Genomic DNA, 224,740 nt, shown 5'->3' on the forward strand with positions numbered 1-224,740 from the left:
GCGATCCAAGCCCGCCATCACATACTCGCGCAGTCGACCAGACTGCTCCAGCTTCCGCGGCTTCGGTCGTTTCCGCATGACCGCGGCACGCGTGCCCGACTTCAACGCTCGATAGGCCAATCTCCCGCCATCACGGGCGACCTCACGAGCGACCACCGAATGATGCCGACCCAACACCCTGCCGATAAACCGAAACGACCGCCTCGCCCGCAACTCCCGCGAGATCGTCTCCCGCTCCTCGGCACTCAAACTCACCCGACACGCCACGACATGATCTCCGATCACCCACCCACGAAGACCATCGCACGCCAGCGCATCGACCAGTTGAGGTCAAGGGCCCCTACGAACCTGCGGCGGGGCAAAAGCGGTGGGGATGGGCAAGCCACCCCACCCGCCGGACAGCTTGGCAGGCCCACACACACAAAGCAAGTCCACCCAATCAAGGCGTATGGCAGGGGCGCGTTGCGTTCTGGTGGGGGCTGGGATCCTGCGGCGGTTGTGGGGGTGGTTGGGGAGAAATGCGTTAGGTGGGAGTGGGGGTGGGGCTTCTGCGGCGGTTGCGGGGTAGCTCGACAAGAAATGCGATGGGTGGGGGCTGGGGAATTCGGGCAGTCGGTTCTGCGATGGCTTGGGAGAGAAGAGTGCTGGAGTGGGAGTTGGCTGGACCAGGTGGCGGTTTACGGGATCGAGGCTCCGGCCGTCAGCGGATGCGCACGGCCAGCGACCGCAGTTCCCCGTACAACTCCTCATTCCCCAACGGATTGACGCTCATCCAAGCGTCCCCGTCCCCATCCCCGTCCACATTCGCCAGCCGGTACCGCCCGCGGTCCGTGTCCAACCACCGCAGTTCCCGTCCCCCACGACGCCACTGGTCCTCCGACTCGTCCCGGACGGCCACCCCGAGCTGCCCGTTCCCCACCACCGGCTGCAAGCTCGACACCATCCGCCGGGCGACGCGGTCGTCGATCCCGTGTGCGTTCAGGAGTTCCTCGATCTCCCGCTGGCTCATCGGCACGGGGCCCGCCCCGTTCTCCGGCATCCGCGACATCATCACGTCGAACGCTGCCTGCAGGGGCCGCAGCGGCAGGCTGAACGGCGTCGTCACCGGTGTCTCCGCGCGCGGGATGAAGGACGCCAGGCGGGCTACCGCCTCGTCCAGGGTCGCCGCCCACAACCAGGTCATCCCGTGTGGGTCCGTGCTGTCCTGGGTGACCAGCAGCGCCTCGTCCCGCAGGGTCAGCACCGCTGCCGCGAGTGGGCCGGATTCCCGGTTCAGCACCAGGTCCAGCACCCCGGTGCAGTTGCGCAGCAGGTAGACGAACTCCTCCGCGACGTCCAGCGGTCCGTCCTCGTCCGCCAGTTCCCGGTCCCGCAGTTCCTGCGCCGCCGCGCCGAACAGCACCTGCCGTTCCACGTCCGAGGTGCCGGTGGACGGTGCTTCGAGCGGGAACGGGGGCTGGACCTGCGCGAAGGTGCACAGCAGGTCCAGCTCGACCGGGTGCAGGGCTACGCCGGGCACCGCGTCCATCAGGCGCCGTAGCGCTGGGCGTTGGCCGTGTCGCTCTGCTCGTAGTGGTTGGCGGTGCGCTCGGCGCTGGAGACGAACTCCTCCATGCGCTGCAGGGCGGTCTCCAGTTGGCCCTTCAGGCCGGACTCGCTGGCCAGGCGGTCGTTGAACTTCTCCGCCAGCTGCTGGCCGACCGGGCTGGTGCCGAGCATCGGCAGGTACGCCGGGCTGGTCAGCTCGGCGACCTCGGCGAAGATCTCGTCCAGGTCGGCGCGGACCTCCGCGACCGCCGCGGCGAACTCGCGGACCTGCTCCGGCTCGACCTGCCAGCCGCTGCCCGCGGCCGAGTTGCTGCCTGGTTCGTCGACGTACACAAGGGCCTTCTCTCTGCCGGAAGGGGGCTACAGGCCGATGACCGGCGGGGCGGCGGTCAGGTCGGCGGTGGTGAACGGGTCTTCCTCGATCGGGACGCGCCTGCGGTACTCGTCGTCCTCTTCCTTGTCGCGCGCACCCGGCGGCATGCCGTAGCCGTTGTTGTTGCGCCCGTGCGGGTCCGCGCCGAACGCGTTCGCCCGGCCGAACCGGCTCGCGCCCCGGGTCCCGTTGCGACCGCCGCGACCCGCGCCGCTGCCGGGCGCGCCGCCGAGACCGCCCGAGCCCGCGCCGACACCGCGGCCCGCGCCGCCGCGGGTGCGGCTGCCGTCCGCGCCGCGACCGTTCGCACCGGGCGCGCCGAAGGGGCCGCCGCGGCCGCCGCTCGGGCCGGAGCCCAGCCGACCGGAGCCCGGTCCGCCGATGGGGCGGCCGTTGCCGAACGGTCCGCCGACCGGCCCACCCGGACCGAACGGACCCGTGCCGCCGATGCCGTTCGCGCCCGGACCGCTGGGCAGCGGGACCCGGTTGTTGTGGCCGTTGTTGGTGATGTCCCGCCAGTGCTGGTCCCAGCCCTTGTCCACGCCGGGGGTGAACGACGGCGTGGTGCCCTGGCTCGGCGCGCCCGGGTAGTGCGGCGGCGGCTGCGTGCCGGGCAGGTGCGGCGGGTGCGCCGGGCCGGGCGGCAGCGTGACGCCGGGGCCGGGCGGGGTGACCTGCGGCGGCCGCGGCACGACCGGCGCCGGGCCGGGGTGCACGCCGTCGGCCGGGGTGCCGAAGCGGGGGGTGGTGCCGTCGATGCCCATGACCGCGGTCTCGAAGCGGCTCATGGTCTGCACGGCCTTGCGCTTCATCTTCTTCTTGTTGCTGCCGAAGCCGAACGCGCTCGCCATACCGCCCAGCGCGGCGCCGAAGGCCGCGCCGATGGGGCCGCCGACCGCGAAGCCCGCCGCCGCGCCGCCACCGGCGCTGGCCAGGAACGGGCTGCTGGGCGAGCCGCCGGGCATGGTGGACTGGGCCGAGCGCAGCGCGCCGCCCGCGTCCTGGATCGGGTCGGCCATGCTCTTGGCCGTGCCGCCGAGCTGGGAGATCCAGGCGGCGTTGCCGACCACGACCCGCTTGGCGTCCTCGGAGGCGGCGCCGGACCAGTACGGCATCAGCTTCGCCAGCGAGCGCGACAGGTCGCGGGAGGCCTGGGCGACCTTGTCGCCGTAGCGGGCCCACTCGGTGGCCAGCATGTCCAGCTGGGCCGGGTTCGCCTGGTCGCCGACCATCCGCTGCAGCGACTTGAGCGAGTAGCCGTCCCAGTTGGTGCCGCCGACGACGTAGCTGTCGTCGACCTCGCGCCGCTGCCTGCGCTGCTGGTCCGCCGCGGCCCTGGCGGCCGAGGCCTGCCGGGCCTGCTGCGTCATCCGGGCGACCAGATCGCCAAGATCGCCGATCATCTCCCGCGCCCCTCCCTCAGCCCGGGGTCACCGGACCGGGTTGTTCTTCCCCTGAATCCCGTTCGTCACGGTAGCTGATGACACCGACGGTCCGTACCCACCGTCACCACCACAGCTCGCCCGCCAGCCCACGTATTTGCGTGCGTAACTCCTCGCGCGGCAACGGGTTGACGCTCATCCACTCGCCGGTCTCGTCGGCGGCCAGCCGGAACCGGCCGCGCGCGGTGTCCAGCCAGCGCACCTCGTCGCCGGACCTGGTCCATTCGTCGCCGTAGCCCCGGCGGACTGCCACGCCCGCCTGGCCGTTGCCCAGCACCGGTTGCAGGTGCGTGGCCATCTTCCTGGCGGTCTGGTCGTCGATGCCGTGCGCGCGCAGCAGCCGGTCGACCTCGTCGGGCTCGAGCCTGCGGGGTGAGCCGTCCGGTTCGGTCGCGGCCTGGATGGCCCGGTGCACGCGGTCGAGCGCGGCGCGCGGCACGCTGAACGGCGCCGACAGCGCGGGGGCCAGGTCCGGCACCAGGTCGACCATGCGGTCCACGGCGTCGTGCGCGGACAGCGCGAGCAGGTGCGCGCGGGCGCCCGCGGTCCGGATGTCCTGGGTGATCAGCAGCCCCTCGCCGCGCTGGGCGAGCACGACCGCGCCGTGTACCTGGCCCCGACGGGCAACCATGATGTCGAGCGCGCCCGCCCCTTCGCGCAACAGGTGCACGAGGTCCGCGGCGATGCCGCGCGGTCCCCGGTGGTCGGCCAGACCTCGGGCGTGGAGCTGGGCGCGGGCCGCGGCGTACGCGGCGCGGCGGTCGCCGAGGGCCTTGGCGCGCAGCGGGAACGGCGCGGCGATCTCGGCGAAGGTGCACAGCAGGTCGAGTTCGGCCGGGTGCAGCCACGCCTCGACCCCGCCCCGGAATCCCGGGTCGGGGTCGAGTCCCGTGGGCAGCTCGGTCACGTGCGGCCTGTGCCCGTGATGTCGGTCTGGTTGGTGGACTCGACGGCGCGGTAGCTGTCGCGGACCTTCTCGGCGCTCTCGATGAACTGGTCCATCCGGCGCATCGCCTCGGCCAGCAGGCCGCGCAGGCCCTCGTCGCCGTTGAGCCGGTCGTCGAACTTCTTGGCCAGCTGCTCGCCGACCGGGCTGGTGCCGAGCTTGGGCGTGTACGCGTCGCCCTGCATGCGCTCGACCCGGGTCTGCACGGCGGCGAGCCCGAACCGGGCGGCGGTGACCGCGAGGCTGAACCCGTGCAGGCGGTCGAGGTCGACGTCCCAGTAGCCGCGCGAGTTCGCGGGCGGCGTGCCGCCGGGCTGGGTCGACCCCGGTTCGGCGCTGCCCGGTTCGACGTGGTCGGGCTGCTCGGTCCCCGGGTCGGTCTTGCCGTTGTCCGGCTTGTCCTTGCCCGGAGCGGGCAGGGTGACGGTGGCGTCACCGGGCTGCTGGCTGCCCTCCGGCGCACCCGGCAGAGTCGTGACCGGCCCGTTGTCCTTGGGCGGCAGGGGAAGCGTGCTGGTCGGCGCGTCCGCGGGGACCACCGGGCCAGGCGCGGTCGGTATCGACGGCGCCGTGGGCGGGGCGGAACCGGACTGCGCGGGCGGGTGGGTCGGCGCGGGCGGCGGAACCGGCGCGCCGGGCGCGGGCGGCTGGCCGACGCCGGGCTGCACGGGCGAGTCCGGCGGCACGACCCCACCCGGCGGAACCGGGATGTTCGGCACGGACGCGTCGGGCACCGGCGGCGGGACCGGCGCCGGGCTGGGCACCGGCGGCACGGGGTCCGGTACCGGCAGCGGATCGGGGCGGTGCACCGGGTCCGCGGCCACCGGGACGCCGCCGTCGGGCAGCACAGAGCCCGAGATCGACCCGGCGGTCAGGTCGCGGGCCGGGATCGCGAACACGTCCGTGACCGGCATCGGCGGCGGGTTGCCCGCGGCCTGGTCCTCGGCGAGCCGGTACTGCTCCATCTCCTGCATTCGTCCCCCTACAGCCCGATGACCGGCGGCGACGCCTTCTGGTCCAGTGCGAACGGGTCCTCGGCGTCGTACGGGTAGCGCCTGCGGTACTCACCGGACTCCGAGCCGCCCGCCCCCATGCCCGCGCCGCCCATCGGCATCCCGCCCACGCCCATCCCGGCGCCCGCACCGGCCGACCCGGAAGCGGCGGCCAATCCGCCGCCGCCCCCCATCGGGACCGGCGCGCGACCACCACCGGTGACGGCCTCCGTCACCCCGACGGACCCACCGGGCTGCAACGCGGCACGACCGGCGTCGGCACCGCCGTACGCGGCACCACCGCCACCACCACCGAACCCACCGCCGATGCCGGCCGAGCCGCCGCCCGCCGACGAGTCGAGGCTCTGCACCGCCGTGCCCGGGTCCCCGGACGCGGTCAGCGACTCCCAGCGCAGCCGCACGTCCGTCTCGTACGAGATCCGCCCGTCGATCCCACCCGGCGGCAGCGACGGTGGCTGCCGGATCGGGGGGAACTGCGGGGTCCCCGGGTCGCCCGGCTCCGGGCGCAGCTCGGTGCCGCGCTCCTCGAACCGGGGCGTCGCCTGGTCGATGCCGATGGCCGCGCCCTCGAACCGCTTCATCGCCTCGACGGCGCGCACCTTGAGCTGGGCCTGCTCCTGCTCGGCGGTGAAGGCGCTCTCCGCGCCCGCGGCCGTGCCGGTGATCGCCGAGACCAGCGGACCGCCCGCGTCCAGGCCGCGCGCGGCGCTGTCGGCGGCCTGCGCGGGTGGGACGGCGGGCTTGTCGGGTAAGTCGGGCATGGCGTCCTGGGCGGCCTTGAGCGCGCCCGCCGCCTCCTGGATCGGGTCGCCGATCTGGTGCGCGGTCTCGCCGAGGTCGGCGACCCACTGCGCGTTGAGCGCGACGTCCGTGCGGGCCTGCTCGGCCGCGGTACCGGACCAGAAGTCCATCAGGTCGTCCAACGCCCGCCGCAGCACGTCGGAGGCGTCCACGACCTCGGTCCCGGCGGCCCGCCAGTCGTCGGCCAGGCGCTCCAGTTGGGGTGCGCTGGCCTGTTCGGCGACCATCTTGACCAGTTGCTCCAGCGAGTAGGACTCCCAGTTGACCCCGCCGGTCACGTACCGGTCGTCCGCCTGCCGCCCTGTCACCATCGCTGCAAAGACCCCCCTCGGCGGCCCACCCGGCCGCCGTTCCCCGGAAAACCCCTAGGACGCCCGCTCCCGACGAACACGCTAACCGTTAGGACGCGGACCCGGCACCAACAGTTCCCTCCCCATCACTCCTCGCTCCGCGCACCGGCATCGATACCCCGCGGCGGATACCGGAGTTGTCACGAAGAGTTCGACCCGGCGCGCGGAAGTGTTTGCCGCGCAGCGCTTCCGGCGCCACCCGAATGGCCTAGGCCCACCAGAAGAACCAGATCGCGACACCGGTCGCGATGCCCACCACGAGCATCGCCAGGGCGGCCTCCGGGCCGCGCCTGCGGTCGGCGAACCACTGCGCGAGCACCGCGACCGCGGCCATCGCGAAGTGCCCGAGCAGCACACCGACGCCGGGCCCCGGCACGCCCTTGCTCCAGGCCACGACCTGCAGAACCAGCACGATGAGCGCGAGAACGCACAGGCCGATGGCGAGCGCGCCGCAGATCTCCCGCCAGAAACCGGACCGCGGCCGCCGCTGCTCGGGTTCGGCCCGTTCCGGCACCGCGTCGTCCCCGGCTTGCCGGACGCGGGGCAGTTCGACGGTGGTGACCTCGTCGTCGGGCTGGTGGTCTTGGGGCAGGCGTTCGGTGGGCCCTGTCACGGGGACAGCATCGCCCATGGGTCCAGCGCCGGTCCAGCGGCCTGCCCGTCGGCGCAGCTGCGCCGGAAGTCGCACCACCCGCACTGGCGGCCCGGGTTCGGCGGGAACAGCACCTCGGGGTCGCCACCGGCCTTGGCGGTGTCGATGGCGAGCTGGAACTCGTCCGCGCTCTCCTCGGCCCGCGACAGGTGGCGGCCCAGCGATTCCTCGGTGTGCTCCCAGGACGCGACCGTGCCCGTCGGCAGGTGGTGCAGTTCGACCTTGGTGCACGGCCTGCGCAGGGTGCGGCGCGCGGCGAGCACGTAGAGCGCGAGCGCCTGGGAGCCGCGGGCGTCGTCGGTGGTGAGGGCGTGCTTGCCGGTCTTGTAGTCGACGATCACCAGTTCGTCGCCGCGCTGGTCGATGCGGTCGACCCGCCCCTCGGCGACGATCGTGCCGACCGGCGCGGACACCCAGCGCTCCAGGCCGACCGGGTCCTCGGTGACGTCGGTGTCCTTGACGTAGTCGTGCACCCAGCCCGCCGCCCGCTCGCGGAACTGGCCCGCCTGCGCCTGGTCGGCGAAGCCGTCGTCCTTCCAGTGCGCGGCGACGAGCTTGGCCGCGGTCTCCGGGGTGCGCCGGTCCGGGGGCAGGTCGAACAGGCCCTTGAGCGCGTTGTGCACCACCGCGCCCATGGTGCTGTGCGCCCACGGGCCGCCCCTCGGTGGCGTCGGCCGGTCGACGTAGGTCATCCGGAACCGGCGGCGGCAGTCCGCCCAGACCCCCAACCGGGAGGGCGTGACCTTGATGAGCCTCTTCGGCATGGCGTCGAACCCGAGCTGCTCCTGCACGCCGCACACGGTACGCACCGGCACCGACACAAATCGCGCCCGGGCAGAATCGCCCCATGGAGATCTGGCACAACCCGCGCTGCACCAAGTCCCGCACGGCCAAGGCCGCCCTCGACGACGCGGCGCCCGGCCACACCGAGCGGCGCTACCTCGACGAGCCGCCGACGGCCGCGGAGCTCGCGGAGGTGCTGACCAAGCTCGGCAGGCAACCGTGGGAGATCACCCGGCTCAAGGAGCCGCGGGCCAAGGAGTTGGGTCTCGCCGACCTGCCGCGCGACCGGGACGCGTGGATCGCCGTCCTGGCCGCGAACCCGGTGCTGATCGAACGCCCGATCGTCATCACCGACGACGGCCGCGCCTACGTCGCCCGCTCCCCCGAGGCCTTGTCCGAGGCGCTGGACTAGCTGCCGCCCGCGATGAAGCCCCGGACCGAGTTCGCCACCAGCTGGACCGCGATGGCCGCGAGCAGCAGACCGGCGATCTTGGCCAGCAGCGTGATCCCGCTGTCCTTGATCAGCCGGATCACCGCGCCGGAGAACCGCAGGCACAGGTACAGGATCACGTGCACGGCCAGGATCGCCAGCCCGAGCGCGACGTAGGACTCGATGTGCCCGCCCGCCTCCCGGACGAACACGATCGTCGCCGCGATCGCGCCGGGACCGGCCAGCAGCGGCGTGCCCAGCGGCACAAGGGCGACGTTGACGTCCTCCACCGCTTCCGGTTCGGTGCTGCCCTTACCGGTCAGCAGGTCGAGCGCGATCAGTAAAAGGAGCAGACCGCCCGCGCCCTGCAACGCGGGGATACCGATTCCCAGGTAGCGCAGGATCGCCTCGCCGCTGAGCGCGAAAAGGCTGATCACGCCGAGGGAAACCAGCACGGCCTGCCGGGCGGCGCGATTCCGGGTGGCGCGGGTTTTGCGGCCGGTGAGGCTCAGGAATACCGGCACGGTTCCCGGCGGGTCCATGATGACCACCAGCGTGATCGTCGCCTCGGCGAACAAGGCGGCGTCGAAGAACGCCATCAGGCACCCACGAGCAGTTCCGCCCCCGTCGCCCGCGACACGATCTCATCGAGCATTTCCGGGGCCGTGGTTTCCGCGCCGAGGCGGATTGTCTTGTTCGTCCCGTGGTAGTCGCTCGACCCGGTGATGACCATGCCGCGGCGGTTCGCGATCTCCCGCAGCTGCACCCGCGCAGGCGGCTCGTGGTCCGGGTGGTCGATCTCCAGCCCGTCGAGGCCCGCGTCGGCGAGTTCCTCGACCACCTCGGCGGTCACCGTCGGGCCGCGCCGGTGGGCGAACCCGTGGGCCAGCACGGTGACCCCGCCCGCCGCCTTGGTCATCCGGATGGCGTCGAGCACCGGTGTCCGGCGGCTGGGCACGTAGAAGCGGTTGCGGCCGTGCAGCAGCTCGCTGAACGCCTGGTCGACCGAGTCCACCACGCCCGCGCGGACCAGCGCCTGGGCCAGGTGCGGGCGGCCCGCGGTGGCGTCGCCGGGCAGCTCGGCCATCAGCGCGTCGGCGTCGACCGGGTAGCCGTCCTCGGCCATGCGGCTGGCCATGGCGTGCAGGCGGACGCGGCGCTCGGCGCGGGTCTTGGCGTGTTCGGCGACCACGGCCTCAGCGTGCGGGTCGAACAGGTAGGCCAGCAAGTGGATCGTGCACTGCCCGCCGCGGCCGTCGGGGGACGCGCAGGTCAGCTCGGCACCGCGCAGCAACCGCTGGCCGGGTGCCAGCGCGGCGGCGGCCTCGTCCCACCCCGCGGTGGTGTCGTGGTCGGTGATGGCGACCGCGTCCAGCCCCGCCGCGCGCGCGGCGGTGACCAGCTCGGTCGGCGTGTCCGTGCCGTCGGACACCGTGCTGTGGCAGTGGAGATCGATCCGCACCGGCCCAGTGTTCACGATGAGCCAGGTCACCACGACGCGGGTGGTCGCCGCCGTGGCCGGAGCAGCCCGCCGGAACGGACTAGCCGACGGCCTTCTTGGACCGCCGCACGCCCCGGGCCAACCGCTGGGCCTTGATCATCGAGAACCGCTCCGCCTGGGCCTTCTTGTCGCCGAAGACCAACTCGGAGATGGCGTCGTAGACCTGCTCCGGCTTGGGCAGGTACTCGATGTTGTTCAGCGCCTGGATCTGACCGGCGGACTCCACGACCATCGTGCCGTAGCCGAAGATCCGCCCGGTCGCCGTGCGCTTGTAGGTGAGGTCGGTGACCTTGCTGATGGGCATCATCAGCACGCGTGTGGTGAACACGCCCGTGGTCATCATGAACCGCTTGTCCGTGACCACGATCCGCTCGACCCACCACTCGATCACCTGGTAGGTGAAGCGGAGCACGACCGCGAGCGCGACGTACCAGAGGATGTTCTGGATCAGCCACGCCGCGGGCGGCAGCAGGTAGGAGATCATCACGCACACCGTGAGCAGCGCGACGGCCTCGAACACCTGCCACGCCAGGCTCGCCCAGTGCCTGCGCACCCGGATCACCCGGCGTTCGGAGTCGAGCAGGTACTCGTCGGGGTCCCTGGGGGCGAACATGCTCCGACGCTACTTCGTGTCAGCTCGAGAAGACAGTGCGCACGAAGGTGATCACTGCTTCGGCCCCTTCACGGAGGGTGGTCAGGATCGAGTTGACGATCCCGGCGGATTGGACCGGCTGCGTCACCAGGAAGAAGACGAGCAAAGCGGCCCCAGTGATGATCAAGACCTTCTTGATGTCCACTGCGATCTACCCCGTTCCGTACGCACCCGAGATGGCGCCTGCATTGAGATCCGTTGTACCGCACCGGGCGGCCCGAGGGGAGGGTAGTCGCGCTCTTGGGGCAACGCGGACGGTCACCACAGTGTGACGGCTACGCTCCGTCGCCATGAGCGGGGAACGCGTTCGGAAGATCAGGTGCGTCGGCGCGATCATCCGGGACGGGCGCGATCGGCTGCTGCTGATCCGCCGCGGCCGGGAGCCCGATCGCGGCCTGTGGTCGATCCCGGGCGGGAAGATCGAGCCAGGAGAGTCGGACACCGTCGCATTGCGACGGGAGGTCCGCGAGGAAACCGGCCTCGAGGTGGCGATCGGTCGCCATGTGGGCAGCGTGGAACGCCCCTCGCCGAAGGGTGTCTACGAGATCCATGATTACCGCTGCGTAGTTACCGGCGGTGATCTTCACCCCGGCGATGACGCCGATGCGGCCATCTGGGTGGATCTTGCGATGTTCACCACATTGCGCGACACGGATGCCCTGGTCACCGCGCTTTTCGAGCAGTTGACGGACTGGGGTGAGCTGCCCGGATGACGGTTATCGGACAAGCCAGACCATGCGCTCACCGTGCATGGCCGCGCGGGCCAGCGCGGTGGCCTCCGGGGCGCCGCCGTCCCACCTGGTGAGCGCCAGGACGCTGAACGCGGTCTGCCCCGGCGCGGGTTCGAGGTCCGCGCGGCCGGGCAGCAGCGGGGCCATGGCCGCCGGGTACGCCTCCTCGCTCACCCACCACAGAGGCCGGGCGGCGGCCAGCTCGCCCAGCGCGGCGGTGAACGCGGCGCGCTGGGCGTCGTCGAGGTAGGTCAGCACGTGGCTGGTGATCACCACCAGCGGCGCGTCGGCGGGCACCCGGTCCGCGGCGGCGGCCAGGTCGGCCACGGCGTCGCCGCGCACCAGCTCCGGCGGGTGCTTGCGCCACAACTGGGCGGCGGTGCTGAACAGCCGCTGACGCTCGGGCTGGTCGGCCCAGATGCACGCCTCCAGCCAGGCCGCCGCGTCCTCGTCGGCGAGGTCGACCGGCGCCCGGTCCAGGCCGACCCGGGCGACGACCGAGAGCTTCTTGGGGATGGTCGGCAGCGCGGCGTCCGGGCCGAGCTCGAGCGCGCAGTGCAGGCCGAGCGCGGTCTTGGTCGGACCGGCCACGACCTGCCCGGACTGCTCGGTCTGGTAGCGGTAGGCGTAGCGGTCGAGGTTGAGCAGCAGACCCGCGCTGCACCCCACCTCCAGCAGCCCGACCGGGGCGCCCGCCTGCTTGGCCGCGAGCGCGACCGCCGGGTACAGCACGGCGGCGCGGCGGACCTCGTTGGTCTGGGTGGTGTGCCCCGCGACCAGGGCGCGGACCTTGTCGGCCCGTTCCAGCACGAAGCCGCGGAACAGCGGCCAGGTGCCCGCGTCGAGCCCGTAGCTGCCGCCCATCGACGGGTAGTAGTTGACCAGCTCGTGGAACGGCTCGGCCTGCAGCGCGCGGTGCGCGGCGGCCAGCAGCAGCGTGGGGTGGCCGAAGCCGGGCTGCGCCGGGCCCAGCAGCGCGGCCACCTCGTCGTCCTCGGCCGCCTTCGCGGCGAGGTGGGCGTAGAGCGGGGACTCCTCACCCGCCTCCACTTCGGCGAAGCGCCGCAGCCGTTGCTTGATCTCGTCCAACGCCACGACCACGGGGCTTCCTCCGCGTCTCTAGGCCAGGGGTTCGGGCCGCCCCGGCTGTTCGCCCCCTCGGGCCTCGCCGTAGGAGCGCTTGGGCACCATAACCTTGCGCCGGAACGTGCAGACGACCGTCCCGTCCTGCTTGTAGCCGCGGGTCTCGACGTAGACCACGCCCCGGTCGTCCTTGGACTTCGACGGCGTCTTGTCCAGCACCTCGGACTCACCGTAGACGGTGTCACCGTGGAAGGTCGGTTTGACGTGGCGCAGCGACTCGATCTCGAGGTTCGCGATGGCCTTGCCGGAGACGTCGGGCACGGACATGCCCAGCAGCAGCGAGTAGACGTAGTTGCCCACCACCACGTTCTTGCCGAAATCCGTGGAGTTCTCCGCGTAGTGGGCGTCGAGGTGCAGCGGGTGGTGGTTCATGGTGAGCAGGCAGAACAGGTGGTCGTCGTATTCGGTGACGGTCTTGCCGGGCCAGTGCTTGTAGACGGCACCGACCTCGAACTCCTCGTAATAACGGCCGAACTGCACGCGCCCTCCCGATGTGACCGGCGAGTAGGTTCCCTTGTGTACGGGGCGGCCGCCCGGGGTGCAACCGGTGTGTGAGCCAGTGCACGGTGGTTGTAAAGTGCGTTTCGTATTCACCGGGGCGTGGTCGACTGGGCCTCGCCCTGGAGTACGCTGTCGGATCGGCAGGGCCTGGGCTCATCCCACGACCGCCGTCGGCTCAAGGAGGTGAGACGCCATGAGCGACCCGCATGGTCATGAATCCGCGACTGGTTGCAGTAGTACCCGCGTCTCCTCCGGAGGTGCCCGCCCCCTGGGCTGACACCGTCGATACCGGCCGGGACGCTCCGTCACCGCCGGGTCCGGACCACCGGACCCCCGGTCCGCCGCGCGGGCGCGGCGGGAGTCGCTGGAGGTCCGGATGCCTTCCATTCCCTCGTTCGGCGGTCTGAGAGGCCGCGCCAACCGCGTCGCGGCGCCGCCTGCGCCGCCGGTCCCGGTGCCGTTGTCGGCGTACGTGGTCGATTGCGGCGTGTACGTCGACGGTGTGCGCCTACCCGGCCGCTGGACGCACGTCGACGCCGTCGCCGAGGTCCGCCGCCGCGGTGAGGGTTTCGTGTGGATCGGTCTGCACGAACCCGACGCCGAGCAGATCCAGGGTGTGGCCGAGACGTTCGGGCTGCACGAGCTGGCGGTGGAGGACGCGGTCAGCGCGCACCAGCGCCCGAAGCTGGACCGCTACGACGACAACCTGTTCATGGTGCTCAAGACGGTCCGCTACGTCGAGCACGAGTCGCCCACCACGGCCAACGAGATCGTCGAGACCGGCGAGATCATGGCCTTCCTCGGCGCCGACTACGTGGTGACCGTCCGCCACGGCAAGCACTCCGCGCTGCACCAGCTGCGCGGCGAGCTGGAGGGAGCCCCGGACCGGCTGCGCCACGGCCCCGCCGCGGTGCTGCACGCCATCGCCGACCACGTGGTGGACACGTACCTGGCGGTGTCCGAGGCGTTCGAGAACGACATCGACCTGATCGAGAAGGCGGTCTTCGCGCCGCGCAGCCAGGTCAGCGCCGAGCAGATGTACCTGATGAAACGGGAGATCCTCGAACTGCGCCGCGCGGTCATGCCCCTGGCCAACCCGCTGCGCAGGCTGGCCGAGGGCTGCTCGCCCCTGGTACCGGACGAGGTCCGCTCCTACTTCCGCGACGTGGACGACCACCTGACCACCGTCTCGGAACGCGTAACCAGCTTCGACGAGCTGTTGAACACCCTGGTCGACGCCACCCTGGCGAAGATCACGCTGCAGCAGAACACCGACATGCGCAAGATCACCTCCTGGGCCGCGATCATCGCCGTGCCCACCATGGTGGTCGGCGTCTACGGCATGAACTTCGAGTTCATGCCGGAAACGAAGTGGCGGTTCGGCTACCCGATGGTGATGGTCGTCATCTTCATCGCGTGCATCGTGCTGTACCGCATCTTCCGCAAGAACCGATGGTTGTAGCCGGACGACCCACCCGCGCTCCCCACCCGCGCGAGTCGTTCAGCCACACCGGATTCCCCGTTCACCCCCGTGATGGGAGGTACCACCATGACCCGGCTGCTGACCAATGTGAAGTTCTGGCTACTGGCGATAATCGTCACCTGGATCGCGGTAGTGACCGTGCTCATCGCGGAAGCCCCGGTCTGACAAGGGATTCCCGTCAGGCGGCGGTCGTAGTGGTGGCAGCGCGCGCGGACGACGGCTGCGCGCGCTGAACCACCTGGTCGGCGAAGTTGTCCAGCATGCGCGTACCGACTTCCTGGGAATAGCCGAGTACCAAGGCGAAAAGCAGCAGTCCCGCGTGCCCCTCGACCAGGTCGGGGAACACCCCGGCGCGCAGCATCAGCACGCCGACCACGGCGAAGATCGCGCCCAGCAGTATCTTCACGATGGCCTGGTAGGGCGTGAGCGTGTACGGCACGACGCTGGGTTTGGTGCGCAGCAACAGAACCACGACCGCGATCGACGCGCCGAGCATCCCGACCAGTTGCAGCCACCACACGTCCCCGCTGGTCGGCACCGTGGCCCCGGTCGCGCAGACGAGGTTGGCCCCTTCCCCGAGGCACAGCGGCAACATCCGCTCGTTGACGGCGGTCAGCCCACCGATCGCGAGGTTTATCGCCAACAGCAGCAACCCGAACAGGATGATCCGGTTCCGCAGGCTCCGCACCGCCGTAGCCGCCGCGTGCGAGGCGTCGTGGACCGCGCGGAGACCGAGGAGCACGGCCAGCCGCTGCCCGGAGTCGTCCATCGTGAAGAACGACACCGGGTCGAGCGCCCGCACCCGAGCGTCCTTCTCGGGCAGCTTCCGCGCCACCCGAGCCCGAACATCGGACACCCGCCCGTTGAGGTCCGGCGCCGACGACACCAGCACCTCCTCGGCGAGGTGCACCGCCCGCCACGCCCGCTCGATGCTCGTCCCGGAGTACCACCGGGCAGGCGAACTCCGCTGCCCCGCCGCCCGAGCCGCGATGGCCATCGCCCCGTAAACCGCCCGGGGCACCCGCCCACCACGCCCGTCGATGTCGGCCTGCAACCGCTGCAACCGCTCCGCGATCCCCATCCGCCAAGGCGAAGCCGGATGCAACTCCTCGATCTTCCGAGACCAATCAGGCCCCACCACCCCGACGACTACCCCAACCCCACCTGTCTCCCGCTCGGCAACCCCTTCCGCGAACAACACCCCCTCATCAACCAACGCCAACCCACCAACACCCGCACCCGCCGCACCATCCACGACCACCCCGCCGCGCTCGCCGCCGATCCGCCCCGGCTCGCCCGCGGGCAACACCGGATCGCCAACCACAGCCGCCCCACCAACAGCACGCCCCGCCCCTGGGCCCGTACCCACCTGGACGCCACCGCCCGTCGCCAGGCCGGCACCTACCGCTGCACCACCGCCAACCTCCACGCCACCGCCTTCACCCACACCAGGGACATCAACCGCGACCCCGGTCGGTGTCCGGACACCGACCGGGACTCGCCCCGGAACCGCCCCTGTCCCGGCGGTCTCTCCCGCAGCCCCGCCGCTCCCCGCAGCCAGGCCCACGGAACTGCCTTCACCAACCACCCCGGTACCGCCGGCACCTGAGGCACGATCACCGCCGACCACCCCGGCCTGCCCCTCCGAGGCAGCGACAGAGGTGGCGACACCAACCACCGCCACACCACCGCCGTCACCCACCACCCCGGAGCCACTTTCCGAGGTAGTGCCATCAACGACCGAGGCACGCCCACCACCGACATCAGGTCGCCCCGCCAAAGCAGCACTGTCGACCACACCACCGGCGCCGCCAACCACACCGGAGCCGCCGTCCAAGGCAGTACCCTCGACCCCCGCCGCACGGCTAACTCCCGCTACTCCAAGCCGTCCCTGCAAGACGGCGCCACCAACCCCACCGCCGCCACCCGCAGAGCTGGCACCCAAGGCAGCACCCGCAACCCCTACGGCCCGGCCATCACCGACCACACCGGAGCCCCCACCCGAGGCGACACCCTCATCAGCCGGGGCACCACCATCACCGACCACTCCAGGCCGACGCTCCAAGACGACGCCACCGGCCACAGCCGCACCGCCAACCACGCCGGAGCTGTCCTCCGCCGAAGCGGCGCCACCGCCTGCGGCACGACCACCACCAACCACATGGATGCGCCCCGTCGAAGCGACACCGTCAACCGCCACCCCGGCGCCACCCACCCGAGCGCCACTCCCGGCACCCATCTCCGACCCGTCCACAGCCGGGTCGACCAGACCAACAACAGCGACCGAACCAGCAGCCACACCAGCGCCGTCCACACCACCGCCATCCGCAACACCAAGCCCGTCGGCGGCAAGCCCGTCGGCGGCAAGCCCGTCGGCGGCAAGCCCGTCGGCGGCAAGCCCGTCGGCGGCAAGCCCGTCGGCGGCAAGCCCGTCGGCGGCAAGCCCGTCGGCGGCAAGCCCGTCGGCGGCAAGCCCGTCGGCGGCAAGCCCGGCTGTGCCGGGCTTGCCGCCGGTCGGTGCCCGAACTCCGGCTGTTGTGCGGGGCTCAGTCACGCCGTGGCCGACCTCCGCGTGGGCGTCAACTGCTTGCGCGTCTGCCTGCGCGGTCGGTGCCTGCTCCTCAACCGGGCCCCGGGCCAGGTCCGGCGCGGCGGGCGGCGTGCCTCGGGAGCCACCGTCGCCCGCCGCGTCGCGGCCGTCCCCTCCCTGGGTGGGGATGGCCCGGGTGCTCAGGGAGAGGGTGAGGCGGATCGGTTCCTCTCCGCCCCCAACCACCTCCCCCTGCGGCGACACGGGCGTGGTGGACGACGGCTCCGGCGTGGTCGGCCGGTTTCCTGGCTGCATAGCGAGTCCCCTGTCGCTGGGCGGACGCGCCTGTGGGTGCGCGTCGGGAAGCCCAACCCCCTATCCGGATGATCGGGGGGCGAGGGGTACACATTACGGTTCGCGGCCGACATGGCGGAGTCTCAAGCCCAGGCCTGAATCCCCCGGACCACGAACGGCGTTGACGGGACATAGGTCCCCAGTCCGGGATAGGTTGTGAAGTCCGCCTCCGTCGCGCACTCCACCGACTCGTACACCGTGACGTCCTGTTTCAGCCGGTTCACGAACGAGCGGTATTCACCCTCCAGTGGCAGGCAGTCACCCAGGACCACGTCCTCGATCCCCACGACTTCCATCGGCCCCTGGAAACCGGGTAGCGGCCACAGGCAGATCGTCCCCGGGTCGCACACCGTGGCCGACGCGGGCGCGGCCAGCCCGAGCATGCCCAGCACGACGACCAGCATTCCCAGCAGTGTTCGCATGGCAGAACTCCGTTGTCCCGTGGACGCTCCCCTGGTGGGAGCGTCCGACGGGGTCAACGATGGCAGGATTCCGCCGGGGCTGGAGAAAGTTGTCCACAGGCCCTTGACAGGTCACTCGACATAGGTCAGCGTGCGCCCGTCGCTCGGGTCGAACAGGTGGATCTTGTCCGGGTCGAACCACACCGACAGCTCCGCGCCCTCGCGCGCGTCCGAGGCCGCCGACAGCCGCGAGACGATCTGCGACCCGCCGTCGGCCATCTCGGCCGTGCCCGACTCCGCGGCCAGTTCCTCCAGCTCGGCCGCCATCGCGGCCTCACCCTCGACGGCGAAGTACGCGTACTTGTCCGACCCCATCGACTCCAGCACCTCGACCGTCGCGGTGAACGCCGCGCCCGGCTCGTCCACCAGCCGCGCGTCCTCGAAGTGCTCCGGGCGCAGGCCCATGATCACCTCGCGCGGCGCCGACCCGCCCTCCAGCAGCCGCCGGATCCGGTCGGTCAGCGGGAAGTCGCCGAGCGGGGTGCGCAGCCGACCGTCCTCCAGCCCGGCGGGGAGGAAGTTCATCGACGGCGACCCGATGAACCCCGCCACGAACAGGTTCACCGGCTGCTCGTAGAGGAACTGCGGCGACCCGATCTGCTGCACGTGCCCGCCGCGCATCACCACGACCCGGTCGCCGAGGGTCATCGCCTCGGTCTGGTCGTGCGTGACGTACACGGTCGTCGTGCCCAGCCTGCGTTGCAGCTTCGACACCGACGTGCGCATCTGCACCCGCAGCTTGGCGTCCAGGTTGGACAGTGGCTCGTCCATCAGGAACGCCTTCGGGCTGCGGACGATCGCCCGCCCCATCGCCACCCGCTGCCGCTGACCGCCGGAGAGGTTGCCCGGCTTGCGGTCGAGGTGCTGGGTGAGGTCGAGGATGCGCGCGGCCTCCTCGACCTTCTGCTGCACCACCTTCTTGTCCACCTTCGCCAACCGCAGCGGGAAGGCCATGTTCTCCCGCACGCTCATGTGCGGGTACAGCGCGTACGACTGGAACACCATCGCGATGTCCCGGTCCTTCGGCGCCCGGTCGTTGACCCGGTCGCCATCGATGCGCAGCTCGCCGGAGGTGATGTCCTCCAGCCCCGCGATCATGTTCAGCGTCGTCGACTTCCCGCAGCCCGACGGCCCGACCAGGATGACGAACTCGCCGTCCGCGATCTGGATGTCCACATCGGACACCGCGAGGGCGCCGTCCGGGTACCGCTTCGTGACCTTGTCCAGGATGATCTCAGCCATAGCCCTAGCCCTTCACCGCACCCGAGGTCAGCCCCGCGACGATGCGGCGCTGGAAGAACAGCACGAACAGGATGATCGGGATGGTGATGACCACGGCGGCCGCGGACACCGTCCCGGTCGGGTCCTCGAACTGCGAGGAGCCCTGGAAGAACGACAGCGCGGCGGGCACCGTCCTGGACGCGGTCGTCGAGGTCAACGAGATCGCGAACAGGAAGTCGTTCCAGCAGAAGATGAACACCAGGATCGCCGTGGTGAACACCCCCGGCGCGGCCAGCGGCGCGATCACCCGCCGGAACGCCTGCGCGGGCGTCGCGCCGTCCATCTTCGCCGCCTTCTCCAGCTCCCACGGGATCTCCCTGAAGAAAGCCGACAGCGTGTAGATGGCCAGCGGCAGCGCGAAGGTGATGTACGGCAGGATCAGCCCGGGCCAGGTGTCGAACAGCCCGAGCGAGCGCTCCACCTCGAACAGCGGGGTCACCAGCGAGACCTGCGGGAACATCGCGATCAGCAGCGAAACCCCGACCAGCGCGCGCTTGCCGGGGAAGTCCAGCCGGGCGATGGCGTACGCGGCCATCGTGCCCAGCACCACCGCGATGAGGGTGGCGATCAGCGCGATGCCGATGGAGTTGACCAGCGCGCGCGGGAACTCGTTGGTGGAGAAGATGTCAACGTAGTTCTGGAAGGTCCACTCGGTCGGGATGAAGCTCTTGTCGGTCAGCGTTTCCTTGGTCTTGAACGACAAGGAGAGGATCCACAGCACCGGCACCAAGGCGTAGACCACGACCACGATGTCGATGAGCGTCCAGCGGGCCCGCACCCCGGGCCTCGTCGCGGTGGTCATCAGCGCTTCCCCCCGTCGTCGCTACCGGGTGCGGCGGCGCCGAACACCTTGACGAACACGAACGCCAGCAGCGCCACGGCGATGAAGATGAGCACCGACATGGTCGAGCCGATGCCCAGGTTCAACCCGCGGATCAGGTTGTTGTAGGTCTGCATGGACACCGATCCGGTTTCCTGCGCGCCGCTGGTGAGCACGAAGATGTTGTCGAAGATGCGGAACGCGTCGAGCGTGCGGAACAGCAGCGCGACCAGGATCGCCGGTTTCATCACCGGCAGGATCACCTTGGTGAACCGCTGCCACGGCGTCGCGCCGTCCATCGAGGCGGCGCGCAGCAGGTCGTCCGGCACCAGCGCCAGCCCGGCCATCAGCAGCAACGCCATGAACGGCACGGTCTTCCACACCTCGGCGAGGGTGATGATCCCGAGTGCCGCGGCGCGATCGGTCAGCGGCGCGGTGGCGCCGAACAGGTCGGTCAGGTAGCCGGTGTTCTCGTCCCACGCGTAGCGCCAGGAGAACGCGGCCACCACGGTCACGATCCCGTACGGGATGAGCGCGACCGTCCTGACCAGACCCTTCATGACCAGTGTCCGGTGCATCACCAGCGCGAGCGCCATCCCCAGCACCAACTCGATCGCCACCGACACGGCCGTGATGAGGGAGGTGACGCCGAACGCCGTCCACCAGTACGAGTTCGTCAGCACCGTCACGTAGTTCTCGAACCACACGAACTGCCGCTCCGCCGGGAACCGCAGGTCGTAGCGCTGCAACGACAGCCAGATCGAGTAGACGATCGGGTACGCGGTCACCGCCAGCATGACCAGCGCGGCGGGCGCGCACAGCCACAACCCCAGTCTGCGCTCGGCCTTCTTGCCCTCGCTCAGCTCTTTGCCGCTCACGGCAGCACCCCCTTGGAGTCGAGCGCGTCCTGCAACTCGGCGCGCAGCCGCTGGGCGGTCTTGTCCGGGTCGATGCTCGCGGGCGGCGAGAGGATGGTCGAGATGAGCGTGGAGACGTTCTGGTACGCGGGGGTCGCGGGCCGGACCGCCGCCTTCTTCAACTGGTCGAGGATGGCATCGCGCATCGGGTACGGCTCGGCCATCTCCGGGTCGTCGTAAACCGACTCGATCGTCGGCGGCACCCCGGAGTTGATCGCGGAGTACTTCTGGCTCTCCGCGTCCCGCAGGCACTTCACCGCCTCGAACGCCTCGGGCTTGTGCCGCGAGTGCGCGCTCACGGCCAAGTCGTAGCCGCCGATCGTCGAGGTACCGACCTTGCTCGCGTCGATCGCCGGGAACGGCGCCCACTTGATCAGCTTGGCCACCGCCGGGTTCTCCTGCGCGGCGGCGTAGACGAACGGCCAGTTGAGCTGGAACGCGGCCCGGCCGCGCTCGAACTCCAGCCGCACGTCGTTCTCCTTGGCGTTGGACAACGACGCGCTGGCCGACGGCGAGGTCGCGAGATCCCGCAACGCCTGCAGCGCCTTCACCGCGCCATCGTCGACGAGCGCGCGGGTGCCGTCCTCGGAGATGATCCGCCCACCGGCGCCCGCGGTGAGCGTGTTGAACTCGACGACCAGGCCTTCGTACTGCGCGCCGGTCATCGCGATCGTGTTGGGCTGGTCGCGCGACCGCAGATCGGCGGCCATGTCCAGCATCTCGGACCACGTCGTCGGCGGCTTCGGCACCAGGTCGCCGCGGTACCACAGCAGCTGCACGTTGGTGTTCTTCGGCGCGGCGTAGAGCTTGTCCTTCCACCGCGCGGTGTCCAGCGGCCCCTGCAAGGTGCCGCGCTCGACGTCCGCCTTGTCCTGGCCGGTCCACTCGGCGACCCAGCCCGCCTCGGCGAACTCGGCCACCCACGTGACGTCGAGACCGAGCACGTCCATCTCGTCGTCGCCCGCGGCGAGCCTGCGGACCATCTGCTCGCGCTGGTCGTCCGCGCCGCGCGGCAGCACGTTCAGCGCGATCCGGTACCTGCCCGCGGCCTCGTCGTTGCACCGCGCGACGACCTTGTCGAAGTTCTCCTCAGTGGCGTAGTAAACGTTGACGGTGGTCCCGCCGCTTTCTGATCCGCAAGCCGCCACGAGCGGGGACGCGACGAGCGCGGCGCCCAGCGCCACCCTCCAGCGTCGACCTCGGCGGCCAGGACCCCGATGAGCACGCCCCATCGACCAGCCTCCTTCCGACGGACACGCCGAGAGGCAGTTCGAGCAACCCGTCCAGCACCTCGACGTGCTCCGACACGCGGGTAGCTCGGTACCCGCGACCGGGTCACCTGAAACTAGGCCGGGTGATCAAGGGCCGCAATTCGATGTGGACGGTCGAGGCGTACGGCTTAATCGATGCCGCTGTTCGGCCGCATGGCAAGCTTGGCCAGCAGGTCGCGCCCCCGCTCGGCGTTGCGCGGCTGCGCCAGCACGTCGTAGCGGCCAGCCACCAGTTGCGTCGCCGAGGCGATCTCGCGGCCGCGACCGCGGGTGCTGGCGTACCCGACGGCGGCGAACACCAAACCGAACACCACGCCGATGCCCAGCCCGACCAGGATCGGCCCGAAGGACGCCTGCTGCTGGTTGAACAGCCCGAGCAGCAGGCCGACGAACAGGCCGAACCACGCGCCGGAGAGCGCGCCCGTGCCCAGCACCTTGGGCCAGCTCAGCCGCCCGATGACCCGCTCGACGAGCATGAGGTCGACCCCGACGATGGTCACCTCCTCGACGGGGAACTCGCTCGTCGCCAGGTGCTCGACCGCGCGGTGGGCCTCCTGGTAGGTGTCGTACGACCCGATCGGCCAGCCGGTCGGCGGGGTCGGGAGCTTGGGCATGCCCTGGTTCGCTCGTCCAGGGCCGGAGAACGCACCGGTCATGGCCCCATCCTGCCAACCGGGGCCAAGGCGTGCGAACCCGGCAGTGTCTACTTCGCCCGGTATTCGCGAAGCAGGCCGCGGGAGATGATCGTCTTCTGGATCTCGCTGGTGCCCTCGCCGATGAGCAGGAACGGGGCCTCGCGCATCAGCCGCTCGATCTCGTACTCCTTGGAGTAGCCGTAGCCGCCGTGGATGCGGAACGACTCCTGGGTTACCTCGGCGCAGTACTCGCTGGCCAGCAGCTTGGCCATGCCCGCCTCGACGTCGTTGCGCTGCCCGGAGTCCTTGAGCCGGGCGGCGTTGACCATGAGCAGGTGCGCGGCCTCGACCTTGGTCGCCATCTCGGCCAGCTTGAACGCGATGGCCTGGTGCTCGGCGATGGGCTTGCCGAAGGTGCGGCGCTGCTGCGCGTAGTCGACGGCGAGCTCGAACGCCCGGATGGCGATGCCGCAGGCCCGGGCCGCGACGTTGACCCGGCCGACCTCGACACCGTCCATCATGTGCGCGAAGCCCTGGCCGGGGGTGCCGCCGAGGACCTGGTTCTTGCAGATCCGGAAGCCGTCGAAGACCGCCTCGGTGGTGTCGACGCCCTTGTAGCCCATCTTCTCGATCTTGCCGGGGATGGTGAGGCCGGGGACGACCTCGCCGAAGCCCTCCGGCTTGTCGACCAGGAAGGTGGTCAGGTTCCGGTGGGGCTTCTCGTCGCCCTCGTCGGTGCGGGCGAGCAGGGCGATGAGGTTGGAGCTGCCGCCGTTGGTGAGCCACATCTTGGCGCCGTCGACGGTGTACATGTCGTCGTCGCGGCGGGCCCGGGTCTTGATGGCGGCGACGTCGGAGCCGAGGTCGGGCTCGGACATGGAGAAGGAACCGCGGACCTCGCCGGTGGCCATGCGGGGCAGGTAGTGCTTCTTCTGCGCCTCGGTGCCGTGGTGGCGGACCATGTGGGCGACGATGAAGTGGGTGTTGATGACCCCGGACACGCTCATCCAGCCGCGCGCGATCTGCTCGACGACCAGGGCGTAGGTCAGCAGGGACTCGCCGAGGCCGCCGTACTCCTCCGGGATGGTGAGGCCGAAGAGCCCCATCTCCTTCATGCCCTCGACGATGTCGGTCGGGTAGGCGTCGGCGTGTTCGAGCGCTTGGGCGTGCGGGATGATCTCCTTGTCCACGAAGCCCTTGACGGTGGCCAGGATGTCCTGCTGGACGTCGGTCAGTCCGGCGGTCTGCGCGAGGCGTGCCATCGCTGATCCCTCCGTTGGGAGCCGTGGTTACCGACGAGTATCACGCGGTTAACGCTCGTTCGCGCCAGGACGTGTCCGGGACCACTCTCCCCCGGACAGCACTCGACCCGGAGGCGCCGCGGCCGTCCGGGTCGATGTCGGTCTTGGGTTGTGGTCAGCCCGCTTGCAGTTCCAGCACGTTGCCGCAGTCGCGGCACCCGTCGGCCAGCACGTACACGTCGGCACCGCAGTCGTCGCAGGACCGGAAGCTGCGGTCGAACAGGTCGTCCCGCTGCCTGCGCCGCCCCGCCAGGATCCCCAGCACGCCGCGCGACTCGACCGGAAGGCTGTGTCTACCCATGCCCCAAGAGCACCCCACCGAACCGCCCCAAGCAAGCCCTCACCGTGATCTGTGCGTTATGTCACGGCAACCTTTCACGCTTCGTCACGTCGCTGACCTGCACCGTGACCTTTCTGTAGCCAATCGAGAAGATCACGCTCGGGTTAACCCTCGAGGGCGAGGAGCCACGAGTCGGCTTCGAGTTCGAACTGGTCGATCAACGTCGCCGACTGAGTGGCCAAGAGAGAACCGCAGCGAGGTTGCCCGCATCCGACCGAAGAGTGAGGTTCTCGGCCGTCGGGGCGAACTGCTTGACCGGGGCGTTGCGGCTGGTGTCGTGAAAGTGGAAGACGCGGCAACCGCGAAGTAGGTCAAGGGCTGCGCCAGCCTTGCCATGGCTGTCGGCCAAGGCGAACAACCGCGTCTCCCGATGACCGCCGCCTAGTTCTTCGACCGTGGCGGCGGAGTGCTCCAGCACCTCGTACTCGAAGATCAAATTGTCACCGGCGCCCGGCACCAGCGCCGCGCGGTACCCACCGCGTGCGCCGGAGAGGCCCAGCCGGATCCGACGGAGGGCCGAGGCGCGGTTCAGCAGAGCCGACGCGCCGCCGTTCAGTCCGGCGCGGCGGGCTAGCTCCTGGTCCGCGATGCGACCGAGGAGCCCGAGGGCATTGTTGAAGTTGCTCTTACCGGTTCCGTTGGCGCCGACGAACACCGTCACCGCGCCGAGAGTGAGCTCGACGTGCTCTATCGAGGTGTAGCCCTCGATCTCGACCCTGTTGAGCCCGAACCTGGCCATGGCGTCATCCAACCGCAGGTAGCGCCAAGTCAGCGGTCCTCGATCGCGGCGGCCACCGCCAAGACTCGGCGGGCGTTGTCGACGTGGAGGTTTTCGATCATGCGGCCGTCTACGGTCGCCACGCCTCGGCCGGTGGCCTTGGCTTCGTCGAAGGCGTCGATGACCTTTCTGGCCTGGGCTATCTCCTCCTCCGACGGGGCGAAGATGCTGTTGCACGGTTCCAGTTGCCCCGGGTGGATCAGGGTCTTGCCGTCGAAGCCGAACTGGCGGGCCTGGGTGCACTCCTCCGCGAAGCCATCCAGGTCGCGGACGTCGTTGTAGACGCCGTCGAGGATGACTTTGCCTGCGGCGCGGGCACCGAGCAGGGCCATGGACAGGGCGGCCAGGAGGGGGCCGCGGCCGGGGACGTGTTCGGCGTGCAACTCCTTCGCCAAGTCGTTTGTGCCCAGCACCAGTACCGCGAGGCGGTCCGAGGCCGAGGCGATCTCGAAGGTGCGCAGCATCGCCAACGGTGTCTCGACCATCGCCCAGATCGCGGTGTGTGCGGGCGCGCCTGCGGCGACCAAGGCTTCTTCGATGCGCACGACCTGAGCGGCCGAATCGACCTTGGGCACCACTACGGCATCCGGCCCCGCCGCAGCAGCAGCGCGCACGTCCTCGGCGAACCACTCCGTGTCCAACCCGTTGACGCGGATAGTCACTTCCCGCCGCCCGTAGTCGCCGGACGCGACCGCCGCGCAGACCTGTGCGCGCCCGTCCGCCTTCGCGTCCGGGGTGACCGAGTCCTCCAGGTCGAGGATCAGCGTGTCGGCGTCCAGGCCCTTCGCCTTCTCCAGGGCGCGGGCGTTGGCGCCCGGCATGTACAGCACGGACCGGCGGGGGCGCAGGTCAGGCATCGGTGTTCTCCTCGGCTGCGTAGGCACGGGCCAGTTCGGGGTCGCGGGCGGCGAGCGCGTCGGCCAACGACACCACCACGCGGCACTGCTTCACCGTCGCGTCGTCCTGCATCTTGCCGTCGATCATCACCGCCCCCGTACCGTCCCCCATCTCCGCGATGACCCGCCGGGCCCACGCGACCTCCGCCGGGTCGGGCGAGAACACCTTCTTGGCGATGGCGATCTGCTTGGGGTGCAAGCTCCACGCGCCAACGCACCCCAAGAGGAAGGCGTTGCGGAACTGGTCCTCACAGGCCACTACGTCCGCGATGTCACCGAAAGGCCCGTAGTAGGGCAAAATCCCGGCGGTAGCGCAAGCGTCCACCATGCGCGCAACGGTGTAGTGCCACAAATCCTGCTGGTACGTATACCGGCCAACAGTGAAGTCCTCCCCCACCGGATCCGTGCGCACCAGGTACCCCGGGTGCCCGCCACCGACCCGTGTCGTCTTCATCCGACGGCTGGCCGCCAGGTCCGCGGGCCCGAGCGAGATCCCCTGCATCCGGGGGCTCGCCAGCGCGATCTCCTCCACGTTGGCCACGCCCGCTGCGGTCTCCAGCAGCGCGTGCACCAGGATCGGCCGGGTCAGCCCCGCGCGCGCCTCCAGCTGGGCGAGCAGCCGGTCGACGTAGTGGATGTCCGCGGCGCCCTCGACCTTCGGCACCATGATCACGTCGAGCTTGTCGCCGATCTCGGGCACCAGGGTGAGCAGGTCGTCGAGCACCCAGGGCGAGTCGAGGCTGTTGATCCGCGTCCACAGCTGCGCGTCGCCGAAGTCGGTCGCGCGGGCGATGCGGACCAGCCCGTCGCGCGCCTCCTGCTTGCGGTCGGCGCGGATGGCGTCCTCGAGGTTGCCCAGCACGACGTCGCACTGCGCGGCCAGGTCGCCGACCTTCGCGGCCATCTTCGGGTTGCCCGGGTCGAAGAAGTGGATCATCCGCGAGGGCCGGAACGGGATCTCCCGCACCGGTTCCGGCGCCCCCACCGCGAGCGGGCGGAAGAAGTCCTTGGCTGAGCGCATGCGGCCTCCGATCCCTGACGCGGCGTACCGGCCGGTAACCACGTGAGAGTTCTAGTCGACCACGCACCCGAGGGGGCCGCACTGTGGCCCGCGCTACACGATTCGACCCGTCGCGGCCGGGCGCCGGGGGGCATGGCCCGGCCGCGACGGGTGGCGAGGTAACAACGGCCGGGACGCTCGCGCGTCCCGGCCGTCCCCCAGTACCTTGCGCGGCATAGGAGACCGCGGCGCCAACCCCGCCAACAACGATTCGAAACGGCTCGAAACGACCTAGGCTACGGCGGTGATCACCGCCTATCTCGACGCCGCCGCCGTGGGGAATGTCCGGCTGGCGATCTCCCCGGCCATCGAGGCCATCTCCTGGCTGCGGCTGACCGTCGCCGGCCGCACCCACCCGATCTACGGCGACCCCGGCGCCGCGGCCCGCTTCGCGCTGCGCGACCCGGACGTGCGGATGATCGCGGGCACCATGCCCCGCGGCCTGGTCGGCTACATGCCGGACCTGCTCAGCCCCAGCCCCGCCTTCGGCGACCCGGACCGCGCGTGGCTCGACCAGGTCGAGCGCATGGCCGCGACCAGCCCCGAGGACGCCGAGTGGCAGGTCGCCGCGACCGACAACCCGTCAGCGGAGGCCATGGCCGCGGTCGACGACGGCACCTTCGCCCGGCGCGCGGCCGACGCGATGACCCGGTTCTGGTCGGTGGCCATGGCCGACAGCTGGTCCGGCCTGCGCGACCGGTTGCAGGCGGACCTGGTGGAGCGCGCCCGGGTGATGGCGACGGAGGGCGTGGGCACGCTGTTGAGCAGCCTGCACACCAACGTCCGCTGGACCGGCGCCGCGGTGGAGATCACCAAGCCGTACAGCCACCCCATCACCCTCAACGGCCTGGTCTTGTCGCCTGCCGCGCTGTCCTGGCCGACGCTGCTGGTGCAGATGGAGGACCCGGACGACGCGGTGATCAGCTACCCGGCCAACGGGCTGGGTATCCCGGAGAACCCGGACCGCGACGCCGTGGCCCGCCTGATGGGCCCCACCCGCGCCAACCTCCTGCGCGACCTGGACACCCCGCGCAGCACCACGGACCTGAGCAGGCGCCACGGCCTCGCCGCCGCCACCGTGTCGTACCACCTGTCGGTGCTGCACGACTCCGGCCTGGTCACCAAGTCCCGCCACAAGCGCACGGTCCTCTACCAGCGCAACGACCACCACGAAGTCCTGCGCTGACCGACCCGCGGCCCCGGCTCGCGGCCCAACAGGCAACCGCTGTCGGACCGCCCACGCCGCCTGCCTCGCGGCCAATCCGAGGCCCGCTGCCCAACGCCGGTCCAGTCGCGACCACGCTCACCTGGTCGCAACAACACCCGGTCCTTCCCTCGGCTGATCGCAACCACGCTCACCTGATTCCCGCTACAACCAAGCTCAACTTGGTTGCAACGCACCTGGTCAGCCCCACCGCACTGGCTGATCGCGACCTCGCCCGGTCGGCGCCCAGCCACGCCCATCCAGTGGCAACCACGCTCAACTGGTGGCAACCACACCCAGCCGCAACCACGCTCAAACACCTCCGACAGCCCCAACCCAGCCACGCCACCACCTGGTCGAGACCGTGCTCGGTCGGCACCGACAACACACGGTCAGTCGTCACCACGCAGAGCTATTTCGCGTCGTGCTCAGCCGGTTCCTCGCGGTGGAGCCAAGCCCTTCTCGTCGGCGACGCGCTCGGCGGTGTCGCGGTCGTCGACGGCGGCGTTGTGGTCGTGCGGCGCCTCGACGAGGTCGCGGATCGTGCCGACGGCCCGCTTCGCCGCAGCCGCGTTCGGCCTGTCGCGGCGGCAGAACTTCGCCGTCCAGGCCGTCTGTCCACATGCGCCAGGTTTGTCCACAGGCGGGCCGCGACCTCTTCTGCCCGTCCACCGGCCCGACCTAAGATCAAAATTAGGGGTTCCCCCATGCCGGGGACCCCTCGCGGGCGTTGCGGGAAGCGCGGGTCGCGGGGCCGGAGGCACGAGTGTGCCGGGGCCGGGAGCAGCGACGCGCGGGGACGATCGTTGACGGGTGGTGCGGGCCGACTCGGGCTAGCCTGGCCGCGTGGCGGGCGTGAGCAAGATCTTCGTGGCGCAGTTGCTCGGTCTGCCGGTCTTCGGTCCGGACGGCGAGTCCATCGGGCGGATCCGGGACCTGGTGGCGGGCCTGCGCGTGGACGGCGCGCCGCCGCGCGTGCTGGGGATCGTGGTCGAGCTGGCGACCCGGCGGCGGATCTTCGTGCCGATGCTGCGGGTCGCGGCGATCGAGCCGAACGCGATCACCCTGGCCACCGGGTCGGTCAACCTGCGGCACTTCCACCAGCGCCCCAACGAGGTGCTGGTCGTCGGCCAGCTCCTCGACGCCCGCGTGCAGGTCGTCGCCTCTGACGCGCGCGCCGTGGTGGTCGACACCGCCATGGAACCGACCCGGACCCGCGACTGGGTGCTCAACCGGGTCGCGATCCGCGAGCGCACCGGCGGCTGGGGCAGGCGCGGCCCGATCCAGGTGCTGACCTGGTCGGAGATCCGCGCCCCCGGCATCACCGAGCTGACCGGCCAACCCCAGGACGCCCACCAGCTCATCGCCGTCTTCGACACCATGCGCGCCGCCGACGTGGCGACCGCCCTGCAGGACCTGCCCCTCAAGCGCCGCTACGAGGTGGCCGACGCGCTCGACGACGAGCGGCTGGCCGACGTCATCGAGGAACTGCCCGAGGACGACCAGAAGGAACTCCTCGCCCACCTCGACGAGGAGCGCGCCGCCGACGTGCTGGAGGCGATGGACCCCGACGACGCGGCCGACCTGCTGGCCGAGCTGTCGGAGATGGACAAGAACCGCCTGCTGGAGCTGATGGAGCCCGAGGAGTCCGAGCCGGTCAAGCGCCTCCTCGAGTACTCCTACGACACCGCGGGCGGTCTGATGACCCCCGAGCCGATAGTGCTGACCCCGGACGCCCCGATCGCCGAGGCGCTGGCCCGGGTCCGCAACCCCGACCTGACCCCGGCCCTGGCCAGCATGGTCTTCGTCTGCCGACCGCCGACCGCCACCCCGACCGGCCGCTACCTGGGCTGCGTGCACATCCAGCGGCTGCTGCGCGAGCCCCCGTTCGACCTGGTCGCGGGCGCGGTGGACAAGGAGCTGGCCAGCCTGCGCCCGACGGACTCGCTCGTGGCCGTGACCAGGTACTTCGCCACCTACAACCTGGTCTGCGCGCCCGTGGTGGACGACGAGGACCACCTGCTCGGCGCGATCACCGTCGACGACGTGCTCGACCACCTGCTGCCGGACAACTGGCGCGACCGCGACACCGCCGACGAGACCTTCGCGGCCATCGAGACGACCGGGGAGGCGAGGCGCCGTGCCTGAACCCACCACCCGCAGGCGGCTCGACCAGCCGCGCAGGCCCCGCGGCCTGCGCTTCGCCATCGACCCGGACGCCTTCGGCCGGTTCTCCGAGCGGCTGGCCCGGTTCCTGGGCACCGGCAAGTTCCTGTTCTGGCAGACGATGATCGTGGTCGCGTGGATCACGCTCAACCTCGTCGCGGTGAGCCTGCGCTGGGACCCGTACCCGTTCATCCTGCTCAACCTGGCGTTCTCCACCCAGGCCGCGTACGCGGCGCCGCTGATCCTGCTGGCGCAGAACCGGCAGGACGACCGCGACCGGGTGTCCCTGGAGGAGGACCGGGCGCGGGCGGCGCAGACCAAGGCCGACACCGAATACCTGGCCCGGGAACTGGCCGCGCTGCGATTGGCGGTCGGCGAGGTGGCGACCCGCGACTACTTGCGCGGTGAACTGGACAAACTGCGCGGCGACCTGAAGGCGAAACGGCCCAAATCGGGTTCGGCGAAATCCCTGCGCGACGACCCGCGCTGGGACGAGGTCACGAGCTGAATTCGCGCACCCTGAGTCATTGTCACTTGTTGTGTCATTCCCGCCATTCCGACCGCCGGTAGCGCTCCCATTCGTGGACGCTCGTCACCCGTAACGGGGGTGGTATGCGCCGATCAGTCCACGAGTTTGCCGCAGAGGTCGCCGAGGTGGTGCAGCTGGTCGTGGTCGAGCCGCGCCACGAAGTGCCGCACGATGCCCGCCAGGTGCGTCCGGGAGGCGGTGCGCAGCACGTCAAGCCCCCGGTCGGTGAGGGTGGCGACGACGCCGCGACCGTCCCCCGCGACCCGCTCACGGGCCACCATCCCGGCCCGCTCCAGGCGGTCGACCAGGCGGGTGACGCCGGAGCGCGACAACAACACCGCGTCAGCGAGTTCTGCCATTCGCAATTTGCGTTCCGGTGCTTCCGCGAGTTGGACGAGAACGTCGTACCCCCCGAGGGAAAGCCGCTGCTCGGCGACCAGTTCGGTCTCCAACGACCGGGTAATCCTGGCGTGGGCGCGCAGAAACGTGCGCCAGGCGTGCAGTTCTTCTCGGGTGGGCCGGGCGGACTGGTCCGGCAAGGTCAAGGTTCCTCCTTGGGCCCAAACAGGGGGACAATGCTACGGAACCCGAGTGGCGGACCCAACAGCACCCTTACCGCCCTTGACAAATGGGCTGTGCATCGCTGTGGTGAGTGCCATCCACGGCGACCGGGCCGCGTACCCGCCCGTAGCATGGACTCGTGACCACCACCGAACAGGTTCCCGGCGTCGAGGCCGTCCGCAAGGCGCTCGCGGGCGTGCAGGACCCCGAGATCCACAAGCCGATCACCGACCTCGGCATGGTCAAGGACATCGCGGTGCACCCGGACGGGCTGGTCGAGGTCGCCGTCTACCTGACGGTCGCGGGCTGCCCGCTGCGGGACAAGATCACCCGGGACGTGACCGCGGCGGTCGCCGCGCTGCCCGGCGTGCGCACCGTGACGGTGACCCTCGATGTGATGAACGACGAGCAGCGCACCACCCTGCGCAAGACCCTGCGCGGCGACGCGGAGGAACCGCGCATCCCGTTCGCCGAACCCGGCTCACTCACCCGCGTCTACTGCGTCGCCTCCGGCAAGGGCGGCGTCGGCAAGTCCAGCGTCACGGTCAACCTGGCGGTGGCCATGGCCGCGCGCGGGGTGAAGGTCGGCATCGTCGACGCGGACATCTACGGCCACTCGATCCCCCGCATGGTCGGCGCGGGCGACAAGCCGACCAAGGTCGAGAAGATGATCCTCCCGCCGCAGGCCAACGGCGTGAAGGTGATCTCGATCGGCATGTTCACCCCCGGCAACACCCCGGTCGTCTGGCGCGGCCCGATGCTGCACCGCGCGCTCCAGCAGTTCCTGGCGGACGTGTTCTGGGGCGACCTGGACGTCCTGCTGCTCGACCTGCCCCCGGGCACCGGCGACATCGCGATCTCGGTGGCCCAGCTGATCCCGAACGCGGAGATCCTGGTGGTGACCACGCCCCAGCAGGCCGCCGCCGAGGTCGCCGAGCGCGCGGGCGCCATCGCCCTGCAGACCCGCCAGCGGGTGGCGGGCGTCATCGAGAACATGTCGTGGCTGGAACTCCCGGACGGCAGCCGCATGGACGTCTTCGGCGCGGGCGGCGGCCAAGCGGTCGCGGAGTCCCTGTCGCGGGCGGTCGGCTCGGAGGTGCCGCTGCTGGGCCAGGTACCCCTCGACCCCCGCCTCCGCGAAGGCGGCGACGCGGGCGAGCCCCTGGTCAAGTCCCAGCCGGACACGGCGGCGGCCAAGGTCTTGACCGACATCGCGGGCAAGCTCTCCGTCCGCGCCCGCGGCTTGGCGGGTCGCATGCTGTCGGTCTCCCCGGCGGGCCGCTGACCCGATTCTCCGGCGCGCGAGACCGGGCCGAGCACCGGAATTGCTACAGCTGTCGACAAACCGCATGGCCGATCCACTCGCGGCGACGCGTGGTCGCGACACGTGACGCGCACGTTTGACTGTTGCGCGTACGCAACATCAGTGGTGTCATGAACGGGTGTTGCAGATACAGGTGCACACACGGTCAGTTATAGGTGTGAGCACTTTGGCGAGGGAGTGATGACGGTGCCGACACAGGTGGCTACGACCGACCGGGATGTCCTGCTGACCGACGAGCGCGACCAGGCGCAGGCGCAGCGTCTGATGAGTCGGCTCCCCGCGTCGGGTGCCCGATTCACCGCCGTGGTGAACGAGGAAGGCTCCGCGATCTCGGTTCCACGCGAATTGTCGGCCATCATCGCCGAGGTGGTCCGCGCCGTGGCGCAGGGGCACACAGTCACGGTCAGCGCGATGCCGGAGGAACTGACGACCACCGCAGCCGCGCAACTGCTGGGCGTGTCACGACCGACGTTGATGCGCAAGGTCGCCGCGGGCGAGATCCCCTCGCACAAGGTCGGCACTCACACGCGGTTGCGGACTGCCGATGTGTTGCGCGAGCGAGGCGCGCGCCTGCAGCGCCAACGGGAGGCGTTCGACGCGCTGCGCGCACTGGAGGACGAGGACTGATCCGATGACTGTCCGCAGGCCAGGCCACACGGCCAAGCGCATCGGGCCGATGGATAGTCTCCCAGGATGATCGCCACGCGAGTGTTCGTCGACGCGAACGCGCTGTTCTCTCGCACGGTGCGGGATTGGCTCGCCCTGCTGCAGTTGCGATCGGGCGGGGGGATCTACACCGTCTACTGGACCGAGGACGTGCTCGCGGAGACGATCTACAACCTGCGCCGGAAGTACCCCGCCTGGAACGGCGCGAAGATCACCCGGGTCCGCGACCTGATCGCGAAGACCTTCGAGGGAGGCCGGGTTGACGACTTCGTCGTCGACGACTCGTTCCCCGGTACTGACAGCGACGACAGGCACGTGCATGCCGCAGCCCTGGCCTGCCGAGCCGACATCGTCCTGACCTGCGACAACGGCTTTTCTGCCGCGGACCCGGACTCGCTGCCCTACGAGGTCTACCACCCCGACGCCTTCTTCGTACTGGTCGATGACAGCGCGCCCAACCTTGTGCACGACGTGACTCGCGAACAGACCCTGTACTGGGCGAATCGCCAGAACGGACGCGCCGATCTACCGAACAAGCTGATCGCCGCAGGGTGCCCGAACTTCGCTGAACGAGTTCGTCACCACCAGGGACAGCTGACCCTGCCCGTCGCCCCGAGGTAGGCGTCCCCGGCGCACAGGCTTGACCAGAGAGTTGCGGTTGAGTGCCCGGTGCGGCACGCGAAGCACCGAGCGACCGGCGGGGCCTCCGGGCCGGATGGGACCTGCGCGAAGCACCAACAACGCCGGAGCTGGATGTGTCTACGCGAGTAGGTTTTGCCAGTTGCCGGATAAGGCGATGCCCGCCTCCGGGAGAGGCGGGCATCGGAAGATCAGGTCGCGTCCGGGTCTACCGGGGGGCGTTCGCCGGGGGCGAGTTTCGGGGGGTCCGGCGTGGCGGCCGGGGGGGCGGGCGGGACCGGGGGCTGGGGCTGGGACGCGGCGGCGAACCCGTTGGGTTTGATGCCGTTGGTGTCGTCGCCGAAGAGTTGTTTGGCGACTATCTGCTTCGGGTCGAAGTTGCGCAGTTGCTGCAGGTCCTGCAGCGGTTTGCGCAGCTCGTCGAAGTCGTTGCCCAGTTCGCCCTTGAGCTGGTCCCGCGCACCGGTCGCGAACTCGCGCACCTTGCGGATGCTGCGCCCGAGCCAGGCCGCCGCCGAAGGCAGCCGCTCCGGGCCCAGGATGAACAATCCGGCGATGCCGAGCACGAGGATCTCGGCCCAGCCGACGCTTTCGAACACCCTCGCTACCTCCGAACTACGCCTCTGCCATCAGAGTAGCCGGTCAATCCGACCCCAGGGTCACCTGAATGGTGAGCTCACGTCCCTGCCTGGCCAACACCACGGGAACCGACTGCCCCGGCTGGTGCTGGCGCACCGCCACGGTCAGCTCGGCCGCGTTGCGCACGAGGCGGTCCCCCACCTTCCGGATGACGTCACCCTCGACGATGCCCGCCTTGGCCGCGGCGCCGTTGTCGGTGACGTTGACGACCTGGGCGCCCTCGGCGGTCTCCGCGGACACCGACTTGACGTTGGCGCCGAGGTCGGCGTGCTTGACCTGACCGTCGCGGATGATGGCCTCGGCGATCCGCTTGGCGTCGTTGGACGGGATGGCGAACCCGAGGCCGACGCTGCCGGTGTTGCCCGCGCTGCTGCGGATGGCGGAGTTGATGCCGACCAGCGCGCCGGTCGAGTCGACCAGCGGGCCACCGGAGTTGCCCTGGTTGACCGCGGCGTCGGTCTGGATGGCGTCGTAGGTGATCGGGGCCTCGCCGTTGTCGCCGCCCGCCACGACCGGGCGGTGCAGCGCGCTGACGATGCCCTGCGTGACGGTGTCGGTGAGGCCGAGCGGTGAGCCGATGGCCAGCACGGAGTCGCCGACCTGCAGCTCGTCGGAGTTGCCGAACTGCAGCACGGTCGCGTCCGGCACGTCCACCTTGATCACCGCGAGGTCGGTCTTGGCGTCGGTGCCGACCAGCTTGGCGTCGACCCGCCTGCCGTCGGTGAACACCGTGGTGATCTTCGCGGACTGGTCGGCGCGGCCCTCGAGGGTGACCACGTGCCAGTTGGTGACGATGTAGCCCGCGGCGTCGATCATCACACCGGAGCCGGTACCGCCGCCCTGCTGGATCTTGACCTCGATGGACACGACGGCGGGCCGCACGCGCTGCGCGATGTCGGCGACCGACCCGGCGGGGCGCTCCTTGGCCGGTTCGACCGTGGCGAGGGTGACGTCGCTGGTCAGGCTGTCGCCGCCGCGCGCGAGGAACCAGCCGACCAGGCCGCCCGCGGCGCCGATGACCAGCGCGACCAGTCCCAGCACGCCGAGGGCCAGGGGCTTGACGCGCCTGCCGAACAGCACGTCGGTGAGGCTGAGCTGGGTGCCCGCCCCGGTGACCTCGGCCTTCTTCTCGGCCTCGGGCTCGTCGACGGCGGGCGGTCCGATGACGGCACCGGCCGCCGGGTCGCGCCACGGGTCGGGCTCGGGCGACCACAGGGCGTCTTCCTGCTCACCGTCGGGCGCGCGCGAGCCCGGGGGCCGCTGCAGCACGGCCGTCTCCCCGCGCGGCCTGCCGAACGCGCTGACCAGTGCCTCCGGCGTCGGCGGCGCGGACGGCAGCTCGCCGAACGCCGCCCGCCCGGCCGCCGCGGGCGAGAACGCCCCCGCGACCCCGGCGGGCCGTCCGAACGCCGCAGCGGCGGTCGGATCCACCGCGGGCCGTTCCAACGGCCGCGGCCCCACCCGATCGACCCCGGTGGGCGACTGCTCGACCGGCGGTGTGGCCTGACTGGGGTCGATGTTCTGGTTCATCACCATCAACATTGCCAAATGAGCGGTGAAGTGCGCGTGCGAACCCCACCGATTCGCTCACTCGTCCAGGTACATGGCCCTGCCCGCCCACCGGGTGATCATGAGCCGTAGAAGGGGCGGCGGGCCACGCGGGGGAGGTCGAGGTGGAGGTCGATGGCGCACTGCTGCGAGTCGGTGCGGCGGGTGCGGAACTCGATGGCGGCCTGGGGCGGCACGACGACCTCGACGTTCACGGGGACGGTGCTGCTGGGTTTGGTGATCGTGCCATGGGCGGCGACGGAGTCCTCGGCGTCGGGGTCCTCGCCCACGACGGTGATGTCCCACTCCACAACGCTGTCGAGGCAGCCGCCGTTGTCGGCGTGCACGGTGCCCATGAGGACCAACTCGGTGAGGCCGGGGTCGATGCCGGACACGTGGTACAGGTTCCGGCCGCGCCCCCCGGGGTCCAGCACCCAGGAGTAGGAGGGGAACGCGTCCCCGGGACGGGTCTCGACGTGCGCGGCGAGCGAGTTGTCCGGCGCCAACGCCACCGGCGCGGGCACGTCCATGTCGGGGACGAACGCCAGCAGCAGCGGCAGGCCGACCGCGGGGACCAGGCCCACGGCGGCGAGTCGGAGCAGCGATCGCGGTCGCCGGGGCCCGCTGGCACCGACGTTGTCCGGACCCGCACCGCTCGCCTGGTTGTCCGGGTCGGATAACCGGTCTTCCCGGGTCAGGGGGGTTGTCCGGGATCGGGTAGGAGTCCTGGACAACCGCGGCCTGGGGTGTCGTGTCCAGGACGTGGATCGCGGTGTCGAGGGTGCCGCCGCCGTCGAGCAGGAGCCGCTCGACGTGGTCCAGGACGCGGCTGTTCTCGGCCAGCACCGGCTCGACCGGACCGGCGGTCGGGACCAGGGCCTGCTCGACCGGGGCGAGGTCGGCACCGGAGCCGTCCGCCTCGACGCTCAACCGCTCGGCGAGGTGCCCGATCCGGGCGTGCAGCGCGGCGGCGGTGGTCATGGCGCGTTCGACCTCGTCGAGTGCGTGGCCGCGTTGCCGGGTCGCGCGGGTGCGCTGCGCGTCCAGCAGTGCCCGGTGCTCCAGCGCCACGCCGTGCGCGCGCACCGCGCCAGGCACCTCGGGCAGCAGCCGGGCCTGCTCGTCGAGCCGCAGGATGATCACCGCCAGCGCCACCGCGAGCCGCCGGAACCGGTCCTCCTCGCGCTGGGTCAGCTCCACCTGCTCCCGCAACCGGGCGATCACCTCCAGGTGCGGCGCCACTTCCGCGCCCGAGCCCGGCGCGCGGACCGCGGGCCCGGGGACGGCCCGGCGCGCGGGCCGGGTCGGCACGGGGGCGTTGACCCGGGCGCGGACCTGGGTGTCCAGCAGCGTGATCCGCTCGGCGACCGCGCGCACCCCGGCCTGGTCGGTCCGGCCCCGCGCCCACAGCCGCAGGAACGCCAGCACCAGGTCCGGCGGCAACGGGTGCCGCATCTTCATCAGCTCGGACAACCGGCGCGGGTCGATCTCCCCGGACTCGCGCAGCACCTTGTGCGCGCGGGCCTGCGCCGGATCCCGCTCGGCCCACCACACCGCGGCGTCCTTGACCGTGAACCCGGCCTCCTCGCGCAGCCGGTAGAGCAGTCCCACCAGCTCCACCCCGGCCTCACCGAACCGCGCGCGCAACCCCTCGGTGTCGACCGTCGGGGTCCGGCCGCCGGACTTCCTCCTCGGCTGCGGCACCGCTGCCACCTCGCTGTTCGTCGAGCCCGGGCACCACGTTGTCCGGCGCGCACTGGCGGGGAACCGATCATGCCGCCTTCACTGGGCGCCGACCGACCCGGGCGTACATCGCACCGGGCACCCCGACCGCAGGAGCCACCCGTGATCACCGCAGCTCGCCACACCATCGCCGCGCTGGCCCAGCCCCTCACCCCGACGAGCGGCCCGCCCGCCCTCTGGCTGGTGACCGGCTACCTGCTCCTCGCCGCCGGACTGCTGGCCCACGCCACCCACACCGCGCTCACCGCACCCGACCCCACCCACCGCAACGACGCCTACCGGGTCCTCAAGCTGCTCACCGCCTGGACCGGCAGCGGCAGCCTGCTGCTGACCACCGCACTGCACCTGAGCGCGTGATCACCTCGGTGGGCCGCGGCGCGCCTCGCCCGCGGGCGTGGTCCGGACAGCATGAAGGCCACCGCCTCGGGGGCTGGTGGCCTTCACGTGTGGAGAGTGGTCTTGTGGGTTACCGCGCGGCCACCGTGCCGAAGCTCGGGGACGAGGTGAGCAGGCCGGGGGCCGGGGCGCGGAAGCCGACGGGTTGGACGCCGCCGGGTTGCTGCGGCTGCGGGGGGCTCTCCGGGCTCGCGCCGGTCGTGTTGACCAGGGCGAGGGCGCCGAGGACCAGGCCGGACACGACCACACCGGCACCTTGCGCGGCCCGGCGGTTGCGCCTGCCGAGGACGACGCGGCCCTCGCCCAGCTTGGTCGACGAGCCCAGGGGGGCGCTCGTGCCGAACGCGCCGGGGGCGCGGTCGGGGCGCTGGACCGCGACCAGTTGGCCGTCGGCCGTCACGGCCAGGCCGTCCGGGGTGGCGGGCAGCTCGGTCTCCTGCGGGATGGCCCGCAACGAGGCCAGCAGCCCGGCGGGCATGGCCGGGGTGTCGGCGGCGCGGACCGCAGCCCTCGCCTGGCGCTGGGCGCTGATCTCGCCCGCGCACCACGGGCAGTTCACCGCGTGCGCGGCGACCCGGTCGTTGGCGGTGCGGCCCAGCTCGCCGTCGACGAAGGCGACCACGGCGTCGGGCAGCAGGTGCTGCTCACCCAGCCCGAGGGCGCGTTCGAACGTCATGAGACGACCTCCGCGGGTACGTGCTCGGTGCTCATGCCCATGCCTCCTGCGCGGCCAGCGCCCGGCGCCGCTCCAGCGACGCGCGCAGGGCCTGGCGGCCCCGGTGGATCCTGCTGCGCACAGTACCGAGCTTGACCCCGAGGGTCGCGCCGATCTCCTCGTACGACAGTCCCTCGACGTCGCAGAGCACCACGGCGGCCCGGAACTCCGGGGGCAGTTCGTCGAGCGAGGCCTGCAGGTCGGGATCGAGGTGGGTCTCCTCGTAGACCTCTTCCGGGCTGGGCTCGTCGCCCTCGATCCGGTCGGTGTCCTCGGGCAGCCCCTCCATGCGCAGCCGCGAGCGGCGGCGGACCATGTCCAGGAACAGGTTGGTGGTGATCCGGTGCAGCCACCCCTCGAAGGTGCCCGGCTTGTAGGACGCCAGCGAGCGGAACACCCGGATGAAGGTCTCCTGGGTGATGTCCTCGGCGTCGTGCGCGTTGCCGGAGAGGCGGTACGCCAACCGGTAGACCCGGTCGCCGTGCTCGCGCACGACCTCGTCCCAGCTCGGGACGGTCCACTCGGCCGCGTCCAGTTCGACGGGCTTGACCTCGGCGGCGGTCTGCATCGTGGGGATCCGCACCTCCTGCTGGCTGTCCTGCCCACTCACCGGCTCAACGTGCGACTGGCCCGCTGTGTTCCCCAACCTCACCGTGGTCCCCGATCTCCCTGCTTCTCCCCTGTTGGTTACCAAGATGGGGTGCGCCCTTATGGTGACGGTGAGAGGCGGCTGAGATGAGGCTGAGAAAACGTGCGGGGTGACCTTCCGGTCAGGTTCACCCGTTTTGGCCACGTCCGCCGCTAATCTGCGTTCCCGTGGGCGGAGAACCAACCGCGGGCGCGGACCTGCGCGACTACGTCGAGGGCTTCCTCGACGAGGACGACGTGCTCGTCGCCGCGCGCACCCTCGGCCAGCAGCTGGGCTGCGCCCCGGTGAGTCCCGGCTGCGGTGCCGCCCTGCGTTTCCTGGCCGCCGCGCAGCGCGCGAAGGCCGTGGTGGAGATCGGTACGGGAGTCGGGGTCAGCGGCCTGTACCTGCTCCGCGGCATGGCCGCCGACGGTGTGCTGACCTCGATCGACGTGGAGCCCGAGGCCCAAGCCGCGGCCAAGCGCACGTTCCGCCAGGCGGGCATCGCCCCCGGCCGCACCCGGTTGATCATGGGCCGCGCGGGCGACGTGCTGCCCAGGCTGAGCGACGGCGGCTACGACCTGCTCTTCGTGGACGCGACCAAGACCGAGTACCCGACCTACCACGAGCACGGCGTCCGCCTGCTGCGCCCGGGCGGGGTGCTGGCGTTCTACAACGTGCTGTGGCAGGGCAACGTCGCCAACCCCACCAAGCGCGACGCGGAGACCCTGGCCCTGCGCGAGGTGGTCCGGACCATCCAGCAGGACGACCGGCTGGTCCCGCTGCTGCTCCCCCTCGACGAGGGGCTCCTGCTGGCCGCCAAGGTCACCACCTGACGGTCCCGCGGGCGGGCCCGACGGTCGGCGCTGCCAGGATCGACCGGTGGATGATCTCCGTTATGTGCGGTTCCAGGCCGCGGTCGGTACCCCGCGTGGCCGGTTTCCCGGCGTGTTCGGCCTGGTCAACGGCCTCGCGCGGGAAGGCAGGTTGACGGCGGAGCAGGAAGCGTTCCGCCGCGCCAACAACGACTGGTTCGAGGCGAACTTCACCAACCCCAGCACCGTCGACCCGACGGTCTACGACCAGGACCTCCACCCCGGCGCGACCGCGTGGTTCGAGTCTTCGGCCGCGCACCTGGTCGAACGGGTCACGGGCTACCTCTCGATCCTCGACGCGCACGGGGTCGGCTGGGTGCGGCTGGAATCGGCGGACCCGGGCCGGGTCATCTACGAGGACACGGAGCAGGTCGTCGTGGTCGCCCACCCGCACAACCACCTTCAAGATCACCTCGACCGCCCCCACGCGGAGGCCCTCCCACCCGGGGGATCCCCCTCTTCGAGACTATCGCCGCAGGTCGGCGGGGTGGAAGAGGTGTCTGAGAGCTGTGGATGAGATGCGGGCATGTGGATGAGTTGTCCACACAGGCGGAGAGTGTGGGCGGGTCGCCCGGGCAGGCGACAGCGGCGCACGGTCGCGTGAGGCCAAGGGGTGGGCGGGTGGCGGGGTCGGAGGCTCGGGTGATGGCCGGGCTATGAAGCGCGGGTGCCCTTGCCGAGGACGACGATCCCGCTGGTGCTCACCGTGTACTGCTCCCGGTCCGCCGCCAGGTCCACGCCGATCCGGACGCCGTCGTCGACGATGACGTTCTTGTCCAGGATCGCGCGGCGGACCACCGCGCCCTTGCCCACGCGCGCGCCCGGCAGCAGGACGCTCCCCTCGACCACCGCGCCCGTCTCGATCACCACGTCGGCGCTGATCACCGAGTCGGTGACCGTGGCGCCGGAGATGATCGAGCCGGGGCCGACGATCGACTCCGTGGCCGTGCCCGAGTTGACGAACTTCGCCGGGGGCAGCGGGGGCATCGCCGTGCGGATGGGCCATTCCTGGTTGTACAGGTTGAACACCGGGTGCACGGAGACCAGGTCCATGTGCGCGTCGTAGTACGCGTCCAGGGTTCCCACGTCGCGCCAGTAGCCGCGGTCCCGTTCGGTTTCGCCGGGTACGAGGTTGTCCGCGAAGTCGTAGACGTGTGCCGTGCCCTGGTCGACCAGCATAGGGATGATGTCGCCGCCCATGTCGTGCAGGGAGTCGCGGTCGGCGGCGTCGGCGCGCAGTGCGTCGAGCAGGGCGGTGGTGGAGAAGATGTAGTTGCCCATCGACGCGAAGGTGACGTCCGGGTCGTCGGGCACCGACGGCGGGTCGTCCGGCTTCTCGAGGAACCGGGTGATGCGGCCGGAGGCGTCGGAGTCGATGCAGCCGAAGGCGGTGGCCTCGCGGCGCGGGACGCGGATCCCGGCGACGGTCACGCCCGCGCCGGAGTCGACGTGCTGCTCCAGCATCTGGCTGGGGTCCATCCGGTACACGTGGTCGGCGCCGAAGACCGCGATGTGGTCGGGGCGCTCGTCGTAGACCAGGTTCAGGGATTGGTAGATGGCGTCGGCCGATCCGGTGTACCAACGCGGACCTAACCGCTGCTGCGCGGGGACCGGGGTCACGTACTGGCCGAGCACGTTCGACAGCCGCCAGGTCGTGGAGATGTGCCGGTCGAGCGAGTGCGACTTGTACTGCGTCAGCACGCACAGCTTGTGGAAGCCCGCGTTGACCAGGTTGGACAGCACGAAGTCGACCAGCCGGTAGTTGCCCGCGAAGGGGACGGCCGGTTTGGCGCGGTCGGCGGTCAGGGGCCAGAGGCGTTTTCCCTCGCCACCCGCCAACACGATCCCGAGTACGCGCGGCTTCCCCTTCACAGTCCTCATCTAACCGTCCGCGTGGTGGTCCTGCCAGACGTGCTACTCCGTGTGGGCGCTCGTTGCCCGTCCGTTCACCCGACGGCCGCAGCGCGTTACGACTGGCGCGCGGCGACTACCGTGGGCACCGTGCGCATCGGACTGCTGACCCGCGAGTACCCGCCCGAGGTCTACGGAGGGGCGGGGGTGCACGTCGGATACCTGGTGCCGCGCCTGCGCGAGCTGGTCGACGTGGACGTGCACTGCTTCGGCGGGCCGCGCGAGGACGCGACCGCGCACAACTCGGCGCCCGGCTTGGAGCACGCGAACGCCGCGCTGCGCACGCTCTCCGCCGACCTCTCGATCACCGCGGCGACCGGCGACGTGGACCTGGCGCACTCCCACACGTGGTACGCCAACCACGCCGGTCACCTGTCCGGTCTGCTGCACGGGATCCCGCACGTGATCACGGCGCACTCGCTGGAACCCCGCAGGCCGTGGAAGGCCGAGCAGCTCGGCGGCGGGTACCGACTGTCCTCTTGGGTCGAACGCACCGCGTACCTGGCGGCGGACGCGGTCATCGCGGTCAGCGACGGCATGCGCGCCGACGTGCTCGACTGCTACCCCGACCTCGACCCGGCGCGCGTGCACGTGGTGCGCAACGGCATCGACTCCACCGCCTACCGCCCGGTCGCCGAGGTCGACGCGCTGCGCGCGCACGGGATCGACCCCGACCGCCCGACGGTGGTGTTCGTCGGCCGCATCACCCGGCAGAAGGGCGTCGGCCACCTGGTCGCCGCGGCGCACCGGATCGACCCGGGCGCGCAGGTCGTGCTGTGCGCGGGCGCGCCGGACACCCCGGAGATCGCGGAGGAGACGCGGGCCGCGGTCGCGGAGCTGTCGGCGGCGCGGGAGGGCGTGTTCTGGATCCAGCGGATGCTGCCGCAGCACGAGGTGCGGCAGTTGCTGAGTCACGCGACCGTGTTCGTTTGCCCGTCGGTGTACGAGCCGTTGGGTATCGTGAACCTGGAGGCCATGGCCTGCGGGACCGCGGTCGTGGCGTCGGACGTGGGGGGAATACCGGAGGTCGTCGCCGACGGCGAGACGGGCCTGCTGGTGCACTACGACGAGTCGGACGCGGAGCCGTTCCGCGCGGGCTTGGCGGACGCGGTGAACGCCCTGCTGGCCGACCCGGCGCGGGCGGCGGCGATGGGCGCGGCGGGTCGGGCGCGGGCGGAGCGGGAGTTCTCGTGGTCGTCGGTGGCCGAGCGGACGGTCGAGGTCTACCGGTCGGTGTTGGGGTGACCTGGGGAACGCACAAAGGGGGAATCGTGACGTGGGACATGCCTGAGAGAACGGTCAGCGACCAGCGCATACGGTGGGGATGTGCCTCGGCGTAACGGTGTTCGGATTCGCTTCACGCGCTACTCGGTGGCGTCGTTGGTGGCGACCGGCATCAGCCAGTTGGTGCTCTTCGCCCTGTACGGCTGGGGTGGGATGGGCGCGACCGCGGCGAGCGCGGTGGCGTTCGCGGTGGGGGCGGTCCCGCACTTCGTGATGATCCGCTGGTGGGCGTGGGGGCAGCGGGGGCTGCCGAGGCTGACCAGGCAGGTCGTGGGCTACATCGTGGTGACGGTGCTGGGCGGCCTGGTGTCGGTGCTGCTGACGACGCTGGCGGATTGGCTGGTGGCGCCGCTGCTGGCCGACCGCGCGGCCCGCACCCTGGTCCTGAACGTGACGTACGTGCTCAGCGGCCTGCCGGTGTTCGTGGCCAAGTACGCCTTCCTGGACCGCGTCTTCGCCACCGACGAGGACGCCGACCACGCCGTGGTCCTGCGGCAGGGCGAACTCACGGGCTGAACCCCTGGAAAGCGAAAACGATCGGCGGAACAGCGCTCAGCACGGCAACTATCGCGATGATAGTCCCGGGGATTCGTTTCGTGTCGCTATTGGCGAGTCGGTGCACGGTGAATCCGATGAGCACCAGAACGGCGATAACTACGGCCCCCACCACCAAAACAGCAAGACTGTCGAAATGCAGCAACAAGGATATCCTCTGACTTTTTCGTCGATTTCAGCGCAGCAACACGACGCGCCGTTGGTCGCGTGACCAGCCGAAGCCTACGACCACCGGAGCGCACGCGAAAGGGCTACCCCCTGTCAGGGTGACACGACCCCACACCGTCACCCGATCGCGAAATCAGCTTGAACCCGATGAATTCAGCAGCCGCAGCGGCCTGAGCTGACCATTTGCCGGACCGGTCACGCCAGCCGGTCGAACAGCGAATTGCCAGCTTCGAGAGAATCGCCCACGGTGTCATGTCGAAGACCTTCGATCAGTGCATCCACGTCTTGCAAACCCGCTCGCGCAAGCAATTTCTTCTCGTTCGTCACCCACTCGCCCCGGGACGCGAGAATCGCGTGGGCGGTACACATGGCGGCGACGGCCAGGGCACCCGCCGCCTCGGTGACGCCCCCTCGGCGGGCGTAGTCCAGGGTCGCCCGGGCTCTACCGCGCCAGAAGGGCGGTGCGGACTCGCGGAGGGGCTCCGGGTAGTCGATCCGCGGGAGGGTGCCGCGCAGCGGCCGGTTGAGCGCCAGTTCGGCCACGACCAGGTAGCTGGGGATACCCGCCAGGTGGAACATCAGGGGCTCCCAGTGGAACCTCCCCCGCGACGCCTCCGCCACCTCGTGCTCCACCACCGCCAGGTCCCGGTAGTGGACGTCCACGGGCACGCCGTCGATCCGCAGCCAGGCACCGCCGTTGAACACGCCGCCGCCCCAGGCGCCGAGGTCGGAGACCTCTCCCTCCCAGCCGACCGCGCGGAGGTGGGCCGGGTCGAAACCGGAGCGGTAGTAGACGCCCAGATCCCAGTCGCTGTCCGGCCCGTGGGTGCCCCTCGCGCGGGAGCCGCCCAGGGATACCGCCACTACGCCCGGCAGGTCTGCCAAACGGTCAACTACGGGGTCCAGCCACATAAGAGGCAACGTATTCGACCAAGGTGCGGGCGGCGAAGCCTGAGGCCCCTGGTACGACGTCGTCGTACGTGCGGTCGGCGCGGGCCGGGCCTGCGATGTCCAGGTGGGCCCACGGCAGGTCGCCGACGAACTCCCGCAGGAACAGCGCGGCCGTGATCGCTCCCGGGCCGGGCGGGCACTGCCGCACGTCCGCGATGTCGCTGGCCACCTCGGCCGCGTACTGGTCCAGCAGCGGCATCCGCCACCAGGACTCGCCGACGGAGGCGCCCGCGTCGGCCAACCGGGACGCCACCTCGTCGTCGTTGGCGAAGAGGCCGCCGATGCGGACGCCGAGCGAGACCTTCATGGCGCCGGTCAGCGTCGCCGCGTCCACCAGGATGTCCGCGCCCAGGTCACGCGCGTAGACCAGACCGTCCGCGAGGACCATGCGGCCTTCCGCGTCGGTGTTGAGGACCTCGGTTGTTCTACCGCCGTAGTGGCGCACGATGTCGCCCGGGCGGTAGGCGGAGCCGGACACGTGGTTCTCCGCGCACGGCACCAACGCCGTCACGCGGACCGGTAGCGCCAACCGCGCGATGGCCAGGGTGGCGGCGATAACCGCGGCCCCACCGGCCATGTCGGTGCGCATGAGGTGCATGCCCTCGTTGGGCTTGATCGAGATGCCGCCGGTGTCGAAGGTGATGCCCTTGCCGACGAGGGCGATGTGCGGTCCCTCGGCGTCCGGCGGTGACCACGACAGGTGCAGCAGCCGCGGGGGTCGGGAGGAGCCGCCGCCGACCGCGAGCAGGCCGCCGAACCCGTGGTCGGCCAGCCACCGCTCGTCGCGGACGTGGGTGTCCAGGCCCGCGATCCGCCCGGCCGCCTTGGCCGCCGTGCGGGCCAGCCAGGCCGGGTCCTTGACGTTGGACGGGGTGTTGGCCAGGTCGCGGGCGAACGCCGTGGCCAGGTCCAGGGTGCTCGACCGGCGCACCGCCGCCGCGATCCGGTCGCGACGGTCCTTATCGGACACCACGAGCGCGGCGGAGCGCAGGCGCGGCTCGGGCTCCTCCTCGGTCACCCGGTAGCGGTAGCCGCCCAGCCGCAGGCCGCGGGCGAGCAGGGCGGCTTCGTCGGCGGTGGTGTCGTCGGGCAGGTGGACGGCCGCGGTCGCGGACGCCTCCGGGTCGGCGGCCAGACCGGCGTCGATCGCGCGAGCGAGTGCCGCGCCCGCGGTGCGCCAGTGCTCGGGCTTGCCCGCGCCGATGCCGACGACCCAGGCGGTGGCCGAGCCGAGCGGGCCGGGTAGCACCTCGCCCGCCTTGCCGGTGAGCCCGACGGCGTCGACCCAGTCGGGAGTGAGGTCGTCGCCGCCGGGACCGATGAGCGCCGGTCCGGCGCCGTCCGACGTGCGGGTCAGCACGATGGACGCCGCGCCCGCGCGGGCCCTGGCGGGCACGTCCACGTCGGGCAGCGTCGTCGGCAGGGTCGGCACCGGCGTGGACAAGTGTTCCTCCGAGCGGCGTGGTTCTTCTGGGCGGGCCTGCTCAGCCCGCGGCGGACTTGAGCGCGTCGCCGAGGTTGCTGGCCTCCTCCGGTGTCATCTCGACCACCAGCCGCCCACCACCCTCCAGCGGGACGCGCATCACGATGCCCCGGCCCTCCTTGGTCACCTCGAGGGGACCGTCACCGGTCCGGGGCTTCATGGCCGCCATAGCGTGCTCCCTCCGTCATAGCCTGCCCACCCGGGCGGCGAACCGACCGGGTCTGGGACATTCTCCCCTATCCGGCTCCCGGCGGTGAAATCGGAACCGATCATCGCGTGTCGGTGACCGGCCGCGATGCGGGCGCCCGCCCCGTCGGCGGGTGGCGCCGGGACCCGGGGGCCTGACAGACTGACCGGTCGTGCGCGCCCGTTCCGCCCTCTTCGACGTCTTCGGTGGCCACCTGCGTGGACGGGGCGGCTCGGCCAGCATCGCCGCCCTGGTGAAGCTGCTGGAGCCGCTGGGCTTCGGCGCACCGGCGATCCGGACCGCGGTGTCCAGAATGGTCCGGCAGGGCTGGTTGGCCCCGGTGCGGCTGGCCGAGGGTCCCGGGTACGCGCTGACCGCCCGCGCCGAGCGCAGGCTGGACGAGGCGGCGGCCCGCATCTACCGCACCGCGCGGTCCACTTGGGATCACCGGTGGCACGTCGTGGTGCTGGAGGAACTACCCAGCCGGGGTACGCGCGACCGGCTGGCGTCGTCGTTGCGGCTGCTCGGCTACGGCCCGCTCGGCCCGGCGACCTGGGTGGCGCCGCGCCCGTCGGCCGAGCTGGCGGAGGTGTTGGCGGCCGAGGAGGTGGCCGCGCGGACCTTCCACGGCCCGCACGACGGCGCCGACGCGGACCTGGCGGCGCGGGCGTGGGATCTCACCGGTTTGGGTGAGCAGTACCGGGAGTTCGTCGACACCTGGGCGCCGCTGCTGTCCGCTGTGGACGACCGCGACCCCGCCGAGTCGTTCGCCGCGGCCCAGCGCCTGCTGCACGCCTGGCGCGGCTTCCTGTTCCACGACCCGGGCCTGCCCCCCGAGCTGCTGCCCGCGGCCTGGCCGGGCGACCGCGCGGCCCGGTTCTTCGACGAGCAAACCGCCCGCCTGGCCCCGGCCGTCGGCGAGTTCCTCGACGACTGCCTCAACCGAGGTGGTAAGCACAAGTCGACGGCTTGACCCGGTTGAGGAGGAACGCGTGGCGCAGGTACTGGCGGTGTCCGACGGCGACGGGGTGCGCACGCTGACCCTCAACCGCCCGGACGCGTTCAACTCCTTGACCGTGGAGCTCAAGGAAGCCCTGCTCACGGCCCTGGTCGAGGCCGCGGCGGACGAGGGTGTGCGGGCCGTGGTGCTCACCGGCGCGGGCAAGGCGTTCTGCGCGGGCCAGGACCTCAAGGAGCACATCGCCCTGCTGCGCGCCGACGACCCGGCCCCGCTGCGGACCGTCGAGGAGCACTACAACCCGATCGTGACGGCCATCACAACCCTGCCGAAGCCGGTCATCGCCGCGGTCAACGGCATGGCGGCGGGCGCGGGCGCGTCCTTCGCGTACGCATGCGACCTCCGCGTCGCCGCCGACTCGGCCCGGTTCCTGATGGCCTTCGCGGGCGTGGGCCTGACGGCCGACTCGGGTGCGTCCTGGACCCTGCCGAGGCTGATCGGGTACGGGCGGGCGATGGAGATGATGCTGCTGGGCAAGCCGGTCGACGCGGCGGAGGCGCTGCGGATCGGGATGGTCAACCAGGTCGTCCCGGCGGCGGAAGTCCTCCCCGCGGCCCTCGCGCTGGCGACCCGGATGGCGGCGGGACCGACGACGGCGTACGCCAAGATCAAGGAAGCCCTGCTCGCGAGCGCGGGCGGCCCCTTGGCGGATGGTTTGGCCGTCGAGGGGCGGACGCAGGGCGAGGCGGGCGCGTCGGCGGACCACCGGGAGGGCGTGGAGGCCTTCGTCGCCAAGCGCACCCCGAACTTCACGGGCCGCTGACCCGCTATTCAAGATCACCCCCGGCCGCCCGGCGAACGGACCCCACCCGCCCGGGGGCAGGCCCTTGATTCGACCCTATCGCCGCAGTTCAGGGCTTCGGAAGCGGTTCGAGGAACCTGTGGACAGTGTGCTGGTATGTGGATAGGTCGACCAGGACCGGGTTATCCACAGGCTTGATCATCTTCGCCGGGAACCGTCGGTGCCCGCCGGTAGAATGGACACCGGGGGCCGGAGGTGTGACCAGACCAGCCCGCGCGGCATCCACCTAGGCCGGAGGTGCTGGAAGCGGCCGAGCGGGCCAGCGCGTCTTGTGCCCCGTGGACACGCGAACCGCACCCCCAGGGGCGCGGCGGGGGTGTGCCGTGGCCAGTGCGGCGAGGGCGGCGCGCGCTCGGGTCAGGCGGCGCGCCAGCAGGTGGCGATGTGGTCGTCGACCATGCCCGTGGCCTGCATCAGGGCGTAGCAGGTCGTGGGGCCGACGAAGGCGAAGCCGCGGCGTTTGAGTTCTTTGGCCATGGCCTTGGACTCGGGGGTCACGGCGGGGACGTCGGCCATCGTCCGCGGGCGGGGGGTGGGGTCGGCGGGGGCGAACGTCCACAGGAGTTCGTCCAGCGGGCGGTCCAGTTCGGCCACCGCGCGGGCGTTGCGGATGGTGGCGTTGATCTTGGCGCGGTTGCGGACGATGCCCGCGTCGGCCATCAGGCGTTCGACGTCTTGGTCGTCGAACAACGCGATCTTCTCGGGGATGAAGCCCGCGAACGCCGACCGGAACGACTCGCGCTTGCGGAGGATGGTGATCCAGGACAGTCCGGACTGGAACGCCTCGAGGCTGACGCGTTCGAACAGTTCGTTCTGCCCGTGCAGCGGAACGCCCCACTCCTCGTCGTGGTAGCGGATGTACTCGGGGGTGCTGTCGCCCCAGGCGCAGCGGGGGCGGTCGGTCACGCGAGGGCCTCCGCGCGCGCGGCGAGGCGGCGCAACGACTCGCGCAGGCCGAGCCGGAACGCCGGGCCGAGCACCAGCCAGCCGAGGTCACCGAGCCTGCCCAGCGGCGGACGCAGGGTTTCGCGCCAGACGAAGGTGGACGCGGCGGCGCCCCGGTCGACGACCTCGAACACGCCCGTGCCGCGCACAACCCGGCCGGTGTGCCGCACCACGCAGCGGTGCGGCGGCTCCCACGCGGTGATCTGCATGTGGTCAGTGAACCCCAGGGGTCCGACACCGGTGAACGCGGCGAGGGTCGAGCCGACGGCCTGGCCGTCGCCGCCCGTCACCCGCACCGACGTGCCGAGCATCCACTCGCCCTGGCTCGCCCAGTCGGTCACCGCCGCCCAGGTCACCGCGGCTGCGGCGGCCACGTCGACCTGCTCCACGACGTGGATCACCGCGGTTCGTCCACCGGGGTCCGCTCGCCCTCCAGCTCGGCGACCCGGGCGCGCAGCCGGTCGAGTTCGCCGCCGACCTGGCGCAGCACCCAGTCGACCTCGGTCATCCGGTAGCCGCGCAGCACCAGCTGGAAGCGGACCTTCCGCACGTCGTCACCGGTGACGTCCGCCGACGGGAGCCGGGTCGGCGACGCGCCGGGCGGCAGGGCGGGCAGGTCCTCGCCCCGGCCGAACACCAGCGACGCCAGCAGGAACACCACGGCCGCCACGAGCACCATGACGACGAGGTAGATGAGCACGGTGGTCACCGGCAGATGGTGTCATGCCCCACCCGGTCGGCGCACCGCCCGCGGTGGGGAAAAACGGTTGCCGGTGGCGGCGGGTTGACCAGAATTCACCGGCATGGGCGCAACCACGGTCCGACGGGCCGCTCGCGAAGACTGGGCCGACCTGCGCGATGTCCGGCTGGCGGCGCTCACCGAGGCGCCGTACGCGTTCGCCTCGAACCTGGCCCGCGAGGTCGACCGACCAGACGCGCACTGGCAGGACTGGCCGGACAAGCACGCGGTCTTCCTGGCCTACGACCCCGACGGCCGACCGGTGGGGCTCGCGGCGGGCATCCCGGGCGACGTGGCGGACCTGATCTCGGTGTGGACCCACCCGGACCACCGGGGCACGGACCTGTCGACCACGCTCATCACGGCGCTGATCGAGTGGGCGCGGGCGGACGGCGCGTCCCGGATCAACGCGTGGGTCGTGGAGAACAACGAGAGGGCCATGGCGTTCTACGTGCGGCTGGGGTTCGCCAAGACGGGTGCGGAGATGGCGTACCCGAACGACCCGTCGCTGACTGAGTACGAGCTGACGAAGGTGCTCTAGACCGCGTTCCCGCGCCAACGCGCGTCCCGGCGTCGAGGGACACGCCCGCCCCGCGTCCGCGCACAGCCGGACCGCTGCACTGCCGCACCACCGCGCTGCCGGGCTGCCGGACTGCCGGACTGCCGGACCGTCGCGCTGCCGGACCACCGCACCGCTGCACTGCCTCACCGTCGGGCTGCCGGGCTGCCGGGCTGCCGGGCTGCCGGGCAGGCTCGCCCCTGTCGCAGCGCCCGCGAGGGGTCCTCCGCAATAGGGGAACCCCTAATTTCAATTCTATCGAGGTCTGACCTGCGGTTTGAAGCGGTTGACGCCGTCCTGTGGACAACTCGGGCGCATGTGGATGGCGACCCAGCAGGCAAGCTCAAAGAGCGCGGTCAGGAGCGGGATCAGCGCTGGACCACCGACATCGGGGGACGGTCCTCGGTCAGGATCTCGGTGCGGTCCGGCAGCCACTCGCCGCCCACCTGGATGAACTGGGTCAGTTCGCCCGGCGGGGTGGGGATGCCGCAGCGGTCCAGGGCGGTGCCGAGGATCTGCCTCGCCATCACGCCCAGTTGCAGCAGCGAGCGGTTGCGGTGCTTGCGCACACCCAGGTTGACCTGCGCCAACCCGGCCAGGCCGTAGCGGGAGTGGGCGTCGAGGAGCAGGCCGATCTCCACCCCGTAGCCGGGGGCGAAGGGCACCGACGTGAGGAACTCGCGGGTGCCCGCGTACTCACCGCCCAGGGGTTGGATGACGCCGGAGAGTTCGGGGCGCAGCGCCGAGATGACCGGGCGGGCCAGCAGTTCGGTGACCCGGCCGCCGCCGGTGCCGATCTCCTCGGACTCCAGGCGCAGCGGGCGGCGGTAGAAGCCCTTGACCAGGTGCACGCCGCTCACGGTCAGCAGTGGTCCGAGCAGTGACGGCACGAAGGTCGGGTCGGGGTCCACCAGGTCGGAGTCGAGGAACACGACCAGGTCGCCGGTGGTCGCGGCGAGTGAACGCCAGAGGACCTCGCCCTTGCCGGGGCGCGGCGGGATGTCGGGCAGCACGTCGTCGCGGTGCACGACCCGGGCGCCCGCGGCGGCGGCCAGGTCGACGGTGCGGTCGGTGGACCCGGAGTCGACCACCACCAGCTCGTCGACCAGCGTCCCCACCAGCGGCCGGACCGAGGCGACGACCGCGCCGACCGTGCGCTCCTCGTCGAGGGCGGGCAGCACCACGCTCACCCGGCGGGTGCCCTTGGCCAGCACCAGTTGCGAGACCGTCCACTCCGGACTCTGCCAGGTGCTGCGGTCCAGCGCGGTCACACCAGCGCCCGCAGCACCCGCGCGGGCGGGCGGGTGCCCGCGATGCTCGCCACCATGTCCACCACCTGCCGGGTGCGGCCGACCTCGTGCGCGCGGAACACCTTCGCCCCCGCCCACGCCGAGACCGCCGTCGCGGCGAGCGTCCCGTCGACCCGGCCGTCGAGCCCGGCGTCCAGGGTCTCGCCGACGAAGTCCTTGTTGGACAGCGCGATCAGCACCGGCCAACCGGTCGCGACCAGCTCGTCGAGCCTGCGCAGCAGTTCCAGGCCGTGCCAGGTGTTCTTGCCGAAGTCGTGCGTCGGGTCGATCAGCACGCCCTCGCGCGGCACGCCCAGCTCGACCATCCGCTCGGCGCGGGCGACCAGCTCGGCGACGACCTGGCCGACGACGTCGGTGTAGCGGACCCGGTGCGGGTCGGTGCGCGGCGCGGCGCCGCCGGTGTGCGAGCAGACGATGCCGACGCCGAACTCGGCGGCCACCTCGGCCAGCCGCGGGTCGGCGCCCGCCCACGTGTCGTTGATCAGGTCGGCGCCCTCGGCGCACACCGCGCGCCCGACCTCGTGCCGCCAGGTGTCGACGCTGATCACCAGGTGGGGGTGGCGCTCGCGGACGGCGGCGACGAACGGCACCACCCGCCGCGCCTCCTCGGCGGCGTCCACGGTCTCGCCGTGCGACCCGGCCCGCACCCCGCCGATGTCGACGATGTCGGCGCCCTCGGCCACCGCCCGGTCGACGGCGGCCAGCGCGGGCGCCTCGTCGAAGGTGGTGCCGCGGTCGTAGAAGGAGTCCCTGGTCCGGTTGACGATCGCCATCACCAGCGCCCGGTCCTGCGGCACGTCGCGTACACCGAACCTGAGTGTGGTCACGGGTCCCGATGGTGCCATGCGTGAGCGGCGTCTCTGCCGCGCGGTAGCCGGGTAGCGCCGTGGCTACAGTGGTGAGGACCTAGGAGGCCTCCTCGATGTTGTACCGCACGCTGCGCGCCGTGCTCTCGTTCCTGGCCAGGCTCTACCTGCGCCCCAAGGTCGAGGGCGCCGAGCGGGTGCCCGCCACCGGACCGGTCATCCTGGCGATCAACCACCTGGCGGTGATCGACAGCTTCGTCGTGCCGATGATGGTGTCCCGCAAGGTCGCGTTCCTGGCCAAGGCCGAGTACTTCGCGGGCGGCTCCCCGCGCAAGGCGCTGGTGCGGACCTTCTTCCGGGCGACGGGGGCGATTCCCGTCGACCGGGACAACAGCCGCGCGGCGCTGGCGTCGTTGGACGTGGCGGGCAAGGTCCTGGAGGACGGCGACGCGTTCGCCATCCACCCGGAGGGCACGCGGTCGCTGGACGGGAAGCTGCACCGGGGGCGGACGGGTGTGGCGCAGCTGGCGTTGGAGCACAACGCGCTGGTGGTGCCGGTGGCGGTGATCGGGACGGACAAGGTGCAGCCGGCGGGGGCGAAGTTCCCCAAGCCCCACCGCATCACGATCCGCTTCGGTGACCCCCTGGACTTCAGCCGGTACGACGGGCTGGCCAACTCGCTCCCCATCCGCCGGGCGGTGACGGACGAGATCATGTACGCGATCCTGGAGCTGAGCGGCCAGGAATACGTCGACTCGTACCACAAGCGCCCCGGCGAAGCCGCCTGACTTTCTCGCTCGATTTATTTAGGGAAATCACTAGAATCCAGTGGTTGCCCATTTGGGTCACTCTGTCCTGTTTCATCCGGGTTAACTCCACGAACAGCCACGACCACCCTTTCAGCGGAGTGCGAGTCGCACACGCCTTGCCTAACGTCGTACGGGCTACGGGAAACTCAAACCAACAAGGGGAAGAGTTAAACAATGCCTATCGTGAAGTTTCGCGCCGTGACCTCCGCGCTGGCGATCGCGGCACTCTCCGGAAGCCTGGCGCTGGTGGCGGAAGCGCCCGCCTCGGCGGATGTCCACGTCTTGTCGTGCCGCTACGTGCTCGCCCAGTCCCTGACCCTGTGGAACGCGCCGTCGGGCGGCGCGAATGTGGGCGCCTACCACGCGGGTGACACATTCCAGGAATCGGGCATCGAGGGCAGCTACCGATTCCGCATCAACCTGGGCACCGGCGCCACCGTCTGGGTGACGGCGGACCCGGCCTATTCGCGCCCCTGCTAATACCGGCGAAAGCTCAACCGGTTATCGCTGGCACCGATTACCCGACCGTTGACTAGAGACGTGTCGCGGTGCGGACGAGGTCGGCGACGGCTTTGGACCGGCTGTGCGGTGGCCAGGCGATAACGGTCGTGACGGCCGGTGCGTCCGGCACCGGCACCGTCGCGTGGTCACGCAGGTGGGCTTTGAGGGACTCGGGAACGATCGCGCAAGCCCGGCCGAGTGCGATCAGCTGGAACAGTTGGGTGTGGTCGCGCACCTGCGGGCCGGGTCCGTCCGGATAGCTCCCGTCACGTCGAGGCCAACGCGGCAGGGGCAGGTCTGTCAGGGTGGCGACCTCGGCTATCGACAGGTGAGGTCGACCAGCCAAGGGATGCCCCGCTGGCAGGACCACGACCTGCCGTTCGGTGCACAGGTCCTCGGTGTCGAGCCCGGCCGTCGTGTCGAAGGGCCGCTGGAGCAGGGCGACGTCGGCACGCCCGTCGCGCAGCAGCCTTTCCTGCTCGCCGGGCCCGCACAGCACCACCTCGACAGCCACCGCGCCGGGCTCCGCGGCGTAGGCGTCCAGCAGCTTCGACAGCAGTTCGCGGGAAGCCCCGGCTTTCGTCGCCAGCACCACACCGGGCTTTTCGGCAGCCGCGCGGCGGGTGCGGCGCTCGGCGGCCTCAACCGCGTCGAGCGCGGCCCGGGCCTCCCACAGGAGCACCGACCCGGCCTCGGTCAGGGCGACCGCGCGGGCGGTGCGGTGCAACAGGACCACACCGAGCCGCCGTTCGAGTTGCTGGATCGCCCGCGACAACGGCGGTTGCGCCATGGTGAGCCGCTGCGCCGCCCGCCCGAAGTGCAGTTCCTCCGCGACGGCGACGAAGTACCGCAACTCCCGCGTCTCCACCGCAGCATCGTATCCAGCGTGCACAGACGGTCGCGCTGTTGACCGGTGCGAGCAAAGGAAACGAGTTCACCAGCAGCCACCCGAACACCTCAGGCCGACCCGCTGCCTTTCCTTTTCAAACCCCGCCCCGCCCAAGCACAGCCCCCACCCTTCCCTGGGGGGACAGCCCTGCTCCACTCTAGTTGGGGAGCAGGGCTGTCGGCGGGAGGCGACGGATCTGTGGACAGGTCTGGGGCATGTGGATAACGCCGACCTGGAAAAATGCGCGAAAAGCGGCCAGGAGCGGCCGAAGTTCACTCGGCTGGGGAGTCGGTGCCCAGGACGGTCAGGGCGAGGGTGTCGACATCGGCCAGGGCGGAGCGCCAGTGGGCGCGGCAGGTGGACTTCTTGGCGCGCTCCCGTTCGACCAGTCGGCCTGCCACGAAGACGACATCCACCGGGACGCCATCGCCCAAGTCCGACAGGAGGCGGCGGATGGTTTCCTCCGCGATCACCGCGTCCTGGTGGTCACCGAGGATGTCCTGGAAGTCCTTGGTCGCCTTGACCAGTGCGCGGATCTTCTTGCGGGCGGCCGGTTCGGCCATTTCGGCCGCGTAGCGGAGGCGCTTGCCGTGGATGCGGAGTTCGTGCAGGTCGTCGTCCGGGGGGTCTTCGCCCAGGGCCTCTGCGGCGCGCATCAGTTTGCGGTGGGGTTTGCGGATCACCGAAATCAGGGGTGGGGGTTCCTCCTCCTCCGGGGTCTCCACCACTTTCCCGGACTTCGACGCCTCGGCCAGGGACTTCAGCAGGCGGGTGTAGCGCTTGCCGCGCAACGCGTTCAGCATCTTCCGGCGGGCCGCGCCGCGTTCGGTGACGAGGCTGTGCAGGAGGGTCTCGACGGCGCGCAGTTCGTCGGCGTCGAAGCCGACGGCCTGGGCGCGCAGGTTGTCCAGTTGCACGTCCAGGTCGCGGACGGCGCCGAGGGACGAGCCGAGCCACTTGAGTTCGGCGTCCAGCTCCGGCAGGGGCATCCCCGCCTTCAGCGCCGCCCGCGCGCGGCGGACCGCCACCCGCATCTGGTGGACGTGCTCCGGGTCGGTGCCCTTGCGCGCGCCGTCGGTGCGGGTGGTCAGCTCGGCCAGTTGCTCGCCGAGTCGGGTGCGGATCTGGCCGCCGAGGTCGGTCACGACGGTCATCCTAGTGATCGCCTGTTCAACCAGTGTTCACCCAGCGAACGGTCCCGCCCGGTGGGAGCCCGGTGGGAGCTAGTTCGAGTGCAGCGCGGCGTTCAGCTCGATGCCCCGACCGTCGCGCGAAACGACCTCGACGACGCCGGTGGTCGAGTTGCGGCGGAACAGCAGGCCGGACTCCCCGGACAGCTCCCGCGCCTTCACCAACCGGCCGTCGGACAGGGTCAGCTTCGTGCCCGCGGTCACGTAGAGGCCCGCCTCGACCACGCAGTCGTCGCCGAGCGAGATGCCGATGCCTGCGTTGGCGCCCAGCAGGCACCGCTCGCCGATGCTGATGACCTCCTTGCCGCCACCGGACAGCGTCCCCATGATCGACGCGCCGCCGCCGACGTCGGAGCCGTCGCCGACCGCGACGCCCGCGGAGATCCGACCCTCCACCATGGACGCGCCGAGGGTGCCCGCGTTGAAGTTCACGAAGCCCTCGTGCATGACCGTGGTGCCGGTGGCCAGGTGCGCGCCCAGCCGGACCCGGTCGGCCTCGGCGATGCGCACGCCGGTCGGCACCACGTAGTCGACCATGCGCGGGAACTTGTCGACGCCGTAGACGGTCACCTGGCCGCGGGCGCGCAGCCGCAGCCGGGTCGCCTCGAAGCCCTCGACCGGGCACGGGCCGTGGTTGGTCCACACGACGTTGGCGAGCAGGCCGAAGACGCCGTCGAGGTTCTGCCCGTGCGGGCGCACCAGGCGCGCGGAGAGCAGGTGCAGGCGCAGGTAGACGTCGTGGGTGTCGGCGGGCGGGCGCTCGAGGTCGTCGATCGTGGTGCGCACCGCGACCACCTCGACGCCGCGCAGCGAGTCCGGGCCGAGCAGGTCGGCGATGCCGTCGCCCAGTTCCGCCGTGGCCTCCTCGGCCGACAGCCGCACGGTGCCCGCCTCGCCCGCGGCGCCGAGCCTCGGCTGCGGGTACCAGGTGTCGAGGACGGTGCCGTCGGTGGTCACGGTGGCGAGGCCGACCGCGTGGGCCCCCTTGGTCTGCGTTGCTTCTGCGCTGCTCACGGGCAACACGGTAGCCAATGGTCCACCGGGTAGCGTGTGGGGCCGTGACCGTTGAGCTGGATCTCACCGCCGACCCCGTCGACCTCACCGCCGCCCTGGTGGACGTGCCCAGCGTGTCCGGCGACGAGGCCACGCTGGCCGACGCCGTGCAGCGCGCGCTGCGGACCCAGGCCCCGCACCTGGAGGTCGTCCGCTCCGGCAACGCCGTGCTGGCCCGCACCAACCTGGGCCGCCCCTCGCGGGTCGTGTTCGCCGGGCACATCGACACCGTGCCGGTCAACGACAACCTGCCCGTCCGCCGCACCGAGACGCACCTGCACGGCCTGGGCACGGTCGACATGAAGGGCGGCGACGCGGTCATGCTGCACCTGGCCGCCGCCGTGCCGGACCCGAGGCACGACCTGACCTTCCTGTTCTACGACTGCGAGGAGGTCGAGGCCGTCCGCAACGGGCTCGGCCGGGTCGAGCGCGACCTGCGGGAGTGGATGGACGGCGACCTCGCGATCGTGTGCGAGCCGTCGAACGCCGTGGTCGAGGCGGGCTGCCAGGGCACGATGCGCATCGAGTTGCGCAAGTCCGGCGTCCGCGCGCACACGGCGCGCGGCTGGATGGGCGTCAACGCCATCCACGCCCTCTCCCCCGCGCTGGAGACGCTCGCCGCCTACCAGCCGCGCACCGTCGACATCGACGGCTGCGTCTACCGCGAGGGCATGCAGGCCGTGCACATCGAGGGCGGTGTCGCGGGCAACGTCGTGCCGGACGCGGCCCTGTTGCGGATCAACTTCCGGTTCGCGCCGGACCGGTCGGTGGCGCAGGCCGAGGCCCACCTGCGCGAGGTCTTCGCCGGTCACGAGTTCGAGGTGGTCGACTTCTCGGCGGGCGCGTTGCCGGGTCTGTCGGCTCCGGCGGCCCAGGAGCTCGTCGCGGCGGCGGGTGGTGAGCCGGTCGCCAAGCTGGGGTGGACCGATGTCGCCCGGTTCGCCGCGTTGGGCATCCCGGCGGTCAACTTCGGCCCGGGCGACCCGCTGCTGTGCCACACGCAGCAGGAGAACGTCCCGATCGCCGACATCCACCGCTGCGTCGATGTGCTGCGCCGCCTGGTCGGCTAGTGCCTCGTGCGGGCTGCGTTCAGGGCACCTGTGCCCAGGGCGGCCACGAGCGTGAGCCAGGCCGCCGTGGTCAGGTTCTGGTCGTCGGGCAGTTCGGCGTTCAGCCAGAGCACGGCCGGGATGATCCCGACGGCCAGGACGGTCATCGTGATCGACGGGCCGCCCGCGGTCGTCGTGCCGAAGAACGCGCCCAGCGCGAGGGCCGTGATGAGCGCGATCACCAGCAGCGCGGGCGCGCCGAAGTCGAGAACCATGCCCCAGAGGGTGAAGGGCCTGCCTCCGGGGACTGAAGTTTCGGTGTACCAGGTCGAACAGGTGAGGGCGACGATCGCCCCGGCGAGGGCGGCGGCACCGAGCGCGTCGGCGAACCGGGCGGCCGAGGTCCGTTGCCACTGCTCGAGATCGCGGACCCGGGCGCGCAGCTTGTCCAGTTCGCCCCCTGTGCCGTCCGTGTCGGACATGGCGCCTCCCGGTTCCGTTCTCCTCCGACGGGGAGACCTCGCTCACCCTAAACTCGCGTTGTGACCAACAATCCCGAAACCGCCGAATCCGAGGAGCACCCCCGGGAGCGGCAGCGCGGCCCCGTGACCTTGCGGCGCGGGCGCAGCGACGAGGCGACCACGACCGACCAGCGCCTGCTCGACTCGCGCGGCCCGAGCGACTGGGTCCACACCGACCCGTGGCGGGTGCTGCGCATCCAGGCCGAGTTCGTGGAGGGCTTCGGCGCCCTCGCCGAGGTGCCGCGCGCGGTCACGGTGTTCGGCTCGGCGCGCACCAAGCGCGAGGACCCCGAGTACCAGCTGGGCCGCGACATCGGCGCGGCGCTGGCCGACGCCGGGTTCGCGTCGATCACCGGCGGCGGCCCGGGCGCGATGGAGGCGGTCAACCGGGGCGCGTCCGAGGCGGGCGGGCTGTCCATCGGGCTGGGCATCGAGCTGCCGTTCGAGCAGGGCCTCAACCCGTGGGTCGACCTCGGCGTGAACTTCCGCTACTTCTTCACCCGCAAGACGATGTTCATCAAGTACTCGCAGGCCTTCATCTGCCTCCCCGGCGGCTTCGGCACCCTCGACGAGCTGTTCGAGGCGCTCACGCTGGTGCAGACCAAGAAGGTCACGAAGTTCCCGGTCGTGCTGTTCGGCACCGAGTACTGGGGCGGCCTCTACGACTGGCTGCGCTCCTCGGTCCTGGGCGGCGGCAAGATCGGCGAGAAGGACATGGCACTGCTGCACCTCACCGACGACGTGTCCGACGCGGTGGGTGTGGTGGAGAAGGCCTACCAGGCTTGGGGTGACGCGCATTGAGCTTCGCGGTAGCGGTCTACTGCGCCTCGCACAACACGGTTCCGCGCTCGTACGTGGACTTGGCCGACGAGGTCGGCGCGGGCTTGGCCGCGCGCGGCTGGTCCCTGGTCTGGGGCGGCTCGGCGGCGTCGATGATGGGCGCGGTGTCCCGTTCGGCCCGACGGGGCGGAGTGTCCACTGTGGGCGTAATCCCGCGCGGGCTGATGGGGCTGGAACAGGCCGACCCGGACGCGGACGAGCTGATCGTCGTGGACACCATGCGCGAGCGGAAACGCGAGATGGACGAACGCGCAAACGCTTTCCTGGCCATGCCCGGCGGGCTGGGCACGGCGGAGGAGCTGTTCGAGGTCTGGACGTCGCGGTACCTGGGCATGCACTCGAAGCCGGTGGTGCTGCTGGACCCGGACGACCACTACGCAGGCATGCTCGACTGGGTCAGGGAACTGCATTCCCGGGGGTTCGTGTCGGATGTGGGTCTGGGCGCGTTGGTGGTGACGCGGACGGTTGAGGAGGCGCTGGACGCCTGCGCGGTCTAGCCGGCGAGGGTGCCATCGGGGTTCAGGCCGAACTTGCGGAGGCGGTCGCCTTCGGGGATGAGGTCGACCAGGTGCTGGAGGGCGTAAGTGTTGCCCGCGTGCAGTTCCGCCCACAGTGCCGCGATGTCCGCGCGGTCGGCCAGCACCTGGACCAGACGCCGACTCGCCTCGGAGTCGCCGCGACGGGCGTGCGGGGTGAGCACCCGCACCGCTCGCTCCGGATCCAGCCAGGCCACCGCGAAAGCGGCTGAGGCGCTGTCCTCGGCGTAGTCGGCGAGTTCGTCGATCCTGCGGTTCGTGCGGAGCAGTTCGATCAGCGTTCGCCTGCACCGGCGACTGGTCTCGAAGTACGGGCGAAGAACCGCCAGTGCCTCGTCGACTTCGTCGGCCCGGACTAGATCCCAGGCCAACGCGACGACCGCGTAGGTGTTCTCCTCGGCCAACTCTCGGAGCTGGGGGATCAGCTCGCGGTCGACCAGCAGCGAGACGAGTTTGCGCTGGGCGGACTCGTCGCCCGCGGCCGACCGCTCCTGGAGTTCACCGAGATCGCCGAGTTCGGCCAGCGCGTCGTCCAGGCAGAGCTCGGCGAGCGCTGTCGTGCCCACGTGCGGCCGTATGACCGCGGCGGCTTGGGCGTGCTCGCCCTTCTCCCTCAGGACACCCGCGAGGGTTCTGGCCGCAATCCCGACTTCAGCGGCATACGGGCGCAACAGCGCGACGGCGACATCCGCGTGGCCGAGCTCGATGAGCACGTGGGCGAACCGGTCGGCCGCGTACGCATCGGAATCGGGCAGGGCGGATATCGCTTCATCAATCGCACCGCGCGCCAGCAGGAGCCTGGCGAGTTCCTCCGCGGCGACGGTATCGCCGCTACCTGCCCTGGAGCGCAGGGTCTTCTCGTCTCCGCGTTCCTTCAGGCTCCTGGCGAGCGCGTGTTGCGCGATGACGTCGCCGCTGTCGGCGAGCGCGGCCAGCTCGTCCCAACGCAGGTTCGTCTCCAGGATGTCCACCAGCCGCTCCCGACTCGTGGAGTCGTCCACGTGCGGTCGGAGCAGCTCCAGCGCACCGTCCACATCACCGCCGGCCGCCAGCTGGTCGGCCAACCTGCGCTCGACCCCGTGCAGGTGAAAGCCATCCGAAGTGGCGGCTGCGATCCGCATGACGTCGATCACCTCGGCCGGACGTCCCCCTTCGTCGAGGAGGTCCACGAGGCTTCTCCAGAACCGGTCGGCGTTGAACCGCATCGCTTGCCGGAGAACGCTTTCGGCTTCGGGTTCCCGCCCCTCGGCGAGCAGGTGCGCCACCCAGACGTCCGCCGCTTCCGGGTCCCCGGCAGCGGCCCACGACGCCAACTCCTTGGTCCGACCTTCCCGCAACAGCAGTGTGGCGATGCCGTACCGGGCCCAATCGATGTCCCAGTGGTCGGCCAGGCGCCGGAAGAGCGCTTCCGCGCACCGGTACTGCGCGCGGACCTGCGCGCCGTCCGCGAGTCGCCGCACATCGGACTCGTCGTCGGCGAGGTCGGTGAAGGCTCGCCAGGTCGGGGCCGGAACCGTCTCGCTGCGGCGGTGGTCGAGCAGGCGGGAGAGCAGGTAGTCGGCGACCGTGTAGCCGACGATGTCGCGGCGTTCGAGGTCGGGGATCGGGAGCAGCGGGGAGGCTCCCCGGTTCGAGGTCGTCAACTCGGCGAGCGCTGGGTCGAACCACGAATCGTCCGGGTGCACTGTGGACAGGTAGCCGCGGGCGGCGGCGACCAGGAGTTCCTTGGTCAGGGGACTTTGGATGCCTAGTCGCCGGGCGTCGGCGGCGGCGTGGATGATCGCGCGTTGTTCGTCGTTGGCGCGGCCGTAGCGGGTCATCAGGTCGCGGGCGCCCGCGAGGAGTTCGGTGACGTTGAAGTCCTTGTCCGCCACCGCGTCCACGAGCCGGGGATCCCGGGGTGCCAGGCGGACGGCCTCGGCGCGTTCGGCGGTGGTGAAGGTGTGCAGTGGGACCTCGTGGAGCCGCCGATCGTCGAGGACGTCGTACGCGGCGGGGTGTCGAGCCAGGCCGTTTTCCTTGGCGCGCAGCTCATCCAGGTAGTTGGGCCAGGCGGCGGCCAGGATGACGACCGGGGTAGGGGCGTCCAGCAGGCGACGGATGGCGGCGGGGGTGATCGGGGTGGAGCCGGGAGTCAGGTACGGGCCGTCGAGGAAACGCTGGAGTTCGTCGAGCCAGACGACGAGTTTCGCGGACGGGGTGGTGTTGTTCACCCGGTCGCCGTCGCCGAGATCCGGGACCAAGACGTCGAAGTCGGCCAGTTCGGCGCGGCCGAGTTCGTAGAGGAGCCGGGACTTGCCGACGGACGAATCACCCGTCAGCAGCAGGAACCCGCCGGTCTCCGCTGCCCGCCGCACCCACCGCCCGAGGTCTGGCCAGACCCCGCGCGGCACGAACAGCGGCAGGTCCGGGTCCAACTCGGTTGAGGCGTCGAGCGGCAGGGGCACCGCCGGGTTGACGCGCAAGGCCAGGGCACGAGCCGAGACGTCACCGAAGCGGGGCAGTGCTTCCATGAACCGAGTGTCGTTTTGCGGCTTACGGGTGTGACAGGCGGGAAACGGCCGCCGCGATGCGCTCGTCCGTCGCGGTCAACGCGATGCGCACGTGCCGGTCTCCGGTCGGGCCGTAGAAGGTGCCCGGGGCGACCAGGATTCCGCGTTCGGCCAGCCACTGGACGGTGTCCCAGGCCGACTCGTCGCGAGTCGCCCACAGGTACAGGCCCGCTTCGGAGTGGTCGATCTTGAAGCCGGCTTCGAGCAGGGCCGGGCGCAGGACGTCGCGGCGGGCGGCGAAGCGGGCTTTCTGGTCGGCCACGTGCGTGTCGTCGGCCAGGGCCGCCGTGATGGCGGCCTGGATGGGTCGGGGGACGATCATGCCCGCGTGCTTGCGGACCTCCAGCAACCCGCGCACCAGCGCCGGGTCACCCGTGACGAACCCGGCCCGGTAGCCCGCCAGGCTGGAGATCTTCGACAGCGAGTGCACCGCCAGCAGCCCGGTCACGTCCCCACCGGACACCGACGGGTGCAGCACCGACACCGGCTCGGTCTCCCAGCCCAGCGCCAGGTAGCACTCATCTGACACGACGATCGTGCCGCGTTCGCGCGCCCAGTCGACGACCTTGCGCAGGTGCTCCACCGGCAGCACCCGACCGGTCGGGTTGGACGGCGAGTTCAGCCACACCATCCCCGGCGCCGCCGGGCCCAGGGCCGTCAGCCCGTCCGACCGGAACAGCTCGGCCTTCGCCAGCCGCGCGCCCACCTCGTAGGTGGGGTACGCCAGTTCCGGGATGACCACCGACCGGACGCCCAGCAGCGTCGGCAGCCAGGCCACCAGCTCCTTGGACCCGATGGTCGGCAGCACCGCGTCCGGGTCCAGCCCGGTGACCCCGTGCCTGCGGGCCATGGCCGCGACGGCCTCGGCGCGCAGTTGCGGCACGCCGTGGGTCTGGGGGTAGCCGGGCAGCTCGGCCGCGGTCCCCAGGGCCGCCTGGACCAGCGGCGGGACCGGGTCGACCGGGGTGCCCATGGACAGGTCGACCACGCCGTCCGGGTGCGTCCTCGCCCGGGCGGCGTGGTCGGCCAGGACGTCCCAGGGGAAGTCCGGCAGCTGGGGGAAGGTGTTCACTCGCCCCGCTGGTCCAGCGCCTTGATCCAGTCCGGGTCGGCGCTGACCTTGCCGGTCTTCGACGCGCCGCCGGGCGAGCCGAGGTCGTTGAAGAAGTCGACGTTCGCCTTGGTGTAGGTGGACCACTGGTCCGGGACGTCGTCCTCGTAGTAGATGGCCTCGACCGGGCACACCGGTTCGCAGGCACCGCAGTCCACGCACTCGTCGGGGTGGATGTAGAGCATCCGGTCGCCCTCGTAGATGCAGTCGACCGGGCACTCCTCGATGCACGCCTTGTCGAGGACATCGACGCAGGGCTCGGCGATCACGTAGGTCACTGCGCTCTCCTGCTCCTTCATGGTGTGACGCGTGCGTTCGGGAAAAACGCGACGTCGACAGTATCTCCCGACCTGCTCCGGAGCACGCACCCGGTGCCGCCTAGCTCACATCCCGGTACAGCGCGCGCTGAATCTCCCCCAGACTCCCCCGGTGGACACCCGCTCGACCCTCGAACAGGTCTGCGCCGCCGCCTGGCCGCCCGTGGTCGCCCGCACGCTCGGCGACTGGCGGCTGCGCGCATCGGGCGGCTACACCGGCCGGGCCAACAGCGCGCTGACCAACGGCGACCCGGGCCTGCCCGTGAACGCCGCGCTGGCGGAGATCACCCGGTTCGCCGGGGAACACGGCATCCGCCCGTACGCGCAGGTCATCTCCGGCTCGTCCTGGGAATCCCCGCTCGCGGCGGCGGGCTGGCGGGTCAACGCGGACCACCCCAAGGGCGCCGAGTCGGCCGTCATGCACTCGCCCCTGACCTCGACCGGCGGCGGCGCGGACGTCGCCGACAAACCGCCAAACGGTTGGCTGGAAGTGGCGGTGCGCGGCACCCCGACCGACACGCAGCGCGCGGTCGTGACCGGTGGCCCGCTGCTCGGCTACGCCACCGTGCACCGCGACGGCCGGGTCGTCGGCACGGCGCGCGGCTGCCTGGTCGGCGCGTGGCTGTACGTCGCGCTGCTGGAGGTGCTGCCCGAGTACCGCAGGCAGGGCATCGCCACCCACCTGCTCGACGGGCTCGACACCTGGGCCGCCGCGCGCGGCGCCACCAGCCGGGTGTTGCAGGTCGCGCTGGTCAACGAGGTCGCCAGGGGGATCTACGCCGACCTCGGGTACGTCGAGTCGCACCGGTACCGCTACTGGGCGCCCTGAGCGACCAGCCACTTGCGGCCCCGGCGCGCGGCGCGCTTCAACGCGCTGCGCTCGCCGAGGTAGTCCCCCGCCATGCCGACGACCGGCAGCAGGCCGATGGCCTTGTGGTAGATCCGCCCCTGCGGCCGCTTGTCCAGTTCGTCGCCGAGGCCCCACAGGGTGCGGCCGACGCGCCACAGCGCCTTGCCCGCGGCCTTGAGCGTGACCCGGCCGTGCTTGCTGGTGGAGGCGTCGATGTCGGTGGTCATCTCGGCGGTGGCCGCGTCCTCCTCCGCGCCGCCCCGGCCCTCGGCGAGCGCCGGGTCGATGTCGCGGTCGAAGAGCACCTTGGCGATCAGCCGGACGCGGGTGCCGACGTCGGTGTACCCGTACTCGACGGCCATCGCCGAGAGCACCAGGCCCTGGCTGGCGGTGGCCAGGGTGTCCTGGATGGGCAGCCGGTCGGCCAGCGCGCCGCCGATGCCGGGGACGCTCGCCACCAGCACGGTGACGCGGCCGACGCGGTTGACCCACCAGTCCGCGCGCTTGTCGTCGGGCAGGTCCCGCCAGGCGGCGGTGCCGGGGAACTTGACCGACGAGAGGCCGTCGAGCAGCTTCTGCCGCAGGCCGCGCTCGACCTTGGCCAGTTCCTCGGTGTCGGCTTGCTCGATGACCGCGGTGTTCGGGTCGTCGGCCTGTTCCTCGGTTCTGGCGGAGTAGTCGCGGAACGCCGTCAGCAGGGGCGTGGTCGCCCGGACGAACGGTCGTAAGATCGCAACGATCTGCCGGTCAGTGACCGCCTCGCTCACTGTCTCCTCCTGCCGCGGATTTGGCCAGCACGCCGCCGACCTTGATGGTGGCCGGGAACGCGCCCGCGGCCATGAGCAGCAGCGTGCGCCAGTCGTCGATCAGAATCACGTCGCCGCCGGGGCCCGCCACGAGGAACACCAGCAGTGTCGCCAGCCAGACGTAGAGCGGTCCGCCCGCGAACGAGGGCTTGGCCTTGATCTTCGCCGCCCGGCCGACCAGCCACGGCAGCGTGACCGCGGCCAGCAGCGCCGTGATGGGGAACTCGATGGCGCCGACGTCCGGCAGCACCCGCCCGTCGAGCCGCAGCGGCAGGAAGAACAGCTCGAACACGGCGAGCACCACGCTCAGGGCGAGCAGTCCGCCGTAGCGCGCGCGCTCGCCGGTGGTCACCGGTCCGCGCCCACGTGCTCGACCGGCGCGAGTCCGCCGAAGACGTCGGTCTCCGCGGCCTCGCCGGACCCGCCCGCCAGCGTGTAGCACTCCTGCTCCAGCACCGGTTGGGCGACGCCGTTGGACAGCGCATAGCTGTAGGTGCCGTCCTGGGCCTGCCAGACGCTCACCTGGGTGGCGTGCGCCCGGAGCGCGCGGAGCTTGGCGGGCAGGTGGTCACCGATCGCGACGGACGTGGTGATCTCCGCGTCGTCCACGGCGGGCAGCTCACCGGGGGCGGGCAGGCGCCAGGGCAACCCGTCGACCCCGGCCAGCGCGGCGACGCCGGCGTCGACGGCCTGCCGGGACACGACGGTGTAGTAGAGGCGCTCGACGTCAGGCACCTCGGCGACCGCGGCGGCGGTGATCTCGTGCGCGCGGACGTGGTCGGGGTGGCCGTAGCCGCCGTCGGGCCCGTAGGTCACCACGACCTGGGGGCGCACGTCGCGCAGGATCGCGACCAGCTCCTGGACCTGCGCGGCGAGGTCACCGGAGGCGAAGGCCCGCGGGTGCGCGTTGGCCGGGGTGTCGACCATGCCGGAGTCGCGCCAGCGGCCCATGCCGCCGAGGTAGCGGTGGTCGGACACGCCGAGCGCCGCGCAGGCCGCGCGCAGTTCGCCGACCCGGTACCCGCCGAGCTGGTCGGCGTGGTCGGCGGCGAGCTGGGCCAGCGACTCGGGGATGATCTCGCCGACCTCGCCGAGGGTGCAGGTGACCAGGGTGACCTGCACGCCCGCGGCGGCGTAGCGGGCGATCGTGCCGCCGGTCCACAGGCTCTCGTCGTCCGGGTGGGCGTGCACGAGCAGCAGTCTGGGTGGGGCTGTCAGCATCGGGTTTCAGCCTAAGCGCTTCTAGGGGCGGCGTCGGGGCGCGGGCAGTGGAACCGCGCACCGGTCGACCGTGGCGGGACGCCAACGGCCCCGGCGGGGGAACCCTACTACGCCCGATTTCGACCGGTACCCAGTACGCGACCGAGCCGTCCGCGCGCTAGCTCTTGGTGACGATGCGTTCGGGCTCGCTGAAGTTGTCGCCGCCGGGCGGCGACGTGCGGGTGATGTTGAGGCGGATCACCCGGTTGTCGGTGCACTTGATCTCGATGTCCTGCAGCCCGCTGTTGATCGTGTACGAGCCGACCTCGGCGATGCCCGGGTGTCCGCTGGCGGCCAACAGGTCGCGGAGGTGTTCGACGAACCGGTCTCGACGCACTCAGATCACCGACTCGGGGATCGCGTAGGGCTGGTGGCTGGGGACACCGGGACCGCTGACTTCCCGGCGGCGGCGGGGTGACGGCGGCCATGCCACCACCCCGCCTCCCACCTGCGCAAATCGCCACACATTAGGGCATTCGAGTGAGCGTCCTCAGGGCAGGACGTTGCGCTCCTCGGCGAAGTGGCAGGCCGAGAAGGTCGCACCATGGCGGATCAGTGGGGGTTCCTCGACGGCGCAGACTTCCTGGGCCTTCCAGCAGCGGGTGCGGAAGCGGCAGCCCGAGGGCGGGTCGACCGGGCTGGGGACGTCGCCGCGCAGGACGATCCGCTGGCGTTGGCGTTCCTGGCGCGGGTCCGGCACCGGCACCGCGGACAGCAGCGCCTGCGTGTACGGGTGCGTCGGCCGGGTGTAGATGGACTCCCGGTCACCGATCTCCACGATCTTGCCCAGGTACATGACCGCCACCCGGTGCGAGATGTGCCGCACCACCGACAGGTCGTGCGCCACGAACAGGTACGCCAGCCCGAGCCGCTGCTGCAACTCCTCCAGCAGGTTGACCACCCCGGCCTGCACCGACACGTCCAGCGCGGACACCGGCTCGTCGAGCACGATGAGCTTCGGGTCCAGGGCCAGCGCGCGGGCGATGCCGATGCGCTGGCGCTGGCCGCCGGAGAACTCGTGCGGGTAGCGGTTGCGGTGCTCGGGGTTGAGGCCGACGAGTTCCAGCAGGTGGTTCACGCGCTGCTGGATGTCCTTGGCGCTGCCGCGGTCGTGGATGCGCAGCGGCTCGGCCACGACGTCGTTGACCTGCCAGCGCGGGTCCAGCGACGCGTACGGGTCCTGGAACACGATCTGCAGGTCCGCCCGCAGCGGCCGCATCTGCGCGGGCTTGAGCGTGGTCAGCTCGCGCCCCTCGAACCGCACCGAGCCCGACGTGGGCTTGTGCAGCTGGAGGATGGCCCGGCCGGTGGTGGACTTGCCGCAGCCGGACTCGCCGACCAGGCCGAGGGTCTCGCCGCGCTCGAGGTCGAAGCTGACCCCGGACACGGCCTGCACCTGCCCGACGGTGCGCGGGATGATCCCGCCGCCGCGCACCGGGAAGGACTTGACCAGCTCGTGGACCCGCAGCAGCGGGGTGTCCGCGCGGTCCGCCGCGGCGCGCGCGGGGGCGGTGTTGGCGTGTGTCATGCGTGCGGACCTTCCTGGGGCAGGCGCAGCTCGATGGTGTGCGCCTCCTCGGCGACCGGCAGGTACGGGTCGGCCTCGACCAGCGCGGCGGGGTTCTCCACCACACCGATCTCGTCGCGGACGAACAGGTCCCGCGAGTGCTGCATGGACGCCAGGTCCGGCCACCGGAAGCAGCGGGTGGTGTGGTCGCCGCGCTCGGTGCCGTGCAGCTCGGGCTCGTCGACGCGGCACTGGTTGGCCACCAGCGGGCAGCGCGGGGAGAACGCGCAGCCCGGCGGCAGGTTGATCAGCGACGGCGGCGCACCGGTGATCGGGGTGAGCCGCTGGCCGAGCTTGGCCGGGTTGGGCAGCGAGCCGAGCAGGCCGACGGTGTAGGGCATCCGGGGGTGGTCGAAGACCTCCTCGACCGGCCCGGACTCCACGACCGTGCCGCCGTACATGACCTGCACCCGGTCGACCATGCCCGCGACCACGCCGAGGTCGTGGGTGATCAGGATGATGCCCGCGTTCACCTCGTCGCGCAGCCGCAGCAGCGTTTCGAGGATCTGCGCCTGCACGGTCACGTCGAGCGCGGTGGTCGGCTCGTCGGCGATGATCACGTCCGGGTCGTTGATGATCGCCATGGCGATCATCACCCGCTGCCGCATGCCGCCGGAGAACTCGTGCGGGTACTGCGCCGCGCGCCGGTCCGGCTGCGGGATGCCGACCAGTTCCAGCGCCTCGACCGCCTTGCGCCACGCGGCCTTCTTCGACACGTCGTGGTGCGCCCGGTAGGCCTCGGCCAGCTGCCAGCCGATGGTGTAGACCGGGTTCAGCGAGGTCATCGGGTCCTGGAAGATCATCGCGACGCCGTTGTTGCGCACGCTCTGCATGTCCTTGTAGGACAGCCCGACCAGTTCGCGGTCCTTGTAGCGGATCGACCCGGTGATCTTGGCGCTGGCGGGCAGCAGGCCCATGACGGCCATGGACGACACGGACTTGCCGGACCCGGACTCGCCGACGATGCCGAGCACCTCGCGCGGCCGCAGGACGTAGGACACGTCCCGCACGGCGCGCACGTTGCCGTCGTCGGTCGGGAAGGTCACGGACAGGTTCTCGACCGACAGCACGGTGTCGGTGCGGACAGCACTGCTCATCAGGCACGCACCTTCGTCTGCCGGGGGTCGAACGCGTCGCGCAGGCCGTCGCCGATGAAGTTCACCGCGAGCGAGAGCAGCACGACGATCACGAACGGGCCCCAGAACAGCCACGGCCGGTTGGTGATCTGCGAGTAGTTCTCGTTGATGATCAGCCCCAGGGAGGTGTCCGGCGGCTGCACACCCAGCCCGATGAACGACAGCGCGGCCTCGGAGAGCACCGCGGTCGCCACGGCCAGCGTGGTGTTCACCGTGATGGTGCCGATCATGTTCGGCACCAGGTGCCGGAAGATGATCCAGTGCGTCTTGGCGCCGGAGGCCCGCGCGGCCTCGATGAACTCGCGCTGCGACAGCGACAGCGTCTCGCCGCGGGTGATGCGCGCGATGCTCATCCAGGCGAACGCGGCCAGGATGAACGCCACCGTGTACCAGGAGCCGCTGAGCGCGCGGACCAGGATGGCGGCCACCGCGACCTGCGGGATGATCAGCATCAGGTCGGTGAACCGGCTGATCACGCTGTCCACCGCGCCGCGCAGGTAGCCCGCGAGCGCGCCGAAGGTGACCCCGACGACGGTGGACCCGATGGCGACGACCAGCGCGATCTGCACCGACAGCCGGGTGCCGCGGATGAGCTGGGCCAGCATGTCCTTGCCGGTCTGGATGGTGCCGAGCGGGTGCGCCCCGCTGGGCGGCAGGTAGCCGCGGCTGGAGGTGTCCTCGACCGAGACGGTCCAGAACAGCGGGCCGAGGAACCCGAACGCGCAGATCAGCAGGAACACCACGAGCGCGACCACGGCGAGGCGGTGGCGGAAGAAGCGGCGCACGATGAGCGTGCTCTGCTTGCGCGCCTTGGTGGCGTCGAACTCGCCTGCGGTGGCCACGGGCGCGGTGCCCGCGGCGGGCAGCCCGGTGGGCTGCAGCGGGTTGAGCACGGGGTCGCTAGGCAAGGCGGATCCTCGGGTCGAGGATGCCGTACATGATGTCGGCAACCAGGTTGAACACGATGACCAGCGCGGCGGTGACCATCAGCCAGCCCATCAGCATGTAGGGGTCGAAGGTGCGGATGGACTGCACCAGCAGGTTGCCCATGCCCTTCCAGCCGAAGACCGTCTCGGTGACGATCGCGCCGGAGAACAGCGCGGCGGCGTTGATGGAGAACAGCGTGGTCACCGGGATCAGCGCGTTGCGGAAAGCGTGCTTGAAGATCACCCGGCGCTGCGAGATGCCCTTGGCCCGCGCGGTGCGCACGTAGTCGGAGTTGAGCGTCTCCAGCATCGAGGCGCGCTGGAAGCGGCTGTACGCGGCGAAGCTGATGAGCGCGAGGGTCAGCGTCGGCAGCACGTAGGTGCCGGTCAGCTTGAATATCGCCTCGCCGAAGGTCCGGTCGACCTGGTCGGGCGTGGGGCTGACGGTGCTGACCCAGCGGTCCATGCCCAGGCTCTCGAGCACGTTGTTGAACTTGATGCCGTAGGTCTTGAGGATGACCGCGACGCAGAGCACCGGCATCGAGAACATGAGGAAGGCACTCGAAGTGGCCAGGTAGTCGAAGATCGAATACTGTTTCACCGCCGCGATCACACCGACCACGACGCCGAGCACGATGGCCAGCAGCTCGGCGAACACGACCAGCCGGGCGGTGATCCACAGCCCGCGCATGATCGAGTCGAAGATGTCCACCTTGGCCTGGCCCAGGGCGATGCTCTGGCCCCAGTCGCCCTGGACGAAGTCGACCAGCCACTTCCAGTACCGGACGATGATCGGCTGGTCGAGGCCGAGGCTGACCTCGAGGTCGTGGATCTGCTGGGCGGTGACGCCCGGCTTGGCCTTCAGCTCGGCCACCGGGTTGCCCGCGGCCGCGACCAGGAAGAAGGCGAAGATGCTGCCGATGCCCAGGATGGGGATCGAGATGAGCAGCCGTCTGATGATGTAGCGAATCACGAGAACTCCTCGGTGGGGACCCAGGCGGCCGGTGTGGTGGCTGCCGCTGGTGTGCTCCCTGTTCCGCCAGTGTGCGCCCGGCGGGTCAGGAACCGAAGCGAAGGGGCCGGACTTCTGGTCCGGCCCCTTCGTCTATCGACCAGTGCGACGCCGCCTGGGGGCGGCGGGTCGACTCAGGAGGTCTTGACCCACTCGTTGACGTTCCAGAGCGCGCCGTTGTAGGACTGGAAGTACACCTTGTCGATGCCCTTGAAGGCCCACATGTTCGGCAGCTGGTACAGCGGCAGCGAGTAGTTGTCCTCCGCCATCAGCCGGTCGGCTTCCTGGAACGCCTTGCGCCCGGCAGCCTCGTCGAGGTTGCTGTTGGCGTCCTTGTAGGCCGCGTCGACCTTCGGGTTGGTGTAGGCGGACCAGTTCTGGCCACCGTTCGTCTCGTAGATCGACTTCTGCGCGGACTTGAACGGCGCGGCCGACCACGCGAACAGCGCGATGTCGTAGTCGCCCTGGCTGACCCGGGTGTCGAGGAAGTTCGGGTCGGTGTCGTCGATGATCTCGATGCCCGCCGCCTTGCACTGCGACTGGATCAGCTCGACGGTCTGCTTGCGCCGCGGGATGTCGGTGTGCGCGATCTTGAGCGAGAGCTTCTCGCCGCCCTTGGTCGCGAACCCGTCGCCGCCGATGGTGAAGCCCGCGCCCTCGAGGGTGGCCTTCGAGGCGTTGGCGTCACCGGTGTAGGCGGCGTAGTTGTCGGTGTAGCCCTCTTCCGCCTGGAAGAAGACCAGCGAGCCGAGCGGCTTGGCGGTGTCGAGCACCGGGCGAATCAGCTTCTCCGCCAGCTCGTCGCGGTTCACGCACTGCATGAAGGCCTTGCGCACGGCCTGGTCCTGCAGCCACTTGTTCTTGTAGTTCAGGTCGAGGTGCTCGAAGGACAGGCCGTTCGACGCGCCGAAGCGCACGCCCTGCGAGGACAGGCCGCGCAGCCGGTCGGCCGCGTTCGAGTCGGGCTGGGCCATCGAGTTGACCTGGACTTCGCCGTTCTCCAGCGCCTGGGCCTGGGCCACCTGGTCGGAGATGCCGCGCAGGATCACCTTGGCCGGGCCGCCGGGCTTGGCCGCCCACTTGGGGTTGCGCTCGAGGGTGACCGCGTTGCCCTGCTCGAAGTGGGTGATCATGTACGGGCCGGACGCGGGCATCAGCTTCGCGTCGAAGCCGTTCCACTTCGTCTTCCAGAACTCCGCGACCTTCTTCAGCGCGGCCTGGTCACCGCCGGTCGGCGTCAGCTTGGTGACGTCGGCGACGCCGGTCTCCTTCTCCAGGATGTGCGCGGGCATGATGTCCAGCGAGATGCCGAACAGGCCCTTGTAGTCCGGGTACGGGTTGTCGAAGGTGGTGACGACCTCGGTCGGCTTGGGGCACTCGACCTTGCCGATCTGGTCGTAGCCCGTGGTGTTCGCCGAGGTGAAGATGTCCTTGTCGCCGTCCTTGGCCTTGCCGGTCGAGGACAGCCAAGCCAGGTAGAAGTCGTCGCAGTCCCACGGCTCGCCGTCGGACCAGGTGATGCCCGGCTTGATCTTCCAGGTGACCACCTGGGGCGACTTGCTGGTGACCTCGACGGACTCCATCACGTCCTTGTTGAGCAGGACCTTGTTGTTGCCGTCGAGCTTGTACGCGCCGGAGATCACCGAGGCCAGCGCGAAGGTGTTGTACGAGTTGTTCGCGTCCGCCGCGGAGTTGTTGTACGCGGTGTACGGGTTGTCGGTCGACACCGTGAAGGTGTCGTTGGACTGCGGGACCTCCGGCGAGGTGTACTCGTCGCCCGCCTCGCCCTTGGCGATGGCCATGGCCGCGATGTCGCCGGTCGGCTCGTTCGCCCCGGTGCTGCCGCCGTTGCCGCCGTTGTCGCTGGTGCCGCCACAAGCGCTCAGGACGAGCGACGCACCGACGACCAAGGAGATCGCCGACAGAGTGCTCTTCTTAGTTGACACGTGCCCTCCTAGCACAGGGCCACCCGCGACCGGTCCGGTCGGGCTGCACCCGTAACCCATCGCGCCCCCAATCAAGCATTGGGTGGCGCACTAGGTGCGCACGCTAGGAACGAAGCAGCACCCCGGTCACCTCCGCGACAGTGATCGTGACCAAAGGGTGACAAGCGCACAGCACCACGCAACGGGACCGTTACCAGGGGGTACCCGTTGGTGGCTTGTCGATGACGGAGAGTGGCCTGAGTCACCCCTCCGCTCGACGCCACTGAGTGGCGGTCGCGAACGGCCCGGCCCAGGGCGGTCCGGTGGACACACCGGACATCACGCGCCCGGTCAGCAGGGTGTCGGCCTCCTGGTAGAGCGGCAGCGCGACCGTCCGGCTCCACAGCGCGGGCTCGACCTGCTCGGCCGCCGCGGTGAACGCCAGCTCGCCGGTCAGCGCCTGGTCGATGGTGGGTTGCAGGCCCGGGTCGCAGAAGCCCGCCGGGTTGTCGGCCTGGGGCGCGGTCGACGGCTGGCCAGGCTCCCCCGGCGTGGTCGGGGCGCAGCCGAAGCGGCCCGCCAGCAGCGTCGCCGGGTCGCCCGCGGCGGGCTGCGGCGCCAGCACCAGGTCGATCCGGTCCGCCTCGGCGACCGCGGCGGTGGCGGGCCGCGGCGCGAGCAGCCGGGTGAACAGGTCGGCGCCGTCCGGGGTGACCAGCCGCGACTGCACGCCGCCGACGGAGAGCTGGCGCTGCAACTCGCGCGCCATGTCCACATAGGACTTGCGGCCCTCCGGCGCGGCGATCACCAGGTTGAGCGGGGTACCGCCGAGCGACCAGCTGCCGTCGACCTTGGTGTACCCGGCCTGGGTCAACAGGTTCTCGGCGAGCGCGACGTCCGGTTTGTCCGGGGTGTTGGCGGGCACGGTCGCGGTGTAGCCGCGCGCGCTCGGCGCCAGCACCTGCGCGTTCGCGGGCAGCGCGCTGCCCGGGCCGCCGCCGGTGCCCGCCGCGGTGAGCGCCTGGCGGTCGATCAGCGCGGCCAGCACGGACCGGATGCGCGGGTCGGCCATGGCGGTGCCGACCGGTCGCAGCAGCAGCGTGGCCACCGTCGAGCGCGGCACGGTCGTCGTGGTGGCCAGCGGTTCCAGCGCCTTGAGCGCGCTCTGGCCCGCGGCGTCCGGGCTGAGCAGGGCGAGCTGGTTGTGCCCGGAGCGCAGCGCGTTGGCCACGCCGGTGGTGTCGCCGCGGCGCAGGATGATCCGGTCCAGCGGCACGGGCGCGGCCCAGTAGCGGTCGTTGCGCTCCAGCACGGCCTCGCCGCGGTCGCGGTCGATGCCCTTGAGCGAGAACGGGCCGCCGGTCACCGGGAAGTTGTCCCGCAGCACGCTGGCCCAGCCGCCGGGCATGTCCTTGAGCAGGTGCGCGGGCAGCAGGTCGGAGAACAGCGTCCGCCAGCCCGGGTAGGGCTTGGTGAAGGTGACCTCGACGACCCGACCCGCTTCACGGGCGGAGATGTTGCCGATCAGCCGGTAGCCCGCGCTGTCGAGCACGCCCGGCTCGGTGCGCAGCTGCTCCCACAGGTAGACGAAGTCCTCGGCGGCGATGGGCGCGCTGTCGGACCAGGCCGCCTCGGGGCGCAGCCGGTACGTGACGGTGTAGGGCTCGGCGCTGGTGACCTCGGCGGAGACCATGAGGGTGCCGTCGAGGGTGGGGGTGCCGTCGGCGGCCGGTCGGAAGACGGAGGGCAGCAGCACGTCGGCCAGCGCGGTGGTGATCGTGGACTGGTCGGCGAGCTTGTGCGGGTTGTAGCCGCCCTGCACGCTGTCGACGCCGACGACGGCCTCGTTGAGCGTGGGGGCCTTGGTGGCCTGGGTCCGCGCGACCTCGGTGGTGACCAGCGGCGGTGGTGGCGCGTTCGTGCACGCGGCGAGGGACACCGCGACCGCGATGGCCGCGGCGCTCCGGAGAACCGTTCTCCGAACGCGCACGAATCCTCCTCCCCCAGGTGACTCGGTGGTCATGCTGCCAGACGACCACCCCGGGTCCGCCACCGGTTATGCGGCCGAACGCATGACGCGCGACCCGGTTCGCGGGTTCCACACGGGTGCTCCGGTTCCCCGGAACAGGTGGTTTCGATCACGGCGAACTCGATCGCCGGCGGGGTCGACCGCCGACGGCACCGATTGTCCGATCTTGACCGTGGCCCTGTCCGGGGAACCGCGCAATTCGACGGTCTTCCGGCGGACCTTCAGCCGACGCCCGCCATGCGCAACGCCGACGCGAGGGTGTGCGCGCCGCGCTCGCGGGCCCGTTCGGCGCCCGCCGCGCGGATCCCGTCGAGGGTGGTGGGGTCGTCGAGCAGCTCCAGCACGCGCGTGCGCAGCGGGCGCAGCTCCTCGATGACCGCGTCCGCCGCCGCGTTCTTGAGCTCGCCGTAGGACGAGTGGTCGTCGGCGACCTCGACCGGCGAGCGGCCGGTGCAGGCGGCCAGGATCTCCAGCACGTTCGCCAACCCCGGCTGGCTGCTCGGCCGGTACTCGAGTCTGGCCTCGTTGTCGGTGACCGCCCGGGTGATCTTGCGGCGGACCAGGTCCGGTTCGTCGAGCAGGAACACCACGCCCGCGCTGTCCTGGGTGGACTTCGACATCTTGCGGGTCGGGTCGGACAGGTCCATCACCCGCGCCGCCGTCGGCGCCATCACCGCGCGGGGCACGGTGAACACCTCGCCGAAGGTCGAGTTGAACCGCCGGGCCAGGCTGCGCGCCAGCTCGACGTGCTGGGTCTGGTCCTGGCCGACGGGCACCTCGGTGGCGTTCTGCAGCAGGATGTCGGCGGCCATCAGCACCGGGTAGGTCAGCAGGCCGAGCCGGACGGTGCCCTGGCCGTCGGCCTTCTGCTTGAACTGGGTCATCCGCGACGCCTCGCCGAACGAGCAGGTGCACTCCAGCACCCAGCTCAGCGCCCCCAGCTCCCGCACCAGGTCGGACTGCACGCACACGCGCGCCGGGTCGATCCCGGCGGCGACCAGCACGGCCAGCGTCTCGCGGGCGAGCTTGCGCAGCCGCGCCGGGTTGTAGGACACGGTCATGGCGTGCAGGTCGCTGACGAAGTACAGGTCCCCGGGCGCGCCCTCGCGGGCCCAGCGGCGGATGGCGCCGAGGTAGTTGCCGAGGTGGGCGTGGCCGGAGGGGGTGATCGCCGAGAGGCGGGTCATCGGGGGTCTCCTTGGGCTGGGGCCACCCGCCCGGGACACGCGTCAGGCCGCCCGGTCGGGCGGCCTGTGGGTGCGCGAAGTCAGGGCCGCCTGCTGGCGGCCCACCACTGAGTGACGTCGTGTGTGCGCATCGAGGTGAAAGGTAGCGCAGCGGCCCCGGGGCCTTCAATCGGTTCAGGCGGCCTTGAGGCGCTTGAGCGCGAGCACCGGGCACTTCGAGCAGCGCGGCTTGGACTGGCAGCACTTCTTCTTGACCTTGCCCGACTTCATCAGCTTCTTGACCTGCTCAGCGGGCGTGCGCGTCTTCTTGCCCCCCACCTGCCACCCCCTCTCGTCCGCGGTGAATTCCGGACTGAGGTTAGGTTAACCTTTCTTGATCCCGCGCGTGGCACTGCTCACACCAGGTGACGGGGTATCCTGGTATCCGCCATCAGCGGCCCAGTCACGGCCGCGCGGGCGCCCCACCAGCGTGATGCCGCCGGGTAGCCCTCAACCGCCAGAGCTAGGAAACCGGAGAGCACACGCGTGCCCACTGCGACCACCGCCGCCGAGCAGGCCCCCACCGGCCTGCGCCGCCACGATCTGCGCAACGTCGCCATCGTCGCGCACGTCGACCACGGCAAGACCACCCTGGTCGACGCCATGCTGCGCCAGTCCGGCGCCTTCACCGCCCGCGCCGAGGTCGTCGACCGGGTCATGGACTCGGGCGAGCTGGAGCGTGAGAAGGGCATCACGATCCTGGCGAAGAACACCGCCGTGCGCCGCCAGACGCCGGACGGGCCGATCGTCATCAACGTGGTGGACACCCCCGGCCACGCCGACTTCGGCGGCGAGGTGGAGCGCGGTCTGTCCATGGTCGACGGCGTGCTGCTGCTCGTCGACGCCAGCGAGGGCCCGCTGCCGCAGACCCGGTTCGTGCTGCGCAAGGCGCTGGCCTCGTCGCTGCCGGTCGTGCTCGTGGTGAACAAGGTGGACCGGCCGGACGCGCGGATCTCCGAGGTCGTCGAGGAGACCCACGACCTGCTGCTCGACCTGGCCGCCGAGCTCGACGACCTGGACGAGTCGGTGCTGGACCTGCCCGTGGTGTACGCCTCGGCGCGCGCCGGTCGGGCGAGCCTGACCCAGCCCGAGGACGGCGGCCTGCCCGACAGCGAGAACCTGGACCCGCTGTTCGACCTGCTGCTGGACAAGGTCCCGGCGCCGCTGGCCGACCCGTCGGCCCCGCTGAGCGCCCTGGTGACCAACCTGGACGCGTCGAGCTTCCTCGGTCGCATCGCGCTGTGCCGGGTCTACGCCGGTCGCATCCGCAAGGGCCAGACCGTGGCGTGGATGCGCGAGGACGGCTCGGTGTCGAACGTGCGCATCACGGAGCTGCTGGTCACCGAGGCCCTGGAGCGGGTGCCCGCCGAAGAGGCGAGCGCCGGTGAGCTGGTCGCGATCGCCGGTATCCCGGACATCACCATCGGCGACACGCTGGCCGATGTGGACAACCCGGTGGCGCTGCCCCGGCTGACCGTCGACGAGCCCGCGATCTCGATGACCATCGGCGTGAACACGTCGCCGATGGCGGGCCGCAGCGGCGGCAACAAGCTCACCGCGCGCATGGTGAAGACCCGGCTGGACGTGGAGCTGGTCGGCAACGTCAGCGTGCGCGTGCTGCCCACCGAGCGCCCGGACGCGTGGGAGGTGCAGGGCCGCGGCGAGCTGGCGCTGGCCATCCTGGTCGAGCAGATGCGCCGCGAGGGCTTCGAGCTGACCGTCGGCAAGCCGGAGGTCGTCACCCGCACCATCGACGGCAAGCTGTGCGAGCCGTTCGAGCACCTGACGGTCGACGCGCCGGAGGAGCACCTCGGTGCGATCACGCAGCTGCTGGCGAACCGCAAGGGCCGCCTGGAGAACATGAGCGGCCACGGCTCCGGCCGGATCAAGGTCGAGTTCGTGGTCCCGTCCCGGGGCCTGATCGGCTTCCGCACCGACTTCCTGACCGAGACCCGCGGCACCGGCATCGCCAACGCGATCTTCGAGGGCTACTTCCCGTGGGCGGGCGAGATCCGCAGCAGGCACTCGGGCTCGCTGGTGGCCGACCGGCAGGGCCCGGTGACCGCGTACGCGATGCTGCAGCTGGCCGACCGCGGCACGTTCTTCGTCGAGCCCGGCGCGGACGTGTACGAGGGCATGGTCGTCGGCGAGAACCCGCGCGCCGAGGACCTGGACGTGAACGTCACCAAGGAGAAGAAGCTCACCAACATGCGCTCCTCCTCGGCGGACGTCATGGAGACCCTGGCCAGGCCGCGGAAGCTGAGCCTGGAAGAGGCCCTGGAGTTCTGCGCCAACGACGAGTGCGTCGAGGTCACCCCGGACTTCGTCCGCGTCCGCAAGACCATCCTGGACGCGACCACCCGCGGTCGTCAGCGGTCGCGGGACAAGGCCCGCGACCAGAAGTAGTGCGCGCGTTACCGGAACTGCTGCGGCCCGCTCTTGTGCGGGCCGCAGCCGGTTTCGGGGTTTCGGTGGGGGACGTGGAGGTCCTCGGCCGGGCCGCGTGGGCGCACGGGGACGCGGTGAGCGTGCGGGTGGTGGTCGGGAGCGCGCAGGAAGTGTTCCTGTGGTCGGGCCTGGCGGATGCCGGTGCGGTGGCGGTGCCGAAACCGCTGGTGCTGGACGCGTGCGAGTGGACCGAGGGGTTGACGTTCCGGGCGGAGCTGGTGAGCCGCCCAGGGGGCGACCCGGTCGCGGACGCCTTGGCGTTGCCCGATTCCTGGTGGCGCGCGTTGGGTTCGGTGCTGTCGGTGGTGGCTAGTCACCCGACGGACCGCGTGATGATCAGCCAGGCCGAGATCGACCGGGCGGTGAAGTACGCCTACGGGCACGGGGCCCGGGTCGAGGTCGAGGCGTGGGAAACCGCCAACGGCAACGTCCGCTGGCCGCACCTGCGGCAACCGACTCCGGCCCTGCTCGACTGGGACCACTGGGGCCAAGCCCCGGCGGGCTACGACGCGGCGACCCTGTGGTGCGATTCGCTGGCGGAGCCGGAACTCGCGGCGGTGGTCGAGAGGAACCTCCCGACCACCCGAACCGCGAAACTGGCGGTGTTGGCCAAAGCCCTCCGCAACGACCTGGCGGACAAGGTGCGCAGGGCAGCGGCGGAACGGCTACTGGCCGAGTGAGACGGCCAAGGCCCAAGCGTTGGGGCTGAAGGAAAGGGTCGCGCCGGGGTTCTTGGAGTCACGGACCGCCACCGGCTCGCCCTCGGCGAAGCGCACCTCGACACAGTTGTCATCCGCGCCGCCGCTGAAGCTGCTCTTGAACCAGCCGGTGTCCCGTGGGGCATAACTCATCAACTGAACCCTTTCACTCTCGCCGCAATCAGTGTCAGCGTGTCGTCTCGACCTAGCGCGAGTTCATCCAGCCGTTTGAACGCACGGGACATGCGCGCGGTGTCCTCCGCTGCGTTCATGTAGGTCGAAGGTCCATAGAGGACCGACAAGAATCCGATCGAGCGCACCAGGTCGCTGAAACCGAAGAGCGACAAGCCACCCCGCTGCGCGGGATTGTCCCAGGTCGTCGCCGGGATAACCCTGACATCCAGGTTGTCATGGAGCTCGGCGAGGTCGAGGATGTGCCGCCCCTGAGCGTGCATGACCTCCGGGGAGCCCACCGCCTGGTTGAAGGTGTCTTCCGTGAAGTACAAGGAGACCCGCTTCGCTTCCTCCGCCTCGAAGGCGCGCCGCTGGCGCTCCAGCCGGAAGGCCGCCCGGCTCCGGCGCAACTTGTCGGACAGCGGTTCTTGCCAGATCCCTTCCGTTGCCCGGATCAAGGCTTCCGCGTAGTCCGCGCTTTGGAGCAGGGCCGGGAAGACGCCGTTCTCGTACGACTGGATGGTCTGCGCCTTGGCCTCGAGGTAGGCCACTCGGCGCCAGGACTCCGGTCCCAGGTCCGTGTACGGGTCGCCGGTCGGGGATTTCCGGGCATCCACACCGAGGGCTTCGAGTTCGGTCAGCCGATCCCCTTCGGCACCAAGGAACTCCGCGAGCTTCGTCAGCTCGTCCGCCGTGAGGGTGGCGCAGCCTTCTTCCAGGTACATCAGCCGTTGGCGACTCTTGCCGATGTGCCGGGAAGCGGTCTCCAACGAGATTCCCGCGTCCACCCGGAGTTGGTGCAGGGCTACGCCGAGGAACACCCGGGGCATCGTCGACGTGCCTTTAGCCATGAGTCTTCCTCCAGACGATCATCGTAGAAGTTCCCCCGATTGAGGGAATGCCATTGGGCACACGTACCCCCTACGGTTTGGGATACAAGTATCCCACCGGGTCCGAACTGGCCCCTCGCGTGATCGCAGCGTAGTCGTGCGTGATCGCAGGGCCATCACCGCACCCCGAACCAATCCCACTGGGAGCGCTCTCATGAGTCACACCGCCCTGACCTTCGACACCGTGGTCACCGTCGCGCCGGACTGCCCGATTCGGGTGGAGCAGGACAAGGACACCGTCGACCTGCACTTCAACGAGAGCAGGCTCGGGCAGCTGTTCTGCCTCCAGTTCACCCGTCCGGCGCTGGACGCCCTCATCGCCCGCTGCCAGGCCGAACTCGCCACCCACTGACACCCCCGGTTCGGTGCGCCCGCCCGGCGCACCGAACCCGTCACCCCAGCAACTCCCCCAGCGCGGGCACCAGCACCCGGTCCGCGGGCAGCCAGTCGACCTGCGCCAACTCCACGCTCCCCACCCAACGCACACCCCGGTGCTCCAAGGCCGCGACCTCCCCCTCCACCACGGACGCCGAGTAGACCCGCAACACCAGGTCACGCCGCAGCGGCACGTCCACCCCCACCGGCTCCCCGACCTCGACCCGGACCCCCAACTCCTCCCGGCACTCCCGCCGCAGAGCGTCCACATCGGACTCCCCCGGCTCGACCCGCCCACCCGGCAATTCCCACTTCCCGGCAACCTCCGCCGGAAACCCCCGCTCCTGCACCAGCAACCGCCCACCGGCCACGATCGCGGCCCCCACAACCACCCGCGCCTCCCGCAGCTCAGCCACCCGCGCCGACACCCGCTCGGCAATCCCCTCCGGCACCACCCCGGACACCAGCACCTCATCACCGGCTACCGCAATGCGCAACACACCCCCCGCACTTGCCGCCTCCGGCCTATCCCCGCCAGACCGCACCACCCGCCCATCCCGCAACTCCGGCGACCGCACCGGCACCGCACCACCCGGAACCGCCCCGGTCGCCTGCACCCCATCCCCGGCAACCGCAATCCGCAACGTTCCGCCTGACCCCTCGGCCACCAACCCGTCCGCGTCGAGCCGCACGACTCGCAGCGCGACGTCACCCACCCACACCTCGTCGCCCTCCGCGAGCAACGGGAAAGGCGCCTTCACCCCGACGACCGAGGCCTCGACCAGAGCAGCAGCGACAGCACGCACGGCTCCATCCTCCCCAGCCGAGGCGAACCACCCCGCAGGACCCGCCGCGCGAGCGCTCAGACCACCGACACGGACCGCCAACTCACCAGGAACCGGGCCCCGCCCTCAGGTGACTCCCCCACCCGCACGGCCCCGCCCCGCCGACGGACGACCTCCGCCACCAACGCCAGCCCCAACCCCGTCCCACCACTACTACGAGCCCGGTCGTCCTGTACGCGATAGAACCGGTCAAGCACCTTCTTACGGTGCTCCGGCGCAATCCCCTCACCGTCGTCATCCACCACAAGTCGGCTCGCCGCGGCCCCGCCGATGACGGTCACCGTGATCCGGGAACGCGCATGGCGGCAGGCATTGCGCAACAGGTTGTCCAGCACCAGGTCCACTTCGGACGGTGCCGCCAGTACCCAGCACAGCCCGGCGGGCACATGCACCACCACGGACGGACCATCCGGATACCTGGCCGCCGCAGACACGGCCGCTGCGGCCAAGTCCACCGGTTCGGCGGGCGGCACCTCCCCCGCATCCGACCGAGCCAGGGTCAACAGCCCGTCCACCAGCGAGGAAAGCCGCTCCGACTCGCGCATGACGTCGGTCAGGACCTCCTGCGCCAGGTCTGGATCCGGATGCGCGACCGCCACCTCCGCCTGCACCCGGATCGACGCGACCGGCGACCGCAGCTCGTGCGCCGCATCTCCGGTGAAGCGCCGAAGTCGGTCCGCCGCTTCGTCCCGACGGGCCAACAAATCGTTCAGGGCGCCCGCCAGGGAGCGCAGTTCGTCGTGCGATGACGGGAGCGGCAACCGCCTGCCCGCACCGAGGCGGGCCGCGGCTTGGCGCATGCGCTCCACCGGTCGCAGCGCCGACCGCACCGCCACCCACGTGGCGAGGGCCGCCGCGCAAGCCGCGATGATCGCCGCGATCAGCTGCCACCGCAGGGCGCTGCGCTGGGCCGCCGCGTACCCCGACAGACCCGTCCCCACGACGACAAGCCGTTGTGACCCGTCCGGGGTCGTGGCGACCGTCCCCAGCCAGCGCGTCGGCGGCACGTCGTCCAGCCGCAGTACCGAGGTACCGGCCTTCAGGACCCGGACGTCGCCGCTCGACAGCAGCGGTCGGGGCAGTCCGTCCACCGGTGCCCCCGAGGTGTCGAGCACGTGCACCTGGACGTTCGGCAGCTGGGCAGGCGCGGCCCCCCGGCTCACGCTCGAAATCGACGACGCCAGCACCGGTGCCAGCTCGTCGTCCGCCGAGCGCACCAGCAGCGGCCCGATCATCCGGCTGCTCACCACCGCCAGCCACAACAGCACCAGCAGCGTCACCGCCGTGGCCACGGTGGTGATCCGGAAGCGCATCGAGCGCCGCAGCCACAGGCCGCTCAAGCGCGGCCTCACCTGGGCGGCGAGTCGAGCGCGGAGTCGATTTCGCTGGTGGACGCCAGGTAGCCGTGACCGCGCACGGTACGCACGATCCCGTCCGCCCCCGCCGCGTCGAGCTTGCGCCGCAGGTAGCCGACGTAGACCTCTACCGCGTTGCGGGTAGCCGCCTGCTCGTCACCCCACACCGCGCGCAAGAGCTCGTCCTTGGTCACTACGGCGCCGGCGCGGCCCGCGAGCGTGTCCAGCACCGCGAACTCACGAGGGCTCAAGGCCACCGGCACCCCCGCGAACCGCACCTCACGCGTCCCCCGGTCGACCTCCAACTGGCCCAACCGCAGCTTGCGCCCACCGCCCTCTTCCGCCCCACGACGCAAGACAGCCCGCACCTGCGCAACAAGCACTACGAAGGAAAACGGTTTAACCAGGTACCCGTCCGCCCCCAGGTCAAGACCGTCCGCCTGGTCGATCTCGCCGTCCTTGGCCGACACCAGCAAGACAGGCGTCCGCACGCCCTCACCGCGCAGCCGCTCCAGGACCCGATAGCCGGAAAGCCCCGGCAGCATGATGTCGAGCAAGATGACGTCGAAGGTGCCGGTAAGGGCTATCCGCAGTGCGCTGGGCCCGTCACCTGCGACTACTACGTCCATACCCTCGGCCGTCAACCCGCGTTGTAGCGCGCGGCGCACACCCGGCTCGTCGTCGACCACCAGTACCCGAGGCTTCACGGGTGTCATCATTGCGCTAACCACGACGGTTGCGGAGCCCACTCTCAGCCGACTCTCAGCAGCCGACTCGCTCTCAGCGCCATCTCAGGCGACGGGGAGCACTGTTCTCGGTGCGGGAACAACCACCCGAACAGGGAGAGAGAGCAATGAACAGGAAGAAGACGGCACTGTCCGTCGCGGCGGCGGGGACGGCCACGGGTGTGGTCGGGCTGGTCCTGATCGCGAGCCCGGCCGGGGCGAACGAGCCGCCCCCGGCACTCCCCGGCATCAGCGCGGAGGCGCTGGTCGAGTCGGTCCTGAGCAAGGACCACATCCCCGCGCTGTCGGGCGCGGTCGAGTTCCAGCAGAACATCGGCCTGCCCATCCCGGGCCTGCCCGCGAGCAGCGCCGAGGGCGACGCCATCGCGCACGTCTACGCCAACGGCGACGGCGCGGGCCGCATCTCGATCGACCAGGGGCAGTCCGAGCGGACCGTCGTGCACAACAACGGCACGACCTGGGTGTGGAACTCCGCGAACCGCTCGGTGACCAAGTACGCCAACACCGACTCCGACACCGAGGACAAGGGCACCCCGGAGCAGCTGGCCGACCCGGCGGGCACCGCCCGCGAGGTCGTCGGGCTCATGCAGAGGGACAGCACCCTGACCGTGGACGGCACCGCCCGCGTCGCGGGTAGGCCGGTCTACCAGCTGGTGCTGACCCCGAAGCCGACCGAGCGCACCCTGCTCCGCGAGATCCGGGTGTCGGTCGACTCCGAGACCCGGCTGCCGCTGCGGCTCGACGTGCTGGCCAACGGCCAGGCCGACCCGGCGGTGCGGGTCGGGTTCACCGAGTTCAAGCCCGGCCCGCAGGACCCGGCGCTGTTCACCTTCACCCCGCCCGCGGGCGCCAAGGTGACCGACGGCAAGGACGCCAAGACCCACGGGTTCGACGAGAAGAACGTCGAGAGCCTGCTCGGCGGGTTGGACTTCAAGACCGTCGGCGAGGGCTGGGACACCGTGCTGACCGGCAAGTTCCCGGCGCAGCTGCTCAGCCAGGGCCTGCCCACCGGGAACGGCCGCGGCGGTGAGACCCCCGGCGCGCTGATCAAGCAGTTCGCCAAGGAGGTCACCGGTCCGTTCGGCACCGGCTACGCCATCTCCACCCACGTGGGTACCGCGCTGATCACCACCGACGGCCGCATCGCGGTCGGCGCGGTGCCGCAGCAGGTGCTCGTCGACGCGCTCGGGCAGAAGTGACGGCCGAGTCCGAGCCGGGGACGGTCGCGGTGGGGGCCGCGACCGTCCCGCCCGCCGCCCGCACCCGCGGTCTGCGCAAGGTCTACCGCGGCACCGTCGCGGTGGACCACGTGGACCTGGAGGTCCCGGCGGGCGCGGTGATGGGGATGCTCGGCCCCAACGGATCAGGCAAGACCACGACCATCCGGATGCTGCTCGGCCTGGTCACCCCCACCTCCGGTGAGGTGGAGCTGCTGGGCCACAAGATGCCCGACGGCGCGGCGCACGCGCTGCCCGGTGTCGGCGCGCTGGTCGAGGGGCCGGGGTTCTCCCCGTTCCTCTCCGGGCGCGACAACCTGCTGCGGGTCGCGGCGGCGGAGCCGCTGCTGACCTCGGCGGAGATCCCGAACGCGGTCGGCGAGGCGCTGGAGCGGGTCGGCCTGGCGCACGCGGCGGGCAGGCGGTTCCGGGCCTACTCGCTGGGCATGAAGCAGCGCCTCGGCCTGGCGTCGGCGCTGCTGGTGCCGCGCCGGTTCGTGGTGCTCGACGAGCCGACGAACGGGCTGGACCCGGCCGGTACCCGCGAGGTGCGGTCGGTGATCGCCGACCTGCACGCGGCGGGGACGACCGTGCTGGTGTCGTCGCACCTGCTGTCCGAGGTGGAGGCCACCTGCACGCACGTCGCGGTGCTCAACCAGGGGTTGGTGGTGGCTCAGGGGGAGCTGTCGGCCCTGCTGGAGGCCGGTACGGCCAACCTGCTGGTCACGACGCCGGAGGTCACCCTCGCGGTGGACGCGCTGCGCGAGGACCGCGTGGCGGCCCGCCCGGTGCCGGAGGGCGTGCTGGTCGACCTGACGGCGACGACCGCGCCGGACGTGGTGGCGTCGCTGGTGCGGGCCGGGGTGCCGGTGCACGAGGTCCGCAGGCAGCGCACGGGGCTGGAAGACCTGTTCGCCCGCCTGACCGAGGACACCGCGGTCGCCGACCTGGCCGACCTGGAGACCCTGTTGCCAGAGGACGCGCGATGACCAAGACCCGCGACACGGCATCCGGGCGACCGGGTGCCGGACCGGCCACCCGTCGGCCCGCGAACCGACCGACCACCACCCGTTCACCGCGTCCGGCCGGGGCAATCCGGACGCGCCACACCGAGGAAGCCGAGGGGGAACGATGACCGCCATGACTGTGGGCGCCGAGGTGGGCGCGCCGGTGCGGCGGGCGCCGTTGCTCCGGTTGTTCCGCTCCGAGCTGCGGATGATCCTGCGCAGGCCGCGCAACATCATCGGGATCGGGCTGCTGGGGCTGGTGCCGGTGGTGGCCGGGATCGGGATCTCCATCGCCGCGTCCGGTTCGTCGTCGTCCGACGGGGACTCGGTCGACGGGCTGGCCGCGCTGGTCGACGGCAACGGGATGCTGCTGCCGATCTTCGCGCTGGTCCTCGCGCTGAACATGCTGCTGCCGCTGACCGGCGCGATGCTCGCCGCGGACGCGCTGGCCGGTGAGTCGGCGCACGGCACGCTGCGCGGGCTGCTGCTCGCCCCGGTCGGCCGGGGGCGGCTGCTGGCGGTCAAGGCGATGGGCGTGGCGACGGTGGTCCTGCTGTCGATCGTGCTGATGGCCGTCACCGGCCTGGTGACCGGTCTGCTCCTGCTCGGCGGCGACGGGATGCTCAGCTCGTCCGGCACGCAGCTGCCGTTCGTCGACGGGCTGGGCCGCATCGGGCTGACCATCGTGCTGCTGACCGTCCAGATCTGGGCGTTGGCCGCGGTCGCGCTCGCGGTGTCGGCCTACACCGAGCACCCGCTGATCGTCATCGTGTGCTCGCTGGGTCTGCTGATCGTCTCCGGGGTGCTCAGCGCGATCCCGGCGCTGGACTGGCTGGACCCGGTGCTGATCATCAGCAGTTGGGAGTCGATCGGCGAGGTGGTGCGCGACCCGCTGGACTGGGCCCCGCTCGGCGAGGGCGTGCTTCGGGCCGTCTGCTACATGGTCATCGGCATCTCGATCGCCTACGGCCGGATGCTCAGCCGCGACGGCTGACGGCGCGCCGGCGGGCCCAGGGGGTGCTCGCCGAACGCCGGGCCGAACGCCGGGCGGTACCCGATCAACCGGGAGCCGCCCGGCGGTGTCATGTCTCCCGTAGGGATTGGGCTTTCTCCTGGGGGAGGACCGCGTGGCCGGTTTCGAAGAGTGGGTGGACAGCCTGTGGGAGCACAGCGAGGTGGGGTTCCGGGTGGCGGGCGCGGGCACGCGGACCTGGTTGGCGGGGGTGTACCAGGGCCACGGTGAGATCAACGGCCGGTGGCTGCTCGACCTGGTCGACCAGCGCCGCGCCGAGGTCGCCGCGCTCACCTTCCCGGTGGTCGACGTCGAGTTCGGCGGCACCGGCCGCATCCGGCGCGACGGCCGCGACCTCTACGCGGCCGACACGCTGCTGACCGCCGTAGACCGCGAGGCGTCGATGGTGGAGATCGCGGAGGCGCTGCAAGAGGACGTGGCCCACCACGACTGGGTGCTGGTCCCGACCTGCCCGGTCCACCAGTACATCGGCATGCACCCGCGCCTGTACCACGACCAGGCGCGCTGGCACTGCGCCGTGGGCCAGCACGCGCCCCGGCGCATCGGCGACGTGCCGTGAGCGGGTCAGCCGTCGGCCCCGATGACGGAGACGCCGTCGGGGTCGACGGCGAGGGTCACCGCGGCGCCGACCGGAGGGGTGGCGGCGACCGGGGCCACGGCGTCGAGGGTCCGATCGCCGACGGCGACGGTCAGCCGGACGTGGTCGCGGCGGTGGACCCGCGCGGTGACCTCGCCGGACAGGGGGCCGTCGCCGACCTTCAGCGCGGTCGGGCGTAGGCCCAGTCGGACGGCGCCGTCCGGTGCCCAGGGGAGGTGGATCGGCCCGAGGTCGGTGTCCACCTCGCCCTGCTGGGCCTTGCCGTCGAGGAAGGTGCCGCAGCCGAGGAACTCGGCGGTGGACTCGTCGGCTGGACAGCGCCAGACGTCGTCCGGCTGTCCGGTTTGGACGATGCGGCCCGCGCGCATCACGGCGACGCGGTCGGCGAGGGTGAAGGCCTCGTCGTGGTCGTGGGTGACGACCAGGGCCGTGGTGCCCGCCGTGCGCAGGAGCCGGGCGAGGTCGACGGCCAACTGCTCCCGCAACGCTCTGTCCAAAGCGGACAGTGGCTCGTCGAGCAGCAGCAGCCGGGGCCGGGGCGCGAGCGCGCGGGCCAGTGCGACCCGCTGCTGCTCACCGCCGGACAGCTCGGTCACCCGGCGCTTGCCGTAACCGCCCAGGCCGACCAACTCCAGCAAAGACTCGACCCGCGCGTCGCGTTCGGCCCGCTCGACCCCGGCCATGCGCAGCCCGAAGGCCACGTTCCCGGCGACGTCGCGGTGCGGGAACAGTTGCCCGTCCTGGAAAACCAGCCCGAACCCGCGCTTGTGCACCGGCACCCCGGCGAGGTCGGTCCCATCCCAACTCACCCGACCCGCAGCGGGCTCCAGGCCCGCGACGGCACGCAGCAACGTCGACTTCCCGCAACCGGACGGCCCCAGCAACGCCACCACCGAACCGTCCGCGATCTCCAGCGAGGCATCCGACACCGCCTCGACCGACCCGAACCGCACGGTCACCCCGTCAACCCGCAACACGGCGCGCCCTCCCGGCATACTGGATCTCGTGCTGACCGTCTTGTTCCCCGGACGCGGCTACCGCGTGACCGCGCCACTGCTCGCCTACGCCGCGGAGGCCGCTGAGCGGCTCGGCTACCACACCCATCCGGTCGACTGGCCGGAACCGGTGTCCGAGGACGTCGTCCTGCGCGGGTTGCCCGCCGAGGTGCTGGAGATCGAGGGCGCCGACCACTCGATGCACGTGCCCGGCCCGATGGCCGCGTCGGCGGCGGTGCTGGGTCAGGTCACGACCGCGGTCGAAGACTTCCTGAGGCACTAGAACTCCCCCACCGAGCCGACCCGGAGCCGGTCGACGATCACCACCGCCGCGATCGTGACCAGCATCAGCAGCGCGCACCCGGCGTAGGCCATCTGGTTGTTCAGCTCCCCCGGCCGCCCCACGAGCCTGCCGATCACGACCGGCAGCGTGGCCGAGTCGGGGCGGGCCAGGAAGCTCGTCGCGCCGAATTCGCCGAGGGCTACGACGTAGCCGAAGGCGGTGGCGCCGAGGAAGGAGCGGGCGGCCAGCGGGACGTCGACCTCTCGCCAGACGCGCCAGGGGGAGGCGCCGAGGGTCGCGGCGGCTTGGCGGAGTCGGTCGTCGATCGAGCGGAGCACGGGTAGCAGCATCCGGATCACCAGTGGTGTCACGACGAGCGCTTGCGCCAGCGGGACCAGGGCGGCGGAGGTGCGGAGGTCGCCGGGCAGGGCGTCGAGGGTGACCAGGTAGCCGAAGCCGACGGTGACCGCGGAGACACCCAGCGGCAACATCAGCGCGGTGTCGACGGATTCCACGATCCCGGGCCGGATCCGGGCCCGCCCCAGGGACACCAGCGCGACGCAGGCGAGGGTGCCGAGGACCAGGGCGATCAGGGTGGCGTCGGTCGCGGCCCGCAGCGAGTTGACCACGGCCTGCCACCCGGTGACGTCCAAGGAACCCCGGTAGCCACGGCCCGCTAGCGCGCGGTAACCGTCCAAGCCGGACTCGAACGACCGGGCCACCAGCGTGGCGACGGGTACCAGCAAGGCCGCGACCACGGCATACGCGGCGGCCACCACGACCCATTCGCCGCCGCTGGGCCGCCGGGCCGTGTCCGCGCGGCCACGCAGCCGCAGGGCCGTAGACCGGCGCCGCACCAAAGCGCCTGCCACGAGCACCGCGACGACCGCCACCACCTGCAACAGCGACAGCGCGGCGGCGCCCGGCAGGTCGAACAGCTGGACCGTGCGCAGGTAGATCTCGGTTTCCAGGGTCCCGTACTCACCGCCACCGAGCATCAGGACCACGCCGAAGCTGGTGGCGCAGAAAAGGAACACGACCGCCGCCGCCGAGCCTATTGCGGGCCGCAGCGCGGGCAGGGTCACCGCGAGGAACGTCCGGACCCGGGACGCGCCGAGCGCCCGCGCCGCGTCCTCCGCTCGTCTGTCCACATGCGACCACAGGCCCGCCACCGTGCGCGCGACCACGGCGACGTTGAAGAACGCGTTCGCCAGCACGATCGCGAGCACGCCCGCCGACGGCAGCAGCGCCCGGAACGCCAGCCCCACGACGACCGTCGGCAGCACGAACGGCACCATCACCACGGCCCGGACGAACCCGTTGCCGCGCACCGAGGTCCGGGCCAGCAGGAAAGCGACCGGCAGGCCCGCGACGAGCGCGATGGCGGTGGCCGCGGCGGCCTGGCCGAGGGTGAAGGCGACCAGGTCCCAGGTGCGACCGGCGGTCAGCGCGCGGGTGACGCCCGGGCCGATGCCGAGCCGGATGATCGCCGCGACCGGCCACAGGAAGAACACCGCCAGGAACCCCAGCGGCAGCGCGGCGGCCGCCAGGGGCCCCGCTAGCCGCGGACGGCCGCGCGCCACTGCTCGATCCAGCGCTCCCGGTTGGCCTGGATGTCCTTGGCGGGCAAGGACGCCGGGCTCGGCGGCTGCGGCGCCGCCTGCTGCCACTCCGCGGGCAACGCGACGCCTTCGCGCGCGGGGTAGACGTACATGGTCGTCGGGACCTGCTTCTGGAACGGCTCGGACAGCAGCCAGTCCAGCACCTTCTTGGCGTCCTCGGGGTTCTTGGCGCCGCTGAGCACGCCCGCGTACTCGACCTGGCGGAAGCAGGTGTCGAGCAGGGCCGAGGTGCGTGCCTTGCCGTCGGTGCCGATCTCGGCCGACGGCGACGAGGCGTAGGAGACGACCAGCGGGCGCGGGCCCTTGCCGGAGGAGCCGGAGAACTCCTGGCTGTAGGCCTCCTCCCAGCCGCTGACGACCTTGACGCCGTTGGACTTGAGCCGCTGCCAGTAGCCGACCCAGCCCTGCTGGCCGTAGTGCGCGATGGTGGCGAGCATGAACGCCAGCCCGGGCGACGAGGTCGACGGGTCCTCGACGACCAGCATGTCCTTGTAGCGCGGGTCGGCGAGGTCCTCGAAGGTCGCGGGCGGGGTCTGCTCGCGCGCGGCCAGCGGCGTGGGGTCGACGTTGACGCAGACGTCACCCACGTCGACGGCGGTGAGGAGGTTGTTGCTGTCGATGCCGTAGCGCTGCGGGCCCTTGTCCGCCTCGGGGCTCTTGTAGGGGAGGAAGACACCCTGGTCGAGCGCGCGGGAGGCGTAGGTGTTGTCGACGCCGAACGCGACGTCGCCGATGGGGGCGGACTTGGTGAGCACGAGCTGGTTGGTCAACGCGCCCGCGTCGCCGCTCTTGCGGACGTCGACGGTGATGCCGGTGTCCGCCTTGAACTTCTCCAGCGCCGCCGGGTCGACCCCGAACGAGTCGTGCGTGACCAGCACCACGGTGCGGGGGCCGTCGCTCGTCCCACCCACCGAACACCCCGCCAGCAGGCCGGTCAGCAGGAGCGCACCCAGTCGACGCATCGAAGTCCTTCCTCGCGCACGTGTGCCACGAGGGACCTCCCTGCGCGGGCATGATCCCGATCAGGTACTCGGACGGTCGAGGGCCGCGTGCCCTCCTCTCAGCCCGACGCGCGCCGGACTCCCGTGGCGCTGATGAGCGTACGCCTGCCGTCCGCGCGAGGATGGGGACCATGGCTGAACTGCTCACTCCCCAGGACATCGGCAAGGCCCTGGGCGACCTCACCGACTGGACCCTCGACGACGGAGCCCTCAAGCGCGTCGTCGAACTGGCCGACTTCACCCAAGCCATGCTCGTGGTCAACCGTGTGGCGGAGATCGCCGAGAACGACAACCACCACCCCGACATCGACATCCGCTGGAACAAGGTGACGTTCCGGTGCAGCACCCACTCCGAGGGCGGCATCACCGCGTCGGACGTGAGCCTGGCCCGCGAGATCGACGGCGTCGTCGAGGCGGTCCGCCAGGCGTGAGCCTGGGCGCGGTGCGAGCGCCCGGACGGCCGGACGCCCGCACCGCGGTCTCAGGCGCGGAAGGGGCCGCTGACCTCGTAGGTGATACCCCCGAAGACGGTGCCCGCGCTGCCGCGCTGCGAGGAGAAGTAGAGCCGCCTGCCGTCCGGGCTGAAGGCGGGGCCGGTGATCTCCGACGACGCCTGGCCCTCCACCCGCAGGAAGGGCGCCACGACACCGTCGCGGGTGATGATCGCGATCTCCATGTCCCCGCCGTCCTCCGCGACGAACAGGTCACCGCCCGTGGTGCGGGTGACGTTGTCCACTCCGGTCAGGGTGGCGGTGCCGGGTGGGACGAGGGAGTCGTCGTAGGTCAGGGAGATCGTGGAGTCGTTCGCGTTGTAGGCCCACACCCGGTTGTCGCCCTTGGTGGTGAACCAGCAGGTGCCCGCCGCGTAGTAGCAGCCCTCGCCGCCGTCGAACCGCTTGGCGCCGGGTACCTGTTTGCGGGTGACGATCGGGAAACCGTCCGGGTCGGGGACGCGGCCCCAGGTGACCGGGCCCTCGGTGAGCGAGTCGGCGGCCTTGAGCACCTCGAGGGTGCCGCTGGAGAGGTCACCCCAGGTGGTGGGCCGGAAGCGGTAGAAGCAACCGTCCGGGGTGTCCTCGGTCAGGTAGACGTACCCGTGGTCGGCATCGGCCGCGCACGCCTCGTGCTTGAACCGGCCCATCGCGGGCCGCGCGACCGCCGACTTCCGGTTCCACGGGTCGGTCTCGAACACCCGGCCGTAGTCGATCTCCTCGCAGGAGAGCCAGGTCCCCCACGGCGTGGCACCGCCCGCGCAGTTGACGTTGGTCCCCGACAGCGTCCGGTACGCGCCGACGACCCGCCCCGCCGCGTCGAACTTGACCGCGCCGACCCCGCCGACCAGCGGAACCTCGCTGTTGGACACGTAGATCCAGCCCGCGTCGTCGGCGAAGCAGGCGCCGCCGTCTGGCGCGGGGTGCCAGAAGTAGTCCGTGCCGGGCACCTTCTGCCCGGTGCGCGCGATGACCCGGCTGGTGAAGCCGAGCGGCAGCCGGATCCCGTTGGCGTCCGGCGCCAGGACCGCCCCGTACGGGCTCGGTCCCGGCTGCGCGGACGCCGCGAACGCCGTGCCCCACGACGCCCCGCCGAACGCCGCCGCGGCCCCGCCGACCACGGCCACGCGCAGGAAGTCCCGACGCTCCACTCTCGCCTCCAGGTGCTCGACCCGTCGCTCGAACGTAACGAGACCGGGTGACACCCAAACGACGACAAAGTGCCTACCGAATGTACGCACGTGCCGTGCTCAAGGGCGGAACCTGCCAAGTGGCCGGCCGTCAGCGGGAGGTGCCCGCCCGGATGCTGCGGACGAAGTCGCCCACCTCGGTGCGCAGCAGCTCGGCCAGGTGGACCAGCCCCTGGCTGTCGCCGAGGCTGCCGGGGTCGCCCTCCACCGCCCGCGCGATGCCCGCCACCAGCTGGTCCATCTCGCCGATCCGCTGGGCCACGCCGTCGAGCACACCCGCGGTCTCGCTCACCGCCTCGCGCACCGACTCCACCCGGTGCACGATCGTCTCGCTGGAGTTGGCGGCCTTGTCCGCGAGGTTCTTGACCTCGACGGCCACCACGTTGAAGCCGCGACCGGCGTCGCCCGCGCGCGCGGCCTCGATGGTCGCGTTGAGCGCGAGCAGCTTGGTCTGCTCGGCGATCTGCGTGATCTCCTCGACCGACTGCAGGATCTCCTGGGTGGCGCCGCGCAGCGCGCCGATGGTGTCCACGCCGCGGTTGGACTCGACGACCGCCTGCGAGGCGAACTGGGCCACCCCGCCCGCCGTCGCGGCCATCTCCGCCGAGGCCGCGGCCAGCTGCTCGGACACCTTCAGCACGGTCGACTCGATCCGCTCGGCCATGCTCAACCGCTCGGCGTTGGCCGACTCGATGCGCTCGCTGGCCTGCTTGAGGCCCACCCGCGTCGCGTTGATCTGGTCGACGCCCCGCAGGAACGCGCCCTGCATGCCCTCCTGCAGGAAGCGGCGGTCGTACTGCCCCTTCTCGGCGGCGGCGAGCACGGCGGAGGACTCGCGCACGTAGGCGTCGGTGACGTCGATCAGGTGGTTGATCGCGGTGCGCACCTCCTCAGCGGCCGGATCGTCCCCCAGCCTCGGCACCCTGGCCTCCAGGTCGCCGCGCGCCACCCGCTCGCAGATGTCGGCGACCGACTTCAGCGGGATCGCCGTCGGGGGGACATTGCCGCGCTTGCCGTTCATCGTGTGCTCCCAGGGGTGATCGACCAGAAGAACTCGTCCCAGCTGCTCCCGCCCAGCTCCTGCCGCAGCGCCCGCTCGCCGGCGACCAGCGCGTCCCGGCCCGCGGTGGCCCGCTCGGCCGCGAGGACCCGGTCGTAGACGGCCTTGGCCTCGGTGACGGCCCGCGGCGACGGTGACCGCCGGTTGGAGTGGTAGCCCACGATCGAACCGCGGTCGTCGAACGACGCGGTGACGTGCGCGAGCACCCAGTACTGGGCGCCGTCCCCGGCCAGGTTGAGCACGTAGGCGAACAGCTCCCGGCGCGCGGACACGGTGTCCCACAGCAGCTTGAACAGGGTCTTGGGCATGTCGGGGTGGCGGATGACGTTGTGCGGCTTGCCGATCACCTCGTCCTCGGTGAAGGCCGAGATCCGCAGGAAGACGTCGTTGGCGTAGGTGATGACGCCCTTGGGATCGGTCTTGGTGACGATCAGCTCGTTCGCGCCGAACTTCCGCTCCACTCCCGTCACCTGGATGGTGCTCTGGCGCATCCCCGCTCCTTCCCGCCGCTGCCCCGTCCCATCCGACACCGCCCGGGCGACCCGCGCCCGCCCCGACCCGCGATCGAGTCCCGCAAACCCCCCGATCACGTGACGCGCGGACGTGGGTCGCCCGGAAGCTCGCGCACCACCCCCGGAGCGCGGCGGACGCGGTCACTCCCCGCGAGCGCGGAGCGCGGCCTCCACCCGAGCGCGGGTCACCCCCCCGGGGAGTTCGTCGGTTTCGTTGGCGGCGAGCAGGCCGAGCAGCAGGTGCTCGGGCCAGATCCGCTCGCCGTCGAGGTCGAGCGACTCGCGGTGGGCCAGGTCGAACACCTTCTTGCCCGCGGGCGCGAACGGCACCGGACCGGACGCCGGGGTGCCGCCGGGGCCGAGTTCGTCGGTGGCCGCGGCGCGGGCGGCGGCGACGTCGGTGGCCAGCGCGGCGACGTCCGGGTCGCGCAGCAGGGCGAGGAGCAGGTGCCCGGGCCGGATCTCGGTGTGCCCGGCGGTCAGCGCCTCCTCCTGCGACCGCACGACGACCTGCCGCGCGGCGTCGCTGTAGCGGGCGAAGATCCGCAGGTCCGCCTCGGCGGTGGCGGGCTCGCTGGGCACGAACCGCTTCTGCGCGGCCTGCTTGGAGACCCCGATGCTGTCGCCGATGGCGGTCCAGGACGCCCCCGAGTGTCGGGCGCGGTCGACGAAGTGGCCGATCAGGTGGTCGGCCACCTCGTCGAGCCTGCGCGCGAGCACGACGGCGTCGGCGAGTCGGGTGAGCGGGTCGGCGGAGCGGCCCTCGACGGTGGTGATCAGGTCGCTGAGCTGTGGCGTGGCGTTCATGGCGTCAACCTTAGGTTGACGTTTGACGAGTCGTCAACCTCGGGTTGACGAATTCAGCGTGGGCGCGTCCACCCCGCCAGCGCGGGTGCCGCGGCGGTGGGGTCGAGCGCCCCGGTGGACATGGCGATGACCAGGTCGTACGCGTCGTCCTCGGGGGCGTCGAGGTCGAGGCCGTTGAGGCCGTAGAAGGTGAAGGCCGACATCCAGGACAGGCGCTTGTTGCCGTCGACCAGCGGGTGGTTGCGCACGACGGACTGCAACAGCACCGCCGCCTTCTCGTGCAGACCGGGATAGGCGTCCTCCCCCAGCACCGAAGTCCGTGGCCGAGCGGCGGCCGATTCGAGCAGGCCGAGGTCGCGGACCTTCGACACACCGAGGTCCGCAGCGAGGAACAGCAAGTCCTCTGTGGACAGGTAGTCGACGTTCATTGGGCCAGCCGCTCCAGCAGGTCGGCGTACCGGTCGCGGCCCTCGCGGGAGAGCGCGCGCAACCGCTCCGCGCGCGCGTGGTCGGGCTCGGGGACCTGGTCGTCCGTGTTCTCCATGGCCGGATGTTAACCAGACCGGGCCCCGACGACCTCCGGATTTACCCGCGCAGGCAGGCTTCGACGGCCCGCGCGTACACCTGCCCCGCCCGCGCCGCGAACTCCGGGCCGCACCGGCTGAAGCGCTCCAGCGAGACGCCGCTGTTGACCTCCAGCACCTTCACGCCCTCGGCGGTCGTCACCACGTCCACCGCGGCGAAGCGCAGGCCGAGCGCCGACATCGCGTCCCGGCCCAGGTCGACCAGTCCATCCACAGTGGACTCGCAGAGTTCCGGGACCGCGCCGAAGTGCAGGTTGTGCCGCCACTCCCCGTTGTCCGCGCGGACTTTGCGGAACACCAGCAGCGGTTCGCCGTCGAGGAACACGGTGCGGTACTCGTCGGCGATCTCCAGGAACGGCGACCACGCGATGGCCGGGTACCTCGGCAGGAGTTCGGCGACGGCCGCCGCCACCTCGTCCGCGGTACGCGCGAGGAGCACCCCGCGACCGCCGTAGGCCACGTTGGGCTTGATCACCACGGGCAGTTCGGGAGTCCAGTCGACGGTCTCGCCGAAGGCCCAGTCCGGTCGGATCAGCCGGTGCCCCACGCACGCGACCTTGGCGCTCTCCAGCACCGCGGACGCCGCGACCTTGTCCCACGCGATCTGCGAAGCGGCCGCGTCGTTGAGCGGGAAGGTGTACCCGATCAGCAGTTCGCGGGCCGCGCCCCGGGAGATCTCCGCGACCCAGTGGTCGCAGTGCCAGGTGACGAAAGCGCCGACCGCCGCGGCGGCCCGTTCCACGTGCCCGACGAAATGCCTGCCGCCGATATTCCCGGGAACACCCTCCGGGAAATCGCCCACCTGCGTCATGATTCCTCCCGAGGGAGGCTACCACGCGACTCCGCCGGTTCCGCGCGGCGGTGCGCGGAACCGGCGGAAAACGGGGGCCGGTCGATTTTCCACTCAGGCGTAGGTGAGGTCGGCCTGGGCGATGCGACCGTCCTTGTACGTGAACTTGTAGTTGGCCTCGAAACCGCCGCCGAGGCCGCTGGGGTTGAAGCGGACCAGCAGGGTCTCGCCGCCGTCGAACGGGGTGCGCCCGAGCACCTCGATCTCGCCGCCGATGACCTCGTTGTCGGCCCACTCGCGGATCTTCTGCCGACCCTCGATGCGCCTGCCGACGTCCACGACCACCGCGTCCTCGGTGAACGAGTTCGCCAGTTTGTCCAGGTCCTCGGACTGCACAGCGTCCACATAGGACTTGCCTTCCGGCTTGACGTCGACCGGCTGGGCAGCCGCCGCGCCACCGCCACCGGAACCCGCACCACTACCGCCACTACCGCTGCCACCACTTCCGGAGTCGGCGCAGGCGGCGAGGGCGAGGGCTGCGCAGGCGACCAGGATAATTCCGACAATTCTCATATACCCAGGCTCGCAAACGCTCCTACGACGGTCAAACAACCACCGCGTAGTTCGTGAAGTCCATTTTCGACAAAGAGAAAGGGCGACCTGCGGACACCGGCGTCCACAGGTCGCCCTTCGATTTCCGACGCCGTCAGCCGACCTCGCCACCGCGAATGGCCCGGATGATGGTCGACGGGTCCGTGTAGGACTTCCAGCGCACGATGCGCCCGTCCCGGACCGTCAACCACTGGATGAACTCGATCTCGAACTCCAGCCCGGTCGCTTTCACCACCGACCGCTCCCGCACCACGCCCATCGCGTGCTCGCCGTCGACGAGCAGCTGCGCGACGCACTCCGCGCGCACCTCGCACACCCCGAGGAACACCCCGAAGCTCGCCAGCGCGGCCTCCCGGCCGCGGTAGGTGCCGATCCAGGGCATGTCGTCGTTGTAGCCGGGTACGGGTGTGTAGTTGATGAACTCGATGTCCTCCGCCATGAGGCTCGACACGGTCGCCACGTCCCCCGTGGTGAGCGCGTCGAACCACGCGGAGGCGACCGCTCGGGTACCGAGGTCGACCGGCGTCTGCGTCATCTGGCGTTCCCTCCAGCGGTTTCGGGTACCCCGTCGCGGTCCAGCGGCGCGAACAGCGCGTTCCAGTCCGACGGCGGGGCGCCCCGCTCGTTGTAGATCTCGAAGGTGGTGTTCACCGCCGAGTCCAGCGCCAGGGCGCGCACGCACGCCTCGGCCACGTCGCCGCGGGCGATCTCACCGTCGCCGGTGTCCCCCTGCTCCAACCGGATCGCCTTGGTGCCACCGCCGCTGCCCAACCAGCTCGGCCGGATGACGGTGTGCGGCACCCCGCTGGCGCGCACGGCGTCCTCACCGCGCAGCCGCCAGTCGAGCAGGTGGCCGCTGCCGTTCATCGAGTGGCCGCGCCGGGTGACGTAGATCTGGCTCACCAGCACGAACCGCCGCAACCCGTGGCCCGCGGCCAGCACGTTGCGCACCCCTTGGTACATCGTCGTTTCCGGCCGGTTCGGCCCACTGGACGAGGTGCCCGGCTCCACGCTGAACACGACGCTCCGCGCGCCCGCCAACGCTTCCGGCAGACCCACGCCGTCGCGGATGTCGGCGCTGAACAGCCCGACCCCGCGCCGACCGAGGTCGGCGGCCCGACCCGCGTGCCTGCTCACCACCCGGGTGTCGACGCCCTCGGCGAGCAGGCGCTCGACCACGAGTCGACCGGTGCGCCCGGCCCCGCCGACAACGACGACGGGGCCGGGGATGCCGCTACTCACTCTCCTCGGCAGCGGCGGAACCCGCTGCCAGCCAGGACGCCTGGGCGACCTCGATCAGGTTGCCGTCGAGGTCCTGGAGCAGGAACACCTGAACGCCCAGGTCCGGGGCGGAGACGATGTCCGAAACCAGGCTCAGGCCCTGGGCCAGCGCCTGGGCCTTGGCCGTGGCGATGTCGTCGACGTAGAGCGAGAGCTGCGCGAAGCCCTGCACGACGTAGTTGAACGGCGGCGCGGGCCGGTGGATGCGCACGGCGGGCTCGGCCTGCACGAGCTCCAGGACCACCTTGCGGTTGCGGATGTAGGCGACCCGGGCGTTGATGGCCGGGAAGTCCTGCCGGGTGACGACCTCGAAGCCGAGGTTGTCGGCGTACCACGCGATCGAGTCGTCGAGGTTGCTCACCGACACGGCGGCCGAGACCTGCTTGACCTGCCGCACTAACGCGCGCTGTGCGGCCTCGACGGTTTCCCCTGCGGTTAGAGTCATGACGCTTTCCTTCTGCTTGGTTGAACCTGGTTGAGCTGCCGGGACTCCCCTACGCCCCCGCGACGGGGGCGGGGGCGACCTGCCCCGGCTCCGCGGTCCGCTCGGTCCCGCCGTCGGTGGGCACGCCGATCCCGCAGCGCAACCCGACGAAACCGATGACCGCCGCGACCACCGAGAAGCAGGTGGCCGTGAGGAAGGCCGCGCTGTAGCCCGCGACCTGCGCTTCCGGACCGTCCCCGACGGTGGCCATGGTCAGCACCCCGCTGACGATGGCGACACCGACACCGACACCGACCTGCAGCGCGGCGGTGACCAGCCCGGAGGCGACGCCCTGTTCCTCGTCGTCGACCCCGCTGACGCCCGCGACGTTGATCGTCGGGAAGACCAGGCCGTTGCCGATGGCGTGCAGCAGCAGGCCGGGCAGCATCAGACCGGGGTAGTTGCCGACGACGCCGACGAAGGTGAAGACGAAGATGCCCGCGCCCTGGATCAGGAACCCGATCCCGGCGATGCGCCGGGCGGGCACCCGGGAGAGCAGCCGCGAGGTGATGAACTGCGCCACCAGGAGGATCACGATCCCCAGCGGCAGCATCGCCAACGCGGTCTGCAGGGCGCTGTAGTGCAGGAAGTGCTGCATGTAGAGGGTGGCGACGAACTGCCACCCGAGGCTGGCGCACCCGAAGGCCAGCGCCAGCAGGTAGGCGGAGCTGCGCGTCCACGAGCGGAAGACGCGCATGGGCACCGTCGGGTCCTTGCCGCCGCGCTCGATGAAGACGAACGCGACCAGCAGCACGACCGCGCCGCCCAGCGTGGCCAGCGTCATCGGGTCGGTCCAGCCGCGCTCGGCGGCGTGCACCATGCCGTAGACCAGCGCCAGGATGCCGAAGGTGGCGGCGAACGCGCCCGCGATGTCGTAGCTGCGCTTGGCGCGCGCCAGCTTCGGTTCCTTGATGACGAACGGCGTGGCGACGATGACCAGCACCGAGATCAGCACCGGCATGAAGAAGATGAGCCGCCAGCTCAGCGCGGTCAGCAGGCCGGAGAACACCAGGCCGAGGCTGTACCCGCTGGCGGCGGTCGCCGAGTAGAAGGCCAGCGCGCGGTTGCGCTCGGGTCCTTCGTGGAACCGGGTGGTGATCAGCGACAGGGCGGCGGGCGCGGTCAGCGCCGCGGCGATGCCCTTGGCCAACCGGCTGGCGATCAGCAGCCCCGGGTCGGACACCAGACCGCCGACCAGGCTGGCGACGGCGAAGAGCACCATCGACACCAGGAACATCCGGCGCTTGCCGAACAGGTCGGCGAGGCGTCCACCGAGCAGCAGGAAGCCGCCGTAGGTGACGGTGTAGCCCGAGATGAGCCACTGCGCGGCCCCCGTGGACATGCCCAGGTCGTCCTGGATCCCCGGCAGCGCCACCGCCACCAGCGACGTGTCCAGCGCGTCGAGGAACATCGCCGCGCACAGCACGACGAGGGTCAGCATCTTCCCGCGCTCGACCGCGGCGCGCGGAACAGTGGTGGTCACAGTTCACCTCCGAGAAGCACGGACCGACCGGTGGTCTTGCTCTTTTCGCGCATCTCCCCACTTCCCCTGGATAACGCGGCGGGCGCATTTCGCCTTCGGACTCGCGCAGCCACACCCCAGCGTGGCCCGTTCGGGGGTGGGTAACCAGAGCGCGCCAATGGTGGTACTCGGAGTTCCACCCTGGCGGAAAGGAATCGAAAAGGCCCACCTGACTATGTACCAGTCAATTCTCAACCGGCAAGGCGCGCGTCGGAAAAATATCCGCCGGTGGCGTGCAACGGGACACGGATGCGGGGCGATGATCACGGTATGAGCGGTCTGCCGGACGGGTCGGCGTCGAGGGTCGTGCTGGTGGGGACGCACAGGTACGAGTCGTTCGACGACCTGCCGTCGGTCCGCGCCAACCTGACCGGGTTGCGGGATGTGTTCACCGACGCGCGGCTGTGGGGCCTGCCGGACGAGCACTGCGCGGTGGTCGAGCAGCCGGTCAACGCGCGCCAGGTGCTCGACCAGGTCCGCCGGAGCGCGGAGCGGGCCACGGACACCCTGATCGTGTACTTCGCGGGCCACGGGTTCACCGATGACCGGACGAATGACCTGTGCCTGGCGCTGCCGGACTCCGAGCCGGGGCTGGAGTACACGATGCTCCCCTTCGACGCCATCCGCCGCCGGGTGCTGGACCACGGCTCCCGTGCCCGGCGGAAGGTGGTGATCCTGGACTGCTGCTTCAGCGCGCGGGCGCTGCAGGGCTGGATGGGGTCGGTCGCGGACCAGTCGTCGATCGAGGGCAGTTGCGTGCTGACGGCGTCATCGGAGACGCGGATGGCTTTAGCCCCACCGGGAGAGAAGTACACGGCCTTCACGGGCGAACTCATCAACGTCCTGGAGACCGGCGTCCCGGGCGGCCCTTCCCTGCTGGACATGGAAACCGTCTACCAACAAGTCCGCTGGGCCTTGGAAGCCAAATCCCGCCCGATCCCCCAACAACGCAACCGAAACGCGGGCGGGCAAATCCCTCCCGTCATCAACACAGCGGCTTCCCTCGCACCCCGCCCAGCCCCACCGGTTCCCTTTGTCCACACCGTCTCCCTGTTGATCACGGACGTGGCGAACGCGCCCCGTCGTCCGGAGGCCGAGGCAGCCATCGCGGCGTACGTCCGAGCGACCCCGCACTCCCTCCACGACCCGTTGTTCCTCATGCCTATCGAGGACGTGTTCGTGGTGACCGGCCGAGGGGTGGTGGTCACGGGCCGCGTCGAGCGCGGTCAGATCGGGGTGGGGATGCCGGTGGACCTCGTCGGGGGGTTGGGCGCGCACCGGACGACGATCACGGGGGTGGAGATGTTCCGCAAGACGTCGAATACGGCGAGCATGGGGGAGAACGTGGGGCTGAGCCTGGGTGGGGTGAAGCGGGCGGAGGTGGAGCCGGGAATGGTGGTCACGGCCCAGAACAGCGTGATGACGAGGACCCACTTCCAGGCGGACATCTACCTGCTTCCCACCGCGAAGGGCGGGCGGCAGGGTGAGATCTTCAACCACCACCAAGCCACACTCCGCCTGCGCACGGCGAACATCACCGCGACCATGGCGAACTTCAGCGTCCTCTCTCCGGGAGAATCCACCACAGCCACCATCACCCTAACCCGCCCCACCGCCATAGACCTCAGCCAACGCTTCACGATCCTCGACAACAACACCCCCATCGGCGCAGGCCAGATCACGGGAATCATCGGTTAGGGATGAGCTGGTCCAGGGTCTTCCATACGACGGAAGCAGGCCGGTCGCCGTTCTCCAGGCGAGCGGCATCGTCGGCGATTGGCACGGCACGAGGCTATGCGCCTGAAGTGAGCAGTCCATAACAAAAACCTCCTCCCCACCCGAAGGTGGGGAGGAGGTGGGAATGGCCGCCGCTTTAGACGTTGAACCTGAACTCGACCACGTCGCCGTCGACCATGACGTAGTCCTTGCCCTCGATGCGGACCTTGCCCGCTGCCTTCGCGGCGGCCATCGTCTTCGCTTCGACCAGGTCGTCGTACGACACGACCTCCGCCTTGATGAAGCCCCGCTCGAAGTCCGAGTGGATGACGCCCGCCGCCTGCGGTGCGGTGGCGCCCTGCGGGATCGTCCACGCCCGGGCCTCCTTCGGCCCCGCCGTCAGGTACGTCTGGAGTCCGAGCGTGTGGAAGCCCGCTCGGGCGAGGGCGTTGAGGCCCGGTTCGGTCTGGCCAACCGACTCCAGCAGCTCCCTGGTCGACTCCTCGTCCAGTTCCAGGAGTTCCGCCTCGACCTTGGCGTCCAGGAAGACCGCGTCGGCGGGGGCCACCAGCTGGGCCAGTTCCGCGCGGCGGGCCTCGTCGGTCAGGATCGACTCGTCGGCGTTGAAGACGTAGAGGAACGGCTTGGTGGTCAGCAGGCTCAGTTCGCGCAGCAGCGTTGCGTCCACGCCTGCCGCGAACAGGGTCTTGCCACTGTCCAAGATGTCCTTGGCGGCCACCGCCGCCTCGAGGGCCGGGCGCGCTTCCTTACGCGTCCGCGCCTCCTTCTCCAGCCGCGGCAGGGCCTTCTCCAGGGTTTGGAGGTCGGCGAGGATCAGCTCGGTGTTGATCGTCTCGATGTCCGACGACGGGTCCACCACCCCGTCGACGTGCACCACATCGGGGTCGTCGAACACGCGGATGACCTGGCAGATCGCGTTGGCCTCGCGGATGTTGGCGAGGAACTTGTTGCCCAGCCCCGCCCCCTCCGACGCGCCCTTCACGATCCCGGCGATGTCCACGAAGGACACCACCGCGGGCACGGTCCGCTCGCTGGCGAACACCGAGGCCAGCTTCTCCAGCCGGGGGTCCGGCAGCGCGACGATGCCGACGTTGGGCTCGATGGTGGCGAACGGGTAGTTCGCCGCGAGCACGTCGTTGTTCGTCAACGCGTTGAACAGGGTGGACTTGCCGACGTTGGGCAGGCCGACGATGCCGAGGGTCAAACTCACGGGGGTTGAGTCTACGGACCACTCACGAGCACACCTCAGACCCCGGCCGTGTGCGAAATAGTTACCAACACTGTTCCCAGTTTTGACTACCAGGAGCTATACGTCCGGGGCTGTCCATACGCACCAAAGCGCCCGTTCGCGAGGTAACAACCTCGCCGGTGGCAACGATGCATGCACACTCAGTGCCAAATCGTCCAGTCCCACTCGGACGGATTAGCCCAAATGGACCCTAGTCATCGGGTCACCCGCAAAGAACACTCCGTGAGCGCCCTGCATCTTCGTCCGCCATCCGGAGGTCACTGGGGCGTGCCCAGCTCACCCGCTGAGGAAGAAGGAAGTGGGATGACCCAACCCCAGAGACGCCTGCGCGGCAGGCTCGCCCTCGGCGTGGCGCTCACCACGGCGGTGGCCAGCGCCATGCTGACGACGGTCCCGGCCGCCACCGCGGCCCCGACACCTGCCCCCGCCGACGAGGGGCCCAGCATCGGCAAGCACGACCTCGAACTGCTGACCAAGGCCGAGCAGGCGGGCGAGAAGACCGTCACGGTCATCATCGCCACCGCCGAGGGCGACCGGGCCAAGCACGCCGACGACCTGGCCAAGGCGGGTGCCAAGGTCGACTTCCGGGACGACAACATCGGCTACGTGCGCGCCGAGGTCCCGGTCGAGAAGGTCCGCGGCATCGCCAAGCTGCCCGGTGTCTCCGCGCTGGACCTCGACGAGAACGTCCCGCTCGACGACCCCCGCCCCGCGGGCGTCGCCGACCCGACGCCGCAGCCCGCCCCCGGGCCGAACACGCCGCGGGTCAACCCCTACATGCCGACCGGCGACACCAACGCCGCCCAGTTCGTCAACGACCACCCCACCTGGGACGGCCGCGGCACGACCGTGGCGATCGTCGACAGCGGCGTGGACCTCGACCACCCGTCGCTCAACAAGACGAGCACCGGCGAGCGCAAGGTCACCGATTGGGTCACCTACACCAACCCCAACTTCACCAACGGGGTCAACGACGACGACGACCCGACCTGGGTCCTCATGTCGACCCCGACCACCGGCCCGGCCAACGGCCTGCCGGGTGAGTCGGGCGAGCTGCGCTACGGCGTGTTCAACGAGCGCGACTCCCGCCTCGGCGGCGAGGTCGGCTCCGACGTCGACCGCGACGGCAACCCCGCGGGCAGCAGCGGCCTGTTCGGCGTGCTCTGGAACCCCTCGACCGGCACCGTCTGGGTCGACACGAACCAGAACAAGAACTTCGGCGACGACAAGCCGATGACCGACTACAAGGTCAAGTACGACATCGGGACCTTCGGCAAGGACAACCCGGCCACCCCGGTCAAGGAGTCCATGCCGTTCGTCGTGCAGACCGACGTCGCGCACAACGCCGTCAACATCGGCATCGTCTCCGGCGCGCACGGCTCGCACGTGGCGGGCATCGTCGCCGGTAACCGCCTCTTCGGCGGCACGATGAACGGCGCGGCCCCCGGTGCGAAGCTGGTCTCGGTCCGGGTCTGCCTGTTCATCACCGGCTGCACCAACCACGCGCTGCTCGAGGGCATGATCTACGCGGCCCGCGACGCGAACGTCGACGTCATCAACATGTCGATCGGTGGTCTCCCGCCGCTCAACGACGCCAACAACGCCCGCGCGCGCCTCTACGACGAGCTCATCGACACCTACGACGTGCAGATGTTCATCTCGGCGGGCAACTCCGGCGCCGGTGAGAACACCGTCGGCGACCCGTCGGTGGCGACCAAGGTCCTCTCGGTCGGCTCCTACATCACCAAGGAGACCTGGCAGAGCAACTACGGCTCGGACCTGGGCAAGTCGGAGAGCCTGCACGGCTTCTCCTCGCGCGGCCCGCGCGAGGACGGCGGCTTCAAGCCGGACATCGTGGCCCCCGGTTCGGCGATCTCGTCCGTGCCCACCTGGCAGGCGGGCCAGCCGGTCCCCGGCACCTACGCCCTGCCGCCCGGCTACGCGCAGTTCAACGGCACCTCGATGGCGTCCCCGCAGGCCGCCGGTGCCGCAGCGCTGCTGATCAGCGCCGCCCGCGCGAAGAACATCTCGGCGTCGGCCGCGCAGATCCGGACCTCGTTCCGCTCCACCGCCCGGTTCATCCCCACCCTGGGCGCCTACGAGCAGGGCAACGGCCTGATCGACGTCAAGAAGGCGTGGAACACCCTCAAGGACAACCCGAGCCAGACCGAGATCTCGACCTCGGTCCCGGTCAACACCGCGCTGTCGTCGCGGCTGGCGACCCCGGGCGTCGGCGTCGGCATCCACGACCGCGAGGGCGTCAAGGCGGGCGACCGCTACACCCGCACCTACACCTTCACCCGGACCACCGGCCCGAACACCCCGGTGACCTACCAGGCGAAGTGGGTCGGCAACGACGGCACCTTCAGCTCGGCGCCGACGGTGCTGCTGCCGAAGAACAGCGCGGTCAAGTACACCGTGACGATCAACCCGCGCACGACCGGCGTCCACTCGGCGATCCTGAACCTCGACAGCCCGCTCACCTCGGGCATCGAGGCGCAGACGCTGAACACCGTGGTCGCGGCCGAGGACTTCACCGCGGCCAACGGCTTCACCGTCCGCAAGGGCGGCCAGGTCGGCCGCAACGAGGTCGTGTCGTACTTCTACCGCGTCCCCGCGGGCACGTCGGCGTTCAAGGTCGACCTGCAGGGCGGCGGCACCGGCGCGGGCCAGGGCCAGCTGCGCTTCCTGCGCTTCCACCCGTACGGCACCGGCGTCGAGACCAACGCCTCGACCAACTGCTACAACCCGCCGGTCGCCGGGTGCGACGCGGGCAGCCCGACCAGCCGCACCCTGGCCAACCCGGCCCCGGGTGTCTGGGAGATCGTGGTCGAGGCCCGCCGCACCTCCGACGCCGCGTACGCGCCGTTCACCCTGACCGCCCAGGTCCTGGGGGTCAGCGTGAGCCCGAACCCGGACACGATCGACTCGGCGGCGGTCAACACGCCGGTCGCCCGGACCTACGCGCTGAAGAACCAGTTCGGTCCCTTCACCGGCAAGGCCTCGGGCACCGCCCTGGGCAGCGCCAAGAAGGCCGTGCTGACCATCGCCAACGAGGAGAACCAGCAGTACCGCGTCGACGTCCTGCCGGGCACGACCGCGCTGCGGGCCAAGATCGGCCACACCGCCGACGCGGCCGCCGACCTCGACCTCGCCGTCTACAACTGCACCAGCGGCACCTGCCAGCTGGCCGGTCAGCAGGCGGACGGGGACTCCGAGGAGGAGGTGACCGTGGCCAACCCGGCCGCGGGCGTGTGGATCGTGCTGGTCGCCGGGTACTCGGTGCCCGCGGGCACCACGACCTACGACTACCTGGACGTGCTGACCAACCCGGTCTACGGCGCGGTGAACATCACCGACACCAACACGGCACGGGGTGCCGGGGCGCAGTGGAGCGTCAACGGCACCGTCACCGCGACCCGGGCGCCGGGTGCGGGCCGCTCGCTCATCGGCAACGTCGAGGTGCGCAACGACGCCGGTGTGCTGATCGGTAGCGGCGACGTCGAAGTCAAGTCGGTCGCTTGACGGTCATGACCGGCCGGTAATCGGCTCAAGAAGTAGCGGGGACCCGTCTAAACGGCGGGTCCCCGCCCTTTTTGTGCGATCACGCGAACCACATGTCTCTTTCCTGCCAGCCCTTCTGTCCGCACGCCGGCAGCATGGTCGGGTGTTGATCGACCCGGAGCAGGGATACAGAGCGGTCGTCTCCCGCGACGCGCGCTTCGACGGTCAGTTCTTCCTCGCGGTCCGACCAACCGGGCTCTACTGCCGTCCGTCGTGCCCGTCGATCGCGCCGCGCAGGCGGAATGCGGAGTTCTTCGCCACGGCGGCGGCGGCCCAGCAGGCCGGGTACCGCGCGTGCAGGCGCTGCTTGCCCGACATAGTCCCCGGTTCCCCGGAATGGGACGTGCGCGGCGACCTGGCCGGTCGGGCCATGCGCCTGATCATCGACGGCGTCGTGGAACGCGAGGGCGTCCCGGGTCTGGCGCGCCGGGTCGGTTATTCAGAACGCCATCTTACGAGGGTTCTGACGGCCGAACTCGGCGCGGGCCCACTCGCCCTGGCGCGGGCGCACCGCGCGCACACCGCCCGCTTGCTCATCGAAACGACCACGATGTCGGTCGCGGACGTGGCCATCGCCTCCGGTTTCGCCAGTGTCCGCCAGTTCAACGACACGATCCGCGCGGTTTTCGCCACCACACCGTCGGAATTGCGTGTTGCCGCCCAACGAGCCGGCCGGTTGCGCCAGCACGCGGGCCCGGGCCGGGTCCGGCTGCGGTTGCCGGTCCGCACCCCCTTCGACGCCGCGGGCATCCTCGCTTTCCTTGGCGCGCGGGCCATCCCCGGCGTGGAGAGCACCCGCCCCGGGCGGTACTCGCGGACCCTGCGCCTCCCCCACGGCTCGGCGACCGCGCACCTGCGCCCGGCGGGCACGCACGTGGAGTGCACGCTGCGCCTGGCCGACCTCCGCGACCTGAGCACTGCGGTATCCCGACTGCGGCGGCTGTTCGACCTCGACGCGGACCCGGGGGTGATCGACGCCGTGCTGGCGGCCGACCCGGCGCTGACGGCCGCTGTGGCGGCCACGCCGGGCATCCGGGTCCCCGGCAGCGTGGACGGCACGGAAACGGTCGTGCGGGCCCTGCTGGGGCAGCAGGTGAGCGTGTCCGCCGCGCGGACCGCCGCCCGCAAGCTGACCGAGGCGGTGGGCGAGGAGCTGCCCACGCCGGAAGGCGAGCTGACGACCCTGTTCCCGTCGGCGGCGGCGGTGGCCGAACGCGCGTCGGAGATCCTGACCGGCCCGGCCCGGCGAGTGGAAACCATCCGCGCGGTGTGCGCGGGGATAGCGTCGGGGGACATCGAACTCCACGTCGGGGTGGACGCGGAAACGCTGCGCAGCCGACTCCAGTCGTATCCGGGAATCGGCCCCTGGACGGCCGGATACGTGGTGATGCGTTTACTGGGCGATCCGGATGTCCTGCTGCCGCAGGACTTGGCCTTGCGCAACGGCGCCCGGGCCCTGGGACTCCCGTCGAGCACGGAGGCGTTGGCCGAGCACGGCCGGTCCTGGCGGCCGTGGCGTTCGTACGCGGGCATGCACCTGTGGCGCGCGGCAGCCGCCGGAATCACCCTGTAGGCGCACCACGGCGGCGCGGCGTTCGGGTCATCCGTGGCCGAGGAGGCTGTGCCCGCCGTACAGGGTGGCTCCAGCGACACCGATGCCGGCGATGACGGCGGTGGGGACGTTTTGGGAGGCGGCGTAGGTCAGCAGACCGATCACCGAGCCGATGACGATCGCGGCGAGCAGTAGCAGCGCCGTTCTCAAGGAGAACAGCGGTTCGTCGTTGGCGTTGCTGTTGGGACCGTTGCCGTTGCTGGGATTGTTCGCGCCATGGGTGTTGGTGCTCATGGTGGTTCGTTCCTCCGGTGAGCTCCTCGACGTGAGTCGAGTCGGGGCGGGCGTGGGGTGTCGAGGACTCCGGGCGCGGCCTCTACTCGTCGTCGGCTTGCTCGTCGAGTTCGACGGGCTCGCCGAACAGGGCGCGAAGACCGACCAGGTGGCGCAGCTGTGCCAGCGGGTCGGAAGCCAGGGCGCCGTTCTCCCCCATGAACGTCGCGAGGAAACAGTCGCGGTCTTCGGCCGGTACCCGGTATGCGGACAGACGGACGACAACTGCGGAGATCCAGTCCATCGGCAGGAAGCGCAGCACCGGGCGCAGTACGCGGTGCCCCGATTTCTCGACGGCCAGAGGAACCGCCTCCCGCATCGGCGGGGCACTTGTACCTGCCTGCGCGAGCGACATCGGCCCGTTTCGACGAAACCCCCCGTCGAAGAACGACAAGCGCTCGCCGTCGGGGGAACTCACGATCGGAATCATGTCTCCAGCATGTGAAGTGTGCTCGTAGCTGAGGAAGGCGACTGGCCGGGGTCGTTCAGCGTTAGCCGGGCGCGGCTCGTTGGGCTCGTTCACGTGCTGGCCTTTCCGGTTAGCTCGACTGCGCTTCAGCGAGCAGGCGGGTTCGAAGTTCGGCCTGCCGGTCCTCGGTGATCCGCTCCGTCGTCTCGACCGCGAGGCTCGCCTGGGTCAGGCCCTCCGGGGAGAGGCGGAAGAAGCGCCGAGCCCTGCGGCCGACGTTGTCGTGGTTCAGCTCGACCGTGCGGGACCTCAGCCACCCGGCCCGCTCGAGCCGCGCGAGGATCGGGTAGACGGTGCCGCTGAGCAGTCCGGTGGCGGCGATGAGGTCCAAACCGAAGTGCTCTTTGTCCGGATTGGCCAAGAAGATCGCGAGCACGGTCCGGACCTGCGGCGTCATCTTCGGTCGAGGCCCGCCGCTCAAGGGCGAGTACCGATCTAGACCGTCAGCCGCAGGGTGGAACCGGTCCGAGCCTTGACGACGTTGAGCTTGGTCGGGACGCGTTGCCGCAGCTCGTCGACGTGGGAGACCACGCCGACGACGCGGCCGCCGTCGCGGAGGTCGTCGAGGATGCCCATGACCTCGTCGAGGGTGCCCGCGTCGAGGCTGCCGAAGCCCTCATCCACGAAGAGGGTGTCCAGCAGCGCGCCGCCGCCGCTCTCAGCCGCGACCACGTCCGCCAGGCCGAGCGCCAGGGCCAGCGAGGCGATGAAGGACTCGCCGCCGGAGAGGGTCTTGGCCGGGCGGGTCTGGCCGGAGTAGTCGTCCAGGACGTCCAGGCCCAGGCCGCCCCGGGTACCGAAACGGCCCGCCTGCTCGGAGTGCACGAACGAGTAGCGGCCCTGGGACATCCGGCGCAGCCGCAGGCTCGCGGCGGAGGCGACCTCTTCGAGCCGCGCGGCGAGCACGTACGAGCGCAGGGACATCTTGGTCGAGTTCTGGCCCCGGCCGTTGACCACGTCGGTGAGCGCGTCCAGTTCGGCGAACTCGGCTTCCTTCGGTGCCAGGCGCTGCCAGGCGGTCCGCAGCCGGTAGCCCAGGGCACCCACCTGCTCGACCCGCGACGCCGCCGCCCGTGCCGCGGCGACCGCGTCCTCCGCGACTTCCCTGGCCTCGCGGGCCGCCTCGATCCGGGGGGTCAGGTCGACGTCCTCGTTCTCGTCGATGCCGAACAGGTCCGGGTCGGCCAGGGTGGCGCGGTGCTGCTGCTCGGCCTCCTTCGCCTCGGCCAGGCGCTCCCGCAGCTTGGCCACGACGGTCTCGGGGCGGGCCGACGTGTGCGCCTCGGCGAAGTCGGCGAACCCGGCGCCGGACACGGTGTCCGCCAGCGCGTCACCCTGCTCGCGGACGCGTTCGCGCGCGGTCCGGGCGGTCGTGTGGGCCTCGACCAGCGCGTCGACGGCCGCGGCGGTGGCCAGCAGGTGGTGGCGGCGGTCGGCGACGGTCGGGTGGTCGCCGCGGCCCCGCTCGATCTTGTCCGACCGGGTCTGGACGAGCTGCGCCAGCTCGGCGGCCTCGGTGGTCAGCCGGGCGATCTCACGCTCCAGCTTGGCGCTTTCGTCGCGCAGGGCGTCGTGCGCCCGCTCGGCTTCCCGCACGGTCCGCTCGAACCCGACGAACCGCGACGCCAGGCCGTTCGCCGACTCGAAGGCGTCCTCGGACTCGGCGTGCGCCGCCGCGAGGTCGCGGTCGCCCCAGACCGCGAGCCGGTCGACCAGGGTGGTGACGGCCGTGCGCGCTTTCTCCACACGGGACACTGCGATCTCGCGCTCCCGCAATGCTTTCTGCTCAACGGTCTGCGCCGCTCGCTCGTCCGTCGCCGTGGGCCGGTCGGCCACCGCGAACGCGGGCGCGGGGTGTTCGTCGCCGCCGCAGACCGGGCACGGATCACCCGGGACGAGCCCCGCCGCCAGTTCGGCGGCCATGCCGTCCAACCTGGCCTGGCGCAGTCGGAGCACCTCGTCCCGCGCGGCCTGGTGCGCGTCGACGGCGGCCCGGCCGACGTCCTCGGCCATCCGCAACGCGGACTCGGCCTTCGGCAGGTTCGCCTTGTCCGCCAAGGCGGCGGCGAGTTCGGCGCGCCGCTTGCGGAGACCGTCCAGCATGGCGCGCGCGGTGGTCGCGTTGGTCAGGTCCTCACGGGCCCGCGTGAGCCGCGCCGGCATCTGCGCGAGCCGCGCGCCGACCTCGGCCGACCGGGCGCGCACGTCCTCGGCCTGCTCCCCCAGCGCGACCAGGCGCTTGCGGTCCACGCGCTGCTGCTCCGCCTCGGCGACCAGGGCCGCGAGCCCGCCCGCTTCCTCCCGGAGCCCGCCCGCCGCCTCCCGCAGGCGCGGCAGGCCCGCGTCGGCGTCGGCGAACCCGAGCGCGGTCGCCTTGTCCGCCAACGCTTTCACGACGTCGTCCGCCGCGTCCGCCCGGCGTTCCAGGCCCATCAGCGCGTTGGCCGCCTCGACGACCGGCACCGCGCGCTCGGCGGCGGCCAGTTCCTCCGCCCACGCGGCGCGCGCGGTCGTCTGGTGGGCCAGTTCGTTGAGCCCGTTGATCGCCCGCTGCGCGCGGAGCACCCGGGACGCCAGCTCACGACCTTCGGCCAGCGCCTCCTCCGCGCGCTCCCGCCGGGCGGACGCCTGCGCGGCCACCGCGGCGGCCAGCGCGTCCGCTTCCTCGGCGGTCGTCATGATCCCGTCGACCCAGGCCGGGTCCGGCTCGTCGGGCGGCTCGATCCCGGCCGCCTGGGCGAACCGCGCCACCAGCTCGCGGGAGCCAGCGCGCGCGTTGTCCAGCGCCTGCCTGCGTTCGCGGCGCTGTTCCTTGAACCACTGCTCGACGCGCTCGAAGTGCTGGGTGCCGAACAGCTTCTCCAGCAGGTCTTCCCGCTCGCCCGTCGACGAGCGCAAGAACTTCGCGAACTCCCCTTGCGGCAAGAGGACGACTTGGAAGAACTGGTCCTTGGTCATGCCCAAGAGGCGCTCGACCGTGCGCGCGACCTCATCGATGCGGGTGACGCCTTCCGAGCGGTGACCGGACGGGGACGCACCCACCCACACCAAGGATGCCTTGGCGTTTTGCTTCGTTGTGCCGCCACCGCGCCTCTTGGGACGTTCGTACTCGGGGCTGCGGGTGATGCGTAGACGGTGGTGTTGGACTGTCAGCTCAAGAGTGACCTCGGTGTGCGTATCCGGGTCCGCGTAGTCGCACCGCAACCTCTTGGCGTCCGCGCGCGCACCGGGCACGGCGCCGAAGAGAGCGAAGGCGACCGCGTCGAGCAAGGTTGTCTTACCGGCGCCGGTATCCCCGTGGAGGAGGAAAAGCCCTTCGGCGCCCAAGAGGTCGAAGTCGACGGTTTCCTTGTTCGCGAAAGGTCCGAACGCGCTCAGCTCCAGGCTGTGCAGCCTCACTCGGGCTCCTTCCCGGCGACGGCGGCCAGCGCCTCCCGCAGCAGGTCCCGCTCGGCCTCGCTCGGCGGGCTGTTGCGGGTGTGGTCGACGAAGCAGCAGGCGATTTCCTCGTCCGAGCGGCCCTTGACCGTCTCGGTGTAGCGGTGCTCGGTCGGGCGCCCACCCTCGGGTTTCCAGTCCAGGTGCAGGGCGTGCGGGAAGCGGTCGCGCAGCCTGCGCATGGCGTCGAGGGGGCGGACCCGGTCGGTCAGCTCGACGGTCAGGAACTTGTCGACCTCGGGTTCGTGGGCCGGGTCGCGCAGCAGGTCGTCGAGGTCGCCGCGCAGGGAGCCCAGGGCGCGCGGGACGGGGAGTTCGCGTCGTTCGACGCCCGCGAGGCCGCGCGCGTCGAGGTCGACGAGCCAGACCGACTTGCGGTGGCGCGCCTCGGAGAACGAGTACGCCAGGGGGCTACCGGAGTAGCGCAGGTGCGCGCCGAGCGTCTGCGGGCCGTGCAGGTGGCCGAGCGCGGCGTAGTCGACGCCGTCGAACAGGGCGCTCGGCACGTGCGGGACACCGCCGACGGCGATGGTGCGCTCGGAGTCGCTGGCCTCGCCGCCGATGACGAAGGCGTGCGCGAGGACGACCGACCGGGCGCCCCTGGCCGCGATGTCGGCCTTGACGCGGCGCAGGGCCTCGCCGAGGACGGCGGTGTGGCCGCGCTGGTCGCCGTCGAGGCCGAGGGCGTGCCGGGCGGGTTCCGGCTCGAGGTACGGGATGCCGTAGAAGGCGACCGGGCCGTGCGCGTCGGGGATGAGGACCGGTTCGTGCAGGTCGGCGATGGCGGTGCGCAGGTGCAGGCCGCCCGCGCGGGCGAAGGCGGCGAACGCGCCCAGGCGCGGCGCGGAGTCGTGGTTGCCGGGGGTGATCACGATCTGGGCGCCCGCCCGCGCGATCGCGGCGAGCACGCGGGCGCACGCGTCGACGGCCTCCGCGGAGGGGACGGCGCGGTCGTAGAGGTCGCCCGCGACGACCACCGCGTCGACGCGCTCGTCGGCGACCAGGTCGGCCAGGCCCGTGAGCACCGACTCCTGCTCGGCGAGCAGGTCGCGGCCGTGGAAGGTGCGCCCCACGTGCCAGTCGGAGGTGTGCAGGACCCGCATGGCGCGCCAGGTTATGCCGATCTTGCCCCCGATCGGGGGAGGCTCGCCGCTCGAACGCGCGTTCGACGCTGGTTCTGTCGGGGGAATGCTGTAGAGATCTTCAGTGGGGACTACTCGAGCTAGGGAGGTGTTGGGGTGACCGCCGTGTTGGGCACGGTCGTGGCCGTGCTCGTGCTGCTGCTGGTCGGCGCCGCCGGGCTGTTCTGGCGGCTCTACACCGACGCGGTGCGCCGGGGCGACGCCGCGCGCGCCGAGGTGGCGGCCGAGCGGGCGCGTTCGGACACGCACCAGTTGGCGCTGCGCCGGTACGAGGTGGCGTTCGCGTCGATCAGCGGGCGCGGGGAACTGGGCGAGCAGGTGCTGGTGGAGACCGCGCGCGCCCTGGGCTTGCGCGAGGGCCTGCACTTCACCCTGCAAACCGACGTCGCGGGCGGCGGCGCGGTCCGCCCCGACCTGCTGCTGGTCGTCGACGGCGACCGCCGGGTCCCCGTCGACGCGAAGATGAGCATGGCCTGCTGGGCGGAGGCGATCGAGACCGACGACGCGGAGGAGCGCCTCGACGCGTTGCGGGTGCACGTGCGCAACATCCGCTCGCGCGCGGCGGAGTTGGCGGGCAAGGGCTACCAGCGGTGGGCGGACGCGATCTACGGGACGGTCATGTTCGTCCCGTCGGACGCGGCCGTGGTCGCCGCGCTCGACACGGATCCCGAGCTCCTGCGCTGGCTGCTGGACCGGCGGGTGTTCCTGTGCGGTCCGACGGGCTTCGCCGTGATCGCCGCGGCCGCCCTGTTCGCCGCGACGGAACGCACCATCGAGGCGGACGTCGCCGCCGTCCGCTCCACCGCCGAATCCGCCCACCGGGCCACCTCGTCGGCCATCGACGCCCTCAACCTCACCAGCACCCACCTCCAGCGCTTCCTGTCCGCCCGCAGGCGGGAACTGGACGCGCTGGAGCAGCTGCGCTCCACGATCACCCCCCTCACCAACGCCGCCCCGACCCCCGCGCCCCTCCCCACCCTGCGCGTCGTGGACGAGCCCTCCACCAACGGCCACGCGTTGGGCGGTGAGCCCAGACCGACCTGAACCGACTGCCCTCGGGGTACCCGAAGACGCGGCTGCACGGGCACAGTTGCCCGCCTTTCCGGGCACGGTCCCGACCACCCGGTGTCGTCGTACGGGGCGACCGGCCCGGAGGTTGCTGAGAGCACTGCCACCCGAGATTTCCTTGAGGGTGCCGGTGGTGCGGAAGTGACGCACTAGTAGCCCAACCGGGTGACAAGTCGGACAAAGTGAACACGGAACCGGTGTCTGAGATCACAACAACGGGTGATCCCGGCGATTTGTTGCGGACGACAGTCGTCAGAGGTGTGACGTGACGGACTAACGTGTGCCGGGTGTCCGCGAGCCGTGATCTAGACGATGACCGCGCCGAGCCCGCGTGGGACGAGCGCCCGATCCTCGGTCGGTCGCGGGGCCTGCCGTGGTGGGGCGCGGTGCTGCTCGCCTTCGGCCTCAGCGCGGTCGCCATGGTGGTCGACATCCAGCAGCACAAGAGCCTGCCCGTGCAGGAGCAGAACAACCTGGGCGCGCTCTTCCAGATCACCTTCGTCGTCGCCTGCGTGGCGGCGGTCTGCCTGGTGCGGCGCAGCAGCCTGTTCGCCCCGATGGTTCAACCACCGCTCGTGTTCGCGGTGGTAGCGGTCGTCGGCAAGCTCGCGCTCACCAACACCGGTGGCGGCGGCCTCAGGCAGGTCGTGCTGACCGTCGGGCTGCCCCTCACCAGCAGCTTCCCGGCGATGGCCTGGGGCACCGGCATCTGCGTCGTGCTCGGCGTCGTCCGGCTGTTCACCCAGCGCGACCCGAACCCGCCGACGCGCCCGGCGAGCAGGCGCCCGACGGACGACCGGCCCGCCCGCACCTCCGGCTCGTCGGACCGCCCCGGTTCCGGCCGCAGCGGTGCCGACCGGCCGCGCTCCACCGCCCCCCGCACGGGTTCGGACCGCCCCGGCAACTCCCCGCGCCAGGGCGAGCGGGGTGGATCGGACCGCGCGAGCGACCGCCGCACCGCCACCCCGAGCAGGCGCCCCGCGCCGCGCAGCGCCGACGAGCGCTGAGCGGGTACCCCCGAGAACGACGAAGAGCCCGGTCGGTCAACCGGGCTCCAGCGTCACGGACAAGCAGCGCCACCACAGCGGATTTCTCCACTGTGGACAGTCCTCAGCGAGCGGGCTTCAGGTCCCGCCGCAGCTCGGGCGGCAGCGCGAAGGCCACCTTCTCGTTCGCGGTGGTCACCTCGTCCACATCGGCGTACCCGCGCTCGGCCAGCCACACCAGCAGGTCCATCACCAGGTTGTCCGGCACCGACGCGCCACTGGTGACACCCACGGTCGTCACACCCTCCAACCACGACTCCTGCACCTCGTGCGCGAAGTCGACCAGGTAGGACGCGTTCGCCCCGGCCTGCACCGCGACCTCGACGAGCCGCTTGGAGTTGGACGAGTTCTGCGAGCCGACCACGATGACCAGTTCGCACTGCGGCGCCATGGCTTTCACCGCGACCTGGCGGTTCTGCGTGGCGTAGCAGATGTCGTCGCTCGGCGGGTTCTGCAGGTCGGGGAAGCGCTCGCGCAGCTGGTCGACGCGCTCCATCGTCTCGTCGACCGAGAGGGTGGTCTGCGACAGCCAGATGACCTTGGCCGGGTCGCGCACCACGACCTTGTCCACGTCCTCGGCGGTGTCCACCAGCTGCACGTGGTCGGGCGCCTCCCCCGCGGTCCCCTCGACCTCCTCGTGCCCCTCGTGCCCGATGAGCAGGATGTCGTAGTCCTCCTTGGCGAAGCGCTTGGCTTCGAAGTGGACCTTGGTGACCAGCGGGCAGGTCGCGTCGATCGTGCGCAGGTTGCGGGACGCCGCCTGCTCGTGCACCGCGGGCGAGACGCCGTGCGCGGAGAACACCACCATCGCGCCCTCGGGCACCTCGTCGGCCTCGTCGACGAAGATCGCGCCGCGCTCGCGCAGCGTCTCGACGACGTGGCGGTTGTGGACGATCTCCTTGCGCACGTACACCGGCGCCCCGTAGGTCTCCAGGGCCTTCTCGACGGTGATCACCGCCCGGTCGACACCGGCGCAGTAGCCGCGCGGCTTGGCGAGCAGGACCCGCTTGGTGGGGGCAGTCATGCCCCCAGGGTACGGCGCGCCCCGATGTGGCCCGGGCCTCGCTGTGCAGATCGCCGCGACTCGGGCAGGCTTATCCCCATGAACACTCTCCCCCTGCCGCTGCGCGTCGCGGCCGGGCTGGCCGCCACCGCCGTCGAGCGGGCCCGTGACCTGCCGACACGGCTCGCGGGCCTGCCGGTGACCGTGGTCAGCCAGGCGTTGCAGGCGTCGATGCGGGTGCAACAGCACGTCACCGAGTTGGCCATCAAGGGCGACGAGGTGCTGGCCGCGCTGCGCCCGGTCGAGGAGAAGCCCGAGTGGGCGACCTTCGACGAGGACGTCGACGACACCGAGGGTGCGGACGGGCACTACCGCCCGCCGTTCGACCGGGTCGCGGATGACGCCGACGCCGACGCGGCCGAGTCCGACGACTTCGTCGAGGTCGCGCAGGACGACCCCGCGGCCGTCGAGGAGCTGTGGGACGAGCGCCGCGGCCCGGAGTCGCTGCCGAACTACCACGACCTGTCGCTGGCCCAGTTGCGCGCGCGGCTGCGCGGTTTCACGGTGGAGACGCTGGAGGAACTGCTCGCCCACGAGCGGGCAGGCGAGAACCGGCCGCAGTACGTGACCATGTTGACCCGCCGCATCGCCACCGTCCGCGACGCCGAGGCGAGCGCCACCGAGGAAGTCTGAGAACACCGCACACGTGAGCGCCCCCACCCCAGAAGAGCCCTGGCCGGTCCGCACGGTCGCCCGCAAGATCGCCGACTGGGTCCACCGGCTGGGCACGGTCTGGGTCGAGGGCCAGGTCACCCAGATCTCCGCCCGTCCGGGTACCGGCACGGCGTTCCTCACCCTGCGTGACCCCGCCGCGGACGTGTCGATGACCGTCACCTGCGCCACGCAGATGCTGCGCAGCCACGAGCCGCCGCTGACCGACGGCGCGCGCATCATCGTGCACGCGAAGCCGACCTTCTACCTCAACCGCGGCACGCTCAGCCTGCGCGCCGACGAGATCCGCGCGGTCGGCATCGGCGAACTGCTGGCCCGCATCGAGCGGCTGCGCAAGCTGCTGGCCGCCGAGGGCCTGTTCGACCAGCGGCGCAAGCGCAGGCCGCCGTTCCTGCCGAAGAAGGTCGGGCTGATCACCGGCCGGGCGTCGGCGGCCGAGCGGGACGTGCTGGCCAACGCGAGCGCGCGCTGGCCCGCGGTCGCGTTCCGGGTGGAGAACGTGGCGGTGCAGGGCGCGATGGCCGTACCGCAGATCCTGGACGCGCTGCGGGTGCTCGACCGCGACCCCGAGGTCGAGGTGATCGTCATCGCGCGCGGCGGCGGCAGCGTCGAGGACCTGCTGCCGTTCTCCGACGAGGCGCTGTGCCGGGCGGTGTCCGACTGCCGCACGCCGGTGCTCAGCGCGATCGGCCACGAGCCGGACACCCCGCTGCTCGACCACGTCGCCGACGTGCGGTGTTCCACCCCGACCGACGCGGGCAAGCGGGTGGTGCCGGACGTCGCCGAGGAGTCGGCCCGGGTCCGCCAGCTGCGCGACCGGGCCCGGCGGGCGCTGCACGGATGGGTGGATCGGGAGCTGCGGGTGCTGGCGCAACTGCGCAGCCGACCTGTGCTCTCCGACCCGCTGACCCCGCTGCGCAGGCACGCCGAGCAGGTCGATTCACTCGTTGGGCGGAGTCGGCGGGCGCTGCAGTCGCGGCTCGCGGAGGAGCGGGCGGCGCTGACGGCTACACGTGCCCGCTTGACGACCTTGGGGCCAGCCGCCACTCTTGCCCGAGGGTACGCGGTCGTACAGCACACCGGTGCCGACGGGACTCCCCGGGTTCTCCGCACGATCGAGGACGCGCCGGAGGGCGCCACCGTCCGCATCAGGCTCGCCGACGGCGCCCTGCACGCGGTCGTGACCGGCGACCGGGAAGCGGCAGGCGAAGGGAGGTAGCGGTGCGCACGTATCGTGAACCCACGTTCCTCCCGCTCACACTGTCCACGGTGGGCGCGGTGTGCCAGGCGGCGGAGTCGGCCCGCGCGGTCCAGACCACCGCCCGCCGCGCCGATTCGGCCGCGGCCGAGTGCTGGGCCGCCCTGCTGGCGGGCTGCGACGCGCCCGGCCGCCACCAACTCCCCGGTAGACTGCGCGAACTGTCCGAGGCCACCTCGGCCTACGCCGGGCAGTCCTGGTGGCAAACCGCGGGCGCGTGCCACCGGGGCCGGATCGACCGGGCCCGCGCGCGCATCGAGGAAGCCGTCGCCGAACGCGACGGCGCCGACTTCGCGGAGGCCTTCGTCGGCTACGACCAGGCGGTCGCCACCGCGCTGGCCGGTGCCCACCAGGCCACCCACCGACTGGAGACGCAATCCCGGTGACCGACCCCGGCTACGAACAGGCCCGCGACGAACTGGCGGCCGTGGTCGCCAAACTGGAAGCGGGCGGCCTGTCCCTTGAGGACTCCCTGACCCTGTGGGAACGCGGCGAGACCCTGGCCAAGATCTGCGACCGCCACCTCGCGGGCGCCCGCGAACGCGTCGAGACGGCGCTGGCGGCGGCGGAGGCCGACGACTCCAGGTAGTGACCGGAGTCACATTTCACGCCGGGTGCTGCTGAGCGCACTCCAGGTCATGACGACCTCCGACCCACCCGCCACGGGCCAACCGGTGGCGCTGCTGGTGACCTCGATGCTCGCCGGCCTGGGCACCCTCTTCGCGACCACGGGCTCCGAACGCGTCACCCTCGTCGCCGCACTGGTGGTAGCGGCCATCGTGCTGGTCGCGATGATCACCGGTACGGGCAGTCGCGCGGCGGAGGACGCAGTGGACGGTTTCGACGACTTCTACCTGGCCTGGTGACCCAGGCTCGTCGCCGTCCTGATCGGTCGCGGCCACACTCCGGCGATCGCGGCGGAGGCGGCCGACGACGCCACGGCCGAGCTGTTGACCTCCTGGGACGACGTCGAGCACCCCAAGGCTTGGACGCTGGTGGTCGCGGGTCGGAAAGCGACGCGGCTGACCGGCGAGCCGACCCGCGAGGTGACCGAGTCGGACGCGGTCGCCCCGGAGGGGTCCGGCCTCGTCGACACGCGGCTGGCGGTCCGGGAGGCGGTCGCGGCACTGCCGGACAAGCAGCGCGAGGTCGTGCTTGGACTTGGCCGGTCTCAACCCGGCCGAGATGGCCGAGCACCTGGGGGTGCCGTCGGAGCAGGTGCGCAGCAACCTCCGACACGGACGAAAGCGCTTGCGCCAACTGCTGGGAGACGACCGGTGACCGACGAGACCACACCCACCGAGGTCGTCGCCTGGTTCAACGGCCTGGTCGCAGACCAGTCGGACGCACTCCGGGACCGCCTGGACCTGGTCAAGCTGAGGGCCGCCCGGCGCGCGACCGCCCGGCGGATGCTGACCGCACCGGACGGGCTGCTGTTCCGGCAGGCCATGGCCGAGGTCGCCCGCTTCTTCCGCGACCCGGACCGCGGCGAGGTCACCCTGCGCGGGGTGTGCCACCAGACCGGGGTACCCCTCAACCAGGCCCGGGCCGCGCTCCGGCTGTTCACCGAGTCGGGGATGCTCACGGAGCGGGTGGAACCGAGCGACAGCGCCAACACCCCGGCGCTGCGCTACTACGCGCTCGCCCCCGACGGCGGCGCACTGGCCAGCGAGGTCGTGGCGCAGGCGGCCACGACCGTGTAAGTCACCACCGAACGAATCTCCATCTCGATGATGACCTGCTGGTGGACGCACCGGGTTCCGATTCGCGACGTCCGGTCGTCACCGCGATCGCGCGGTGCCCACACTTCCAGACCTGTCGATACCTCCGACCAGCGGCGTTCGTCGACGAATCACCGTGATCAACAAGGCGCGTCGGCCGCCTTGTTGCCGTGGCGATCGACCTCACCCCGGCACGCGCTCGAACTGCCCGTTCTCCAGCCATGGTGCCGACCGCACCCAGAAGCCCGACCTGACCACCTAGGCCGTGCTGGCCGTCGCCAAGGTGCGGAAGTCGTTCTCCGAGCCGGTACCGGTGATCAACAACCGCACCCCGTCGACGTCCGCCACCCACGCCTTCTCCGCGCGCCGCCCCGGGAACACGGTCCACTGTGTACCCGACACGTCCACCGTCCCCGTGGCCCCCGCGCCCTCGCCCGTCTCGCTGGCCACCAGCGGCATGATGTCCGCGTCCGACTGGCTCAGCTGCATGAACTTCTCCGGCGTCAGCCACCCCGCGCGCACGACCCGCCCGCTCGGCTCGACCTTGCCGCTGGTGAAGCTGTTCCCGCGCCACCCCTCGGGCACCGCGGGCACCCGGACCCGGAACGGCTCCTTCGCCCGACTCAACGAAGCCGCGACGTCGACCTTCGGGGCGGTGGCCGGGTCCGAGACCGGGGTGCCGGGGCTGAACGAGCAGCCGCGGTTCAGGAACAGGATGGCGCCGATGATCACGAGCAGGGCCAACAGGGACAGCAGCATGTCCCGGGGGCCGTGGGTCAGGCGGTTGGAGGCCACCCGGACATGGTCGCAGGCCCCGCCGGGTGACGAGGCGCACGGCCCGCTCCATAGCCAGGTACACACCCTGATCTGGGAGGATGCGGATTGGTCTGCACAGCGCAGGCGCCCCACCGCAAACCGGGAGGCAAACACCCATGAGCACTCCGTCCACCGCCGCGCGACACCGGGAAGCCCCCGACCGCAACCTCGCGCTGGAGCTGGTCCGGGTCACCGAGGCGGCGGCCATGGCCGCGGGCCGGTGGGTCGGTCGCGGGGACAAGAACGGGGGCGACCAGGCGGCCGTCGACGCGATGCGCAAGCTGGTCGGCACGGTCTCCATGCGCGGTGTGGTGGTCATCGGCGAGGGTGAGAAGGACGAGGCGCCGATGCTCTACAACGGTGAGGAGGTCGGCAACGGCGACGGGCCGGACTGCGACGTCGCGGTCGACCCGATCGACGGCACCACGCTGATGTCCAAGGGCATGCCCGGCGCCATCGCGGTGCTGGCGGTGGCCGAGCGGGGCGCGATGTTCGACCCGTCGGCGGTCTTCTACATGGAGAAGCTGGCCGTCGGGCCGGAGGCGGCCGACGTCGTCGACATCACCGCCCCGGTCGCGGAGAACATCCGCCGCGTGGCCAAGGCCAAGAACACCGACGTCTCCGACGTGACGGTGTGCATCCTCGACCGGCCGCGGCACGAGTCGCTGGTCCGCGAGGTCCGCGAGGCGGGCGCGCGCATCCACTTCATCTCCGACGGCGACGTCGCGGGCGCGATCTCCGCCGCCCGCCCGAACACCGGCGTCGACCTGCTGCTCGGCATCGGCGGCACCCCCGAGGGCATCATCGCGGCCTGCGCGCTCAAGTGCATGGGCGGCGCGATCCAGGGCCGCCTGTGGCCCAAGGACGCCGAGGAGCGCGCCAAGGCCATCGCCGCGGGCCACGACCTCGACCGCGTCCTGCACACCGACGACCTGGTGCGCGGCGACAACGTCTTCTTCTGCGCCACCGGCGTCACCGGCGGTGACCTCCTGCGCGGCGTGCACTACCGATCGGGTGGATGCACGACGCAATCCATCGTCATGCGCTCCAAGTCCGGCACGATCCGGATGATCGACGGTTTCCACCGGCTCACCAAGCTGCGGGAGTACTCCTCGGTCGACTTCGACCGCGAAGAGACCGCCGACGGCAACATCCCGCCGCTGCCGTAGTGGCGAACACCCCGGCGCGTCCCCGCGCGGACGCGCCGGGTAACGGGTTGGTTGCGTGGCACAACCCGGGCGGGTGGTGTGACGTCGTTATGCGCGATGGGTCTGGCTTCGGGACCCCTGGGGAAGGCGGGAGCCGCACATGCAGGTGAAGAGGCTGGTGCTGGGCACGGCGGTCGTGGCCGCCGGTGCGCTGCTGGCGGCGTGCGGGACCAGTGAGGGCGCCACCGCCCAGGCCCCGGCCACGACGACAACGGTCACGTCGACAACGACCTCCACCACGACGACCACCCAGACCACCACGACGACAGTCGAGCCGACGACGACCACTACTACGACCACCACCGTCGCGCCCACGACCACTACGACCAAACCGAAGCCGACCACCACCACCACGAAGACCACCACTACGACGCCCAAGCCGACCACCACGACGCCCAAGCCCCCGCCGCCCGCGAAGGCCGAAGGCGCCCCCTGCGCCGCGACGGTGCGCGCGTGCATCGATCTGTCGGCGAACCAGTCGTGGCTGCTGGAGAACGGCAAGGTCGTCTACGGCCCGGTCCCGATCACCTCGGGCCGCCCCGGCCACCGCACCCCGCCGGGCACCTTCAAGGTGGGCTGGAAGGACATCGACCACAAGAGCAGCGAGTTCAACAACGCGCCGATGCCCTACTCGGTCTTCTTCAACGGCGGGATCGCCTTCCACCAGGGCAGCCTGAAGGTCCAGTCGCACGGCTGCATCCACCTGTCGGCGGCGGCCGCGAAGATGTACTTCAACTCCCTCAAGGTCGGCGACACGGTCCAGGTCGTCCCGTAACCACCAAATACTTCCAGGACGGCCCCGCTTTCCGGCGGGGCCGTTTTGCTTTTCACTCAAACGCGAGGTTTGCACCGCACTACGCCACCGGTCGTATCACGCCCGACCCGACGTGCCCAAACATCGCATACCGGTGACAAGCCGTGAGAGCCGACACTCCCGGTCGATGGGCACGGTGTGCGGGTGAAGCTGGTGCGGAACGCGGGCGGGTCGTACACGGCGCGGTTCCTGGACTCCGGTGAGACGTGGGACTACGACGCGTTCGGGTGGCCGTTGAACCGCAAGGACCGCAACGGCAACGCGATCACCGGTGAGGGCGACTGGAGCCGCCCCCGGTCGCTGGCCGATCCGCTGGGGCGCCAGAGGCTGTTCGAGTACGACACGGCCATCCAGCCGGGCGCCGTCACGAAGGTGGTCACGCCCCGGCAGGCGGTGCCGCCGAGACGTCGTTCGCGGAGAACCCGGACGACACGGTGGTGGAGACCGACCCGAACGGCAACCAGGTCACGTACACCTTCGACGCCACTGGCCGCGGACCTGGAGAAGCGCTCCCACAGCAGCCCCAAGCGGCTCCTGACCGAGGTCACCGACGCCAAGGGCGCCAAGACATGGTTCGGCTACGACGGTCCGGGGAACTTGATCACCGTGACCCCGCCCGCCCCGCTCGGCCAGGCCCGCTACGGCTACGACTCCCTGTCGCGGATCACCAGCATCACCGACGGCGCCGGCAAGAAGGTCGACTACACCTACGACAAGGCGGGCAACCTCAAGACCCTGACCGACCCGGCAGGCACCGCGACGTACAACTACGACGCCGCCAACCGCCTCACCTCGCTGGCGGACGCGTTCGGCCAGACCACGACCTTCGCCTACGACAACGCCGACCGCCGCACTACTACTACGTGGCCCGGCGCGGGCACTCAGTCCAACACGTATGACAACGCGGGACGCCTCACCGCGTTGGTGGCCAAGAACACCGGTGGTACCGAGCTGCTGAAGGCGACCTACAGCTACACGGCCGGGACCGCGGACAGCGACCTGTTGCAGTCCAAGACCATCGCCGGGGTCACCACCGACTACACCTACGACACCCAGCGCCACCTCACCAAGGCAGGTACGACCACCTTCGCCGTCGACCGCGCGGACAACATCACCAACCTCGCCGGGACCGCGCACACCGTCAACACCGCCAACCAGCTCACCGGCACCGGGAGCCAGACCTTCGGCTACGACGGCGCCGGGAACCTGACCTCGGTCACCCACCCCGCCACCGCGCACGAGTACTCGACGACCAACCAGCTCGTACGCACGACCACCGGCGGCACCCAGACCTTCGCCGCCACCTACGACACGGTCAACCAGACCCAGCCGCGCACGATCACCGAGTCCGGCACCGACCACGTGTTCACCCACACCGCGCTGGGCACCAGCAGCGTCGTGCGCGGCGGCACCCGGATCAGCGTGTCCCGCGACCCCGACGGCAAGCTGATCACGGAGAAGAGCGGCAACAACCGGTACAACCTGGTGACCGACCACCAGGGCAGCGTCCTGGGCCTGGTCGACACCACCGGCGCGCTCGCCGCCACCTACACCTACACCCCTTACGGCGCCACCCCTGGAATTACCAGCATCTTCGCCAACCACAACCCGTTCCGCTACAACGGCGGCTACACCCTGGCCAGCGGCCAGACGGTGTTCGACTACCGCTACTACACGCCGACCCTCGGCCGGTTCACCAACCCGGACCCGACCGGCCAGGAGCGGAACTCGTACGCCTACGCCGGATCCGACCCCATCAACAACAGCGACCCCACCGGGGCCTACAGCTGGGCCGACTTCGGCCAGGGCGTCGGGGGTTGGGGTGGCGCCGCGATCGGCGCTGCCATCGCGGGAGCGGCGTGCGTGGGAACCGGTGGCGCGGCCTGCCTGATCGGTGGCGTCACCGTGTCCGTCGTCACGGGCGGCACGGGCGCGGTCATCGGCGGCGACTCCGGGAAGGTCCGTGACGCCTTCATCAGCGGCGCGGTCGGCGGCGCGTTGGGCGGCGGGGTCGGCGGCCTGCTGGGCAAGGCGTACCGCAAGCTCAGGCGTTAACGGCGAGACTGTGGGTGGCCCGGTCCGGGCCACCCCCTCCACCTGGAGGAGACGTGGATTCCGCGAAGAACCGCCGCCGGATGATCCGGCTGTCCGTCCTGATGACGGCCGTCGCGGCGGTCGGCAGCGTGTTGCTCTTCACCACCGGCAACCGGATTATCGCAATCATCCTTGTCGTTGTCCTGGCCGCGCTCGCCGTCCCTACCGTCCGCGCGGCCATCCGAATATTCCGCGAATACACCGAGCGGGAATAGCCGTCGACGTTGGGTAAGGAGCACCGTGCGCACTCGGCGAGTCGCTACAAACCCGAAGGTGAGCCGCCCTCCGCCATGCGGAGACGTCGAGAGCCTGGGTCAGCTCCTCTTCGGTCAGCTTCCCCGCGCTCACGTGCCCCCGCTCCTCCACAACCTGTTGTGTCGGAGCGGCCGCGGTGGTCGGCGGGCTGACAGGGGCTGCGGTGCGGGCTTGGTTCCAAGCTGGGCGGCGGCAGCCCGGAGGAAGTCCGGGTCGACGGTCTGATCGGCGTCGGGGGCGGGATTCTCAAGGGCGGGTCGCGACTCCCCGGCTTGATAGGGAAGTTGTTCTGATGAACGATTCAGACGCGCCGCAGCGCGGCCGGAAGTACTACCTCATCGTCTGCCCGCTGTTGCTGGTCGCCACGGTGGTCGGCATCCTCCTCATCGAGCGGGCGCCTTGGCTCCTGATCCTCTCCGGGACGTTCCTGGGTGGGTTCATCGTCGAGGGGTTCGTCGACTGGAAGCGGCACCGGCGGCGCTGACCGCGGGGCGGGTCTGAATCGACCACCGCGAGGGGTGCGGCCACACCGGCCGCCCCCCTCGCCTGGTCAGCCGCCGTTCGCCATGCGGAGACAGAAACCGCTGTAGCACAACCACTTCCGAGCACAGTGTGGACACCGCCGCCCAGGGTCAACCGCATCCCAGTCGGCACTGGTTTGCGGAAGGGAGCTGCTAAATTGCCCGGCTTGACAGGGAAGATTCTCGGATGAGCGACAACGGATGGCCGCCACACGGTTTGCGTTACTATTTCATTGCCTTCACCCTTCTCTTGGTCGCTTCCATTGTTGCTTTTTTTGTTCTTGATCGACCCGCATGGGCGACGGTTACCGTAGGGGCCCTGACGGGCGGATTCATTTTCGATGCGACCATAGACTGGTTTAAGTATCGCAGAGCAAGGCAAAATAACACCGACTAAGAGTCCAGTCCGGCGGCGCGCTCGGTGTCGCCGCGGCGTGATCGTCCACAAGGGGTGGCACGACTCGTCCAGGTCGTGCCGTAACCCCCAAATATTTCGAGGACGGCCCCGCATCCGTGCGGGGCCGTTTTGCTTTTCACACCATCACGCAAACCGCGGTTCGACTGCGGCGGTTCGGGGAACTTGATCACTGCGCCCCGCTGGACCAGACCCACCTCGAGGAGGCGATGTGGATTCCGGCAAGAACCTCCGCCAGATGATCCGGCTGTACACCGCGATGACGGTCGTCGCGGCGATCAGCATCGTACTGATGTTGACCATTGGCACCCGGCTTCTCGCCCTCATCGTTCTCGTTGTCCTGGTCGCACTAGGCATCCCCACCGTCCGAGCAGCCCTCCGCGCAATTCGCGATTTCCACGCCACCCAAGCGGAACCGACCGACTCGACCGAGGGGGCTGCCATACCTGGTCAATCGCGCCGGAAACGGGCCGTCGTGCTGGGAGCCCTCGTCCTGACGGGGATGAGTGCGGGCGCGATCACGGCCTTCTTGGGAGCCCCACGCGGCGTCGCGATCGGCGTCGTGGCCGTGCTCGCCGCGATCACGTCAGGCGTGATCCTCCGCAAAGGGTGGTTGAACAACTCTTGCTGACCCCGACCAAGCAAGAAATCAAAACCCATGACACCCACCAACCACACTCGGCAATTCGTCATCCTCGCCGCAGGGTTCAGCGCCATCTTTGCAGACAAAAAGGCTGAAGGCGCTCTCGAGGGGGTTCTTCGCAGATGACAACCAAATCCATCGTCTTCATCGCGATCTACCTCGTCGTGGCCATCCCGGCGATGACCTTCCTCCACGACAAGGTCCCCGGAATCAGCGGCATATTCGGCGGCTTCACAGCGGGCTGGATCACCCAGTCGCACATCAAACGCAACCAGCGCAAACACCCCACATGCCCTGCCCAACCACCCCAAGGATGAGAGGCCCGCAATGAGTCCACGACTAGACCCGGGCAAGGTAGTGGTTTGGGTGCTCGCCGCGATCGCTGTCACGCTGATCGGCGTCTCGATGGTCTTCACGATCGTCGATGACGCGGATTCGAGCAGGCGGGATTGGACCGGAGCGATAGGTGGCCTGTCGCTTTTCATGGCCGCACAAGCTCACGAAGGCGAAAAGAACCACGCCAAGCGCAAGAACCACTGACCCAAACCGTTGTCGCCAAACGGAAAGGAACACCATGGGCAGGACAGACCCGGACGAGCCGTCGTACTCGTCCTGCTGACGGGCGCACTGCTCCTACTAGCCGGGACGCTCGTGATCACGCTGGGCAACGTCGGGCGCGATCAACCATCTGAGCCACAGGAGACGGTCCGCAACCTCGTCGGCGCCGGGGGAGCGATCATGTTCGGCATGTGGGCGTTCGCCTCCTCCGGCGTGAAGAAGCGCAGGTAGGGTCAGCCACCCTCCGCCATGCGGAGGACGTCGAGGGCCTGGGTGAGTTCCTCCTCGGTCAGTTTCCCCGCGCTCACGTGCCCCCGTTCCTCCACCACCTCCCGAATCGTCTTCCCCTCCTTCAATGACTGCTTCGCGATCGACGCCGCCTCCTCGTACCCCAGGTACTTGTTCAGCGGCGTCACGATCGAAGAAGAAGACTCCGCGTACGCGCGCATCCGGTCTTCGTGCACCGTCAGCCCCTCGACGACCTTCGACGCCAGCAGCCGCGCCACCGCGCCCAGCAACCGACCGGACTCCAGAACATTGCGGGCGATCACCGGCAGCATCACGTTGAGCTGGAAGTTGCCCTGGCTGCCCGCGAACGCCACCGCCGCGTCGTTGCCGATGACCTGTGCCACCACCATCATCGTGGCCTCCGGGATCACCGGGTTGACCTTCCCCGGCATGATCGACGACCCCGGTTGCAGGTCCGGCAACGCCAGCTCCGCCAGCCCCGCGCGCGGACCCGAGCCCAGCCACCGCAGGTCGTTGGCGATCTTGTACAGCGACACGGCCACCGTGCGCAGCTGGCCGGACGCCTCGACGACCGAGTCCTGGGTGGCCTGGGCCTCGAAGTGGTCGCGGGCCTCGGTCAGCGGTAGGCCGGTGATCGACGCCAGCTCGGTGGACACGGCGGCGCCGAAGCCGGGCGGGGCGTTGAGCCCGCTGCCCACCGCCGTTCCCCCGATCGGTAGCTCGCCCAATCGGGGGAGCACCGACCGGAGTCGCTCCACCCCGTAGCGGACCTGGGCGGCCCAGGCGCCCGCTTCCTGCGCGAACGTCACCGGCACGGCGTCCATGAGGTGGGTGCGGCCGGACTTAACCGCCGACGCCCACTCCGGCAGCCGGGCCTCCAGCGCCGAGGCCAGCTGCTCCAGAGCAGGGATCACGTCGGTCACCACGGCCTCGGTGACGGCCAGGTGCAGGGTCGTCGGGAACGTGTCGTTCGACGACTGCGAGGCGTTGACGTGGTCGTTCGGGTGCACGTCCCGCCCCAGCGCCCGGGTGGCGAGGGTGGCGATGACCTCGTTGGCGTTCATGTTCGACGACGTGCCCGACCCGGTCTGGAACACGTCGATCGGGAACTGGTCGTCGTGCGCCCCGTCGGCCACCGCGCCCGCCGCGGCGGCGATGGCGTCGGCGACCTCCGGCGGCAGCACCCCCAACCGGCCGTTGACCCGGGCGGCGGCGGCCTTGAGCAGGCCCAGCGCCCGGATCTGGGCGCGTTCGAGGCCGCGGCCGGAGATGGGGAAGTTCTCGACGGCCCGTTGGGTCTGCGCGCGCCAGAGTGCGTCGGCGGGGACCCGGACCTCGCCCATGGTGTCGTGCTCGATGCGGAAGTCGGCCATATGGCAAGTCTCGCCCCGTGCGCGGACCTGGGCATGGTCAGCTTCCCCACAATAGGGTGGTCGGTGGACGCGTCCCACCGCCCACCACGCGGAAGAGCAGGTGCCCCCGATGACCGCTCCTACCGAAGTCGACCTCCTGATAGTCGGCGCGGGCCCGACCGGCCTGTTCGCCGCCTACTACGCCGGTTTCCGCGACCTGACCACCGCGGTCGTGGACTCCCTGCCCGAGCCCGGTGGTCAGATCACCGCGATGTACCCGGAGAAGCAGATCTACGACGTGGCCGGGTTCCCCGCCGTGCGCGGCCGGGACCTGGTCGAGGCCCTGGTGGAGCAGGCGAACCAGTGGAAGCCGACGTACCTGCTGGGCAGGCGCGCACTGGCGTTGTCCGAAGTGGACGGAAGATTCCTGGTGGAGCTGGACGGTGGCGCCACGGTCAACGCGGGCGCGGTCCTGATCACGGCCGGTATCGGCGAGTTCACCCCGCGCCCCCTCCCTGCGGGCGACGGTTGGCTCGGCCGCGGCATGGTGCACTTCGTGCCCGCCCTCGACGCGCACCGCGACCAGGACGTGATCATCGTCGGCGGCGGCGACTCGGCTTTCGACTGGGCCCTGGCCCTGCACCCGGTTGCAACAAGCGTGACGCTGGTGCACCGCCGCGCGAAGTTCCGCGCCATGCCCGCAACGGTGCGTCAGGTAGAGGCGTTGGGCGTCCGGATCATCACCGACGCCGAGGTCACGGCGTTGATAGGTGACGACGAGGGCCTAAGAGAGGCTCGGATAGCGGTGAAGGGGTCGGAGGAGGAGGTAGTGCTACCGGCGCAGGCCGTGGTGGCCGCCCTCGGCTTCACCGCGGACCTGGGCCCGATCGATTCGTGGGGTCTGGAGATCGACCACCGCTCGATCTCCGTGGACTCGACCATGCGCACCGCGAGGGACAGGGTCTACGCGGCAGGCGACGTCGCGGCCTACCCGGGCAAGGTCAAGCTGATCGCGACGGGCTTCGGCGAGGCCGCCACAGCCGTGAACAACATCGCGGTGGCCCTGAACCCGGACGCGCACCTGTTCCCAGGTCACTCCAGCGCAGCGGAGTAGGCGACCAGCGCCCGCAACGCCGACGGCGACAGAGCGAGGGTGGGCCCCGGGATGTTCTTCGAGTCCCGCACCGCCGCGACAGCGCCGTTGTAGGCCAACTCGACACAGTTGGCCTGGTCCGTGCTGCGAGTGCTCTTGCGCCAGGTGGGGTGCACGAACCTCAGAGTGCCACGGTCGGTGCTGGCCGAACCAGCACCGACCGGGTGTCAATCAACGGACAGTGGCGACCAGGGACGCCAGCGCTGCCGACGGCAGCACCAACGCAGGACCCGAGGCGTTCTTCGAGTCGCGAACAGCGGCAACAGCACCGGTGTGGGCCAGCTCGACACAGTTGGCGACGTTGCTGCTGCGGCTGCTCTTGCGCCAACGGGCGGTCTTGAGGTCCATCGCGGACATGGTGCGTTCCTCTTCCCTCATGTGCTCATCTCAGCCACGATGGCGGAGAGTCGTTCAGCTGTTGCATCAGGCGCAAGAGCCACGTTCAGAATATTGCGGAGCGCCAATCGGTAGCCAGCAAGATCAGCTTCCTCCTCCTGGAACAGGGCCGTCTCCTGGTTCTCAGCAAAGACGAGGGCAGGCTCATCGCCGAACTCCAAGACCATGAAGCCGCCTCGCAGCCCGGCGTTCGCCCCAGCGGAGATCGGGACTAGCCGGACGCTGACGCTAGGCCGCTCGTTCATCTCCTGGAGCCACCGCAACTGGCGCGCCATCACTCCTGGACCGCCCACAGGCAGTCGAACCGCAGCCTCATGCATGATCGCAAGGTAGTTCGGCGCGCTGGACCGGGTGAGGATTGCCTGACGAGCCATGCGCGAGGCCACCAGGTTGTCGACCTCCGCCGCCGACAATGTCGACTCCAGGGCTTGCAAGATTGCCGATGCGTACTCAGCCGTCTGTAGCAGCCCCGGGATGAGCAGGGACTCGTAGTTCTGGATCCGCAGAGCCTTCGCCTCGAAGTCGATGAGGGCTCGCCATAGGGTCGGAAGCCCGGGTTGTCGTTCCCACCAGCCCTTCTCATCTCCGCGCCGTAGCAGGTCCATCAGCTCTGCCCTGCGGTTCCCGTGGACCTGGTAGAAGCCGAGCAAGGTCAGAACATCGTCCGCCTGTAGCCCGCTTCTCCCGGTCTCGATCCGACTGACCTTGCTGGTCGACATCCCCAGCTTGTCACCCACCTCCGCGCAGGTCAGGCCCTGCGCCTCCCGCAACTTTCGCAGTTCCGCAGCGACAGTCCTCGACCGCACCGACGTGTGAGAGTTTCCCGGCATGGCCGCATACTTTCGAACACACACCCATCGCGCAATCACACGATCGGGCTATACCGTGCACCGGTTGCAACAAGTCACTCTTCTGCCACAACAGTCCACTCCCAACATTACCAGGAGGCCCCGTGACCATTATGGACGACACCGACGAGGATGCCGCCCGCGTCGCCGAGATCCACCAGAAAATCATGGACCGGCTCCCCGTCAGCCGAACCTGGGCGGTCCCCGCCGACGAGCACGGCGGGGCGGCCATCATGACGATGCGCATGCCGGACATCACCATCACCGACGCCACCGGCGCCCACATCGTCCTCACCGCCAAGCAGTGCGCCGTCCTCGGCCGCTACATGTCCAACACCATCGACTGGATGGAGTCCTTCGACGAAACCGCCTAATCAACGCTCTCTTACGCATTTACCGCGCGGGTGCCCTCTTAGCTCGTCTCGACTTCCATGCATTCACCGGCCATCCGGTTGGGCACCCGCGCGTCCCTCGTTGCAACTGAGGCAACAAACCGCCTACTTCGCGCCTTCGGTGTCAGCAGACCGATCACGCACCCAAGTCCCACTACGAACACCCCGGCCACCCCCACCCAGGTCAACACCTGCGCCCCCACCGCCACCGAGACCACCAGCCCCGCTGCGGGCATCACCCCGATCAGCACCCCCGCGCGGTCCGCCCCCAACACCGAGACCGCCTGGTACCAGATCGCGAACGCCACCACCGTCATCACCGCGACGACCAGCAGCGCCACCCCCTCACCCCCGGTCGGCGCCCGCCACGGCTCGAACACCGCCGACAACGCCGCCCCTCCCACGGCCGCGACGACGTGCGTCCACAACGCGACCGACATCGCCCCCAGTCGCCCCACCACGCCGACGGCGAACAGCGTGAAACCGGCCTCGCACAACATCGTCAGCACGGACAGCACCAACCCCGGCCCGGTCCAACTACCGCCCCCGGACAGCACCACCACCCCGGACACCACTACGGCCGCCCCAACCAAGGTGCGCGCGGTGGGCCTCTTACCGACCATCAGCGGTGCAACCGCTGCAAGCACCAACGGGCTCCCACCGAGCACCGCCGCCACCAGCCCCGGCTCCGCGAACCCCTGCGCGGTGATCATGCACGCGTTGAACCCGAGCATCCCCACTACGACCACAGCCACCAGCGCGGGCACGTCCCGCTGCCGAGGCCGCTCGATCCGCGTCCCCCGCCAGCGCATGAACAACACCAGCAGCACGGCCCCCAGGCCGTAGCGGATGGACTGCCCCAGGAGCAGCGGGAGGCCGGCGAGCATCCCGGAGATCGGCACCGACCCGCCGACCATGGCGGCGGCGAGCAGGCCGCCGCCGATGGCCAGGCGGTTCGGGCGGGTGTGGTGTGGACGGGTTTGTGGTTCAGCGGTCACCCCGTCACTTTCACCCGCAAGTGGACCGGGCAACAGCTCCACTTAGGTGGCTCAAGACTGGTCCACTTCACCACCACTTCCCCGCGGTCTTCGCGTCGGTGACCACGCCATCAACCCTGGTCTGCGCGTCGTGCACCACCCCGGTGAGATCGGCACCGGACAGGTCGGCACCGAGCAGGTCCGCGCCGGACAGGTCGGCACCGGACAGATCAGCGCCTGCCAGGTTCGCGCGTTGGAGGTTCGCCGAGTCCAAGCCCGCGCCGGTCAGCTTCGCGCCTGCCAGGTTCGCCTCGCCGAGATCAGCGGCGAAAAGCACGGCCTGGTCCAGACCGGCGTCCAGCAGCCGGGCCTTGGTCAACCAGGTGCCCGCCAGGATCGCGTGGCGGAGATCGGTCCGCTCCAGGTCGGCGTTGGTCAGGCTGGTGCCCAGCAACCGCGCGCCGGACAGCCGCGCGCCTTCGAGATCGACGCCGCTCATCCCCAGCGTCGCCATGCCACCGGCCTGGTACGTGATCATGGGCGTGGCCGCGTCGAGGCAGGCGGTGGAGAGGTCGACCACGGCACCACCGTCTTGCGCCGTATCGCGCGAAGCGATCACCCGGAGTGCCGCCTCGACATCCGGTGGAACTGCGCGATCAGGGCAGGCGGGCCTGTGCCGGCTGTCTTGTGGAACACGTGCCGTAGTGGTGCGGATGAAGGCGCTGAGTACTTGGACCACGGTGGGCTGGTCGCGGGGCGAGTCGACGGCGAGGCGTTCCAGGGCGTAGATGCCGCCGAGTCGTACCTGGAGGCGGTCCGCACCCTGTTGCCCGAGCTGCTCGACCGCCTTCGTGTACTGGCCTTCCCGGGTCGCGTCCAATGACAGGTTCGTGAAGATCAGCGCGCCGATCGCCGTTATCGCCGTGACCGCCTGAATGACCGCCCCGGACACCGCCCCGGCCCGGGCGGTTCGCTGCGCCTTCGCGGGCAGGCGCCGAGTACCTGCGGGAACGCGGAGACGAGCGCCCCGGACGGGGGTTCCCGACGGCGGGACCGATGGGCGCAGCGGTGACTTCATACCCTTGTGATCGCGCACCGGGCCCGAGCGCGACGGACCGTAGGCTGGCGGTATGCCCGGCTGGTCGACTTTCCGCGAACTGCTGGTCCCCGACCTCGCCGAGACCGGCCACGGCAGGCGCGGACGGACGCTGGAGGCCGCGGTCCGGGCGGCGATCCGGGACGGCCGACTCCCCCAGGGCACCCGGCTGCCCTCCACACGCGACTTGGCCGGTCAGCTCGGCCTGTCCCGGGGCACGGTCAGCGCCGCCTACGCGCAACTGGTCGCCGAGGGCTACCTCAAGGCCAAACACGGCTCCGGCACCACCGTCGCCACTACGCCCGCCGGATCCGAAGTAGCCGCACCTCCTCCGACCGAGCCGCGTCCCCGGTGGCGCTACGACCTCCGCCCCGGCGTACCGGCGTTGAGCGCCTTCCCCCGCGCGGAATGGCAGTCCGCGTCCAAGGCCGGTCTGGCGACGCTGACCGACGACGACCTCGGCTACCCGGACCCGGCGGGCCTACCCGCGTTGCGGACGGAGCTGGCGGCGTACCTCGGCCGTGTGCGCGCGGTCGAGGCGGCCGATGTCGTGATCACGCACGGGGTCGCGGAGAGCCAGTCACTGATCGCCCGCGTACTCAAAGCCGCCGGTCACCACTCGATCGCGGTCGAGGACCCCACCCACCCGGGGTCATCCGAAGCCCTCCAGGCCCACGGTCTGCGACCGGTGCCGATCCCGGTGGATGAAGACGGCATGCGCGTCGACCTCTTGCCGCGCAGCGGTTGCCGGGCCGTCTTGGTCACCTCGGCGCACCAGTTCCCGTTGGGGGTCGTACTGAGTCCGCAGCGTCGTAGGGCGTTGGTGGCGTGGGCACGTGAACGTGACGGTTACGTCTTGGAGGACGACTACGACGCCGAACACCGCTACGACCGTCCAGCGGTCGGTACGACGCAGGTGCTCGACCGCGACCGTGTCGTCTACCTGGGCAGCGTGAGCAAAGTGCTCGCTCCCGCTATCCGGTTGGGGTGGATGGTCGTTCCGGCCGCTTTGCGTAAGAGGGTCGTTGACCACAAACGCCTGTCCGACCTCGGGTGCTCTCCCCTGCCGCAGGCCGCCTTCGCGCACATGCTGAGATCCGGCGGGTACGACCGGCATTTAAGACGCAGCCGACAGCTCTACCGACGCCGTCGAGACGCTCTTCTGGAAGCTGTCGAATCCGCCCTACCGACGTGGCGACCGCACGGTGTCGCCGCAGGACTGCACCTTGTGTTGCGCCTGCCGGACGGCACGGATGACGCGGCGTTGCAAGAGGCGTTGTCGCGGCGGGGTATCAACGCACCCGCGCTGTCGGGGTACGCGCTGTCCACCAGTCCCTTCCCCGGTCTGGTGGTCGGCTACGCCGCCCTGTCGGTCGATCGGCTGCGCGCCGCGGTGGCGGAGATCGCCGAGGTCAGCGCGACCTGACCGTCCACACCGAACCGCCCGCCTCGGTCCAGCTCTGCACGGGCGGGTCCACCGGTATGGCCACACGGGCCGGTCGGGGCAGCTCGTGCTCGGCGGCGGGTGTCGGTGTGCGCTCGGCACAGCCCGACAACGCCAAAGCCGCCGTGCCGACCACGACGGCGAGGAGAAGACGCATTTCTGGGCTCCACTGGGTGCGCGAGGGGCTCACAGATCAAGACGGCTGAGCGGGCCCGGGGTTGCGAACGAGCTCCGCCGGGTTCGCGCGATGGTGGATGTCGGTGGTCGCGGGCACGATGAGGGCGTGCTGAGCTTCGGGGACGTGGTCGCGGTCTCGACGGAGGTCGGGTCCACCCGGTCCCGGCTGGCGAAGGTCGACGCCCTGGCCGACCTGCTGCGGCGGGCGGCGGAGGACGAGGTGGCGCCGGTCGTGGCGTACCTGTCGGGCGCGCCCCGCCAGGGCCGCATCGGCGCGGGCTGGCGCACGGTGCTGGCCGTCGACGAGGAGCCCGCGGCGGTGGCGGGGCTGTCGGTGGCCGCGGTGGACGGCGTGCTGGCCGAGATCGCGGAGACCAGCGGCAAGGGCTCGGCGGCCCGCCGCACCGCGCTGCTGACCGAGCTGTTCGCCGCCGCCACCGCCGTCGAACAGCGGTTCCTGCGCGCGCTGCTGACGGGCGAACTGCGCCAAGGCGCCCTCGAAGGAGTGATGCTCGACGCGATCGCCCGCGCCGCCGACGTCCCGGGCGCGGCCGTGCGGCGGGCTTTCATGCTTTCGGGCCGCCTCCCAGCCACCGCGTCGGCGGCGTTGACCGGTGGTGTGCAGGCACTGGCGGCGTTCCGGATCGAACTGCACCGCCCGGTCCGACCGATGCTGGCGTCGCCGGGGTCGTCGTTCGAGGAGGCGGTGGCGGAGCTGGAGCCCTGCCGGGTGGAGTACAAAATGGATGGAGCCCGAATCCAGGTACACAAAGACGCCGAGCGCGTGAGCGTTTACACCCGCACCCTGCGAGAAATAACATCTTCCGTTCCCGAATTGGTGGAATTGGTTCGGGGATTCACCTGCGAATCGGTTGTACTGGACGGCGAAACCCTGGCCCTGAACGATGATGGGCGTCCACGACCTTTTCAGGAGACGATGAGCCGGTTCGGCAGCACGGTCGAGGAACAGGTCAAGGCACTGCTGTTGAGACCCTATTTCTTCGACTGCCTCCACCTGGACGGCGAGGACCTGATCGACCGCCCACTGCGGGCGCGCGTGGCGGCGTTGGTCGAGGTCGTGGGCACGCACGTGATCCCGGGGACGACGGAGGGGACGTCGGACTTCCTGGAGGCGGCGCTGTCGTCGGGCCACGAGGGCGTGATGGTCAAGGACCTGGACTCGACCTACCAGGCGGGGCGTCGAGGAAAGGCTTGGCAGAAAATCAAGCCCGTGCACACGCTGGATCTGGTCGTCTTGGCCGCAGAATGGGGGCACGGTCGCCGGACGGGGTATCTGTCGAATCTGCACCTGGGGGCCCGCGATCCCGATGGCGGATACGTCATGGTGGGCAAGACGTTCAAGGGCCTGACCGACGACCTGCTGAAATGGCAAACCCAGGAATTCCCCACCCACGAATCCGCGCGTGATGAGTGGGCGGTGTACCTGCACCCGGCCTTGGTGGTCGAGATCGCCCTGGACGGCGTGCAGGTCAGCACCCGCTACCCCGGCGGCGTCGCCCTGCGGTTCGCGAGGGTGGTCCGCTACCGACCGGACAAGGAACCGGCCGACGCCGACACGATCACCACCGTCCGAACCCTGCTCCCCGGCGGCGAGTAGAGCACCGCAGCATGGTCAACATGCACCCCGGCTGCCTGCGGGTCTCATGCAGGGTCCCGCCAGCGGTCTCCCCGCGCCTTGAGCGGCACGCCGGGATGATCTTGGCACGCCTCCGGCCCCCGGTATCCATTCTACCGGCGGGCACCGACAGTTCCGAGCGAAGATGATCAAGCCTGTGGATGACTGTGGACGAGCGCTGTGGATGGCACCGCGGGAGGCCACAACCTGGCCGATTGTCCACAGGCTTGATCATCTTCGACGGGAAGTGTCGGCCCTCCTCGGTAGAATGGTCATCGGGGGCCGGAGGCATCGGTTGATCATCACCGGGTCGCAGCGGCGGCGCGGGCCGGCTGGTCGAAGCGCCTTCGAGTTGTCCACAGGCTTGATCGTCTTCGCCAGGAACTGTCAGCCCTCCTCGGTAGAATGGTTACCGGGGGCCGGAGGCATCCGTCGATCACCGCTAGACCGCAGCGGCGGGCGGAGGCGGCCGGTCGATGCGCTGCCGGGCGCGCCTTCAAGCGGTCCACCGGCTTGATCATCTTCGCCGGGAAGTGCCGGTCCCCCTCGATAAGCCTGATACCGGGGGCCGGAGGCATGCGGCCGCCCCGCGGCACCGTGTCTCGTTGGCCGTTCACCTCGGTGTTCGAGTGAGTGAAGGGCCGTCCGCCCAACCCTCGCCCCACAGCGCTCCAGGTTCGTCGACTTGCTCCTACAACAGCGTTTCCGACGGTCATTCGCCGGCAACCCAGGCGCTTTGGTGCCATTGGCGGGTTTGTGTCTTTACCGCGCCGACCTCGATGGCTACCGTGAACGTTCACATTCTTCACCCGTTCGGGCCGCGTCGGAGGTCTGGTGTCTGTGGATGTGCTTGGGGACGCCCTGCGGCGGGGGCCGTTCCACGTGGCGTTGCGGACCGCCATCGAGCATCGGGGCCTGTCGTTGGCCCGGTTGCGCGCCCATCTGTCGCGAATGGATATCTCCATCGCCGAGTCCACCCTCAGTTACTGGCAACGCGGGCTGCGCCACCCGGACGTGCATCACGCGCTCGGGGCCGTGCGTGGGCTGGAGAGCGTGCTGGGGTTACCCACCGACTCGCTCGTCGTCCTGCTCGGGCCCCGGCAGCGGACCCCGCGCCGGACGCCGCCGTCGGCGTCGTTCGCCGAGCTGGTCGTCGCGGGGCCGACGACGCGGGAGTTGCTGGCCGATATCGGTGCTGACCCTGAGCGGTGCAACTCCTCGATGGAGTTGCAACTCGCCCACGAGCGGGTGACCATCGGGGTTGATCGGTCACAGGCCAAGGTGCACACGCTGCTCGTCGGTCGGGCGCTGGAGACCGGGGTCGACCGGTACGTGGCCGTCTACCACGGCGAGCCCGGCTGCGACGTCGACGTCGTGCGGGTCACCGCGGGGGACGGGTGCCGGCTCGGCCGGGTGCGGCGCAAGGACGTGTCGGTGATCTTCGAGCTGATGTTCGACCGGACCCTCACCGAAGGTGAAACCGCCGTCATCAGCTACACGGTCGAGGACGACTCCGGGGTCGAGTGCCCCGGCTACTTCCGGATCTTCCGCGCGCCGTCCGGGCCGTACCTGCTCCAGATGCAACTCCCCACCGAGGACGTCCCGGCCCGGTGCGTCCAGGAGGTCCGCATCACCGAAAGCCGTCCCCCGACCGTGTCGACCGAGCTGTACTGCGACCGGGGGTACGTGGTCAGCGCCTACTACCCCGGCTCCGAGCGCGGCATCGCCGGGATCTCGCTGGAGTGGCGCTGAGCCCGTACCTTGGCAACCGTGCGCTACTACCACGGCGAACCAGCCCACGACCTGACCTACGACGACGTCTTCCTGGTGCCGGGCCGCTCGGCGGTGGCCAGCCGGTTCGACGTCGACCTGTCCACATCGGACGGTACGGGCGCGACGATCCCGATCGTGGTGGCCAACATGACCGCGGTCGCGGGCAGGCGGATGGCCGAGACGGTCGCCCGGCGCGGCGGGCTCGTCGTGCTGCCGCAGGACGTCGACCCGCGCGCGGTCGGCGACATCGTCGAGTGGGTGAAGACCCGGCACCGGGTGTGGGACACGCCCCTCGTGCTGCGCGCGCACGACGCCGTGGCCGACGCGATCAACCTGCTGCCCAAGCGCGCGCACGGCGCCGTAGTGGTGGTGGACGACGAAGGCAGGCCCGTCGGGGTGGTGACGGAAGCAGCGTGTAGCGGTGTGGACCGTTTCACCCGGTTGAGCGAGATCGCCGACCCGGCCATCGTCACGCTCAGCATCGACACCGCCCCGCGCGAGGTGTTCGACGCCCTCCACGCGCACACCGCGAAGGTCGCACTGGCGCTGGACGACACCGGTCGGCTCGCAGGCGTGCTGACCGAGGTGGGTGCGTTGCGCGCCGACATCTACCAACCCGCTGTAGATGCGAACGGTCAGCTCCGCGTTGCGGCCGCGGTCGGGGTGAACGGCGACGTTGCGGCGAAGGCCAAGGCGTTGCTCGGGTACGGGGTGGACACGTTGGTTGTCGACACCGCTCACGGGCACCAGGAGAAGATGCTCACCGCGCTGCGCGCCGTGCGGTCGGCGCACCCGGACGTGCCGGTGGTCGCGGGCAACGTGGTGACCCCGGACGGCGTGCGCGACCTGGTCGAGGCGGGCGCGGACGTGATCAAGGTCGGCGTCGGCCCCGGCGCGATGTGCACGACGCGGATGATGACCGGCGTGGGCCGACCGCAGTTCTCGGCCGTGTACGAGTGCGCGGAAACCGCCCGCGAGCTGGGCAAACACGTGTGGGCGGACGGCGGGGTACGGCACCCGCGCGACGTCGCGCTCGCGCTGGCGGCGGGCGCGTCGAGCGTGATGGTGGGTTCGTGGTTCGCCGGGACGTACGAGAGCCCGGGCGACCTGCTGCGCGACGAGCAGGGCAGGCCGTACAAGGAGTCGTTCGGCATGGCGTCCAAGCGCGCGGTCACGGCGCGGACACGCGGCGACAGCGGGTTCGACCGCGCGCGCAAGGGCCTGTTCGAGGAGGGCATCTCGTCCTCCCGCATGCGCCTGGACCCGCGCGCACCGGGCGTGGAGGACCTGCTGGACTCGATCTGCTCGGGCGTCCGCTCGGCCTGCACCTACGCGGGCGCCCTGACCCTCGGCGAGTTCCACGAGCGAGCGGTCGTCGGCGTCCAGTCGGCGGCGGGTTTCGCGGAGGGCAGGCCGCTGCCGTCCGGCTGGTGACGGGCGACCGCCGACCAGCGGGTCCGGTCATGCCAAAGGGACGCACCCGCCGGGCTCGCGGATCGCGCGGGAGCAAGCCGGCCGGGTGGTCACCTCCGGCAGCGCGGACAACCGTGCGCGGCTCGGCGGAGAGCAAGAGGTCCGCGGGGAACAAGAGGTCCGCGGGCTGATTCAGCTCTGCGTGAAGATCAAGGCCACTCCGGTCACCGGCATCCGCCGGGAACTCCGCGCCGGTGGCGACCGCCGCCGCGCCCACCCGCCAAGATCATCGGGCTGTGGGATCCCCCGAATTCCACACTAGTGCGCGGTGAGCAGGGGGAACAACGCCAGTTCGGTGGCCTGTGGACAACTCGGCGGCATGTGGACGAACGGTCCACACGGGTTGGCGGCAAACGGTTCTTTGCCGGTTGGGTGGTGGAACATCCGAATTGACCGCGCGCCTATGGTTGCAGGGTGAGAGCAGTCGAGGTCGAAGACCTTGTCAAGCTGTACAAGAAGAACCCCAAACCTGCGGTGGACGGCCTGAGTTTCAGCGTCGAACCCGGAGAGGTGTTCGGCCTGCTCGGTCCAAACGGGGCCGGCAAGACAACCACGGTGGGGGTGCTGACGACGCGGGTGCTGCCCACGTCGGGAAGGGCGTTGGTGCACGGCGTGGACGTGGTCTGGGACTCGACCCGGGCCCGGCAGATCCTCGCGGTCGTCCCCCAGCGCAACAACCTGGACCGGTCGCTGAGCATCCGGCAGAACCTGCTGTTCCACGCCGCCTACCACGGCGTGCCGCGCGCCGAGCGCACCGCGCGCGCCGACGAGATCCTGGACCGGATGGGGCTCGCCGACCGGGCCAAGGACCGGATCGACCTGGTCTCCGGCGGCCAGGCGCAGCGGGTGATGATCGCCCGCGCGCTGATGCACAAACCCAAGGTCATGTTCCTGGACGAGCCGTCGACCGGGCTGGACCCGCAGGCGCGGCTGTTCGTCCACGACCGGGTGCTCGACCTGCGCGCCGAGGGCGTCACCGTCGTGCTGACCACGCACGACATGGACGAGGCCGAGAAGCTGTGCGACCGCATCGGCATCGTCGACCACGGCAAGCTGCTGGCCCTGGACACCCCGGCCGCGCTGACCCGCGGCCTGCCGGGCAGCACGACTGTGAGCGTCACGGTCCACCTCGGCGGCACGGACGGCGCCGTCGTGGAGAAGGCGCTGGCGGACATCGACGGCGTGGAGCGCGTCGAGCGGATCGGGTCGAGCGGACCGGCCCCGGCCGCGCTACCCCCCGGCCTGCCCGCCGCGGCGATGGCCGCCATCGCCGCCAAGGCCGCGGAACTGGCGACGGCCCCGCAGACCGAAGGCGTGTACCGGCTGTACACGGCACTCGAACCGGCGGTGGTCCTCCCCCTGGTCCTGCGCGTCCTGGGGGACGCGACGTGCGAGGTGACCGACCTGTCGATCGGCACGCCGAGCCTGGAGGACGTCTTCATCCACCTCACCGGACGGGAGCTGCGATGACCGAGACCGCCGAGATCCGGTCCAGCACACCGCTGCGCACCTTCGGGTCCGTGCTGTGGCGGGACACGTTCGTCACGGGCCGCGAGTTGCTGCCGTTCCTCGCCCAGGTGATCGTGCAGCCGTTCTTCACGCTGTTCATCTTCGGCAAGGTCCTGGTGAACCTCGGCTACGTCGGCGGCGACTTCGCGGCCATCCTGCTGCCGGGAATCGTGGCCCTGAACGGGTTCCTGGGCGCGCTGCAGAACACGACCATGCCGCTGATCATGGACTTCTCCTGGACCCGCGAGATCGAGGACCGGCTGCTGGCACCGATCCCGATCGCCTGGGTGGCGGTGGAGAAGATGCTGTTCGGCGCGCTGCGGGGCGTGGTCGCGGCCCTGGTGATGATCCCGATCGGGTTCCTGATCCTGGACGGGGTGCACTGGCCCGCGTCGGCGTGGATCCCGGTGCTGCTGATCGTGATCCTGGGATCGCTGGTGGGGGCGGCGATCGGGATGACGATCGGGACGTCGGTGCAGCCCCGGCAGATCAACATCCTGTTCGCGGTGATCCTGATGCCGCTGATGTTCACCGGGTCGACCCAGTTCCCGTGGATGGGCCTGGCGAACCTGCGGTGGTTCCAGGTGATCTGCGCGCTAAACCCGCTGACGTACGTCAGTGAGGGGATGCGGGCGGAGTTGGTGCCGTGGGTGCCGCACATCCCGATCTGGATCAGCCTGCTGGTGATGGTGGTCGCCTGCGGCGTCTTCGGCTTCTTCGGCATCCGCGGCTTCCTGCGGCGGGCGCTGGACTGAGCAGGACCTGGCCGGGTCTGTCAGGACCCGGCCAGGTGCTGTTGCAGGAGGGCGTGCCGGAACTGGTACACGGCACCGACTTGGCGCAGGATCCCGCGGGCGTGCGCGTCTTCGAGGAACGACAGCAGGCGGCGGGGCAGACTCCCACGCAGCAACCACGTTGTGGTGCGGAACGCGGCGGCTGCGTGCCAGGTGAAGGCACTGACAAGCAGCGGCGCGAGCGCCACATCAACGATATCCGGCTCGCCCCGGTACACCAAGACCAGCAGAATCCAGAGGCTGATGTAGCCGGAGCGATTGGCCTTGGCGAACCCGACGTCGGCGGCCAGTGATTCCCGCATGGTCGGGAGCGCGCGGCCGGACAACCGGTTGCGCACGTTGACCAGGTACACCAACCAGCCGGTGAAAACGCTGAAAGGCAGGAAGACAACCACCAGAATGAGGATGGTCAGCATGAAGGGGCTGGGCCCGGCAGGGGTGCCGCCTACTGCCAGCTCGTCCCGCCAAACCAGGTGATCCTGCCACGCCAAGATTCCTCCCCATGCAGCGAGCACGAGGAACACCGTGGTGGCGACGACATACCGCAGAACTGTCGCCCGAGTATCCACAGTGGAGGTCAGCCAACCCGGATTCCTGGAGCGGGTGGGGATGGCCAGGCCGAGCACCCCGCCGAGAGCCGCGCCGACACCCGGATCCAGGCCGACAGTGCCCCCCAGCGCGCCGCCCGCCAGTACGCAGAGCCAGACCACGGGCAAGAACAGTCGCAGGGCGATGCGGCGCCAGCCGGTCAGGGACTCGTGTAGGCGCCACCAGGCGAAGTCGACGGTGTCGCGGGCGGTCATGTCCTTGGCGAGGAAGGTCAACCACGCCGTGGCCTGTTCCGGGCGGTAGGCGGGGCTCTGCGTGGTGCCGAGGTCCGGGTGGGGGCGCGGGGAGTAGGCGGCGGGCAGGAGCGCGGCCAGCAGGTGGCGGCGGACGGCGTCGGCGTCCGGGAGCGAGCAGAGGTCGGCGGGGTCGGTTTCCGTTCTGGCGTAGGCGAACCTGGCCAGCGAGGTCATGAACGGGGACGACAGCGCGTCGGTGAGCGGGCCGCCCGCGCGCACCGCCGCGAACACCGGCGCCCAGCGGTCCTCCTGCCCCGGACGCCGCAAGAAGTCGACCACTTGCCCCGGCGTCACCGGGGCCAGTTCGACGACCAGCGCCGTGCTCAGCGGACTCCCCGTCGCGCGCACCATCTCCTCGTACTCCGTGGCCCGGCAGGTGAGCACGAACGGCGCCCCACCGTCGAACGCCGTGTTGATCTCGGCGAGGGCGGCGGCCCGGCGCGGCTCGGGGATCTCGTCGAGGCCGTCGAGGACCGGGAGGAGCTTCCCGGCGCCGAGCAGGTCGCGCCAGGCCTTCGCGGACGCGGTCTTCGGGTAGTCGGCCGCAAGCCGGTCGACGATCCAGTCGCGCAGCGGCGAGTCCGGGTCCCACGACGACAGCGGCAGCACGATCGGGACCGGCGGGTCACCGGTCAGCAGGTCGATGGCCAAGAACGTGGCCAGCACGGTCTTGCCCGACCCGGGCTCCCCGATGATGACGAGCTGCCCGCGCGGCAGCTCGTCGCGGAACTTGGCGGCCAGGTCGCGCAGGTCGCCGTCCGCGCGGACCCGGATGGGTTTACCGCCGACGGCGTCCCCGAGGATGGCCGTGGCGGGCGCGGACACCGGCCGGTCGGTCGCCGACCAGCGCACGTTCAGCGGCGCCGAGAGGCTGATCCCCCGCGCCTGCAACTCCGCCCGCCACTGCTCGCGGACCTGCCCGGCGAACGCCGCCAGGTCCAGCGACGCGGGTTCGCGTTGCAACCACAGTGCCCCGACGAAGGTCAGCACCCCGGCGGTGAGGCCGAGGAGGGCCGCGACGGGCCAAGGGACGAAGTTGGCCAGGGCGCTGAGCACGCCCGCGACCACCAGCCCCGCCGCGACCCACCATCTGACCGACATCGGGGGACACAGTAGCTACAGCTCCGGCCCCTTGGCACGCAGGTCGTCGACCTTGCCCATGGCCTCGCGCAGGTCGGCCAGCCAGGTCTCGGCGTGGTCGCCGACCAGGCGGACGGCCCAGGACAGGGCGTCGGAGCGGGACCGGGCGACACCGGCGTCGACGAGGGTGTCGAGGACCAGGCGCTCGGGTTGGCGGAGGCGGGTCATGACGGGGACGGACAGGGTGGTGAACAACTCGGTCGTGCCGCCCAGGGTGGCGCCCCAGGCGACCTTGCGGCCGTAGCGGTGCTCGGCCTGGCGCGCGATCTCGATGCGCTCGTCGCGGGTCTCCTCCCGCCAACGGGCGATCCGACCGGACTCGGCAGCCGCCTGGGCGGCGTCGTCCGGGTATTCGCTGGTCAGGTTGGCCAGGGTGCCCACGACCAGGATCTCCTCCCGGTCGACCGTCACCTCCGGCTCGCCGGTGAACCACTCCGGCAACCTGCCGGAGAACCAGGCCGCGGCGTCACCCGCGGGTGGGACGTCGGCCTGCTGCCTGCCGCCGCGGCCCCAGTGCTTGCGCATGTCAGCTCCCTTGATTACATGATTACATCACTGCTCAACTTACGCGTAAATCACTGGTGCGGGCAGGCGTGTTCGTCCAAGGTGAACCCATGAGTCTCACCGGCACTCTCGTGCGCCTGCGCGCGCTCGAACCCGACGACGCGGACCTCATCTGGCACTGGGACCAGGACGAGGGCTCGATGCGCTGGCTGGTCACGTCCTACCCGGAGTCCCGGCAGGCCATCCGCAAGCGGATCGAGGAGCGCGTCAACGGCTACGAGCGCGTGGTCTTCGGCATCGAGGAACTCGCCGACGGGCGGCTGGTCGGCATCACCGCCCTGCGCGACACCAACCCGGAGAACGGCCGCGGGACCCTGGACCTCTACCTCGGGTCGACGGAGGACCAGGGCAAGGGCTACGGCACCGACGCCCTACGCGTCCTCTGCCGCTTCGCCTTCAACGACATGCGGCTGCACGCCATCGGCCTGACGGTGGTCGCGGAGAACGAGTCCGCCCGGCACGTCTACCGGAAGGTCGGGTTCGTCGAGGAGGGCCGCACCCGCGAGACCTTCCGGCGGGACGGGGAGCTGCACGACGAGGTCATCATGAGCCTGCTGGCCCGGGAGTTCACGGGTAGATAGCGAGCCAGATCGCGATGTAGTGCAGCCTGGTCGCACGCGACATGGGCTTGTAGGCGTTGCATGGGGTCTGACCTGGCGTTTTGCTTCTCGGTAGTTCTCAACGGGTCTCAGGGCTTGCTGCCCTCTCACGGCCTGTGGACGGCCTGGCTTGTCCCAAGCGGACAGCCGGGCCGTTCGGCGTTCCCGGGGCACGTACCCACGGTGCGATCCGCGCCTACGGGGCTGTCGAGCTAGGCAGAGTATGGCGCGGATCGTGCCGTGGGCTCCCGGGGTCCAGGGGCGGGGTAGCCCCTGGTACCTCGCAAGCCGCGGGCAGCTCCGGCCGTGCCGCCTGCGCGGCGTGGCAGCCGAGCACCTGCCAGGCCGCGCCGCGCGCCCGCGCGGGCGGAGCGAAGCGGGAGCCCGCGCCGTGGCGCGATGAATGCTGCCTCCCGGCAGGGTGACCGGCCCACCCGCCGCGCCGCGCAGGCGGCGCGGCCTTGATCCCATAGAGCCAGGTTCAGCACTGCATCAACGTGAGCAGTTCTCGATAAGAGACGATATTTAGTCACACAGACCACGGGGGATGCACTCTCGCCACACGCAGGCGTATCGTGTAACGATGGCAAAGTTTGACGACCGTCTAATAAATGGGAATCAGGGAGCTGTGCTCTATCTCTCACGTCCCGCCAATAAGACTTTATCAATTCGGAATGCAACAGGAACGATTGAAGCAAGCTCCGGTTCAGCAGCGCTCGTCGTCAATCTTGCATCATACGAGAAGAATCTGGATGAACTACTACAGGCCGCTGTTGCGCTGGCTCAACAAGCCCTGGACCGCTGGGCTATCCACGGAAACATGAGCCGCGTACTGGATCCTTCTGAAGACCGTCACATCCTTTGGTGGTCAGACAGCAGCGTCGGAAGGTCATGCAGGATGCATACCTCATACGGTCTGACCATGACGCTTAGTGCCGAAGCTCAAGTCCAAGACTCGAACGGCAATATTCGACCTTCGCTGCCACCGTCGCCCCCTGCCTGGCACCTCAGCTTTCGGTACTTTCGATTGGCTCAGTCGACAACAGACATGGTTGACGCTTTTAGAAACTACTACTTGGCACTTGAGGCGATTTTAAGCACGATCGAGCCTCCTCCACTCCGGGCAGATGGCCGTCCGGCTGGCAAAGAAAAGGACTGGCTAGATGCCGCCTTTCGGGCAGCAGCCAAGCTGGTCAACTTTGCCGACTATGCGCCACCAAACACACCCAATCCTGACAAGTTTGTGCGTTCTGACATATACGCCAATGCTCGAACTTTGACTTTCCACGCGAAGGCTGGAGCACTAGTGATGCTGCCACACGAGCATCAAACCCGACAGCGTCTAAGAACCTCCGTAAAGCGCCTGCGTCAACTGTACTTGGACCTGACTCAAGCTTCTCTTGGGTTCCGACACATCGGCGGAGGAGGATTAACAACGTCGGGATTCGAGATGCTGGCCAGCACCTATGAAGGCCACGCCCACCTCTACGTATCCAGCCAACCAGTTCAAGAGCGCCGACCAGGAGAACCGGTTACACCCGACGACTTGTTGGCGATCCCGATGTTCCGCTCTGCCGATCAGTCTGACGATACGCACGTCACCTTCTCCGGGAAGATCCCTTTGAAAGACACGAGCACTAGAGTTCGCCAGTTTGGCGTTGCCGATCAAGCCAATACTTTGATCTACGAGGACCTCGGCGCCACATTGGATCTAGAAGGCTTCGCGCACGCCGAAGTAGTCTTCGATTTCCGCCACGACGGCGCATCGGGAACTGGCATTCGACATCACTCCTAACCTATTTTTCGATGTGCCCGCATCCCAGTATTCGAAGATCGCAATCAAACCAGGGACAGTGCACCGCTATAGACACCCGGCGCCGTTGCGATAGTCGACAAAGACTCAATGACATGGCGGCCGCCAGAGATATCGGAGACGATCGCGCCTGCTTCACGCGCGATAAGAACGCCCGCTGCCGTATCCCAGGCCTTATTAGAGAGAATGATTGCGGCATCGGTGCGTCCTTCGGCGACCCAGGCTAGGTCGATGGCGGCGGAGCCGAACATGCGGATGCGTTCGACGTTGGCGGCTAGGCGGGCGGTGATGGCCAAGCGTTCGTGATTCTTCTCCTCGGCGTGGACGCCTACGGCGTAGTCGCCTAGGGAGACGATGGCGGACGAGAGGTCTGTGGTGGTGCTGGCGCTTATGGGGCCGTGTTGGTTGTGGGCGCCTCCACCTTCTGTGGCGGTGTAGTGCATGTTGAGGGCGGGGAGGTCGATGACGGCGACTACGGGGCGGTTGTTGGTGACCAGGGCTAGCGAGACGGCGTAGAGGGGTAGGCCGTGGACCAAGTTGGAGGTGCCGTCGATGGGGTCGAGGGTCCAGACGGAATCGCTGGAGGTCGCGGTGGTGCCTTCTTCTTCGCCTAGGAAGCCGATGTCGGGGGTTTGTTCGGCGAGGTAGGCGCGCACGGTGCGTTCGATGGTGATGTCGAGGTCGGTGACGCGGTCGCGGTCGCCTTTGTCGCGGACGGTGAGGGGGCCTGCGCGGGCGATGAGGTCGCGGGCGATGGTGACGGCGTCTTCGGCGATCTTGAGGTGGGCCTGGTGCTCGTTCACGCGGTGACCTCTCGGGATCGGGTCCATAGGGATTCGAAGACTTGGCTGAACGTCTCGTAGAGGCCCGGGGTCTCGCCGCGTTCGGCGACCAGGGTGGGGGACTCGAGGCCTCGGCCGTCAGGTAGGTACGGCTGCACCACGCATAGGGCGTCGTCGACGATGGTGATATTGAAGCGGATGGTCTCGTCGTAGACGTGCAGGCGTAGGCGTGGGCTGGCGTCGGGGGTGAGTTTGAGGGCCACGCGTCTCATGGCGCCGATGTTGACGTCGGTGAGGGTGGACAGGAGGGTGTCGGGGTGGCCCTCCTCTGCGCCGCGTCGGCGGATAGCCTCGCCTGCGGGGTCCAGGAACAGGCAGTCGACCTCGGTGCCGTTCTCGATGAGGTCAATCAGGTCGCGGTCGGGGTACTGCTGGCACAGCAGGTTCAGGGACAGGCCGACCATGCGGATGCTGCGGGCGCCGTCGAATAGCTTGTGGGGCGGCATGTGGTGGTGGAACTCGGATCGGCTGGTGTAGGCCGCGGTGAGTCCTGCCAGCTCCGAGCGCACGGTGGGGGCGGCCTGCGCGACGGGCTGGGTGGGAGTGGGCTCGGGGATGAAGTCCATGCCGCCTAGGTAGGGCTTGAAGAGCTGTTCGGCCGACCAGTTCGGGAACATGTTTTCCAGAATCCGACAGTGGTCGGCGTATGGCAGACCGAGGAGTTCACCGGAAATCCACCGGTAGAACTGAGCCTTGCTCGGGTAGCCACCGATCAGCGACGGATCGACCTTTTTCGCGGCCCGATCGTATTCGCGACAGAAGGCACGGTGGCCCTGTAGGTGGCGCTGCTTGAGCAGCACTTTCAACAGGATGGTCGTCTCGCTCATCGGGGCCTCCCACCTCGGTGGACTCCTCGACGCTACCACACAGACGAGACATAGACGAGACTACGTGAGTGTCAGGTGAGGCCAGGCGGGACTACGGCGGTGTCTCGACGGGACTCATCAGCGCCGAAGCTGTAGTCAGCGGCCGGAGCAGGTCGCAGACACAGCGGAGGTACTGACACCAATGGGTATGAGCAAGGGGCACCGATTCCCCGTCGAGTTCTCGGACGCATTTCCTGACGGTCTTGTCCTCATCGGCGAAGTCGCGCCGGACAACGAATACCAGTCACGAGAAGACAGGGCGGCGGGTCGGCCGGTGCGGCAGCGGATGGACGAGACGACCGGGCAGCGGCAGTGGAAGGCGAAGGTCACCGACCCGAGCGAGCCGAACGCCAAGCGGGCGTCGTTCGAGTTGACGTTGGTCGCCGACGTGCAGCCGGTGCCGACCACGGCGGAGGTTCTGCCGGGGATGCGGCCGATTGAGCTGGTCGGGCTGACCGCGGAACCGCGCATCGCGGGCAACGGTGAGTTCAAGTACCAGGCGTACGTCTACCGGGCCACCGGGTTCGCGGCGGCGGCCTCCAGCAGCGCCAGGGCGGGCAAGGCCGCGGGCGAGACGTCGGGCAAGGCGGCGTAAGCCATGGCGCAAGAACCTGCGACATCGGCCGTGCCGTTCCGCGAGTGGCCCGGGTGGGGTCGGGACTGGAACGTCCCGCCGGTACCGGGCGAGATGGTGGAGCGCTGGCAGGACGCATACCGGCGCTTCGGCCAGGCGTACGAGGGGACGGCCAAGCGTCCGCCCGGTGATGTCGGCGCGGCGAAGGAGATGGCGGACGCGTCGTGGAACGTGGCGGTGCTGTGGCGGGAGATCGCCGGGACGGCGGGCCTGCCGTGGTGGCTGCTGGCGGGCCTGAACGCGGCAGCCCAGGCGTTTGAGCAGCAGGCCCGGGACTGGCACGCGCGCTCTCGGATCGATGTGGACGTCATCCCGGGCCATCCCCGCGCGCGGCGTGACAGCGGGAGGCGATAGCGGTGTCCGGTGGGAGGGTCAGGATTGGCACGGGGCAGGGTGAGATTCGTCTACTGCGTGCCGCGCATGAGGCACTGGTGGCGATCCGCCCGGCTCCGTTGGCGCCTGCCTCGGAATGGAGGGCGTACTACTACCACAGCGCGTCCACCTACCGGGAGATCTCCCGAGTGGACACTGGCAACGCATCCGAAGCGCTGTATTGGGCTGAACGCGAACACGAGAAGGCGCAACGGTCGTTGGACGAGATCCCGACCGACGCGATCGGAACCGGACCGCACAAGGTGGTCCGATTCCGGTCTCTCGACGCACTGTGCAGGGAGCTTGATGACACGCACCCGAGGATCAGTGCGCAGCCCTCCGTTTGGTTGACCTACCACCAGTCCTGCGCGGAGCTGTTCGCCGCTGTGGCGGAGATCGACCGGTGGAACCACCATCTGGCGCTCTACTACGCCGAGAAGAGCCGACGGGCCGCGCGGGAAATCCAAGGCAAGGAAGTATGAGACGACTGTTGTTGGCCTGGGGTACCGGCTACGTGACCGGTGTGGTCGTGGCGAACGTGTACCGGCGGTGGCGGCGCCGCGGCTTCTACCCCAGGGCAAGAGACCGGTTCATGAGTCCCTCGGACACGTGGACGGTTGAAGACCACCGGGACTACACCCGGTTCTGCCGAAGATGGGACCGGGTCAACAGCGCCCGGGAAACCTGCCGGAACCTGATGAGCCGGGCGACCTTAGGGGTGTACCAACCAGAAGATCTGGACTGAAAGTCCATACAGGGGGCGAGAAACCGCGCGTGGGTCGTGCGGCGATGTCGCGCGTCTTCACTGCGCTTTCGGGAAATGTAGGCCACAGAAGCGGATGTGGTTTGGCGGCCTTCTCCGCTTCTGTGCCTGTCCACTCGGGGAGTAGACGTGGCAAGGGTAATCCAGAACTCGGGTGCTTCCGCAAGGGGGCTAACTCGAACGCGATGCGGTCAGTGCAAGCGGTTCGCCCGGTTGCTTCCGGGGGACACGCAGTGTGCGTCCTGCATGGGCGCCTTGGCGTTGGTGTTCAGCAGTGTCGCTCACCCGTCCCACGCGGTCGTGCGGGGTGGTTGGTGATGGGTAGCGGCAGGTGGGTTGATCCGGCGCCGTTGGAGGTGGCGCGGCCTCGGTTGCCGTGGTGGACCATGCTCCCGCGCTGGGTGAAGCTGGTCCTGGTCCCCGTTGCGCTGGTCATCGTTGCCGTGTGGGTGGCGGCGAGGGTGGTGCGGGTGGCGTGGTTCTACCCCGTCTCGGTCGTGCTCGGCCTGCTTGCCCTGCTGCTCTACCGGTGGGGTGGGCTATGGCTGCTCGGGTCGGTGGTGTTCGTGGTCGGGGTGGGGTTGTTCGTGTGGTGGTGGCGGGACAAGCCCCGGTTCGATGTGTGGTTGCGGTGGCCGCGTACGGAGTTCCGGCGGGTGGCGGTGTACGCGCATCAGTGGCGGACGGTGGCGCGGTTGTCCAACCTGACCGCCTCCGCGAAGGGCCGCGAGTACCTGCCCAGACTGCGGCGGACCAGGTCGGAGGGCTGGCGGGACCGGGTCCGGGTGCGGATGGTCAAGGGCCAGGCCCCGGAACAGTGGGAAGCTCGCGCGTCGGGCCTGGCACACGCGTTCGGGTCCAGGTCGTGCCGGGTGCGGGTGATCCGACCCGGGGTCATCGAGCTGGACCTGGTGCACTCCAACCCCCTCGCATCACCAGTGGCGCTGCCCGCGATGGGCACGGAATCGGGGGTGGATCTGCGGCGGGTGGTCGTGGGCCGGACCGAGACCGGCAAGCCGTGGCGGCTGCGGCTGCTGGGCAACCACCTGCTCACGGTTGGGGTGACGGGTGCGGGTAAGGGGTCGCTTCTCTGGGCTGTGGTGTGGGCGTTGGCGCCGCTGGTCAAGGCGGGTGCGGTGCGGCTGGTGGGTATCGACCCTAAGGGCGGGATGGAGCTGGGCCAGGTTCCGGAGGTGTTCGACCGGGTCGTCTATGACAACGGCGAAGCCGCGGTGACCCTCCTCGAAGAAGTGGCCGCTGAGGTGCGGACACGGGCGGCGACGTATCGGGGTGTGCGGCGGCTGTGGGCTCGGGAGACCGGGGAGCCGTTCACACTGCTGGTGGTCGACGAGTTGGCGGACCTGATCGCCTACCAGACCGACAAGCGCCTCCGAGAGCGCGCTCAGACGGCGTTGCAGACCATCACGTCCCAGGGCCGGGCACCCGGGTTCGGTGTGTTGGCGTTCGTGCAGGACCCGCGCAAGGAGATCGTGCCGTTCCGGAACCTGTTCCCGACCCGGATCGCGATGCGCCTCGATGAGGCGACCCAGGTGGACATGGTCCTCGGCGACGGACTGCGGGCTCGTGGCGCCAACGCGCATGAGATCAGCGAGTCCACCCCAGGTGTCGCCTGGGTCAAAGTGGACGGTCAACGCGACCCGGTTCGGGCACGGGCGTTCCACGTCACGGACACGAACCTGGTCGAACTGCGGCACTACATCACCGGCGGGTCGGCGACGATCGTGCCGTTCCCGGACCGGGCTCCGCGTGAGATCGACGGGGGGACGGCGGCATGACCGACACCAACGTTGCCCAACTACCGGCCCGGGGACCGTTGTCGACGGATGTGGTGCGGGCGACCGCTGAGCAGCACGGGGTGTGCGTACGGCCCTTCACCATGGAAGTCACCGACCCGGAAACCGGTGCGGTGAAGTACATCGGCGTGCCCTGTGGCTCCACAGTGGAGTCTGTGTGTCTGCCGTGTGCGCGCAAGGCTCGGGCGCTGAGAATGGTCCAGTGCCGGGAGGGATGGCACCTCACCGAGGAACCATCAACGGCCGCGGCCAAACCCACGGATGATCAGCGGGCCTTGGTGGAACTCCGAGCGGACCTCGTGGCGGCCTACCGCGATGCAATGGGAGCGGACGCGGACGACCTACGGGAGGAGATCCGCTCGGTCGACGCTGAACTTCACCAGCTCGGCGTCCGAGGGCGGTTGCCCAACCCCGACGGGGCGGCCAAGCGGGCTCCCGTGCGGTCGACCAGGCGGCGGCAGGACGCGCCCAACCTGCCTCGGCGGCGGGTGGAGAAACACACCCTCGGTCGCGAGTTCGCGGGCCGGTTCCGGCCGTCCATGTTCGTCACCCTCACGTGCGACACCTACGGGCCGGTGCGCTCGGACGGCTCACCGGTCGACCCCGGGCTCTATAACTACCGGCGGGCGGCTCGGGACGCGGTGCACTTCGCCTCCCTGGTCGACCGGTGGTGGCAGAACCTGCGCCGCGTCGTGGGCTGGGACGTGCAGTACTTCGCCACCGTCGAGCCCCAGCGACGGGCGGCACCGCACCTGCACACCGCGATCCGCGGTTCCATCCCGCACGAGGTGATCCGGCAGGTCACCGCCGCGACCTACCTACAGGTCTGGTGGCCTCCGCATGACGAAATGGTCTACGGCGACGGCCTGGTGCCGGTGTGGGACGGGGAACGATTCGTCGACCCAGCGACCCGGGCACCGCTCACGGCCTGGGCGGACGCGGTGGACCAGGTGGACGAGCCCGCGCACGTGGCGACCTTCGGCACGCAGGTCCACTCCAAGGGCATCCTCGGCGGCTCCGAGGAAGCCGGACGGCACATCGGCTACCTGACCAAGTACCTCACCAAGTCCACCGGAGAAGTCATCTCGGCGAACACCAGCTCGCAGCGGGATCACCATGACCGACTCCACGCAGAGCTGTTGGTGACGCCCTGTTCGCCCCGGTGCGCGGTGTGGCTGCTCTACGGCATCCAACCCGTGGGAGCCACCAGCCGAACTACACCGGGGCACTGCAAGGGCCGCGCGCACCGCCGGACCACCCTCGGCTTGCCCGGCCGACGCGTTCTGGTGTCGCGGAAGTGGTCGGGCAAGACGCTGTTGCAGCATAAGGCGGACCGGGCCGCGTTCGTGACGGAGACCCTGGCCGCGGTGGGCATCGTCAAACCCGTCCGGGACACCTCCGCCCTGGTCTGGCGCAAACTCGCACCCGGCGACCGCAACGCACCACCCCGGGATCACCTCGTCATGCGCGCCATCGCCGAACGAGTCACCTGGCGCGCCGAGTACGAACGAGCGCTTCTCGCCGCGCAAGGGCCACCAGGCGCTACCGCCGATGTTTCAGCAACTCGCCAACTGGCCGCGTGACCTGGGGGAACGACATGGACAACCTGCGATCCATCGACCGGCTCTGGACCGTCGACGACGTCTCGGCATACCTCGGTGTGCCAGCCAAAACGCTCTACCAGTGGAAATGGCGGGGTGAGGGGCCGCCGGTGCGGAAGGTCGGAAGGCACCTTCGGTACGACCCGGCCGCCGTGCAGGCGTGGTTTCTCGCGGACGCGGCCTAATACCAGGAAGGGAAGTTGATGGCTCATATCCAAGACCGTTGGTACCGCAAGGTCACGGACCCGAAGGACGGGAAGGTACGGCGGGAGAAAACGGCCCTCTACGGCAAGGGTGACCGGTACAAGGTCCGGTACCTCGACCCCGAAGGGCGGGAGCGGTCGAAGTCGTTCCCGGACCGCAAGAAGAAAGACGCCGATGACTTCCTGATCGCGGTCGAGAACGACAAGCGGGAGGGGAAGTACGTCGACCCTGAACGAGCGCGGATGGGCTTCGTGTCCTTCGCCTCCCAGTGGGTCGACTCCCAGACGTTCGACTACACGACCCGGGAGCGGATCTCGGGGCGGCTGCGGGTTCACCTCTACCCGTTCTTCGAGAAGAAGTCCCTCGGCGCGATCAAGCCGGGCGAGGTGCAGGCGTGGCTGCGGGAGTTGCAGGACAGGGCCGTGTCGGTCAACTATCGGGTCCTGCTTTTCACCCATCTGGCGTCGATCCTCAACGCCGCAGTCGACGACAGGCGCATCCTCGAGAACCCCTGCCACGCACGGAGCGTCACAAGGCCGCAGGTCGAGCGGAGGCGAATAGCTGTCTGGTCTACCTCAAGGGCCTCGGCCGTTCAGGACGCCCTACCAGACCGGTTCAAGATCGCGGTACCGATGGGGGCGGGGTTCGGGCTGCGGCAGGGCGAGATTTTCGGGCTCTCGCCGGATGACCTCGACCGGGAAGCGGAGGCGGTCAACGTGGTCCGCCAAGTCCGGCTCGTCGGGAACCAGCCCGTTTTCGCCCCACCGAAGCGGGGGAAGACCAGGAGCGCACCTCTCGCCGGGGGTCTGCTGCGGGTGCTGGACACGTACATGGAGCGTTTCCCGCCTACGACGCTCACCCTGCCCTGGCTGCACCCGGGAGGGGAGCCGGTCACCGTGCGGGTGATCATGGTCGACCAGGACGGCGGGGCCTGCCGACGCGGCGCGTTCAACCTGCGCGTCTGGCGACCGGCGCTGGCGCGGGCCGGAGTGGAGAGCCCGACTCGGGACGACGGTATGCACGCGCTGCGACACCTGTTCGCCTCGGTCCTGCTCGACGCGGGCGAGTCGGTCAAGGCCGTCGCCGAGTACCTCGGGCACAGCGACCCGGGATTCACGCTGAGGGTCTACACGCACCTGCTGGCCAGCAGTCACGACCGCACCCGCCGGGCTGTGGATGCCTTCATCGGCGGTCTCCACCCGGGTGACGGCCTACAGGCGGCCTGAGGGGGCGTCAGCACCCCATAACCGCAGCTAGGGGAAGATAGCCAGCCAGATCGCGATGTAGTGGCACGCTGCGGCCAGCACGGTCGCGGCGTGGAAGAACTCGTGGTGGCCGAAGGTGGTGGGCCACGGGTTCGGCCACTTCGTCGCGTAGAAGACCGCGCCGACGGTGTAGAACAGGCCGCCCACCAGCAGGAGCACCAGGGCCGCCGCGCCCGCGTGGTGCAGCAGTTCGGGCAGCACGAAGACGGCGACGTACCCCAGCGCGATGTAGATCGGGGTGCCCAGCCAGCGCGGGGCGTGGGGCCAGGCGAGTTTGAGGCCGACGCCCAGCAGCGCGCCGCCCCACACCACCGACAGCACGATGTAGCCGGTCGGGCGGTCCATCGCCAGCAGGCTGAACGGGGTGTAGGTGCCCGCGATGAACACGAAGATCATCGAGTGGTCGAGGCGCTTCATCGTGGTGCGGGCGCGCTCGGTGACCCACCAGCGGCGGTGGTAGAGCGCGCTCACGCCGAAGAGGCCCAGCACCGTCACGCCGTAGACCGAGGTGGCCAGCGCCGCCAGGGGCGAGATCGTGGCGGCCACCGAGATCAGCGTCCCGCCCGCGGCGAACGAGACGAAGAACGACCACAGGTGGATGACTCCGCGCATGCGCGGTTTGCCGTGACCGGCACTCGGCCGGCCCTGCGTCGGTGCCGTCACGTCAACCAGGTTACGGACCCGTAGGTTATTCCGCTCGAGGAGTGTGCCGTGGCTCACTCACGACCAGCCGACGACCTCCCGGTGCTCCACCGCCAGGCACCGGTCCACCACGACGTCCAGCCCGCCCTCGGCCGCGATCCGGGCCGCGTCCGCGCTGATCACGCCCAGTTGCAGCCACAACGCCCCCGCCCCGACGGCCACCGCCTCCTCGGCCACGGCGGCCGCGTGCTCGGGTCGGCGGAACACGTCCACGACGTCGATCGGCTCCGGGACCGCGGCCAGCGACGGGTACGCCGCCAGCCCCTCCCACGACGTCAGCCCCGGGTTGACGGGGAACACCGTCAGCCCCGCCGACCGCAGGTACCGCGCCACCCCGTGGCTGGGCCTGCCCGGGTTGTCGCTGAGCCCCACGACGGCGATGGTGCGTGACTCCCGGACCAGCCGCTCGATGACGGCGAGGTCCTGCCATACCGGATCGATCCCCATGCGCTGCACGTCCCCAGTGTGCCCCCGAATACACCTCGGCGGCGTAACCTGATCGGCCGTGAGTCTCCGTAGGCGCGTGGCCGACATCGTTTATGGCATCTACGAGAAGCGGCTCGTCCAGCAAGCGGGCGGGCGAACCCCGAGGCACGTCGGGGTCATGCTGGACGGGAACCGCCGCTGGGCCCGCGAGGCGGGGTTCACCGACGTCAACGACGGCCACCGGGTCGGCGCCCGGCGCATCGCCGACTTCCTCGGCTGGTGCGAGGAGGCCGGGGTCGAGGTGGTGACCCTGTGGCTGCTGTCCACCGACAACCTCAACCGCGACGAGTCCGAGCTCAAGCCGCTGCTGCAGATCATCGGCGACGTGGTCGACGAGCTGGCCGAGCCCGGCGCGCCGTGGCGGCTGCGGGTCATCGGCGCGCTCGACATCCTCCCCGAGGACACCGCGACCCGGCTGCAGGCCGCCGCGGGTCGGGCGGCGGGCCGCGAGGGCATGGAGGTCAACATCGCGGTCGGCTACGGCGGCAGGCGCGAGATCGCCGACGCGGTCCGCAAGCTGCTGCAGCAGCACGCCGAGGCGGGCACCAGCATCGAGGAGCTGGCCGAGGTGCTCGACGTCGACCACATCGCCGAGCACCTCTACACCTCCGGCCAGCCCGACCCGGACCTGGTCATCCGCACGTCCGGCGAGCAGCGCCTGTCGGGCTTCCTGCTGTGGCAGTCCGCGCACTCGGAATTCCACTTCTGCGAGGCCTACTGGCCCGATTTCCGCCGCACGGATTTCCTCCGCGCCTTGCGCAACTACGGAATCCGGCACCGCCGATTCGGCTCGTAGTCGCTACTGGGAACCATTTCAGTCCTTTAGTGCATACCTGCTCGTCACCGCACCCGGTCGGGCACGCTGCGTGAGCACGGCGGGGCGGGTCGGACACGGGCGGCCGAATGGCCGCTGTCGCAGGTCGACGACTGTGGTATGTGGACGGTCCGGGCACGGCGCGCGGTCGCGTGGCTGCGGGATGTCACGACGGTGACGAAATAGGAAATCACCTGTGTGGCAGCGTGCCGATTGTCATACCGCGCAGGTAACTTGCGAAGTGTCGGGCCGTGTCCACTGCGGTCCGGCCCGGGAGGTCCTGGTCGTGAGCGTTTCGATCACGAGGGGGCCGGCACCCGGTCCCCGTGGGGGAGCAGGTGGGCGCCGGTAGCCACACCCGGCGTCGACTTGGCGTAACCCGACCGGGGCCGGTGCCCGGCCCACCGAGGAGCGGATGCGGTGCCGCGTCCGCGAGGAGTTGCCGTGACCGCTTCGCGTTCGCCCAGGCGCACCGCAGACCTTTCCTCAAGCGCGGTCTCCCAGGAGGCCGACTCAGCCAGGCGCACCTACGTCCTCGACACCTCCGTGCTGCTCGCCGACCCGTGGGCGCTGACCCGCTTCGACGAGCACTCGGTCGTGGTCCCGCTGGTGGTCATCAGCGAGCTGGAGGGCAAGCGACACCACCCCGAACTGGGCTGGTTCGCCAGGGAGACGCTCCGGCTCCTCGACGACCTGCGGCGCAAGCACGGCAGGCTCGACGTCCCGATCCCGGTGGGGGACGGCACGCTGCACGTCGAGCTCAACCACTCCGACCCGTCGGTGCTGCCCCCCGGCTTCCGCACCGACGGCAACGACGCGCGCATCCTGGCGTGCGCGCTCAACCTGGCCGCCGACGGCCTGGCGGTCACCCTGGTCACCAAGGACATCCCGCTGCGGGTCAAGGCGGGCGCGGTCGGGCTCGACGCGGACGAGTACCGCGCGGGCGAGGTCTCCCCGTCGGGGTGGACCGGGATGAGCGACCTCGAGGTCCCGGTGGCCGCGGTCGACGCGCTGTTCTCCGCCGAGCACGGCACCGTCGACCTGGCCGAGTTCGGGGTCGCGGTGGACCTGCCGGTGAACACCGGTCTGCGGTTAATGGCCGGGACCAGCAGCGCGCTGGCCCGGGTCACCGCCGACAAGCAGATCCGCCTGGTGCGCGGCGACCGGGAGGCGTTCGGCCTGCACGGCCGCTCCGCCGAGCAGCGCGTCGCGCTCGACCTGCTGCTCGACCCGGAGATCGGGATCGTGTCGCTGGGTGGCCGGGCCGGTACCGGCAAGTCGGCGCTGGCGCTGTGCGCGGGCCTGGAGGCGGTCATGGAGCGCGGCCTGCACAAGCGGGTCGTGGTCTTCCGGCCGATGTACGCGGTCGGCGGGCAGGACCTCGGCTACCTGCCGGGCACGGAGAGCGAGAAGATGCAGCCGTGGGCCCAGGCGGTGTTCGACACCCTGGGCGCGCTGGTCGGCAAGCCGGTGATCGACGAGGTGCTGGGCCGGGGGATGCTGGAGGTCCTGCCGCTGACCCACATCCGCGGCCGGTCGCTGCACGACAGCTTCGTGATCGTCGACGAGGCCCAGTCGCTGGAGCGCAACGTCCTGCTGACCGTGCTGTCCCGGCTGGGCTCCGGCTCGCGGGTCGCGCTGACCCACGACGTCGCCCAGCGCGACAACCTGCGGGTCGGGCGGCACGACGGCATCGCGGCGGTGATCGAGAAGCTGAAGGGCCACCCGCTGTTCGCGCACGTCACGCTGACCCGGTCGGAGCGGTCGCCGATCGCGGCGCTGGTGACCGAGATGCTGGAGGACCACGCGCAGTGACGTGGTGGGGCGCCCCCTCGCGCCGGGGGCGCCCCTACTCGGCGGTGACCTCGCGGATCCTGGGCAGGATGTCCGCGGCCAGGACGCCGCCGTGGAAGACGGCGGCCACGCGGTGCTCGCGGTCGAGGACGAGCGTGGTGGGGACCTGGGCGTTGCGGTACCGGCCCAGGTTGACCAGCGCGCGCCCGGGCGGGTCGTAGAGGGACGGGTACGCGGCGAGGCGGTCCCTGGCGAAGTCCTCGGCGAACCCGCGGTCGTGGTCGCGGACGTCGATGCCGAGGAAGTCGACCCCGCTCTCGGCGTGCGCCTGGACCAGTTCGGGCGCCTCTGCCCGGCATGGCCCGCACCAGGCGCCCCAGATGTTGATGATCAGGGCGTCGCCGTGGAACTGGTCGAGGGAGACCGGGGCGCCCTTGAGGAGGTCCTCACCCGCGAGGGTGGTGATGGCCTGCCGCTGGTCGACGGGGATCAGCGCGCCGTTGGCGGGCGGCGGGCCGCTGGTGGCACAGCCCGCGACGGTGATGGTCACGGCGAGCAACGTCGTCAATCCCCCGGTTCGCACGGCGCCGATGCTAGGGGTTGATCTTCAGCACGCGGCGGGCCAGTTCGGTTTCGGTGCGGCTCATGCCGGGGGTTGGCGGGGTGTCGGGGTCCCACCAGCGGAAGGAAAGGGCCTCCGGGTTGCGGACCAAGGTGGGGGCGGCGTCGAGGCGGAGGCGGTAAAGGGCGAGGTACTCGGGTGGAGGGCCGAATTCGGCAAGGGCGGCGAAATCCAGGTCTGTGGTGGTGATGCCGGTTTCCTCGCGGAGTTCGCGGGTGGCGTTTTGGTGCGGGGTTTCGCCAGGTTCCCGGGTACCGCCGGGCAGTTCCCACTGGGCGCGTTTGCCGTTGTAGATGAGGAGAACGCCTGCGGGAGTGGCGACGACAACCAAGGCCCAGGGGATGTTCGCGTCGACCGGTTCGGCCGGCGCGTGGAGGGCGATGAAGGGGTTGCCCCTGCGGTCGAGGAGGGTCATGAGAGAGCGGCGACCAATGCCTCCGGGGTGGTGACCGGGCGGTCGCAGATGTAGCCACGGCAGATGTAGGCGGCAGGGTTGCCGTCGATCAGGGGGCGGTCGGACAGGAGAGGTGTGGAGTCCGGCTCGCCCGCGACGATCACGGTGCCGCCCGGGGCGTGGGCCGTGGCGGCCTGGACCAGCGCGGCGCGGGACTCCGGACTCCCGACGACGGCGATCTGGACCGGGCCGGACTCCATCGCCTCCGCCACCGTCAGCCAGTGGCCTGCGAAGCGGGGGGCCCGGGCGGCCAGGATGCCCACCCGGGTAAGGGCCAGTTCGGCTGCTTCGCCGTAGGGGCCCTCGCCCGCCAGGGAGGCGCCTAGGAGGAGGGCGCCTGCCAGGGCGGAGGCGCCGGAGGGGCTGGCGTTGTCGCCGGGGTCGGAGGGGCGCCAGACCAGGGCGTCGGCGTCGTCGGCCGTGTCGTGGTAGGCGCCTTCGGCCGTGTGGTCGGTGAAGTGGGCCAGGGCCGTGTCGAGCAGGGCGGTCCCGGCGTCCAACCAGCGGGTGGCGCCGGTGGCCTGGTGCAGGACGAACAGGGCCTCGGCTAGGCAGCCGTAATCCTCCAGGACGCCCGCAGCGGTGCCCACCACACCACCGCGCGAGGTGCGGCGGAGGCGGCCGTCTACCAGGTGCAGGTCGAGGAGCAGCGTCGCGGCGCGCTCGGCGGCGGCGATCCACGCGGGTTCACCGAGGGCCGTGCCCGCCTCGGCCAGGGCCGACACCGCGAGGCCGTTCCACGCGGTCACGACCTTGTCGTCGAGGCCGGGCTGGGGACGGGCGGCGCGGACCGCCAGCAGCGCCCGGCGGATCCGCTCCCAGCGCGGGGCGTCGTCGACCTCGCGCAGCAGGCGGAGGGTGGACGCGCCGTGTTCGAAGGTGCCGGTCTCGGTGACGCCCAGGAGGGTGGCGGCCCAGGTGCCGTCCTCCTCGCCCAGGGCCTCGACCAGCTGCGCGGGGGTCCACACGTAGGTCAGGCCCTCGACGCCGTCGGTGTCGGCGTCGAGGGACGCGGCGAACCCGCCTTCGGGGGTCGCGAGGTCGGTCAGCAGGAACCGGGCGGTCGCGGCGGCCACCTCGCGGTAGCGGTCGACGCCCGTCCGGCGGGCCAGGTGCGCGTAGAGGCGCAGCAGCAAGGCGTTGTCGTACAACATCTTCTCGAAGTGCGGGACCACCCAGCCCGCGTCCACGCTGTACCTGGCGAACCCGCCCGCGAGCTGGTCGTTCAACCCGCCGTCGGCCATCGCCCGCGCGGTTCCCTCCACAATGGACAGCGCCTCCACCGACCCGGTCCGCTCGTGGTGGCGCAGCAGGAACTCCAGCACCATCGTCGGCGGGAACTTCGGCGCGCCACCGAACCCGCCGTTGACCCGGTCGTAGTCGCCGAGCAACGACGTCGCCGCGCCCTCCAGCACCGCTGCGTCCACAACGGACTCTTGCAGCGGCCCGGCCTGCTCCCGCAGCTGGGCCACCACGCTCTCCCCCATCCCCCGCACCTTGGGGTCCCCCGACGACCACGCCTCGTGCACCGCCGACAGCAGCTGGCGGAACGACGGCATTCCCGGCCGCGGCGTCGGCGGGTAGTAGGTCCCGCAGTGGAACGGCTCGCCCGACGGGGTCAGGAAGCACGTCATCGGCCAGCCGCCCTGGCCGGTCATGGCCTGGGTGGCGGTCATGTAGACCGCGTCGACGTCCGGGCGCTCCTCGCGGTCGACCTTCACGTTGACGAAGTGCGCGTTCATCAGCGCCGCCGTCTCATCGTCCTCGAACGACTCGTGCGCCATGACGTGGCACCAGTGGCACGCCGCGTAGCCGACCGAGAGCAGGACCGGCACATCCCGCCGACGGGCCTCATCGAACGCGTCCGACCCCCACTCCCACCACTCGACCGGGTTGTCCCGGTGCTGGAGCAGGTACGGGCTGGTGGAGCCGTGCAGCCGGTTTGCCATGCCCCCACCCTCTCAAATCCCGGTGGGACGGATCCGGCGAGTGGGTCAGAATGCCTTTTGTGCTGATGACCCTGTCCACCACCGCCCGGCCCGCGACCGACCTCGGCTACCTGCTGTTCAAGCATCCCGCCAAGGCGCAGCGGTTCCCGCAGTCGTCCGGTACCGCGCACGTGTTCTACCCGGTCGCCGGGGAGGACCTGTGCACCGCCGCGCTGCTGCTGGACGTCGACCCGGTGGCGCTGGCCAGGAACAACCGGGGTCGCGAGGGCTACGTCAACGACCGCCCGTACGCGGCTGGCTCGCTGCTGGCCGTCACCCTCGGCTCGGTGTTCCGGACCGCGATGAACGGCCGCTGCGACGAGCGGCCCGAGCTGGCCGCGGCGGCGATCCCGCTGGCGGTGCGGCTGCCCGCGGTGTCCTGCCGCGGTGGCGCCGAACTGGCCGAGCGGCTGTTCGCGCCGATGGGGTGGCGGGTCGAGGCGCGGCCGCTGCCGCTGGACCCCGAGTTCCCGGAGTGGGGCGACTCGCACCACCTCGACCTGCGGCTCACCGGCGAGCTGCGGCTGGCCGACGCGCTGCGCCACCTGTACGTGCTGCTGCCGGTCATGGACAACACCAAGCACTACTGGGTGGGCGAGGACGAGGTCGCCAAGCTGATCCGCGCGGGCGGCGACTGGCTGGTCGCGCACCCCGAGCGCGAGTTGATCAGTGCCCGCTACCTGGCGCACCGCCGCGGGTACGTGCGCACCGCACTGGAGCGCTTGGCCGAGCTCGACGACACCCCGGAGGAGGAGGTCGACGAGGCCACCGACGAGCCGGTGGTCCGGCCGCTGGCCGTCGTGCGGCGCCAGGCCGTGCTCGACGCGCTGCGCGAGGTCGGCGCGCGGCGCGTGCTCGACCTGGGCTGCGGCCCCGGCTCCCTGCTGCTCGACCTGGTCGCGGACACCTCGTTCACCGAGCTGGTGGGCACGGACGTGTCCTCGGTCGCGCTGACCATCGCCGACCGGCGGATCTCGCGGCTGCCGGACCGGGCGCGGGCGCGGGTGGCGGTGCGGCAGTCGTCGCTGACCTACACCGACCCGGCGCTGGCCGGGTTCGACGCGGCGGTGCTGATGGAGGTCGTCGAGCACCTGGACCCGAGCAGGCTCGCCGCGCTGGAGCACGTGGTCTTCGCGGGCGCGCGGCCGGAGCACGTCGTGGTGACGACGCCGAACATCGAGTACAACCCGCTGTACCCGACGCTGGCCGCGGGCGCGTTCCGGCACCCCGACCACCGGTTCGAGTGGACGCGGGCCGAGTTCCGCGAGTGGGCGGACGGCGTCGCGGCGCGCAACGGTTACACGGCGCGGTTCCTGCCCGTGGGGCCGGAAGACCCGGTGGCGGGCTCGCCGACGCAGCTGGCCGTGTTCTCCAAGGTCACCAAGGAGGTGGCGGCATGAGCGAGCTGGCGATCCCGGACATGTCCCTGGTCGTGCTGATCGGCGCGTCCGGTTCCGGCAAGTCGACCTTCGCGCGCAAGCACTTCGCGGCGAGCCAGGTGCTCTCCAGCGACTACTTCCGCGGCCTGGTCAGCGATGACGAGAACGACCAGGGCGCGTCGGCGGACGCGTTCGACGCGCTGCACTACGTGGCGGGCAAGCGGTTGGCGCGCGGGCTGGTGACGGTCGTGGACGCGACGAACGTGCAGCAGCGGGTGCGGGCCCGGCTGGTGGAGCTGGCCAAGGCGCACGACGTGCTGCCGGTCGCGGTCGTGCTGGACCTGCCGGAGGCCGAGTGCGTGCGGCGCAACGCCGCGCGGCCGGACCGCGACTTCGGCGCGCACGTCGTGCAGCGGCACGTCCGCGAGCTGCGCAAGTCGCTGAAGTGGCTGGGCAAGGAGGGTTTCCGCAAGGTGCACGTGCTGCGCGATCAGTCCGAAGTGGACTCGGCGCGGTTCGTCCAGGAGCCGCTGCGCAACGACCTGCGGGGCGAGACCGGGCCGTTCGACGTGATCGGCGACGTGCACGGCTGCCGCGCCGAACTGGAGGAGCTGCTCGGCGAGCTGGGGTACGCGGTGGAGCGCGACCCGGCGGGCCGCGCGGTCGGCGCCGCGCACCCCGAGGGGCGGCGCGTGGTGTTCGTCGGCGACCTCGTCGACCGGGGACCGGACACACCGGGCGTGCTGCGGCTGGCGATGGGCATGGTCGAGGCGGGCAACGCCCTTGCGGTGTGCGGTAACCACGAGCAGAAGCTGGCGCGCGCGCTGCGCGGGCGGAAGGTCACCGTGCGGCACGGCCTGGCGGAGTCGTTGGCGCAGCTGGGAACCGAGGACCCGGAGTTCGTCAAGCGCGCGGAGGTGTTCTGCGACAGCCTGGTCAGCCACTACCTGCTCGACGAGGGCAAGCTCGTCGTGGCGCACGCGGGTCTGCCCGCGCAGTACCACGGGCGCGCGTCGGGGCGGGTGCGGTCGTTCGCGCTGTACGGGGACACGACCGGCGAGACCGACGAGTACGGGCTGCCGGTGCGGTACCCGTGGGCGCGGGACTACCGGGGTTCCGCGGTGGTCCTGTATGGACACACGCCGACACCGGAGGTCGAGTGGATCAACTCGACGATGTGCCTGGACACCGGCTGCGTGTTCGGCGGCAAGCTGACCGCGCTGCGCTACCCGGAGCGCGAGGTCGTCTCCGTTGCGGCGCACGAGGTCTGGTACGAGCCGGTGCGACCGCTGGTGCCCGCCGTCGAGGAGCGGGAGCCGACCGCGCTGGCCCTGGCGGACGTGATCGGTCGACGCGTGGTCGAGACCGCCGAGCTGGGCATGGTGACGGTGCGGGAGGAGCAGACGGCCGCCGCGCTGGAGGTGATGAGCCGCTTCGCCGTCGACCCGCGGTGGCTGGTGTACCTGCCGCCGACGATGGCCCCCGCGGACACGCACAAGGAGGGACCGGTGCTGGAGCACCCCCGGGAGGCGTTCGCCGAGTTCGGCGGGCTGCCGGTGGTGTGCGAGGAGAAGCACATGGGGTCGCGCGCGGTGGTCCTGGTGACCCGGTCACCCGACGTCGCCCCCCGCCGCTTCGCCATCGAGGGCGACGGGGCGGTGTACACGCGTACCGGCCGGACGTTCCTGCCGGCGCCGCTGACGTCGTCGCTGCTGACCCGGGTTCGGGCCGCCGCCGCGGGTCTGTGGGACGAACTGGAGACGGACTGGCTGCTGCTCGACGCGGAACTGCTGCCGTGGAACGCGAAGGCGGGCAAGCTGATCAACGAGCAGTTCGCCCCGACGGGCGCCGCTGCGGCGGCGGCCCTTCCCGCGGCGGTCGAACTGCTGTCGCAGGCGGCGGACCGGGGCGTGGACGTGGCGGACCTGCTCACCAAGACCCGCACCCGCGAGACCAACGCCCTCGGCTTCCGGGACGCGTACCGCCGGTACTGCTGGCCGACCTCGGACCTGGACGGCGTGCGGCTGGCGCCGTTCCAGGTGCTGGCGGCGGAGGGTCGGGCGTTCCACGACCGGCCGCACGTGTGGCACCTGGCGGTCGCCGCGAAGCTGCGCGCGGCGGACCCGGAGCTGTTCACCGAGACCCGGTACCTGGAGGTCGACACCGCCGACCCGTCGTCGGTGGCGGCGGGCGTCCGCTGGTGGGAGGACCTGACCGCGGCGGGCGGTGAGGGAATGGTCGTGAAACCGGCGGCCAACCTGGTGCGGATGGGGCGCAAGCTCGCGCTGCCGGGGATCAAGGTCCGGGGCCGCGAATACCTGCGGATCATCTACGGCCCCGACTACACCGACCACCTCGACCGCTTCCGCGACCGCAAGCTGGGCAAGAAGCGCTCCCTGGCCCTCCGCGAATACGCCCTGGGCCTCGAAGCCCTGGAACGCCTATCCCGCAACGAACCCCTCTGGCGCGTGCACGAGTGCGTGTTCGCGGTGCTGGCGCTGGAGTCGGAGCCGGTGGACCCGCGGCTCTAGGTGCTCCCGCCGCCCTCACGCGAGGGCGGCGGGGGTCACTTACCCGGCTTGGCCTCGGACTCCGCGGGCTCTGCGGCCTTCTCCGCCGGCGGGTCGAAGCTCTCCGGGAGCCGCTTCAGGTGTTTGGTCATGGAGCGGACCAGGAAGGCCACGGCGACGAAGAACAGGACCAGGATCAAGAAGCCCAGTGGCGAGGACTTCCCGAAGTCCTCGCCCTGGCCGCCCGGGTCCGCGGGGCCCGCCGGGGGTGGGGTGGGCGTCTGGGTCTGGGCGATGGTGTCCGCCGGGTCGAGCCTGGCCAAGCCGGTGATCACAGCGACACCTTCTCCTGGATGCCGCTGAACAGGTCGTCCTCCGGCAGGGTGCTGTCGACCAGCGACCGGACCAGCTCGTACTCCTCGAACGGCCAGACCTCGCGCTGCAGGTCGAGCGGGACCGCGAACCAGCGGCTCTCCGGGTCGATCTGGGTGGCGTGGGCCAGCAGGGCCGCGTCACGGGTCTCGAAGAAGTCGGCGCACTCGATGCGGGTCGTCACGCGGTGGGCGAGGTCGCCGCGGTCGGCGGGCCAGTTGGCCAGCCACTCGGTGTACGGGGACTCCAGGCCGCGGGCCTCCAGGGCCTCGTGGATCGCCACCAGGCGGACCCGGGAGAAGCCGTGCGAGTAGTACAGCTTCAGCGGGGTCCACGGCTCGCCCGCCTCGGGGTGGCGATCCGGGTCACCGGCCGCGTCGAAGGCGGCGACGGAGATCTCGTGGCAGCGGATGTGGTCCGGGTGGGGGTAGCCGCCGTTCTCGTCGTAGGTGATGACGACGTGCGGGCGGAACTCGCGGATCGCCTGGACCAGCGGGGGCACCGACTCCTCCAGCGGCACCAGCGCGAAGCAGTCGTCCGGCAGCGGCGGCTTCGGGTCGCCCTCGGGCAGGCCGGAGTCGATGAAGCCGAGCCAGCGGTGCTGGATGCCCAGGATCTCGGCGGCCTTGGCCATCTCGCGCCTGCGCACGGCCGGGATGTCGGCGACGACCTCCGGTCGGTCCATGGCCGGGTTGAGGATGTCGCCCCGCTCGCCACCGGTGCAGGTCACGACCATCACCTCGTGGCCGTCGGCGACGTACTTGGCCATGGTGGCCGCGCCCTTGCTCGACTCGTCGTCGGGGTGCGCGTGCACCGCCATCAACCGCAGCTTCTCGGACATGGTCCTCCTCAGCCCCCTCTGCATCGCGAACGCCGAGCAGCGGATACTCGGAGCCCGAAAGCACCAACGCCCCTCGACGGGACCATTGTTCCCGCCGGTCGGACAGCCGCCACCAGGAGGCCCCGCTATGACCGCCGCCGCACGCGCACTGCCGGAGGGCCGCTACGGCAAACCCAGCCGTCGTCCGGGCCGCCGAACGGTGCTGGTCCTGGCGGTTTGCGGGGTGCTGGCGGGCGGGGTCGTGGCCTGGCTCGGCTACCGCAACCTGGGCTCCGCCCCCATCGAGGCCGAGCGGGTCGGGTTCGCGAGCGAGGCGGGCAACCGGATGAAGCTGACCTTCGACGTGACCCGCTCCACCCCCGAACGGCCCGCGGTGTGCGTCGTCCGGGTGCGGGACGCGCACGGTCAGGAGAGCGGCAGGCGCGAGGTGTACGTCCCACCGGGCGCCGCGTCCACCCGGATGGCCGCGGTGATCACCAGCGGCGGGGAACCGGTCACGGCGGACGTGTTCGGGTGCTCTTATCAGGTGCCGTCATACCTGTCCACGACCCAGCCGCCAACGGGGTGAACTAGCCCGCAGAACCACTTAAAACGGATTTTTCCGGCGAGATAGCACGTGTGTTCGTGGTATTCTCGTAGACCTGCACGGCCCCTAGGCGGGCCGTGTTTTTTCCATTCCGGACGCACTACGAGGTTCGGGACGCCGGCCCGTAACCCCGGGCCCGGAGTACGACGAGGAGTTGGTGACCGTGAGCGACACCCAGGTGACCTGGTTGACCCAGGAGGCCTACAACCGGCTCAAGCACGAGCTCGACGAGCTGATTGAGAACCGCCCGGTCATCGCGCAGAAGATCAACACCAGCCGCGAGGAGGGTGACCTCAAGGAGAACGGGGGTTACCACGCGGCCCGCGAGGAACAGGGACAGCAGGAGGCCCGCATCCGGCACCTGCAGGAACTGCTCCGGGGCGCCAAGGTCGGTGAGACCCCCGCCAACGACGGCATCGCCGAACCGGGCATGGTCCTCACCGTCCGCTACGACGGCGACGACGACGAGGAGCAGTTCCTCCTGGCCACCCGCGAAGAGGGCGGCGAGGGCGAGCTGGAGGTCTACTCCCCCGAGTCCCCCCTGGGCCGCGCACTGCTCGGGGCCAAGGAAGGCGAAACCCGCGAGTACGAGCTGCCCAACGGCAAGACCCAGAAGGTCACCCTCCGCAAGGCGGTCCCCTACAGCGGCTGACCCCGAACTTCGCGCGAGAACGAACGGCCGTCCCCGGGTGCCGCCGGGGACGGCCGTTCGCCGTGTTCAGGACGTGTGGAGTCGTGTCCGCCACGACGAGGCACGGGTCTCCGGCCGTCAGGCAAGCGGGCAGACCAGCTTCTCGGAGCCATTGGCACCTCCCGCGGCCGGGTCGACCGAGTCCCGGCGCAGCCCGCGGGCCCCACGCGATCCCCGCGTGAGCGGGCGGGCCCGGATGGCACATCGCGCACCATCACCGAGCCGATCGGTCCCCGCACAACCGATCCTGATCCGGCGCCGCGGGCAGCGGCGCTACTCCACGGCCAGTTCCAGCAATGGCCGGACGCGGGTGGGGACCGGGGTTGACAGGGCGATCGAGGTGGAGGTTCGGCTGACCCACTCGACGTTCACCACGCGGTCGATGACGTGTTGGAGGTCGGCGTTGTCGCGGGCCACCATGCGGACCAGGAGGTCGCCTTGGCCGGTGGTCGCGTGCACTTCGCAGACCTCCGCGATGGCCCGCAACCGCTCCGCCACCTCCGTGCGCCTGCCCTGGGCGATCTCCAGCACCGCGAACGCCGTCAGCCCGTAGCCCATGGCCGCCAGGTCGAGGTCCGGCGGGAACCCGCGGAGGACCCCGCGGCGTTCCAGGCGGTCCATGCGGGCCTGGACGGTGCCCCTGGCCACGCCCAGGCGGCGGGAGCACTCGAGGACCCCCAGTCGCGGTTCGTCGGTGAGCAGGAGCAGCAGTCGCGCGTCCAGCGCGTCCAGTTCGGACTCCTCCGGCATCGCGTACCTCCTGGTCAGAGTGTCCACTTTGTCGAACACACCCGGTCACACACTAGGCAACCTGTCCAGTGAAACACGAGTCTCTTGCACATGCTGCCCGGTCCCTCGCATGCTCGACGTACCGCAACGCACCCAGGAGGACGCACATGACGGGGACCCTCGGCCGCAGCGAGCAGGGCCTTGACGAGGTGAGCTACGACCAGCTCCGCCAGCTCGTCGGCCTGGTCGAATACGACGAGTCCCGGGACCCCTTCCCGGTCAAGGCCCTGGACGCCGTGGTCTTCGTCGTCGGCAACGCCACCGCGACCGCGCTCTTCTACCAGTCCGCCTTCGGCATGACCCTGACCGCGTACTCCGGCCCTGAGACCGGCAACCGCGACCACAAGGCGTTCGTGCTCAAGTCGGGGTCCGCCCGCTTCGTCATCAAGGGCGGCGTCGACCCCAAGAGCCCGCTGCTCGACCACCACCGCGAGCACGGCGACGGCGTCGTCGACATCGCGCTCGAGGTGGCGGACGTGGACAAGTGCCTGGCGCACGCGCGGGAGCAGGGCGCGACCGTGCTGGAGGAGGCGCACGACGTCACCGACGAGCACGGCACGATCCGCTTCGGCGCGATCGCCACCTACGGCAAGACCCGGCACACCCTGGTCGACCGCTCCCGCTACAACGGCGTCTACCTGCCCGGCTACGTCGTCCGGGAAGGCACCCTCCAGCGCCCCGCGGACGCCCCCAAGCGCATCTTCCAGGCGATCGACCACTGCGTCGGCAACGTCGAGCTCGGCAAGATGGACTACTGGGTCGACTGGTACAACCGCGTCATGGGCTTCGTGAACATGGCGGAGTTCGTCGGCGACGACATCGCGACCGAGTACTCCGCGCTGATGAGCAAGGTCGTCTCCAACGGCAACCACCGGGTCAAGTTCCCGCTCAACGAGCCCGCGGTCGCGAAGAAGAAGTCGCAGATCGACGAGTACCTCGAGTTCTACGGCGGCCCCGGCTGCCAGCACATCGCGCTGGCCACCAACGACATCATCGCCACCACCAAGGCGATGCGCGCCGCGGGCGTCGAATTCCTGGACGTGCCGGACTCCTACTACGAGGACCCCGAGCTGCGCGAGCGCATCGGCAACGTCCGCGTGCCGATCGAGGTGCTGCAGGAGAACGCGATCCTGGTCGACCGCGACGAGGACGGCTACCTGCTGCAGATCTTCACCAAGCCGATCGGCGACCGCCCGACCGTCTTCTACGAGATGATCGAGCGCCACGGCTCGCTGGGCTTCGGCAAGGGCAACTTCAAGGCGCTGTTCGAGGCAATCGAGCGCGAGCAGGACCGGCGCGGCAACCTCTGAAATACCCTCGCGGAATTGTCCAATCCGTCGAGGTGAACAAGCGCGAACAATCGGCCCGTCCCTGCGTGTGGCCCCGCCCGTTCACCGGGTCGGGGCCACACTCAGCTACTCCTCAGGTACCCCCCGGACCGGGCAGGTACGCTCGGCTGAGGGCGTAGCGGATTTTCGGGGAGAACCAGTCATGACCGGCACACGCAAGCCACGGGCAATGCCACTCGCGGGCGCCCTGGCGGCGGCGGCCGTGCTGGCCGGGGTGGCGGTCTTCACCGTCAGCAACGCCGGGTGCGCCAGCGCCGGTCAGTACGTCCAGCACGGCAACGAGGTGGAACTGGTCGGCGGCTGCGTCGACCCGACCGACCTGCCCGCCGCGCCGGGCACGCAGCCCGTCGGGACCTCGACAGGCCACGCGGTCGACCGCTACAACCGCGTCAGCCCGTAGCACCGAACGGCAAAAGGCTCGGCGGGGAAAACGAATCCCTCCACCGAGCCTTTCGACTTTCCTCAGTCCAACGCGCTCAGCAGGTCGCCGACCAGGTCGGCGCCGTCCTCGATGCCGACGGACAGCCGCAGGATGTCGTCGGACACCTGCAGCGGCGAGCCCGTGGTACTGGCGTGGGTCATCTTGCCCGGGTGCTCGATCAGCGACTCGATGCCGCCGAGCGACTCCGCCAGGATGAACAGCTTGGTGCGCGCCGCGACGGCCAGCGCCGCCTCCTCCCCGCCCTCGACGGAGAACGACACCATCCCGCCGAAGCGGCGCATCTGCTTCGCCGCGACCTCGTGGCCGGGGTGCTCGGCCAGGCCCGGGTAGTAGACCTTGGTGACCTTCGGGTGGCTGACCAGCGCCTCGACCACGCGCTCGGCGTTGTCGCTGTGCCGCTCCATGCGCAGCGCCAGCGTCTTCGCGCCGCGCAGCACCAGCCACGCGTCGAACGGGCCGGGCACCGCGCCCGCCGCGTTGCGCAGGAAGGCGAACTGCTCGTTGAGGCCCGCGTCCGAGGTGACCAGGGCGCCGCCGACGACGTCCGAGTGGCCGCCGAGGTACTTGGTGGTGGAGTGCAGCACCACGTCCGCGCCCAGGCCCAGCGGGGACTGCAGGTACGGGGTGGCGAAGGTGTTGTCGATGACCAGCCGGGCGCCCGCCTCGGCGGCGACGGCGGCCAGCGCGGCGATGTCGACGATGCCCAGCAGCGGGTTGGTCGGCGTCTCCGACCAGATGACCTTGGTGTTGGGCCGGACCGCGGCGCGGGTCGCCGTCGGGTTGGCGAGGTCGACCGTGGAGTACTCCACGCCCCACTGGGTCAGCACCTTGTCCAGCAGCCGGAACGTGCCGCCGTACGCGTCGTTGCCGAGGATGACGTGGTCGCCGGGGCGGGTGAGCGAGCGCAGCGCGATGTCGGAGGCGGCCATCCCGGAGGCGAAGGCCAGCGCGTGCTTGCCGCCCTCCAGCGCGGCCAGCGCCTCCTCCAGCGCGGTGCGCGTCGGGTTGGCGGTGCGCGAGTACTCGTAGCCGCCGTCGCGCACGCCACCCACGCCGTCTTGGGCGAAGGTGGACGTGGCGTAGATCGGCACGATGACCGCGCCGGTGCGCGGGTCGGGCGCCTGGCCCGCGTGGATCGCCCGGGTCTCGAAGCCCCAGCGCGACGTGTCCTCAGCCATGGCACCCAGGTTACGACCCCACACCGACACGACCACCATGTGGGAGGCGTCCCAGCATGAGGAATATTAGCCCGTTCGGGTTAAAGCTCCAGGTCAGTAGCCGGGGCCGTACGTCGGGGCCTTCTGCCGCATCGCCCGGGTGGTGGACGGCAGCGCGGCGAACAGGATCGTCAGCGCCGACGCGATGATGCCGATCGCCAGGAAGGCCGAGTACGCGGACGAGAAGCCGAACACCGCCTCCAGGTACTTGCCGAAGAGGCTGAAGTCGGCGCCGAGCGCGACCGGCTCCAGCACCACCGACACCAGCGCGACCACGGCCGCGATGATCGACAGGGCGACACCGGCGCGGCTCCTGGTGAACAGCATGATGCCGCCGATCACCCCGAGGACGGCCACCGCGAGACGGCCGATCTCCAGGAACAGCAGCCCGGCCGGTACGTCGCTGAGGTACTCCAGGCCGCCGTCGACCAGGAAGTTGACCACGGTGCCGCCGAAGCACACGCCGACGACCAGCGCGAGCAGACCGGCGATCGGCGCGGTGCCCGCCGAGGTGGGCTGACCGCCGGGCTGACCGGGGTACTGCGGGTAGCCGGGCTGGCCCGGGTACGGCTGCTGTCCGGGGTACTGGGCCTGCCCCGGGTACTGCGGCTGCCCCGGGTACTGGCCCGGGTACGGCTGCTGGGCGAACCCGGGCGGCGGCGTCTGCGGCGCGGCGAACCCCGGCGGCGGGGTCTGCGGCGGCGCGAAGCCGGGCGGCGGGGTCTGCTGGCCCGGGTACGGGGGCTGCTGCGGGTAGCCCGGCGGCGGGGTGGGCGGGTTGTTGTGCGGTGGGTAGGTCATGGTGCCCCCTCGACGGACAGCGTGGTCGTACCTGAGACGCGAACGGGTCCCGGCTGGTTCGCCGGGACCCGTGGAAGTTTCACGTGGACATGCTCACCACTGCTGCGGCGACTGCCCACCGGGCGGTTGCTGGCCGTAGCCGGGCTGCTGGCCGGGCTGGCCGTAGCCCTGCTGCGGCGGTGGGAAGCCGGGCGGCGGCGTCTGCGGCGGCTGCCCGTAGCTCTGCTGCGGCGGCTGGCCGTACCCCGGCTGGGGCTGGCCGTACGGCTGCTGCGGCTGGCCGAACCCTCCGACCTGACCGCCACCGCCGCCGAACCCGCCCGGTCCACCCGGACCGCCGGTACCCAGCGGCTGGCTGGCCACCAGGTACTGCTGGGTCTGCGGGAAGAAGTACAGCGCGCCCGCGGCACCGATGATCAAGCCGAACAGCAGCGTGGTCACGAGGCTGCCCGCGAAGGTGTACTTGGCGCCGAGGATGATCGCGCCGAGCACGGCGACACCGCCACCGCCGACGACCAGCAGGTGCGCGAAGGCCGACTTGCGCAAGTACAGGAAGACCGCGCCGGTCGCCGCGGCGGCGCCGCCGAGGAAGTTCACGACCGAGAGGAAGATCGCGAGGCCGAAGCCGGAGGACACGCTCTCCGCCGCGTCCTTGCCCGCCTGGCACTGGTCGCGCAGCGACCCCGCGGGCACCTCGCCGCAGTCGATGCCCGAGATGTCCGGGAGGTTCGACACGGCGCTGCTGGCGCTCATGAAGTCGAAGAAGTTCACCAGGTTGGTGATGAACACGATCAGGCCGAGGAGCGCGACGGCGCCCTGGATGGCCAGCGCGATCGTGCCGGTGTTGTTGCCCTGGCCGCCGAAGCTCGGCTGACCGCCTAGGCCGCCCTGCTGGGCGAAGCCGCCCTGCTGCGGGTAGCCGCCCGGCTGCGGTTGGCCGTAGGGCTGCTGCCCGTAGCCACCCGGCTGGGGCTGGCCGTACGGCTGCTGGCCGTAGGGCTGGTTGAACCCGCCCGAGGCCGGGTCGGCCGCGCTCGGCGGCGGCGCGTACGGCGGCGACTGCGGCACCGAGCCCGGCGGCACCATCTGCGTGGCGTCACCGCCCTGGGGGCCGCCCTGCCCCGGCCGGACGACCTGCGTCCGGTCGGCGCCCTCGGCCTCCTGCCCCGGCGGCTGCTGCCCCGGGCGGATGGCCTGGGTCCGCTCGACGCCGTCGGCGCCCTGGTGTGGCGCGGCGAACGGCGGCGGTGTCGGCTGGCCCGGCTGCTGGCCGAACTGCCCCTGGTCCTGGCCCGGCTGACCCGGCCACTGCTGGGGCTGCCCGCCCTGCCATGGCTGGTTCGGCGGCTGGGGAGCACTCATCGGGTTTCCCACCCCTTTTGACCTGATATGTCAGCTTTCAACACGAACACTGCGGGTAACGCTATCGGATCCGCTGACCGGGTGTACCCCGCGGCGGCAAGCCTGACGCGGGGTAGTTATCGACCCGCAAGGAAACCCAGTAGATCCTGCCTGGTCACCACACCGGCTGGTTTGCCGTCGACGAGCACCAACGCACCGTCCGCGTTCGTCAGCGCACCCATCGCGACCGAAACTTGCTCACCGGCTCCGATGGTCGGCAGCGGTCCGGACATGTGCCGGTCGAGCCGGTCGGCCAGCGCGGCCTTGCCGGTGAACAGCGCGTCGAGCAGGTCGCGCTCGTTGACCGCGCCGACCACCTCGGCGGCCATGACCGGCGGCTCGGCGTTGACCACCGGCATCTGGCTGACGCCGAACTCGCGCAGGATGGCGACCGCGTCGGCGACCGTCTCGGTGGGGTGGGCGTGCACGAAGTCGGGGATGGTGGTGCCGGACGCGCTCTTGCGCCGCAGCACGTCGCCGACGGTGGCGCCGGAGTGCTCGGGCGGCAGGAACCCGTACTGGGCCATCCACGAGTCGTTGAAGACCTTGGACAGGTAGCCGCGGCCGCCGTCGGGCAGCAGCACGACCACCACGTCGTCGGGGCCCAGGCGCTGGGCCAGGCGCAGCGCGGCGGCGGCGGCCATGCCGCAGGAGCCGCCGACGAGCAGGCCCTCCTCGCGGGCCAGGCGCCGGGTGATGTCGAAGGACTCGGCGTCGCTGACCGCGATGATCTCGTCGGCGACGTCGCGGTCGTAGGTCGTGGGCCAGAAGTCCTCGCCGACGCCCTCGACCAGGTACGGGCGGCCGGTGCCACCGGAGTAGACCGAGCCCTCCGGGTCGGCGCCGACGACCTGCACGCGACCGTCGGAGACCTGCTTGAGGTAGCGGCCGGTGCCGGAGATGGTGCCGCCGGTGCCGACGCCCGCGACGAAGTGCGTGATCCGGCCGTCGGTCTGCTTCCACAGCTCGGGGCCCGTGGAGTGGAAGTGGCTCTCCGGGTTCTCCGGGTTGGCGTACTGGTTGGGCTTCCAGGCGCCGTCGATCTCGCGGACCAGGCGGTCGGAGACGTTGTAGTAGGAGTCCGGGTGCTCGGGGGCCACGGCGGTCGGGCAGACGACGACCTCGGCGCCGTAGGCCTTGAGCACGTTGCGCTTGTCCTCGCTGACCTTGTCCGGGCAGACGAACACGCACTTGTAGCCGCGGCGCTGGGCCACGATCGCCAGGCCGACACCGGTGTTGCCCGAGGTGGGCTCGACGATGGTGCCGCCGGGGCGCAGCGCGCCGGAGGCCTCCGCGGCGTCGATCATCCGGACCGCGATCCGGTCCTTCACGCTCCCGCCGGGGTTGAAGTACTCGACCTTCGCCAGCACGGTCGGCGCCAGGCCCGCGGCGAGCGAGTTCAGCTTGACCAGCGGGGTGTTCCCGACGAGATCGATGATGTGCTCGGCGTACTCCACCGGGGCTCCTCCTGCACGTGCGTTCGCGGACCGGGTCGAGCGTAACCCGACCCGTATCCGGAGCAGGGTGCCTCCGCTCTTTGCTAAACAGGGGTCAATCTGGTTAAGGATCAGCCGGGGGCGGGCGATATCTCGATGACATTCTCGTGAACGCCCGGGCTTGAGGGGGGTGGTGGCGATGCCACGGACACGGGGTTTGCTGGTGGTGGCCGCGCTGGCCGCCGGGTCGGTCGGCGGGTTGTCGGGGGCGGCGTACACGCTGCTCAACACGCAGTCGCGGCGCGCGCGGACGCTCATCGGCGTGCCGCGCGACGCGCCGTTCAACGCCGACGGGGACTACTTCCCGGACGGTTCCGGGCCTGCGCCGCTCGGCGCGGCCGGTGCCGCGGTGGAGTTCGGCGTGTTCGGGGATTCGAGTGCGGCTGGGCTGGGCGCGGAGACGCCGGACCTGCTGCCCGGGGTGCTGCTGGCCAGGGGGCTGGCGGAGGAGTGCGACCGCGCGGTGCGGTTGCGCACGTACGCGGTCAGCGGGTCGCGGACGACGGGGCTGGTCGCGCAGGTGGACCGCGCGCTGGCCGCGCCGCCCGCCGTGGCGCTGATCCTGGTCGGCGGGAACGACGTGACGGCTCGCCTGGCGATCTCGACGTCGGCGGCGCTGCTGGCCACGCAGGTGCGGCGGCTGACCGAGGCCGGGACCGCCGTGGTCGTCGGGACCTGCCCGGACCTGGGCGCCATCCAGCCGATCCCGCAGCCGCTGCGGTCGGTCGCCCGCAAGTGGAGCCTGGCCCTGGGCCGGGCGCAGGCGCGGGCCCTGGTCGCGACGTCGGCGGCGGTGGTGCCGATGACGCTGCTGTCGCGGCACTTCCTGACCCGACCGGGTGAACTGTTCAGTTCCGACCGATTCCACCCGAACGGGGCGGGCTACGCGCTGGCCGCCGGGCTGCTGCTGCCCGCGCTGTGCGGGGCGACCGGTACTCCCCGGTAACGTGCGGGTGTCGTACCCGCGCGAAGGAGGACCCATGCCCGAGGCCGTCATCGTCTCCGCCGTCCGCTCGCCGATCGGCCGGGCCGGTAAGGGCTCGCTGGTCGACATCCGCCCCGACGACCTGACCGCGCAGCTGATCCGCGCGGCGCTCGACCGGGTGCCCGCGCTGGACCCGGCGGACATCGACGACCTGATGCTGGGCTGCGGGCTGCCGGGCGGCGAGCAGGGCAACAACATGGCGCGGATCGTGGCCGTGCTGCTCGGGTACGACTCCCTGCCCGGGTGCACGGTGACCCGGTACTGCGCGTCGTCGTTGCAGACGACCCGGATGGCGCTGCACGCGATCAAGGCCGGGGAGGGGGACGTGTTCATCTCGGCCGGCGTCGAAGCGGTGTCGCGGTTCGCGCGCGGCAGCTCGGACTCGTGGCCCGACACGCACAACCCGATCTTCGCGGAGGCGGAGGCGCGGACCAGGTCGGTGGCCGAGTCCGGCGCCGGCTCGTGGGTCGACCCCCGGCTGGACGGCCGGGTACCGGACGCCTACATCGCGATGGGCCAGACCGCGGAGAACCTGGCGCTGGCCAAGGGGATCACCCGCGAGGAGATGGACCACTTCGGCGTCCGGTCGCAGAACCGCGCGGAAAAGGCCATCACGGACGGCTTCTGGGCGCGGGAGATCACCCCCGTGACGCTGCCGGACGGCCGCGTCGTGGAAACCGACGACGGGCCGCGGGCCGGGATCACCTACGAGAAGACGGCAACGCTGAAGCCGGTCTTCCGCCCGGACGGCCGGGTCACGGCGGGCAACTGCTGCCCGCTCAACGACGGTGCCGCCGCCCTGGTGATCATGTCGGACACCCGCGCGGCCGAACTCGGCCTGACCCCGCTGGCCCGGATCGTGTCGACGGGCGTTTCGGGCCTGTCGCCGGAGATCATGGGCCTGGGCCCGGTCGAGGCGTCCCGCCGGGCGCTGGCCAAGGCGGGGATGACGATCGACGACGTCGACCTGGTGGAGATCAACGAGGCGTTCGCCGCCCAGGTCATCCCGTCGGCCCGCGAACTGGGCGTCGACGAGGACAAGCTCAACGTCAACGGCGGCGCGATCGCGGTCGGCCACCCGTTCGGCATGACCGGCGCCCGGATCACCACGACCCTGATCAACTCGCTGAGCTGGCACGACAAGCAGATCGGCCTGGAGACGATGTGCGTCGGCGGCGGCCAGGGCATGGCCATGGTGCTGGAACGGCTCAGCTGAGGTCTGCGGTCAGCCGCCGGAGCCAGGGGTGGTCTTGGCCGTGGGTGCGGGTGATGGCGTCGACCAGCCAGGCGCGCTGATCGGTGGCCAGTACCGGGAGCGCTGCGGTGAAGTCCACGTCGTCTTTGGGGCGGCGGCCCTTGGCCTTGTAGAACAGTTGGATCTCGGGGCGCAGGTAGGGGATCCCGTCGGCGGTGGTGGCGCCGAGCGCCGCGATCGGTTCCCGTATGTCGGGGTTGCGCCGGGAGATCCAGTCTTCGCCGGTGGTGTCGTTGAGCATGAACTGCAGGCGCCAGGGTTGGTCGGTGGGGCGGCACCAGATGTCGTGCACGTGGGCGGGTAGGGGCTCGCCGGGGAGCCAGGGGCGCAGTTCTCCCGGTGGGTCGGCCGCCCACCACTCCCAGCCTGCCAGCACTTCCTGGATGACCGGGTGGTCGCGCCGCAGGAGGAGTACGTCGATGTCGGTGTGGTCGCGGACGGGGTGGCCGACGGCGAGTTCGACGGCGTAGCCGCCCGCCACCCACCACGGGACGTCGAAGCAGGCGAACAGGGCTGCGACCGCGGTCGGGGTGATCGGGTCCCAGGTCCCCCACGGTGTGCTGGTCGGCGCCACGGCGGGTCAGGCGGTGGGGGCACCGGCCGGGGTGCGGACCGGCTGGAGCTTGGTGGTCGACGCCTCCGGCGGGGGCAGCTGGTCCAGCTCGGACTCCGCCTCCAGCGGCTCCAGCAGACCCGCGCTCTGGGTGAGCAGGTCCGAGGTACCGCGCAGGCGCCCGGCCAACTGCTCGCGCAGCGCCGTGAGCCGTTCGATGTGGCTGGTGGCCGTGGCGATGCGCTTCGCCGCCTCGTCGGTGGCTTCCTTGACCAGCCGCGCGGCTTCGGTCTCCGCGGCGGTGCGGGCGGTGTCGATCTCGGTGGCCAGTTCCGCGCGGCGGCGGGACATCTCCTCCTGGAACTGCTGTTCCGTGCGCTGCCGCGCGCGTTCCGCTTCCTCGTCGATGGCGCGCTGGCGCTTGTTCGCCGCCGTGGTCATCACCTCGGCCTTGGCCTTGGCCTCGGTGATGACGGCCTTGTGCGCGGCGTGCGCCTCCGCGTGTTGACTATCCAGGTCCGCGAGCAGGCCCCGGTAGCGGTCGCGCAGTTCCCTCGACACCGCTTCCGCGTCGGCCCAGGCCGTTTCGGCCGCGGCCTGGGCGCGGGCGGTGATCTCCCCCGCCTCGGACTCCGCGGTGGCGATGGCCCGGGCGGCGCGTTCCGGGGCGTTGGGGGCGGCGCTGGCCACGGCGCTGGTGGAGAGCTTGCCGAGCCGGTCGGTCAGCGCGTCGATCTCGCGCTGGGCGATCTGCAACTGCCCGGCCAGTTCGTCCACCTTGGCCCGGACCTCGTCGCGCTCGCCCGCGGCCGCGGCCGCCTCGGTTTCCAGGCGCTGGATGTAGTGCTTGACCTGGGCGCGGTCGAAGCCGTGGCGCACCACGGTGAAACCCGCGTGGTCGCGGTCCGGTGGGGAGGAGGCCATGGCACGACGGTACCCGCGCCAGTACCAACGGCAACACGACCACCGCACGATCGGGGGACATCTCACCCGGCAGAGATGCGGTTTCCGGTCACACTCCGGGAATGCCAGGCCCGCGCGCACACGGCGTCCCGCCACGGCGTGACCAGCCGCCGAGTGACGGGACGCGGCCAACCACCGCTCACCGCGCGACGGCGAGCGGGCCCATGGTGAACTCCGGGTCGATCTGGTCGGCGAGGTCGCGGCCCGCGCGCTCGTTGCCCCACGCGCGCGCGTTGCGCAGGTGGAACTCCACCGTCTGCCGCTGGAACTTGGCCCAGTCCTTGTCGACGCCGTCGAGCAGCGCCCGCATCGCGCGCAGCGCGTCGCGGTTCTCCGGTTCCAGCGCGTCGATCGGCCGCACCTCGCCGCGCTCGGCGGCCCGGACGTGGGCCGAGCGGCTGACCCAGGTGAGCAGGTCGGCGCCGACGTGCTCGCGCAGGAACGCCAGGTCCTCGGCGTCGCTGATCTTGTTGCCCACCACGGCGATGCGCACGTCGAAGTCGCGCGCGTAGTCGCGGTACTGGCGGTAGACGCCGATGCTGCGCACGGTCGGCTCGCACACCAGGAAGGTGACGTCGAACCGGGTGAACAGCCCGGAGGCGAAGGAGTCCGCGCCCGCGGTCATGTCGACCACGGCGTACTCCCCCGGCCCGTCGACCATGTGGTTGAGCAGCAGCTCCACCGCGCCGACCTTGGAGTGGTAGCAGGCGACGCCGAGGTCGGACTCGGCGAACGGGCCGGTGACCGCGATCGGCACGCCGTCGACCGCGCGCACGAACCGGTCGTAGACCGGGTTGGGCTCGGCGACGCGGACCAACCGCGAGCCCGCGCCCGGCGGCGTCGTCTTGATCATGTCGGCGGCCGAGGGCACGCGCGGGTTGTCACCGCGCAGGTAGTCCTTGATCGCGGCCAGCTCGGCGCCGAGCGTCGGCAGCACCAGCGACTCCGGCGCGCCGAGCGCGGCGGCGAGGTGCTGGTTGATGTCGGCGTCGAGGGCCAGCAGCGGTGGTGCCGGTGTCTCGGCGGCCAGGTGGCGCAGGAACAGCGACGCGAGCGTGGTCTTGCCGCTGCCCCCCTTGCCTACGAAGGCGGTCTTCACGTGGGTCTCCCAGGTGACTGCGGGACGGGGACGCACTACTGGTATCGGTTTTCATTATCCGAAGCAAGCCGGATCACCCGAATGTGATTCGCTCGGCGGTATTTCCCAGTGTCGTGGCGTTTCCGTGGGACCGACGTCACCCGAAAGCACGGTCAAGTCCGGGCGTTCCGGCGCGGACGGCTGTTCAGTTGGGCCCCTACTGGGGCTGGGTGATCTGCGCGTTGGGCAGCTTGCGGAACTGGTCGAGCACCGCCGGGTCCTGCATCGCCATCCACTCGATCACCTCGGAGTAGGTCGCGCAGACCGTTTCCGGATTCGTGCACACCTCACCCATGAACTGCTGGGTCGCGTTCAGGAAGGCCCCGCCGGACCAGGTGTTGAAGTGGTTGCCAACCACCATGGGGGCGCGGTTGCCGTCGAACGCGGCCTGGTACGCGCGCTGGTAGGTCTCCAGGGTGATCCTGGTGAACTCCGGTGCCCGCGCCGGGTCGTCCTTGGCCTTGTTGAGCATGAACCAGAAGTTGTAATCCATCATGATTGTCTTCTTGTAGTTCGCACCGGGCACGCGAACCGAGGGCATGGCAAATTCCCACACCCCGCCCTGCCGCGTCGGCCAGGCCAACCCGTCCGAGACCTGGCTGGAGTCGTAGGTCATGCCGCGCGCGGTGAGCGCCGGGAACAGCTGGTCGAACCGGCCCTCCAGGCACGGTGTCCGGCCGCCCTTGATGGCCTTGGGATCGATCCGCAGCCCCTGGGTCGCGGTCGCCCGGTCGACGTAGGAGAAGAACTGGTCGAGTTCGCTGTTCCACTGCGCGGTGTCCCACCGGCCGACGCTCGGCTCGGCACCGTGGCAGAAGTGTCCGTTGTAGTGGGTGCCGATCTCGTGGCCCTGCTGCACGGCGGTGTTCAGGTCGCCGATGAGCGCGCGCACGTCGTCCGGCGAGCCGCCGAAACCGATGGACGCCTTGCCCGGTTTGTGGCCGGGACCGGTGTATTCACCTTTTTGCGCATCGGTCAACAGGTAGATACCGGACAAGAATCCGGAAAAGCGCGCGTTGACCTTGCGGGCGAGTGGCAGGAATTGCTGCCAGTGCTCGTGCGAGCCCGCGCCGTCGAATGAGAACAGCACGAACTGCGGCGGTTTCTCCCCCGGGTTCAGCTTGCGCATCCAGGTCGGCGGCTTGACCGCCGACGCCTGCGGGGTCGGCGCGGCGGGCACCGGCTGACCAGCGACTTCCGGTCTGACGGAGCCGATCACGAGTAGTACCACGAAGGTCAGGACCAGCCCGATACCCAGCCCGATCCGATCCCAGCGCCTGGTCATCCCTGCCCCCTACTCGTGCCGGTCTTGCCCTCCCGGGTGGATAGACGCGCACCCCGCCGACGCGTTGCATCGGTGATTTTCGCGTGACCTTTCCCGACCCTACGCCACGCCCCGGCGCGCGGCCCGCACCGGGAATTCATTCAGGCTGGGCGATGACCACCCGGTTGGCCGCGTAGCCGTCGGTGCCGCCCACCCAGCGGCCACCGCAGGTGACGAGGACCACCCGGTGCGGGCCCGACTGGCCGAAGAACTCCTCGGCCTGGGTGGGCAGGCTGTGCTTGTCGACCGTCTCGACGCGGGTGACCCGGTAGCGGAACGCGCGACCCTGTGCGTCCACTACGGACACCGGATCGCCCACCGCCGCCGACCACAACTCGGCGAAGGGACCGGTTTGCCCCTTCCAGTTCACGTGTCCGGCGAAGACGGTGGCGCCCTCGGCGGCGTCCAGCCCGGCGCCCCACCAAGTGGCCTCGCGGACACCGCTGGGCACGGGCAGGGTCGCGTCGGCGGTGAGTTCGCGCCGGACCAGCGCGGCGGTACCGCCCCTGGCCAACCGGAGCGTGCCGGGCCGCTGGCCCGCGGGCTGCCGGGCCGGTTGCTCGGCCGCGGGCTCCTGGGCCACCGGGGCCTGCGTGGTGGGCGCCTGCGTGGTGGGCGCCTGCATGGTCGGTGTGCCGGACGGCGCGGGCGGGCGGATCTGCACGCGCAGGCTCTCCAGCGCGGCGCGGCTCTCGGTGGCGGCTTGGCGGACGCGGGCGACGGCCAGGCCGGTCTCGGCGGGCAGCGCCGCCCCGGGGACCGGGATCGGCGCGGCGACCGCCAGACCGGCGGCCAGGACAATGAGCAGACCCGCCCCACCCGCGGTCACGGGTGGGGCGAGCCGGGAACCTCGGCGAGCCATGCTCGTCAGTGCCCCCAGTCCTTGCGCATCTTGCGGCTGACCGCCTGCGGGCCACGCGCGCGGCGGATGAGCGTGGTGCCGACACCGGTCGCCAGCAGCAGCAGCGCGCCCAGGGTGAGCAAGAGGCCGGTGGACGGCCCGTCGCCACCCACGACCGCCGCTGTGTTCACCGGGTCATCACCGGCCGGGATGGTCTTGGGCACCTTGGGGACGTTCGGCTTGTTGGAGACCGTCAGGTCGAGCGTCGCCCCGTCCTTGATCCGGTCGCACACCGTCGGCGGGGACTGCGGGTTGAACGCCTGCTCGTAGCCCGCGGGCGCGGCCACCTCGATGACGCACACGTCCTGCGGCGTCTTCAGGTCCGGCACGGTCGCCTTGCCGTCCGCACCGGTGACCAGCACGACGGGCTTGCCGTCGGCGCCGACCAGCGGCTTGCCGTCCTGCCCGACGGCCGGTGCGGTCTTGTCCGCGGCGGTGAGCCGCAGCGACACCGACGGGATGCCCTTGCCGGTCTTCTCGTCGAGCTTGGTCACGACCACCTTGCCGGGCGGGGTGACGGCCTCGACCTCGGCGTTGGCCTTGAGCTCCTTCTTGCCGCCGGTGGTGACCACGGCCTGCTTCTTGCCGTCGACCGGCGGCAGGACCGACGGCTTGTCGGCCGGGCTGTCGAGCTTGATGGAGACCTTCGGCTTGGTGCCGGTCGGGACGACGTCGAGCTCGACGCCCGCGCCGTTCTCCTTGGTCTTGACCGTCACCTGCGACTTGCCGTCGACGGTCGCCTGGTCGAGGTCGACCGTGACCGGCACGTTCCCCACACCGCTGCCCGCGGCGTTGCGCACCTCGATGGTCCATTTGTCCGGGGTGCCGATGACCTGCGGTTTCGTCGGCTTGGTGAGCACGGTCGTCCACGGGCCGTGGTTGGCGGTGGCCTCGGCCCGCAGGTCGGCGACCGCCTTCAGCACGTCGGCACGGACGTCGGCGGGCAGGTTCTGCTCGTGCCAGGCGGGGTCGTAGGCGACCTTGTCGAACGTCCGGGTCGGCTGGGTGTCGTGGTCCGGGCCGGAGGGCGCCGTCCAGGTGTGCAGGAGGTGGGCCAGCGCGGCGGCCTTGACGCGGTCCTTGGTCTCCCCGTACTGGAGCAGCAGGTAGGAGATGTTGGCCGACACCGCGGCGTCGATCGGGCCGCCGTACTTGTCGACCAGCGTTTGGGGCTCTCCGTACTTCTCGTTCTTGTCCGGCTCCAGGTAGGCGAACTTGACGCACCAGACCGTCTTGCCGCCGACGATGTAAGAGCCCAGCCAGTCGTGCTTGTCCTTCGGGTAGTTCTTGTACGGCTGTGGCGCCGTGCCGACGCCCAGCCCCTCAACGAACTCTGCGGCCGCTGTTGGCGCCCCGGCGATGAGCAACGATCCCGACAGGGTCGCGATGCCCGCGGCCAAGGCCGCCAACCGGGCACCGAGGGTGATTCGCCGCATGGTGGAAGTCAGCTCCTTGCCGCGCCGGGACGGCGCACACCGCCGGCGCTGGAGTGCGGGGGGACCTCTGGCGGCGCGGCCCGCGCGTCGCGGCCACTTGACGTGACCGGTCGGACACGTGACGCGCACCTCGTGCGAGCCTGGCCCGTCCCCCACCGGGTGACAATCCGCCAGACGGCGAGAAGATCGATGCGCACGCAGCGGTATCTCCCCAGGTCGATCCGCCGGTCGATAGGGTTGACCGCGTCCGATCGGTGTAGGTTCCGCCGAGACGTGCTCACTCTCGGCAGTGGAGCGGGAATCGGGGAACCCGCTCCGGCGTTGGGCCGACTGTGGGTAAAGTAGGTTTTACCCCGACGGGAACCGATCGGCGCGCTCGATCGTTGACCGTGGCGAAGGCGCCATTCAGGCCCAGGAGGATCAGGTGCGTTCTACCAGCAACCCGGCGTTCCGCAACCTGCCGCAGGGCGGCTACGCGGGCTTCCAACCACAGGCTCAGGGCTACCAGCAGGGCCCCGAGTACATCGGCTACAGCGCGCCGGTCACCAACGAGCGCCCGATGACCGTCGACGACGTGGTCACCAAGACCGCGGCGACGCTGGGCGTCGGCCTGGTCACGGGCATCATCACCGCGATCGCCACCGTCTCGCAGTCGATCAACCCGTTCGGCCCGATGATCGGCGGTCTGATCGTCGGTCTGGTGCTGTCGCTGGTCATCATCTTCCGGCGCAAGGCCCCGAGCCCCGCGCTGGTGCTGACCTACGCCGCCGCCGAGGGTGTCTTCCTCGGCGCGATCACGGGCGTGCTCGAGCGGTACGTCCCGGGCATCGGTCTGCAGGCCATCATGGGCACCGGCCTGGTCTTCATCACCATGCTGATCGTCTACAAGACCGGCGCGGTGAAGGTCACCCCGCGCCTGACCAAGTGGATCATCGGCGCGACCGGCGCGGCCGCGGGCCTGCTGCTGATCAACCTGCTGCTGTCCTGGATGGGCATCCAGACCGGGCTGCGCGGCAGCGGCCCGCTGGGCATCGTGATCAGCCTGGTCATCATCGGCATCGCGGCGTTCAACTTCCTGCTCGACTTCGACCAGGCCGACCAGATGATCCGCAGCGGCACCCCGGCCAAGTGGGCCTGGTACGTCGCCTTCGGCCTGATGGCCACCCTGGTCTGGCTGTACTTCGAGATCCTCCGCCTCCTCTGGATCCTGCAGAGCAGCGACTGATCGCCCGATAGCACAAAGTCCAAGCGAGGAGCCCGGCACCCACGTGCCGGGCTCCTCGCTTTTGTGTCGGCTGTGACCACGCGCGCGAGATCGCGCCGGTCTCTGGACTGAGCGGTTCACTCGGCCCCCGCGGGCCGAGTGAACCGGGAGGGAAGTGATCGACTGAAAGGCGATCTCGCCGCCTCGGCGGAGCCGAGGCAAACTGGCACCGTGCGCGCCTTGATCTCGTGGCTCCTTGCCCTGGCCGGCCTCGCGGCTACCGCCTACGGGACCTTCCACCCCTGGTACGAGGATCGACTGGGCAGCACCCTGCCGCTGTCGGACCTGTTCTCCGGCGTGCAACGCGATACGGCACCGGTGATCTCGTCGATGCTGGTGCCCCTGGCCCTGGGCGCGTTGCTGGCGCTGGTGGGCATGTTCCGCGCCAAGGGCCTGATGCAACTGGGCGGGATCCTGCTGGTCGTGTCGACCGGGGTCTGGGTCATCCGGTCCCAGGATGTGATCGACACTTCGGAGTTGCAGATCGGTCTGTGGAACGCGCTGTTCGGCAGCCTCTTGGTCCTCGCCGCCAGCATCATGCGACCCGGCAGGCTCTAGGCGGCCGGGGACTCCGCGCAGGTCGCCAGGATCGTCGAGGCGACGAGTTCCGGGTCGTCGCCCATGGGGACGTGGCCGCAGCCCGGGAGCCACACGTGGGTGGCGTCGGGGAGGAGTTCGCGGGCCTTCCCGGCCTGCCTGGGCCAGAGGATGCGGTCGCGGGTCCCCCACGCGACCGACACCGGCACCGCGGGAGGCGCCGAAGTCCAGAGGTACTCGCGGGCGCCGGAGTCGAGGACGGCGTCGAAGCCGGTACCCGCGCCCATCGCCACCAGGTCGGCGACCATGACCTCAGCGGTCAGGACCGACGGCTTCCCGAAGAGCAGGCTGCCGCCGACGACCCGGACCAACCGCCTGCCGCAGAGTGCCGCCTGGAAGCGTTCGGGGGTACGGCCGAGGCGGCGGACCACACCGAGGACCCGGATGGCCCACGCGCGGTCCCAGGGGGTCCAGAAGCCCGCCGGGGCCAGGGCCGTCGCCGAGCGGACCAAGCCCCGGGACGCCAGCTCCAGGGCCAGCATCCCGCCGAGCGAGTTGCCCGCCACGTGCGGTCGCTCGACGCCGAACTCGGCGAAGGCGTCGGTCAGGGCGGCCAGCGCGCCGGGGACGTCGTAGCGGTGGCCGTCCGGCAGCATCGGTGACGCGCCGAAACCGGGGAGGTCGACGGCGATCACGTCGTGGTGGGCGGCCAGCCGGTCCATGACCGGTTCCCAGGCCTGCAGGCGGTGGCCGATGCCGTGCAGGAGCACGAGCGGGCTACCCGACCCGCGGCGGTCGTGTGTGAGCACGGCGTCCCCCTTGGAACTCAGCCGAACAAGCGGGCCACCCGGCGCAGCAGGCCCGGTGCCAGGCGGGCGCCGAGGCGGGCGAGTTTGGCCTCCGGGGTCACCGCGACCACGGGGCGGTTCTCCTCGACGACGCGGACGATCTCGGTGGCGACGCGGTCCGGGCCGAAGCCGCGCTTGGCGTAGGCCGCGGTGGCGCGCTGGCGGAGGCGGCGCTGTTCGAGTTCGTCGACCCCGGTGAAGGTGGTGGTCTTGGTGATGTCCGTGGCGACGACACCGGGGCACACCGCGGTGACGCCGATGCCGTGGTCGGCCAGTTCGGCGCGCAGGCAGTCGGAGAGCGCGAGCACGGCCGCTTTCGTCGTGGCGTAGGCGGAGAGCGTCCGGCTGGGCAGGTAGGCCGCCGCGGAGGACAGGTTGACGAGGTGGCCGCCCTCCCCCGCCGCCGCCATCAACTCGCCGAACACCCGGCAGCCGTTGGTGACGCCGAGCAGGTTGACGTCGGTGATCCGCCGCCAGTCCGCGGCCGTCGTGCTCAGGAACGGGCCCGCCATGCCGATCCCCGCGTTGTTGACCACCACGTCCGGCACGCCGTGCTCGCCCGCGACGTCGTCGGCGAACCGCCGCATACCGTCCACATCGGACACATCGACGCGGTACGGGTACGCGGCGGGCCCGATGGCCGCGGCCGTGTCGCGGGCCGCCGCCAGGTCGACGTCGGCGACGACCACCTCGGCGCCCCGGTCGGCGAACGCCTGCGCGGTGGCCCGCCCGATGCCGCGCCCCGCGCCGGTCACCACGACGAGCCGGTTGGTGAAGCCCCGGTCCGGTTCGCCCACTTTGGACCGTTGCAGCGCGCGGGTCATCGGCGCGCCGTCGACGTGCGCGGTGAACTCGGCGACCATGCGCGCCAACGGTTCCGGGTGCGACAGCGGCGCCCAGTGCCCGGCGACGACCGGCCGCCGCCACAGCCTGCCGATCCAGCGCTCGAGGTCCTCGGCGAGCGCGGGCGCGACGTACCGGTCGCGGGTCGGGACGATCACCTGGACCGGGACCTCCGCCGGGCGCGGGCGGCCGCGGGTCAGGCGGCTGAACACATTCGCCTGGTACAGCCGGATTCCGCGGTTGCCACCCGCGGGATGCCCCTCGACACCTTCGACGCGGCGCAGCAGGTGGTGCCACCGGGGCCCGATCACCGTGCGCCACAGCAGCGCGGGCAGCACGGGGATCTGGAAGAGGTAGATGTACCAGGAGCGCCCGAGTTGGCCGAGCGCGGCGGCGAGGTTGGCGGGGCTGGGCCGGGCGAGCCTGCGCCGGACCCACCGGCCGACGTGGTCGAGGCTGGGCCCGGAGATCGAGGTGAAGGAAGCGATCCGGCTCGTGGCCCGCGGGTCCGTCACCGCCTCCCACGCCTGGATGGAACCCCAGTCGTGCGCGACGACGTGCACCGGCCGTTGGGGACTGACCGCGTCGGCGACGGCGAAGAGGTCCTCGGCGAGCAGCGGCATCCGGTACGCGGCACGGGAGTTGGGGTTCTTGGTGTCACCCGCGCCGCGGGTGTCGTAGCGCGCGACGTGGTAGTCGGCGGCGAGCACACCCGCGATGTCGTCCCAGAGGCGGTGCGTGTCGGGGAAGCCGTGTACCAAGAGGACAGTCGGCTCACCGGGATCACCCTCGGTGAAGACGGCCAACTCCGCGTCACCGCTGTGCACTGTCCGGCGCCGGGGGCGCGCGGCTCGGCGAAGCGGTTCGGCCATGGCCACTCCCGGGTCCGGCGGATTGCGCGACATCGACGAACGTTACAACCGCCATTGTCACAATGGCAAGGTCCGTCACTCCTGACCGAAGTCCCCCGCGCGCTCGGCCAGCGCGATGAGCCGGTCCCCCATGATCTCCGGGATGACCCGCCGCGCGGAACGGTCCACAGCGGCCCCGAGCGCGGACATGACCAGCGGGTGCAGCCGCGAGATGACATCGGCGAAGTGCGGCAGCTCGTCGCCACCGGGCAGCCAGTCCGGCCCCTTGGGGTCCAGGACGTAGCGGCGCACGAGGCCGACCAGCAGTGCGGTGACCCGGTCGGTCTCGGCCTGCAACTCGGCGGCCAGGCCCAGGGCCTCGGCGAGCGGGACACCGAGGCTGACCAGGTCACGGCCCGCTTCGAGGAGCTTGAGGCTGGGCGCGACCAGCTGCGTGCCGCGTCGTTCGAGGACGCCGAGTTCGAGGGCCGCGCGGATATTGGCGGGGGTGAGCTGCGCGCCGAACATCCGGGTGAGCTGCGCCGCCGTCACCACGGCGGGCGGCTCACCCGCCTGCGCGGCCCCGGTCGCCTCCTCGAGCCCGAGCACGTCGGCCAGGCTGTGACCGGCCCGCCAGGCGTCGAGCATCTCCTTGATCTGCGCGAAGGCGTAACCGCGGTCGAGCATGTTGAGGATCAAGCGGAGCCGCGCCAGGTGCGCGTCGGAGTAGATCGCCGCCCGCCCCTGCCGCGCGGGCGGGGGCAGCAGCTCCCGGTCCTGGTAGACGCGCACGTTGCGCACCGAGGTACCCGCGGCCCTCGCCAGGTCGTCGATCCGGTACTCCGCCACCCGGGGGAGCTTAGACGGCCCGGCTCCGCTCCACTGTGGACAACCCGCCAATACCTCCCGGGACTGACGGCGCGGTGTGAAAAGAGCCAACATTTTCATAGTGGCGAAATATCGACACCACCGAAGTGCTCCGGACGGATTTCGCGCACTGCCGACAGAGGACATTGCGCGTTGCGTAGTCGATTAACCACGTTCCGCAAGTGACCGTCGAATGGAGACGGTGGCGAACCGGTCACCTTGCGAACAAAGCAGGAAGTCCGGTGCTGGCACCCACGTTGACGTGGGCGTCCTCACCGGACTCGGTCCTGCGTAGTCGTGCCCCCGACCGGATTCGAACCGGCACTCGACCCCTTTTAAGGGGGCTGCCTCTGCCTGTTGGGCTACGGGGGCAGGCGCAGCCTAAGGCGCGATTCCCCGATTTGGGACGGGTTTGTGACAACTCCGGCCGGGTGGACCAACCGGAGTTCGGCCGTTTGCCGGTCAGCCCTTGGAGACCCGGGCGAACTCCGCCTTCGGGTCGTTGATCTGCCCCATGGAGATCACCTCGCGCCGGAAGAGCCCACCAGTTAACCAGTCCAGCGTGATGCGGACCTTGCGGTTGAACGTCGGCATCGCCTTGACGTGGTACGCGCGGTGCATGGCCCAGGCGAGGAAGCCCTTGGCCTTGATGTTGGCCACGTCACCCACGCCCTTGTGCAGGCCGAGGCTGGCCACCGAGCCGAGGTTCTTGTGGAAGTAGTCCTTGGGCTCGTCGCCGCGCAGCGCGGCGACGATGTTCTTGGCCAGCAGCCGGGCCTGGCGCACGGCGTTCTGCGCGTTCGGCGCGCAGATGGCCGTCGGGTCCTCGTCGGTGCGCGAGAGGTCCGGCACGGCGGCGCAGTCGCCCGCGGTCCACGCGTCGGTCAGGCCCTCGACGCGCATCGCGGCGGTGGCGCGCAATCTGCCCTGCTTGGTCAGCGGCAGGTCCGACGCGGCCAGCACCGGGCTCGACTTCACGCCCGCGGTCCAGACGATGGTGTCGCTGTCGAACTCCGTGCCGTCGGAGAGCACCACGTGCCCGTTCTCGAACGACTTGGCCAGGGTCGACAGGTACACCTCGATGCCGCGCTTCTCCAGCTGCATCACGGTGTACACGCCGAGGCTCTCGCGCACCTCGGGCAGCACCCGCCCCGCCGCCTCGACCAGCACGAAGCGCAGGTCCTCCGGCTTGACGTTCTTGTAGTACTGGGTGGCGAAGCGGGCCATGTCCTCCAGCTCGCCCAGCGCCTCGATGCCCGCGAAGCCGCCGCCGACGAAGGTGAAGGTCAGCAGCTTCTTGCGCAGCTCGGGGTCGAGCGTGCTGTCCGCCTCGTCGAGCTTGGTCATCACGTGGTTGCGCAGGTAGATCGCCTCGCCGATGGTCTTGAAGGCGATGCCGTGCTCGACCAGGCCGGGGATGGGCAGCAGGCGGGCCACCGAGCCGAGCGCGACGACGAGCACGTCGTAGCCCAGCTCCTCGGTGTGCCCGTCCGGCGCCTCGATCGTGGCGACCTTGCGCGCGTGCTCGACGCCGGTGACCCGCGCGGTGATCACGTGGCAGCGCTTGAGCGCGCGGCGCAGCGGCACGACCACGTGCCGCGGCTCGATCGCGCCCGCCGCCGCCTCCGGCAGGAAGGGCTGGTAGGTCATGTGCGGCTGCGGGTCGACGACGGTCACCGACGCCTCGCCGGAACGCAGCTTCCGCTGGAGTCCGAGCGCCGTGTAGAGACCGACGTATCCGCCACCGAGGATGAGGATCCGGGTGGGCTCCGACTTTCCGTGCGCCATAGAACAATGGTGGCACTGCTCAGCCGCGCCCGCGCGGCGCCCCCGTCGAGGTGTGACCGGGGTCGCTGGGGTGTTTCCGCAGGTGTGACGCGTGTCGCGGCGCCCGCGGGGACAGGTCACAACGCGTGCCCGAGCGGTCGGCCGACGGTCACGCGATCAACGACCACCGGTTCGGGTGTAGGTGTCGCCGCGGGCGCGCCGGGATCCGCGCCGGGACGGGGTGGGCCGGGATCCGCGCCACCGGGGGCACGGCCGGGATCCGCACGCGGTGCTGGTGGGGAGCACCGCGGGCGGGGCGGCGCCGGCCCCCGGCTGGTCGCCGGGCTCGGCGGGCGGCGGCTAACCGCGGGCGAAGTCGATCAACCTGATTATCGACCTGGTGGAGATGTCCAATTTCGGGCCGGGATTCTTCGAATCCCGTACCGAATTACCTCCTGACCACCTCACGAGTTCCACACAGCCGGTGGTGTCACTGTACGAACTTTTTCGCCAGCGCGGACACACATTGCTCATCAAGGTCCCTCCGGGTTGGGCTCCCAAGACGGGAGCACGATACCCGGCGATTATTCGCGACGACCACGAGGACGTGAATCCGCTTCTCGGGTAGCTCCCGGCGGCGCGCTCTCCGCGGCGACGCGCAATTACCACTTGCCAACTCTTATACGCACAGTAGTTATTCCGCGTAACCGGGTGAACCCGTTTTGGTGGCCGATCGCCGCCGGCGGTTGAGCCAAACGGGGCAGCGCAAGCGCACCTGCACGTGCTACCTTGCCAAACGCTGCGGCCCAGCGGCGAGGTGGCGATCTGCCACGTGGCAGATCGCCACCCGGCACTCCCCGATAGCATGACAGCCCGTAGTGAAGTTGATCGAGAGATGACCAGTCGGTCGATCGAGCGGAGCCAGCATGACCAGACAGCGCGACCCCCGGTTCTCCAAGCGCCAGCTCGGCAGGCTGCTGCGCACCTTCCGCGAGCAGGCGGGCAAGACCCAGCCCGAGGTCGCGACCAGGATGGACTGGTCGGTGTCCAAGCTGACCCGGATCGAGAAGGCCACGGTCGGCATCTCCACCACCGACCTGCGCGCGCTGCTCGCCGAGTACGACATGACCGACGAGGAGCTGATCACCGACCTGACCGCGGTCGCCAAGGAGAGCCGCGAGCAGCCCTGGTACGCCCCGTACGACGCGGTGACCACGGAGCCCTTCCGCAGGCTGCTGGCCTACGAGGGCTCGGCGGTGGCCATCCACCAGTTCCACCCGCTGCTGATCCCCGGGCTGCTGCAGACCCGCGAGTACGCGCTGGCCGTGCTGGCCAACCACTACTCCGGGCACGAGCTGGAGCTGGCCCTGGAGGCCAGGATGCAGCGCCAGGCCAGGCAGGCCGCCGACCCGGCGCGGCTGGTCATGCTGATCGATGAAGGCGCGGTGCGGCGCGAGATCGGCGGCCCCGAGGTGCTGCGCGCGCAGCTGCGCGCCCTGCTGACCAGGGCAGCCGAGCCCGCCACCAGCATCCGCGTCGTGCCGTTCACCGCGGGCGCGCACCACGGCCTGTCCGGCGGGTTCATGCTGCTGGAGCTGGACGAGGAGATCAGCGACACGGTGCTGTTCGAGGAGACCGCGGGCAAGGACTACCTGGCCAACGGCGACAGCGACGTGGTCACGACGGCGTGGGAGCGGTTCCTCGCCATCGAGCAGACCGCGCTGTCCGAGCCGGAGACGGCCGCGCTGTTGGCCGGGCTGGTCACCGCGAACTGACGCGGTCCATTCCACCGTCCGCATTCTCGACGTCGCGCGCTCCGAAGTGGGAACCGGCGCGGATAATGTGGGAATGGACCGGCGAAAAGGCAACGCGCGGTTTCAGGAGTCCAGTTCCACCGACCCGGCTGGGGCCACCTCCGCGGTTCGCACGACGATGTCCACGGCGAACCACGACACGGGTTGGAACGTGATGCGGATCTCACCGACCGGTCTGGGCGGTAACCAGCGGGTGAACAGAAATACCAGGGCCCAGGACAGCACGACCAAAGTCGTCACAGTTACCTCGGAGAACCGCCTGGAACAGGGACCCCACCCGGCGCGGCGGTAGCGTTGTGATCATGGTAGCGGGTGCTGTCAATGGTCGCGGGTGGCCCGGGCAGGCCAGGCGGGCTGGGTAGGTTTGGCCGGGTGAACCTGACCATGGACCCCGCTGACCAGCAGATCCGCCGCTTCGAGTGCGTCTGCTGCGCCGCGCCGGTCGCGCGCACCTGGGGTTTCGTCCGCGCCGACGGCAGGCCGTACGCGGTGTACTTCGCCAACAGCTACCGGCACACCGGCCAACCCCGCGACACCTGGATCGACGTCATCCTCGGCACCTGGGACACCGACGAGGCCGACGACCACACCACCTTCGGCTGCCGCGTCGGCCCGGACACCGAAGGCGGCGCCCCCGCGGCGACGGTCGTCCCGGCCTGCCTCGACGGCAGCGCGGGCCGCGCGCACGGACAGGTACTGGACCGCGAAGAAGCCTTGGCGCACGCGCGGCTGCCGGAGTTCTGGGAAGTGGTGAACCTCGTGCTGGACCAGGACGCCACCGTCCACGCCCACCTGAACGGCCCGGGGGACTGACTCAGCCGTCCAGCGCGGTCACCAGGTACGCAAGGGCGTGGGGGCCACGACCAGGGACTCCGCGATCCCGGCGGCGCCCGTTCCACCAATCGCCCTGTTCCACGTCACGTGGAACGGCCTGTCCGCGGAACGCGGTCGCGTCGAGTACCGGGGGTCTACCCCTGGATCCCGGCGGCGTCGCGGGCCGCTGCGAGGACGTCCTCCAGCATCGCCGGGGTGAGGCGGCCGGTGAAGGTGTTCTGCTGGCTCACGTGGTAGCAGCCGAACAGGCGCAGCGGCGGGCCGCCGTCGCGGGCGGGGAGGGTGTGGTGGACGCCGTGGCCGAACTTCGGCCTCGGGACCGGGACCTCCCACACCGCGCCGAGGATAGGGAGGAGGGCTTGCCAGCCGAAGGCGCCGAGGACCACCACCGCGCGGAGGGTGGGGCGCAGCAGGGTCAGCTCCCGCTCGAGCCAGGGGCGGCAGGTGTCGCGTTCGGCCGGTGTCGGCTTGTTGGCCGGTGGGGCGCACTTCACCGGGGCGGTGATCCGGGTGCCGATCAGCTCCAGGCCGTCGCCGGTGTGGGTGGCCGTCGGCCGGGTGGCGAGGCCGACGGCGTGCATCGCGGCGTAGAGGACGTCACCCGAGCGGTCACCGGTGAACATCCGGCCGGTGCGGTTCGCGCCGTGCGCGGCGGGCGCGAGGCCGACGACGCCCAGCGCGGCGTCCGGTGGTCCGAAGCCGGGGACCGGCCTGCCCCAGTAGTCCCAGTCCCGGAACGCCGCCCGCTTCACCCTGGCGACCTCCTCCCGCCAGGCCACCAGCCGGGGGCAGGCCCGACAGTCGGGCACGGCCCGGTCGAGGTCGGCGAGGGTGGTCTGGGCCACCGGGTCAGCGCGGGTCACAACGAGGTATCACACCACGTCACGGCCACCCGCACCGCCACTATGGTCTGGACATGGCAACAAAGGACGCGGCAGACGACGAGCCCAAGACCGCGGCGGCGGAACCGACCGACGACCTGGTCACCACCGCGCACTCGATGACGGTGCGCAGGCGCAAGCTGAACTACACCACCACCACCGGACGCGTCGTCCTGCGCAAGGAAGTGGTCACCGACGGCAAGTTCGAGGGGCACAAGCCCAAGGCCGAGGTCTTCCTCACCGCCTACACCCTCGACGGCGCCGACCCGGCGCGCAGGCCGGTCACCTTCGCCTTCAACGGCGGCCCCGGCTCGGCGAGCATCTGGCTGCACCTGGGCCTGCTCGGCCCGCGCCGGGTGGTCACCGGGGACGCGGGCGAGCCGGTCGGGCCGCCGTACTCGCTCGTGGACAACCCGGACACCCTGCTGGCGCACAGCGACCTGGTCTTCATCGATCCGGTCAGCACCGGCTACTCGCGCGCCGTGACCGGGGAGAAGCCCGGGGACAACTACGGCTACCAGGCCGACATCGAGTCCGTCGGCGAGCTGATCCGGTTGTGGACCACGCGCAACGGCCGGTGGGTGTCGCCGAAGTTCCTCGCCGGGGAGTCCTACGGCACCACCCGCGCCGCCGGGCTCGCCCACCACCTGCAGTCCCGGCGGGGCATGTACCTGAATGGTCTAATCCTTATCTCGTCCGTACTGGACTTCGGCACGATCCACTTCACCGAGGGCAACGACCTGCCGTACTCCCTCTACCTGCCGACCTACGCGGCCATCGCGCACCACCACGGCCTGCACGGCGACCGGGAGCTGCGCGACGTGCTCGCCGAGGCCGAGGAGTTCGCCGCGCGCGACTACCCGTACGCGCTGGCCAAGGGCGCTCGGATGTCCACTGAGGAGCGTGCGGGAATCGCCGCCAGGGTGGCGGAATTGACCGGTCTGTCCCCGGATTACGTCGACCGGGCGAACCTGCGGGTCGAGCACGTGCGCTACTTCACCGAACTCCTGCGGGATCGGCGGCAGGTCGTGGGCCGGATGGACGGCCGCTTCACCGGCTGGGAGGACAACTACACGCACGAGCGGTTCACCGACGACCCCTCGATCAGCAGCATCATCGGGGCGTACACCGCTGGTATGAACCACTACCTGCACGCGGAGTTGGCCTACCCCAACGACTTGCCGTACGAGGTACTGAGCATGGACGTGAACCGGGCCTGGTCGTACAAGGAGTTCGAGAACGCGCACGTCGCGGTCACCGACAAGCTCGCCGCGGCCATGCGCGTCAACCCCCACCTCCGGGTGTACGTCGGATCCGGGTACACCGACGGGGCCACGCCGTACTTCGCCACCGAGCACTCGTTGGCACAGCTGAGGATTCCCGACGAGCTGCGGGACAACATCGAGGTTTCCTACTACGAGGCCGGGCACATGATGTACGCCCACGAGCCCTCGCGGTTGCGCCAGTCGAAGGACATTGCGGCATTTGTGAACCGAAGTTCCAACCACTGAGCGGTGCTCACGCTCGGCCCCGGGCACTACATTGGGGTGCCTGCCCCCGTCCGCGTAGGGCGGGGACGACCCCTCAGCCTGCTGTGCCTCCCTCGTGTGAAGGGGCCGAGCGTGAGCGACATCGGACGACGCCTGCGCCAGATCCGCAACGCCCGCGGCAAGTCGCTGGCGGTCGTCGCGGGTCTGGCGGGAATCTCACCGTCGTACCTGAGCAGACTCGAATCCGGGCAACGCGCGCTGGACCGGCGGTCGCTGATCGTCGCGCTGGCGCAGGCGCTGGACGTGGCGCCGAACGAGATCACCAGCGCGTCCCTGCTGGCCACCCCGGGGGAACCGGAAGAGGACCGCGCGGTCGGCGCCGTCCGGCTGGCCCTGTTCGCCGCGGGCATGGGCGCGAGCCAGGGGCGCGCGTGCGGGCTGGCCGAGCTGGACGCGCGCGCGAACGCGCTGCTGGACAAGCAACGCGAGTGCGACTACGCCACGGTCGGCGCGCGGCTGCCCGACCTCATCAACGACCTGCACACCAGCCTCGCGGTCGGGAAGGACGAGCGGGAGATCCTGCGTCTGCTCGTGATAACGCACGTGCAGGGCACCCAGGCCTGGCTCGGCGACATCGGCGCGGGCCAGGACCTGGCCTGGCAGGCCGCCACCCTGGCCGCCGCCGCCGCGCAGGACCTCAACGAGCCCGCGTCGCTGGCGATCAGCGGGTTCGGCACGGCCTTCGGGTTGATCGGCGCGAGCGGCTTCGACCTGGCGAACAAGGTCGTCGCGGACACCGACCCGGGCACCGGCCTCGGCGACGACGAGCGCGAGATGTCCGGGATGCTCACCCTGACCCGGTCCCTGATCGCCGCGTCCCAGGGCAGGCACGCCGAACGGCTCGCGGCCCTCGACCACGCCGCCGACCTGGCCGCGCACACGGGTGAGGGCAACGCGTTCTGGTTCGGCTTCGGCCCGTCCAACGTGGGCGTGTGGCGGATGAGCGTGGCGCTGGAGGCCGGTGAGCACGCGGAGGCGGCCCGGGTCGCCGCGACCGTGAACCCGGACGCCCTCCCGTCCCCCACCCGCCGATCCGCGTACTGGCGCGAATACGGCCGCGCCCTGGCCCGGCTGCCCAACCACCGCAACGAAGCGGTGCTGATGCTGCGGCGGGCGGAACGGATCTCACCCGCGCGGGTCCACCGCAACCCGTTCATGCACTCCGTACTGGCGGAACTCCTCGCCCGCGCCCGCGACGACGCCATCGGACGGGAATTGCGCGGCCTGGCCTACCGCTCCGGCCTGCTGACTTAGGGTCTGGTGATCCGTTCTCTGGCCCGAACGGGCGACCTTGCCTCCGTGGCAAGCCGGGTTTTCCCTCCCTCACCTACCGTTGGTGGCGGTGGAGGAGGTGATGGGCGTGGTCGGGGAGATCGGGTCCGCGAGCCAACGGGGAGTCCCGGTTTGACGGCGACCCCGGAGCAGGTCGACACGGCGCGAGCCTTGGTCCTGCTAGCCGCCAAACTGGACGCACTCCCCGCCCGGCTGCGTGACTACGCCTCCGGTCTGATCATCGGCTGGGCCTCACCGGAACAAGCCGACGCCCTGGCCGCTGCCCTGGAAGAAACAGCACGACAGGTCAGGCGGAACAAACCGCAGTTCGTGCTGACCACGGAGTGAGGAAGCCCCACCACCACACAGGCGGCGGGCCCCACCGATTCGCCCCGGAGGGGTCCGCTGCCATCCATTGTCCACAATGGATGGCAGCAGTGGACTAAGAGCGGCGCCTCTCTGCCTACTCACCTCTGTCCCTGTCCCTGTCCCTGTCTCTGCCTCGGCCTGTCTCTCCTGCTACCCCCGCAACCGCCGCTGGATCCCCACCCCACCCCCACCCAACACCTTTCTCCCTAGCCACCCTCACAACTGCCGCAGAAGCCCAGCCCCCACCAGAACGCAACGCGCCCCTGCCATACGCCTTGATTGGGTGGACTTGCTTTGCGTGGGGGGACGGACCTGCCAAGCTCTCCTGCGGGTGGGGTGGGCTTGCCCATCCCCACCGCTCTTCCCCACCGCAGGTTCGTTAGGGGCCCCGCGCAAAGCAAGTTCGCTCAATCGAGGCCGCCCTTGTTTTTCGCGTGGGGCTGGACTGATCAACCCGGCCCGGCGCTGATCTGGTCCGCGGCGTGAGGTGAGCATCGATCGACCCAGCGAGGACCTGTTCTCCCGGGCTCCCACGCGAGTTTTCGAGCGTGTGCTCGACCTGGCCAGGTGGAGAAGGGGTTGCGAAGCAACCTCGGCGGGGAAGGCGAGTGCAGCTCGGATGGATGGTTGTGGCTTATGGGAAGCGAGACTGTCGCATCCAAAAAGCAACGGGCCCCCTCGGAAGTCCGAGGGGGCCCGTCACCAAAACACTGCTACCGCAGGTACTTCCTACCGTTCGTCACCGCAGACCACGCGTCAACCGAGCCGTGGCCGTAGAAGTTGTTCAGCTGCGGCGTGCCCTCGCACGTCGCGTTGAACTCCGCAGCCCGACCGACGAGCGTGTAGTCCACCGTCCGAGGCGTGGGGCAGGCGATCGGAGCAGCAGTGCCCTCCAACACCTTCCGCACCTTGTCCGGGCTAAGGCTCACGCCACTGCGCGTGTAGTCCCCGTACTGGGACACGATCAACGCCGCCACACCGGAGGCGTGCGGCGAGGCCATCGAGGTGCCCTGGAGGTACTGGTAGTACCCGCAGGTGCCGTCCGCCTTGCACGCCTTCTGCACACCCAGCGCCTCACCGTCGGGAGTGATGTTCCCGGCAGCATCGATCGCGCCTTCGGTCAGGGCCACGTTGCGGGGATACGCCGACAGGATCTGGTTCTCGTTGGTGCGGTACCAGTCCGTGCCCAGACCATCCCGGAAGTAGCCGCCGGGGGCGGAGACCGAGAGGCGTTCGAAGCCGTAGTTCGAGTAGTCCGCCTTGGCTTGCGACGGGCCGTACGAACTCACGCCGATCGCGTGGGGACCCTCGATCGGCAGCGACAGGCAGGTGGCGTTGTCGATCGTGCGCGGGTGGGTGTTGCCGACGGGGAAGTTGGGGCTCGTGTTGTCCGGCAGCGGTTTGCCGAGGTCCATGTGCCCGTTGCCCAGCGACACCACCTGGCTGACGCCCTTGCGGTGCGCGTACTCCATCGCCCGGCCGATCGACCGCACGATCAACCGCTGCTCGCTCTGCTGCTCCGGGGTGTCCGCCGGGTTGTTCGCGCAGTTGAACAGCCACGGGTCGACGTAGAAGGACATGTTGACCACGTCCAGCCCCGCGTCGCCCGCGTACGTCATCGCGTCGACCACGGGCTGCAGGAAGAACGAGCCCGAGTCCTGGCCGCCGCGGATGTTGACGATCGACACGTTCGGCGCGACACCGGAGATGCCGAAGCCGTCGGCCGCCGCGGCGATGGTGCCCGCGACGTGGGTGCCGTGGCCGCCGTTGTCGACGTCCGCCGGGTCGACGCAGCCCCGGTACTCGCAGGGCCCGTCGACCTCCACCCCGTTCTCGTCGAACGGGATGTCGCGGGTGAAGTTGCGCGAGAGCGCCCGGTCGAAGTTCGGCGCGATGTCCGGGTGGCTGCCGTCGACACCGGTGTCGAGTACACCGACCTTGACGCGCTTGTCCCCGGCCTGCTTCGTCCGCGCCAGGTCCGACCGCACCGCGGACAGGCCCCACGCCAACGAGTCCAGCGGGTCCATCCCGGCGGTCGCGGCGGGTTGCGCCCGCTTGCCCGCCCGGGCCGCCTTCGACTCCTCCTCCACCGACTTCGACTTGGCCCCACCCGCACCGCGCGGGGCCTGGCCGATCGCCTTCGACCGCGCGGCGGTGTCCACCGCGCGGTTGCCGGCGAGGCGGGCGGTGAAGCCGTTCTCCGGCGCGGTAGCGGTAACCAGGCCGACAGCCTGGTTGGTGCTCACGACGGTGCCGCCCGCCGCGCGCACCGCCGCCACAACGGCGTCGACGCTCGCACCCTCGGAAGAGAGCACGTTGTACTCCACCGCCCGACCGCTCAGGGCAGCCGGTTGGGCCGTCGCCGCGGTGGGTGCGACCGCCGCGAGGGCGGCCACCACCGGCACCGCGAGGGCGGCCACGGTCATTCTTCGTCTGTTCACGCGAATCCCCTCTCGTGAAACAACTCCCCTGAGCTGGGCCCCCGACTCAGGGAACGACCGACTTCTCCTCCGCGAAGTGGCAGGCGCTCGGGTGCGCGCCGACCCGGGTCATCAACTCGGGCTCCTCCTGCGCGCACACCTCCTGCGCCTTCCAGCAGCGCGTGCGGAACCGGCAACCCGACGGCGGGTCGACCGGGCTGGGCACGTCGCCCTCCAGCCGGATGATCTGCCGCTGGCCGCGCAGCTCCGGGTCGGGCACGGGCACCGCGGACAGCAGCGCCTGGGTGTACGGGTGCGTCGGGTGCTCGTAGAGCGCGGTCTCGTCGCCGATCTCCACGACCTTGCCCAGGTACATCACCGCGACCCGGTCGGACAGGTGGCGCACCACCGACAGGTCGTGGGCGATGAAGATGTACGACAGCCCGAACTCGTTCTGCAGGTCGCCCAGCAGGTTCATGACCTGCGCCTGGATCGAGACGTCCAGCGCGGACACCGGCTCGTCGCAGACGATCACCTTGGGCCGCAGGGCCAGCGCGCGGGCGATGCCGATGCGCTGGCGCTGGCCGCCGGAGAACTGGTGCGGGTACCGGTTGATGTGCTCGGGGTTGAGCCCGACCACGTCCAGCAGGTCCTGCACCTTCTTGCGCCGGTCGCCCTTGGGCGCCACCTCGGGGTGGATCTCGAACGGCTCGCCGACGATGTCGCCGACGGTCATCCGGGGGTTGAGCGAGGTGTACGGGTCCTGCAGCACGATCTGGATGTCGCGGCGCAGCTTGCGCAGCGCCGAACCCTTGAGCCCCAGGATCTCCTGGCCCTCGAACTTGACCGAACCGCCGGTCGCGGGCTCCAGTCGCATGAGGACCTGGGCCAGGGTGGACTTGCCGCACCCGGACTCGCCGACCACACCCAGGGTCTCGCCGCGCTTGAGGTCGAACGAGACGCCGTCGACCGCGCGCACGTGGCCGACGGTCCGCTTGAACAGCACGCCGACCCGCACCGGGAAGTGCTTGACCAGGTCGCGGACCTCGATGATGTTGTCACTCACCGGAGAGCAGCTCCTCGGCGAAGTGGCAGGCGCTGAGCCTGCCGGGGGCGGGCCGGTGCTGGGCGGGGACCTCGGTCTTGCACACGTCCTGCACGCGGGGACAGCGGGGGTGGAACGGGCAGCCGCTCGGGATGTTGATCAGGCTCGGCGGCAGGCCCTTGATGGTGTTGAGCTCGGTGCCCTTGAGGTCCAGCCGCGGCAGGGAGTCCAGCAGCGCCTGGGTGTAGGGGTGACCGGGCCGCCGGTAGAGCGAGATCGCGTCGGACTGCTCGACGATCCGCCCGGCGTACATGACCGCGATCCGGTCCGCCACCTCGGCGACCACGCCGAGGTCGTGGGTGATCAGGATCAGGCCCATGTGCCGCTCGACCTGGATCTCCTTGAGCAGGTCCATGATCTGCGCCTGGACCGTGACGTCCAGGGCGGTCGTGGGCTCGTCGGCGATCAGCATCTCCGGGTCCAGCGCCAGCGACATGGCGATCATCGCGCGCTGCCGCATGCCGCCGGAGAACTCGTGCGGGTACTGCCGCACGCGCCCCTTCGGGTTGGGGATCTTCACCAGGTCCAGCAGCTCGATGGCGCGCTTGCGGGCGTCCTTGCGGGACATGCCCCGCCGGACCCGCAGCTGCTCCTCGATCTGGAACCCGACGGTGAAAACCGGGTTGAGCGCGGAGAGGGCATCCTGGAAGATCATGGCGATGCCCGAGCCACGCACCTCCCGCCTGCGGTTGGTGCTCGCCCGCAACAGGTTCTCACCGTGGAAGCGGATCTCGCCCCCGGTGATCACCCCGGGAGGCATGTCGAGGATGCCCATGATGGTCTGCGCCGTGACGCTCTTGCCGGAGCCGGACTCACCGAGCACGGCGAGGGTTTCCCCCGCCTCGACCCGGTAGCTGACGCCGTTGAGCACCTTGGCCACACCGTCGCGGGTGCGGAACTCGACGAACAGGTCGTCGACCTCCAGCAGGGGCGCCCCGGGGACCGGTCCGGTCCTGCCCGGCGCGGGCTTGGTTGTGTTCGCGGACATCGTGTCGTTACCTCATCTTGGGGTCCAGCGCTTCGCGCACGGCGTCGCCGAGCATCACGAAGGCCAGCACGGTCGCGGTCAGGAAGGCCGCCGGGAACAGCAGCGTGTGCGGGGCGACGCGGATGACGTCGCGCGAGTCGGCGATCATCACGCCCCAGGACACCACCGGCGCGCGCAGACCGATGCCGAGGAACGACAGGGTCGCCTCGATGCCGATGAACGCGCCCAGCGCGATGGTCGCGTAGACCATCACCGGCGCGAGGGCGTTGGGCAGCATGTGCCGCAGGATGATCCGGGTGGAACTCGCGCCCAGTGCCCTGGCCGCCTTCACGTAGTCCTGCTGCTTGGCGGTGATGGCCGCGGACCGCATGATCCGCATGCACACCGGCCAGGACAGCACCGAGATCGACAGGATCACCAGGAACATGATCTCGGTGGCCGAGGTGGAGCCCGCGGCGCGGAAGCTGGACAAGATGATGATCGCGCCGAGCACGAACGGCAGACCGAAGAACACGTCGGCGATGCGCGACATGAGCCCGTCGATCCAGCCGCCGTAGAAACCGGCCAGCAGCCCGAGGGCGCCGCCGATCAGCACGGTCAGGATGGTCGACACGACCCCGACGATGATCGACGCGCGGGCACCGTAGATGACCCGGGCGAAGATGTCGGCACCCTGGTTGTCGTAGCCGAACCAGGCTTCGGCCGACGGCGCGTCGCGGCTGCGGCCGAGGTCCGCGTAGGTGGGGTCCACCGAGGTGAACAGCGACGGCCACGCGGCCATCAGCAGCACCAGGAGGATCAGCGCGGCGGAGACGATGAACAGCGGTCGCCTGCGCAGGTCGTACCAGGCGTCGGACGCGAGACTGCGGGGTTTGCCCGCCTTGGTCTCGATGTGCTCGGCGCCGGTGACGAACTCCCCGGCGGTCGAGGTGACCGCCGCGCCGGTTGCCGCGGTGCTCGGGTCAGTCATAGCGGATCCTTGGGTCGAGGACGGCGTAGAGCAGGTCTACCAGCAAGTTCGAGATCAGGTACACGATCACGAGCAGGGTGACCACACCCGTGACCGCGGCGCCGTCCTTGCCGAGGATGCCGTCGTAGACGAGGTTGCCGATGCCCTTGATGTCGAAGATGCCCTCGGTGACGATCGCGCCGCCCATAAGGGCGCCGAGGTCGGTCCCGAGGAACGTCACGACCGGGATGGCGGAGTTGCGGAGCAGGTGGACACCGACGACGCGGCGCTGCGGCAGGCCCTTGGCCACCGCCGTGCGGACGAAGTCGGCGCGTTTGTTCTCCGCGATCGAGGTGCGGGTCAACCGGGTCACGTACGCCATGGAGAGGCTGCCGAGCACGAAGCCCGGGGCTATCAGGTGCCCCCACGGCGCTGGTGATGCCGACACCGTCGTCTTGATCCAGTGCAGTTCGAAGCCGAGCACGATCTGCAGCACGAAGCCGGTGACGAAGACCGGCAGCGAGATCAGGAACAGCGTGGACACCAGGACGAGGTTGTCCAGGAAGCCGCGACCGCGCAGACCCGTGAGGATGCCCGCGGCCAGCCCGATGACGGCCTCGATGAGCAGCGCGACGACCGCGAGCCGCAGCGTGTTCGGGTACGCGTTGGCGATCAGCTCGCCGACCGAGACCTCCTTCGAGGTGATCCCGAAGTCGCCCTGCAGGAGGTTCAGCATGTACTTGCCGTACTGAACGATCAGCGGGTCGTCGAGGTTGAACTTCTCGGTCATCTTGGCGATGTACGCGGGCTCGCAGGGCCGCTCGCCGCACTTACCGGCGAACCGGTCGCCGGGCAGGCTCCAGACCAGCCAGTAGATCAGGAACGTGGTCCCGATGAACACCGGGACGAGCTGTAGTAGACGTCGGAGGACGTAGCGTCCCATTCGGATCTCCCAACCTGACTCCGGGCCGGGGATGCGGGATCGCCGCACCCCCGGCCCGGAGTGGCATTGGTGGTGACTACTTCTTCTTGACCGTCACCGTGGTGAGGTCGAGCTCGCGCAGGGAGCTCAGGCGCGCGTTGTCCAGCCGCTCGGACCAGCCGTACTGGGCGGTCTGGTTCCACAGCGGGATGACCGGCATGTCATCGCGCAGCAGCCGCTCGGCCTCCTGGTAGAGCTTGTTGGCCTCGTCGACGCTGGGCGCCGCGTCGGCCTTGGTCAGCAGCTCGTCGAGCTTCGGGTTGGTGTACTCACCGTCGTTGGAGGACGCCCCGGTCCGGTAGATCTGGTTCAGGAAGTTCTCGATCGACGGGTAGTCGGCGATCCAGCCCGACCGGAAGATCGCGGTCATCTTGCGGCCGTTGATCTGCTGGCGGGTCTCGGCGAAGGTCGGGATCGGCTCGTAGGTGCACTCGATGCCCAGCGCGTTCTTGATGCTGTTGCAGGTCGCGGTCATCCAGTCCTTGTGACCGCCGTCGGCGTTGGTCGAGAACTTGATCGCGCCCTTGAAGCCCGACTTGGCCAGGTACTCCTTGGCCTTCTCCGGGTTGTACACGCACAGCTCGCCGCACTGGTCCTTGGCGTAGCCGGGGACCGCCGGGTTCACCCAGCCGTCGGCCGGGATGCGGGTGCCGTCGAAGATCTTGTCGACGATCGACTTGCGGTCGATGGCCAGCGAGATGGCCTTGCGCAGGTCGGGGTTCTGGTAGGTCGGGTCGTACAGCGGGAAGGTGACCGTCTGGTTGCCCATGTACGGCGTCGAGCCGTTGCGGCCCTCGAGGTCCTGCTTGTACTTGCCGCCCGCGATGCCGGTCGGCGGGACGGTGTCGAGGAAGTCCAGGTCACCCGAGACGACCGAGGCGTAGGCGGCCTCGTTGGACTCGTAGATCTTGAAGGTGAGGTCCTTGAACTTCGCCTTGTCCGCGCCCTTGTAGTCGTCGTTGCGCGTCAGCTTAATCTCGGTGTTCGGCTTGCGCGAGACGAACTTGAACGGCCCGTTGCCGATCGGCTTGGCCTCGAACGCCTTGGGGTCGCTGAAGAACGAGTCCGGCAGCGGGAAGAACGGGTTGTAGCCCAGCTTCAGCGGGAACACCGCGAACGGGGAGGCCAGGGTGACCTCGAAGGTCGTGTCGTCGACGACCTTCAGGCCCGACATCTTGTCGGTGGTCGGCTGCGGCGCCTTCTGCGGGCCCGCGGTGCCGTCCGGGTCCTCGGTGTGCACGTCCTTGTAGCCCTGGACCTGCTCGAAGAACGAGCCGTTCTGCTGGCCGTTGGGGCTGTAGGCGGTGTAGTTCCACGCGTCGACGAAGTTCTTCGCCTTGACGTCGGTGCCGTCGTGGAACTTCCAGCCCGCCTGGATCTTGATCGTGTAGACCTTGGAGTCGGTGGTCTTGATCTCCTGGGCCATGGCGTTCTTGGACTCGCCGGTGACCGGGTCGTAGGTGGTCAGACCGGTGAACAGCGCCCGGACCACCTTGGAGCCGCCGGTCTCGTTCGTGTTGCCCGGCACGAGCGGGTTCTCCGGCTCGGTGCCGAACGCCGACAGGGCGCCGTCCGGGTCGGCGGTGCTGCCGCCGCCGCTTCCGGTCGAGCCGTTGCCGCCGCCGCTGTTCTCGCTGTCGCCACCGCAGGCGGTGAGGGTCAACGCGAGTGCAAGCGACATCGCCGATGCCGCTATCCAGCGTGGTTTCCGCATGGGTCTCCTCCCAGGCTAGTTCGACGTGCTCGGGCTTGGTCCGCCGACGGCTCCGTCGATCACGAAGCGGAACCGCCCGCTCCGAAAGTGAGTGGAAGTTAACCGGAGGGGCGAGACGACTGGCGATCACTGACGTCACAAACGAGTCACAATCACCCCCGATTCAACCATTTGGGGGATAGTTAGATCGACAAGTGACCGCTAGTCGAACAGTTCCTTGTGTCATTTAGATGTCAAGCTGATCAGCGCTGGTGCGCTGGGGAATGTCACTCTCGGTCAGCGGGGCCCGGCGATCGACAGCGCGATGCCGTCGAGGATGTCGTGCTCGCTGACCAGTAGATCTGTGATCTCACTCTCTTCGAAGACGGTGCGGGCCAGGGCGCGCACGATGATCGCGCCCCCGCCGATGACATCCACCCGACCGGGGTGCATGGCACCGAGGGCGGCCCGCTCCGCCCGCTTCAGACTGAGCAAGTCCGCCGTGACCCGCCACAGCTGGCGCGAGTCGAGCCGGGCGTGGTGGATCCGCTCGGGGTCGTATTCGGGCAGGCCCAGGGCCACCGCGGCCATCGTGGTGACGGTACCGGCGACGCCGACCAGGGTGCGCGCCCCGGCCAGCGGCACCGCCGCGTAGGCCTCGGCGAGCACCCGCTCGGCGATGTCGCCCGCGTCCTGCTGCTGGCGCTTCGACGGCGGGTCCTGGCTCAGCGCCCGCTCGGTGAGCCGCACGCAGCCGATGTCGACCGACTTGGCCGCCTCGACGTGCGCGTGGGTGCCGTCCCAGGTGCCGCGCACCAGCTCGGTGGAGCCACCGCCGACGTCGGCGACGAGGAACGGGCCGTCGTCGGGGTCGAGGTCGCCGACAGCGCCGGTGAAGGACAGCCTGGCCTCCTCGTCACCGCTGATGACCTCGGCCTCCGCGCCGAGCACCGCCTTGGTCATGGCGAAGAACTCGTCGCGGTTGTCCGCGTCGCGGGTGGCCGAGGTGGCCACCATGCGCACGTCGCGCACGCCCTTGCGGACCAGCACGGCGGCGTAGTCGGCCAGCGCGACCCGGGTGCGCTCCAGCGCCTCCGGGGCCAGCCGACCGGTCGCGTCCACGCCCTGGCCCAGCCGCACGACCCGCATCTCCCGGTGCAGGTCCCGCAGCACCGGGACGCCGTCGTGGCGCTCGGTGACCTCGGCGACCAGCAACCGGATCGAGTTCGTGCCGCAGTCGATGGCGGCGACCCTGTTCATGGCACCCACCTGTTCATGCCCCGCAGCCTAGAACGTCACCGTTCACGGCCCGCGTCGAGCACTCCACAACCGCGCGCACGTGCATTTGATGTCCACACCCGGACCAGTGTGGATCGTCGTTCGGCAATTCTGGTAATTCTGTGAATTGGACGCAAAGAATAAACCGCCTCACTGTTGGTGAGGCGGCTTATCCACTGTCCAGGTGGAATGGACCGTGTGGACTCGGACGGTCGGACTGGCACGAACGGACCAGGCCGACCGTCGCCCCCCGCGGTCGCGGGGCGTCCGGTCAGGGCTGCGGCGTGCTGGTGGCGCTGACGCTCGACCCGGCGGCGGGGGACGTGGTCTGCGCGGCGCAGGGGTCCGGCACGGCGGGCGTGGTGGTCGGCGTCGGGGTGGTCGTCTGCGACGGGGTCGCGCCGGGGCACGACGGCGTGGTGGTCGTCGTGGTCGGCGGGGTGGTCGTCGTCGTGGTGGTCGTGGTGGTGGTCGTCGTGGTCGTGGTCGTCGTGGTCGTGGTCGTCGTGGTGGTGCTCGACGGCGGCGACGTGGTCGACGAGCCGGGCGCGGGCGTGGTGGTGCCCGCGGGCGGCGGCGTGCTCGGGTGCTGCGTCGGGTTGACGCCGGGCACCGGCGAGACGGCGACGGTGGAGCCCGGCAGGCCGCCCGGAGGCAGCGCGAGCTCGATGGACCGGTCGACCGGGTCGCTCGGCATCGGCGTGACGCCCCGGGCGTACGAGTCGGCCCAGAGCAGCACGGTGCGCACGTAGCTGTCGGAGTGGTTGTAGCGGAAGACCGCCGTCGCGCGCTGGCGCGGGTCGGACACGTCCAGGCCGCCGGAGCACAGGTACTTGCCCGCGCCGAGCGCCGCGTCCCAGACGTTGTTCGGGTCGGTCTGGCCGTCGGCGTTGCCGTCGGCCGCGTAGCCGCGCCAGGTGGACGGGATGAACTGCATCGGGCCGACCGCGCGGTCCCAGCGGGCGTCGCCGTCGTAGCGGCCGCCGTCGGTGTCGGAGATCGCGGCGAAGCCGCCGCCGTTGAGCACCGGGCCCAGGATCGGGGTGGCCGTGCGGCCGTTCGCGTCCACCCGACCGCCGCGGGCGTGGTTGGACTCGATCCGGCCGATGCTGGCCAGCAGGGGCCAGTCGAGCTTGCAGCCGGGCGTGGTCACCGCGAGCGTGCCCGCGGCGCGCATGTACGCCTCCAGCATCACCGACGGGATGTTGGAGCCGCTGTTGGGTAACGGCGTGATCGCCGGGCCGCCGTTGTAGGCGAGCAACTGGGGGTTGGCGGCCAGCGCCAGGATCTGCTCGCTGAGCCGCTGGTTCACGGGTTTGGAGCCGTCCGCGCCGACGTCGGCGGGGTCGGTGAGCCCGGGCAGGCCGCCGCCCGCCTGGCCCGCGAGCGCGTACTCGCCGCTCTCCGCCCACTGCACGGGTTCACCGGCGACGACGGGCACCAGCAGCAGCGCTCCCGCCGCCGCGGCCACCCCCCGCTTCCGCCTGTCCCGCCGCCGGTGCTTGCCTGCCCTGCGTGCGCTCACCGTGAAAAACCGCCCCTCGAACCGTTGTGCTTCCGCCGGCTCCCGCCGACCCGTCCTCCGCGCCTGTCCCGGCCATCTACCCTGCCGCATCTCGAGCCCGGAGTCATGGTCGTCGGGGCGCTCGGGCACAGATGTCGTCACCCGCCGCCCGTTCGGCCGTTCCCTGTTAACCCGGACGTTCAAGTTGTGGCCCAGTTGTCCGTGACTGGGACGTAACGCTGCGGGGTGCCGGTTGCCCCGCAGCTGAGGTTACCCTCGAGTAGTGATCCCCGGTCCGCCACCAGTTGCCACTCACGAGGTCACCAACCAGCCCCCTCCCCTGCATCGCCACGACCCCCTCGGGTGTGACCCGACCCTGGTCACAGCCGTGCGCGCGTTCGGGTCCGACGACGTGGTGGCGTCGCTGGCGGGCGTCGCGGCGGACGCCGGGTCGGCCGAGGCGCGCGAACACGGCAGGCTCGCCGACGCGCACCCGCCGGTCCTGCGCACGCACGACCGGTACGGCAACCGGGTGGACGAGGTGGAGTTCCACCCCTCCTGGCACTGGCTGATGGCGCGCGCGGTGGGGCACGGGCTGCACGCCGCGCCGTGGGCGCCGGACGCGGGCCCGCACGCCCACCTGCGCCGGGCGGCGGCGTTCACCGTGTGGTCGAGGGTCGAGGCGGGCCACGGGTGCCCCATCTCGATGACGTACGCGGCCGTGCCCGCCCTGCGCCACGCGCCGGAACTCGCGGCGCGGTACGAGCCGGGGCTGCGGTCGCCGGTGTACGACCCGGGGTTGCGGGAGCCCGGCGGCAAGGCCGGGCTGCTGGCGGGCATGTCGATGACCGAGAAGCAGGGCGGCTCGGACGTCCGCGCGAACACGACGACCGCGACCCCGCTGGCGGACGGGACGTACTCGCTGGTGGGGCACAAGTGGTTCACCTCGGCGCCGATGAACGACCTGTTCTTGGCGCTGGCGCGGGCCCCCGGGGGTCTGACGTGCTTCGTCCTGCCGCGCGTGCTGCCGGACGGGCGCCGCAACGCGCTGCGGTTGCAGCGGTTGAAGGACAAGCTGGGCAACCGGTCCAACGCCTCGGCGGAGATCGAGTACACGGGGGCGGTCGGCTGGCGCGTCGGCGACGAGGGTCGGGGGGTGCGGACCATCATCGAGATGGTCACGATGACCCGGCTGGACTGCGTGCTGGGCTCGACGGCGGGCATCCGCGCCGCGCTGACGGAGGCGGCGCACCACGCGGCCCACCGGTCGGCGTTCGGGGCGGTGCTGCGCGACCAGCCCGCGATGTCGGCGGTGCTGGCGGACCTGGCCGTGGAGTCGGACGCGGCGACGGTGCTGGCGATGCGCCTGGCGTCCGAAGTGGACAAGTCAGGCCCGCTGCTGCGGCTCGCGCTGCCCGCGGCGAAGTTCTACGTCTGCAAGCGGGCGCCCGCGGTGGTCGCCGAGGCGTTGGAGTGCCTGGGCGGCAACGGGTACGTGGAGGAGTCGGGGATGCCCCGGCTGTACCGGGAGGCGCCGCTGATGTCGATCTGGGAGGGGTCGGGCAACGTCACGGCCCTGGACGTGCTGCGCGCCGTGGAACGCGAACCGTCCTCTGTGGATGCACTGGTGGCGGAGCTGGAGCTCGGCGCCGACCGTCGGCTGGACGATGCGGTGTCAGCCCTGCGCGCGGAGCTGGCGGCGGCGGAACCCGCGCGAGCGCGGGCGCTGGCGGAACGGATCACGCTGTGCCTCCAGGCGAGCCTGCTGGTGCGGCACGTACCGGAGGTCGCCGAGCCCTTCATCGCCACCAGGTTGGCGGAAGGGGGTCGGATCATGGGAGCGCTGCCGCGCGGCGTCGACACGGCCGCGCTGGTGGACCGGGTGACACCGGATCCGGGACAGTTTCCGGTCAAGGAGTAATGGATCGGTAGCGCTCGGCGACCTTGTCGACTGTGAGCGCAGTCGGACCTGGGCAGCAACCACCGAACCAACCGGTGGGTCGGGGCGGGGTGGTCCTCGCGGCGACCGGCCTTCTCGCGGACGCCGCCGCGGTCGCGGGGCTGTTCGCGGAGAGCCCGCGGGCGTTGGTGCTGATCGCCGCGGTGCTGGCCCTGGTGCTGGGCGGCTGGCTGGGTGTGCGGTTGTGGGGCAGGCCGTTCGGCTTCACCGCGGTGCTGACGCTGTTCAGCGTGCTCGCGGGCATCGTCCTGATCGCCGTCGCGGCGGCGCTACCGGCGGAGGACGCGGTCGCCGAGGACTCCGGCGGCGGCACGACCACCAAGCAGAACCGCACAACGGACCCCGACGCGCCCGAATCGGTCACCACGACCAAACCCCCCACCGCCGGACACCAGCCGAAGGCGCTGGAGGTCAAACTCGACTACGGGGTCGGCGCCGACGTCGACGGCGCCAAACCGACGCTGACGCGCACACAGCGCCCGACCGGCGACATCGACATCTCCATGACCGACATCGGCCTGATCTACACCACCGGCGACGGCTTCGTCGCCTACAACGGCAAACTCTCGGACGCCGAGTCCACCTGCGCGAACGCGCTCACCGACGAAGTGACCAAGTGGGAACGCGAACTGCTCGCCGTCCCCGGCACGCGGTACTGCTTCGCCACCTCGCAGGGCCGCACCGGCCTCCTGGAGATCACCGGCGCCCCGGGCGCGGGCGGCGCCCAACTGGAACTGGCCATCCGGGTCTGGTGAGGAGCACTGTGGAACACGGGTACCCGCAGCCACCGAGACCGCCGGACCCCCGGGTGGGCCGGGCAGGCGTGCTGCTGGTGGTCATCGGCATCATCGCCGACGCCACCGCGCTGGTCGGCCTGTGGTCGGCCAAGCCACTGGCGCTGGTCCTGGTGGCCGCGTTCCTGGCGCTGGCCCTGGGCGTCTGGCTGATGATCCGGCTGTGGGGCGGGCGGTTCGGCGTCGCGGTGCTGATGGCGCAGCTCTGCGTGATCGCGAGCGTGGTGCTCGGCGCGATCGCGGTCACCCTGCCCACGGACGAGTCGACAGCCGATCCCGGCGGCACCGCGACCGGCTCGAAGCACCAGCCCACCGAACCCGGGTCCACCACCGAAACCGACGCCCCCGGGTCGAACCTGCGGGTGCGACTCGGCGGTGGCACCGGCACCGATGTCGACAGCGGCTCCCCGAAGGCGCGACGGGTGACCGGTGTCGCCGAGGACATCGACCTGTACTTCGCCGAGGGCAACTACTTCAAGACCACCGGCATGGGTTTCATCAACTACCGCGAATCCGATGGCAACGCGCAGAGCACCTGCGCGTACTCGCTCAAGGACAAGGTCGCCAAGTGGGAGTACCTCCCCACCCCGCAGATCGACGTGGAGTTCTGCTTCGCCACCTCGGACGGCAGAGTGGGGTGGCTGCGGGTCGAGGGGATCACCTCCCCCGGTCCTGATAGCGACGGCGAGCTAGAGCTGTCCGTCCGCGTCTGGTGAGGCGCACTCGCCCAGTGGCCACGACCCGGCCAGCAGGGCGATCGCCTCGTCCCCGAACGGGTTCACGCCCGGGCCCACGGCCAGCGAGTGCGCGACCAAGGCGTGCAGGCACTTGACCCGGCCCGGCATGCCGCCCGCCGTCACCTGCGTGCCCAGCGTCTCGATGGCGTCCCGCTCGGCCAGGTACGACTCGTGCGCGCGCAGGTAGTGGGCAGCCAGTTCCGGGTCCGTCGACAGGCGCTCGGTCATCTCGCGCATGAGGCCGGTGGTTTCCAGGGTGCTGATCGCCGCCGCGAGCTTGGCGCAGGTCAGGTAGTACAGCGTGGGGAACGGCGTGCCGTCCTCCAGCTTCGGGTTGGTCTGGATGACCGCCGGGTGGCCGCTCGGGCAGCGGGCGGCGACGGCGCGGATGGCGCGGGGGGTGCGGCCGAGCTGGGCGGCGACGGTGGCGCGGTCCTGCTCGGTGACGGCCTCGAGGGTCATCGGCCCGCCCCGGTGACGGAGTCCCACAGGTTCTCGTACCAGGACTGCTGGGGCACCGGCTGGGTCGTGGCGTGTTCGTCCTCGGTACCGGCGGCGCCCGGGGGCAGCTCGACCAGGTACGGCGTCTCTCCCGGCATCACGTACTTCAGTCTCTCGCGGGCCTGGGCGCGCACCTGCTCCGGGTCGGCCAACCGCTCCTTGCGCTTCACCAGCTCGTCGTACTGCCTGCGCAGTTCGGCCTGCTTCTGCTCCACGACCTCGACCTCGGAGCGCTGCGACAGGTAGTTGCGCAGCGGCACCGCGACGCTCAGCGCCAAGGCGCAGACCACGGTGGCGACCACGGCCGCGCGCCGGGTGGTGGCCAGGCCCAGCACGCCGCCGCGCTTGCGCAGCTTCTGCTGGGCCGCCTGCCGCACCTGGCGCACCGCGCGCGGCTTCTCCTTGTCCGGTGCGGTCGGGCGCGTCCGCACGCGCTCGGGTCTGCGGGCGACGGATCCCCGTCGCCCGCGACCGCCGCGTTCGGTGCCACGCCCGACCATCGGCTCAGGACTCCGTCGGGGTGAAGCGCGGGAAGGCGAGGTCGCCCGCGTACCGGGCGGCGTCGCCCAGGGTCTCCTCGATGCGCAGCAGCTGGTTGTACTTGGCGGTGCGCTCGCCGCGGGCCGGGGCGCCGGTCTTGATCTGGCCGACGCCGGTGGCCACGGCCAGGTCGGCGATGGTGGTGTCCTCGGTCTCGCCGGAGCGGTGGCTCATCATGCTGCGGTAGCCGTAGGAGGTGGCCAGGGTGACCGCGTCGAGGGTCTCGGACAGGGTGCCGATCTGGTTGACCTTCACCAGCAGCGCGTTGGCGGCGCGGCGGGCGATGCCCTCCTCCAGCCGGTCGGGGTTGGTGACGAACAGGTCGTCGCCGACGAGCTGCACGCGCTCGCCGATCTCGGCGGTGAGCCGGACCCAGCCGTCCCAGTCGTCCTCGGCCAGCGGGTCCTCGATGGACACCAGCGGGTAGGCGTCGACCAGCTCGGTGTAGTACGCGGTCAGCTGCTCGGCGCTCTTCTTGGCACCCTCGAACTTGTACGCGCCGTCGGCGTAGAACTCGGTGGCGGCCACGTCCAGGGCGAGCGCGATGTCGCGGCCCGCGGTGTAGCCCGCCTTCTCGATGGCGACCAGGATCAGGTCCAGCGCCTCGCGGTTGTTGCCCAGGCTCGGGGCGAAGCCGCCCTCGTCGCCGAGGCCGGTGGCCAGACCCTTGGCCTTGAGCACCGACTTGAGCGAGTGGTAGACCTCGGTGCCCCAGCGCAGCGCCTCGCGGAAGCTCTCCGCGCCGATCGGCGCGATCATGAACTCCTGGATGTCCACGTCGGTGTCGGCGTGCGCGCCGCCGTTGAGGATGTTGAGCATCGGCACCGGCAGCACGTGCGCGTTCGGGCCGCCCAGGTAGCGGAACAGCTCCAGGCCGCTGGACTCGGCGGCGGCCTTGGCCACGGCCAGCGACACGCCGAGGATGGCGTTGGCGCCGAGGCGGGACTTGTCCTGGGTGCCGTCGAGGTCGACCAGCTTCTGGTCGACGATGCGCTGGTCGACCGCGTCCACGCCGGCCAGCTCGGGGCCGATCTCGTCGAGCACGGCGGTGACGGCCTTCTCCACGCCCTTGCCGAAGTACCGGTTGGCGTCGCCGTCGCGCAGCTCCACGGCCTCGTGCTCACCGGTCGAGGCGCCGGAGGGCACCGCGGCGCGGGCGAGGGTGCCGTCGTCCAGCGCGACCTCAACCTCCACGGTGGGGTTGCCCCGCGAGTCCAGGATCTCGCGCGCGCCGACCTGCTCGATGACAGCCACGTGGTGCTCCTCACAAACCGTTCAACCAGTCCCCGACGAGCCTAGCGGTGCGGGTGGGTGGCCGGCGGGCATCGCGGGAGGGGGATCGCTCACAGCCGGTCAGCGTTTTGTCGGACCGCCGAATAGCCGTGTCGCCGAACAGTGGGGTGCGACGGCCTTGGGGTCGAGGAACAGGGCTCCCGCGCGTAATGTTGATCTGACTATGACCCAGGACCAGGGCAGCACGTTCGACGCGTTCCGCCACGCGGAGTCACTGGTGGCGCAGCGCAGGCCGCTCGACGCCCTGGTCGCCCTCGGTCCCGTGCTCGACGCCGAACCGGACGCCCCCAGCGTGCACCTGCTCGCGGGCCGCGCGTACCTGGGCTCCGCCCAACTCCGGCGCGCGGAGACCGCGTTCCTGCGGGTACTGGAACTGGATCCGACGGACCACTACGCCCGCTTCGCCCTGGGCAAGACCCTGCAGCGGCAGAGCAGGCTGACCGAGGCCCAGACCCAACTGCGCATCGCGGTCGCGATGAACCCCCTGCCCGAGTACCAGGAGGCGCTGGGCGAGGTCAACGCCAGGATCGCCGTGGACCGCGACCGCTGAGGGCGGCGGTTCTCGGCCATCACCGCGAGTAGGCGGGCGGCGTCGGAGAAGATATCCCGGTCGGGGCACACCGAACGGCCGACGGGAGAATCCGGAGGATGAGCATCCAAGACCAGGCCCAGCAGCTCGCGGGACTAGCCGACCGCCTCCCCACGGGTGGCATCCAGCAGCTCAACAACGAATTGCAGCAGATCGGCCAACAGGTCTCCAGCCTCCTGGGCCAGACCCAGAGCGCCAACGCGGTCCACTCGATCCTGTCCCAAGCCCAGAACGTGGCCAACGACCTCGGCCAACTGCTGGAACAGGCCCGAACCGAGATAACCAACGCCGCCCACCACCACCTCAGCGCGGGGTGATCCCGGCGGCAGCCGCCCGACTGGGCGAGCTGCGCACCAAGGTCCCGATCAAGGCGGCGGTGGACATCGCCGCCGAGATCGAGTCCACCGGGCACAGGGTCGCCGACCTGGTCGGCGACCACCGCCTGCTCGACACCTTGCGCAGGGCCCTGACCACCGCGGACAGGCTGGTCGAAACCCTGCGCCACCTCCACGACGCCTTGGTCAAGACCGCCACTCACCACGGCGCGGGCAGTTCGACATCGGCACCTGCCGAAGCCCGACCACCCGCGCTCCCCAAACCGCCCGTGCCAGGGCGGACGCACGGACAGTGGGTCGACCGGAACGGGGACACGGTGGCACTGGTGAACGGCAAGAACGGCGCCTACTACGAGACCGCGAAGGAACAAGCTCGGCGACTCGGGTTGACTCAGGGCAGGCCCACCGGCGAAGCCGCCATCGCACGGCACGTGGAGGTGCAGTTCGCCTGCCGGATGGCTGCGGAGGGGCTGCGCGACGAGACGATCGAGATCAATCGCCCGGTGTGCGGCACCACGCCGAATGATCGGGATCGCCCGAACACCTGCGATCGCTGGCTCGACCACTTCCTGCCCGAAGGAAGCACGCTGACGGTGAAGGACGGAACCTCTCCAGAGGGCCGCCGCTACAGGGGACGGACGCGGACATGACGATCGAAGTCGGCTGGGGCATCGACCACGCGGACGGCACGTTCGGCGGGGATCGGATGTCGCTGCGCACCGCGGCCGATGTGGAGGAGTTCGTGCGGCGGTTGGGTGGCGACGGCGCCGGGGTGGCGTGGGTGAACCACAAGGGACGGTCGCTGTGGAACGCCGAGCTGGGAATACCCGACCACGAGGTCTTCGCCGCGGTCTATGCCGGGTTCGGGTACTTCAGCTACCAGGACCCAACAGTGGACAAGTGCTACCCGGTCGGGCTCCCCGACTCCCCCGAGGTCGAGTACGACGACGATGACTTCCCACCCGGGTCCGGGGTCAGCACAACGCTGCTCACCCGAGCGGTAGCGGAGTTCCTGGCCACCAAAGCCCGCCCAACCTGTCTCGACTGGACTAGTTGAGCCCTGCCGCCTTCGTCGCGTAGGCCGCGGCTCCGCTGTAGACGTCGCGGCCGTATTTCAGGGATTCGTTGTAGGTCAGGATTGCTTTCCACCAGCCTTCGCCGGTGGCCAGGTTGCCGCCGCTGGCGCAGAGGTAGTGGGCGGCGGTCAGGGCGGCGTCGTCCACGTCTTGGGGGTTGGGGGTGGCGCCGTCGTCGCCTGCGCGGAGGGCGTAGCGCTTCCAGGTGCTGGGGAGGAACTGCATCGAGCCGACCGCGCGGTCCCACTGCGCGTCGCCGTCGAGGGTGCCCTTGTCCGTGTCGGGGATGGCCTGCACGCCCGGGGACCCGTCCAGGGGGACGCCGATGATCGGTTCGGACAGCTTGCCGTCCTCGGCGATCGCGGTCCCGCCGTACCGGCCGTGGTGCGACTCGACGCGGCCGACGCCCGCGAGGGTGTTCCAGGTGAGGCCGCAGTCCGGGGCGCGTTCGCGCATGTCCGCCTCGGCGTTGAGGTACGCGATCAGCGTGCGGGCCGGGATGTCGGTCTGCTCCGACAGCCGCCGGGCCCAGTCCCGCTGGTCGACGCCCGCGGGCACGCCGACCGCGGGCGGCACCGGGGTGTCCCGCGCTACGTCCAGCGCGGGCACGGTGAACCGGGGCCGCGGCGGCGGGGGCTTGGCGTCCTTCGACGCCGCGATCACCCACACCGCGGCCGCCGCCGAGGCGAACAGCAGTGCGACCACCGCCAGCCGCAGCACCACCCGCAGTCCCCGCCGCCGCGGCGGCTCGGGGGCCGGGTGCAGGGCGAGGGACAGCGTGGTCGGCTGGGGGGTCGGGGAAGCGGCCACGAAATCAGGCTACGTGCTCACCGCGGCGCGCCGCCCCAGCCCAGGTCGATTGGGCCTTTCGCACCCGCGCTGACCAGCCCCGACTCCGCCGAAAAGCACAAACCTCACAGAGAGTCCGGTATCGACTACCGAACCGCCTGCAGGGCGTAGATGAACGGCAGCCGGGGCGCCTCCTCCGGGAGGGCGAACCAGCCGCCGTCCGAGGTCATGGTCGACCAGCGCGGCCACGGCAACTGCTCCGTCTCCCGCAGCCTGGTGATCCGCAACCCGGCGTCGACCAGGGCGTTCACCACGTCCCCGAGCCCGTGCTGCCACTCGTAGGACACCTTCGCCACCGTCAACTCCGGACCGTCCGTGTAGGTCCGGCTCGCGTCCCGCTCGACCGGGCCGCGGCCGGACAGGTAGTCGTGGCGCAGCAGCAGGGCCTCGCTGCCGTCCGGCGGCGGGACCGGGCTCAGCGCGTTGAGCAGCGGGTGGAACTCGACCACGTACACCTGCCCGCCCGGCCGCAGCAGCGCCGCCACCTGCTCGGCCCACGCCGCCAGGTCGGGCACGTAGCAGAGCGCGCCCTTGCCCGTGTAGACCACGTCGAACCGCTCACGCCCCAACGCCTCCGCCGCGTCGTGCACGTCCGCGTGCACGTACGCCACGGACACACCCTTGTCCGCCGCGATCTCCCGCGCGGCGCGCACCGACTCCGCCGAGATGTCCAAGCCGACCACGCGCGCACCGCGGGCCGCGATGGCCACGGTCTCCGCGCCAATGTGGCACTGGAGGTGGGCCACGTCCCGACCGGCCAGGTCACCGAGGTCGTCCCACTCGAACTCGGCGAACCAGACCTCCGGGTCGCGGTTGGGCACGTCGTAGAACTGGGACGCCACGTGGATCGGGGTGCGGGCGTCCCAGTTGGCCTCGTTGGCCGCGATCATCCGGGCGGTGTCGGAGTCGAATTCCATGATCGTGATCATTCCCGCCACCGCCCGGTGACCGCGACCTACAACGGGGGCAAGTCCGGCGGCTGCGCGGCCGGGGAGACGGCCAAGCGCTCCAAGGCGATCTCGATGGCCTTGTCCAGTTGTGGATCAACGCCTGCCGCGTGGTCCTGGGGACGCATGACGACCTCGACGTCCGGGTCGACGCCGTGGTTCTCCATGCCCCAGCCCGTGCCCTCCATCCAGGTCGCGTACCGCGGTTGGGTCACCAGCGTGCCGTCGATGAGGTGGTACCGCATGTCGATGCCGACCACCCCGCCCCAGGTCCGGGTGCCCACGACCGGCCCGATGCCCAGCGCCTTGATCGCCGCGTTGACGATGTCGCCGTCGGAGCCGGAGAACTCGTTGGCCACCGCGACCACCGGACCGCGCGGCGCGTCGACCGGGTACGTCTCCTCGTAGTACCCGTCCCGCGCGCGGCCCCAGCCCACGATGCGCCTGCTCAGCTTCTCCACGACCAGCTGCGACAGGTGCCCGCCGCGGTTCTCCCGCAGGTCGACGATCACCCCGTCGCGGCGCATCTCCATCCGCAGGTCGCGGTGGAACTGGGCCCAGCCGAAGGCGACCATGTCCGGCACGTGCAGGTACCCGACGCGGCCGTCGGTCGCCGAGTGCGTGTGCGCGCGCCGGTCGGCCACCCACGCCTGGTAGCGCAGCGGCATGTCGTCGAGCAGCGGCACGACCACGACCCGCCGCGGCGCGCCGCCACCCTTGGGTTCCACGGTCAGCTCGACGGGCTTCTCCGCCGTGCCGACCAGCAGCGTCGCGGGCCCGCGCACGGGGTCGACCGCGATCCCGTCGACCGCGACGATCGCGTCCCCCTCGCGCACCCCCACGCCGGGCGCGCGCAGCGGCGAGCGGGCCTTGGGGTCCGAGCTCTCCCCCGGCACGATCGCCGAGATCCGCCACGCGCCGTCCGCGTCGCGCACCAGGTCGGCACCGAGCAGCCCGAGCCGCCGCCTGCCGTCCGCGCCCGCCTGCTGCGGCAGCACGTACGCGTGCGAGGTGCCGAGTTCGCCGTTGACCTCCCACAGCAGGTCGACCAGCTCGTTGTGCGACCCGAGGGCGTCCACCAGCGGCCGGTACCGGTCGAGCACCCCGGCCCAGTCGACGCCGTTCATGTCCGCGCGCCAGAAGTGGTCGCGCATCAGGCGGCCGGACTCCTCGTAGGCCTGCCGCCACTCGGCGGCCGGGTCGACGCGCACCCGGACCCGGCTCAGGTCGACGGAGATGTTGTCCTCCGAGCCCTCCTCGGAGTCGGGTTTGCGGTCGGCGGGGACGACCCGCAGGCTGCCGCCGTCGCGCACCACCAGGCGGGTGCCGTCGCCGCTGGGCCACACCTCGTCGAGGCCGTCGATCAGCGTGTCGGCCTTGCGCTTGGCCAGGTCGTAGCGCTCCAGCACCGAGCGGGGCGCGGCGGTGCCCGAGTCGTCGAGGTCGTCGCCGAGGGTGCCGGTGAGCGGGTCGCGCAGCCAGGTCACGCCGCCCTTGACCGCCAGCAGCCGCCAGTAGCGGGCGGCGGGCACCGGGAAGGCCACGACCCGGTCGGCGATGCCTTCCAGGTCCACCGACGTGCGCGGGGTCTTGGTGCCGGAGTCGTCGGAGTCGTCCGAGTCCTTGTCGTCGTCCGGGTCGCCGAACGCGCGGCCCTCGCGGACCGGGGCGAACGGCGACGGCGTGGTCGCGGCCAGCGGCACCAGGTAGGGCCGGATGGCGTTGGCGAAGGACAGGTCGAACACGTGCGAGTCGTAGATCGGGTCGAAGCTGCGCGACGACAGGAACGCGATGTGCTTGCCGTCGAGGGTGAACGCGGGGTCGTGGTCGACGAACCGCAGCGGGGTCACGTCGACCACGGCCAGGCTGGTCGTGTCGACCATCCGGATGTGCCGCAGCGGGTTCGGGCCGGGGTGCGACCAGGCCAACCAGGTCGAGTCCGGGGAGAACACCAGGTCCTTGGGGTCGCCCTCGCTGACCTTGGCGATCTCCCGGACCTCGCCGTCGTCGACGTCGACCAGCAGCAGCCTGCCGTCGTGCGTGGTCACCGCGACCCGGCGGCCGTCCGGGGCCGCCGCCAGCTCCAGCACCCGACCCAGCTCGCCGGTGGCCACCCGGCGCGGGCTGACCCCGGGGTCGCGCCCCTCGACGGGACCGAACTCCAGCGCGTCCTCGCCGTCGGCGTCGGTCACCCAGACCGCCTGGCCGGTGGTGCCCAGCACCGCGGGCACCCGGGCGCGCACGCCGGGCTCGACCGACAGCGCGCGCACCGGCCCGTCGCGGTGGGTCACCCAGTGCACGGTGCCGCGCACCTCGACCGCGCTGGCCCGGCCGGTGCGGTCGACGCCCGCCCAGCCCAGGTTGCGACCGGCGGCGACCGGGCGGACCTGGCGCGGGTTGCGCGAGCCGCCGAGGCGCACCTCGACCTTGCGCGGCGCGGAGTCCAGGTCGTCGTGCAGCCACACCTCGCCCGCGCGGTGGTAGACCACGCGGGTGCCGTCGGTGGTGGCGTTGCGGGCGTAGAAGCCCTCGTGGTCGGAGTGCTTGCGCACGTCGGAGCCGTCGTGCGCGCAGGAGTAGAGGTTGCCGACGCCCTCGTGGTCGGAGAGGAACGCGATCCGGCCGCCGACCCACAGCGGGCTCACCAGGTGTCCGTCCACTTCGGACAGGATGCGGTGGAAGTCGCCGGTGCCCCGGTGGTCGACCCAGACCTTGCCGGTGGTGCCGCCGCGGTAGCGCTTCCACCAGGCGGGTTCGCGGGAGAACACCGAGCCGAGCAGCACCCCGCCCGCGGCGTTGAGCTCCAGCGAGGCCAGCGGGCCGTAGGGCAGCGGCTCGGCGGGGGCACCGTCGAGCGGCACCGCGTACGCCCACGTGCCCCGGGTGGAGGACCGACCGGTGGAGGTGCGGGCCGTGAC

237 protein-coding genes and 1 tRNA gene (1 of these 238 cut by a window edge) are annotated in these 224,740 nt (G+C 70.6%); 97 read left to right on the forward strand and 141 right to left on the reverse strand.

Translation table 11 applies throughout. From position 1 onward, the window contains the following. The 9 genes from CLV40_RS40190 to CLV40_RS03320 all read right to left on the reverse strand — a co-directional run. Positions 1–285, reverse strand: a 285-nt coding sequence (locus tag CLV40_RS40190; protein ID WP_342752243.1) for a helix-turn-helix domain-containing protein, incomplete at its 3' end; no start/stop codon positions are given. Between the two features lie 415 nt (positions 286–700). Continuing rightward, positions 701–1,528 carry an ESX secretion-associated protein EspG gene (locus tag CLV40_RS03290; RefSeq protein ID WP_104476828.1) on the reverse strand — a complete coding sequence of 276 codons (828 nt, stop codon included), beginning with the start codon at positions 1,526–1,528 and terminating at the stop codon, positions 701–703. Further along, complete coding sequence (locus tag CLV40_RS03295; RefSeq protein WP_104476830.1) at positions 1,528–1,881, reverse strand: hypothetical protein; 354 nt, start codon at positions 1,879–1,881, stop codon at positions 1,528–1,530. The genes CLV40_RS03290 and CLV40_RS03295 overlap by 1 nt, the downstream gene beginning before the upstream one ends. Positions 1,882–1,908: 27 nt before the next feature. After that, entirely contained in the window at positions 1,909–3,324 is a 1,416-nt protein-coding gene (locus tag CLV40_RS03300) for a WXG100 family type VII secretion target (RefSeq protein ID WP_104476832.1), read from the reverse strand. A 103-nt stretch (positions 3,325–3,427) separates the two neighbouring features. Beyond that, positions 3,428–4,270 (reverse strand): ESX secretion-associated protein EspG, encoded by an 843-nt coding sequence (locus CLV40_RS03305; RefSeq protein ID WP_181043303.1) that lies wholly within the window; start codon positions 4,268–4,270, stop codon positions 3,428–3,430. Further along, positions 4,267–5,283: a hypothetical protein gene (locus tag CLV40_RS40195; RefSeq protein ID WP_181043304.1), complete on the reverse strand. Its 1,017-nt coding sequence runs from the start codon at positions 5,281–5,283 to the stop codon at positions 4,267–4,269. Before CLV40_RS40195 ends, CLV40_RS03305 begins: the two co-directional genes overlap by 4 nt. Before the next feature lie 8 nt (positions 5,284–5,291). After that, positions 5,292–6,431, reverse strand: coding sequence for a WXG100 family type VII secretion target (locus CLV40_RS03310; RefSeq protein ID WP_146107913.1), 1,140 nt, complete (start codon positions 6,429–6,431; stop codon positions 5,292–5,294). Between the two features lie 250 nt (positions 6,432–6,681). Then, the gene (locus CLV40_RS03315) at positions 6,682–7,086 is read right to left on the reverse strand and encodes a hypothetical protein (RefSeq protein WP_245931027.1); all 405 of its coding nucleotides are present in this window, start codon (positions 7,084–7,086) and stop codon (positions 6,682–6,684) included. Then, entirely contained in the window at positions 7,083–7,889 is an 807-nt protein-coding gene (locus tag CLV40_RS03320) for a RecB family exonuclease (protein WP_181043344.1), read from the reverse strand. The genes CLV40_RS03315 and CLV40_RS03320 overlap by 4 nt, the downstream gene beginning before the upstream one ends. An 83-nt stretch (positions 7,890–7,972) precedes the next feature. On the opposite strand from CLV40_RS03320, the gene CLV40_RS03325 reads away from it, so the two are divergent. Further along, the gene (locus CLV40_RS03325; protein ID WP_104476838.1) at positions 7,973–8,320 is read left to right on the forward strand and encodes an ArsC/Spx/MgsR family protein; all 348 of its coding nucleotides are present in this window, start codon (positions 7,973–7,975) and stop codon (positions 8,318–8,320) included. Here the strand turns inward: CLV40_RS03325 and CLV40_RS03330 are convergent. From CLV40_RS03330 to CLV40_RS37735, 4 genes are all read right to left on the reverse strand, one after another. Continuing rightward, positions 8,317–8,937, reverse strand: a complete 621-nt coding sequence (locus CLV40_RS03330) for a MarC family protein (RefSeq protein WP_104476840.1) — start codon at positions 8,935–8,937, stop codon at positions 8,317–8,319. The two genes, CLV40_RS03325 and CLV40_RS03330, sit on opposite strands and share 4 nt — an antisense overlap. After that, the gene (locus tag CLV40_RS03335) at positions 8,937–9,800 is read right to left on the reverse strand and encodes a PHP domain-containing protein (protein ID WP_104477739.1); all 864 of its coding nucleotides are present in this window, start codon (positions 9,798–9,800) and stop codon (positions 8,937–8,939) included. Before CLV40_RS03335 ends, CLV40_RS03330 begins: the two co-directional genes overlap by 1 nt. Positions 9,801–9,879: 79 nt before the next feature. Next, on the reverse strand, positions 9,880–10,452 hold the full coding sequence (locus CLV40_RS03340; RefSeq protein ID WP_104476842.1) for a PH domain-containing protein: 573 nt from the start codon (positions 10,450–10,452) through the stop codon (positions 9,880–9,882). Positions 10,453–10,471: 19 nt separating this feature from the next. Continuing rightward, positions 10,472–10,636: a hypothetical protein gene (locus CLV40_RS37735; protein WP_181043305.1), complete on the reverse strand. Its 165-nt coding sequence runs from the start codon at positions 10,634–10,636 to the stop codon at positions 10,472–10,474. Positions 10,637–10,781: 145 nt separating this feature from the next. On the opposite strand from CLV40_RS37735, the gene CLV40_RS03345 reads away from it, so the two are divergent. Further along, positions 10,782–11,204: an NUDIX hydrolase gene (locus CLV40_RS03345; protein ID WP_104476844.1), complete on the forward strand. Its 423-nt coding sequence runs from the start codon at positions 10,782–10,784 to the stop codon at positions 11,202–11,204. Positions 11,205–11,207: 3 nt separating this feature from the next. Here the strand turns inward: CLV40_RS03345 and CLV40_RS03350 are convergent, their stop codons facing one another. Both CLV40_RS03350 and CLV40_RS03355 read right to left on the reverse strand, forming a co-directional pair. After that, complete coding sequence (locus CLV40_RS03350) at positions 11,208–12,323, reverse strand: DUF2332 domain-containing protein (RefSeq protein WP_104476846.1); 1,116 nt, start codon at positions 12,321–12,323, stop codon at positions 11,208–11,210. Between the two features lie 18 nt (positions 12,324–12,341). Next, entirely contained in the window at positions 12,342–12,845 is a 504-nt protein-coding gene (locus CLV40_RS03355; RefSeq protein WP_104476848.1) for a MaoC family dehydratase, read from the reverse strand. A 397-nt stretch (positions 12,846–13,242) separates the two neighbouring features. Here CLV40_RS03355 and corA point away from each other — a divergent pair, with 397 nt between their 5' ends. After that, positions 13,243–14,328 (forward strand): magnesium/cobalt transporter CorA, encoded by a 1,086-nt coding sequence (corA, locus tag CLV40_RS03360; RefSeq protein ID WP_104476850.1) that lies wholly within the window; start codon positions 13,243–13,245, stop codon positions 14,326–14,328. 199 nt (positions 14,329–14,527) lie between these two features. Here the strand turns inward: corA and CLV40_RS03365 are convergent, their stop codons facing one another. Then, positions 14,528–15,430, reverse strand: a complete 903-nt coding sequence (locus tag CLV40_RS03365; protein ID WP_104476852.1) for a hypothetical protein — start codon at positions 15,428–15,430, stop codon at positions 14,528–14,530. 18 nt (positions 15,431–15,448) lie between these two features. Here CLV40_RS03365 and CLV40_RS03370 point away from each other — a divergent pair, with 18 nt between their 5' ends. Further along, the gene (locus CLV40_RS03370) at positions 15,449–15,958 is read left to right on the forward strand and encodes a hypothetical protein (protein WP_104476853.1); all 510 of its coding nucleotides are present in this window, start codon (positions 15,449–15,451) and stop codon (positions 15,956–15,958) included. Between the two features lie 552 nt (positions 15,959–16,510). Beyond that, complete coding sequence (locus CLV40_RS37740; protein ID WP_104476857.1) at positions 16,511–17,266, forward strand: hypothetical protein; 756 nt, start codon at positions 16,511–16,513, stop codon at positions 17,264–17,266. A gap of 50 nt (positions 17,267–17,316) precedes the next feature. Here the strand turns inward: CLV40_RS37740 and CLV40_RS03385 are convergent, their stop codons facing one another. The 11 genes from CLV40_RS03385 to CLV40_RS03430 form a co-directional block, all read right to left on the reverse strand. Next, a complete protein-coding gene (locus CLV40_RS03385) occupies positions 17,317–17,655 on the reverse strand; it encodes a peptidase inhibitor family I36 protein (RefSeq protein WP_104476859.1) in 339 nt (112 codons plus the stop codon). A gap of 111 nt (positions 17,656–17,766) precedes the next feature. Beyond that, complete coding sequence (locus tag CLV40_RS03390; protein ID WP_104476861.1) at positions 17,767–18,936, reverse strand: ABC transporter ATP-binding protein; 1,170 nt, start codon at positions 18,934–18,936, stop codon at positions 17,767–17,769. 4 nt (positions 18,937–18,940) lie between these two features. Further along, the gene (locus tag CLV40_RS03395) at positions 18,941–19,777 is read right to left on the reverse strand and encodes a carbohydrate ABC transporter permease (RefSeq protein WP_104476863.1); all 837 of its coding nucleotides are present in this window, start codon (positions 19,775–19,777) and stop codon (positions 18,941–18,943) included. Further along, complete coding sequence (locus CLV40_RS03400; RefSeq protein ID WP_104476865.1) at positions 19,777–20,673, reverse strand: carbohydrate ABC transporter permease; 897 nt, start codon at positions 20,671–20,673, stop codon at positions 19,777–19,779. The genes CLV40_RS03395 and CLV40_RS03400 overlap by 1 nt, the downstream gene beginning before the upstream one ends. Beyond that, a complete protein-coding gene (locus CLV40_RS03405) occupies positions 20,670–21,944 on the reverse strand; it encodes an ABC transporter substrate-binding protein (RefSeq protein WP_104476867.1) in 1,275 nt (424 codons plus the stop codon). Before CLV40_RS03405 ends, CLV40_RS03400 begins: the two co-directional genes overlap by 4 nt. Before the next feature lie 167 nt (positions 21,945–22,111). After that, complete coding sequence (locus CLV40_RS03410) at positions 22,112–22,639, reverse strand: YflT domain-containing protein (protein ID WP_104476869.1); 528 nt, start codon at positions 22,637–22,639, stop codon at positions 22,112–22,114. 47 nt (positions 22,640–22,686) lie between these two features. Continuing rightward, positions 22,687–23,880, reverse strand: a complete 1,194-nt coding sequence (locus CLV40_RS03415; protein WP_104476871.1) for an acyl-CoA dehydrogenase family protein — start codon at positions 23,878–23,880, stop codon at positions 22,687–22,689. Between the two features lie 154 nt (positions 23,881–24,034). Next, positions 24,035–24,220: a hypothetical protein gene (locus CLV40_RS37035; protein ID WP_146107914.1), complete on the reverse strand. Its 186-nt coding sequence runs from the start codon at positions 24,218–24,220 to the stop codon at positions 24,035–24,037. Positions 24,221–24,416: 196 nt separating this feature from the next. Then, the gene (locus CLV40_RS03420) at positions 24,417–24,998 is read right to left on the reverse strand and encodes an AAA family ATPase (RefSeq protein ID WP_146107915.1); all 582 of its coding nucleotides are present in this window, start codon (positions 24,996–24,998) and stop codon (positions 24,417–24,419) included. Positions 24,999–25,027: 29 nt separating this feature from the next. Then, positions 25,028–25,894: an HpcH/HpaI aldolase/citrate lyase family protein gene (locus CLV40_RS03425; RefSeq protein WP_181043306.1), complete on the reverse strand. Its 867-nt coding sequence runs from the start codon at positions 25,892–25,894 to the stop codon at positions 25,028–25,030. Further along, positions 25,887–26,954, reverse strand: a complete 1,068-nt coding sequence (locus CLV40_RS03430; RefSeq protein ID WP_104476875.1) for an HpcH/HpaI aldolase/citrate lyase family protein — start codon at positions 26,952–26,954, stop codon at positions 25,887–25,889. The genes CLV40_RS03425 and CLV40_RS03430 overlap by 8 nt, the downstream gene beginning before the upstream one ends. Before the next feature lie 283 nt (positions 26,955–27,237). Between CLV40_RS03430 and CLV40_RS03435 the strand changes: the two genes are divergently transcribed. Next, a complete protein-coding gene (locus tag CLV40_RS03435; RefSeq protein WP_104476877.1) occupies positions 27,238–28,179 on the forward strand; it encodes an ArsR/SmtB family transcription factor in 942 nt (313 codons plus the stop codon). Between the two features lie 446 nt (positions 28,180–28,625). Here CLV40_RS03435 and CLV40_RS03440 read toward each other — a convergent pair whose 3' ends face one another. After that, on the reverse strand, positions 28,626–28,838 hold the full coding sequence (locus CLV40_RS03440; protein WP_104476879.1) for a hypothetical protein: 213 nt from the start codon (positions 28,836–28,838) through the stop codon (positions 28,626–28,628). A 205-nt stretch (positions 28,839–29,043) separates the two neighbouring features. Between CLV40_RS03440 and CLV40_RS03445 the strand changes: the two genes are divergently transcribed. Then, complete coding sequence (locus tag CLV40_RS03445; protein ID WP_104476881.1) at positions 29,044–30,345, forward strand: magnesium transporter MgtE N-terminal domain-containing protein; 1,302 nt, start codon at positions 29,044–29,046, stop codon at positions 30,343–30,345. Continuing rightward, positions 30,338–30,871 (forward strand): DUF1003 domain-containing protein, encoded by a 534-nt coding sequence (locus tag CLV40_RS03450; protein ID WP_104476883.1) that lies wholly within the window; start codon positions 30,338–30,340, stop codon positions 30,869–30,871. The genes CLV40_RS03445 and CLV40_RS03450 overlap by 8 nt, the downstream gene beginning before the upstream one ends. A 113-nt stretch (positions 30,872–30,984) precedes the next feature. Here the strand turns inward: CLV40_RS03450 and CLV40_RS03455 are convergent, their stop codons facing one another. After that, the gene (locus tag CLV40_RS03455; protein WP_104476885.1) at positions 30,985–31,437 is read right to left on the reverse strand and encodes a MarR family winged helix-turn-helix transcriptional regulator; all 453 of its coding nucleotides are present in this window, start codon (positions 31,435–31,437) and stop codon (positions 30,985–30,987) included. A gap of 155 nt (positions 31,438–31,592) precedes the next feature. Between CLV40_RS03455 and CLV40_RS03460 the strand changes: the two genes are divergently transcribed. From CLV40_RS03460 to CLV40_RS03470, 3 genes are all read left to right on the forward strand, one after another. Then, complete coding sequence (locus CLV40_RS03460; protein ID WP_104476887.1) at positions 31,593–32,738, forward strand: Mrp/NBP35 family ATP-binding protein; 1,146 nt, start codon at positions 31,593–31,595, stop codon at positions 32,736–32,738. Between the two features lie 237 nt (positions 32,739–32,975). Beyond that, on the forward strand, positions 32,976–33,404 hold the full coding sequence (locus CLV40_RS03465) for a helix-turn-helix domain-containing protein (RefSeq protein WP_219823909.1): 429 nt from the start codon (positions 32,976–32,978) through the stop codon (positions 33,402–33,404). Between the two features lie 66 nt (positions 33,405–33,470). Further along, positions 33,471–34,064: a PIN domain-containing protein gene (locus CLV40_RS03470; protein ID WP_104476891.1), complete on the forward strand. Its 594-nt coding sequence runs from the start codon at positions 33,471–33,473 to the stop codon at positions 34,062–34,064. Between the two features lie 209 nt (positions 34,065–34,273). Here the strand turns inward: CLV40_RS03470 and tatB are convergent, their stop codons facing one another. The 3 genes from tatB to CLV40_RS03485 form a co-directional block, all read right to left on the reverse strand. After that, on the reverse strand, positions 34,274–34,681 hold the full coding sequence (gene tatB, locus CLV40_RS03475) for a Sec-independent protein translocase protein TatB (RefSeq protein ID WP_104476893.1): 408 nt from the start codon (positions 34,679–34,681) through the stop codon (positions 34,274–34,276). A 43-nt stretch (positions 34,682–34,724) separates the two neighbouring features. Then, a complete protein-coding gene (locus tag CLV40_RS03480) occupies positions 34,725–36,251 on the reverse strand; it encodes a S1C family serine protease (RefSeq protein ID WP_104477743.1) in 1,527 nt (508 codons plus the stop codon). Positions 36,252–36,349: 98 nt separating this feature from the next. Further along, entirely contained in the window at positions 36,350–36,853 is a 504-nt protein-coding gene (locus CLV40_RS03485) for a hypothetical protein (protein WP_104476895.1), read from the reverse strand. Positions 36,854–37,031: 178 nt separating this feature from the next. On the opposite strand from CLV40_RS03485, the gene CLV40_RS37040 reads away from it, so the two are divergent. After that, the gene (locus CLV40_RS37040) at positions 37,032–38,369 is read left to right on the forward strand and encodes a hypothetical protein (RefSeq protein WP_146107916.1); all 1,338 of its coding nucleotides are present in this window, start codon (positions 37,032–37,034) and stop codon (positions 38,367–38,369) included. 109 nt (positions 38,370–38,478) lie between these two features. Here CLV40_RS37040 and CLV40_RS03500 read toward each other — a convergent pair whose 3' ends face one another. Both CLV40_RS03500 and sigE read right to left on the reverse strand, forming a co-directional pair. Continuing rightward, on the reverse strand, positions 38,479–39,084 hold the full coding sequence (locus tag CLV40_RS03500) for an anti-sigma factor (RefSeq protein ID WP_104476900.1): 606 nt from the start codon (positions 39,082–39,084) through the stop codon (positions 38,479–38,481). A gap of 31 nt (positions 39,085–39,115) precedes the next feature. Then, complete coding sequence (gene sigE / locus CLV40_RS03505) at positions 39,116–39,691, reverse strand: RNA polymerase sigma factor SigE (RefSeq protein ID WP_104477745.1); 576 nt, start codon at positions 39,689–39,691, stop codon at positions 39,116–39,118. 248 nt (positions 39,692–39,939) lie between these two features. Between sigE and CLV40_RS03510 the strand changes: the two genes are divergently transcribed. After that, on the forward strand, positions 39,940–40,587 hold the full coding sequence (locus CLV40_RS03510; protein WP_104476902.1) for an O-methyltransferase: 648 nt from the start codon (positions 39,940–39,942) through the stop codon (positions 40,585–40,587). A 46-nt stretch (positions 40,588–40,633) separates the two neighbouring features. Next, complete coding sequence (locus tag CLV40_RS03515) at positions 40,634–41,143, forward strand: hypothetical protein (RefSeq protein ID WP_245931029.1); 510 nt, start codon at positions 40,634–40,636, stop codon at positions 41,141–41,143. Between the two features lie 137 nt (positions 41,144–41,280). Here the strand turns inward: CLV40_RS03515 and glgC are convergent, their stop codons facing one another. Further along, a complete protein-coding gene (gene glgC, locus CLV40_RS03520; RefSeq protein ID WP_219823910.1) occupies positions 41,281–42,507 on the reverse strand; it encodes a glucose-1-phosphate adenylyltransferase in 1,227 nt (408 codons plus the stop codon). Positions 42,508–42,627: 120 nt separating this feature from the next. Between glgC and glgA the strand changes: the two genes are divergently transcribed. Next, positions 42,628–43,782, forward strand: coding sequence for a glycogen synthase (gene glgA / locus CLV40_RS03525; RefSeq protein WP_104477747.1), 1,155 nt, complete (start codon positions 42,628–42,630; stop codon positions 43,780–43,782). A gap of 126 nt (positions 43,783–43,908) precedes the next feature. Beyond that, the gene (locus CLV40_RS03530) at positions 43,909–44,337 is read left to right on the forward strand and encodes a GtrA family protein (RefSeq protein WP_181043307.1); all 429 of its coding nucleotides are present in this window, start codon (positions 43,909–43,911) and stop codon (positions 44,335–44,337) included. On the opposite strand, the gene CLV40_RS03535 is transcribed toward CLV40_RS03530, so the two are convergent. From CLV40_RS03535 to CLV40_RS03550, 4 genes are all read right to left on the reverse strand, one after another. Then, a complete protein-coding gene (locus tag CLV40_RS03535; protein ID WP_146107917.1) occupies positions 44,327–44,521 on the reverse strand; it encodes a hypothetical protein in 195 nt (64 codons plus the stop codon). The two genes, CLV40_RS03530 and CLV40_RS03535, sit on opposite strands and share 11 nt — an antisense overlap. 218 nt (positions 44,522–44,739) lie before the next feature. Then, positions 44,740–45,456 (reverse strand): nucleotidyltransferase domain-containing protein, encoded by a 717-nt coding sequence (locus tag CLV40_RS03540; protein WP_104476910.1) that lies wholly within the window; start codon positions 45,454–45,456, stop codon positions 44,740–44,742. Then, entirely contained in the window at positions 45,434–46,939 is a 1,506-nt protein-coding gene (locus CLV40_RS03545; protein WP_104476912.1) for a leucyl aminopeptidase, read from the reverse strand. Before CLV40_RS03545 ends, CLV40_RS03540 begins: the two co-directional genes overlap by 23 nt. Positions 46,940–46,979: 40 nt before the next feature. After that, entirely contained in the window at positions 46,980–47,147 is a 168-nt protein-coding gene (locus tag CLV40_RS03550; RefSeq protein ID WP_018684035.1) for a DUF3117 domain-containing protein, read from the reverse strand. 190 nt (positions 47,148–47,337) lie between these two features. Here CLV40_RS03550 and CLV40_RS03555 point away from each other — a divergent pair, with 190 nt between their 5' ends. Both CLV40_RS03555 and CLV40_RS03560 read left to right on the forward strand, forming a co-directional pair. Beyond that, positions 47,338–48,138: a PaaX family transcriptional regulator gene (locus CLV40_RS03555; protein WP_104476914.1), complete on the forward strand. Its 801-nt coding sequence runs from the start codon at positions 47,338–47,340 to the stop codon at positions 48,136–48,138. 19 nt (positions 48,139–48,157) lie between these two features. Then, positions 48,158–48,946: an enoyl-CoA hydratase-related protein gene (locus CLV40_RS03560; protein ID WP_104476916.1), complete on the forward strand. Its 789-nt coding sequence runs from the start codon at positions 48,158–48,160 to the stop codon at positions 48,944–48,946. A 396-nt stretch (positions 48,947–49,342) separates the two neighbouring features. On the opposite strand, the gene CLV40_RS03565 is transcribed toward CLV40_RS03560, so the two are convergent. The 3 genes from CLV40_RS03565 to CLV40_RS03575 are packed head-to-tail and all read right to left on the reverse strand — an operon-like array spanning position 49,343 to position 50,639. After that, a complete protein-coding gene (locus tag CLV40_RS03565; RefSeq protein ID WP_104476919.1) occupies positions 49,343–49,891 on the reverse strand; it encodes a DNA-3-methyladenine glycosylase I in 549 nt (182 codons plus the stop codon). Continuing rightward, positions 49,888–50,331, reverse strand: coding sequence for an SRPBCC family protein (locus CLV40_RS03570; protein WP_104476921.1), 444 nt, complete (start codon positions 50,329–50,331; stop codon positions 49,888–49,890). The genes CLV40_RS03565 and CLV40_RS03570 overlap by 4 nt, the downstream gene beginning before the upstream one ends. Then, positions 50,328–50,639 carry a DivIVA domain-containing protein gene (locus CLV40_RS03575; protein ID WP_104476922.1) on the reverse strand — a complete coding sequence of 104 codons (312 nt, stop codon included), beginning with the start codon at positions 50,637–50,639 and terminating at the stop codon, positions 50,328–50,330. Before CLV40_RS03575 ends, CLV40_RS03570 begins: the two co-directional genes overlap by 4 nt. A 94-nt stretch (positions 50,640–50,733) precedes the next feature. On the opposite strand from CLV40_RS03575, the gene CLV40_RS03580 reads away from it, so the two are divergent. Continuing rightward, entirely contained in the window at positions 50,734–51,210 is a 477-nt protein-coding gene (locus CLV40_RS03580) for a GNAT family N-acetyltransferase (RefSeq protein WP_104476924.1), read from the forward strand. Between the two features lie 386 nt (positions 51,211–51,596). Here the strand turns inward: CLV40_RS03580 and CLV40_RS03585 are convergent, their stop codons facing one another. After that, entirely contained in the window at positions 51,597–52,499 is a 903-nt protein-coding gene (locus tag CLV40_RS03585) for a glucosyl-3-phosphoglycerate synthase (RefSeq protein WP_104476926.1), read from the reverse strand. Then, positions 52,496–53,311, reverse strand: a complete 816-nt coding sequence (folP, locus tag CLV40_RS03590; protein WP_425428224.1) for a dihydropteroate synthase — start codon at positions 53,309–53,311, stop codon at positions 52,496–52,498. The genes CLV40_RS03585 and folP overlap by 4 nt, the downstream gene beginning before the upstream one ends. 149 nt (positions 53,312–53,460) lie before the next feature. Between folP and CLV40_RS03595 the strand changes: the two genes are divergently transcribed. Beyond that, positions 53,461–54,132 carry a lysophospholipid acyltransferase family protein gene (locus CLV40_RS03595; protein ID WP_104476929.1) on the forward strand — a complete coding sequence of 224 codons (672 nt, stop codon included), beginning with the start codon at positions 53,461–53,463 and terminating at the stop codon, positions 54,130–54,132. A gap of 204 nt (positions 54,133–54,336) precedes the next feature. Then, complete coding sequence (locus CLV40_RS03600; protein WP_104476931.1) at positions 54,337–54,633, forward strand: hypothetical protein; 297 nt, start codon at positions 54,337–54,339, stop codon at positions 54,631–54,633. Between the two features lie 52 nt (positions 54,634–54,685). Here CLV40_RS03600 and CLV40_RS03605 read toward each other — a convergent pair whose 3' ends face one another. From CLV40_RS03605 to dapD, 3 genes are all read right to left on the reverse strand, one after another. Continuing rightward, positions 54,686–55,522, reverse strand: coding sequence for a LysR family transcriptional regulator (locus tag CLV40_RS03605; protein ID WP_104476933.1), 837 nt, complete (start codon positions 55,520–55,522; stop codon positions 54,686–54,688). Between the two features lie 293 nt (positions 55,523–55,815). Then, entirely contained in the window at positions 55,816–56,688 is an 873-nt protein-coding gene (locus CLV40_RS03610) for a CHAD domain-containing protein (protein WP_181043308.1), read from the reverse strand. Between the two features lie 78 nt (positions 56,689–56,766). Next, on the reverse strand, positions 56,767–57,747 hold the full coding sequence (dapD, locus tag CLV40_RS03615) for a 2,3,4,5-tetrahydropyridine-2,6-dicarboxylate N-succinyltransferase (RefSeq protein ID WP_104477749.1): 981 nt from the start codon (positions 57,745–57,747) through the stop codon (positions 56,767–56,769). A gap of 44 nt (positions 57,748–57,791) precedes the next feature. Here dapD and dapE point away from each other — a divergent pair, with 44 nt between their 5' ends. Next, complete coding sequence (dapE, locus tag CLV40_RS03620) at positions 57,792–58,856, forward strand: succinyl-diaminopimelate desuccinylase (protein ID WP_245931031.1); 1,065 nt, start codon at positions 57,792–57,794, stop codon at positions 58,854–58,856. Here the strand turns inward: dapE and CLV40_RS03625 are convergent. Next, on the reverse strand, positions 58,853–59,317 hold the full coding sequence (locus CLV40_RS03625; protein ID WP_104476939.1) for a hypothetical protein: 465 nt from the start codon (positions 59,315–59,317) through the stop codon (positions 58,853–58,855). The two genes, dapE and CLV40_RS03625, sit on opposite strands and share 4 nt — an antisense overlap. Positions 59,318–59,377: 60 nt before the next feature. Here CLV40_RS03625 and CLV40_RS03630 point away from each other — a divergent pair, with 60 nt between their 5' ends. Further along, positions 59,378–60,157 (forward strand): LOG family protein, encoded by a 780-nt coding sequence (locus CLV40_RS03630; RefSeq protein ID WP_104476941.1) that lies wholly within the window; start codon positions 59,378–59,380, stop codon positions 60,155–60,157. Next, positions 60,154–60,693, forward strand: coding sequence for an LOG family protein (locus tag CLV40_RS03635; protein ID WP_104476943.1), 540 nt, complete (start codon positions 60,154–60,156; stop codon positions 60,691–60,693). The genes CLV40_RS03630 and CLV40_RS03635 overlap by 4 nt, the downstream gene beginning before the upstream one ends. On the opposite strand, the gene CLV40_RS03640 is transcribed toward CLV40_RS03635, so the two are convergent. From CLV40_RS03640 to fdxA, 3 genes are read right to left on the reverse strand one after another with little or no spacing between them, the layout of a single operon-like run. Next, the gene (locus tag CLV40_RS03640; protein WP_104476945.1) at positions 60,690–63,245 is read right to left on the reverse strand and encodes a hypothetical protein; all 2,556 of its coding nucleotides are present in this window, start codon (positions 63,243–63,245) and stop codon (positions 60,690–60,692) included. The genes CLV40_RS03635 and CLV40_RS03640 overlap by 4 nt on opposite strands. A gap of 22 nt (positions 63,246–63,267) precedes the next feature. Beyond that, positions 63,268–64,356 carry a succinyldiaminopimelate transaminase gene (gene dapC / locus CLV40_RS03645; protein WP_104476947.1) on the reverse strand — a complete coding sequence of 363 codons (1,089 nt, stop codon included), beginning with the start codon at positions 64,354–64,356 and terminating at the stop codon, positions 63,268–63,270. Beyond that, entirely contained in the window at positions 64,353–64,673 is a 321-nt protein-coding gene (fdxA, locus tag CLV40_RS03650) for a ferredoxin (protein ID WP_104476948.1), read from the reverse strand. The genes dapC and fdxA overlap by 4 nt, the downstream gene beginning before the upstream one ends. A gap of 151 nt (positions 64,674–64,824) precedes the next feature. On the opposite strand from fdxA, the gene CLV40_RS03655 reads away from it, so the two are divergent. Continuing rightward, positions 64,825–65,541 (forward strand): GNAT family N-acetyltransferase, encoded by a 717-nt coding sequence (locus CLV40_RS03655; protein ID WP_104476950.1) that lies wholly within the window; start codon positions 64,825–64,827, stop codon positions 65,539–65,541. On the opposite strand, the gene CLV40_RS03660 is transcribed toward CLV40_RS03655, so the two are convergent. The 12 genes from CLV40_RS03660 to CLV40_RS37745 form a co-directional block, all read right to left on the reverse strand. After that, entirely contained in the window at positions 65,526–66,329 is an 804-nt protein-coding gene (locus tag CLV40_RS03660; RefSeq protein ID WP_104476952.1) for a hypothetical protein, read from the reverse strand. The genes CLV40_RS03655 and CLV40_RS03660 overlap by 16 nt on opposite strands. Then, positions 66,310–66,720: a hypothetical protein gene (locus tag CLV40_RS03665; protein ID WP_104476954.1), complete on the reverse strand. Its 411-nt coding sequence runs from the start codon at positions 66,718–66,720 to the stop codon at positions 66,310–66,312. The genes CLV40_RS03660 and CLV40_RS03665 overlap by 20 nt, the downstream gene beginning before the upstream one ends. Beyond that, the gene (gene mshB / locus CLV40_RS03670; protein WP_104476956.1) at positions 66,717–67,589 is read right to left on the reverse strand and encodes an N-acetyl-1-D-myo-inositol-2-amino-2-deoxy-alpha-D-glucopyranoside deacetylase; all 873 of its coding nucleotides are present in this window, start codon (positions 67,587–67,589) and stop codon (positions 66,717–66,719) included. The genes CLV40_RS03665 and mshB overlap by 4 nt, the downstream gene beginning before the upstream one ends. Positions 67,590–67,746: 157 nt before the next feature. Next, entirely contained in the window at positions 67,747–67,965 is a 219-nt protein-coding gene (locus CLV40_RS03675) for a hypothetical protein (protein ID WP_104476958.1), read from the reverse strand. 153 nt (positions 67,966–68,118) lie between these two features. Continuing rightward, on the reverse strand, positions 68,119–69,156 hold the full coding sequence (locus tag CLV40_RS03680) for an ABC transporter ATP-binding protein (protein WP_104476960.1): 1,038 nt from the start codon (positions 69,154–69,156) through the stop codon (positions 68,119–68,121). Beyond that, on the reverse strand, positions 69,153–70,292 hold the full coding sequence (locus CLV40_RS03685; protein WP_104476962.1) for an ABC transporter ATP-binding protein: 1,140 nt from the start codon (positions 70,290–70,292) through the stop codon (positions 69,153–69,155). Before CLV40_RS03685 ends, CLV40_RS03680 begins: the two co-directional genes overlap by 4 nt. Then, positions 70,292–71,239 (reverse strand): ABC transporter permease, encoded by a 948-nt coding sequence (locus CLV40_RS03690; protein WP_374065373.1) that lies wholly within the window; start codon positions 71,237–71,239, stop codon positions 70,292–70,294. The genes CLV40_RS03685 and CLV40_RS03690 overlap by 1 nt, the downstream gene beginning before the upstream one ends. Then, a complete protein-coding gene (locus CLV40_RS03695; protein WP_104476966.1) occupies positions 71,232–72,230 on the reverse strand; it encodes an ABC transporter permease in 999 nt (332 codons plus the stop codon). Before CLV40_RS03695 ends, CLV40_RS03690 begins: the two co-directional genes overlap by 8 nt. Positions 72,231–72,403: 173 nt before the next feature. Continuing rightward, a complete protein-coding gene (locus CLV40_RS03700) occupies positions 72,404–74,215 on the reverse strand; it encodes an ABC transporter family substrate-binding protein (RefSeq protein ID WP_104476968.1) in 1,812 nt (603 codons plus the stop codon). A 241-nt stretch (positions 74,216–74,456) separates the two neighbouring features. Further along, the gene (locus CLV40_RS03705; RefSeq protein ID WP_245931033.1) at positions 74,457–76,184 is read right to left on the reverse strand and encodes an ABC transporter family substrate-binding protein; all 1,728 of its coding nucleotides are present in this window, start codon (positions 76,182–76,184) and stop codon (positions 74,457–74,459) included. A 260-nt stretch (positions 76,185–76,444) separates the two neighbouring features. Continuing rightward, positions 76,445–77,410: a tryptophan--tRNA ligase gene (trpS, locus tag CLV40_RS03710; protein ID WP_104476972.1), complete on the reverse strand. Its 966-nt coding sequence runs from the start codon at positions 77,408–77,410 to the stop codon at positions 76,445–76,447. 174 nt (positions 77,411–77,584) lie between these two features. Beyond that, positions 77,585–77,728, reverse strand: coding sequence for a hypothetical protein (locus CLV40_RS37745; RefSeq protein ID WP_181043350.1), 144 nt, complete (start codon positions 77,726–77,728; stop codon positions 77,585–77,587). A 207-nt stretch (positions 77,729–77,935) separates the two neighbouring features. On the opposite strand from CLV40_RS37745, the gene typA reads away from it, so the two are divergent. After that, the gene (typA, locus tag CLV40_RS03715) at positions 77,936–79,855 is read left to right on the forward strand and encodes a translational GTPase TypA (protein ID WP_104476974.1); all 1,920 of its coding nucleotides are present in this window, start codon (positions 77,936–77,938) and stop codon (positions 79,853–79,855) included. Beyond that, positions 79,855–80,577 (forward strand): hypothetical protein, encoded by a 723-nt coding sequence (locus CLV40_RS03720; protein WP_146107918.1) that lies wholly within the window; start codon positions 79,855–79,857, stop codon positions 80,575–80,577. Before typA ends, CLV40_RS03720 begins: the two co-directional genes overlap by 1 nt. Here the strand turns inward: CLV40_RS03720 and CLV40_RS03725 are convergent. Next, positions 80,563–80,748 carry a DUF397 domain-containing protein gene (locus CLV40_RS03725; protein ID WP_104476978.1) on the reverse strand — a complete coding sequence of 62 codons (186 nt, stop codon included), beginning with the start codon at positions 80,746–80,748 and terminating at the stop codon, positions 80,563–80,565. The genes CLV40_RS03720 and CLV40_RS03725 overlap by 15 nt on opposite strands. Further along, complete coding sequence (locus tag CLV40_RS03730) at positions 80,748–81,620, reverse strand: Scr1 family TA system antitoxin-like transcriptional regulator (RefSeq protein WP_104476980.1); 873 nt, start codon at positions 81,618–81,620, stop codon at positions 80,748–80,750. Before CLV40_RS03730 ends, CLV40_RS03725 begins: the two co-directional genes overlap by 1 nt. Positions 81,621–81,813: 193 nt before the next feature. On the opposite strand from CLV40_RS03730, the gene CLV40_RS03735 reads away from it, so the two are divergent. Next, positions 81,814–82,011 (forward strand): hypothetical protein, encoded by a 198-nt coding sequence (locus CLV40_RS03735; RefSeq protein ID WP_104476982.1) that lies wholly within the window; start codon positions 81,814–81,816, stop codon positions 82,009–82,011. Between the two features lie 40 nt (positions 82,012–82,051). Here the strand turns inward: CLV40_RS03735 and CLV40_RS40505 are convergent, their stop codons facing one another. The 3 genes from CLV40_RS40505 to CLV40_RS03750 are packed head-to-tail and all read right to left on the reverse strand — an operon-like array spanning position 82,052 to position 84,953. After that, the gene (locus CLV40_RS40505) at positions 82,052–82,840 is read right to left on the reverse strand and encodes a (deoxy)nucleoside triphosphate pyrophosphohydrolase (RefSeq protein ID WP_342752244.1); all 789 of its coding nucleotides are present in this window, start codon (positions 82,838–82,840) and stop codon (positions 82,052–82,054) included. Between the two features lie 56 nt (positions 82,841–82,896). Further along, positions 82,897–84,192 carry a sensor histidine kinase gene (locus CLV40_RS03745; protein ID WP_104477753.1) on the reverse strand — a complete coding sequence of 432 codons (1,296 nt, stop codon included), beginning with the start codon at positions 84,190–84,192 and terminating at the stop codon, positions 82,897–82,899. Between the two features lie 35 nt (positions 84,193–84,227). Next, on the reverse strand, positions 84,228–84,953 hold the full coding sequence (locus tag CLV40_RS03750) for a response regulator transcription factor (RefSeq protein ID WP_104476984.1): 726 nt from the start codon (positions 84,951–84,953) through the stop codon (positions 84,228–84,230). Positions 84,954–85,087: 134 nt separating this feature from the next. On the opposite strand from CLV40_RS03750, the gene CLV40_RS03755 reads away from it, so the two are divergent. From CLV40_RS03755 to CLV40_RS03770, 4 genes are all read left to right on the forward strand, one after another. Continuing rightward, positions 85,088–86,179, forward strand: coding sequence for a LolA family protein (locus CLV40_RS03755; RefSeq protein ID WP_104476986.1), 1,092 nt, complete (start codon positions 85,088–85,090; stop codon positions 86,177–86,179). Further along, positions 86,176–87,186 carry an ABC transporter ATP-binding protein gene (locus tag CLV40_RS03760; RefSeq protein WP_104476988.1) on the forward strand — a complete coding sequence of 337 codons (1,011 nt, stop codon included), beginning with the start codon at positions 86,176–86,178 and terminating at the stop codon, positions 87,184–87,186. Before CLV40_RS03755 ends, CLV40_RS03760 begins: the two co-directional genes overlap by 4 nt. A 142-nt stretch (positions 87,187–87,328) precedes the next feature. After that, a complete protein-coding gene (locus CLV40_RS03765; protein WP_104476990.1) occupies positions 87,329–88,198 on the forward strand; it encodes an ABC transporter permease subunit in 870 nt (289 codons plus the stop codon). A 133-nt stretch (positions 88,199–88,331) separates the two neighbouring features. Beyond that, the gene (locus CLV40_RS03770; RefSeq protein WP_104476992.1) at positions 88,332–88,796 is read left to right on the forward strand and encodes a hypothetical protein; all 465 of its coding nucleotides are present in this window, start codon (positions 88,332–88,334) and stop codon (positions 88,794–88,796) included. A gap of 5 nt (positions 88,797–88,801) precedes the next feature. On the opposite strand, the gene CLV40_RS03775 is transcribed toward CLV40_RS03770, so the two are convergent. Beyond that, positions 88,802–89,830, reverse strand: coding sequence for an ABC transporter ATP-binding protein (locus CLV40_RS03775; protein ID WP_104476994.1), 1,029 nt, complete (start codon positions 89,828–89,830; stop codon positions 88,802–88,804). A 10-nt stretch (positions 89,831–89,840) separates the two neighbouring features. Between CLV40_RS03775 and CLV40_RS03780 the strand changes: the two genes are divergently transcribed. After that, entirely contained in the window at positions 89,841–90,113 is a 273-nt protein-coding gene (locus CLV40_RS03780) for a hypothetical protein (protein ID WP_219823912.1), read from the forward strand. On the opposite strand, the gene CLV40_RS03785 is transcribed toward CLV40_RS03780, so the two are convergent. Both CLV40_RS03785 and CLV40_RS03790 read right to left on the reverse strand, forming a co-directional pair. After that, positions 90,110–91,696: an ABC transporter permease gene (locus CLV40_RS03785; RefSeq protein WP_104476996.1), complete on the reverse strand. Its 1,587-nt coding sequence runs from the start codon at positions 91,694–91,696 to the stop codon at positions 90,110–90,112. The genes CLV40_RS03780 and CLV40_RS03785 overlap by 4 nt on opposite strands. After that, complete coding sequence (locus CLV40_RS03790; RefSeq protein WP_104476998.1) at positions 91,672–92,697, reverse strand: thiamine ABC transporter substrate-binding protein; 1,026 nt, start codon at positions 92,695–92,697, stop codon at positions 91,672–91,674. The genes CLV40_RS03785 and CLV40_RS03790 overlap by 25 nt, the downstream gene beginning before the upstream one ends. A 170-nt stretch (positions 92,698–92,867) precedes the next feature. On the opposite strand from CLV40_RS03790, the gene CLV40_RS03795 reads away from it, so the two are divergent. Next, positions 92,868–93,167, forward strand: a complete 300-nt coding sequence (locus tag CLV40_RS03795; protein ID WP_104477000.1) for a 4a-hydroxytetrahydrobiopterin dehydratase — start codon at positions 92,868–92,870, stop codon at positions 93,165–93,167. 50 nt (positions 93,168–93,217) lie between these two features. On the opposite strand, the gene CLV40_RS03800 is transcribed toward CLV40_RS03795, so the two are convergent. The 11 genes from CLV40_RS03800 to CLV40_RS03855 all read right to left on the reverse strand — a co-directional run bounded on the left by CLV40_RS03800 (position 93,218) and on the right by CLV40_RS03855 (position 102,030). After that, positions 93,218–94,378, reverse strand: coding sequence for an alkaline phosphatase PhoX (locus tag CLV40_RS03800; RefSeq protein ID WP_104477002.1), 1,161 nt, complete (start codon positions 94,376–94,378; stop codon positions 93,218–93,220). A gap of 130 nt (positions 94,379–94,508) precedes the next feature. Next, positions 94,509–95,438: a methyl-accepting chemotaxis protein gene (locus tag CLV40_RS40200; RefSeq protein ID WP_104477004.1), complete on the reverse strand. Its 930-nt coding sequence runs from the start codon at positions 95,436–95,438 to the stop codon at positions 94,509–94,511. After that, positions 95,435–95,968: a PAS domain-containing protein gene (locus CLV40_RS03810; RefSeq protein WP_104477006.1), complete on the reverse strand. Its 534-nt coding sequence runs from the start codon at positions 95,966–95,968 to the stop codon at positions 95,435–95,437. Before CLV40_RS03810 ends, CLV40_RS40200 begins: the two co-directional genes overlap by 4 nt. A gap of 162 nt (positions 95,969–96,130) precedes the next feature. Then, positions 96,131–96,796, reverse strand: coding sequence for a Clp protease N-terminal domain-containing protein (locus CLV40_RS03815; RefSeq protein WP_104477008.1), 666 nt, complete (start codon positions 96,794–96,796; stop codon positions 96,131–96,133). Between the two features lie 53 nt (positions 96,797–96,849). Next, entirely contained in the window at positions 96,850–97,224 is a 375-nt protein-coding gene (locus CLV40_RS03820) for a type II toxin-antitoxin system death-on-curing family toxin (protein WP_104477010.1), read from the reverse strand. Between the two features lie 157 nt (positions 97,225–97,381). After that, positions 97,382–98,191 (reverse strand): ATP-grasp domain-containing protein, encoded by an 810-nt coding sequence (locus CLV40_RS03830; protein WP_245931035.1) that lies wholly within the window; start codon positions 98,189–98,191, stop codon positions 97,382–97,384. Between the two features lie 93 nt (positions 98,192–98,284). After that, positions 98,285–98,743: a nuclear transport factor 2 family protein gene (locus CLV40_RS37045; protein WP_146107919.1), complete on the reverse strand. Its 459-nt coding sequence runs from the start codon at positions 98,741–98,743 to the stop codon at positions 98,285–98,287. Between the two features lie 133 nt (positions 98,744–98,876). Further along, positions 98,877–99,317 carry a nuclear transport factor 2 family protein gene (locus CLV40_RS03840; protein ID WP_104477012.1) on the reverse strand — a complete coding sequence of 147 codons (441 nt, stop codon included), beginning with the start codon at positions 99,315–99,317 and terminating at the stop codon, positions 98,877–98,879. Then, positions 99,314–100,024 carry an SDR family oxidoreductase gene (locus tag CLV40_RS03845; RefSeq protein ID WP_219823913.1) on the reverse strand — a complete coding sequence of 237 codons (711 nt, stop codon included), beginning with the start codon at positions 100,022–100,024 and terminating at the stop codon, positions 99,314–99,316. The genes CLV40_RS03840 and CLV40_RS03845 overlap by 4 nt, the downstream gene beginning before the upstream one ends. Further along, complete coding sequence (locus tag CLV40_RS03850) at positions 100,017–100,508, reverse strand: VOC family protein (protein ID WP_104477014.1); 492 nt, start codon at positions 100,506–100,508, stop codon at positions 100,017–100,019. The genes CLV40_RS03845 and CLV40_RS03850 overlap by 8 nt, the downstream gene beginning before the upstream one ends. 49 nt (positions 100,509–100,557) lie before the next feature. Next, positions 100,558–102,030 carry an MFS transporter gene (locus CLV40_RS03855; protein WP_104477016.1) on the reverse strand — a complete coding sequence of 491 codons (1,473 nt, stop codon included), beginning with the start codon at positions 102,028–102,030 and terminating at the stop codon, positions 100,558–100,560. A gap of 309 nt (positions 102,031–102,339) precedes the next feature. Here CLV40_RS03855 and CLV40_RS03860 point away from each other — a divergent pair, with 309 nt between their 5' ends. Then, positions 102,340–103,767: a caspase, EACC1-associated type gene (locus tag CLV40_RS03860; RefSeq protein ID WP_181043310.1), complete on the forward strand. Its 1,428-nt coding sequence runs from the start codon at positions 102,340–102,342 to the stop codon at positions 103,765–103,767. A gap of 175 nt (positions 103,768–103,942) precedes the next feature. Here CLV40_RS03860 and ychF read toward each other — a convergent pair whose 3' ends face one another. Continuing rightward, the gene (gene ychF, locus CLV40_RS03865; RefSeq protein WP_104477020.1) at positions 103,943–105,016 is read right to left on the reverse strand and encodes a redox-regulated ATPase YchF; all 1,074 of its coding nucleotides are present in this window, start codon (positions 105,014–105,016) and stop codon (positions 103,943–103,945) included. Between the two features lie 342 nt (positions 105,017–105,358). Here ychF and CLV40_RS03870 point away from each other — a divergent pair, with 342 nt between their 5' ends. Both CLV40_RS03870 and CLV40_RS03875 read left to right on the forward strand, forming a co-directional pair. Continuing rightward, positions 105,359–108,580 (forward strand): S8 family serine peptidase, encoded by a 3,222-nt coding sequence (locus CLV40_RS03870; protein WP_104477022.1) that lies wholly within the window; start codon positions 105,359–105,361, stop codon positions 108,578–108,580. 142 nt (positions 108,581–108,722) lie between these two features. After that, the gene (locus tag CLV40_RS03875; RefSeq protein ID WP_104477024.1) at positions 108,723–110,192 is read left to right on the forward strand and encodes an AlkA N-terminal domain-containing protein; all 1,470 of its coding nucleotides are present in this window, start codon (positions 108,723–108,725) and stop codon (positions 110,190–110,192) included. 27 nt (positions 110,193–110,219) lie between these two features. Here CLV40_RS03875 and CLV40_RS03880 read toward each other — a convergent pair whose 3' ends face one another. From CLV40_RS03880 to CLV40_RS03900, 5 genes are all read right to left on the reverse strand, one after another. Continuing rightward, complete coding sequence (locus tag CLV40_RS03880; protein WP_104477025.1) at positions 110,220–110,465, reverse strand: hypothetical protein; 246 nt, start codon at positions 110,463–110,465, stop codon at positions 110,220–110,222. Between the two features lie 82 nt (positions 110,466–110,547). After that, positions 110,548–110,934 carry a hypothetical protein gene (locus tag CLV40_RS03885; RefSeq protein ID WP_104477027.1) on the reverse strand — a complete coding sequence of 129 codons (387 nt, stop codon included), beginning with the start codon at positions 110,932–110,934 and terminating at the stop codon, positions 110,548–110,550. A 109-nt stretch (positions 110,935–111,043) separates the two neighbouring features. Next, a complete protein-coding gene (locus CLV40_RS03890) occupies positions 111,044–111,370 on the reverse strand; it encodes a PadR family transcriptional regulator (RefSeq protein WP_104477029.1) in 327 nt (108 codons plus the stop codon). 38 nt (positions 111,371–111,408) lie between these two features. After that, complete coding sequence (locus CLV40_RS03895; RefSeq protein ID WP_104477031.1) at positions 111,409–114,372, reverse strand: AAA family ATPase; 2,964 nt, start codon at positions 114,370–114,372, stop codon at positions 111,409–111,411. Next, positions 114,369–115,514 carry an exonuclease SbcCD subunit D gene (locus CLV40_RS03900; RefSeq protein WP_104477033.1) on the reverse strand — a complete coding sequence of 382 codons (1,146 nt, stop codon included), beginning with the start codon at positions 115,512–115,514 and terminating at the stop codon, positions 114,369–114,371. The genes CLV40_RS03895 and CLV40_RS03900 overlap by 4 nt, the downstream gene beginning before the upstream one ends. Positions 115,515–115,649: 135 nt before the next feature. Here CLV40_RS03900 and rmuC point away from each other — a divergent pair, with 135 nt between their 5' ends. Continuing rightward, positions 115,650–116,597 carry a DNA recombination protein RmuC gene (gene rmuC / locus CLV40_RS03905; protein WP_104477034.1) on the forward strand — a complete coding sequence of 316 codons (948 nt, stop codon included), beginning with the start codon at positions 115,650–115,652 and terminating at the stop codon, positions 116,595–116,597. Positions 116,598–116,908: 311 nt separating this feature from the next. After that, positions 116,909–117,628: a DUF6542 domain-containing protein gene (locus CLV40_RS03910; RefSeq protein ID WP_104477036.1), complete on the forward strand. Its 720-nt coding sequence runs from the start codon at positions 116,909–116,911 to the stop codon at positions 117,626–117,628. 103 nt (positions 117,629–117,731) lie between these two features. On the opposite strand, the gene CLV40_RS03915 is transcribed toward CLV40_RS03910, so the two are convergent. Further along, on the reverse strand, positions 117,732–118,742 hold the full coding sequence (locus CLV40_RS03915) for a 4-hydroxy-3-methylbut-2-enyl diphosphate reductase (RefSeq protein ID WP_374066425.1): 1,011 nt from the start codon (positions 118,740–118,742) through the stop codon (positions 117,732–117,734). A 27-nt stretch (positions 118,743–118,769) separates the two neighbouring features. Between CLV40_RS03915 and CLV40_RS03920 the strand changes: the two genes are divergently transcribed. The 6 genes from CLV40_RS03920 (at position 118,770) to CLV40_RS03950 (ending at position 122,363) form a co-directional block, all read left to right on the forward strand. Further along, on the forward strand, positions 118,770–119,363 hold the full coding sequence (locus tag CLV40_RS03920; RefSeq protein WP_104477040.1) for a lipid droplet-associated protein: 594 nt from the start codon (positions 118,770–118,772) through the stop codon (positions 119,361–119,363). Between the two features lie 13 nt (positions 119,364–119,376). Continuing rightward, positions 119,377–120,621, forward strand: coding sequence for an exodeoxyribonuclease VII large subunit (gene xseA / locus CLV40_RS03925; RefSeq protein WP_104477041.1), 1,245 nt, complete (start codon positions 119,377–119,379; stop codon positions 120,619–120,621). A 2-nt stretch (positions 120,622–120,623) separates the two neighbouring features. Beyond that, a complete protein-coding gene (locus CLV40_RS03930) occupies positions 120,624–121,046 on the forward strand; it encodes a sugar ABC transporter substrate-binding protein (RefSeq protein WP_104477043.1) in 423 nt (140 codons plus the stop codon). After that, entirely contained in the window at positions 121,043–121,249 is a 207-nt protein-coding gene (locus CLV40_RS03935; RefSeq protein ID WP_104477044.1) for an exodeoxyribonuclease VII small subunit, read from the forward strand. The genes CLV40_RS03930 and CLV40_RS03935 overlap by 4 nt, the downstream gene beginning before the upstream one ends. Positions 121,250–121,298: 49 nt before the next feature. Beyond that, entirely contained in the window at positions 121,299–121,526 is a 228-nt protein-coding gene (locus tag CLV40_RS03940; protein WP_146107920.1) for a hypothetical protein, read from the forward strand. Positions 121,527–121,937: 411 nt separating this feature from the next. Then, on the forward strand, positions 121,938–122,363 hold the full coding sequence (locus CLV40_RS03950; protein WP_104477049.1) for a hypothetical protein: 426 nt from the start codon (positions 121,938–121,940) through the stop codon (positions 122,361–122,363). Between the two features lie 276 nt (positions 122,364–122,639). On the opposite strand, the gene CLV40_RS03955 is transcribed toward CLV40_RS03950, so the two are convergent. After that, entirely contained in the window at positions 122,640–123,176 is a 537-nt protein-coding gene (locus tag CLV40_RS03955) for a DUF4245 domain-containing protein (protein ID WP_104477051.1), read from the reverse strand. Between the two features lie 137 nt (positions 123,177–123,313). On the opposite strand from CLV40_RS03955, the gene glpX reads away from it, so the two are divergent. The 10 genes from glpX (at position 123,314) to CLV40_RS37755 (ending at position 129,936) form a co-directional block, all read left to right on the forward strand. Beyond that, complete coding sequence (glpX, locus tag CLV40_RS03960) at positions 123,314–124,366, forward strand: class II fructose-bisphosphatase (protein WP_104477053.1); 1,053 nt, start codon at positions 123,314–123,316, stop codon at positions 124,364–124,366. A gap of 139 nt (positions 124,367–124,505) precedes the next feature. Next, the gene (locus CLV40_RS03965; protein WP_104477055.1) at positions 124,506–125,180 is read left to right on the forward strand and encodes a L,D-transpeptidase; all 675 of its coding nucleotides are present in this window, start codon (positions 124,506–124,508) and stop codon (positions 125,178–125,180) included. Positions 125,181–125,363: 183 nt separating this feature from the next. Further along, entirely contained in the window at positions 125,364–127,274 is a 1,911-nt protein-coding gene (locus tag CLV40_RS03970; protein ID WP_181043311.1) for an RHS repeat-associated core domain-containing protein, read from the forward strand. Positions 127,275–127,327: 53 nt separating this feature from the next. Further along, positions 127,328–127,528, forward strand: coding sequence for a hypothetical protein (locus tag CLV40_RS37050; protein WP_146107921.1), 201 nt, complete (start codon positions 127,328–127,330; stop codon positions 127,526–127,528). A gap of 332 nt (positions 127,529–127,860) precedes the next feature. Next, positions 127,861–128,052, forward strand: coding sequence for a hypothetical protein (locus CLV40_RS03980; protein ID WP_104477061.1), 192 nt, complete (start codon positions 127,861–127,863; stop codon positions 128,050–128,052). 224 nt (positions 128,053–128,276) lie between these two features. Further along, positions 128,277–128,486: a hypothetical protein gene (locus CLV40_RS37055; protein ID WP_146107922.1), complete on the forward strand. Its 210-nt coding sequence runs from the start codon at positions 128,277–128,279 to the stop codon at positions 128,484–128,486. Positions 128,487–128,715: 229 nt separating this feature from the next. Then, complete coding sequence (locus CLV40_RS03985) at positions 128,716–129,135, forward strand: hypothetical protein (protein WP_104477062.1); 420 nt, start codon at positions 128,716–128,718, stop codon at positions 129,133–129,135. Positions 129,136–129,269: 134 nt separating this feature from the next. Next, on the forward strand, positions 129,270–129,464 hold the full coding sequence (locus tag CLV40_RS03990; RefSeq protein ID WP_104477064.1) for a hypothetical protein: 195 nt from the start codon (positions 129,270–129,272) through the stop codon (positions 129,462–129,464). A 49-nt stretch (positions 129,465–129,513) separates the two neighbouring features. Next, the gene (locus CLV40_RS37750; RefSeq protein WP_181043312.1) at positions 129,514–129,687 is read left to right on the forward strand and encodes a hypothetical protein; all 174 of its coding nucleotides are present in this window, start codon (positions 129,514–129,516) and stop codon (positions 129,685–129,687) included. Between the two features lie 111 nt (positions 129,688–129,798). After that, on the forward strand, positions 129,799–129,936 hold the full coding sequence (locus CLV40_RS37755) for a hypothetical protein (protein ID WP_181043313.1): 138 nt from the start codon (positions 129,799–129,801) through the stop codon (positions 129,934–129,936). 2 nt (positions 129,937–129,938) lie between these two features. On the opposite strand, the gene CLV40_RS04000 is transcribed toward CLV40_RS37755, so the two are convergent. Continuing rightward, positions 129,939–131,327, reverse strand: coding sequence for a class II fumarate hydratase (locus CLV40_RS04000; RefSeq protein WP_104477068.1), 1,389 nt, complete (start codon positions 131,325–131,327; stop codon positions 129,939–129,941). 109 nt (positions 131,328–131,436) lie between these two features. Between CLV40_RS04000 and CLV40_RS04005 the strand changes: the two genes are divergently transcribed. Further along, positions 131,437–132,420 carry an NAD(P)/FAD-dependent oxidoreductase gene (locus CLV40_RS04005; protein WP_104477069.1) on the forward strand — a complete coding sequence of 328 codons (984 nt, stop codon included), beginning with the start codon at positions 131,437–131,439 and terminating at the stop codon, positions 132,418–132,420. Here the strand turns inward: CLV40_RS04005 and CLV40_RS04010 are convergent. From CLV40_RS04010 to CLV40_RS04020, 3 genes are read right to left on the reverse strand one after another with little or no spacing between them, the layout of a single operon-like run. Next, complete coding sequence (locus CLV40_RS04010) at positions 132,399–132,575, reverse strand: DUF397 domain-containing protein (RefSeq protein ID WP_104477071.1); 177 nt, start codon at positions 132,573–132,575, stop codon at positions 132,399–132,401. The genes CLV40_RS04005 and CLV40_RS04010 overlap by 22 nt on opposite strands. 55 nt (positions 132,576–132,630) lie before the next feature. After that, positions 132,631–132,837, reverse strand: a complete 207-nt coding sequence (locus tag CLV40_RS04015; RefSeq protein ID WP_245931037.1) for a DUF397 domain-containing protein — start codon at positions 132,835–132,837, stop codon at positions 132,631–132,633. Further along, positions 132,834–133,592 carry a helix-turn-helix domain-containing protein gene (locus CLV40_RS04020; protein ID WP_245931039.1) on the reverse strand — a complete coding sequence of 253 codons (759 nt, stop codon included), beginning with the start codon at positions 133,590–133,592 and terminating at the stop codon, positions 132,834–132,836. Before CLV40_RS04020 ends, CLV40_RS04015 begins: the two co-directional genes overlap by 4 nt. Before the next feature lie 215 nt (positions 133,593–133,807). Between CLV40_RS04020 and CLV40_RS04025 the strand changes: the two genes are divergently transcribed. Next, positions 133,808–134,077: a hypothetical protein gene (locus CLV40_RS04025; RefSeq protein ID WP_146107923.1), complete on the forward strand. Its 270-nt coding sequence runs from the start codon at positions 133,808–133,810 to the stop codon at positions 134,075–134,077. 38 nt (positions 134,078–134,115) lie between these two features. Here CLV40_RS04025 and CLV40_RS04030 read toward each other — a convergent pair whose 3' ends face one another. Together CLV40_RS04030 and CLV40_RS37760 are read right to left on the reverse strand one after the other, a co-directional pair. After that, positions 134,116–135,093: a DMT family transporter gene (locus tag CLV40_RS04030; RefSeq protein WP_245931041.1), complete on the reverse strand. Its 978-nt coding sequence runs from the start codon at positions 135,091–135,093 to the stop codon at positions 134,116–134,118. 67 nt (positions 135,094–135,160) lie between these two features. Next, complete coding sequence (locus CLV40_RS37760) at positions 135,161–135,652, reverse strand: pentapeptide repeat-containing protein (protein ID WP_181043314.1); 492 nt, start codon at positions 135,650–135,652, stop codon at positions 135,161–135,163. 150 nt (positions 135,653–135,802) lie between these two features. On the opposite strand from CLV40_RS37760, the gene CLV40_RS37765 reads away from it, so the two are divergent. Both CLV40_RS37765 and pdxR read left to right on the forward strand, forming a co-directional pair. Then, the gene (locus CLV40_RS37765; protein ID WP_181043315.1) at positions 135,803–135,955 is read left to right on the forward strand and encodes a hypothetical protein; all 153 of its coding nucleotides are present in this window, start codon (positions 135,803–135,805) and stop codon (positions 135,953–135,955) included. Positions 135,956–136,202: 247 nt separating this feature from the next. Further along, a complete protein-coding gene (gene pdxR / locus CLV40_RS04040) occupies positions 136,203–137,594 on the forward strand; it encodes a MocR-like pyridoxine biosynthesis transcription factor PdxR (RefSeq protein ID WP_104477079.1) in 1,392 nt (463 codons plus the stop codon). Here pdxR and CLV40_RS04045 read toward each other — a convergent pair. Further along, positions 137,581–137,769 carry a hypothetical protein gene (locus CLV40_RS04045; RefSeq protein ID WP_104477081.1) on the reverse strand — a complete coding sequence of 63 codons (189 nt, stop codon included), beginning with the start codon at positions 137,767–137,769 and terminating at the stop codon, positions 137,581–137,583. The genes pdxR and CLV40_RS04045 overlap by 14 nt on opposite strands. Positions 137,770–137,898: 129 nt before the next feature. Between CLV40_RS04045 and CLV40_RS04050 the strand changes: the two genes are divergently transcribed. The 5 genes from CLV40_RS04050 to CLV40_RS04070 all read left to right on the forward strand — a co-directional run bounded on the left by CLV40_RS04050 (position 137,899) and on the right by CLV40_RS04070 (position 144,935). Next, entirely contained in the window at positions 137,899–139,407 is a 1,509-nt protein-coding gene (locus CLV40_RS04050) for an ATP-dependent DNA ligase (protein ID WP_104477766.1), read from the forward strand. 858 nt (positions 139,408–140,265) lie between these two features. Then, positions 140,266–141,177 (forward strand): hypothetical protein, encoded by a 912-nt coding sequence (locus tag CLV40_RS04055; protein ID WP_245931043.1) that lies wholly within the window; start codon positions 140,266–140,268, stop codon positions 141,175–141,177. Positions 141,178–141,195: 18 nt separating this feature from the next. After that, positions 141,196–142,632: a GMP reductase gene (gene guaB1 / locus CLV40_RS04060; RefSeq protein ID WP_104477086.1), complete on the forward strand. Its 1,437-nt coding sequence runs from the start codon at positions 141,196–141,198 to the stop codon at positions 142,630–142,632. A 453-nt stretch (positions 142,633–143,085) separates the two neighbouring features. Next, on the forward strand, positions 143,086–144,141 hold the full coding sequence (locus tag CLV40_RS04065) for an ABC transporter ATP-binding protein (RefSeq protein ID WP_104477088.1): 1,056 nt from the start codon (positions 143,086–143,088) through the stop codon (positions 144,139–144,141). Next, entirely contained in the window at positions 144,138–144,935 is a 798-nt protein-coding gene (locus CLV40_RS04070) for an ABC transporter permease (protein WP_104477090.1), read from the forward strand. Before CLV40_RS04065 ends, CLV40_RS04070 begins: the two co-directional genes overlap by 4 nt. Positions 144,936–144,955: 20 nt before the next feature. Here the strand turns inward: CLV40_RS04070 and CLV40_RS04075 are convergent, their stop codons facing one another. Next, on the reverse strand, positions 144,956–146,920 hold the full coding sequence (locus CLV40_RS04075; protein ID WP_104477092.1) for an NACHT domain-containing protein: 1,965 nt from the start codon (positions 146,918–146,920) through the stop codon (positions 144,956–144,958). 15 nt (positions 146,921–146,935) lie between these two features. After that, positions 146,936–147,484, reverse strand: coding sequence for a hypothetical protein (locus tag CLV40_RS04080; protein WP_104477094.1), 549 nt, complete (start codon positions 147,482–147,484; stop codon positions 146,936–146,938). Between the two features lie 89 nt (positions 147,485–147,573). On the opposite strand from CLV40_RS04080, the gene CLV40_RS04085 reads away from it, so the two are divergent. Further along, a complete protein-coding gene (locus CLV40_RS04085; protein ID WP_104477096.1) occupies positions 147,574–148,104 on the forward strand; it encodes a GNAT family N-acetyltransferase in 531 nt (176 codons plus the stop codon). A gap of 601 nt (positions 148,105–148,705) precedes the next feature. Continuing rightward, complete coding sequence (locus CLV40_RS37060; protein WP_146107924.1) at positions 148,706–149,917, forward strand: hypothetical protein; 1,212 nt, start codon at positions 148,706–148,708, stop codon at positions 149,915–149,917. Positions 149,918–149,961: 44 nt separating this feature from the next. On the opposite strand, the gene CLV40_RS04090 is transcribed toward CLV40_RS37060, so the two are convergent. Continuing rightward, positions 149,962–150,738 carry an inositol monophosphatase family protein gene (locus CLV40_RS04090; RefSeq protein ID WP_245931046.1) on the reverse strand — a complete coding sequence of 259 codons (777 nt, stop codon included), beginning with the start codon at positions 150,736–150,738 and terminating at the stop codon, positions 149,962–149,964. Further along, positions 150,735–151,604 (reverse strand): DUF5919 domain-containing protein, encoded by an 870-nt coding sequence (locus tag CLV40_RS04095; RefSeq protein WP_104477100.1) that lies wholly within the window; start codon positions 151,602–151,604, stop codon positions 150,735–150,737. Before CLV40_RS04095 ends, CLV40_RS04090 begins: the two co-directional genes overlap by 4 nt. 181 nt (positions 151,605–151,785) lie before the next feature. Here CLV40_RS04095 and CLV40_RS04100 point away from each other — a divergent pair, with 181 nt between their 5' ends. The 7 genes from CLV40_RS04100 (at position 151,786) to CLV40_RS04130 (ending at position 158,257) form a co-directional block, all read left to right on the forward strand. Then, a complete protein-coding gene (locus CLV40_RS04100) occupies positions 151,786–152,238 on the forward strand; it encodes a hypothetical protein (RefSeq protein ID WP_104477101.1) in 453 nt (150 codons plus the stop codon). A gap of 3 nt (positions 152,239–152,241) precedes the next feature. Then, complete coding sequence (locus CLV40_RS04105; protein WP_146107925.1) at positions 152,242–152,631, forward strand: hypothetical protein; 390 nt, start codon at positions 152,242–152,244, stop codon at positions 152,629–152,631. A 2-nt stretch (positions 152,632–152,633) separates the two neighbouring features. Further along, positions 152,634–153,131 (forward strand): AMED_5909 family protein, encoded by a 498-nt coding sequence (locus CLV40_RS37770; protein ID WP_281261639.1) that lies wholly within the window; start codon positions 152,634–152,636, stop codon positions 153,129–153,131. 667 nt (positions 153,132–153,798) lie between these two features. After that, positions 153,799–155,208: an FtsK/SpoIIIE domain-containing protein gene (locus tag CLV40_RS04115; RefSeq protein WP_245931048.1), complete on the forward strand. Its 1,410-nt coding sequence runs from the start codon at positions 153,799–153,801 to the stop codon at positions 155,206–155,208. After that, entirely contained in the window at positions 155,205–156,809 is a 1,605-nt protein-coding gene (locus CLV40_RS04120) for a replication initiator (protein ID WP_104477107.1), read from the forward strand. The genes CLV40_RS04115 and CLV40_RS04120 overlap by 4 nt, the downstream gene beginning before the upstream one ends. Before the next feature lie 14 nt (positions 156,810–156,823). Next, positions 156,824–157,012, forward strand: a complete 189-nt coding sequence (locus tag CLV40_RS04125; RefSeq protein ID WP_104477109.1) for a helix-turn-helix transcriptional regulator — start codon at positions 156,824–156,826, stop codon at positions 157,010–157,012. A gap of 18 nt (positions 157,013–157,030) precedes the next feature. Beyond that, on the forward strand, positions 157,031–158,257 hold the full coding sequence (locus tag CLV40_RS04130; RefSeq protein WP_104477111.1) for a tyrosine-type recombinase/integrase: 1,227 nt from the start codon (positions 157,031–157,033) through the stop codon (positions 158,255–158,257). Between the two features lie 27 nt (positions 158,258–158,284). On the opposite strand, the gene trhA is transcribed toward CLV40_RS04130, so the two are convergent. Further along, a complete protein-coding gene (gene trhA / locus CLV40_RS04135) occupies positions 158,285–158,908 on the reverse strand; it encodes a PAQR family membrane homeostasis protein TrhA (RefSeq protein ID WP_104477112.1) in 624 nt (207 codons plus the stop codon). Between the two features lie 108 nt (positions 158,909–159,016). Continuing rightward, the gene (locus CLV40_RS04140) at positions 159,017–159,445 is read right to left on the reverse strand and encodes a CoA-binding protein (protein ID WP_104477114.1); all 429 of its coding nucleotides are present in this window, start codon (positions 159,443–159,445) and stop codon (positions 159,017–159,019) included. A gap of 58 nt (positions 159,446–159,503) precedes the next feature. On the opposite strand from CLV40_RS04140, the gene CLV40_RS04145 reads away from it, so the two are divergent. Next, positions 159,504–160,280 (forward strand): isoprenyl transferase, encoded by a 777-nt coding sequence (locus CLV40_RS04145; RefSeq protein WP_181043317.1) that lies wholly within the window; start codon positions 159,504–159,506, stop codon positions 160,278–160,280. A 462-nt stretch (positions 160,281–160,742) separates the two neighbouring features. Further along, on the forward strand, positions 160,743–162,113 hold the full coding sequence (phoH2, locus tag CLV40_RS04150; RefSeq protein WP_104477117.1) for an RNA 5'-3' helicase PhoH2: 1,371 nt from the start codon (positions 160,743–160,745) through the stop codon (positions 162,111–162,113). A gap of 34 nt (positions 162,114–162,147) precedes the next feature. Here phoH2 and CLV40_RS04155 read toward each other — a convergent pair whose 3' ends face one another. The 3 genes from CLV40_RS04155 to CLV40_RS04165 are packed head-to-tail and all read right to left on the reverse strand — an operon-like array spanning position 162,148 to position 165,117. Beyond that, positions 162,148–162,675 (reverse strand): TlpA family protein disulfide reductase, encoded by a 528-nt coding sequence (locus CLV40_RS04155; RefSeq protein WP_245931050.1) that lies wholly within the window; start codon positions 162,673–162,675, stop codon positions 162,148–162,150. Positions 162,676–162,685: 10 nt separating this feature from the next. Continuing rightward, complete coding sequence (locus CLV40_RS04160) at positions 162,686–163,129, reverse strand: NUDIX hydrolase (RefSeq protein WP_104477121.1); 444 nt, start codon at positions 163,127–163,129, stop codon at positions 162,686–162,688. Further along, positions 163,126–165,117: a thioredoxin domain-containing protein gene (locus tag CLV40_RS04165; protein ID WP_104477123.1), complete on the reverse strand. Its 1,992-nt coding sequence runs from the start codon at positions 165,115–165,117 to the stop codon at positions 163,126–163,128. Before CLV40_RS04165 ends, CLV40_RS04160 begins: the two co-directional genes overlap by 4 nt. 59 nt (positions 165,118–165,176) lie before the next feature. Here CLV40_RS04165 and CLV40_RS04170 point away from each other — a divergent pair, with 59 nt between their 5' ends. Together CLV40_RS04170 and CLV40_RS04175 are read left to right on the forward strand one after the other, a co-directional pair. Next, complete coding sequence (locus tag CLV40_RS04170) at positions 165,177–166,556, forward strand: 3' terminal RNA ribose 2'-O-methyltransferase Hen1 (RefSeq protein WP_104477125.1); 1,380 nt, start codon at positions 165,177–165,179, stop codon at positions 166,554–166,556. Then, positions 166,553–169,066, forward strand: a complete 2,514-nt coding sequence (locus CLV40_RS04175; protein WP_104477127.1) for a polynucleotide kinase-phosphatase — start codon at positions 166,553–166,555, stop codon at positions 169,064–169,066. The genes CLV40_RS04170 and CLV40_RS04175 overlap by 4 nt, the downstream gene beginning before the upstream one ends. A 35-nt stretch (positions 169,067–169,101) precedes the next feature. On the opposite strand, the gene CLV40_RS04180 is transcribed toward CLV40_RS04175, so the two are convergent. Then, a complete protein-coding gene (locus CLV40_RS04180; protein WP_104477768.1) occupies positions 169,102–169,341 on the reverse strand; it encodes a hypothetical protein in 240 nt (79 codons plus the stop codon). 35 nt (positions 169,342–169,376) lie between these two features. Further along, positions 169,377–170,258 (reverse strand): mycothiol conjugate amidase Mca, encoded by an 882-nt coding sequence (gene mca / locus CLV40_RS04185; RefSeq protein WP_104477128.1) that lies wholly within the window; start codon positions 170,256–170,258, stop codon positions 169,377–169,379. 127 nt (positions 170,259–170,385) lie between these two features. Here mca and CLV40_RS04190 point away from each other — a divergent pair, with 127 nt between their 5' ends. After that, positions 170,386–170,826, forward strand: coding sequence for a DUF4307 domain-containing protein (locus CLV40_RS04190; protein WP_104477130.1), 441 nt, complete (start codon positions 170,386–170,388; stop codon positions 170,824–170,826). A gap of 172 nt (positions 170,827–170,998) precedes the next feature. Beyond that, positions 170,999–171,496, forward strand: coding sequence for a transcription elongation factor GreA (gene greA, locus CLV40_RS04195; protein WP_104477131.1), 498 nt, complete (start codon positions 170,999–171,001; stop codon positions 171,494–171,496). Positions 171,497–171,808: 312 nt separating this feature from the next. On the opposite strand, the gene CLV40_RS04200 is transcribed toward greA, so the two are convergent. After that, positions 171,809–172,285 carry an Lrp/AsnC family transcriptional regulator gene (locus CLV40_RS04200; protein WP_104477133.1) on the reverse strand — a complete coding sequence of 159 codons (477 nt, stop codon included), beginning with the start codon at positions 172,283–172,285 and terminating at the stop codon, positions 171,809–171,811. 146 nt (positions 172,286–172,431) lie between these two features. Here CLV40_RS04200 and hppD point away from each other — a divergent pair, with 146 nt between their 5' ends. Beyond that, on the forward strand, positions 172,432–173,634 hold the full coding sequence (hppD, locus tag CLV40_RS04205; protein ID WP_104477135.1) for a 4-hydroxyphenylpyruvate dioxygenase: 1,203 nt from the start codon (positions 172,432–172,434) through the stop codon (positions 173,632–173,634). 181 nt (positions 173,635–173,815) lie between these two features. Beyond that, positions 173,816–174,073, forward strand: coding sequence for a hypothetical protein (locus CLV40_RS04210; protein WP_104477137.1), 258 nt, complete (start codon positions 173,816–173,818; stop codon positions 174,071–174,073). Positions 174,074–174,135: 62 nt separating this feature from the next. On the opposite strand, the gene CLV40_RS04215 is transcribed toward CLV40_RS04210, so the two are convergent. The 4 genes from CLV40_RS04215 to CLV40_RS04230 all read right to left on the reverse strand — a co-directional run bounded on the left by CLV40_RS04215 (position 174,136) and on the right by CLV40_RS04230 (position 178,991). Then, positions 174,136–175,293: a cystathionine gamma-synthase gene (locus CLV40_RS04215; RefSeq protein ID WP_104477138.1), complete on the reverse strand. Its 1,158-nt coding sequence runs from the start codon at positions 175,291–175,293 to the stop codon at positions 174,136–174,138. A gap of 93 nt (positions 175,294–175,386) precedes the next feature. After that, positions 175,387–176,133, reverse strand: a complete 747-nt coding sequence (locus tag CLV40_RS37775) for a hypothetical protein (protein ID WP_181043318.1) — start codon at positions 176,131–176,133, stop codon at positions 175,387–175,389. Positions 176,134–176,226: 93 nt separating this feature from the next. Then, positions 176,227–177,495, reverse strand: coding sequence for a hypothetical protein (locus tag CLV40_RS04225; protein ID WP_104477140.1), 1,269 nt, complete (start codon positions 177,493–177,495; stop codon positions 176,227–176,229). A gap of 116 nt (positions 177,496–177,611) precedes the next feature. Continuing rightward, positions 177,612–178,991 (reverse strand): cystathionine beta-synthase, encoded by a 1,380-nt coding sequence (locus CLV40_RS04230; RefSeq protein WP_104477142.1) that lies wholly within the window; start codon positions 178,989–178,991, stop codon positions 177,612–177,614. A 178-nt stretch (positions 178,992–179,169) separates the two neighbouring features. On the opposite strand from CLV40_RS04230, the gene CLV40_RS04235 reads away from it, so the two are divergent. Continuing rightward, the gene (locus tag CLV40_RS04235) at positions 179,170–179,976 is read left to right on the forward strand and encodes an SGNH/GDSL hydrolase family protein (RefSeq protein WP_181043319.1); all 807 of its coding nucleotides are present in this window, start codon (positions 179,170–179,172) and stop codon (positions 179,974–179,976) included. Between the two features lie 34 nt (positions 179,977–180,010). After that, positions 180,011–181,231: an acetyl-CoA C-acetyltransferase gene (locus CLV40_RS04240; RefSeq protein WP_104477144.1), complete on the forward strand. Its 1,221-nt coding sequence runs from the start codon at positions 180,011–180,013 to the stop codon at positions 181,229–181,231. On the opposite strand, the gene CLV40_RS04245 is transcribed toward CLV40_RS04240, so the two are convergent. From CLV40_RS04245 to CLV40_RS04270, 6 genes are all read right to left on the reverse strand, one after another. After that, positions 181,224–181,844, reverse strand: coding sequence for a nucleotidyltransferase domain-containing protein (locus CLV40_RS04245; RefSeq protein ID WP_104477146.1), 621 nt, complete (start codon positions 181,842–181,844; stop codon positions 181,224–181,226). The genes CLV40_RS04240 and CLV40_RS04245 overlap by 8 nt on opposite strands. A 6-nt stretch (positions 181,845–181,850) precedes the next feature. Further along, positions 181,851–182,747: a DivIVA domain-containing protein gene (locus CLV40_RS04250; protein ID WP_104477148.1), complete on the reverse strand. Its 897-nt coding sequence runs from the start codon at positions 182,745–182,747 to the stop codon at positions 181,851–181,853. A 178-nt stretch (positions 182,748–182,925) separates the two neighbouring features. Further along, entirely contained in the window at positions 182,926–183,885 is a 960-nt protein-coding gene (locus CLV40_RS04255) for an ATP-binding protein (protein ID WP_104477150.1), read from the reverse strand. A 196-nt stretch (positions 183,886–184,081) separates the two neighbouring features. Further along, the gene (locus tag CLV40_RS04260) at positions 184,082–185,209 is read right to left on the reverse strand and encodes a polysaccharide deacetylase family protein (RefSeq protein ID WP_104477152.1); all 1,128 of its coding nucleotides are present in this window, start codon (positions 185,207–185,209) and stop codon (positions 184,082–184,084) included. Between the two features lie 136 nt (positions 185,210–185,345). Further along, entirely contained in the window at positions 185,346–186,110 is a 765-nt protein-coding gene (locus CLV40_RS04265; RefSeq protein ID WP_104477154.1) for a class F sortase, read from the reverse strand. A 5-nt stretch (positions 186,111–186,115) separates the two neighbouring features. After that, entirely contained in the window at positions 186,116–187,585 is a 1,470-nt protein-coding gene (locus tag CLV40_RS04270) for an MSCRAMM family protein (RefSeq protein ID WP_181043320.1), read from the reverse strand. Between the two features lie 424 nt (positions 187,586–188,009). Here CLV40_RS04270 and CLV40_RS04275 point away from each other — a divergent pair, with 424 nt between their 5' ends. Further along, positions 188,010–188,810 carry a Bax inhibitor-1/YccA family protein gene (locus CLV40_RS04275; protein ID WP_104477156.1) on the forward strand — a complete coding sequence of 267 codons (801 nt, stop codon included), beginning with the start codon at positions 188,010–188,012 and terminating at the stop codon, positions 188,808–188,810. A gap of 210 nt (positions 188,811–189,020) precedes the next feature. Continuing rightward, positions 189,021–189,407: a hypothetical protein gene (locus CLV40_RS04280; RefSeq protein WP_104477158.1), complete on the forward strand. Its 387-nt coding sequence runs from the start codon at positions 189,021–189,023 to the stop codon at positions 189,405–189,407. On the opposite strand, the gene CLV40_RS04285 is transcribed toward CLV40_RS04280, so the two are convergent. The 6 genes from CLV40_RS04285 to CLV40_RS40510 all read right to left on the reverse strand — a co-directional run bounded on the left by CLV40_RS04285 (position 189,404) and on the right by CLV40_RS40510 (position 195,429). After that, complete coding sequence (locus tag CLV40_RS04285) at positions 189,404–190,195, reverse strand: alpha/beta fold hydrolase (RefSeq protein WP_245931052.1); 792 nt, start codon at positions 190,193–190,195, stop codon at positions 189,404–189,406. The two genes, CLV40_RS04280 and CLV40_RS04285, sit on opposite strands and share 4 nt — an antisense overlap. Before the next feature lie 17 nt (positions 190,196–190,212). Continuing rightward, positions 190,213–191,949, reverse strand: coding sequence for an SDR family oxidoreductase (locus CLV40_RS04290; RefSeq protein ID WP_219823919.1), 1,737 nt, complete (start codon positions 191,947–191,949; stop codon positions 190,213–190,215). Between the two features lie 75 nt (positions 191,950–192,024). Next, the gene (locus CLV40_RS04295; protein WP_104477161.1) at positions 192,025–192,777 is read right to left on the reverse strand and encodes a MerR family transcriptional regulator; all 753 of its coding nucleotides are present in this window, start codon (positions 192,775–192,777) and stop codon (positions 192,025–192,027) included. 316 nt (positions 192,778–193,093) lie between these two features. Then, positions 193,094–193,167: transfer RNA gene (locus CLV40_RS04300), tRNA-Leu, on the reverse strand. Positions 193,168–193,257: 90 nt separating this feature from the next. Continuing rightward, positions 193,258–194,583, reverse strand: a complete 1,326-nt coding sequence (locus CLV40_RS04305) for an NAD(P)/FAD-dependent oxidoreductase (protein WP_104477163.1) — start codon at positions 194,581–194,583, stop codon at positions 193,258–193,260. A 339-nt stretch (positions 194,584–194,922) separates the two neighbouring features. Next, on the reverse strand, positions 194,923–195,429 hold the full coding sequence (locus CLV40_RS40510) for a DUF397 domain-containing protein (protein ID WP_342752245.1): 507 nt from the start codon (positions 195,427–195,429) through the stop codon (positions 194,923–194,925). 59 nt (positions 195,430–195,488) lie between these two features. Between CLV40_RS40510 and CLV40_RS04315 the strand changes: the two genes are divergently transcribed. Further along, a complete protein-coding gene (locus CLV40_RS04315; protein WP_104477167.1) occupies positions 195,489–196,337 on the forward strand; it encodes a helix-turn-helix domain-containing protein in 849 nt (282 codons plus the stop codon). A 102-nt stretch (positions 196,338–196,439) separates the two neighbouring features. Here the strand turns inward: CLV40_RS04315 and CLV40_RS37780 are convergent, their stop codons facing one another. Continuing rightward, positions 196,440–196,616, reverse strand: coding sequence for a hypothetical protein (locus tag CLV40_RS37780; protein WP_181043321.1), 177 nt, complete (start codon positions 196,614–196,616; stop codon positions 196,440–196,442). Between the two features lie 132 nt (positions 196,617–196,748). Here CLV40_RS37780 and CLV40_RS04320 point away from each other — a divergent pair, with 132 nt between their 5' ends. Then, entirely contained in the window at positions 196,749–197,189 is a 441-nt protein-coding gene (locus CLV40_RS04320) for a hypothetical protein (protein WP_104477168.1), read from the forward strand. A 155-nt stretch (positions 197,190–197,344) separates the two neighbouring features. Here the strand turns inward: CLV40_RS04320 and CLV40_RS04325 are convergent, their stop codons facing one another. Beyond that, entirely contained in the window at positions 197,345–198,073 is a 729-nt protein-coding gene (locus tag CLV40_RS04325; RefSeq protein ID WP_104477170.1) for a uracil-DNA glycosylase, read from the reverse strand. Between the two features lie 53 nt (positions 198,074–198,126). On the opposite strand from CLV40_RS04325, the gene CLV40_RS04330 reads away from it, so the two are divergent. From CLV40_RS04330 to CLV40_RS04340, 3 genes are all read left to right on the forward strand, one after another. Further along, positions 198,127–199,602, forward strand: a complete 1,476-nt coding sequence (locus CLV40_RS04330) for a S10 family peptidase (RefSeq protein WP_104477172.1) — start codon at positions 198,127–198,129, stop codon at positions 199,600–199,602. A 111-nt stretch (positions 199,603–199,713) separates the two neighbouring features. Next, positions 199,714–200,895, forward strand: a complete 1,182-nt coding sequence (locus CLV40_RS04335; RefSeq protein ID WP_104477774.1) for a helix-turn-helix domain-containing protein — start codon at positions 199,714–199,716, stop codon at positions 200,893–200,895. A gap of 150 nt (positions 200,896–201,045) precedes the next feature. Next, positions 201,046–201,261 (forward strand): hypothetical protein, encoded by a 216-nt coding sequence (locus CLV40_RS04340; RefSeq protein WP_104477173.1) that lies wholly within the window; start codon positions 201,046–201,048, stop codon positions 201,259–201,261. Between the two features lie 734 nt (positions 201,262–201,995). Here CLV40_RS04340 and CLV40_RS04345 read toward each other — a convergent pair. The 8 genes from CLV40_RS04345 to CLV40_RS04380 form a co-directional block, all read right to left on the reverse strand. Then, the gene (locus CLV40_RS04345) at positions 201,996–203,708 is read right to left on the reverse strand and encodes a S8 family serine peptidase (RefSeq protein WP_104477175.1); all 1,713 of its coding nucleotides are present in this window, start codon (positions 203,706–203,708) and stop codon (positions 201,996–201,998) included. Between the two features lie 61 nt (positions 203,709–203,769). Beyond that, the gene (locus CLV40_RS04350) at positions 203,770–204,768 is read right to left on the reverse strand and encodes an ABC transporter ATP-binding protein (RefSeq protein ID WP_104477177.1); all 999 of its coding nucleotides are present in this window, start codon (positions 204,766–204,768) and stop codon (positions 203,770–203,772) included. After that, a complete protein-coding gene (locus CLV40_RS04355) occupies positions 204,761–205,795 on the reverse strand; it encodes an ABC transporter ATP-binding protein (RefSeq protein WP_104477179.1) in 1,035 nt (344 codons plus the stop codon). The genes CLV40_RS04350 and CLV40_RS04355 overlap by 8 nt, the downstream gene beginning before the upstream one ends. Before the next feature lie 7 nt (positions 205,796–205,802). Then, positions 205,803–206,765: an ABC transporter permease gene (locus CLV40_RS04360; RefSeq protein WP_104477181.1), complete on the reverse strand. Its 963-nt coding sequence runs from the start codon at positions 206,763–206,765 to the stop codon at positions 205,803–205,805. Then, positions 206,758–207,687, reverse strand: a complete 930-nt coding sequence (locus tag CLV40_RS04365; protein ID WP_104477182.1) for an ABC transporter permease — start codon at positions 207,685–207,687, stop codon at positions 206,758–206,760. The genes CLV40_RS04360 and CLV40_RS04365 overlap by 8 nt, the downstream gene beginning before the upstream one ends. Before the next feature lie 76 nt (positions 207,688–207,763). Further along, entirely contained in the window at positions 207,764–209,407 is a 1,644-nt protein-coding gene (locus CLV40_RS04370) for a peptide ABC transporter substrate-binding protein (RefSeq protein WP_245931054.1), read from the reverse strand. A 309-nt stretch (positions 209,408–209,716) separates the two neighbouring features. After that, positions 209,717–210,679 carry a Ppx/GppA phosphatase family protein gene (locus CLV40_RS04375; protein ID WP_104477186.1) on the reverse strand — a complete coding sequence of 321 codons (963 nt, stop codon included), beginning with the start codon at positions 210,677–210,679 and terminating at the stop codon, positions 209,717–209,719. 289 nt (positions 210,680–210,968) lie between these two features. Next, positions 210,969–212,222 carry a lytic transglycosylase domain-containing protein gene (locus tag CLV40_RS04380; RefSeq protein ID WP_245931056.1) on the reverse strand — a complete coding sequence of 418 codons (1,254 nt, stop codon included), beginning with the start codon at positions 212,220–212,222 and terminating at the stop codon, positions 210,969–210,971. 262 nt (positions 212,223–212,484) lie between these two features. Between CLV40_RS04380 and CLV40_RS04385 the strand changes: the two genes are divergently transcribed. Genes CLV40_RS04385 through CLV40_RS04395 form a run of 3 tightly spaced genes read left to right on the forward strand, consistent with a single transcriptional unit; the run spans position 212,485 to position 215,671 of the window. Then, positions 212,485–214,122, forward strand: a complete 1,638-nt coding sequence (locus CLV40_RS04385) for an acyl-CoA dehydrogenase family protein (protein ID WP_245931057.1) — start codon at positions 212,485–212,487, stop codon at positions 214,120–214,122. A gap of 32 nt (positions 214,123–214,154) precedes the next feature. After that, the gene (locus tag CLV40_RS04390) at positions 214,155–214,916 is read left to right on the forward strand and encodes a hypothetical protein (protein ID WP_146107926.1); all 762 of its coding nucleotides are present in this window, start codon (positions 214,155–214,157) and stop codon (positions 214,914–214,916) included. Between the two features lie 8 nt (positions 214,917–214,924). Further along, the gene (locus tag CLV40_RS04395; RefSeq protein WP_146107927.1) at positions 214,925–215,671 is read left to right on the forward strand and encodes a hypothetical protein; all 747 of its coding nucleotides are present in this window, start codon (positions 214,925–214,927) and stop codon (positions 215,669–215,671) included. On the opposite strand, the gene CLV40_RS04400 is transcribed toward CLV40_RS04395, so the two are convergent. The 3 genes from CLV40_RS04400 to eno form a co-directional block, all read right to left on the reverse strand. Next, positions 215,645–216,154 (reverse strand): DUF501 domain-containing protein, encoded by a 510-nt coding sequence (locus CLV40_RS04400; protein ID WP_104477191.1) that lies wholly within the window; start codon positions 216,152–216,154, stop codon positions 215,645–215,647. The genes CLV40_RS04395 and CLV40_RS04400 overlap by 27 nt on opposite strands. After that, positions 216,151–216,624: an FtsB family cell division protein gene (locus CLV40_RS04405; RefSeq protein WP_245931060.1), complete on the reverse strand. Its 474-nt coding sequence runs from the start codon at positions 216,622–216,624 to the stop codon at positions 216,151–216,153. The genes CLV40_RS04400 and CLV40_RS04405 overlap by 4 nt, the downstream gene beginning before the upstream one ends. A gap of 73 nt (positions 216,625–216,697) precedes the next feature. Then, positions 216,698–217,987 (reverse strand): phosphopyruvate hydratase, encoded by a 1,290-nt coding sequence (gene eno / locus CLV40_RS04410; RefSeq protein WP_104477193.1) that lies wholly within the window; start codon positions 217,985–217,987, stop codon positions 216,698–216,700. A gap of 202 nt (positions 217,988–218,189) precedes the next feature. Between eno and CLV40_RS04415 the strand changes: the two genes are divergently transcribed. The 4 genes from CLV40_RS04415 to CLV40_RS04430 all read left to right on the forward strand — a co-directional run bounded on the left by CLV40_RS04415 (position 218,190) and on the right by CLV40_RS04430 (position 220,007). Further along, positions 218,190–218,576: a tetratricopeptide repeat protein gene (locus CLV40_RS04415; RefSeq protein ID WP_104477195.1), complete on the forward strand. Its 387-nt coding sequence runs from the start codon at positions 218,190–218,192 to the stop codon at positions 218,574–218,576. Between the two features lie 98 nt (positions 218,577–218,674). Further along, on the forward strand, positions 218,675–218,932 hold the full coding sequence (locus tag CLV40_RS04420; protein WP_104477197.1) for a hypothetical protein: 258 nt from the start codon (positions 218,675–218,677) through the stop codon (positions 218,930–218,932). Positions 218,933–218,991: 59 nt separating this feature from the next. Continuing rightward, positions 218,992–219,600 carry a DddA-like double-stranded DNA deaminase toxin gene (locus CLV40_RS38750; protein ID WP_219823914.1) on the forward strand — a complete coding sequence of 203 codons (609 nt, stop codon included), beginning with the start codon at positions 218,992–218,994 and terminating at the stop codon, positions 219,598–219,600. Beyond that, positions 219,597–220,007, forward strand: coding sequence for an Imm1 family immunity protein (locus CLV40_RS04430; RefSeq protein ID WP_104477199.1), 411 nt, complete (start codon positions 219,597–219,599; stop codon positions 220,005–220,007). Before CLV40_RS38750 ends, CLV40_RS04430 begins: the two co-directional genes overlap by 4 nt. Here the strand turns inward: CLV40_RS04430 and CLV40_RS04435 are convergent. The 3 genes from CLV40_RS04435 to CLV40_RS04445 form a co-directional block, all read right to left on the reverse strand. Further along, positions 220,000–220,836: a lytic transglycosylase domain-containing protein gene (locus tag CLV40_RS04435; protein WP_245931062.1), complete on the reverse strand. Its 837-nt coding sequence runs from the start codon at positions 220,834–220,836 to the stop codon at positions 220,000–220,002. The genes CLV40_RS04430 and CLV40_RS04435 overlap by 8 nt on opposite strands. Before the next feature lie 125 nt (positions 220,837–220,961). After that, complete coding sequence (locus CLV40_RS04440) at positions 220,962–221,792, reverse strand: class I SAM-dependent methyltransferase (protein ID WP_104477785.1); 831 nt, start codon at positions 221,790–221,792, stop codon at positions 220,962–220,964. Positions 221,793–221,830: 38 nt separating this feature from the next. Further along, a protein-coding gene (locus CLV40_RS04445; protein ID WP_104477201.1) for a S41 family peptidase crosses the window boundary here: on the reverse strand, positions 221,831–224,740 show its 3' portion. It continues 297 nt past the right edge of the window; only the last 2,910 of its 3,207 coding nucleotides appear in the window; its start codon lies off the right edge, out of view; it ends in the stop codon at positions 221,831–221,833.

It is taken from the genome of Actinokineospora auranticolor, from assembly GCF_002934265.1.
Lineage (GTDB): Bacteria > Actinomycetota > Actinomycetes > Mycobacteriales > Pseudonocardiaceae > Actinokineospora > Actinokineospora auranticolor.

Bases quoted from the DNA above. Each gene is read 5' to 3' on its own strand.
- CLV40_RS03920 (WP_104477040.1), top strand. From the start codon at position 118,770: ATGAACACTCTCCCCCTGCCGCTGCGCGTCGCGGCCGGGCTGGCCGCC.
- CLV40_RS03790 (WP_104476998.1), bottom strand. From the start codon at position 92,697: ATGCGTCGACTGGGTGCGCTCCTGCTGACCGGCCTGCTGGCGGGGTGT.
- CLV40_RS04265 (WP_104477154.1), bottom strand. From the start codon at position 186,110: ATGGCTCGCCGAGGTTCCCGGCTCGCCCCACCCGTGACCGCGGGTGGG.
- CLV40_RS03480 (WP_104477743.1), bottom strand. From the start codon at position 36,251: ATGAACCAGAACATCGACCCCAGTCAGGCCACACCGCCGGTCGAGCAG.
- CLV40_RS04250 (WP_104477148.1), bottom strand. From the start codon at position 182,747: ATGGCCTCCTCCCCACCGGACCGCGACCACGCGGGTTTCACCGTGGTG.
- folP (WP_425428224.1), bottom strand. From the start codon at position 53,311: ATGGCGATCGTCAACCGGACCAGGGACTCCTTCTACGACCGCGGCACC.
- CLV40_RS03900 (WP_104477033.1), bottom strand. From the start codon at position 115,514: ATGCGGGTCCTGCACACCTCCGACTGGCACGTGGGGCGCACCTTCCAC.
- trhA (WP_104477112.1), bottom strand. From the start codon at position 158,908: ATGCGCGGAGTCATCCACCTGTGGTCGTTCTTCGTCTCGTTCGCCGCG.
- glgC (WP_219823910.1), bottom strand. From the start codon at position 42,507: ATGAGGACTGTGAAGGGGAAGCCGCGCGTACTCGGGATCGTGTTGGCG.
- CLV40_RS03680 (WP_104476960.1), bottom strand. From the start codon at position 69,156: ATGACACACGCCAACACCGCCCCCGCGCGCGCCGCGGCGGACCGCGCG.
- CLV40_RS04290 (WP_219823919.1), bottom strand. From the start codon at position 191,949: ATGGCCGAACCGCTTCGCCGAGCCGCGCGCCCCCGGCGCCGGACAGTG.
- CLV40_RS03765 (WP_104476990.1), top strand. From the start codon at position 87,329: ATGACCGCCATGACTGTGGGCGCCGAGGTGGGCGCGCCGGTGCGGCGG.
- CLV40_RS37035 (WP_146107914.1), bottom strand. From the start codon at position 24,220: ATGGGTAGACACAGCCTTCCGGTCGAGTCGCGCGGCGTGCTGGGGATC.
- CLV40_RS03880 (WP_104477025.1), bottom strand. From the start codon at position 110,465: ATGAGCACCAACACCCATGGCGCGAACAATCCCAGCAACGGCAACGGT.
- CLV40_RS03735 (WP_104476982.1), top strand. From the start codon at position 81,814: ATGAGTCACACCGCCCTGACCTTCGACACCGTGGTCACCGTCGCGCCG.
- CLV40_RS03330 (WP_104476840.1), bottom strand. From the start codon at position 8,937: ATGGCGTTCTTCGACGCCGCCTTGTTCGCCGAGGCGACGATCACGCTG.
- CLV40_RS04045 (WP_104477081.1), bottom strand. From the start codon at position 137,769: ATGCGTCTTCTCCTCGCCGTCGTGGTCGGCACGGCGGCTTTGGCGTTG.
- CLV40_RS04200 (WP_104477133.1), bottom strand. From the start codon at position 172,285: ATGCCGGAGGAGTCCGAACTGGACGCGCTGGACGCGCGACTGCTGCTC.
- CLV40_RS03990 (WP_104477064.1), top strand. From the start codon at position 129,270: ATGACAACCAAATCCATCGTCTTCATCGCGATCTACCTCGTCGTGGCC.
- CLV40_RS04225 (WP_104477140.1), bottom strand. From the start codon at position 177,495: ATGAGTGCTCCCCAGCCGCCGAACCAGCCATGGCAGGGCGGGCAGCCC.
- pdxR (WP_104477079.1), top strand. From the start codon at position 136,203: ATGCCCGGCTGGTCGACTTTCCGCGAACTGCTGGTCCCCGACCTCGCC.
- CLV40_RS04095 (WP_104477100.1), bottom strand. From the start codon at position 151,604: ATGAGCGAGACGACCATCCTGTTGAAAGTGCTGCTCAAGCAGCGCCAC.
- CLV40_RS03755 (WP_104476986.1), top strand. From the start codon at position 85,088: ATGAACAGGAAGAAGACGGCACTGTCCGTCGCGGCGGCGGGGACGGCC.
- CLV40_RS40200 (WP_104477004.1), bottom strand. From the start codon at position 95,438: ATGAACGGCAAGCGCGGCAATGTCCCCCCGACGGCGATCCCGCTGAAG.
- CLV40_RS40510 (WP_342752245.1), bottom strand. From the start codon at position 195,429: ATGCTATCGGGGAGTGCCGGGTGGCGATCTGCCACGTGGCAGATCGCC.
- CLV40_RS04315 (WP_104477167.1), top strand. From the start codon at position 195,489: ATGACCAGACAGCGCGACCCCCGGTTCTCCAAGCGCCAGCTCGGCAGG.
- CLV40_RS03775 (WP_104476994.1), bottom strand. From the start codon at position 89,830: ATGCCGGGAGGGCGCGCCGTGTTGCGGGTTGACGGGGTGACCGTGCGG.
- CLV40_RS03810 (WP_104477006.1), bottom strand. From the start codon at position 95,968: ATGCGCCAGAGCACCATCCAGGTGACGGGAGTGGAGCGGAAGTTCGGC.
- CLV40_RS03500 (WP_104476900.1), bottom strand. From the start codon at position 39,084: ATGACGTTCGAACGCGCCCTCGGGCTGGGTGAGCAGCACCTGCTGCCC.
- CLV40_RS03820 (WP_104477010.1), bottom strand. From the start codon at position 97,224: ATGAACGTCGACTACCTGTCCACAGAGGACTTGCTGTTCCTCGCTGCG.
- CLV40_RS04260 (WP_104477152.1), bottom strand. From the start codon at position 185,209: ATGACCAGGCGCTGGGATCGGATCGGGCTGGGTATCGGGCTGGTCCTG.
- CLV40_RS03745 (WP_104477753.1), bottom strand. From the start codon at position 84,192: ATGCGCTTCCGGATCACCACCGTGGCCACGGCGGTGACGCTGCTGGTG.
- mca (WP_104477128.1), bottom strand. From the start codon at position 170,258: ATGTCCGAGAAGCTGCGGTTGATGGCGGTGCACGCGCACCCCGACGAC.
- CLV40_RS04080 (WP_104477094.1), bottom strand. From the start codon at position 147,484: ATGCGCAAGCACTGGGGCCGCGGCGGCAGGCAGCAGGCCGACGTCCCA.
- CLV40_RS03980 (WP_104477061.1), top strand. From the start codon at position 127,861: ATGAACGATTCAGACGCGCCGCAGCGCGGCCGGAAGTACTACCTCATC.
- CLV40_RS03750 (WP_104476984.1), bottom strand. From the start codon at position 84,953: ATGATGACACCCGTGAAGCCTCGGGTACTGGTGGTCGACGACGAGCCG.
- CLV40_RS37060 (WP_146107924.1), top strand. From the start codon at position 148,706: ATGGCAAAGTTTGACGACCGTCTAATAAATGGGAATCAGGGAGCTGTG.
- CLV40_RS04115 (WP_245931048.1), top strand. From the start codon at position 153,799: ATGCTCCCGCGCTGGGTGAAGCTGGTCCTGGTCCCCGTTGCGCTGGTC.
- CLV40_RS03540 (WP_104476910.1), bottom strand. From the start codon at position 45,456: ATGTGGCTGGACCCCGTAGTTGACCGTTTGGCAGACCTGCCGGGCGTA.
- CLV40_RS04105 (WP_146107925.1), top strand. From the start codon at position 152,242: ATGGCGCAAGAACCTGCGACATCGGCCGTGCCGTTCCGCGAGTGGCCC.
- CLV40_RS03415 (WP_104476871.1), bottom strand. From the start codon at position 23,880: ATGGCACGCCTCGCGCAGACCGCCGGACTGACCGACGTCCAGCAGGAC.
- CLV40_RS04420 (WP_104477197.1), top strand. From the start codon at position 218,675: ATGAGCATCCAAGACCAGGCCCAGCAGCTCGCGGGACTAGCCGACCGC.
- CLV40_RS03840 (WP_104477012.1), bottom strand. From the start codon at position 99,317: ATGACGCAGACGCCGGTCGACCTCGGTACCCGAGCGGTCGCCTCCGCG.
- CLV40_RS03730 (WP_104476980.1), bottom strand. From the start codon at position 81,620: ATGGCTAAAGGCACGTCGACGATGCCCCGGGTGTTCCTCGGCGTAGCC.
- CLV40_RS37740 (WP_104476857.1), top strand. From the start codon at position 16,511: ATGGATGCGCCCCGTCGAAGCGACACCGTCAACCGCCACCCCGGCGCC.
- CLV40_RS04070 (WP_104477090.1), top strand. From the start codon at position 144,138: ATGACCGAGACCGCCGAGATCCGGTCCAGCACACCGCTGCGCACCTTC.
- CLV40_RS04375 (WP_104477186.1), bottom strand. From the start codon at position 210,679: ATGAACAGGGTCGCCGCCATCGACTGCGGCACGAACTCGATCCGGTTG.
- CLV40_RS03430 (WP_104476875.1), bottom strand. From the start codon at position 26,954: ATGCGCTCAGCCAAGGACTTCTTCCGCCCGCTCGCGGTGGGGGCGCCG.
- CLV40_RS03815 (WP_104477008.1), bottom strand. From the start codon at position 96,796: ATGAACGCCACGCCACAGCTCAGCGACCTGATCACCACCGTCGAGGGC.
- CLV40_RS04005 (WP_104477069.1), top strand. From the start codon at position 131,437: ATGACCGCTCCTACCGAAGTCGACCTCCTGATAGTCGGCGCGGGCCCG.
- CLV40_RS04000 (WP_104477068.1), bottom strand. From the start codon at position 131,327: ATGGCCGACTTCCGCATCGAGCACGACACCATGGGCGAGGTCCGGGTC.
- CLV40_RS04365 (WP_104477182.1), bottom strand. From the start codon at position 207,687: ATGGGACGCTACGTCCTCCGACGTCTACTACAGCTCGTCCCGGTGTTC.
- CLV40_RS04125 (WP_104477109.1), top strand. From the start codon at position 156,824: ATGGACAACCTGCGATCCATCGACCGGCTCTGGACCGTCGACGACGTC.
- CLV40_RS04075 (WP_104477092.1), bottom strand. From the start codon at position 146,920: ATGTCGGTCAGATGGTGGGTCGCGGCGGGGCTGGTGGTCGCGGGCGTG.
- CLV40_RS04440 (WP_104477785.1), bottom strand. From the start codon at position 221,792: ATGGAATTCGACTCCGACACCGCCCGGATGATCGCGGCCAACGAGGCC.
- CLV40_RS04130 (WP_104477111.1), top strand. From the start codon at position 157,031: ATGGCTCATATCCAAGACCGTTGGTACCGCAAGGTCACGGACCCGAAG.
- CLV40_RS03885 (WP_104477027.1), bottom strand. From the start codon at position 110,934: ATGATTCCGATCGTGAGTTCCCCCGACGGCGAGCGCTTGTCGTTCTTC.
- CLV40_RS04330 (WP_104477172.1), top strand. From the start codon at position 198,127: ATGGCAACAAAGGACGCGGCAGACGACGAGCCCAAGACCGCGGCGGCG.
- CLV40_RS03625 (WP_104476939.1), bottom strand. From the start codon at position 59,317: ATGTCCGACACGGACGGCACAGGGGGCGAACTGGACAAGCTGCGCGCC.
- CLV40_RS04430 (WP_104477199.1), top strand. From the start codon at position 219,597: ATGACGATCGAAGTCGGCTGGGGCATCGACCACGCGGACGGCACGTTC.
- CLV40_RS03405 (WP_104476867.1), bottom strand. From the start codon at position 21,944: ATGGGGCGTGCTCATCGGGGTCCTGGCCGCCGAGGTCGACGCTGGAGG.
- CLV40_RS03685 (WP_104476962.1), bottom strand. From the start codon at position 70,292: ATGAGCAGTGCTGTCCGCACCGACACCGTGCTGTCGGTCGAGAACCTG.
- CLV40_RS03365 (WP_104476852.1), bottom strand. From the start codon at position 15,430: ATGGGGATCGCGGAGCGGTTGCAGCGGTTGCAGGCCGACATCGACGGG.
- CLV40_RS03385 (WP_104476859.1), bottom strand. From the start codon at position 17,655: ATGCGAACACTGCTGGGAATGCTGGTCGTCGTGCTGGGCATGCTCGGG.
- hppD (WP_104477135.1), top strand. From the start codon at position 172,432: ATGACGGGGACCCTCGGCCGCAGCGAGCAGGGCCTTGACGAGGTGAGC.
- CLV40_RS03640 (WP_104476945.1), bottom strand. From the start codon at position 63,245: ATGGAAGCACTGCCCCGCTTCGGTGACGTCTCGGCTCGTGCCCTGGCC.
- CLV40_RS03870 (WP_104477022.1), top strand. From the start codon at position 105,359: ATGACCCAACCCCAGAGACGCCTGCGCGGCAGGCTCGCCCTCGGCGTG.
- CLV40_RS04345 (WP_104477175.1), bottom strand. From the start codon at position 203,708: ATGACCGTGGCCGCCCTCGCGGTGCCGGTGGTGGCCGCCCTCGCGGCG.
- CLV40_RS04165 (WP_104477123.1), bottom strand. From the start codon at position 165,117: ATGGCAAACCGGCTGCACGGCTCCACCAGCCCGTACCTGCTCCAGCAC.
- CLV40_RS03290 (WP_104476828.1), bottom strand. From the start codon at position 1,528: ATGGACGCGGTGCCCGGCGTAGCCCTGCACCCGGTCGAGCTGGACCTG.
- CLV40_RS04160 (WP_104477121.1), bottom strand. From the start codon at position 163,129: ATGACCCTCCTCGACCGCAGGGGCAACCCCTTCATCGCCCTCCACGCG.
- CLV40_RS04175 (WP_104477127.1), top strand. From the start codon at position 166,553: ATGAGCGAGCTGGCGATCCCGGACATGTCCCTGGTCGTGCTGATCGGC.
- corA (WP_104476850.1), top strand. From the start codon at position 13,243: ATGCCTTCCATTCCCTCGTTCGGCGGTCTGAGAGGCCGCGCCAACCGC.
- CLV40_RS03595 (WP_104476929.1), top strand. From the start codon at position 53,461: ATGTTGTACCGCACGCTGCGCGCCGTGCTCTCGTTCCTGGCCAGGCTC.
- CLV40_RS03470 (WP_104476891.1), top strand. From the start codon at position 33,471: ATGATCGCCACGCGAGTGTTCGTCGACGCGAACGCGCTGTTCTCTCGC.
- CLV40_RS03410 (WP_104476869.1), bottom strand. From the start codon at position 22,639: ATGACCGGTGCGTTCTCCGGCCCTGGACGAGCGAACCAGGGCATGCCC.
- CLV40_RS03300 (WP_104476832.1), bottom strand. From the start codon at position 3,324: ATGATCGGCGATCTTGGCGATCTGGTCGCCCGGATGACGCAGCAGGCC.
- CLV40_RS03850 (WP_104477014.1), bottom strand. From the start codon at position 100,508: ATGACTCTAACCGCAGGGGAAACCGTCGAGGCCGCACAGCGCGCGTTA.
- CLV40_RS04235 (WP_181043319.1), top strand. From the start codon at position 179,170: ATGCCACGGACACGGGGTTTGCTGGTGGTGGCCGCGCTGGCCGCCGGG.
- glpX (WP_104477053.1), top strand. From the start codon at position 123,314: ATGAGCACTCCGTCCACCGCCGCGCGACACCGGGAAGCCCCCGACCGC.
- CLV40_RS04415 (WP_104477195.1), top strand. From the start codon at position 218,190: ATGACCCAGGACCAGGGCAGCACGTTCGACGCGTTCCGCCACGCGGAG.
- CLV40_RS03860 (WP_181043310.1), top strand. From the start codon at position 102,340: ATGAGCGGTCTGCCGGACGGGTCGGCGTCGAGGGTCGTGCTGGTGGGG.
- CLV40_RS03725 (WP_104476978.1), bottom strand. From the start codon at position 80,748: ATGAGTTATGCCCCACGGGACACCGGCTGGTTCAAGAGCAGCTTCAGC.
- CLV40_RS04355 (WP_104477179.1), bottom strand. From the start codon at position 205,795: ATGTCCGCGAACACAACCAAGCCCGCGCCGGGCAGGACCGGACCGGTC.
- CLV40_RS03890 (WP_104477029.1), bottom strand. From the start codon at position 111,370: ATGACGCCGCAGGTCCGGACCGTGCTCGCGATCTTCTTGGCCAATCCG.
- CLV40_RS04210 (WP_104477137.1), top strand. From the start codon at position 173,816: ATGACCGGCACACGCAAGCCACGGGCAATGCCACTCGCGGGCGCCCTG.
- CLV40_RS03325 (WP_104476838.1), top strand. From the start codon at position 7,973: ATGGAGATCTGGCACAACCCGCGCTGCACCAAGTCCCGCACGGCCAAG.
- CLV40_RS03580 (WP_104476924.1), top strand. From the start codon at position 50,734: ATGGGCGCAACCACGGTCCGACGGGCCGCTCGCGAAGACTGGGCCGAC.
- CLV40_RS04015 (WP_245931037.1), bottom strand. From the start codon at position 132,837: ATGAGGGAAGAGGAACGCACCATGTCCGCGATGGACCTCAAGACCGCC.
- CLV40_RS03340 (WP_104476842.1), bottom strand. From the start codon at position 10,452: ATGTTCGCCCCCAGGGACCCCGACGAGTACCTGCTCGACTCCGAACGC.
- CLV40_RS37775 (WP_181043318.1), bottom strand. From the start codon at position 176,133: ATGACCTACCCACCGCACAACAACCCGCCCACCCCGCCGCCGGGCTAC.
- CLV40_RS03370 (WP_104476853.1), top strand. From the start codon at position 15,449: ATGCAACTCCTCGATCTTCCGAGACCAATCAGGCCCCACCACCCCGAC.
- CLV40_RS03320 (WP_181043344.1), bottom strand. From the start codon at position 7,889: ATGCCGAAGAGGCTCATCAAGGTCACGCCCTCCCGGTTGGGGGTCTGG.
- CLV40_RS03830 (WP_245931035.1), bottom strand. From the start codon at position 98,191: ATGACGCAGGTGGGCGATTTCCCGGAGGGTGTTCCCGGGAATATCGGC.
- CLV40_RS04400 (WP_104477191.1), bottom strand. From the start codon at position 216,154: ATGACCCTCGAGGCCGTCACCGAGCAGGACCGCGCCACCGTCGCCGCC.
- CLV40_RS03390 (WP_104476861.1), bottom strand. From the start codon at position 18,936: ATGGCTGAGATCATCCTGGACAAGGTCACGAAGCGGTACCCGGACGGC.
- CLV40_RS03345 (WP_104476844.1), top strand. From the start codon at position 10,782: ATGAGCGGGGAACGCGTTCGGAAGATCAGGTGCGTCGGCGCGATCATC.
- CLV40_RS03550 (WP_018684035.1), bottom strand. From the start codon at position 47,147: ATGGCGGCCATGAAGCCCCGGACCGGTGACGGTCCCCTCGAGGTGACC.
- CLV40_RS03940 (WP_146107920.1), top strand. From the start codon at position 121,299: ATGACGACCTCCGACCCACCCGCCACGGGCCAACCGGTGGCGCTGCTG.
- CLV40_RS37045 (WP_146107919.1), bottom strand. From the start codon at position 98,743: ATGAGAATTGTCGGAATTATCCTGGTCGCCTGCGCAGCCCTCGCCCTC.
- CLV40_RS03795 (WP_104477000.1), top strand. From the start codon at position 92,868: ATGGCTGAACTGCTCACTCCCCAGGACATCGGCAAGGCCCTGGGCGAC.
- sigE (WP_104477745.1), bottom strand. From the start codon at position 39,691: ATGCAGACCGCCGCCGAGGTCAAGCCCGTCGAACTGGACGCGGCCGAG.
- CLV40_RS04360 (WP_104477181.1), bottom strand. From the start codon at position 206,765: ATGACTGACCCGAGCACCGCGGCAACCGGCGCGGCGGTCACCTCGACC.
- CLV40_RS40195 (WP_181043304.1), bottom strand. From the start codon at position 5,283: ATGCAGGAGATGGAGCAGTACCGGCTCGCCGAGGACCAGGCCGCGGGC.
- CLV40_RS03425 (WP_181043306.1), bottom strand. From the start codon at position 25,894: ATGCCTGACCTGCGCCCCCGCCGGTCCGTGCTGTACATGCCGGGCGCC.
- trpS (WP_104476972.1), bottom strand. From the start codon at position 77,410: ATGACCCGCCTCTCGGCGATCACCCCCTCCGGCCACGCCCACCTCGGC.
- CLV40_RS04370 (WP_245931054.1), bottom strand. From the start codon at position 209,407: ATGTCGCTTGCACTCGCGTTGACCCTCACCGCCTGCGGTGGCGACAGC.
- mshB (WP_104476956.1), bottom strand. From the start codon at position 67,589: ATGCTGACAGCCCCACCCAGACTGCTGCTCGTGCACGCCCACCCGGAC.
- CLV40_RS04215 (WP_104477138.1), bottom strand. From the start codon at position 175,293: ATGGCTGAGGACACGTCGCGCTGGGGCTTCGAGACCCGGGCGATCCAC.
- CLV40_RS04240 (WP_104477144.1), top strand. From the start codon at position 180,011: ATGCCCGAGGCCGTCATCGTCTCCGCCGTCCGCTCGCCGATCGGCCGG.
- CLV40_RS04085 (WP_104477096.1), top strand. From the start codon at position 147,574: ATGAGTCTCACCGGCACTCTCGTGCGCCTGCGCGCGCTCGAACCCGAC.
- CLV40_RS04190 (WP_104477130.1), top strand. From the start codon at position 170,386: ATGACCGCCGCCGCACGCGCACTGCCGGAGGGCCGCTACGGCAAACCC.
- CLV40_RS04270 (WP_181043320.1), bottom strand. From the start codon at position 187,585: ATGCGGCGAATCACCCTCGGTGCCCGGTTGGCGGCCTTGGCCGCGGGC.
- CLV40_RS03395 (WP_104476863.1), bottom strand. From the start codon at position 19,777: ATGACCACCGCGACGAGGCCCGGGGTGCGGGCCCGCTGGACGCTCATC.
- CLV40_RS37055 (WP_146107922.1), top strand. From the start codon at position 128,277: ATGAGCGACAACGGATGGCCGCCACACGGTTTGCGTTACTATTTCATT.
- CLV40_RS04120 (WP_104477107.1), top strand. From the start codon at position 155,205: ATGACCGACACCAACGTTGCCCAACTACCGGCCCGGGGACCGTTGTCG.
- CLV40_RS04305 (WP_104477163.1), bottom strand. From the start codon at position 194,583: ATGGCGCACGGAAAGTCGGAGCCCACCCGGATCCTCATCCTCGGTGGC.
- CLV40_RS04100 (WP_104477101.1), top strand. From the start codon at position 151,786: ATGGGTATGAGCAAGGGGCACCGATTCCCCGTCGAGTTCTCGGACGCA.
- CLV40_RS03420 (WP_146107915.1), bottom strand. From the start codon at position 24,998: ATGGCCAGGTTCGGGCTCAACAGGGTCGAGATCGAGGGCTACACCTCG.
- CLV40_RS04140 (WP_104477114.1), bottom strand. From the start codon at position 159,445: ATGGGGATCGATCCGGTATGGCAGGACCTCGCCGTCATCGAGCGGCTG.
- CLV40_RS03965 (WP_104477055.1), top strand. From the start codon at position 124,506: ATGCAGGTGAAGAGGCTGGTGCTGGGCACGGCGGTCGTGGCCGCCGGT.